Consider the following 227,506-nt stretch of genomic DNA (forward strand, 5'->3'; position numbering starts at 1 on the left):
CCCGCTGGGAGAAGGAGAAGCAGTCCCTCAACCGCGTCGGCGAGCTGAAGGAGAAGCTCGACGAGCTGCGCGGCCAGGCCGAACGCGCCCAGCGCGACGGCGACTTCGACACCGCCTCCAAGCTGCTCTACGGCGAGATCCCGTCCCTGGAGCGCGACCTGGAGGCCGCCTCCGAGGCCGAGGAGGAGGTCGCCAGGGACACCATGGTCAAGGAGGAGGTCGGCGCCGACGACATCGCCGACGTCGTCGCCTCCTGGACCGGCATCCCGGCCGGCCGCCTGATGGAGGGCGAGACGCAGAAGCTGCTGCGCATGGAGGACGAGATCGGCAAGCGGCTGATCGGGCAGACCGAGGCCGTGCGCGCCGTCTCCGACGCGGTGCGGCGCTCGCGGGCCGGGGTCTCCGACCCGGACCGGCCCACCGGCTCCTTCCTGTTCCTCGGCCCGACGGGCGTCGGCAAGACCGAGCTGGCCAAGGCGCTGGCGGACTTCCTCTTCGACGACGAGCGGGCGATGGTCCGCATCGACATGTCGGAGTACAGCGAGAAGCACTCGGTGGCCCGGCTGGTCGGCGCGCCCCCCGGCTACGTCGGCTACGAGGAGGGCGGTCAGCTCACCGAGGCGGTGCGGCGCCGGCCGTACAGCGTGGTGCTGCTCGACGAGGTGGAGAAGGCCCACCCGGAGGTCTTCGACATCCTGCTCCAGGTGCTGGACGACGGCCGGCTCACCGACGGCCAGGGCCGCACGGTGGACTTCCGCAACACCATCCTGGTGCTGACGTCCAACCTGGGCAGCCAGTACCTGGTCGACCCGCTCAGCAGCGAGACGGAGAAGCGGGAGCAGGTCCTGGAGGTGGTCCGTGCGTCGTTCAAGCCGGAGTTCCTCAACCGTCTGGACGACCTGGTGGTGTTCTCCGCGCTCACCAGGGCCGAGCTGGAGCGGATCGCCAGGCTCCAGATCGAGGCGCTCGGCCGGCGGCTCGCCGAACGCCGGCTCGCCCTGGACGTCACGCCCGAGGCGCTGGCCTGGCTGGCCGAGGAGGGCCTGGACCCGGCGTACGGCGCGCGGCCGCTGCGCCGCCTGGTGCAGACCGCGATCGGCGACCGGCTCGCCAAGGAGATCCTGTCCGGCGAGATCAAGGACGGCGACACGGTCCGGGTGGACCGCGCCGAGGACGGGCTGACCGTCGGCCCCGCCACGGGCAAGACGCTCTGAGCCACGACACCCCGAGCGGCGCTCCGCTTTCCGGGCCCGATGTCCCCCGCGGACGTTGGGCCCGGAGCCTTTCCGGGTACCCCGCACCTGACCGGATCGAGTCAGCCCTCGGCTGACAGGCCCGTCGGGGCTTGCCACCCCCCTCCCCGCATGGGGGAGGATGGCGGGATCCGTACGAAGGGAAATACACGGTGACCATCGACCCGTCCTCGATTCCGAATTTCGGGGGCCAGCAGCCCGAGCCGCAGCCCCAAGGACCGGCGGGCCCCGTCGTCCCGGATCAGGACCTCGTGAAGCAGCTCCTCGACCAGATGGAGCTGAAGTACGTCGTCGACGACGAGGGTGACCTCGCGGCGCCGTGGGAGCAGTTCCGCACGTACTTCATGTTCCGCGGCGAGGGCGACCAGCAGATCTTCTCCGTCCGGACGTTCTACGACCGGCCGCACCAGATCGACGAGAAGCCCCAGCTCCTCGAGTCCGTCGACGACTGGAACCGGCGCACGCTGTGGCCCAAGGTGTACACCCACACCCATGACGACGGCACGGTCCGTCTCATCGGTGAGGCGCAGATGCTGATCGGCATGGGCGTCAGCCTGGAGCACTTCGTCTCCTCGACGGTCAGCTGGGTGCGGGCCGCCATCGAGTTCGACAAGTGGCTCGTCGAGCAGCTCGGCCTGGAGCAGGAGATCAACGACGCGGAGAAGCCCGACGACGACGCGTGAGCGCCCTCGGGCGCGAGCGGCGGCACCGGCCAGGTGCCCGGCCGCGGGGAGCCCAGCCCGGCCCGGAGACCGGCCCACACGGCCGGCCACGGGGCCGGGCTCTCTCATGCCCCTCTCCCACGCCCCTCTTTCCGCTGCACCGGGCCCGCCTATTCTGGTGACCATGACAGCCCAGTCCGCCACCCCGGACCCCACCCCGCGCGAGGTTCCCCGAGGCGGTCTCCGCGCCTCCCACGACGACCGGGAGGCGGTGGTGGAGCAGCTCCGCGACGCGGCCGCCGAGGGACGCATCGACCTCGACGAGCTGGACGAGCGGCTGGAGCGGGCGCTCACGGCGAAGACCTACGCGGAGCTGGACGCGCTCACCGCCGACCTGCCGAAGCCCCCGGCGCCCGTCGACCTGCCGCGCCTGGAGGTCAAGGGCGGCATCCAGGGAGCGTCCCGCGGCCCCGGGCGCTGGGACGTCCCCGCGCACGTGATCGCGCGCGGCGGCCTGGGCGGGGTGAAGCTCGACTTCAGCCGCGCCGAGTGCCGGCACCCCGAGGTCACCGTGGAGGCGTACGGCGAGGCGGCCGGCGTCACGATCGTCCTCCCCGACGGCTGGGCCGCCGACACCGGCGCCCTGGACCCCGGCATCGGCGGCCTGAAGGACACCACCACCCCCGACCGCCTCCCGGGCACCCCCCTGATCCGCCTCACCGGCTCCGGCGGCATGGCGGGCGTGGTCATCCGCCACCCGAACCGCTGGGAGCGGCGGAAGCTGGCGAACGACCGGGCACGGGGCTAGCCGCGGCTCGGCGGGCCCCCGGTCCTGCGGGCGAGGTGCCCGATCAGCACGGCGTTGACCAGCCCGGCCAGGACCACGCCGGCGGAGAAGACCAGCGTGCCCAGCCAGGGGAGCGAGTGGGACTCGGCGGGTGCCGACACCTCCACGGCGAGGAAGCTGAGCGGTGCCGCCGCGATGAGGGGCCAGATGCCCGCGAACCCGGGGTCCGGCGACAGCAGCACGGCGTACAGGAAGCTGCCCAGGGCCACCGCGACCACGGCGACGTAGATCCGCGCGGGCCAGTTGTCGACGGCGGCCGCGAGCGGTGTCCGCCGCGGGCGCGCCGAGGGCGCCCGGTCCGGTCTGCGGGCGAGCGCGCCGAACGCGGCGGCGTTCACCAGCGCGCACAGCAGCAGCCACCCGCCGTGCAGCACGGCCGCCGCCGCCTCGGCCGCCCCGCCTCCCGCCGTACCGGCCCCGAAGGGCAGGACCACGGGCAGGAAGGAGAGCGGCGCGGTGAGCAGCGCCGGCGCCACGGCGTACGGGCTGTCCGGGGCGAGGAACAGCACCACGACGCCGAGGGCGACGAGACCCAGGTAGGCGCGGGCGGGCCGGCTGTCCGTGGCGAGTGCGAGGAGCCGCCGCGGGCGGAAGCGGGCAGAGGTCGGCATCGAAGGCCCTTCCTGAAGCCGGTACGGGTCGGTGAGCACCACGGTGACCGGCCGGGCCGTGCCCCGGCATGAGTACCGGTACTCACCGCCGGCGCGACGGCACTCACCCGCCCCTCCGGCGGGGCCCCCGCCTCCGCCTGTGCCGGACCCTACCGTGCCCTCTTCCGCCCACCGGGCCCGTCCGTACGGAGACAGGTGGCCGACTCCAGTTCGCTTGGCGCAACGCATCGTTGTGAAGAGAGCCTGCTCATACGGTTGTCCGCCGTCGTCAGCGTGGGACGGGGGCCCAGGGGGCGAGCAGGTCGCGCGGCAGTTCGGCGAAGGCGTGGTCCAGGGTGCCCTCCCGGGGTCGGTCGCCGGCGGCGTCGGGGCGCAGGGCGGCCGGCCGGGCGATCCACAGGATCTTCCAGGGCCTGGAGCCCGGTTCGGGATCGCCCTGGACGCCGCCGTGCGGGTGCAGGGGGTGCAGCAGGTCGCCGATGCGTTCCACCGCGTCCTGCGTCAGCGGGCCCTCCGTCGCCGTGCAGGCCGCTGAGAAGGTCTTGGGGGAGGAGCGTGCGAGGGCCGCCGTGGTCGGGTGCCGGCGGACGGTGCGGACGACCTCCGTCAGGTGCGCGGTGATGCCCGCGACGGTGCCGTCGCTCGGGCGGGTGCGGTGCGCCGTGTCGAAGGCGTGTGCCAGTTCCGCCCGCAGGGCGCGCAGGTGGAGGGCGGAGGCGGTCTTCCAGTTGTTGTGGAGGAAGGCCCGGGTGGTGCCGCAGTCGCGGGCGATGGCGGTCAGCGACACGTTCAGGCCGTCGGTGCGCATGAGGGTGCGCACCGTGCTGATCACGTGTCCGGTGCTGTGGGGGTGGTGGTCGTGGCGGAAACGCGAGGTCATGGCGGCCACTGTGCTGAAAGGCGTGAACAGTGGGCGGCGGAATGTCGTTCGGCCACTCAGATGAGCGAGGTGTGAACAGCGCGGGCCGAAGTGTTCACACTTTTCGGCGAGGGTGTCACTTCCTGAGAGCGATGACGAACGCGGTTCGTCCGGCCACCGAGAAGACCACCGCCGGCCCACCTGAAGGCCGTCGTGCATCACCTGAGCGAACAGGGCACCCCGGCAAGGAGAGGGGAGCTCATGCGGCCGGGCCCTGTACCGACCTCGGCCGACAGGGGCCCGGGGCTGTCTCGTGCGGACTGGCTGACTACCTGCGATCGCGCAGCTCGGACAGCCTCTCGATCGCTTCGCGCAACACATCCGCACGCTTGCAGAAGGCGAAGCGGACGAAGGGTGCTCCCATCTTCCGGTGGTCGTAGAAGACGGCCGTGGGGACGGCGACCACGCCCGCGCGTTCCGGGAGGGTGCGGCAGAAGGCGATGCCGTCGGACTCGCCCAGGGGGCGGATGTCGGCGGTGACGAAGTAGGTGCCGGACGGGCGGTAGACGGCCAGCCCGGCCTCCTCCAGGCCCGCCGCGAGGATGTCGCGCTTGGCGAGCATGTCCGCGCGGAAGTCGGTGAAGTACGACTCGGGCAGCGCGAGCGCCTCGGCGATCGCGTACTGGAACGGGCCGGCGGAGACGTAGGTGAGGTACTGCTTGGCCGAGCGGACCGCCGTGACCAGCTCCGGTGAGGCGGTGATCCAGCCGACCTTCCAGCCGGTGAAGGAGAACGTCTTCCCCGCGCTGGAGACGGTGACCGTGCGGTCCCGCATGCCGGGGAAGGTCGCCAGGGGGACGTGCTCGGCGTCGTCGAAGACCAGGTGCTCGTAGACCTCGTCGGTCACGACGAGGAGGTCCCGCTCGACCGCCAGTGCGGCGATCGACGCCAGCTCCTCGCGGGTGAGGACCGTGCCGGTCGGGTTGTGCGGGGTGTTGATCAGCAACAGGCGGGTGCGGTCGGTGACCGCGTCGCGCAGCTCGTCCAGGTCCAGCCGGAAGCGGCCCTCGTCCGGCCGGAGCGTGACGGGCACGCGGGTGCCGCCCGCCATGGCGATGGAGGCCGCGTAGGAGTCGTAGTACGGCTCCAGCGCGATCACCTCGTCGCCGGGCTCGACCAGCGCCAGCAGCGAGGCCGCGATCGCCTCGGTGGCGCCGGCGGTGACCAGCACCTCGGTGTCGGGGTCGACGGACAGGCCGTAACGGCGCCGCTGGTGGGCGGCGACCGCGGTGCGCAGCTCGGGGACGCCCGGCCCCGGCGGGTACTGGTTGCCGCGCCCGTCGCGCAGCGCCCGCACGGCGGCCTCCCTGACCTCCTCCGGGCCGTCGGTGTCGGGGAACCCCTGTCCCAGGTTGATGGCCCCGGTCCGGAGTGCCAGGGCCGACATCTCGGCGAAGATCGTCGTCCCGAACTCCGCGAGCCGGCGATTGAGCAGAGGGCGCGCACTGGAGGTCATGCCGGCCATCCTCCGCCGGATCGGGGACGTCCTCAACCCGCCCCCGCCGACGCGTCGGCGTGAAACCTCTGGAGTTGCTCAACTCTGCTTTGGCGCGGATCGGGTGAGGGCATCTCCCGGTCACACCGTGAGCCGGGCACCCATGGGGGGAGCTTCGGGGGATCACGGGGGGGAACGGAAGGAGGGTGGCGCCATGACGGTCGGCATCATCCTGGTCGTGGGTCTCGTCCTGCTCGTGACGTTCGCCGTGCGGGCGTCCCGGGGCGCCGGAGCGTCCTCGGGCGGCCGGAGCCGCTCCGGCGGTCACTCCGGCGGCTGGTGGGCCGGTGACGGCGGGGGTGGCGTGAGCTGCGGATCGTCCTCCGGCGGAGGCTCGTCCTGCGGAGGCGGGTCGTCCTGCGGGGGCGGCGGATGCGGCGGTGGAGGCGGCTGACACGGGGCAGCGCGGCTCCACTTCGGGAGAACGCATCCGCGGCAGCGGGGTCCGCACCTGGGGCGGGCCCCGCTGTGGTGCGTCCGGCGGAGGTGAGCAGTCCGGTTCCGGCCGGCGCGTTGTGTGCGGTGGTACGCCGTCACCGGAGGCGTACGCCGTAGTGGAACACGTGAGCTGAGGAGCCCCCCAAGGGATGGAAAGCCCACCAAGTTGGGTAAAAACCCTGTGGTGGCGGCACAGTTCATGATTCCCTATAAATCACCAGCGCAGCCATCGGATCTCCCCGCGGACCCTCTTCCAGCCGGGTGACCGGGCTGACGGGCCGAGTCCCCGGTCCCGGGGTGCGCGGACCCGTGTCTCTCTCCTGTGTGCTTGCGGAGCCGATCCATGCTCACGACCCTGAACACCGCCTATTCGGATACGCGCGCGGCCGATCTCGCCTGGGCTCTGGGCCGCGAGCCGCTGCCGGCGCTGGCCACCCTCGACCTGGAACTTCAAGGAGCCAAGCTCCAGTTGAGGTTGCTCGGCGCCTCCCACCAGGTGCTGCTGGAGGAGGACCGGGGCCGCTGCTCGGAGACGGTGGCGTGCATCCCCGGCAGCAGCACGCCGCTCCCGCTGGCGGTGGCCGAGCGGGTGGACGACTGGGAGTACGAGTTCGCCGCCCGGGTGGAAGTCCTCCCCCCGGGCGCCTTCGCCGGCCGGGCGCAGGAGCTGCTCGCCCTGGTCTCCGACCACCCGCAGGGCCTCGTCGGGGTCTTCCCCGGCAGTCCGCACGCCTTCACGGCGATGCTCGCCCGCTGTCACGAGGGTCAGTTCCACTGGCGCACCTGGCACGCCTACCCGCAGGACGGCCAGCTCGTGACCACCCGCACCCGGGTAGGAGCGCGCGTCGCCGCGCACGCCGGGGCCCTGCGGGCGTAAACGAACATCACGCGTGTGGGTGACGTTGTGCCACGAGTACGTGACGTAACGTCCCTGGGGTGATCGATCCGCAGGCCACCGCTCCGCCCGGCTCCGCGCAGTCCCGGGACGGACCGGACGGCCCCGTAAGGGACGGCCCGGACGGTCCGGAGGACGCGAGGAGCGCGGTGCCGCTGCCCGTGCGGCAGGGCACCGGACGGTGGCTGGTCCTCGCCGGGGTGTTCGTCTGCGCCGCGTGCGGACTCGTGTACGAGCTGGAACTGGTCGCGCTCGCCGCGTACTTGATGGGCGACTCGGTCGCCCAGACGTCCGTCGTGCTGTCCGTGATGGTCTTCGCGATGGGCATCGGATCGCTCGCCGCCAAGCGGCTGCGCCGGCACGCGGCGGCCGGGTTCGGCGCGGTCGAGGCGGCGCTCGCCCTGATCGGCGGGGGCAGCGCGATGGCGCTGTACGCGGTGTTCGCCTGGACCGGCGACTGGGGCGGGCTCTGGGCGAGCGGCCCGCGCTGCCTGCTGGTCGCGTTCTCCCTCGCCACCGGGCTGCTCATCGGCGCCGAGGTGCCGCTGCTGATGGAGCTGATCCAGCGGATCCGCCGGCAGGACGCGGGCGGCGCCCTCGCCGACCTGTCCGCCGCGGACTACGTCGGCGCGCTGGTCGGCGGACTCGCCTTCCCCTTCCTCCTCCTGCCCCTGCTGGGCCAGTTGACGGGCGCGCTCATCACCGGAGCGGTCAACGCGGTCGTCGGCGGCGCGCTGGTCCTCGGGCTGTTCCGGCACGACCTCACCCGGCGCGCCCGCCGCCTGCTGCTCACCGCCAACGTGTGCGTGCTCGCCCTGCTCGCCACGGCGGCCGTCCTCGTCGACGACTTCGAACGGGCCGCCCGGCACGCCCTGTACGGCGCGGACGTACGGGTGGCCGTGCACACGGACGTGCAGGAGGTGCTGCTCACCGGCGGGCGGGACGGCCGGCCGCTGAACCTCTTCCTCGACGGGCGGCTGCGGGTCAGCGAGCGGGACGAACTCCGGTACCACGAGGCCCTGGTGCACCCCGCGATGCCCGGACGCCACGCGCGCGTGCTGGTGCTCGGGGGCGGCGACGGGCTCGCCGTCCGCGAGGTGCTGCGCCATCCGCGGGTACGGCGGGTGGACGTCGTCGAGCTCGACGCGGGCGTGGTGCGCCTGGCCCGCCACGACCCGGCGCTGTCCCGGCTCAACGCGCACTCCCTGGACGACCCGCGGGTCCGCGTGATCACCGCGGACGCCTTCGACTGGCTGCGGACGGCGCCGTCGGCCGCGTACGACGTCGTGGTGTCGGACCTGCCGCACCCCGGGATCACCGCCAGCACCAAGCTGTACGCGCAGGAGTTCTACGGCCTGGTCCGGCGGGCGCTCGCCCCGGAGGGGCGGCTCGTGGTGCACGGCGGGGCGGTCGCGTCCCGGCCGCGTGACTTCTGGACGGTGGACGCGACCCTGCGCGCCGCCGGTCTGCGCACCACCGCCTACCGGGTGCGCGGGCGGCAGGCCGGGTACGCCGCCGGACCCGACCGAGGGCCCGCGGACACGGCCCGCGCCCACCGCGACTGGGGCTTCGTGCTGGCCGCCGGCCGGCACACCCCGCGGCCCCGCCTCGACCCGGCCGGCCCGCGGCCCCGGACGCTCACCGACGCCTCCCTCGCCGCGGACGTCCGGGCGGCGGAACGCACCCGCGTCGCCGGGCTCCCGCCGTCCACGCTGGTCCACCCCCGGTACGGCGACTGAGGACCGTACCGCGCACCGCGCCGACGCGCCGTGACTTCTCGCGGACGGGGGTGCGGTACGGCGTCGCGTGGGTAGGCTCCGCACTCATGGAGCACGAGGTGTTCGTTCCGGTCGAGGCGCAGCGGCTCAGGGAGGTGCTGGACGACCCCGCGCGGGTCGCCCGGGCGGTGCCCGGGCTCCAGCACGACGCCGGCGCGGAACCCGTCGCCGGGCGGCTGAAGGTACGGATCGGCGGCTCCTCCATCACCTACCGCGGGTCCGCACGGGTGTCCGCGCGGGACGACGGCTCCTACGCCGTCGAGGGCGAGGCGGCCGAGGCCCGGGGGAACGGGACGGTGCGGCTGTCCCTGCGGCTGACGCCCCGCGCCGCGGACGCCGGCACGGCGCTCGTCGTCACGGGGACCGCCACGGCGGACGGCCGCGTCACGGAGCTTCCGCGGGACGCGGTGACCTCGGCGGTCACCCGCCTGCTGAACCGCTTCGCGGAGAACCTGGGCACGGTGGCGGAGGCGGACGCGGAGCCGCCGGCGCCCTTCGCGTCCCCGGAGCACCTCGCGGCAGGCGACTTCGAACCCGGCGCCACCACGGACTTCGAGACCACCCCGGACGCGGAGGACGCGCCCCCGCCACCGGAACGGGGGAGCGCGGCCCCGTCCGGCGAGGAGGAGCCCACGCCCGCTCCGGACACCGCGTCCGAGCCACCGCGGCTCCGGGACGAGGAACCCGCCCCGGAGCCGGAGACCCCGGACGCCGGTCCGACGCCCCCGGACGCGGGGCTCCCGGCCGGGACCGGCGGGCGGCCCCTCCCCGGCGACGCGGGCGACGACTCCCTCGCCGAGGCCGCGCACGCGCGGCGGACGATGATCGGCCGCAGCGCGGAGGAGGTCGACCACGCGCCCCCGCGCGGCCGGTACGCCCCGGTCCCCGCGCCCCAGACCGTCGCCTCCCCCGCCCCCCTCCGCTGGGCCGCCCCCGCGGCCGCCCTCGCGGTCGCCTCGGCGGTCGTCGTGATCAGAGCACTGCGCCGCCGCCGCTGACACCGCGAAACGGCGGGCCCTCCCGCGCCCGCCGGACACCCCGCCCGCCGGACACCCCGCCCGTGGGGAGACCCCCGCGCGGCAAGCGCAGCCCTCCGTGTCGCAGGCGTCAGCCTCCCCGTCCCGCGTGAGTGATCGTCCCAGTAGGGTCGAGGCGTGAGTGACGAACACATCACGCTGACCGCGGGTGACGCGGAGGTGGACGTGCTGCCGGGGAACGGCGGACGGGTCGGGGGGTTGCGGCTCGGGGGTGTGGAGCTGCTGCGGCAGGGGGAGAAGTACGGCTGCTTCCCGATGGTCCCCTGGTGCGGGCGGCTGCGTGACGGCCGGTTCCGGGACGGCGCCACCGTGCGGCAGATGCCGCTCAACGCGCCCCCGCACGCCATCCACGGCACCGCGCGCAACGCCCCCTGGCGTACCGCCCGCACGAGCACCGACGAGGCCGTGCTGACGTACGACCTGACGGACCCGTGGCCCTACCCGGGGCGGGTCACGCAGCAGGTGGCGCTCACCGAGGGGTCGCTGACGCTGACGATGAGCGTCGAGACGTACGGCTCGTCGTTCCCGGCGCAGATCGGCTGGCACCCGTGGTTCCTGCGCAACCTCGGCGGTGACGACGTGACGATCGGCTTCGAGCCCGCCTGGCAGGAGGAGCGCGGGGAGGACCACCTGCCGACCGGGCGGCGCGTCGACCCCCGGCCCGGTCCGTGGGACGACTGCTTCGGGATGCCCGGCGGCGTGGACGTCACCCTCACCTGGCCGGGGCAGCTCGAGGTGAAGGTGACCAGCCGCGAGGAGTGGGTGGTCGTCTACGACGAGCAGGACGAGGCCGTCTGCGTGGAGCCGCAGACCGGGCCCCCGGACGGGCTGAACACCCGCCCGCGCCTGGTCACGCCGCTGGAGCCGCTGGAGGCCTCGACGACCTGGACGTGGACCCGCCTTTAAGCTGGCGGCATGACGGACACGCGCGGCGCGCTGCTGCAGCAGATCAAGGACAAGGCCGTGGTGCACGGCAAGGTGACCCTCTCCTCGGGCATCGAGGCCGACTACTACGTCGACCTGCGGCGCATCACCCTCGACGGCGAGGCCGCCCCGCTGGTCGGGCAGGTGCTGCTGGACCTGACCGCGGAGCTGGAGTTCGACGCGGTGGGCGGCCTGACCATGGGCGCCGACCCGGTCGCCGCCGCCCTGCTGCACGCCGCCGCCGCGCGCGGCCGGAAGCTGGACGCGTTCGTCGTGCGCAAGGCCGCCAAGGCGCACGGCCTGCAGCGCCGCGTGGAGGGCCCGGACGTCAGGGGCCGCCGGGTGCTGGTGGTGGAGGACACCTCCACCACCGGCGGCTCCCCGCTCACCGCCGTGGAGGCCGTGCGCGAGGCCGGCGCGGAGGTCGTGGCCGTGGCGACCATCGTCGACCGGGCCACCGGCGCCGCCGAGAAGATCCGCGAGGGCGCCGGGGTGCCGTACCTGTTCGCCTACTCCAAGGACGAGCTGGGCCTGGACTGACCGGCCCGACCGGCCCCGCCGCCCACAGGGCGGACGGCGGGATGGACGTCCCGGCCGAGTCTGGAAGGATGTGACCGACAATGACGTCGCATCCAAGGTTCCAGGTCAGGGCCGACAGTACGCAGCACCCCACCCCGCACTCTTAAGGAGCGGACAGATGCCCATCGCAACTCCCGAGGTCTACAACGAGATGCTCGACCGGGCGAAGGCAGGCAAGTTCGCCTACCCGGCCATCAACGTCACCTCGTCCCAGACCCTGCACGCGGCTCTGCGCGGCTTCGCCGAGGCGGAGAGCGACGGCATCGTGCAGATCTCCACGGGCGGTGCCGAGTTCCTGGGCGGCCAGCACAACAAGGACATGGTGACCGGCGCCGTCGCCCTCGCCGAGTTCGCGCACATCGTCGCCGAGAAGTACGACGTCAACATCGCCCTGCACACGGACCACTGCCCGAAGGACAAGCTCGACGGCTACGTGCGCCCGCTGCTCGCGGTGTCCGAGGAGCGCGTCAAGGCCGGCCGCAACCCGCTGTTCCAGTCCCACATGTGGGACGGCTCCGCGGAGACCCTGGCCGACAACCTGGCCGTCGCGCAGGAGCTGCTGGAGCGCGCCCGCGCCGCCAGGATCATCCTCGAGGTGGAGATCACCCCGACCGGCGGCGAGGAGGACGGCGTCTCCCACGAGATCAACGACTCCCTCTACACCACGGTCGACGACGCGGTCCGCACGGCCGAGGCGCTGGGCCTGGGCGACAAGGGCCGCTACCTGCTCGCCGCGTCCTTCGGCAACGTGCACGGCGTGTACAAGCCGGGCAACGTCGTCCTCCGTCCCGAGCTGCTGAAGGAGCTCAACGAGGGCGTCGCCGCCAAGTACGGCAAGCCGGCCGGCACGCAGCCGTTCGACTTCGTGTTCCACGGCGGTTCGGGCTCCACGGAGGAGGAGATCCGCACCGCGCTGGAGAACGGCGTCGTGAAGATGAACATCGACACCGACACCCAGTACGCCTTCACGCGTCCGGTGGTGGACCACGTGTTCCGCAACTACGACGGCGTCCTGAAGGTCGACGGCGAGGTCGGCAACAAGAAGACCTACGACCCGCGCACCTGGGGCAAGCTGGCCGAGGCGTCGATGGCCGCCCGCGTCGTCGAGGCCTGCGGGCACCTGCGCTCGGCGGGCACCCGCATCAAGTAACCCGTCCGCACGCGCGTCGAGCCCGGCACCCGCCCAGGTGCCGGGCTCTTCCGTACGCCCGGCGCCCGATGTACGAGACTGGACCCATGTCCATTCACGAGAACCTCCTCGGGGGCCCGCCCCCGACCCACCTCCCCGACGATCCCGAGCCGCGCGAACTGCTGGCGTCCGGCGCCACCGCCGCCGAGGTCGCGGGACGGTACCCCACCTCCTCGCTGGCCTGGGCGCGGCTGGCCGACGAGGCGTTCGAGCGGGACAGCGTCGTCGAGTCCTACGCGTACGCCCGCACGGGCTACCACCGCGGCCTGGACGCGCTGCGCCGCAGCGGCTGGAAGGGCCACGGCCCGGTGCCGTGGGAGCACGAGCCGAACCGCGGTTTCCTGCGCGCCCTGCACGCCCTCGCCCGCGCCGCGCAGGCGATCGGCGAGCAGGAGGAGTACGAGCGCTGCACCCAGTTCCTGAAGGACTCCTCGCCGACGGCGGCCCAGGTCCTGGGCTGAACCGGCCGGGAAACGGAACGTGACCACCGCACGGCCCGCCCGCTCGGCGGGCGGGCCTTGCGGTGGTGGGGGACGATTGCGCAGGATGCACCGTGGGGACCGGGGCCCCCGTGCCGGTAACGGCAGGGGCGGACCGCTACCCGGAGTACACAGCAGGAGACAGCGATGTCCCACGAGGCTCACGAGCCCGAGACCCCGCATCTCGACTTCCAAGGGACGACCCCTTACGAGGACTACGTCAAGGCCGACGTCCTCACCCACCTCCAGCACACCCTCTCGGACGATCCCGGAGAGATGGTCTTCCTGGTGACCACCCAGGTCATGGAGCTGTGGTTCACCGTCATCGTGCACGAGTGGGAGACCGCGGCGCAGGCGCTGCGCCGGGACGACGTGCCGACCGCGCTCGACGCGCTGCGCCGCTCGCGGCGCGAGCTGGAGGCGCTGAACGCCTCCTGGCGGCCGCTGGCCGGGCTCACCCCGGCGCAGTTCAACTCCTACCGCGGCGCCCTCGGCGAGGGCTCCGGCTTCCAGTCGGCGATGTACCGGCGCATGGAGTTCCTGCTCGGTGACAAGTCCGCGTCGATGCTGGTCCCGCACCGGGGTGCGCCGCGGGTGCACGCCGAGCTGGAGAAGGCCCTGCACGAGCCCAGCCTCTACGACGAGGTGCTGCGGTTCCTCGCGCGGCGCGGCCACCCCGTGCCGAAGGAGGTGCTGGAGCGCGACGTGTCGCACAGGTACGAGCCGTCGCGTGAGGTCGAGGAGATCTGGACGGCCGTCTACGCGGGCGACGAGCGGGACGAGGTGGCACGGCTCGGCGAGGCGCTGACCGATGTAGCCGAACTGGTGTGGCGCTGGCGCAACGACCATCTGGTCGCCACCCGCCGGGCCATGGGGGCGAAGACCGGGACGGGCGGGTCCGCGGGAGTGGCGTGGCTGGAGAAGAGGGCGCAGAAGAGCGTGTTCCCCGAGCTGTGGACGGCGCGGTCCTATGTCTGAGCTGACCCGGAAGGCGGAGAAGCTGGACTCGGTCGACGAACTCGCCGGCAAGCGCGCCGAGTTCGTCCTCGCCGGCCCCGAAGACCCCGACGGGGCGGTCTACCTGGACGGCAACTCGCTGGGTGCGCTGCCCGTCACCGTGCCCGGCCGGGTCGCGGACGTGGTGCGCCGCGAGTGGGGCGAGATGCGCATCCGCTCCTGGACGGAGAGCGGCTGGTGGACGGCGCCGGAGCGGATCGGCGACCGGATCGCCCCGCTGGTCGGCGCGGCGGCCGGGCAGATCGTGGTGGGCGACTCCACCAGCGTCAACGTGTTCAAGGCGCTGGTCGGCGCGGTGCGGCTGGCGCGGGAGACGGACCCCGGGCGGGACGAGATCCTGGTGGACGCGACCACGTTCCCCACGGACGGCTACATCGCCGGGTCCGCGGCCCGCATGACCGGCTGCGCGCTGCGCCCGGTGGAGCCGTCCGAGGCGCCGGACGCGCTCGGCGCGCGCACGGCCGCGGTGCTGCTCAACCACGTGGACTACCGCACCGGACGGCTGCACGACCTTCCGTCGCTCACGGCGGCGGTGCACGCGGCGGGCGCGTACGCCGTCTGGGACCTGTGCCACAGCGCGGGCGCGCTGCCGGTCGGCCTGGACGCGCACGGCGTGGACCTGGCCGTCGGCTGCACCTACAAGTACCTGAACGGCGGCCCCGGTTCGCCCGCGTACCTGTACGTGCGGGCGGACCTCCAGGACCGCTTCGACTCCCCGCTGCCCGGCTGGAACTCGCACGCGGAGCCCTTCGGGATGCGCTCCTCGTACGAGCCGGCCGAGGGCGCGGTGCGCGGGCGGGTCGGCACCCCGGACATCCTCTCCATGCTCGCCCTGGAGGCGGCGCTCGAGGTGTGGGACGGGGTGACGGTCGAGGCGGTGCGCGCCAAGTCCCTCGCCCTGACCGACTTCTTCCTGGAGTGCGTCGCGGAGTACGTGCCCGAGGGCCGCGTGGAGTGCCTCACCCCGCTGCCGCACGGGGAGCGGGGCAGCCAGGTGGCCCTGCGCTGCCCGGACGCGGGCGACGTGATGCGGAGGCTGATCGGGCGGGGCGTGGTCGGCGACTTCCGCCACCCGGACGTGCTCCGCTTCGGATTCACCCCGCTGTACGTCGGTTTCGCCGACGTGGAGCGGGCCGCGCGGGTGCTCGCCGAGGAACTGCGGTAGGCGGCCGGGGCCGGGGCGACGGCGTCCCGGCCCCGTTCGGGCCGGTCAGGCGGGGCCTCCCGGTGAGAGGGGCGCCCGGGGTCCTGGTACCGTCCCGGCCGAACGGCCGTGTGCATGCCCGGTCCGGTCGAACCACGTTGTATCGCTGAGAGGTTGGAGCATGACGGACGACGTCGCAGCCGCCCGGGCCGCCGCCGAGGAGAAGTCGGCCTTCTCCCGTCCGCCGGTCGATCCGGACGCCACGGCGGCCTACGGCGACGACCCCGACCAGGTGATCGACTTCTACGCGCCGCGCGGCGGGGCCGGCCCCGCGCCGGTGGTCGTCGTGCTGCACGGCGGCGCCTGGCGCGCCCCCTACGACCGGCGCCACGTCAGCCCGTTCGCCGCGTTCCTCGCGGGGCGCGGCTTCGCCGTGGCGAGCGTCGAGTACCGGCACGGGGCGGCGGACGCGGGCGGCGGCCCGGTGGCCGGGCGGTGGCCCGACACCTTCGACGACGTCGCCGCCGCGCTGGACGCCCTGCCCGCACTGATACGGCGGCACCTCCCCGCAGGCGACCCGCGCCGCATCGTCCTCACCGGCCACTCCGCCGGCGGCCACCTGGCGCTGTGGGCCGCCGCCCGGCACGTCCTGCCCGTCGGCTCCCCCTGGCGCACCGACGTCCCGGCGCCCCTGCGCGGGGTGGTCGCCCTCGCCCCCCTCGCGGACTTCGAGGTCGCCGACAAGCTCGGCGTGTGCGGCGGCGCGACCCGTGAACTCCTCGGCGGCGACGACCACTTCGCCGAGCGCCGGCCGCACGCCGACCCGGCGCTGCTGCTGCCCACGGGCATCGCCACCACCCTCGTCCAGGGCCGCGCCGACACCGACGTCCCGCCCGAGGTCGCCGAGTCGTACGCGGACGCGGCGGCGAAGGCCGGCGAGGTCGTCGGGGTGACCCTGCTGGAGGACGTCGGCCACTTCCCGCTCATCGACCCGGCCGCGGACGCCTGCGCGGTCGTCGCGGAGGAGATCGCCCAGCTCGCCTGGTGAGGGCCGAGACCCCGACTCCCCCTGGACAGAGGCCTGGTCATACCCCTCATACCTGAGAGCCACCCGGCGGAGGAGTCCCCCGGCGGGACGCGGGTCACCGGCCACGCTCCGTACCTTCCCTTCCTGACGGGCCCGACGGCCGGGCGGACGGGAGAGGGGCGGCGACGATGGAGCAGAACCACGGGCGGGGGGCCGCGGACACCGCACCGGACGGGCCGGAGGGCTCGGCTCGCCGTCCGGCCGGGCGGCTGCGGCGCGGGACGCTCGCCCTGCTCGTCGCGGCCGCCGTGGCCGTGCCCCTCGCCGGGGCCGCACGCCCCCAGGCGCCCGCGCCGCCGCCCGCCCGGGTCCCGCCCCCGGCCGTCGCCGGACTCGACGCCACCTACGCCGCCCACCGGGCCAACGCGGCCGAGGCCGCCCGCACGGCCGCCGAGCACGGGCACCGGGACCGCGCCGCCGTCGAACGCGCGCTGGCCACGCGGGCGTTGCTGCACTTCGACGGGCGCGGCGCCGGACTGGTCACCGAGGTGCTCGGCGAGCTGGACCACGCCGACCGGGTCGCCGTCCTCGTCCCCGGGTCCGACACCGGCATCGACACCTACGAGCGCTTCCGCGCCACCGCCCTCGCCCTGCACCGGCGACTGACGCGAGAAGCGCCCGCGGGGACGCGCACGGCGGTCGTGGCGTGGCTCGGCTACGAGACGCCCGGCACCTTCAGCCCGTCGGTCGCCACCACCGGCCGCGCGGAGAAAGCAGCCCCGGAACTACGGGAGCTGGTACGCGACCTGAGATCCGTCGCCGCGCCCCGCGCCCGTGTCTCCCTGCTGTGCCACTCCTACGGCTCCGTCGTCTGCGCGCGGGCCGCCGCCGGTCTCGACGTCGACGACCTGGTGTTCCTCGGCAGCCCCGGCACCGGCTCCGGCACCGCCGCCGGCCTGCGCACCCGCGCCCGGGTGTGGGCCGCGCGCGGCGCCGACGACTGGGTCGCGCACGTGCCGCACCTCGGCGCCCACTTGTTCGGCACCACCGTCGGCTTCGGCGCCGACCCCGTGGCCGAGGAGTTCGGCGCCCGCGTCTTCACGGCCGGCGACGGCGGACACGGCGACTACTACGCCCCGGGCTCCCCGTCCCTGGCCAACCTCACCCGGATCGTCCTCGGCGACACGCGGGCGGTGACCTCATGACCCGCCTCGCCACCGGGGTGCGCACGGCCGCCGCCCGTGTCGACGCGGCCACCCCCGCCCACCGCGACCGCGCCGTGGACGCCCTGCGCGCCTGCGCCGTGCTCGGCGTGGTCCTCGGCCACTGGCTGGTCACCGCCCTGGTCGCGGACGGCAGCTCCCTGCGCACCGCGAGCCCGCTGCAGCACATGCCGTGGCTGGCCCCGGTGTCCTGGGCCTTCCAGACCCTCGCCGTGTTCTTCCTGGTCGGCGGGCACGTCGCCACCCGCTCGTACGCGTCCGCGCGAGCGCGCGGGGTGCCGTACCGGCGGTGGCTGCACGCTCGGCTGGCCCGGCTGTTCGGGCCGGTCGTCGCCGTCCTCACCCTGTGGACGGCGGTCACGCTCGCGCTGCTGCTGTCGGACACCGAGTACGCGACCGTGCGGACGCTGGTGAAGCTCGCCCTGTCCCCGATGTGGTTCCTGCTGGTCTTCGCCGCCCTCACCGCCGCGACCCCGCTGGTCGCCCGCCTCCACCCGCTGTGGCCGCTGACCGTCGTCCTCCACGTCGACGTGCTCCGCTTCGGCCTCGGCGCACCCGACGGGCTGGGCCTGCTGAACCTCGCCGCGGGCTGGCTGGTGCCGTACGCCCTGGGCGCGGCCTGGACCCGGGGCGAGCTGGAGAGCCGCATGTCCGGGTGGGTGCTGCTGGGCGGCGGCACGGCGGCGACGGCCGCGCTGGTCGCGTGGGCGGGGTACCCGGCCGCGATGGTCGGGGTGCCGGGCGCCGGGGTGTCCAACCTCGACCCGCCGACGCTGGCCGCCGTCACCTTCGGTCTCGCCCAGTGCGGGCTCGCGCTGCTGCTGCGGGACCGGCTGCGCCGCGCGATGCGCCGGCCGGTCGCGTGGGCGGCGGTGGCGCTGGTCAACCTGTCCGTGATGACGGTCTTCCTGTGGCACCAGACCGCCCTGATGGCCACCACCGCCCTCGCCCTCCCGGCCGGTCCGCTGCCCGGACTGCACACCGTCCCCGACGGCCTCGGCTGGGTCGCCGCCCGGTTGCCCTGGCTGGCGGTCTTCGCCCTCGCCCTCGTGGTGTGCGGGGCCGCGTTCCGGACGTGGGAGCGGGGCGGGGGCGGGCGGCGGGAGCGGTCCCGGGTGGTCCGCGCGCACCGGCCGACGACGAAGGACGCACGTCATGTCTAGGCTGGACCGCGTGACGGACAAAGGGGCGGGGCTCGTTCGGCGGTGGCTGGGCGTGCTGCGGGACGACCTGTTGACGGTCCGTGCGGACCCGCTGCCCCCGTCCGTGTGGCTGCGCTGGTTACCGCACGGATGCGTGTACCTGGCCGCGGTCGGCATCTTCCTCGGCGACCTGAACCAGCTCATGGGACACGGGAGGCTCCCCCAAGGAGGCTCCGTGCTGGTCGCGGCCGGGCAGAGCGGCGCGGCCGTCCTCGCGCTGCGCCGCCCGGTCCCGGCGCTGTGGTGCTCGCTCGTCGCCACGCTGGCGGGAGCCGTCCTGGAGCGCCGCATGCTGATGGCCGGCCAGATCGACGGTTTCCCGTGGCCGTGGGCCCCCTGGGGGATCGCGGCCCACCTGTTCGTGCTGCTGCTGCTCTCCCTGCGCGTGCCCACCCGGGTCTCCGCCGAGGCGCTCGCCGTCACGGGACTGCTCACCTACGTGCTCCAGGGCCTCTGGGGCGCGTGGAACCACTCACCCACCGGTCAGACCGCCGTCATGCTGTTCGCCGTCGCCGTCGTCCTCGGCACCGCCCTGCGCGGCCGCCGTGAGGCCCGCGCCGAGCTGGGGCGGCAGACCACCCTCACCGCCGAGGAACGCGCCCGCCGCACGCTCCTGGAGGAACGCAGCCGGATCGCGAGGGAGTTGCACGACGTGGTGGCCCACCACATGTCGGTGATCTCCATCCAGGCCCAGGTCGCCCCGCACCTGGTCCAGGACCCGCCCGACGAGCTGAAGGAGAACCTCGCCGGCATCCGGCAGAACGCCGTCGAGGCGCTGACCGAACTGCGCCGGGTCCTGGACGTGCTGCGCTCCGAACACCCCGCCCCCGGCGAGCGCGCGGACGCCCCGCAGCCCACCCTGGACCGGCTGGCGGCGCTGGTGGAGAACACCCGGGCCGCCGGACTCACCGTGACCACCGAGGTCGCCGGCGAGCGGCGCCCGCTGCCGCCCGGCGTGGAGCTGTCCGCGTACCGGATCGTGCAGGAGGCGCTGAGCAACGTGCTGCGGCACGCGCCCGGCGCCACCGCGCACGTCACCCTCGCCTACCGGCCGCGCGCCCTGCGGGTGGAGGTCGTCAACACCGCGCCGACCCGGGAGCCGCCGCCGTCCGCCGGGGCCGGGCACGGGCTGCTCGGCATGCGGGAGCGGGCGGCCATGCTGGGCGGCACGCTCACCGCGGGCCCCTGGGCCGGGCGCGGCTACCGTGTCGAGGCCCGCCTCCCCGTGTCCGCACCGCCCACCACCGATCCCCTCGCTCAGAACGGCACCGCATGATCCGCGTACTGATCGCCGACGACCAGCAGATGGTCCGGCAGGGTTTCACCGTGCTGCTGAACACCCAGCCCGACATCGAGGTCGTCGGCCAGGCGGTGAACGGCCTCGATGCGGTCGAGCAGGCCGGTGAACTGACCCCGGACGTGGTCCTGATGGACATCCGCATGCCCGAACTCGGCGGCATCGAGGCCACCGACCGCATTACCGCCGCCACCCCGGAGGCGAGGGTGCTGATGCTGACCACCTTCGACCTGGACGAGTACGTGTACGAGGCGCTGCGCGCGGGCGCCTCCGGCTTCCTGCTCAAGGACGCCTCCGCCGAGCAGCTCGCCGAGGCGGTGCGGGTGGTGGCCGCCGGGGACGCGCTGCTCGCGCCGGGCGTCACCCGCCGGCTGATCGCCGAGTTCTCCCGTCTGGACCCGCGGCCCCGCTCACCCCTGCTCCGGAAGGTGGGCGACCTCACCGAGCGCGAGACGGAGGTGCTGTCGCTGATCGCGCAGGGCCTGTCCAACGCGGAGATCGCCGTGCGGCTGGTGGTGGCCGAGCAGACGGTGAAGACGCACGTCGGCCGGATCCTGGTGAAGCTGGGCCTGCGCGACCGCACCCAGGCGGCGGTGTTCGCGTACGAGTCGGGGCTGGTGCGTCCTTCCGGCCACTGAGCCCGCGGACCGTCGGGTGACCCCGCGCGGCCCGCGTAGTACCTGAGGGGGACGCCCCGGAACCCGTCTCGGCGGGGACGCCCGGGACCACCCGGTCGGCCTACCGTGTGAGCGTGACCGAGACGACGCACCAGCAGTCCCCGCGCACCGGGGACGGGGACCGCAGCCCGGAGTACCGGCTGGTCCAGAACTCCCTCAAGGGTCTGCGCCAGGACCTGTTCCACGACCCCTTCGCCTACCGCCCGCTGGGCCCCAGGCCGACGACCGGCCCGCTCCTGCGCCGGCTGCCCGCACGGACGCGCTCCGCCGCCGAACGGCTCCCGCACGCGGTGGTGGGGGCGATCGCGCTGCTCACCCTGCTGATCGGCGCCGTCTCGGGCAGCGAGCCCGGCGGGGACGTCCGGGCGCTGCTGACCGGTCTGCTGTGCGCGCTCCCCGTGGTCGCCACGCTGACCCGGCCGATCGGCGCGTTCTGGCTGTCCATCGGCCTCACCCCGGTGACGGCGATACTCAACGGCGGCGGCGGCGACTGGCCGTGGATGCCCGGCTCGTTCGTCAGCCACCTCACGGTGCTGGCGGTGGTCGCGCTGCGCACCCGGCCCCGCACCGCCGTCTGGATGTGGGTCGTCACCCTCGTCTACGCCCTGCTCTCGGACGTCTTCATCGGCGGCTCGTACTACTACACCAACGGCGGGCCGATGCTGGTGACGTCGGCGTTCGCCCTGCTCGTGGTCTGCCTCCGGCACGTCCGGCACACCGCCCAGCAGGAGGTGACCGCCCAGCAGACGGTCACCGCGCAGGAGCGGTCCCGGCGCACCCTGCTGGAGGAGCGCACCACCATCGCCCGTGAGCTGCACGACGTGGTGGCCCACCACATGTCGGTGGTCGCCATCCAGGCCGAGGCCGCGCCGTACCGGGTGGAGAACCCGCCGGAGGAGCTGGAGCGCGCCTTCGGCATCATCCGGGAGAACGCGGTCGCCGCCCTCACCGAGCTGCGCCGCATCCTCGGCGTGGTCCGCGCCGAGGACTACGAGGCCCCGGACGCCCCGCAGCCCACCCTCGCCGACCTGGACGCCCTGCTGGTCAACGTGCGGGACGCCGGCCTGACCGTGGAGAAGGTGGTGACCGGCGCGGTGCGGGAGCTGCCGCAGGGTGTGGAGCTGTCGGCGTACCGGATCGTGCAGGAGGCGCTGAGCAACAGCCTGCGGCACGCGCCCGGCGCGAGCGCCCGCGTGGAGATCGGGTACGTTCTCGGCGGGCTCGGCGTCCGGGTCGTCAACGGCCCGATGCCCGAGCCGGGTTTGCTGAAACCTTCGCCCGGAGCCGGGCACGGCGTCACCGGCATGCGCGAGCGGGTCGCCATGCTGAACGGCGAGATGACCGCCGGGCCGACCGAGGACGGCGGCTACGAGGTCGCGGTGTTCCTGCCGGTCACCGCGGTGAACGAGGGTGACGCATGACCATTCGCGTACTGATCGCGGACGACCAGATGATGGTGCGCGAGGGCTTCTCGGTGCTGCTCAACGCGATGCCGGACATCGAGGTCGTCGGCGAGGCCGTCAACGGCCGGCAGGCGGTCGGGAAGGTCCGGGAACTGGCCCCGGACGTGGTCCTGATGGACATCCGCATGCCCGAGCTGAACGGCATCGAGGCGACCCGGGAGATCGTCGCCGCGGACGGCGCGGCGAAGGTGCTGGTGCTGACCACCTTCGACCTGGACGAGTACGTCTACCAGGCGCTGCGCGCGGGCGCCTCCGGCTTCCTGCTCAAGGACGCCTCCGCCCGCCAGCTCGCCGACGGCGTCCGGGTCGTCGCGGCCGGCGAGGCGCTGCTCGCCCCGTCGGTCACCCGGCGGCTGATCACCGAGTTCTCCAAGCTGTCCGACGCGCCGCGGGTGCTGCCGTCCGCGCAGGGGACGTACGGGGACCTCACCGAGCGGGAGACGGAGGTGCTGGTGCTGATCGCGCAGGGCCTGTCGAACGCGGAGATCGCCGGGCGGCTGGTGGTCGCCGAGTCGACGATCAAGACGCACGTGAGCCGCATCCTGGTGAAGCTGGGCCTGCGGGACCGCACCCAGGCGGCGGTGTTCGCGTACGAGGCGCGCCTCGTCACGCCGGGCTGAGCCCGCGCGGCCTAGGGTGAGACGCATGGAACAGCGCATCACCCTGATCACGCTGGGGGTCACCGACCTCGCCCGCGCCAAGGCCTTCTACGGGGCCCTGGGCTGGCGGGGGCAGGAGGTCCAGGACACCGTCTTCTTCCAGGCGGGCGGTCTCGGGGTCGTCCTGTGGGGGCGGGACGAGCTGGCGCGGGACTCCGGTCTCGAACCCGGGACCCCGGGCGGGTTCGGCGGCATCGTCCTCGCGCACAACGTCCGCTCCGACGCCGAGGTCGACGAGTTGCTCGCGACGGCGGAACGGGCCGGCGGGACCGTCACCAGGCCGGCCGTCCTCAACGACATCGGCTTCTGCTCCGGCGTCTTCACCGACCCCGACGGCCACGCCTGGGAGGTCGCCCACAACCCCGGCCTCCCGCTCGCCGAGGACGGCACGGTCACCGTCCCCGACTTCGGCGCCGCCTGACGTACGCCCGGCACCCCTGGTCAGAGGGCGGGGCGGCGGTCTACCGTCCGTCCATGGCAGCCCCTTCCGACCTCGCTTTCGACCCGTGGGACCCCGCGTTCGTCGCCGACCCCTACCCCGCCTACGCCGAGCTGCGCGAGCAGGGCCGGGTGCGGTACTTCGAGCCGACGGACCAGTGGCTCGTCGCCCACCACGCGGACGTCTCGGCGCTGCTGCGCGACCGGCGCCTGGGGCGGACGTACCTGCACCGGTTCAGCCACGAGGAGTTCGGCCGCACGCCTCCGCCGCCGGAGCACGAGCCGTTCCACACGCTCAACGACCACGGCATGCTCGACCTCGAACCGCCGGACCACACCCGCATCCGCCGCCTGGTGTCGAAGGCGTTCACCCCGCGCACGGTCGAGAACCTGCGGCCGTACGTGCGCCGGCTCGCGGACGACCTGGTGGCGCGGCTCGTCGCGGCGGGCGGCGGCGACCTGCTGCGGGACGTCGCCGAGCCGCTGCCGGTCGCGGTGATCGCGCAGATGCTGGGCATCCCGGAGTCCGACCGCGCGCCGCTGCGGCCCTGGTCGGCGGAGATCTGCGGGATGTACGAGCTGAACCCGACCGAGGAGGCCGCGGCGCGGGCGGTCCGGGCGTCGCTCGAGTTCTCCGAGTACCTGCGCGGACTGATCGCCGAACGCCGCGAGAACCCCGGGGACGACCTGATCTCCGGCCTGATCGCCGCCCACGACGAGGGCGACCGGCTCACCGAGCAGGAGATGATCTCCACCTGCGTCCTGCTGCTGAACGCGGGCCACGAGGCGACCGTGAACTCCACGGTCAACGGCTGGTGGGCGCTGTTCCGCCATCCCGGCCAGCTCGCCGCCCTGCGCGCCGACCACTCCCTCGTCCCGACCGCCGTCGAGGAGCTGATGCGCTACGACACCCCGCTGCAGCTCTTCGAACGCTGGGTGCTGGACGAGATCGAGATCGACGGCCAGGTGATCCCCCGGGGCGCGGAGATCGCGATGCTGTTCGGCTCCGCCAACCACGACCCGGCGGTCTTCGCCGACCCGTCCCGCCTGGACCTCACCCGCCGCGACAACCCGCACATCTCCTTCAGCGCCGGCATCCACTACTGCATCGGCGCCCCGCTGGCCCGCATCGAACTGGCCGCCTCGATGACGGCCCTCCTGGAACAGGCCCCCACCCTCCGCCTGGCGGCGGAACCGGTACGCAGGCCGAACTTCGTGATCCGGGGGCTGGAGGGGCTGGCGGTCGAGGTCTGATCCGGCCGGCCCGCGCCGCGTGCCCCGCCCGGCGGGGCGGGTTCCACCGGGCGAGGGCTTTTCGGTACGGCCACTACGGCTACTTCGTGTCCAGGTCCCGCCGCCGGAAGCCCGCCAGGCCCAGCCACACCAGAGCGGCGGCCACGAGGGTCAGCAGGAGCAGCGGGGCCGGGTCCAGGTCCGCGGCGGGGAGCCGGGGGACGTGGCCGAACGGGGAGAGGTTCTTCATCCAGTCCGGGAACCGGAGGATCTCGCCGAGATAGCCGACCACGAAGGCGTACACCGGCACGGCCCAGGCCGCCGCACTCGCCCGCGGGAACTAGCCGAAGAGCACCACGGCCACCCCGATCGTGACCCACAGGGCGGGCGCGTACGCGAGGGCCGCCCCCACCAGTTCCGGGAGCAGTCCGTCGTCCCCGGTCGAGGCCGCGCCCGCGACGCCGAAGCCGAGCCCGGCCAGCAGCAGGACGAACGTACCGCCGCCCGCGGCCACCGCCAGGTGGCCGCCGACCCAGCGCGTGCGGGAGAGACCGGTGGCGAGCAGGGGTTCGGCGCGGCCCGCGGTCTCCTCGGAGCGGGGCCGCAGGGCCGCCATGACGACGTACACCGCCGCCACCACCGCGAGGACCACCATGACCATGGAGGCGAAGGACTCGGCGACGCCGGCCCCGCCGATGCGCTCCAGGGCCTCCTGGATCTGGTCGATGTCCTTCAGCATGTCCTCGGCGTCCCCGAGGATCGACCCGTACATCGCGCCCATCAGGAACAGGCCCGCGCCGAAGCCGGCCAGCGTGCCGCGGTGCAGCCGCAGGGCGAAGCCGGACGACGTGGTGAGCGCGGCGGAGGCGGTGGGCGGACCCGGTCTCCCCGGACGCAGGCCCGCGCCCACGTCCCGCCGGGTGGAGAGCACGAAGCCCGCCGCCGCGAGCGCCGCCGCGAGCACCAGGCAGAGCAGGAGCGGCCACCAGCGGTCGTCGACGTACGGGTAGCTGCGCTGCACCCAGCCGATCGGGGACAGCCAGGACAGGGCGTCGTTCTCGCCGCTGTCGCCGGCGGCCCGCAGCACGTAGGCGAGGCCGACGACCGCGAGCGCCGTGCCGGACGCGCCGCGCGCGTGCGCGGTGATCTGGGCGGTGACCGCGGCGACGGCGGCGAAGACGAGGCCGACGGCGGCGTGGGCGCAGCCGTAGAGCAGTGAGCCCGCCGGGTCGACGCCCTCCAGGCCCAGGCCGGCCAGGCCGAGGGCCAGCAGCAGCGCCAGGGCGAGGTTGGCCAGGACCGCGACGGACAGGGCGGCGGCGAGGTGGGCATGGCGGCCCACGACGGCCGAGCGCACCAGCTCGGCGCGGCCCGTCTCTTCCTCGGCGCGGGTGTGCCGGGTGACGATCAGCACGCTCATGAGGCCGACGAGGACGGCCGTGAAACCGAGCATCTGGTGGCTCAGCATGGAGCCGAAACCGTAGTCGGCGAGGTAGTGGCGGGGGCCGGACATGGCGAGGCCGGCCGGGCTGTCCATGCTCCGGACGGCGTTCGCCCGCTCCTGCGGGTCGTCGTACAGAGTGCGGAAGCTGTTCGCCGTGGCGAGCGTGCCGAGGAACAGGGCCAGGACCCACACCGGGAGCCGGACCCGGTCCCGGCGCAGGTCGAAGCGGATCAGCGTCCCGGTCCCGGCCAGCGCGTCGCCGCCGGTGACCGGGCCGGTGGGGGCCTGGGCCCGCGGGGTGGCGGTCTCGGTGGTCATCGCGGGTCCCCGTCCGCGCTCCGGCCGGTGCCGTGCCCGTTGGCGGCGAGCTCGTCGCCGTAGTGGCGGAGCATCAGTTCCTCCAGGGTCGGCGGGTGGCTGGTCAGGCTGCGGATGCCGGACTCGCTGAGCCTGCGGACGGCCCCGTCGAGCTGTCCGCCGTCGACGGCGAAGCGGACCCGGCCGGTGGCCTCGTCGAGGATCCGCAGGTCGTGGACACCGGGCAGCCCGTCCAGGCCGTCGACGGGCCGCTCGGTCTCCGCCTCGACGGTGGTGCGGGTCAGGTGGCGCAGCTCGCCGAGGGTGCCGGACTGGACGGTCCGGCCCTGCCGGACGATGCTCACGCGGTCGGCGAGCTTCTCCACCTGGGCCAGGATGTGGCTGGAGAGCAGCACGGTCCGCCCGGCGGCCTTGACCTCGGCGACGACGTCCTGGAAGACGACCTCCATGAGCGGGTCCAGTCCCGAGGTCGGCTCGTCCAGGAGCAGCAGTTCGGCGTCGGAGGCGAGCGCGGCGACGATGGCGACCTTCTGCCGGTTGCCCTTGGAGTAGGCGCGGCCCTTCTTGGTGGGGTCGAGGTCGAAGCGTTCGACGAGTTCGGCGCGGCGCCGCTCGTCGAGCCCTCCGCGCAGCCGGGCCAGCAGGTCGATGGCCTCGCCGCCGGTGAGGTTCGGCCACAGCTCGACGTCGCCGGGGACGTAGGCGAGGCGGCGGTGGAGCTCCACGGCGTCCGACCAGGGGTCCCGGCCGAGCACCCGGGCGGCGCCGGAGTCGGCGCGCAGCAGGCCGAGCAGGACGCGGAGGGTGGTGGACTTCCCGGCGCCGTTGGGGCCGAGGAAGCCGTGGACCTCGCCGGGCTCGACGTCCAGGTCGAGGCCGTCGAGCGCGCGTGTGCGGCCGAACGACTTGTGGAGTCCGGAGACGCTGATGGCCTTGGTCATGCTTCGGAACGTACACTACTTTCAGAAATTTGTGAAGATGAAGAAGCGCGTGAAGAGGAGGTTAGACTGGCACATGCTGTTTGAGCAGGGGAGATGATCGGGCGATGGCGGAAACGGCCGGAACGGACCGGAACCCGGAGGCGGTCTCACGGTTCGTGGAGCAGTTCGCCGCGCAGCTGGTGGAGGCGGGCCTCCCGCGGATGCCCGCCCGTGTCTTCGCGGCCCTGCTCTCCTCCGACACGGGCGTGCTGACCTCCGTCGAGCTGGGGGAGCGGCTGAAGGTCTCGCCGGCCGCGGTCTCCGGAGCGGTGCGCTACCTGGCGCAGCAGCACATGGTCTCCCGCGAACGGGAACCGGGCTCGCGCCGGGAGCGGTACCGCGTGCACGGCAACCAGTGGTACGAGGCCCTCGCCAACCGCGAGACCGTCATCCGGCGCTGGGAGGACGGCCTGCGCGAGGGCGTCGCCAGCCTGGGCCCGGCCACCCCGGCGGGCCGGCGGCTGGCGGAGACGCTGGCCTTCTTCGAGTTCGTCGAGAGGGAGGTCGAGGCGATGATGGAGCGCTGGCGGGTCCACCGGGAGGAGCAGTTCGGGCGGGGGTGAAGGGCGGGCGGGGTGAGGGGCGGGCGGGAGAGCCTGCCGTACGACCGTGACCGGCCGGCCGCTCCGAGTCGTCGCCGGTCCGTCCCCACCGCTACCGCGCCGGCAGCACCAGCCCCCACGCCCCCTCCCGCACCACCCACGTCCGGGTCCGCACCGGTCCCGACACCAGCGCGTCCGCCCGGTAGCGGAAGTGGGCGCCCGACACGGTCACCGCGCGTCCCTCGACCGCCAGCGGGGACGCCTCCGCGCCCACCGAGGCCGGCCGCACCTCGACCCGGGCCGTCCCCGGGGCACCGGGGACGACCGACACGGTCCGCACCGGCTGGTGCAGGTCGACGAGCGTCTCCCCGTCGACCTCCACCCGCAGCCGCGCGGGCCCCGCCTCGGGAGCGGAGACGATCCTGGACGGCCGGGCCGGCACCAGGGTCCGGACGAGGGACCGGCACGTCCGCAGCCAGGGGCGCCCCACCGCGGCCCCCCGCGCCGGCGGCGCCCCGAGCGGCGGGATCCGCAGCGCGCCGAGCACCACTCCGTCGCTGTCGTCGACCAGCAGGTCCATCCGCCGCTCCGCCCCGTCCAGCACGGCCCGCGCCGCGGCCACCGCCCCGGACGGCACGCCCAGCGACCGGGCGAGCGACACGGAGCCGCCGACCGGGACCAGGGACAGGGCGCACCCGGTCAGCTCACGCCGCCGGTGCAGCAGCTCCACCGCGCGGACCAGGGCCCGGTCGTCGCCCACCACCACCGGACGCCGTGAGCCGCGCCGGGCCAGCACCCGGGCGAACTCCTCGGGACCGTCCGGCAGACACACCTTCGCGCTCGCCGCACCCGCGCGGAGCACGTCCCGCGCGATCCGGACCGACTCGCCGTCCGCCCGCCGGGCGACCGGATCGATGACCACCAGGAGCTGATCGGACGTCGCGGAAGACGTCCCGGATGTCGCCACCTCGGCCATGCCTCGCTTCCTCGGGTAGCATCTTTGTGCAAGAGCCCCTTTGCGCTATTGCGCCAGGGGCTTCGTCTATTCCGGGGCATCCGGTCCGACGGTTGGCGGCCAACGGTGGTCGCGGTGCACGCGGCGGAGATCCTCCGCGTGCGCCCCTGACCTTGGACATGCCCCGCCCGGAAGGGGTGTACGCGCGTGCCCGCACTTGTGCTGCTCGGTGCTCAGTGGGGTGACGAAGGCAAGGGAAAGGCGACGGACCTGCTCGGTGGCTCCGTCGACTATGTGGTGCGCTACCAGGGCGGCAACAACGCCGGCCACACGGTGGTCGTGGGCGACCAGAAATACGCCCTGCACCTGCTGCCTTCCGGGATCCTGTCCCCCGGCTGCACGCCGGTCATCGGCAACGGCGTCGTCGTCGACCCGTCGGTCCTGCTCTCCGAGCTGAGCGGTCTGAACGAGCGCGGCGTCGACACGTCCAAGCTCCTGATCAGCGGCAACGCGCACATCATCACGCCGTACAACGTGACGGTGGACAAGGTGACCGAGCGCTTCCTCGGCAAGCGCAAGATCGGGACCACCGGTCGCGGCATCGGCCCGACCTACGCCGACAAGATCAACCGCGTCGGCATCCGGGTGCAGGACCTCTACGACGAGTCGATCCTCACCCAGAAGGTCGAGGCGGCCCTCGACGTCAAGAACCAGGTGCTCACCAAGCTCTACAACCGGCGCGCGATCGCCGTGGAGCAGGTGGTCGAGGAGCTGCTGGGCTACGCGGAGAAGCTGGCGCCGTACGTCGCCGACACCGTGCTGGTGCTGAACGAGGCGCTGGAGCAGGACAAGGTGGTCCTCTTCGAGGGCGGCCAGGGCACCCTGCTCGACATCGACCACGGCACGTACCCCTTCGTCACCTCGTCCAACCCGACCGCGGGCGGCGCCTGCACGGGCGCGGGCGTCGGCCCGACGAAGATCAGCCGGGTCATCGGCATCCTGAAGGCGTACACCACCCGCGTCGGCGCCGGCCCGTTCCCGACGGAGCTGTTCGACGAGGACGGCGAGGCGCTGCGCCGCATCGGCGGCGAGCGGGGCGTCACCACCGGCCGTGACCGCCGCTGCGGCTGGTTCGACGCGGTGATCGCCCGCTACGCGACCCGGGTGAACGGCCTGACCGACTTCTTCCTCACCAAGCTCGACGTCCTCACCGGCTGGGAGCAGATCCCGGTCTGCGTGGCGTACGAGATCGACGGCAGGCGCGTCGAGGAGCTGCCGTACTCGCAGACGGACTTCCACCACGCGAAGCCGGTCTACGAGATGCTGCCGGGCTGGAGCGAGGACCTCAGCAAGGCGAAGTCCTTCTCCGACCTGCCGAAGAACGCCCAGGCGTACGTGAAGGCCCTGGAGGAGATGTCCGGCGCCCCGATCTCCGCGATCGGCGTGGGCCCGGGCCGCGACGAGACGATCCAGATCAACTCGTTCCTCTGAGCCGCCGCGGAGGCGTCTCGAGTCGCCTCCGGGTCCGCGCCGCCGGCCACCGGTGTCCCCGACGGGGCGCCGGTGGCCGGCGCGGTTCCGGGCTCAGCTGAAGACGATCATCGACCCCTGCGCCAGGCTCCGGGTCGCCGCCGCGTGCAGGCCCAGCCACACGTGGCGCTCGCGGGCGAACGGGCTCGGGTCGTAGGGGGCGGGCAGCGCCGGCTCCTCCAGTTCGGTGGGGGCCCGCGGCGGCTCGGGCGCGGCCGGCGGGTTCGCCGGGTCGATGCCGATGGCCGGGGCGACCAGCTCCAGTTCGCGCAGCAGCGCGTGCGAGGAGCCCAAGGGGCCGCCCCCGGCGAGGAGTTCGTCGCTGGACAGCGGGCTCGGGAAGTCGACGGGCACGTAGGCGCCCGCGTGGTCGTAGTGCCACACCAGGTGCGACTGCTGGGCCGTCGCCTCGAACATCTCCAGCAACTGCTCGTAGTCGCCGCCGAGTTCGTCGACCGGGGTGACCGGGAGGCCGCACACCTGGAGCAGGTACACGCGCCGCAGGAAGTGCAGGGCCTCGTAGTCGAACCCGGCGACCGGGGCGACGTCGCCGGTCAGTCCCGGCATGTACGGGTACACCGGCACCGGCGGCAGCCCCGCGTCGGCGAGCACCGTGTCGTACTGCGCGAGTTCCTCGGCGAAGGGGTTGTCGGGCGTGTGGCACAACACGTCGACGAGCGGTACCAGCCACAGGTCACAGGCCAAAAGAGGGCTCCTCGCATCGCGCGGTCGTCGGGCGGGACGTCCGGTTCGTGAAGAAGGTTCAGGACGTGGGTCAGGGAAGCGTATCGGCGTCCCGTGCGGGCGGACCCTCCGCTGCGGGCCGTCGTACGGGTCCCTTACCCGTCCCACCGGGCGTCAGGCCCTCGACGAGGGACAGGGAGTGCGCGGCGTACCCGTCGAGGATGTCACGCACGGCGTCGGTGTCGCCCCGCGTCAGGGCGTCCACCAGCTCGGTGTGCCCCGCCCACAGCCGGCCCCGCGGATCGGGCAGCCGCCGCAGGTGCTGCACCACGCACACCCACATCTGCACCCGCAGCCGGTGCAGGAAGTCGGTGAGGTACGGATTGCCGAACGCGGACGCCAGTTCCCGCCAGAACCGCAGGTCGTAGCCGATCAGCACGGTGACCTCACCGGCCAGGGCCGCGCGCCGGGCCTCCTCGCCGCGCCGGCGCACCCCGGCGAAGTGCGCGGCCAGCCGGGGCTCCCCGGGCCGCGGGTGCGGCGGGCCGCCGCGGGTCAGCGCGTGGAACATCCCGTCGGTGACCAGGCGGCGCGCCTCGATCATGCCGCGGAAGTCGTCGGCGGTGTACTCGTGCACCCGGAAGCCCCGGTGCTGGTCGGCGTCGAGCAGGCCCTGCGCCGACAGGTCGACCAGCGCCTCCCGCACCGGCGTCGCCGACACCCCGTACTGCTCGGCGATCTCCTTGACCGTGAACGCCTGCCCCGGCTGGAGCCGCCCGGCCAGCACCTCGTCACGGAGCGCGTCGACGAGCTGCTGCCGCAGGGTGCTGCGGGTCACGGCGACGTCGCCGCTGAGGCGGGGCATGGTCGGGGCGTCTCCCTCATCGCGTTCGAGTGGCGTGCTCGCGAAACATCACGGGCACGCCACCTTACGCGGTGCGGCGAGGGCTTACGCGGTGCGGCGAGGGCACCGGATGTTCGAACGGGCGCGGGCGGACGCCCGCCGCGCGCCCGCCCGGGGCCGGTGACGCCGGCCCCGCCCGCCCGGTCACCGCACGTGTTCGTCGGCCGCCGACAGGGCCGCGTCCAGGGCCGTCAGGCCCTCCTTCAGCTCGGCCCGGCTCGTGGTGAGCGGCGGCACCACATGGGTGCGGTTCATGTTCACGAAGGGCCAGAGACCGGCCTCCTTCGCGGCGGCGGCGAAGGCGGCCATCGGGGCGTTCGCCTCTCCGGACGCGTTGTACGGCACCAGCGGCTCCCGGGTCTCCCGGTCGCGCACCAGCTCCACCGCCCAGAACATGCCGGTGCCGCGCACCTCGCCCACGCTCGGATGGCGTTCGGCCAGCTCCCGCAGGCCGGGGCCGACGACGGACGCGCCGAGGACGGCCGCGTTCTCGACGATGCCCTCCTCCTCCATCACGTTGATCGTCGCGACGGCGGCGGCGCAGGCCAGCGGGTGCCCGGAGTAGGTCAGGCCGCCCGGGTAGGGGCGGGTGGCGAAGGTGGCGGCGATCTCCGCGGAGAGGGCGACGCCGCCCAGCGGGACGTAGCCGGAGTTGACGCCCTTGGCGAAGGTCATCAGGTCCGGGACGACGTCGTACAGGTCGGCCGCGAACCACGTGCCGGTCCGGCCGAACCCGGCCATCACCTCGTCCAGCACCATGACGATGCCGTACGTGTCGCACAGCTCGCGGACCCCGGCGAGGTAGCCGGGCGGGGGCGGCATGACGCCGGCCGTGCCCGGGATGGTCTCCAGGACGATCGCGGCGATCGTCGAGGGCCCCTCGAAGGCGATCGTCGCCTCCAGGTGCTCCAGCGCCCGCGCGCACTCCTGCTCCTCGGTCTCGGCGTAGAAGCGCGAGCGGTACAGGAACGGCGCCCAGAAGCGCACGACCCCGGCGGTGCCGCTGTCGGAGGCCCAGCGGCGCGGGTCGCCGGTGACGTTCACGGCCTGCTGGGTGCCGCCGTGGTACGAGCGGTAGGCGGAGAGGACCTTGGGGCGGCCGGTGTGCAGCCGGGCCATGCGCAGGGCGTGCTCGACGGCGTCGGCGCCGCCGTTGGTGAAGAAGATCTTGTCCAGGTCGCCCGGGGTGCGCTCGGCGATCAGCCGGGCCGCCTCCGAGCGCGCCTCGACGGCGAACGCGGGCGCGAACGTCGTCATCCGCGCCGCCTGCTCCTGGATCGCGGCGACGACCTTGGGGTGCTGGTAGCCGATGTTGGTGTAGACGAGGCCGCTGGCGAAGTCCAGGTAGCGCCGGCCGTCGTAGTCCCAGAAGTACGACCCCTCCGCCCCGGCGACGGCGAGCGGGTCGATGAGCTCCTGCGCGGACCAGGAGTGGAACACGTGCGCACGGTCGGCGGCCTTGACGGCCGCCCCGGCCTCGGGGTTGGGCTGAGGAGTCATGCGCCCGAGGGTAGGCGGGGACGGTGTGGAGCGACATGGGCGGCCTGTCTGCGGTCCGGGACTTTCCGCGACAGGGTGTCCACGGTGCTCGACGGCCTGGGCCCGCCTGTTACGGAACCGTAGACGTCGCCCGGCTCGCCGGGGACCGACCCGCCACTATCCTCGATCCGTTGCTCACTGCGGGGGGAAGGCGGCGCAGCGATGGACAAGCTCGGGATCGGGGATCCGCAGACCATCGGGGGATACCGGCTGCTCGCACGGCTGGGCGGCGGCGGCATGGGCCAGGTCTACCTCGCCCGCTCCGACCGCGGACGCACCGTCGCCGTGAAGCTGGTCCGCGAGGAACTGGCCCGGGAGGAGGAGTTCCGCGCCCGCTTCCGCCAGGAGGTGCGGGCCGCCCGGCAGGTCGGCGGCGACTGGACCACGCCGGTGCTGGACGCCGACACCGAGGCGGCCGTGCCGTGGGTGGCCACCGGGTACGTCGCCGGGCCGAGCCTCCAGCAGGTGGTGGGCCACGACCACGGGGCGCTGCCCGAGCGGTCGGTGCGCATCCTCGCCGCCGGTCTCGCGCACGCCCTGAAGGACATCCACGCGGCCGGGATCGTCCACCGCGACCTCAAGCCGTCCAACGTCCTCGTCACCATCGACGGGCCGCGCGTCATCGACTTCGGCATCGCCCGGGCGCTGGAGACGGTGACCGACGGCGGACTCACCCGCACCGGGGCGCTCGTCGGCTCGCCCGGCTTCATGGCGCCCGAGCAGGTGCGCGGCGACCGCATCACGCCCGCCTGCGACGTGTTCTGCCTCGGCTCGGTGCTCGCCTACGCCGCGACCGGCACGCTGCCGTTCGGCACCGCCAACAGCGGGGTGCACGCGCTGATGTTCCGCATCGCGCAGGAGGAGCCCGACCTGACGCAGGTGCCGGAGGGGCTCGCGGACCTGGTGCGGGCGTGCCTGCGCAAGGACCCGGCCGCGCGGCCCACACTCGACGAGGTGCTGGCCCGGACGGGCGCGGAGGACACCGTCGCCGACGGCCGGTCCCGTGACCCGTGGCTGCCCGGCGCGCTGGTCGCCCAGCTCGGCCGCCACGCGGTCCGGCTCCTCGACGCGGAGGACCCGGAGGCGCCGGGGGCGCCGGGGGCGCCGGGGGCGCCGGGAGGGGGGCCTTCGGGCACCGTTCCCGCACCCCCTGAGCACGCGCGTGCCGCGGACGACCGGGCCGCGCCGCCCCCGGACGCGCCCGCACCGCCTCCGCCGGGGCAGCCCGGCGTGAATCACCTGCCGACGGTCGTGGTCGGCCACGGCGGCGACCCCGCCCCGACGCCCGGACCGGCGCCGGGCGGCGACGCGTACGGCGGGGGTGCGTACGGCGGGGGCGCGTACGGCGGAGGCGCCTACGGCCACCCCCGGCAGCACCCGCAGCCGCCCGCGTACGGCTACCCGTACGGCGGCCAGGGCGCGGGCGGCACCCCTCCGTACGGACCGCCGCCCTTCCCGGGACAACCGCAGCCGTACGGTCCGCCACCGCACGAGCCGCGTCGTGACAACCGCTCCACCGCGCTGCTCGTGGTGATCGCGCTGGTCGTGGCGCTCGCCGCGGGCGGCACCGTGTACGCGCTGATGAGCGGCGCGGGAAACGACGACCGCGCGGGCGGCGAACCGTCGACGCCCGCCGCACCGAGCAGCGCGCCGCACAACACCGGCGACCCGGCCACCACGGACGACGCGCCCTCGACGGAGGCGGACACGCGCTCGCCGAGCGGCGGCACGCCCGCGGACGGGACGGTCCCCTCCGAGTTCCTGGGCCGTTGGTCCTCCGGCATCGACAACGACAGCGGCTCGCACAGCCGCCGCCTCACCGTGCAGCAGGGCGAGGTCGGCGACACCGTGATGTCCCTGGTGGCCGACGGACCCACCGGCAACGGCACCTACCACTGCGTCTTCGAGGCGCGCCTCACCGGCACCTCCGGCGGCCGGCTGCAGATCGGCCCGTCCACCGTCACCGTCGGCGAACCGCGGGGCGCCTGCACGCCCGGTCCCGCCAGCGAGATCAGCCTGCTCCCCGACGGCTCCCTGCGCCGCGTCAGCGACGGCACCGGCGAGGAGCTGACGTACACGCGGGACTGAACGGCCGGTCCGCCCGACCTCTCCCGGAGGGGCGGGCAAGGGTCACGCGCGGGGCGCGCGAGGCGACGGGTGAGGTGTGGCCCGGGGACCGCACGCGCTGTGCACGGCGTGAGGGCAGGCGTGTGTGTGCGTCGCGCACGGCGTGAGAGTCGGCGCGTGCGTGTGCGCCGCGCGCCTCGGTGGGGGGGGGCGCGCTCGGTGCGCCGTCGGCCGGGGGAGGCCGGGCCCCGGATCGCCACCGCCCCGGCGGAGAACCTCAGCGCGTCTCCGGCGGCCGCTGCCGGGGCATGTTCGGCCGGGCCCCGTTCGGCGGGGGCGGGAAACGGCCGGGCGGGAGGGCGGCCTCCGGGCGGCCCGCACCGCCCAGCGCCGTCCGCACCCCCAGCGGAGCGCCCCCGCCGCGGAACTCCATCATCCAGTCCGCCGTCTCCACCCGGACCAGCTCTGTCACGTCCTCGGTGAAGCGCCGCAGCACCGCCAGGCACCGCTCCGCCGCCTCGCTCGCCGTGCCCTCGGCCGGCCCCAGCACCTCGCGCACGCACTCCGACGCCCAGTCGAACTGGAACGCCTGCAGCCGACGGTGCACCGCCTGCGCCGTCGCCACGTCCCGCATCCAGCCGGACGTCACCCCGAAGAACCGGTCGCCCGCCACGCACGCCACGGCGAGCAGCAGCGCGAGGTACCCCCAGGGCGTGACGCCGTCCGCCGCCCCGGTCAGATCGAGCAGCGGCAGCGCGGTCCCGGTCAGCGCGCCCAGCGCCGTGCCGGCCCGCAGCGCCCACGCGCAGTGCCGTTTCCACATCCGGTCCTCGAGGTACCACGCGGCGGTGTCCAGCGCCCCGCGCTCCACCCACCGGTACAGCTCGTCCAGCCGCGTGGCCGGTTCGCCCCAGTCCCCGAGCGGGAACGCCCGCCCGGCAGGGTCGCCCGGCCGCAGCCCCGCCGCGCCTTCGCCCCGCCCGTCGTGAGGCCGACCCTCGGGCTGCATCTCCGGCTGACCCACCCGGTATCTCCCCTCCTGAACCGACCTGACCGACCTCGCGCACGCGCACCGTGCGCGGTCGGCCGGTCACGCGTGGTGCTCGCGCGCCGGGCCCTTCCTACCGCCCAACGGGTGGGCGCGTCGGGGGTTCGCGCGCTTTTACGCCCGATAGGGGGCCGTGATCAGGTATAGGGCCCCGGAGGGGACTCACCCGAAAGAGTGCCAGGGCGACGGCTGCCTGGAGCACGTAGGCTCGTGCCGAGCGGTGCGACCGTCGCACCGGACCGACGTACCGACCTAGGAGCCGAATCGTGATCCCCGGTGGTGGCCAGCCCAACATGCAGCAGCTGCTCCAGCAGGCCCAGAAGATGCAACAGGACCTGGCCAAGGCCCAGGAGGAACTGGCGCGCACGGAGGTCGAGGGCCAGGCGGGCGGCGGTCTGGTGAAGGCCACCGTCACCGGCTCCGGCGAACTGCGGGCGCTGCAGATCGACCCGAAGGCGGTGGACCCGGAGGACACCGAGACCCTCGCGGACCTGGTCGTCGCGGCGGTCCAGGCGGCGAACGAGAACGCGCAGACGCTCCAGCAGCAGAAGCTCGGCCCGCTGGCCCAGGGCCTCGGCGGGGGCGGCATCCCCGGCCTGCCCTTCTGAGCGAGGCAGCCGACCGCGGCCTCCCGGGGCTGCGGGGCTTCTAAGCGGGGCCGCGGGCCTCTACCGTACGTAGTGAAGGAACACCAGGAAGGACGGCAGTCCGTTGTACGAAGGCGTGGTCCAGGACCTCATCGACGAGCTGGGGCGGCTGCCCGGCGTCGGTCCCAAGAGCGCGCAGCGGATCGCCTTCCACATCCTGCAGGCGGAACCGACGGACGTACGGCGTCTGGCGCAGGCGCTGATGGAGGTCAAGGCGAAGGTCCGCTTCTGCGCGGTCTGCGGGAACGTCGCGCAGGAGGAGCGGTGCAACATCTGCCGCGACAGCAGGCGCGACCCCGCGGTCATCTGCGTCGTGGAGGAGCCGAAGGACGTCGTCGCGATCGAGCGCACGCGTGAGTACCGCGGCCGCTACCACGTGCTGGGCGGCGCGATCAGCCCGATCGACGGGGTGGGCCCCGACGACCTGCGCATACGGGAACTCCTGGCCCGGCTGGCGGACGGCACGGTCACCGAGCTGATCCTCGCCACGGACCCCAATCTCGAAGGCGAGGCCACGGCCACGTACCTCGCCCGCATGATCAAGCCCATGGGCCTGAGGGTCACCCGCCTGGCCAGCGGCCTCCCGGTGGGCGGCGACCTGGAATACGCGGACGAGGTCACGCTCGGCCGCGCCTTCGAGGGGAGACGACTCCTAGATGTCTGACGCCACGCTGCACGCGACCGACCAGAACCCGGACGACTTCGCGGTCCAGATCGCCGACCAGATCGAGAGCTTCCTGGTCGCCGTCACGGAGGTCGCGAAGGGCGACGAGCCGGACTCGGCGGTGCCCTTCCTCCTCCTGGAGGTCTCCCAGCTGCTCCTGGCCGGCGGCCGCCTGGGCGCCCACGAGGACATCGTTCCCGACGAGCGCTACGAGCCGGACATGGGCCCCGAGCCGGACGTGGACGAGCTGCGCGAGAACCTGGCGCGGCTGCTCGACCCGATCGACGTCTACTCCGAGGTCTTCGACCCGTACGAGCCGCGCAAGGCCCCGGTGCCGGCCCGCATCTCCGACGACCTCACCGACGTCATCACGGACCTGCGCCACGGCATGGCCCACTACAGGGCGGGCCGCACGTCGGAGGCGCTGTGGTGGTGGCAGTTCTCCTACTTCTCCAACTGGGGCTCCACGGCGTCGGCGACCCTGCGCGCCCTGCAGTCGGTCGTCGCCCACGTCCGCCTGAACCAGCCCCTGGCCGAGCTCGACGGCCTGGACACGGACCAGGGCCTGCGGGACGAGACCCTCGAGGCCGAGGCCGGCAGGGTCATGGTCGAGGAGATCGCCACTCCGCTGGGCATGCGCCCGGTCACGTGAGGAAAAAAGCGTGAACAGAGAGCAGGCGACCGTCCACCGGGCGCTCACATGAGCGCTCAATGGACGGAATTGGCCGGTGTGCTCACGCTTTCCGGGGAGGGTGTCCCTGCCGGCGTCCGCCGCGTGAGCGGCAGCGTGTACGTGGACGACGCGGGCCCCGCCGACCGGAAAGGACCGCCCCCGGTGTGACGCGGGGCACTTTCCCGAGTGGTGGGCGTCGGTCTGGGCAGGAGCCCCCCGCGAGCGTCCGAAGTCTCACCATGCGATATCTCGAGGGGTGGATTTTCGGACGTCGATAGACTGAGCCGACCGCAGCGGACACATATGTGTGCGGACTGTGGACAACGACGGACTGAGCGAGGAGCGCACGTGGGCCTTGTCGTGCAGAAGTACGGAGGCTCCTCCGTAGCCGATGCCGAAGGCATCAAGCGCGTCGCCAAGCGGATCGTGGAAGCCAAGAAGAACGGCCACCAGGTGGTCGCCGTGGTTTCCGCGATGGGCGACACGACGGACGAGCTGATCGATCTCGCCGAGCAGGTTTCCCCGATTCCTGCCGGCCGCGAGCTCGACATGCTGCTGACCGCCGGGGAGCGGATCTCCATGGCCCTGCTGGCCATGGCGATCAAGAACCTGGGCCACAACGCCCAGAGCTTCACCGGCAGCCAGGCAGGTGTCATCACCGACTCGGTCCACAACAAAGCCCGCATCATCGATGTCACGCCGGGCCGCATCCAGGCCTCGGTGGACGAGGGCAACATCGCCATCGTCGCCGGGTTCCAGGGCGTCAGCCAGGACACCAAGGACATCACCACGCTCGGCCGCGGCGGCTCCGACACCACCGCCGTCGCCCTCGCCGCGGCGCTCGACGCCGAGGTGTGCGAGATCTACACGGACGTCGACGGTGTGTTCACCGCCGACCCGCGCGTGGTGACGAAGGCCAAGAAGATCGACTGGATCTCGTTCGAGGACATGCTCGAACTGGCCGCCTCCGGTTCCAAGGTGCTGCTCCACCGCTGTGTGGAGTACGCCCGCCGGTACAACATCCCGATCCACGTCCGTTCGTCCTTCAGCGGACTGCAGGGCACGTGGGTCAGCAGCGAGCCGATCGAGCAAGGGGACAAGCAGGTGGAGCAGGCTCTCATCTCCGGTGTCGCACACGACACCTCCGAGGCCAAGGTCACGGTCGTCGGCGTGCCCGACAAGCCCGGCGAGGCCGCGTCGATCTTCCGCACCATCGCGGACGCCGAGATCAACATCGACATGGTCGTGCAGAACGTGTCCGCCGCGTCCACCGGCCTGACGGACATCTCCTTCACCCTGCCGAAGTCCGAGGGCCGCAAGGCCATCGACGCCCTGGAGAAGAACAAGGGCGCCATCGGCTTCGACTCCCTGCGCTACGACGACCAGATCGGCAAGATCTCCCTGGTCGGCGCGGGCATGAAGACCAACCCCGGTGTCACCGCCGACTTCTTCACCGCGCTCAGCGACGCCGGCGTGAACATCGAGCTGATCTCGACCTCCGAGATCCGCATCTCGGTCGTCACCCGCAAGGACGACGTGCCGGAGGCCGTGCGCGCCGTGCACACCGCCTTCGGTCTCGACTCCGACAGCGACGAGGCCGTGGTCTACGGAGGCACCGGCCGCTGATGCCCGGGACCGCAGGACCCGGGCGTTCCGGGCGGCCGACGCTCGCGGTCGTGGGAGCGACCGGGGCCGTCGGCACGGTCATGCTCCAGATCCTGTCCCAGCGCGCGGACGTCTGGGGCGAGATCAGACTCATCGCCTCCCCGCGTTCGGCCGGCCGCAAGCTGTCCGTACGCGGTGAGGAGGTCGAGGTGGTGGCGCTCACCGAGGAGGCCTTCGACGGGGTCGACGTCGCCATGTTCGACGTGCCCGACGAGGTCGCCGCCGCGTGGGCGCCCGTCGCCGCCGCCCGTGGCGCGGTCGTCGTCGACAACTCCGGCGCCTTCCGCATGGAACCGGACGTGCCGCTGGTCGTCCCCGAGGTCAACCCGCACGCGGTACGCAGCCGCCCGCGCGGCATCGTCGCCAACCCGAACTGCACCACCCTGTCGATGATCGTCGCGCTCGGCGCGCTGCACGCCGAGTTCGGCCTGCGCGAGCTGGTCGTCTCGTCGTACCAGGCGGCCAGCGGCGCGGGCCGGGCCGGCGTGCGGACGCTGCGCGAGCAGTTGTCCCTGGTGGCCGGCACCGACCTGGGCACCAGCCCGGGTGACGTACGGCGGGCCGTGGGGGACAACACCGGGCCGTTCCCGGAGCCGGTCGCGCTGAACGTCGTGCCGTGGGCCGGTTCGCTGCGCGAGGACGGCTGGTCGTCCGAGGAGATGAAGGTGCGGGACGAGTCCCGCAAGATCCTCGGCCTGCCCGCCCTCCCGGTCGCGGTCACCTGCGTGCGCGTCCCCGTGGTCACCGTGCACTCCCTCACCGTGCACGCCCGCTTCGAGAACGAGGTCACCGTCGGCAAGGCGCGCGAGATCCTCGCCACCGCCCCCGGCGTGGTCCTCTTCGACAACCCGGCCGCGGGCGAGTTCCCCACCCCCGCCGACGTCGTCGGCACCGATCCGACCTGGGTCGGGCGGGTGCGCCGGGCCCTGGACGACCCCACGGCGCTGGAGCTGTTCGTGTGCGGGGACAACCTGCGCAAGGGCGCCGCGCTCAACACCACGCAGATCGCCGAGCTGATAGCCGCGGAGCACAGGGCCGCCTAGCGCACGGCCGCCTGGCGCACGGCCGCCTGGCGCACGGCCGCCTGGCGCACGGCCGCCTGGCGCACGGCCGCCTGGCGCACGGCCGCCTGGCGCACGGCCGCCTGGCGCACGGCCGCCTGGCGCACGGCCGCCTGGCGCACGGCCGCCTGGCGCACGATCGGCCGGTGAGCGGCGGGCGGCCGGCCGTGCGGTAAAAGGCCTGGATCACAGAGGTTTCGTTTGTAGGATCTGTGAGGAACCTGTGGGACGGGCTTCTCGGCTCGCACCACTTGAACATGCAACTTCCTGGGCCGAGGATTGCGGACGAGGATTCACCTCCCCGCCAGCCGCAACCGAGCGGAGGGCGGGGAGCGTCTTTGCGATCACCCTTGTCCGGGGCGTGGGGACGCTGCTTCCCAGACGTGGGGACGTCTGGAGCCGGGCGTGGGGACGTCCGTTCATAGGAAACACAGGGGAAGAGCGGGACGCATGAGGGCATTCGATGTGCTGCCGGTGGTGCTGCCTGACACGGGTGGGCGGTGGACGGCACCGGTCGGCGCAGACATGACGCCCGGCACGTACAACCCTTGTGAGGGGGAGCGTGTCCAACTGGCGTGGCTGAGGTACTCGACTTCACAGCGCCCCGCGGCGCGACCTTGCGGCCGCCCCGCGGCACGCTCCGGCCCCGCGTGGCCGGCGCGTCCGGTGGCATGCCGGTGATCGCGCCCATGCCCGCAGCGCGCCCCGCCCCCATTCCCGGTCAGCGCGACGGCGCCGACGAGACGGTGGCAGTCGGCACCACGGTCGACCACCTCACCGAGACCTACCGCGCGCACTACCGCTCGCTGCTGGGACTCGCGGCGCTGCTCCTCGACGACACGGCCTCCTGCGAGGACGTCGTCCAGGAGGCGTTCATCCGCGTCCACTCCGCCCGCAAACGGGTCCGGGACCCGGAGAAGACCCTGGCCTACCTGCGCCAGACGGTCGTCAACCTGTCCCGTTCCGCGCTGCGCCGCCGCATCCTCGGCCTCAAGCTGCTGTCCAAGCCCATGCCCGACATGGCGAGCGCGGAGGAGGGCGCGTACGACCAGCTCGAACGCGACTCCCTCATCAAGGCGATGAAGGGCCTGCAGCGCCGCCAGCGCGAGGTGCTGGTGCTGCGCTACTTCGCCGACATGACGGAGGCCCAGGTCGCCGAGACCCTCGGCATATCGCTCGGCTCGGTCAAGGCGTACGGCTCACGCGGCATCGCCGCGCTGCGGCTGGCCATGGGGGCGTCGGCATGAGCGACGGCCAGGACATGCGGGACCCGCGCCCCGAGGACCGCGAGCCGGAGGGCTCGCGGAGCTCTTCGGGCTCCACGGACGCCGCGGCGGGCCAGGAGTCCGCGGACGGCCGCGCCTCCGACGCCGGGGAGGACTCCGGCGACGGCGGACACGGGGACGACCGGCGACCGGCCGGGTCCGGACGGGCCCTGCGCGCGGTGGAGGACGAGGACTCGGGCTCCGGTACGGAGGCCTCCGGCATGGGGAACTCCCGTGCGGAGAGGGGGGACTCCGCGCCGGGACCGGAGGACTCGGAGCGTCCGGAGCCCGTACGCGGCCCGGACCACGGGGGCGTGCCCGAGGGGGACGGGCTCGCGCGGCTGCGCGCGCTCGTGGCACCGCACGGACAGGGCCCGACACACACGCACGCTGGGAACGGAACTGTGAACGACGGCCGGGACGAACAGAGCCCCGAAGGGCTCGACTCGGACGAGCTGCACCTGCGAACCCTGTTGCACCAGGCCGTCCAGGACGTGGAGCCGAGCGACGGCACCCTGGACTACCTGCGCCGGGCCGTCCCCGCCCGCCGTGCGCGCAAACGCCAGGCCCTCGTCGGCGCGGCGGCCGCCGCGCTCTTCCTCGGCACCGCCGTGCCCGCGCTGGTCCACGTCTCCACTTCCTCCGGCTCCGACGCCAACCCGTCCGCCGTCGGCCACGCCTCGCAGGCCCAGGGCGGCACCGGCCAGGGCAAGGACCCCGGCAACGGCGAGAGCACCACCGGCGGCTCCTCCGACGAGGTCGACGACGACGAGAAGGGCGCCACGAAGGAGGGCGACGAGGCCGGCGCGAGCACCGGCACGAGCACGGGCGCGTCCGAGGGCGCCGGGCCCTCGGCCGGCGCCACGGCGGACGCTCCTGCCTGCACCGCCGCCCAGCTCGGTCCCGCGACCGCGACCAGCGCCGCCCCCGACTCGGCGGGCGCCGTCTACGGCTCCTTCCGCGTCGCCAACGTCTCCGGCGCGAGCTGCGTCGTCGAGGGCGCGGGCACCGTGAGCGCGACCCCGCAGGGCGCGGCCGACGCGGCGAGGATCGGGACGGCGCGGCATGTCGCGGGAGACGCGGCGGCCGCCCTGCCGGACCCGTCGCTGGAGGCGGCGACCGTGGTCCTCGAGCCGGGCGCCTCGTACGAGGTGCGGTTCGCCTGGGTGCCCTCGGAGACCTGTCCGGTCCCCGGTGATCCCACGGGCGGCGGCTCCGGCGGCCCCTCGGCGGACCCGACGCCGTCCGGCGAGCCGACGAACTCGGACGGCGCGTCCGCGGGCACGGGCAGCGGGCCGGCCACGACGACGCAGCTGCTGCGGCAGGACGGCGGGACCGAGGGCAGTGTGGCGGTGACCTACACGGCGGCCACGGGCTCCGGCTCGGCCACCACGACGGTGGCCAACGCCTGTGCCGGGACGGTCTACTGGACGGGGCTGCTCACGCCGGTCGCCTGACGCGGGACGTCGTCGCCGCCGCTGCCGCCGGCGCCCTCGGACGTCCCGCCCTGCGGCGTCCCGTCCTCGTCCGCCGTCCCTCTGTCCGCAACCGTGCCCGCGCCCGTGTCCGTGTCCGGCCCCAGGCCCAGCTCGGCGTCGCGGGCGAGTTCCACCTCGCGGCGCAGCAGCCGGAACCACATGAAGATCACGAAGCCGACGAAGGCGAACCACTCGGCGGTGTAGCCGAGGTTCTGGAACGCCTTCAGGTCCAGGCCGGTGCCGCCGGGCGCGGACGCCGGCACCGCGCGCATGCCCGAGTCCCCGTTGTTCAGCGTGATCCAGGCGTCGTGCACGTCGTACGGCACGAGGTTGATCAGGGAGGCCGCGCTGATCGCGGCGGTCTGGCCCTCCGGCAGGCCGGTGCGGGCGCTGACGCCGTTGCTGCCCGGGGTCTCGGACGCCTGGAGCGCGCCGGTGACGGTGACCTCGCCGGCGGGCGGCGCGGGAGCCTTCGCCGGGTCGGGCGTACCGGGCAGCCAGCCGCGTACGACGGGCAGCGCGCGGCCGGTGTCGGTGCGCAGCAGGGTCAGGACGTAGTAGCCGTCCTTGTCGTCCAGCGTGCGGTCGGGGACGAGGAGCTGGGTGTCGTACCGGCCGGTCGCGGTGGTCTGCTTGCCGGACGTGGCCTTGGTCACCGGCAGCAGGTCGTCCAGCGGCCGGGCCTTCTCCTTCTTGGCCTCGGCGACCTGTGTCTCGGCCTGGCGGTGATGGTCCACCCGGTCCTCGAACCGGCCCAGCTGCCAGGACCCCATGAACACGCAGAAGGGGATCGAGAGCAGCAGGAAGACGTTGATCGCCCACCAGCGGGGGGTCAGCAGAAACCGGTACACGCCCTCAACGGTACGGGTGCGCGGACGGTTCCCGTGCCGCGGGGTCGCCTGCGCCACGGGCCCCGGCGGCCCCTCGTGGGCGCCGGGTGACGGGGCGGTGCTGACTCGGGTCAGCACATCGGGTGAGAGGTCCGGTGGACGTTCCGGGGGAAGTTGTCCACAGGCTGGGGACCTCGGACGCGCGATGGCCCTCCGGACGGGCAGTATGGGGTCATGACTGAGAGCAACGGGTCCGACGCGCCGGACCGGGCGGACCACCAGACCGAGCGAGTGCCGCGGACCGGGGAGATGCCGGACTGGGAGAAGCGCTTCCGCGCACCCCGGGTGTCCCTTCCCGACTGGGCGGAGGACGCCCCCGACCGTTCCCTGTTCGTGTCGAACGCGACGGGGACGTACGAGCTGTACGCCTGGGACCGGGCGACCGGTGAGCAACGCCAGGTGACGAACCGGCCGAACGGCACGACGGACGGCGTGCTCTCGCCGGACGGCGAGTGGATCTGGTGGTTCGACGACAAGGACGGCGACGAGTTCGGCGTCTGGCGCCGGCAGCGGTTCTCCGGCGGTGAGGACGAGCTGGCGGCCCCGGGCCTGGACCCCTCCTATCCGGCGGGCCTGGCGCTGGGCCGCGACGGCCGCACGGCGGTCGTCGGCCGCTCCACCGACGAGGACGGTACGACGATCCACCTGGTGCGCACGGGGGAGGCGCCGGTGGAGCTGTACCGGCACCGCGAGTCGGCGGGCGTCGGCGACCTCTCCCACGACGGTTCGCTGATCGCGGTCGAGCACACGGAGCACGGGGACGCGATGCACTCCGCGCTGCGCGTGATGCGCCCCGACGGCACGACGGTCGCCGAGCTGGACGACACCCGCGGCGGCACGGAGGAACTGGGCCTGGAGGTGCTGGGCTTCGCACCCGTGGCGGGCGACACCCGGTTGCTCATCGGCCACCAGCGGCGCGGACGCTGGGAGCCCCTGGTGTGGGACGTGGTGACGGGCGAGCAGACGGACCTGGAGCTGGAGCTGCCCGGCGACGTCAGCGCCGAGTGGTACCCGGACGGCACGGCCCTGCTCATCGCGCACGGCTTCGAGGCCCGCGGCGAGCTGTTCCGCTACGACCTCGCCGGGCGCCGGCTGGAGAAGATCCCCACGCCGCGCGGCGCGGTCTCCGGTGCGACGGCCCGCCCCGACGGCAGCGTGGAGTACCTGTGGTCGTCGGCGGCCCAGCCGCCCGCGGTCCGCTCCACCTCGGGCGGTGTGGTCCTGGACCCGCCCGGCATGAAGTCGCCCGGGTCGGTACCGGTGGAGGACGTGTGGGTGGAGGGCCCGGGCGGCCGTATCCACGCGCTCGTCCAGAAGCCGGCCGGCGCGACCGGCCCGCTGCCGACCGTCTTCGACATCCACGGCGGACCGACCTGGCACGACAGCGACTCCTTCGCGGCGGGCCCGGCGGCCTGGGTCGACCACGGCTACGCGGTGGTACGTGTCAACTACCGTGGTTCCACCGGATACGGCCGCGCCTGGACGGACGCCCTGAAGCACCGGGTGGGCCTGATCGAGCTGGAGGACATCGCGGCGGTCCGCGAGTGGGCCGTCTCCTCCGGTCTGGCGGACCCTGAGCGGCTGATCCTCACCGGCGGCTCCTGGGGCGGCTACCTGACGCTGCTGGGCCTCGGCACGCAGCCGGACGCGTGGGCGCTGGGCATCGCGGCGGTCCCGGTCGCCGACTACGTCACGGCGTACCACGACGAGATGGAAGCGCTGAAGGCGATGGACCGCACGCTGCTGGGCGGCACGCCCGAGGAGGTCCCCGAGCGCTTCGAGGCGTCGTCCCCGATCACCTACGTCGACCAGGTCAAGGCCCCGGTCTACATCTCGGCGGGGGTGAACGACCCGCGCTGCCCGATCCAGCAGATCGAGAACTACGTCAAACGCCTGGAGTCCCGCGACGCGGTCCACGAGGTCTACCGCTACGACGCGGGTCACGGCTCCCTGGTGGTCGACGAACGCATCAAGCAGATCCGCCTGGAGCTGGACTTCGCGGCCCGGCACCTGCCGTAGTGACGGGCGCCTCCCGCGCGCCGGGGGAGCCCCGGCACCCCTGGCGCGCGGCGGCTCCGCGCCCGTGTTTCCGGCTCCGTGTCCGCGGGGGGCGGCTCGTGCTCACCCTCGGCGCGCGGCGGCCCCGCGCGTCCGACCGCGTGGCTCCGGGTCCGCCGGGGCCGTGGTGCGCGGGCCTGCCGCACCCGTACCGCGCGTGCGGCCTGCCGCACCCGTGCCGTGCTGCGTCCGCCGGGAGGAGCCCTCGCTCACCCCTGCCTCGGCCTCGCGTCCGCCGGGAGGAGCCCTCGCCCACCCCTGCCTCGGCCTCGCGTCCGCCGGGAGGAGCCCTCGCCCACCCCTGCCTCGGCCTCGCGTCCGCCGGGAGGAGCCCTCGCCCACCCCTGCCTCGGCCTCGCGTCCGCCGGGAGGAGCCCTCGCCCACCCCTGCCTCGGCCTCGCGTCCGCCGGGCCCGGACCCTGACGATCCCGGCGTGGGGCGCCCCGCGCCGGGACTACCGCGTGTTCCGCGTCCGCCGGCCCAGCAGCTCCGCCAGCCCCCGGCGGGTCGCCGCCAGGACCACGCGGTCGCCCGCGCGCAGGACGTAGGTGTCCGGCAGGTCCCACACCAGACCGGAGCCCGGTGCCTCGCCACCCGCGCCGCCGCCCCGGGCCGCCGTGTCCAGCGCCAGGACGCGCCAGGCGCCCGGCCGGAACACCTCCGCGACCGTGCGCCCCTCCAGCTGCGGATGCCCGTCGACGACGACCGCCGCGAACAGCAGCACCCGCCGCTCCACGGGGATCGCGCCCAGGATCTGCCGCCCCATCATCGCCCCGGCGAAGGCGGGCGCGGCCAGGTGGGACACCGACCGGCTCCGGGTCAGCGCGGCCGGGTGCGCGGTGCGCAGCGTCCGGTACACGGCCTTGGCGAAGTCGTCGTCGTACAGCCGCAGCACCGCCCGCAGGTCGGGGCGTACCGAGCGGGCGTAGAGCACGGATTCCAGGTTGGTGGTGTCGACGCTGGTCAGGGCGAGCAGCGCGTCCGCGCGGTGGATCTTCGCCGCCTCCAGGACGCCCTCCTGCGTGACGTCCCCGACCACGACCGGCACCCGTAACCTCCGGGCGACGGCCATGCCCCGCGCCTCCGGGTCGGCCTCGACGCACACCACGGGGATGTGCAGTTCGCGCAGCCGGGTCAGCACCCGGGTGCCGATCTTGCCGAGCCCGAGCAGCACCACGTGCCCGCTCAGTCCGCGCGGCGGTTTCCGCAGCGCGGACGCCGTGCGGAAGGTGCCCAGCGCCTCCAGCACCGCGGCCAGCAGCACCGGCAGCAGCAGCAACCCGACCAGACCGGAGAGCAGTTGGAGGATCTGCTGTCCGAGCGGCGCGCCGAGCGCGGGCTCGTTGATGGCGAACAGGTCCAGCAGCGTGACGTAGACGGCGTGCAGCGGGTGGTCGTCGGTGATCAGGATCAGTGCCACCGCGAGCCCGACCACCGCGGCCACCAGTCCGGCCAGCGACCACCGCAGCCGCGCGGAGAACAGCGAGGCGAACGGCATCGCCCCGGCCCGCCGGGCCGGCAGCGGGGGGCCGGAGTGCGACACCTGCTCCAGCACCACCGTGCCGCGTCCGGTCGCCGCCGCCACCGCCTCGGCGTCGGGGAGCAGTCGGGGTCCCTGGTCGCCGCTGTCCTCGGATCCCTCGTCGCCCGCCGGGTCGTTGCTGGTCGCGGACAGCAGCGCCAGTGTGCACAGCCCCGGGTCGGCCACCTCGCCGGGCCGTGGCGGGCGGCGCTCCACCGCCCGCAGCAGCAACCCCTCCGCGTCGACGACCTTGCTGGTGCCGACCAGCGCGGTGGCGACCAGCGCGGGCGCGGCGGTGTCGGCGTCGGACAGCACGGTGGTCGAGATGTCGGCGCCGTGGCCCCCGTGCCCTCCGTGGAAACCACGTCCCCCGTGGTCCCCGTCCCCGCGCCCTCCGTGCCCCCCGCGGCCCACGGCCGTGCCGCCCGCCAGCTCGGCGGCCTGGTCGAGGAGTTCCTCGATGTGCTGGCCGAGGCGCCGGTTGTAGAGCCGCAGGACCAGGCGCAGCCGGGGGTTGAGCCGGCGGGCGGTCAGCGCGGCGCGGATGTTGGTCTCGTCGTCGTCGTACACCAGGGCCAGCGCGGCGGCCCGGTCCACGCCCGCGTCGGCGAGCACGGCCTCGGTGGGTTCGGCGGCCTCCATCATCCGTTCGTCCGGGACCAGGGTGTCGTCGGAGCTTCCGGCGCCCCGGTTGACGGCGGTCACCACCCGGCCGAACAGCGCCGCGGAGGCGGCCCGGGCCCGCCCGACCATCGGCTGGGGCGGGGTGCGGCTGGACGGGGGCACCACGAGAACCACCTGTTCCCGGTACACGGTGCGCAGTTCGGCGGCGAGCCGGTGCGCCAGTCCGTCGTCGCCGCACACCACCATGGGGGCGATCGGATCGCTGGGCGGGGCGGGGTTCGGAAGGAGGCTCACCACAGGGCAGAAGACTGCCGGATCACGGCGCGTGGTTCCAGGGAGCGGAGTGGGACGGCCCGTCCCACGGTCACGGCCACGGTCACCTGGCGGCGGCGGAGGAGGAGGCGGGGCGAGGCCGCCGACGCGCTTGCCTCACCTGTACGGCGTACCGCTGTGAGGGCGCTGGGGCACGGGCGGGACGGGGTGCACCGCCAGGCGTTTTACCTGCTTCACACATGTACGCGACGTACACGACCTTTGTCGTACGGTAAACTTTACCTGGCCTTGGCGCTCCGCTGAGCTGCCGAACGCTCAGTCCGCGAGAGGCGGACCCGGATGCGAGGGGGGACGTGACATGAACCGACGTGCTGTACGCCGTGACACGAACCGGCCCATGCGCATCGACATCACCCCCCGCGACAGCGTTCCCGAACCCGGCGGCACCGTCTCCGGCGCCTGATCCGCCCGGCCGCCGCCCTCCGTCAAGGGCGTGGCGGCCCACCCGCACACCACCGCCCGCCCGATCCGGGCCCCCCGGCGTCGCACCGCAGGCGGACCAGGACACCCGCCGGGCCTTCCGCACCGCACCCCGCCTCACCGCACCCCGCGGCTCCCGCGCGCGACCCGGCGCCCCGCCGTCCGTCCGCACGCCGCCCCCGCCCCTTTTCAGGCACTGACGCCGCCGTCACCGACCCGGAGGACCGACGCCCGTGCACAACACCGCGACCATGCTCATCGAACTGGGCGCCATCATCCTCGCCCTGGGTCTGCTGGGCCGCCTCGCCGGACGGGTGGGCTTCTCGCCCATCCCGCTCTACCTGCTGGCCGGCCTCGCCTTCGGCCACGGCGGCATCCTGCCGCTGCAGGCCAGCGAGGAGTTCACCGCCGTCGGCGCCGAGATCGGCGTCATCCTGCTGCTGCTCATGCTGGGGCTGGAGTACAGCGCGTCCGAGCTGGTCACCAACCTCAGGACGCAGTACCCGTCCGGAGCGGTGGACTTCGTCCTCAACGCGGTGCCGGGCGCCGTGGCGGCGCTGATCCTGGGCTGGGGCCCGGTCGCGGCCGTCGCGCTGGCCGGTGTCACCTGGATCTCCTCCTCGGGTGTGATCGCGAAGGTGCTCGGCGACCTGCGCCGGCTCGGCAACCGCGAGACACCCGTGGTGCTCGGCGTCCTGGTGATCGAGGACCTGGCGATGGCGGTCTACCTGCCGATCCTCACCGCGGTGCTGGCGGGCGCCGGCCTGGCGGGCGGCTCGGTCACCCTGCTGATCTCCCTCGGCACCGTCGGCGCCGTGCTCTACGTGGCGCTGCGCCACGGACGCCTGATCAGCCGCGCGGTGTCCTCGGACAGCGCGGAGATGCTGCTGCTGGTCGTGCTGGGCCTGACGCTCCTGGTCGCGGGAGTGGCGCAGGAACTGCAGGTGTCGGCGGCCGTCGGCGCGTTCCTCGTGGGCATCGCCCTGTCCGGTGAGGTCGCCGAGGGCGCGAGCAACCTGCTCACCCCGCTGCGGGACCTGTTCGCCGCCGTCTTCTTCGTCTTCTTCGGCCTGTCCACCGACCCGGCCGACATCCCGCCGGTCCTGGTCCCGGCGCTGCTCCTGGCGCTCGTCACCACCCTGACGAAGATCGCGACGGGCTGGTACGCGGCCCGGCGCGCGGGCATCAAGGGCGCAGGCCGCTGGCGCGCGGGCGGCACGCTGGTGGCGCGCGGCGAGTTCTCCATCGTCATCGCGGGCCTCGCGGTCGGCGTGGAGCCCCGCATCGGCCCGCTGGCCACGGCGTACGTCCTGATCCTGGTCGTCCTCGGCCCGCTCACCGCCCGCTGGACCGAACCGCTGGCCCGCAGGATCATCGGCCGCCCGGAGACGCCGCTGGAGACGGAGCGGACGGCGCCGGAGCCGGAGCAGGAGCCGGCGAAGGTGTAAGGGCTCGGGCCGACGTCCCCGAAGGCCGTCGTCGATCACTCCCGTCCGAGGATCCCGGCGGCGACGCCGACACCCTCCCGCGTGCCGATTACGATGAGGGTGTCGCCGCCGGCCAGCCGGAAGTCGGGGCCGGGGGAGGGGATCGCCTCGGCGCGGCGGAGCACGGCGACGACGGACACACCGGTCTCGGTGCGCATCCGGGTGTCGCCGAGCACCCGCCCGTTCCAGTACGAGGCGGACGACAGCTCGATCCGCTCGGCGACCAGCCCCAGCTCGGCCGTCGCCAGCAGGTTCGGGCTGTGGTGCGAGGGGAGCAGCGCGTCGACGACGGCCGCGGCCTCCTCGGCGCTCAGTTTCAGACACACCGCGGTGTCGTCCGGGTCGTCCCTGCGGTAGACGTTCAGCGTCCGTGCGCCGTCCAGATGGGCGATCACCGACAGCCGCCGCCGCTCCCGCGTGACGAGGTCGTACCGCACACCGATGCCCGGCAGCGGAGTGTGCCCCATGCGCCCAGCGCCGCCCATGACCGTCCCCCTACACCGTTTCAGTCGTCCTACGGGCCATCTACGGGCCATGACCGACGGCACCCTACGTCACGCGGGAACGGGGGCGACATCCGGGCCGGGCGCCGGGGACGCGGTGCCTCAGCCGATGTGGAGCGGATCCGACACCGGGAACAGGTGCGACGGGGACGGGAACCCGGTTTCGGCCAGAATCGTTCTTCGTCTGCACATCTAATGAGGGAGCGACACCTTGTCCGCCAGATCGACGGACCCGTCGGGGCACAGTCCCCGGCCATTCCGCCCGGGGTTTCCTGAGCACGGCACGAGGCGGGGTGGCGCGAGGTGAGCGCCGTGGAAGCCTGGCTGGGGCTGCTGGCCGTGTTCGTCCTGACGGCGGGGACGGGCTATTTCGTCGCCCAGGAGTTCGCCTACGTATCGGCCGACCGGCTGGCTCTCGCCCGCGAGGCCGAGGAGGGGGACAAGAAGGCCGCCCGGGCGCTGAAGGTGCTGGAGCGGCTGTCGTTCATGCTCTCGGGCGCCCAGCTCGGCATCACGGTGACCGGTCTGGTCGTCGGCTTCATCGCCGAGCCGTCCGTCTCCGCGCTGCTGCGGCCCGTACTGTCCGGCATCGGCGTTCCGGACGCCGCCGTCACCGGGATCTCCGTCGTGCTCGCCTTCGTGCTGGCCACGGTCGTGCAGATGGTGCTGGGCGAGCTGGCCCCGAAGAACCTCGCCATCGCCGTCCCGGAAAGGCTGGCCAAGGCCCTGGCCGGCTCCACTCTCGGCTATCTCAAGGTGGTCGGTCCAGTGGTCCGGATCTTCGACGGGGCGGCCAACCGACTGCTGCGCTCCGTGGGCATCGAACCGGTCGAGGAACTCCACCACGGCGCCACCCTCGAGGAACTCGGCCACCTGATCGGCGAGTCCCACGAACAGGGTGAGCTGCCGCGCGGAACGGCCGAACTGCTCGACCACGCCCTGGAGTTCTCCGAGCGGACGCTGCGCGAGGTGATGGTGCCGCGGGCCGACGCGGTCTTCGTCCGCAAGGACGCCACGGCGGCCGAGGCCGTCACCCTCATCGCCCGGCACGGGCACTCCAACTACCCGGTGCTCGGCGACCACCCGGACGACGTCGCGGGCGTCCTGGGCGTACGGGACCTGATGGGACTGCCGCCGGAGAGAGCCGCCGCCACCCTGGCCGGGGCGGCGGCCCGGCGGCCCCTGCTGCTGCCCGACACCCTGCCGCTGCCGGACGCCGTGGAGCGGATGCGCGTCCAGGACGACGAGTTCGCCGTCGTCCTGGACGAGCACGGAGGCGTGGCCGGCGTCGTCACCTACGAGGACATCGCCGAGGAACTCGTGGGCGACATCGCGGACGAGACGGACGAGGTCACCGAAGTGGCGGTCGCGGACGGCGACGGCTGGCTGGTGGACGCCGGGCGACGCCTGGACGAGGTGGCCGAGGTGACCGGCATCCACCTGCCCGAGGAGGACGACTACGAGACCGTGGCCGGGCTCATCGTCGACCGGCTCGGCCGCTTCCCGGCGATCGGGGACCGGCTCACGGTGGCGCTGCCGGCGGGCGGCGACGCCCGGATCGACGTACGCACCCTGGACCGGCACGTGCCCGAACGCATCAGGATCGAGCGGCTGGCCGAGAAGGCGGAGGAGCAGGCATGAGTTTCCCGATGGCGCTCTTCGTCACCGTCCTGCTGCTCATCGGCAGCGGCTTCTTCGTCGCGGCCGAGTTCGCGCTCGTGGCCGCCAAACGCCACCGCATGGAGAAGGCCGTGGCCGAAGGGCGCCGCGGCGCCAAGGCGGCCCTGGCCGGCATGCGGGAGCTGTCGCTGATGCTGGCCGGCGCCCAGCTCGGCATCACCGTGTGCACGCTCGGCCTGGGCTCCGTGTCCAAGCCCGCCATCTCCCACGAACTGGATCCGCTGCTGGTCGAGCTGGGCCTGCCCACCGCGCTCAGCTACGGCGTGGCCTTCGCCGTCGCGATGATCGTCGTGGTGTTCCTGCACATGGTCCTCGGCGAGATGGCGCCCAAGTCCTGGGCCATCGCCCACCCCGAGCGTTCCGCGATGCTGCTGTCCCCGCCCTTCCGCGCCGTCGCGACCGCCGTGCGCCCGCTGATCTGGGTCCTCAACAGGGTCAGCAACACACTGGTCCGCCTCTGCCGGGTCACGCCACGCGACGAACTGGCCTCCGTCCACAACCGGGAACAGCTCACCCACCTGGTCGAGGAGTCCGAACGACTGGGCCTGATCAGCGAAACGGACTCCGACCTGCTGACCCGGTCACTGACCGAGCCCGAGACCCCCGTGCGCGACCTGACGGTCCCGGCCGCCGACCTCGTGGCGGTCGCCTCCGACGCCGGGGCGGAACAGATCCTCGGCCTGGCCACCACCCACGACCGCACCCGCCTGCTCGTCCGCCACGAGGACGCCATCCTCGGCTCGGTGCACGTCCGCGACGTCCTCGTGGCGCGCGCACACGGGCGGACGGCCGACGCCCGCGCGCTGGCACGCCCCGTACCCGAACTGGCGGAGGACACCACGGTCGCCGAGGCGATCGAGGCCCTGCGCCGACGCCGGGCGTCCCTCGCGGTGGTCCGCGACACCACGGGCCGGCTCACCGGCATCGTGACCCTGGACGACCTGCTGGCCCGCTACCTGCAACCGAAGGCCGCGTAGAGCACCCCGCCCCGGCCGGGCGGCCCCGGCTCCCCGGGACCGCCCGGCTCGGGCATGCCTGCCCGCCCCTCTCCGGAGCGTGCGGGTCCCGAGGCGGGTGCCTGCACAGCTGCCGCTGCCGGACGACCATGAGGCATGGTGCGCACTCGTCGTTTCCTCGGCCTCAGTCCGCCGACACCCGCGGGAGCCGCCCTGACGAACTGTAAGCGGTTCACCAGCGCCTCTCCCCGGCGAAGTACTTCGCGGCCTTCCGCAGGATCTTGCGTTCTTCCTCCAGCTCACGGACCTGCTTGCGCAGTGCGGCGTTCTCCGCCTCCAGCGGCGTGGGCGGCTCGGCGGGTGTCTCCGCACGGCGTCCCCGTGGCCGGCTCGCGCCGGCCGCCCGGACCCAGTTCCGCAGGGTTTCCGGGTTGATTCCCAGGTCGGCGGCGACCTGCCGGATCGTCGCCTCGGGCCGCGACTGGTACAGCGCGACCGCGTCCGCCTTGAACTCCTGCGGGTAGTGCTTCACGACCACGAGATGTCCGTTCTCAGATCCTCAGGATCCAGTGTCTCGTGTGTCCGAGATCAGGGGTCAAGACCCGTCAGAGGCGGAACTTCCTCACCGGAACGAGGACGGGGCGACTACGGACACCTCGACAACTGCACGGCCTCCAGGAACACCCCGAGCATGCCCACCGGCCACCGCGACGCACCGGAAAATCCAAGATCCCCGACAGAGCCGAGCTCAGCCCATGTTGGCGAATGTGAGCTCGGCCATGACCCAAAGACCGAAGAGCTGGAGCCCCAGAGCGCCAACCGCCACTCCCAACGCCGCGCCGGTGGTCAGTCGGCTCCGCACAAACCTGTATACAGAAAGCGTGACGGCTGCGACAAAGAAGAGCAGGATTACGGAAAGGGGCATATCTACCTCTATGGAAGGATTGCAGCTTGACGGTAAGAGCGCACCCGGATAACAGCGTCTACGAATCTCAACCGTCTAGACGAAGTCGGTCGTGAATCGGTTCACCGGGTTTTGAGCACATGGGGATCTGCGGAAGACCCGCTACGACTTCGGGGTCGGGCGCCACCTTGTCCGACGGCGCACGTCACACACATGCGCAGCCGGCAACCGCATGAACGCCCATTACGCCACCACGCTGCTACGATCCCTGCTCGTTCTGGCGGACCGCGAAGTCCACCGGTGACAGACGATCACCCGACGACGATCACTCCGCCTGCCAGCACGAGGACCGCATCACGGACGCACACCAGTGTCGGCAACGCCTGAAAACGTGCCACCTCCAACGGATGAAAAGTGGCCCGTCTGAACCGTCTGGCTCGTTGAGCCAGGCAGGGAGGAAGGGTGATCAGCGTGGAGGACTGGGCGGAGATCCGCCGGTTGCACCGGTCCGAGGGCATGCCGATCAGAGCGATTGCTCGGAAGCTCGGGATCTCGCGGACGACGGTGCGGCGGGCGGTGTCCAGTGACCGGCCGCCGAAGTACGAGCGGGCCTCGAAGGGATCGGTCGTGGATGAGGTCGAGCCGAGGATCAGGGAACTGCTCGAGGTCTGGCCGGACATGCCGGCAACGGTGGTGGCCGAGCGGATTGGCTGGCAGCGGGGGATGACGGTCCTGCGGGACCGGCTGCGGGACCTGCGCCGGGACTATGTTCCGGCGGACCCGGCGTCCAGGACGGCTTATGAGCCGGGTGAGCTGGTCCAGTGCGATCTGTGGTTCCCGTCGGCGGAGATTCCGCTGGGGTTCGGGCAGACCGGCAGCCCACCGGTCCTGGTGATGGTCAGCGGTTACTCGCGCTGGATCATGGCGAGGATGCTGCCGACCCGGTCGGCTGCGGATCTGATCGCGGGGCACTGGCGGCTGCTGTCAGGGCTCGGAGCGGTTCCCAGGGCTTTGGTCTGGGACAACGAGGGTGCGGTCGGTTCCTGGCGGGGCGGGCGGCCGCGGCTGACGGAGGACTTCGCCGCGTTCGCCGGACTGCTGGGAATCCGGATCATCCAGTGCCGTCCGGGTGATCCGGAGGCGAAGGGCCTGGTCGAGCGGGCCAACGGCTATCTGGAGACCTCGTTCCTGCCCGGGCGGGTGTTCGCCTCGCCGACCGACTTCAACATTCAGCTGGAGGACTGGCTGCGGCGGGCGAACCGCCGGGTCCACCGCACTCTGCAGGCGCGTCCCGTCGACCGCATCGACGCGGATCGGGCGGGGATGCTGCCCTTGCCGCCGGTCGATCCGCCGGGCTGGTGGCGCACGTCGCTGCGGCTGCCGCGCGACCACTACGTCCGTGTCGACACCTGCGACTACTCCGTCCACCCTCTCGCCATCGGCCGCCGGATCGAGGTCAAGGCCGGCCTGGACGAGGTCCTGGTGTTCTGCGAGGGCACCGAGGTCGCCCGGCACGTCCGCTGCTGGGCCCGCCACCAGAGCATCACCGACCCCGCCCACTCCGCGGCGGCCGGCGCCGCCCGCCTGGCGGCCTGCAAGGAACCCGCCGCCGACGACGGTGAGGTCGAGGTCGAACAGCGGTCGCTGGACACCTACGACCGGATCTTCGGCGTCATCGAGGGCGGCCTCGGCAAGGAGGAGGAGATCGCATGACCACCACCACGGCCACCTCGTCAGGCCGGGACGTCACCTCCGAACTGGCCTATCTGACCCGGGTCCTCAAAGCCCCGGCCCTGCGGGAGGCAGCCTCCCGGCTGGCGGAGCGGGCGAAGGCCGAGCAGTGGGGCTTCGAGGAGTATCTGGCGGCCTGTCTGCAGCGGGAGGTCGCCGCCCGCGACGCGCACGGCGCCGAGAGCCGCATCCGCGCGGCCCGGTTCCCTTCCCGCAAGTCGCTCGAGGACTTCGACTTCGAGCACCAGCGGTCGGTGAAACGGGAGACGATCACCCACCTGGGCACCCTCGACTTCGTCGCGGGCAAGGAGAACGTGATCTTCCTCGGCCCGCCCGGCACGGGCAAGACGCACCTGGCCACGGGTCTGGGGATCCGGGCCTGTCAGGCCGGTCACCGGGTCGCGTTCGCGACCGCCGCCGAGTGGGTCGCCCGCCTCGCGAAGGCCCACGAGACCGGCCGCCTGGACGACGAGCTGGTCCGGCTCGGCCGGATCCCGCTGATCATCGTCGACGAGGTCGGCTACATCCCCTTCGAGCCCGAGGCCGCGAACCTGTTCTTCCAGTTCATCTCGGGCCGCTACGAGCGGGCCTCGGTCATCGTGACCAGCAACAAACCCTTCGGCCGCTGGGGCGAGGTCTTCGGCGACGACACCGTCGCCGCCGCCATGATCGACCGCCTCGTCCACCACGCCGAAGTCGTCTCCCTCAAGGGAGACAGCTACCGCATGCGCGGCCGCGACCTCGGACGGGTCCCCGCCGCCAACACCAGGGAATGACCAACATCAACTGACAAGCGGTCCACTTTTCATCCGCTGCCTCTGGTCCACGATTGCGCCGTTACCGACACACCAGTACCGCGACCTGCGAGTCCAAGATGAAACGATCTCACCGGGAGCAGATTCGGCCCGTGATCCAGACCGGCGCCGTGGTCATGGCCGGTATCTGCGGCGTTGATCCGCAGTGGCCGTAGATGCGCGGGACGCGGTAGTCATGCAAACGAGACAGGTGGGGCACCTACTCAATTGAGTAGGTGCCCCACCTGATGTCGCGGCTGTCGGGGTGGTGGGATATGAACCCACGGCCTCTTCGTCCCGAACTTTCGGTTGCAAGGTCATCGGGGTCATGTGAGCTGGTCAGTCGGCTTTTAGCGACTGTTGACGGTCACCTGTGGTCACGGCGGTTGCTGTACTCCGCTGCTGTACAGCGATCACGGCCGCCTCACAGAGATGGAACTCTTCGGTCTGTGCTTGAGGGATGTGGGTCAGTCCTGGTCTGAGGCGGGGTCTTGGGCTGCGTTGAGTGTTTCTTCGATGGTGATGTCGATGTACCGGTCTCGGTCGGCAGGGCTGAGGGCCGGTGGGGGCGTTTCGGTCTGGTCGAGCCGGATGCGGACGTGGCGGGTGACGACATCACGGTGGGGGGTGGAGGTTTGCTTTCTGAGGTCGCTGTAGACCGTCCAGGCGAGGCTGGCGACACTGACGATGAGCGCGCCGAGCGAGATCGGGTCCAAGTACTGATCGGGACGGGTGGCGCTCTGACGGGCGTGGAGGGCTGCTTCCACATCGGTGACGAGATGGGGGTCGTGCGGGGTAACGAGGCGCTGTGCCGCAGAGCGTGCGCCCAGCTCGACCGGGTTGGTCATGCGGTTCTCCTTATGAGGGTCAGGCGGCGGTGGGCGGGTCAGTAAGGACGTGCTGGCGCACCGTCGGCGGGAGGCGGTTGCCGGTGATGTTCTGCCAGGTCTCTTCGAGCGTGGCGATCCCCAGCGTGTACGTCAGCCGCTTGAGATGACCTGGGGCTGGGCCGGTCGACGGGTGCGGGAACTGATCAAACAGGACCACGCACCGGACCATCCACACCAATGCCTCTCCCGTCTGATGCCGTGCCTCAGCGAGTAGACCCATCTGCCCGTAGGTCATGGCCATGCCGGGCCGGTTGCTGAGGCCTTCTTCGATGGTGAGGGCTTGGCGGTACCAGTCTTCGGCTTCCTCCAGTCGCCCCTGGTCCTGGGCGATGATGCCGAGTTGGTGGTAGGTGCTGGCCATGCCGGGCCGGTTGTTGAGGCCTTCGTGGATGGTGAGGGCTTGGCGGTACCAGTCTTCGGCTTCCTCCAGTCGCCCCTGGTCCTGGGCGATGATGCCGAGTTGGTGGTAGGTGCTGGCCATGCCGGGCCGGTTGTTGAGGCCTTCGTGGATGGTGAGGGCTTGGCGGTACCAGTCTTCGGCTTCCTCCAGTCGCCCCTGGTCCTGGGCGATGATGCCGAGTTGGTGGTAGGTGCTGGCCATGCCGGGCCGGTTGTTGAGGCCTTCGTGGATGGTGAGGGCTTGGCGGTACCAGTCTTCGGCTTCCTCCAGTCGCCCCTGGTCCTGGGCGATGATGCCGAGTTGGTGGTAGGTGCTGGCCATGCCGGGCCGGTTGTTGAGGCCTTCGTGGATGGTGAGGGCTTGGCGGTACCAGTCTTCGGCTTCCTCCAGCCGCCCCTGGTCCTGGGCGACGATGCCGAGTTGGTGGTAGGTGCTGGCCATGCCGGGCCGGTTGTTGAGGTCTTCTTTGATGGTGAGGGCTTGGCGGTACCAGTCCTCGGCTTCCTCCAGCCGCCCCCGCAACTGGGCGACGATGCCGAGTTGGTGGTAGGTGCTGGCCATGCCGGGCCGGTTGTTGAGGTCTTCTTTGATGGTGAGGGCTTGGCGGTACCAGTCCTCGGCTTCCTCCAGCCGCCCCCGCAACTGGGCGATCATGCCGAGCTGGTGGTAGGTGACGGCGAGATCAGTGCGTTGCTGGGGAGTGACGGGCTGTTGCTGTTGGGCGTCAAGGATGTCGTGGTAAGTGTGTTCGGCTTGGTCCAGCTGACCGGCTTCCACTTGTCGGTTGGCTTGGGCGCCGGTCAGAAACAGCCATAGGGCGCCGGCCGGGGTGTCCAGGCCGGGTGGGCTGCCGTCGGCGGTTTCGAGGATCAGCCGTGCCCGGTCGACCCAGGCACGAGCCTCATCCGTCAGACCCCGCGCGTTCCAGTAGGTGTTCAGCGGTTGGGCGATGGCCTGGGCTTGAGTCCACAGATTGTGTTCGAGGGCGTGGCCGAGCATGCTGCCCAGCGTGCGCTGCTGGTAGTGGACCACTGTCATGGCGAGCTGGGCATTACCGCTGCCGAGCTGTTGGGTGAGCCAGTTGCCGAGGGCAGCGTGTGCGTCGAGGAGGGCCCGGATGGCGGTGGTGTGTTGGTCGCGGTAAGTGTTGGGAGATTGGGTGTGCCAGTGGGCGGTGAGGTAGGCGGGCAGGGCCGGGTGGATGCGGTACATGCCCACCCCCAGCGGCGTAAGCAGTCCCACCTCCGCCGCCCGGTCCAGCAGGCTTGCCCACGCTGCGTTCGTGTGGTCACGGAACGGCTCGGGAGTCTCCGGCTCTGCGGAGAACAAGGCCAGGACGTCGGCGTCGGCGATGCCGTGAAGGAGACTGAGGGCGGTCAGGGCGTGCTGGTCGGTGGCGGGAAGGTGGGTGAAGGAGTAGGTGATGCTGGCGGCGAGCGAGGTGGCGCGCTCGCCGGTGTCGGCATCGGGCAGTGCGGCGGTGCCCTGGAGGCCGGCCAGCAGGTCCTGGGCGCTGGTGGTGTCCAGGTAGGACAGGATGATGCGCATGCTGAGCGGGTGACCGTCCAGCCACTGCATCAGTTCCCCGAAAGCTTTCGCCTCCCGGCGTGGCTGGGCGTCGGGATAGGGCGCCAGGAGGTGGTCGGCGTACTGGCCGGCCTCCTCGGTGTCCAGGCCGGGCACCTCCACCCGGCGCACCTGAACGCCGAGCCAGTCTTCCCGGGTGCGGCTGGTGATGACAACCGCGCTGGTGCCGTGGGCGGCGATGCGGGTCAGGAAGTCGCGCAGCTGGTCGCGGTCGGTTTCGGGCAGGGGTGGGGTGGCCCGGGTGGGGTCGGGCATGGTGTGCACGGATTCGAAGTTGTCCCACACCAGCAGCAGCCGGTGTTCACGCAGGACCTCTTCCACCGCAGCCTGGCGCTCGGCCGGGTCGAGGAGGGCGAACCGGGTGCCGAACAGGCGTAGCCCGATGCTGGTGATCACGCCGTCCAGACCGAAGGAGGCGACGCCGGGTTCGAAGGAGTGCCAGATGACCCCGTCCGGGTGGTCCAAGGCGCCGGTGTCGCGCCACCACCGGCCGAAAGCTTTAGTAGGTGTTGTCGTACCGAACCTGAGACCGGTGTTTTCGCTGGTCAGGCATAGGTTTGGTGCTCCCGTGGGAGGGGTGGCCTGTCGTGTCATCGTTCCTGGGAGGTCGTGGATGCCGTCGGTCGTGGGGTTGCTCGAGCAGCGCGAGCTGGGTGCTCGCCGTCGTGTGGACGAGCTGCGGGAGGAGGCCGACCGCGTCCAGGCCGAGCTGGCCGTGGCCGAGCGGGAATGGAAGGAGTGGGTCATCGCCCGCTCGCGGGTCGGCGAGGTGCTGGGTCCGGTGGACGAAACCGCAGATCACGCACGGACCGAACGGGTGATGCCGGCGCAAGGGCAGGCAGAGGAGGCATCGCCAGCGTCGACGGCAGCAAAGCCGAAGGCGCAGGTGCCGGTGTGGCGCGAGGGGCTGGACGCGACCGTGCTGTCGATGGACTACCAGCGCATCCTGCAGGCCCTCGCGGACCGGCATCGCCTCCGTCAAGGGCCGCTTACCTGCCAGGAAATGGCCGTCTTGTTCGGCCTGGACGCGGTGCCGTCGAAGGTGGAGGCGCTCAGGTCGAAGGCGAAACGCCTGGTCGCGCGGGGCTGGCTGGCCGAGCGTCAGCCGGGCCGGTTCACGCTTGCGCGGAACGTGAGCGGGTCAGACGGCGGGTCATGATCATGGTCATCGACCAGTAGACCATCGCCTCGGCGCTGGTCGTGCGGCGTTCGTAGTCGCGGACCAGGCGACGGCTTCGCATCAGATGGGCGAAGAGCCGCTCGACGATCCACCGCTTGGGCAGCACCACGAAACCGCGTATGTCGTCGCTGCGTTTGACGATCGCCAAGACCAGGGCGAACACGGCCAGGCAGTGCTCGACGAGGCTGCCGGTGTAGCCGCCGTCGGCCCAGACCAGCTCCAGCCGGTGGCGGGCGTCGGCCACCTGGGCGAGCAGCGCCTTCCCGGCGGCACGGTCTCCGATGTCCGCGCTCGTGACCATGACGCCCAGCAGCAGGCCGAGGGTGTCGACCATGACGTGCCGCTTGCGTCCGTTGATCAGCTTGCCGCCGTCGAAGCCACGGCTGTCGGCGCCGACGACGGCGTCCGCCTTGATGGACTGCGAGTCGATCACACCGGCCGTCGGCTCCACATCCCTGCCCGCCTTCTGGCGGACCCGGTCGCGCAGCCGGTCGTGGAACTCCCTGACCAGCACGTGGTCGCGCCAGCGGCGGAAGAACGCGTAGACCCGGTCCCACGGCGGGAAGTCGGCCGGCATCGCCCGCCACTTGACGCCGTTGTCCACGAGATAGCGGATCGCGTCCAGTATCGCCCGGTGGCAGTACGCCTCCGGCTGTCCGCCCCGGCCCCGCATCCAGCCCGGCACCGGCAGCAGCGGCCGGACCACAGCCCACTCCGCGTCCGCCATGTCCGAGGGATACCGCCGAACACGTTCCGGGTGATCGGCCGCATTCCCGAACCGGTGAGCGACACAATCACAGGACGGAGCAGCCGACTTGAACTCCACCGGCGTGAGCACGTACAACTGCGGCAACAGGGTCTCCTGGATCTCGGTTGGCTTCGCAACCCCGAGCTACCAAGAGGCCCTGCCTTCATGCCCACGGCCAGTCGCGATCACCCGATCGAGACTCCCGTTCGACGCCCACCCCTCAAGATCGGAACGACAACAGCTTCTTAGCCAGCTCGGTCTTGCCGGTCCCGCCGGGCCCGTGCAGCACCACCACACGCTGCAACCGGGCGACCACGTCCAGCGTGTAGAGCAGGGCGTCGCGGCCGATGAACTCCCCCACCGCCTCCAATGCCTGCTCCTGGCCCGTCTCGTTGCTCGGAGGGCGTTCGCGGATCCGGTCCAGCATCTCCTCCAGGGACCGGCCGGCCGATCGCTCGGTGCGCAGGCCGGGGAAGTGGACCTCGCTGCGCGCGTACAGTACCGGCACCACCCAGTCGGCCAGCGGCATCATGCCCTTCGGCGAGGGCCGTAAATCCTGCTGGGCCAGGCGCCGCCGCCCGGCAGCCACCGCTTCACTCACCCGGTCCCCGGCGAACAGCCGCTCGTAGAACGCCGCCATGAACTCCGCGGCCGCCACCGCGTACACGCTGTAGGCCATGGCCACAACAGCCGCGGTGCCCTCCTGCAGCAGCCGCGTCGCCACCGCCGCCTCAACCTGCGATCCCACCACCGCCGACTGGCAGGCGTTGAGCACCACCACCGGCACCTGGGCCTGCTTGAGCACCCGCGCCACCTCCTCCGCAGGCACCAGATCCGATCCACCTTCCGGCTTCTCGAACGCCAGCATCCCTTGAGGTCCCGGCCCCCGGAACATCACCGGCCGCCCCGCCCCGCCTAACGGACTGGACGGCTGGCCGAAGACTCCGTGCCCGTCGAAGTGCACGATCTGGAACGGCTCACCCGCCTCCCGCGCAGCGGTCAGCACCTCTTGCAGGCGGTCCAGGGTCGGCGGGCGCAGCACCACCAGCTCCACCTGCCCGCGCACCGCGGCCAGACGCTCCAGTAACGGGCGGGCAATCATCTGATAGCCCACGTCCCGGGTGCCGCGCGGCCGGGAGATCACCATCAGCACCCGCAGCCGCGACCCACCGACCGTGAAGACCTGACCCAGATCTGCCGTCGGCATGGTGCGCGAAACAGTCACCTGCGCATCCAGCGCCAGCGGCGTCGGCCGGCCCGGGTCCCTCATCAGCTCCCACGGCCACCCCAGCGCTTGTGCCGCCCCCGACACCACCACCAGCTCCACACGACCGCCCCGGGCCTCCGCCCGTGCCCGCGCCCGCAGATAGGCATCCCGCGCCGGCCCCGCACCGAACACCGCCGAGAAGACCCGCTCACCCCACTGCGGCAATTCGGCGGCCGCCTGCAGCCCCCGTTCGCCATACACCCCGAACGGCGCCCGCAGATACTCCTCCAGATACCAGCGCAACTCCTCCAGCACCGGCCCGTCCAACGGCTGGCCCAGCATGACCGGCTCTCCCACCCGGCTGGGGATCAACTCACCCTCAGGCCACGACTGAACCGTCACCCTGCCGCCGTCCGCCATCTCCAGCAGCAGACGCTCCGTCACGACGCCACCCCCGTGCCCTACGACCCATCGCACCAGACCGTAGTCACACAGCCCTCCCACCGGCGGCAAAACACCCGAACCAGCACCCATCCTCACCGGCACAGACACCGAACAACCAACCCAAGCCCTCCGCTTGGGAAGTCGTGATCATTTGGTGGTTGAGCTGTGCAAACGGATGGAGAGCGAACCCGTGGAACCGGGCCGCATTCACCGTGGTTCCCGCTGTTCCCCCGTACGATCCGGTGCGCTTGTGGTGTAGGGCTGCCACGCCGCATGCCGGGTATCCGTCCCTGCGTGCTGGCTATCGTGTACCGGTCCTACGACACAGCGACGACCGTTTGGGCGTTCGTACTGTCGCTGCTGGTCGTGCTGGTGGTGGGTTGGTACGTCTGGCGGCGACGGTAGGCGGTGTCGCGGCCGACTTTTCAGTCCGACGCACGCGAACCCTGTCGAGACGGCCTCTCGGTCTGACACCCGTGGCCGGCTCCTCAGTCTGACGCCCAGGTCCCTGGGAACGTGAGGGGGGGGCAGACTGGCGAGCCTTCGGTCAGCGTGGGGCGAGTTGGCTGACACGGAGACGGGAGCGGGGTGGCACACGTGGTCACGCAGATGGACACGCGAGCGAAAACAGGTGAGGCGCCTAGGAACGCTCCTGGGTGCCCCACCTGATGTCGCGGCTGTCGGGGCGGCGGGATGTGAACCCACGACCTCTTCGTCCCGAATGAGGTGAGAGGGAACTCGAGACCTGCCGGTCTGGCATTTCCGCTGGTCAGGTCCTTGGCATCGAGGGGTCTCACGAGATGTTGGGGGCCTGGGGAGCAGATCGGCTCCCGAGCGGTTCCCGGAGTCGTACGGCGAGGATCTCGGAGTCCCCCGCCGATACGGGGCACGCTCTGCGGTTCCACCGCGACGTGGGTCGAGCTGGGTTCCGGCGTGTACCTGCTGCTCACGTGGTGTTCGTCGGTTCACAGGCGTCAGGTCTGGCCCCGACCCCTCTGTGTGATACATTCGATCATGTATAATGATACATTGATTGATGTATACGGAGGTGGGCCCATGAGCAGAACCGTCATCGATCTCGACGACGATGCGTTGGAAGCCGCGGCGAAGGAGCTGGGCACTTCCACGAAAAGGGACACCATCAACACCGCCCTACGTGAGGTCGTCGCGCGTAACCGTCGCTTGCGTGCCCTGCATGAGCTGCAGGATCTCGCGGATGAAGGCGCCCTCGCCGTCGAGCTCCTCCTGGACAAGCGCAACTACCGAGGTGGTTCTGCCCGGTGAGCGTTGCCGACTACCTCATCGATACGTCGGCCCTGGCTCGCGTCCTGCTGCGTCAGGCAACCGAAGGATGGGAGCAGAGGATGGGCGCCGGTCTGGTCGCCCTGTGCGACCTCACCGAACTGGAAGTCCTCTACTCCGCACGTTCCGAGAAGGATCGCGCGGCCATCCAGGAGCGGCTGAACCAGTTCACCTGGTGCCCCATGCCCGACGGTGTCTACCGGCGTGCCCGTGTCGTCCAGCGTGAGCTCACCGCCAAGGGTGAACACCGCAGTGCCGGAGCCGTCGACCTGCTCGTGGCCGCAGCCGCGGAAGAAGCGGGACTCACGCTGTTGCACTACGACCGCGACTTCGAAACCATCGCCCGCACCACTGGGCAGCCGGCTCGCATGATCGACCTCAAGGGCTGAGCCAGAGAACACCGAAGGGCACCTTGCCGGCAGCGCTCCCCGCCTCAGCAGCACTCGTGGACCACCTGGATCCCGCCGACGGTGTGGGCGTTGAAGTCGTCCAGTTCCTCGGCCGGAACCCAGAGTTCGAGGGTCGTCCGCCCGTCGGCCTGCTGGACGGGGTACCGGCTCAAGAACTGCGACTCGACCTCGAAACGAGTGACGAAGTCGGCCCCGTCGTGCTTCACGTTCCACTCCTGCGCGATCCTGACCGCGTAGTCCTCGTCAAGGGCCGGGTAGAAGATCGGCCGCCCAGGCAGCCGGGTCGGCCGGGCACGCCAGCTCAACTCCCGGACCGGATCCAGCCCCCTGGGGCGGGTGGGGCGTCACAGGGTCGTCATTGCCTGCCTGCTGGCCAACTGGCATCACTCTCTGCACGTGGACCGTTGGTACGGCGCGGGAGGAGAGGGGCGTTGAAGAGGGGAGCCGGGGCGATGCCGATGCCGGAGTGACCGATGCCGGGGCTGTGTCGGCGCGGAGGTGCCAGAAGCCCGTGTGGGCGAACCGTCCCGCTGCAAGGGCATCCGGCTGGTCATCAAGCAGTGAGCCACTCGGCCCCGGTGCTAGCCGTACGGCCACGAACCCTGGGAGGGCGGTGGCTCGGATGAGGAGAGACCTGCGGATGGTTTCCTCGTTGGCGTCTGCCTCACGCTATGCCGAGCCTCACCGCACCTGAGTTTGACGGTTTCCTGATGCGTCAGGCGTTGATCCCGTGGGAGGAATCGGCGAGCCGCTTGGGAGCCGAGTTCATAGTCCGGCCTCAAGCGGCTTCCCATTCGATCCCCGGAACCACTCAGGGGCCCGACCCGCACTGCGGATCAGGCCCCTGACCTGGTACTACGGCGTCGGGGTGGCGGGATTTGAACCCACGACCTCTTCGTCCCGAACGAAGCGCGCTGCCAAGCTGCGCCACACCCCGGTGTCGCTGCTGTCGCGGCGACGACGTTTACTTTAGCCCACTGGTGGCTAGAGACGAAATCTGGTTTTCGGGCGGGTGCGGTCCAGGGCCACCAGCAGGACCGCCACGGCGTAGATCGCGAGCCCCACGAGGAGCGCGTTGGCGAGCACGCTCCGGTAGCCGTGCCGGGCGACGTCGAGGAACGGGTACGGGTAGCGGGCGGGGGAGCCGGGGAGCAGCTCGCCCCGGGCCAGGGTGAAGGCCAGGTACGCCAGGGGGTACAGCAGCCACGTCGGGGCCTGACGGAGGTGCATGCGGGCCGGTGGCGTCAGGACCAGCCAGTCCAGCAGCGCGGCGACCGGCAGCACCGTGTGCAGCAGGTGGCCGGCGGCCGGCTCGAGCCACGGCGCGCCCCCGCTCGCCCCGCCCGTCATGGAGAAGGTCGGTGAGGCGTCCGTCAGGGCGATGTGGTGGACCAGGGCCGCGATCAGCACGTACAGGAGCGTCGCCCCGGTGACGGCACCCGGCAGGGGATGGCGGGCGGTCCATGCGCGGCGGGCCGAGGCGAACGTCACCAGGGCCAGCAGCGCCGTGCTCTGGATCACGAAGTGGCTCAGTACCCGGGTGGGGCTGCCGAGGAGGACCTCGGTCAGCACGGCCGTCGTCGCCAGCAGCGCCAGGACCAGCCGGTACGCCGCGGTCAGCGGGCGGCGCACCAGCGGTACGACGGCTCGGGCGGGGACGACGGAGGGGAACAGCTGCGGAGCCGTCCGCGGGAGGGCGGGCAGGTCCGGGATGTCCCTGGGTATCGGGGCGGTCATGCCCCCAGCGTGGGACGGGGGCCGGGCCGCGGCGACGTGGCGTGGGCCGGTCGGGTTACCCGCCCGGGGCGGACGGGCTCCCCGCCGGCCCGGTGCCTCAGCGGCCGACCAGCGTCAGCAGCGTCGCCTCCGGCGGGCACGCGAAGCGCACCGGCGTGTAGCGGCTCGTGCCGCAGCCCGCCGAGACGTGCAGGTACGACGTCCGGCCCTCCGCCGTGTGCGTGGACAGGCCCTTCACGCGGTCCGTGTCCAGGTCGCAGTTGGTGACCAGGGCGCCGTAGAACGGGATGCACAGCTGCCCGCCGTGCGTGTGGCCGGCGAGGACCAGCGGGTAGCCGTCGGCCGCGAAGGAGTCCAGCACGCGCAGGTACGGCGCGTGCACGACGCCCATCGAGAAGTCCGCCCCGGCCGACGGGCCGCCCGTCACCTCCGCGTAGCGGTCCCGCTTGATGTGCGGGTCGTCCAGTCCCGTCAGCTCGATCGACGCGCCCTCGATCTTCAGGGTGCCCCGCGTGTTGGTCAGGTTGAGCCAGCCCGCCGAGTCGAAGCCGTCCCGCAGGTCCTCCCACGGGTTGTGGACGGCGTCGACGACCGGCGGGTTGCCGTTCAGGCCGTGACGGCCCTGCACCTTCTCGACCAGGTAGCGGGCGGGGTTGCGCAGCCGGGGGCCGTAGTAGTCGTTGGAGCCGAAGACGTAGGCGCCCGGGAACTCCATCAGGGGGCCGAGCGCGTCCAGGACCTCGGGGACGCCCTCGGGGTCGGACAGGTTGTCGCCCGTGTTGATCACGAAGTCGGGGCGCAGTCCGGCCAGGGAGCGCAGCCAGCGCTGCTTCTTGCGCTGGCCGCCGACCATGTGGATGTCGGACACCTGCAGCACGCGCAGGGGGCGCATCCCGGAGGGGAGGACGGGGACGGTCACCCGTCGGAGGCGGAAGGAGCGGGCCTCGAAGCCCGCGGCGTACAGCAGTCCGGCGGTGCCGACCGCCGTGATTCCCAGGGGGATTCGGTATCGCGCGCGCATGTGCCCATCGTGTCAGACCCTGACGACCCCTCCGTACGGCCCTCAGGGGGCGGGCCCACGACCCGCTCAGGGGGGCGGGTCGCCCGCGGCCCCGCAAATCGGCAGGCGCCGAAGCCTCCGCACCTGCGACAATCACGTCATGACCACGCTCAAGTCGAAGCTGCAGGACGACCTCAACGCCGCGATCAAGGAGCGCGACGAGCTCCGCTCCTCGACGCTCCGGCTGACGCTCGCCGCGATCACCAAGGAGGAGGTGGCGGGCAAGGAGAAGCGCGAACTCTCCGACGACGAGGTGCAGAAGGTGATCGCCCGCGAGGCGAAGAAGCGCCGTGAGGCGGCGGAGGCCTTCGCACAGGGCGGCCGCGCCGAGCAGGCCGAGCGGGAGAAGGCGGAGGGCGAGGTGCTCGCCGGCTACCTGCCCAAGCAGCTGTCCGACGACGAGCTGAACGCGATCGTCGCCCAGGCCGTGGAGGAGGCCCGCGCCGCCGGCGCCGAGGGGCCGAAGGCCATGGGCGCCGTCATGAAGATCGTCAACCCGAAGGTGGCCGGGCTGGCGGAGGGCGGCCGGGTGGCCGCCGCCGTGAGGAAGCTGCTGGCGGGCTGAGCCGGGCGGTACGGCCGCAAACGGCGGGCGGCCCCTTCCCCGGCTCGGGGAAGGGGCCGCCCGCCGTTTCTCCTGGTCCTCCGTCGTCAGCCGTTATCCACGGCCGCCCGGGCCGTCGCCCCGGCCCTGGAGGAAGCCCTCGGGGATGCTGAAGCCCGGGTCGGGCTCGTTTCCGCCGTTGCCGTTGCCGTTGCCGTTGCCGTTGCCGCCGTTGATCAGGCCGCCGATGAAGCCGTCGTCGCCGTTGCCGCCGTCGTCACCGCCGCCGTCGTCGTCCCGGTCGCGGTCCTCGGGCTCCTTGTGCTCCGGGATGTGCACCGGGTTGAACTTCGGGGCGTCCCTGCCCTCCAGCGCGCCGGTCATCGCGTCGCGCCAGATGGGGCCCGGGACGGCGCCGCCGAAGACCAGCGAGTGGTACCGGCCGCCGATGGTGATGTCCCGCATCTTCACCTCCTGGCTGGCGCTGCCCACCCACACGGCGCCCGACATGTTCGGCGTGTAGCCGACGAACCAGGCGTTGATGCGCTCGTCCGTCGTACCCGTCTTGCCGGCGTTGTCGCGGCCGTCGCCGAGGCCGGCCTGCTGACCGGTACCGGAGTCGACCACGCCCTTGAGGAGCTCGTTCACCGTGTCCGCGGTCTTCTCGCTCATCGCGCGCGAGCACGTGGACTTCGGGACCGGCAGGGACTTCGACCGGTCACCCGTCTTCTGGGTGATCGACTCGATGGCGATCGGCGTGCAGTACATGCCCCGGGAGGCGAAGGCCGCGTAGGCGCTCGCCATGGTGAGGGGCGAGAGGCCGGTGGAGCCGAGGGTCATGGAGGACGGCACCTCGGGGATCTTGTCCCCGTTGCCCTGGACCACGCCGAGCTTGTCGGTCATGGTCACCACCGGGCACATCCCGATGTCCTCGATCATCTGCACGAAGTAGGTGTTGACCGACATGGCCATCGCCTCCCTCAGCGCGTACGGACCGACCTCGGACTCGTTCTCGTTCTCCAGCTTGTAGTTCTTGTCGTTCACCCACGGCTTCTCGCAGCCGCGCACGGTGTCCGGGTACGGCATCTCGTACGGGGAGGAGTACACCTGCGTCGGCGGCCGGCCCTCCTCCAGGGCGGCGGCGGCCACGAACGGCTTGAACGTCGAACCGGTCGGGAAACCGAAGTTGGAGCCGCCCCACGCCGAGTCCACGGAGAAGTTGATCTCCGTCTCGTCCTTGCCGTAGCCGTACGGCTTCGACTGGCCCATCGCGACGATCTTGCCGGTGCCCGGCTCCACCAGCGTGGACGCGGCGGCGACCTTGTCCGACTGGTGGACGTGGTCCTTGAGGGCCTGCTGCACCGACTCCTGCGCCTGCGGGTCCAGCGTCGTGCGGATGGTCAGGCCGCCCTGGTTCCAGATCTTCGCCCGCTCCTCGCGGGTCTTGCCGAAGACCGGGTCGTTGAGGAAGACCTTCTCCACGTACTTGCAGAAGAAGCCCGCGCCCTTGGACGCGGTGATGCAGCCGTTCTTCGGCTTGCTGACCTTGAGGCCCAGCGGGGAACGCATCGCCTTGGCGGCCTCCTCGGGGGAGATGTCGCCGACCTCGGCCATCCGCTGGAGGACGACGTTGCGCCGCTTCTTGGCCTCCGCCTCGTCGTTGACCGGGTCGTAGCGGCTCGGCGACTGGACGAGGCCGGCGAGGAGCGCGGCCTCCTGGAGTTCGAGGTCCTTGGCCGACTTGGAGAAGTAGCGCCGGGACGCGGCCTCGACGCCGTAGGCCTGCTGGCCGAAGAACGTGATGTTCAGGTAGTTCTCGAGGATCTTCTTCTTGCCCAGCTCCTCCTCGACCTGGATCGCGTACTTCAGCTCCGCGATCTTGCGGCCGATGGTCTGCTGGGTGGCCTGCGCAACCTTCGTCGGGTCGTCGCCCGCCTCCTCGACGAAGACGTTCTTCACGTACTGCTGGGTGAGTGTCGAGGCGCCCTCGGAGACCTCACCGCTGCGGGCGTTCTTGTTGAGCGCGCGCAGCACGCCCTTCAGGTCGATCGCCCCGTGCTGGTAGAAGCGCGAGTCCTCGATGGCGACGATCGCCTTCTGCATGTACGGCGAGATGTCCTTGAGGTCGACCACCGTGCGGTCGCGCGAGTAGACGGTGGCGATCAGATCGCCGTCGGCGTCGAGGATGGTGGTGCGCTGGCTCAGGGGCGGCGTCTTCAGGTTGGCGGGGAGCTCGTCGAAGCTCTCCACCGATCCCTTGGCCGCGAGACCCAGCGCGCCCACGGCGGGCAGCGCGATGCCGGCCATGACGGCCCCCGCGAGGACACTGACACCGAGGAACTGGGCGGCCTGCTGCGTGGGAGACAGACCACCGCCCGAGCGCTTCTTTGGCATGGGAGCAGCCTACGTTCTCATTCGCCGGACAAGCGTATATGCCTTGGCCTAAGCTGCACTCAACTGTCACAGCAGTGTGGCCACGTATCAATACGCCGGGCGACCCCGAATCGTTCCGGATCTTCTCGACTTTCTTCATACGAGTTCGGTCGAGGAGCGTGGAGACCGTGTCCGGATCGCCTCGTGTGTCACGCGGTGCCCGTTGTGACGCAATGGAACTGACCCGCAACGCCCCATGTGTCGCGCATGTCGCCCCCTCACTCCCCCGGGTGATCTGCCGCTTACCCATAGTCCGTTCGGACCATTCAAGATTGGGCCCGCTGGGGGTGTTGCGCTGTGCCCACCTTCCGTAACGTCCTCAACTGGCGGCGGTGAATATGCCGCTGCCGCCGTGGGGGAGCCTCGATTCGGGAGAGGACGGCGCCGGTATGGGCTGGGTTACCGACTGGAGTGCGCAGGCTGCCTGCCGCACTACCGATCCGGATGAACTGTTCGTTCAAGGAGCAGCGCAGAACAGGGCCAAGGCGGTGTGCACCGGGTGCCCGGTACGCACGGAGTGCCTGGCCGACGCGCTGGACAACCGCGTCGAGTTCGGCGTGTGGGGAGGCATGACGGAGCGTGAGCGCCGCGCACTGCTGCGTCGGCGGCCGACCGTGACCTCCTGGCGCCGGCTGCTGGAGACGGCGCGTTCGGAGTACGAGCGCGGCACGGGCGTCGTGCCGCTCGGCGACGACCGGGTCTACGAGGACTACGCCGCGGTGAGCTGAGAGCTCTCGGTGAGGTCTCTCGGGGGGTCCTCGGCGTGCCCGGTCACGTGACCGGGGGGTGCACGCGGCCCACCGAGACGGTGGGCGGGGCCCGCAGGGACGGTGGGCGGGGCCCGCAGGGGGCTCACCAGGCCTGACGGTCCGGGAGTTCACCGATGCGGGCCCGCGAAGTCCTGAAGCGGGTCCCGGGCTGGTTCCGGGCTGGTCCCGGGCTGGCTCCAGGGCGGTTCCGAAGTGGTTCCGGGGCGCCTTGTGGTGCGCTGAGTGCGACACCGTGCGCCGGAGTGCGTACGGGAGCGGTGCGGGCGCGGTGTGGGTGCCTGCGGCCGCACGCGGGTCTGTCCGGGATCACCTTGGGGCGTAGACGGGGTTCGGGTTCCGCTCTTGAGCGGCGCGTGGGCGCACGCGGGCCCGAGGGTCGCGCCGGTCGCACGCGGGTCCGGGCTGCGCGACGGGCGTACGCGGACCTACCGGTGTTGCTGGTGCCTCGCTGGTGCCTTGATCGCGGGCAGACCAACTGGGCGGCGCACAGCACAGGGCGCCGCCCAGGAGAGGCACGCCCGTCAGGGCGTGTCCGACAGCTCCGTCCGCCCCGCGGCCAGCCGCTCGCCGATGGCCCGCAGGCCCGCGAGGTCGTGGACGTCGCCGGGCAGCGCGGCCACCTCGGTCACCGCCACCTCGGGATGGAGCGCCGTGAAACGGTCACGCGTCCGCCGCTCGCGCGAGAGCAGGTGCATCCGCTCCGCGTGCAGCCTCAGCAGACCGGCCGTGAGACGGTCGACGGAGCGCTCGGCGTCCGCGTCGCCGGCCATGTCGCCGGCCGCGTCGCCCTCCGCGTCCGCCGTGGTCGGGTCGTCGTCGGGAGCCGCGCCGGTGACGTCCTCGGTGGCGGGGGAGCCTCCGTCGGTGACGTCACGCGCGGGTGATTCTGAACTGCCGTACGTTTCGGGAGAGTTACGAAGTCCAGCTTTCCCGCCCGGCTGATCCACAATGCGGGGATCCTCAAGATTTTCCGCGGCGGCCAGCGCCCGCTCGGCCGACAGCCGGACGGCCTCGCTGCCGTGCACCCGGTTCAGCACCAGACCGGCCAGCGGCATGTCCTCCGCGGCCAGCCGCTCCACGAAGTACGCGGCCTCCCGCAGCGCGTCCCGCTCCGGTGCGGCGACCACCAGGAACGCCGTCCCCGGCGCCTGGAGCAGCTTGTACGTGGCGTCCGCGCGCGTACGGAACCCGCCGAACATGGAGTCCATCGCCGCCACGAACGTCTGCACGTCCCGCAGCAGCTGACCGCCGAGCACCTTGCCGAGCACGCCGGTCATCATCGACATCCCGACGTTCAGGAACTTCATCCCCGCACGGCCGCCCACCTTCGCCGGGGCCAGCAGCACCCGGATCAACTTGCCGTCGAGGAAGGAGCCGAGCCGCTTGGGCGCGTCCAGGAAGTCCAGCGCGGAACGCGACGGCGGGGTGTCGACCACGATCAGGTCCCACTCGTCCCGTGACCGCAACTGCCCCAGCTTCTCCATCGCCATGTACTCCTGCGTGCCGGCGAAGCCCGCGGAGAGCGACTGGTAGAAGGGGTTGCCCAGGATCGCGGCGGCCCGCTCGGGGTCCGCGTGCGCCTCGACGATCTCGTCGAAGGTGCGCTTCATGTCGAGCATCATCGCGTGCAGTTCGCCGCCCGCGGAGTCGTCGATGCCCTTCACCCGGCGCGGGGTGTTGTCGAGGGAGTCGATGCCCATGGACTGGGCGAGACGGCGCGCCGGGTCGATGGTGAGGACCACCACCTTGCGGCCCCGCTCGGCCGCCCGCAGCCCCAGCGCCGCGGCCGTGGTCGTCTTGCCGACGCCGCCCGAGCCGCAGCACACCACGATCCGGGTGTCCGGGTTCTCGAGCAGCGGGTCGACCTCGAGCGCGCGGGCGGGCGAGAGGTGCTCACGGCCCGGGTCGTGGCCCTGCGCCGGTTCCGGACGACGGCTCATGACATCCCCTGCTTCCGGTGCTTCCGACTCGTGACGGGGCCGATGCGGCGGTGACGGTGGTGGGGGCCGCCGGGCACGTGCTCCCGGCGAGGCGTCCGGCCGGTCATGACACGCCCTGCCCGCGCAGCTTCCGCGCCAGCGCGTACAGCCCGGCCAGGTCCATGCCCTCGGCGAGCAGCGGGAGTTCGTGCAGCGGCACGCCCAGCTCCGCCAGCACGGCGCGCTGCTCGGTCTCCAGCGCGTACCGCTCGGCGTACTCCTCCGCCTGCGTGAGCAGCGGCTCCACCAGCCGCTCCGCGTGCCCACCGCGTCGCGCGCCGCCGAGCCCGGCGGAGGACAGCGACCGCGCGACGGCGGAACGGGGCACGCTCCCGACGAGGTCCAGGTCGGCGGCGTCCAGCACCTGGGGCCGCACCATGTTCACGATGACCCGCCCCACCGGCAGCCGGGCCGCGCGCAGCTCCGCGATGCCGTCCGCGGTCTCCTGGACCGGCATCTCCTCCAGCAGCGTGACCAGGTGCACGGCCGTCTCCGGCGATTTCAGCACCCGCATGACGGCCTGCGCCTGGTTGTGTATAGGGCCGATCTTGGCGAGCCCGGCCACCTCGTCGTTGACGTTGAGGAAGCGGGTGATGCGGCCGGTCGGCGGGGCGTCCATCACGACGTAGTCGTAGACGAACCGGCCGCCGCGGTCCTTGCGCCGCACCGCCTCGCACGCCTTGCCGGTGAGCAGGACGTCCCGGACGCCGGGGGCGATGGTGGTGGCGAAGTCGATCGCGCCGAGCTTGCGCAGGGCCCGTCCGGCGCTGCCGAGCTTGTAGAACATCTGGAGGTAGTCCAGAAGGGCCAGTTCGGCGTCGATGGCGAGGGCGTACACCTCCCCGCCCCCGGGAGCGACGGCGATCTTCCGCTCCTCGTACGGCAGCGCCTGCGTCTCGAAGAGCTGCGCGATGCCCTGCCGGCCCTCGACCTCGACGAGAAGCGTCCGCTTCCCCTCCTCGGCCAGGGCCAGCGCCAGAGCGGCGGCCACCGTGGTCTTGCCGGTTCCGCCCTTGCCACTCACGACCTGGAGCCTGCTCACGCCTTCGAGCCTAAATGCTCACCGCGCGTGGCGGCGGCTCCGGGTGGTGTTCAGGCCGTGCGTGCCCTCCCGCTTCCGGTCACGACGGGCGCGACGGCGACGCGGGCGGCGGGCGGGGCAGCGGTTAGAGTCGGCCGCATGACGAAGTGGGAATACGCGACTGTGCCGCTGCTGGTCCACGCGACGAAGCAGATTCTGGACACCTGGGGCGAGGACGGCTGGGAGCTCGTCCAGGTCGTGCCCGGGCCGAACAACCCCGAGCAGCTGGTGGCCTACCTGAAGCGCGAGAAGCAGGCATGAGCGGCGCCGTCGAGTCCCGGCTGGCCGAGCTGGGCCTGAGCCTGCCCGAGGTCGTCCCGCCGCTCGCCTCCTACCAGCCGGCGGTCGTCTCCGGCCGGTACGTGTTCACCTCCGGCCAGCTGCCGATGGTGGACGGCAAGCTGCCGGTGACCGGCAAGGTCGGCGCGGAGGTCACCGCAGAGGAGGCCAAGGACCTGGCCCGCACCTGCGCGCTGAACGCGCTCGCCGCGGTCAAGTCCGTCGTCGGCGACCTGGACCGCGTCGCGCGCGTCGTGAAGGTCGTCGGCTTCGTCGCCTCCGCCGCGGACTTCACCGGCCAGCCCGCCGTCGTCAACGGCGCCAGCGAACTCCTCGGCGAGGTCCTCGGCGACAAGGGCGTGCACGCCCGCAGCGCGGTCGGCGTCGCGGTGCTGCCGCTGGACGCCCCGGTCGAGGTCGAGATGCAGGTGGAGCTCACGGAGGCGTAGCCCGCGCGAGTGACGGCCCTCTGATGTCCTCAGGGGACCGTCCCCGCCGACCCCCGTACGTCGCCCCGGCCGGGCCCCGCGCCCGCCGGGGCGACGCGCGTCCGGCCACCGGCCGGGGGCGGCGGTGCCGGCCCCAGCCGTTGACGACGGCCCTGGCTGCGGCGACTGCGGCCCTGTGGCCCTGTGGCCCTGCGGACCGTGGGCGACGGCGCGGGCGGCCCGTCCCACCGGGCCGGTGACCGCCCTGGCCGCTCGATTGCTCCGGCCGCCCGGCGGCTCCGGTTGCTCCGGTGGCCCGGTTGCTCCGGCCGCCCGGTTGCCCCGGACCGCCGGCGACGGCCTGGCTCGCCGGTTCCCGGGCATCGTCCGGTCCGGCCGCGTGTCCGGTCCTGTTTCCCGGCTCCGGATGGCTCCGGATGGGTGAGGGCGGATGGGCTGTCGGTCATCGTCCGGTTGTTCGTTGCTGAGGGCCGCTGCTTGACCGTCCGGGTTGTCTCGTTCCGGACCAGTGACAGTGGCCGGGGTGCCGGCAATCGTCCGGCTGCTCGTCGCTGCGGGCCGGTGATGACCGTCCGGTCCGGTCACGCGTCCGGCCTCGCCCTCCCGCTCCGGACCGGTGACGACGTCCGGGTTGCCGGCGCTTGCCCGGCTCAGCTCCTGCGGGCTGCGGGCTGCCGACGGCCGCCCGAGCCGCCCGAGCGTCCGCCCGCCCGCCCGCGCGTCCGCCCGCCCGCCGCCCGCTGCTCCGAACCGGTGACAGCGGCCCCCGGCCCGTGTCGCCGTCCCGGCCGTCCCGGCCGTCCCGAGGGGCACTCGAACATCCGGGCGTCACGGGATAGCCTCCGGCCATGGCGAATGCGCAGGCTGGCGGGCAGTGGTACCCGCCGGAGTGGCCCGAGCGGATCAGAGCGCTGGCGAGCGGTGACCTCACACCCGTCACGCCCAAGCGCGCGGCCACCGTCATGCTCCTCAAGGACACCGGCCGCGGACCCGCCGTGCACATGCTGCGCCGCCGTACGTCCATGGCGTTCGCGGGCGGCGCGTACGCCTACCCCGGCGGCGGCGTCGACCCGCGCGACGACGACCGGCACGTCCGCTGGGCCGGCCCCTCGCTGGACTGGTGGGCCGGCCGGCTCGGCGTGGACCGCGCGGGCGCCCAGGCGATCGTCTGCGCGGCCGTGCGGGAGACGTACGAGGAGGCCGGCGTGCTGCTGGCCGGGCCCGCCCCGGACTCCGTGGTCGGCGACACCACCGGCGCGGACTGGGAGGCGGACCGCGCCGCCCTCGTCGCACGCGAGCTGTCCTTCGCGGAGTTCCTCGACCGGCGCGGTCTGCTGCTGCGCTCCGACCTGCTGGGCGCGTGGACGCGCTGGATCACCCCCGAGTTCGAGTCGCGCCGTTACGACACGTGGTTCTTCGTCGCCGCCCTCCCCGAGGGCCAGCGCACCCGCAACGCCTCCACGGAGGCCGACCGCACGGTGTGGATCACCCCGCGCGAGGCGGCCGGCGCGTACGACCGGGGCGAACTGCTGATGATGCCCCCGACCATCGCGACCCTGCGCCAGCTCACCGCGTACGGCACGGCAGCGGAGGCGCTCGACGCGGCTCCCGCGCGGGACCTCACGCCGGTGCTGGCCTCCGCGCGCCTGGTGGACGGCGCGATCGTCCTCTCCTGGCCCGGGCACGACGAGTTCACCAAGCACATCCCGACCGGGGGAGCACCCGCATGACGGACGCCCACGCACTTCCCGGCCAGCCGCGCGGCGGGGCCCTCTCCGGTCCCGCGACCGCACGGGCCGTCAACGTGCTGGCGCCGAACCCCTCGGCGATGACCCTGGACGGCACGAACACCTGGATCCTGTCCGAGCCGGACTCCGGCCTCGCCGTCGTCGTCGACCCGGGGCCGCTGGACGACGGGCACCTGCGGCATGTCATCGGCACCGCCGAGCAGGCCGGAAAGCGGGTCGCCCTCACGCTGCTGACGCACGGTCATCCCGACCACGCCGAGGGCGCCGCCCGGTTCGCCGAGCTGACCGGCACCAAGGTGCGCGCCCTGGACCCGGCGCTGCGGCTCGGCGACGAAGGGCTGGCCGCGGGGGACGTGGTCACCGTCGGCGGCCTGGAGCTGCGGGTCGTGCCGGCCCCCGGCCACACCTCGGACTCCCTGTGCTTCCACCTGCCGGCGGACCGGGCGGTCCTCACCGGCGACACCGTGCTGGGGCGCGGCACGACCGTCGTGGCCCACCCCGACGGCCGCCTCGGCGACTACCTGGACACCCTGCGCCGGCTCAGGTCCCTCACCGTCGACGACGGCGTGCACACGGTCCTGCCGGGGCACGGGCCGGTGCTGGAGGACGCCCAGGGGGCCGTCGAGTACTACCTCGCGCACCGCGCCCACCGGCTCGCCCAGGTGGAGACGGCCGTCGAGGACGGCCACCGCACCCCGGCCGAGGTCGTCGCCCACGTCTACGCCGACGTCGACCGCTCCCTGTGGCCGGCCGCGGAGCTGTCGGTGCGGGCGCAGCTGGAGTACCTGGAGGAGCACGGGATCCTCTGACACACCCGCACCCGCGCCTCCACTCGCACCCGCGCCTCCACTCGCACCCGCGCCTCCACTCGCACCCGCGCCCCCGCGGCCGGGGGCCGTGGGGGCGCGGAGGGAGACGGAGCGTCAGCGGGAGCGCTTGGCCAGGCGTTCCACGTCGAGCAGGATCACCGCGCGGGCCTCCAGGCGCAGCCAGCCGCGCTGGGCGAAGTCCGCCAGGGCCTTGTTGACCGTCTCGCGGGACGCACCGACCAGCTGGGCCAGCTCCTCCTGCGTGAGGTCGTGCACCACGTGGATGCCCTCCTCCGACTGCACGCCGAAGCGACGGGAGAGGTCCAGCAGGGCGCGCGCGACACGGCCCGGGACGTCGGAGAAGACCAGGTCGGACATGGCGTCGTTGGTCTTGCGCAGACGGCGGGCGACGGCGCGCAGCAGCGCCGTGGCCACCTCGGGGCGGGCGCTCAGCCAGGGGGTCAGGTCGCCGTGGCCCAGGCCCAGCAGCTTCACCTCGGTGAGCGCCGTGGCGGTCGCGGTGCGCGGACCGGGGTCGAAGAGGGACAGCTCACCGATCAGCTCGCCCGGGCCGACCACGGCGAGCATGTTCTCGCGCCCATCGGGGGAGGTGCGGTGCAGCTTCACCTTGCCCTCGGTGACCACGTACAGGCGGTCGCCCGGGTCGCCCTCGTGGAACAGTGAGTCACCCCTCGCCAGGGTCACCTCACTCATGGAGGCGCGAAGCTCCGCGGCCTGCTCGTCGTCGAGCGCCGCGAAAAGCGGGTTCCGCCGCAGAACGTCGTCCACGAGTTCTCTCCTCTTCGACCTGCTCAGGGGATCTTGACTCCCCCGCGTGTCAGTGGACCGTGGTTCCCATTGTGCCGGGTGGTCCAAACAGTGTGATCTGTCACAAGGATGCCGCACGGGGAGGCCGGGGTATGCGGCAGGGGTCCAATTGGACGCCGGTCCTCGGGGTCCGGGACGGATGTCCGCGCCGGGTCGTAGGCTGGCCGGGTGTCCAAATCGCCGGTGAGAGCACAGGCCGAGGGGGCTGCGCGGGTGAGTGCAGATCGCGATTCCGCTGTGGGCGAACAGGGCTCCGATGGCGGTAGGGAAACGGCGGAAGCCGTGGGGAAGACCGCCGCCGGGAAGCCCGCGTCCGCGCGGAGGCCCGCGCCGGCCGCGAAGGGAGCGAGCGCTGTGAGGAAGCCCGCGTCGGCTTCCAGGAAGGCGACCGCCTCCGCGGAGGCCCCCGCGCCCGGGAAGCGGGCGGCCGCGCCCGAGAAGGCCACCGCCTCCGTACCGGCCGCCTCCGCGAGGACGGTGGCCGCGGGCCCGCGCGGCGAGTCCCGGACCGCGCTGGTGCGGCGGGCCCGCCGGATCAACCGTGAGCTCGCCGAGGTGTACCCGTACGCCCACCCCGAGCTGGACTTCGAGAACCCCTTCCAGCTCGTCGTCGCCACCGTGCTGTCGGCCCAGACCACCGACCTGCGCGTCAACCAGACGACCCCCGCGCTGTTCGCGAGGTACCCCACCCCCGAGGACCTGGCCGCCGCCGACCCGGAGGAGGTGGAGGAGATCCTCCGCCCCACCGGCTTCTTCCGCGCCAAGACCAGGTCGGTCATCGGGCTGTCGAAGGCGCTGGTGGAGGAGTTCGGCGGGGAGGTGCCGGGCCGGCTGGAGGACCTGGTCAAGCTGCCCGGCGTGGGCCGCAAGACCGCGTTCGTCGTGCTCGGCAACGCCTTCGGCCGCCCGGGGATCACCGTCGACACCCACTTCCAGCGCCTGGTGCGCCGCTGGCGCTGGACCGAGCAGACCGACCCCGACAAGATCGAGGCGGAGGTCGGCGCGCTGTTCCCCAAGAAGGACTGGACCGACCTGTCCCACCACGTCATCTGGCACGGCCGCCGCATCTGCCACGCCCGCAAGCCCGCCTGCGGCGCCTGCCCGATCGCCCCGCTCTGCCCTGCCTACGGCGAGGGCGAGACGGACCCGGACAAGGCGCGGAAGCTGCTGAAGTACGAGAAGGCCGGTCAGCCGGGCCAGCGTCTGAGGCCCCCGCAGGCGTATCTGGACGCGGGCGGCAGGGCGGCCCCGCCGCTGGGGGCCGGATGAGGGCAGGCCGGGCGTCCCGGTTCTCCGCGGAACGATCTCGGGGCCACCGGGCGTTGGACCTGTGGGACGGGGCCGGACGACGGGGGTGGGCATGACGCGTACGAGCGGGACGCAGAGGGGTCCGGTGACCCTCAGCAGGGACGGACTGCCCCCGTGGCTGGACCCGGTGGTCCACGCCGTCGAGACGGTCGCGCCCCAGCAGCTCAGCCGCTTCCTGCCGCCCGCGGACGGCTCGGGACGGCAGTCCGCCGTCCTCATCCTCTTCGGCGAGGGCGAGCGCGGCCCCGAGCTGCTGCTCATGGAGCGGGCCAGTTCGCTGCGCTCGCACGCCGGGCAGCCGTCCTTCCCCGGCGGCGCGCTCGACCTCGAGGACGGCGATCCGCACGGCGACGGCCCGTTGCGGGCGGCGCTGCGCGAGGCGGAGGAGGAGACCGGGCTCGATCCGTCCGGTGTGCAGCTCTTCGGCGCGCTGCCGAAGCTCTACATCCCCGTCAGCGGCTTCGTCGTCACGCCCGTGCTCGGCTGGTGGCGCGAGCCCAGTCCGGTCGGCGTCGTCGATCCGAACGAGACGGCGCGGGTGTTCACCGCGCCCGTGGCCGATCTCACCCACCCGGACAACCGCGCGACCGCGGTCCACCCCAGCGGCTTCCACGGACCCGCGTTCCTGGTCGAATCGGCCCTCGTGTGGGGGTTCACCGCAGGGGTCATCGACCGGTTGCTGCACTTCGCGGGCTGGGAGCGCCCCTGGGACCGGGACAAGCGGGTCCCGCTGGACTGGAGGGCGTGACAGGGTGGGCGCCGTGCTGCGTAGGACGAGGCGAGGCTTGAATCGGTGAACGTGCTGGACATCCTGCTGCTGGTGGCCGCCGTGTGGTTCGCCGTGGTCGGCTACCGCCAGGGCTTCGTCGTCGGCATCCTGTCGGTGATCGGCTTCCTCGGGGGCGGCCTGATCGCCGTCTACGCGCTGCCCGTCGTCTGGGACGCGCTCACGGACGGCTCCGAGGTGAGCGCCGCCGCCGCCGTCGTGGCGGTCGTGGTCGTCATAGTCTGCGCCTCCGTCGGCCAGGCCCTCACCACGCACCTCGGCAACAAGCTGCGCCGCCACATCACCTGGTCCCCGGCCCGGGCGCTGGACGCCACCGGCGGGGCCCTCGTCAACGTGGTCGCGATGCTCCTGGTCGCCTGGCTGATCGGCTCCGCCCTCGCCGGGACGACCCTGCCGACGCTCGGCAAGGAGGTGCGCGGCTCCAAGGTGCTGCTCGGCGTCTCCCGGGCGCTGCCGGACCGGGCCGACATCTGGTTCGCCGACTTCTCCTCCGTCCTCGCGCAGAACGGCTTCCCGCAGGTCTTCAGCCCGTTCGCCAACGAGCCCATCACCGACGTACGGCCGCCGGACCCGGCGCTGGCGGGCAGCCCCGTGGCCGTCCGCGCGCAGCGCTCCATCGTGAAGGTGACGGGCACCGCGACGAGCTGCGGCAAGGTCCTGGAGGGCACCGGCTTCGTCTTCGACGACCGGCGCGTCATGACCAACGCCCATGTGGTGGGCGGCGTCGACGAGCCGGTCGTGCAGATAGGCGGCGAGGGCAGGAAGTACGACGCCACGGTCGTCCTCTACGACTGGAAGCGCGACATCGCCGTCCTCGACGTGCCCGATCTGGACGCGCCCGCGCTGCGGTTCGCCACCGAGGACGCGAGCAGCGGGGACAGCGCCATCGTCGCCGGCTTCCCGGAGAACGGCGCGTACGACGTCCGCGCGGCGCGGCTGCGGGGGCGCATCACGGCCAACGGTCCCGACATCTATCACCGCGGCACGGTCCGCCGTGACGTGTACTCCCTGTACGCGACGGTCCGTCAGGGCAACTCCGGCGGCCCGCTCCTCACCCCCGAGGGCGAGGTCTACGGCGTCATCTTCGCGAAGTCGCTGGACGACGCCGAGACGGGATACGCGCTGACCGTGGACGAGATCCGCGAGGACATCGTCCGGGGCCGTGCCGCCGCCCAGGAGGTGGACAGCGACACGTGCGCGCTCTGAGCGGGAACCGGGGCGGCGGTTGCCGGAGCGTCAGGAACGGCCGGGCGGGCCGTCAGCCGCGCGGATGACGGAGCCGGACGGAGACCCAGCGCGCACGGCGGCGGAGAATGCGCGGGATGCCGACCCTGAGATCCGTAGCTGCCATCTGTGGTGCACCGCCTCGCTGGTGGGAGCCCACACCGCTCGCCGAGCGGCGCTTGCGGCTTGCGTCACTGTAGTCGTGCGTCCAGCCCATACCCGGACGTGTGCCCCCGCCCCAAGGTCGATAACCGCCTGAGGGGCCGCCAATTGGCCTATGCGCCAGGCAATTGGCCTTCGAATGACAAGCGTTTGGTCGCCATGGGTGTGAGCGGTACGGAACGCATCCGTCCGGTCACCGGTCCGGCTCGGGATCCCTCAGCCAGTTGATCAGCTCGGTCGAGAAGGTCACCGGGTCCTCCTCGTGCGGGAAGTGCCCCAGGCCGTCGAACAGCCGCCAGCGGTACGGCGCTTCGACGTACTGCCCCGAGCCCGCGGCGCTGCGGGTGCGCACCACCGGGTCCAGCGAGCCGTGCAGGTGCAGCGTCGGCACCTGCACCGGGCGCTTCATCCTGCGGTTGAACTGGATGCCGTCCGGGCGGGCCAGCGACCGCACCATCCACCGGTACGGCTCGATCGAGCAGTGCGCCGTGGACGGGATGCACATGGCCCGCCGGTAGATCTCCAGAGCCTTGTCGTCGGGTGGCTGCGGCCCGGACCACTCCTCGATGAGCCGGGCCACCAGCGCCCCGTCGTCCGCGGTGAGCCGCCGCTCCGGGATCCAGGGCCGCTGGAACCCCCAGATGTGCGACTGGGCCGCCGTCTGCCGGGCGTCGGCGAGCATCGAGGAGCGCCAGCGCCGCGGGTGCGGCATCGAGGACACCACGAGCCGCCGTACGAGCTTGGGGCGCATCGCCGCGGCCGTCCAGGCCAGGTAGCCGCCCAGGTCGTGACCGACCAGAGCGGCGTCCGGCTCGCCCAGGGAGCGGATGACGCCGGTGACGTCCAGCGCGAGGTTGGCCGGGTCGTAGCCGCGCGGGGTGCGGTCGCTGCCGCCGACGCCCCGCAGGTCCATGGCGACGGCCCGGAACCCGGCGTCGGCGAGCGCCGTCAGCTGGTGCCGCCAGGTCCACCAGAACTGCGGGAAGCCGTGCAGCAGCAGTACCAGCGGGCCGTCACCCAGCTCCGCGATGTGGAAGCGGGCGCCGTTGGCGGCGACGTCCCGGTGGACGAGTCCCGGGGCGTCCGGGAGGTCCAGGCGTACGACCGAGGCTGGTTGCGCCGTAGGAGTGGCGGGGTCCGTCATGAGGACGAGCGTGCCACAGCCTCGATGGCCTCGGGACCGCGGTTCTCGGGAAGGGCGGGGCGCGGATGCGGCTTGGCCTTCTGCAGGACGCCGGCCGTTTCCTTCATCGAGGCGGCGACCTTCTGCGGGCCGCGGCCCTTCTTGGCCTTCTTGGCGAAGGTGACGCCGATCAGCGCGAGGACGCCGGCGACGAGGCAGTTGGCCGCGAAGGACAGCAGGAAGCACCAGCCGAGGTTCCAGCCGCTCCAGGCGTGGATGCCGTACGCGAGGGCGAAGTTCAGCATCGGCAGGGAGAACAGGAGCAGCACGCCCGCCGCCATGAACGCGCCTCCGCTGGTCGCGCCCCGCTTCACGTCCTGCCGGAGCTGCGCCTTCGCCAGCGCGATCTCGTCGTGCACCAGCGCCGACATCTCCGCCGTCGCCGTGGCGAACAGCTGGCCGATGCTGCGTTCGGCGCCGACCGGGCTGCCGTCGGGTGCGCTCATCGCGGTCTCCCTCTTCTCCGTACGCCTCGCGTACGTCCGTCGTGCCTGCGCGGGACGGTCCCGTCTTTTGTACCGTCCCGTCAGATCATGCCGGACCGTCGTGCGGATCGCCTGCCCCGCCCGGCACTTCCGCAAGCGCGTCCCGCTCGGCGGCCTTCTCCAGGGCGAGCCGCCGGTGCTCGGCGGCCTTCTCCTCGAGGATGCGGGCCATGCGCAGGTGGTACTCCGGGTCGTCCTGCTCGTAGACGTCCGGTATGCCGTCGAGGTCCTCGTCCCGCTCCTCCTCGTCGGCCAGCTTGCGGTACTTGGCGTTCCTGATCTTCAGCAGGACGGTCGCCAAGGCGGTGGCGATCAGCGAACCGGTGAGGACGGCGGCCTTCACGCTGTCCGTCATCATCGCGTCGCCCTCGAAGGCCAGCTCTCCGATGAGCAGCGACACGGTGAAGCCGATGCCGGCGAGCGCCGCCACCGCGAGCACGTCGGCCCAGGCCAGGTCGTCACTGAGCGAGGCACGCGTGAAACGGGACGTCAGCCAGGTGCCGCCGAAGATGCCGAGCGTCTTGCCGACGACCAGACCGAGGACGACGCCGAGCGTCTCGGGCTGCGTGAACATCTTCGCGAGCGCGTCGCCGGAGACCGTGACACCCGCGCTGAACAGGGCGAACAGCGGGACCGCGAGCCCCGCCGACAGCGGCCGGACGCGGTGCTCGATGTGCTCGCCCGGGGAGTGCTCCTCGCCCTCCTCGCGGTGGCAGCGCAGCATCAGGCCCATCGCGACACCGGCGATGGTGGCGTGGACGCCGCTGTTGTACATCAGGCCCCAGATCGCCACGGCCAGCGGCACGTACAGGTACCAGCCGCGCACCCGCTTGCGCAGCAGCAGCCAGAAGAGCAGCAGGCCCGCGGCGGCGCCGCCGAGCGCCGCGAAGTTGAGCTGGTCGGTGAAGAAGAGCGCGATGATCAGGATCGCGAACAGGTCGTCGACGACCGCGAGGGTGAGGAGGAAGGCGCGCAGCGCGCTGGGCAGCGAGGTGCCGATGACGGCGAGCACGGCCAGCGCGAACGCGATGTCGGTGGCGGTGGGCACGGCCCAGCCGGCGAGGGAGCCGCCGCCCAGGCCGCTGGTGAGCGTGTAGACCAGCGCGGGCGCGATCATGCCGCACAGGGCGGCGACGACGGGGAGCGCGGCGGCCTTGGGGTCGCGCAGGTCGCCGGCGACCAGTTCCCGCTTGAGCTCGATGCCGGCGACGAAGAAGAAGATGGCGAGCAGGCCGTCGGCGGCCCAGTGCGCCACGGACAGGTTCAGCCCGAGCGACTCGGGGCCGAAGTGCCAGTGGCTGACGCTCTCGTAGCTGTCCTGCAGCGCGGGTATGTTCGCCCACACCAGCGCGGCGACGGCGGCGAGCAGCAGCAGGACGCCGCCCACGGTCTCCGTGCGGAGGGCCTCCGCGACGAAGTTCCGCTCGGGCAGCGAGAGACGGCCGAAGGCCTTGCGGGGGGTGGGGGTGGGGGCGCTCACAGCGTGTTCCTCCGGTCGGTGGGCAGCACGAATCGCGTGCCGACCAGACTTCCCGGCGCTCCATGAGACAGCGTGTTGTGCTCTTGAGCCTAGCCAACGCGCACGTGGGCCGCACCAGCGGCATCGAGAAGCCGGGCACGGGGTCGCCACCGGGACCCTGAAGGTGAGGCAGGCGGGGGGAATCGTGCTGACCTGCGGCAATGGTGCCATGCGGGGGTGCCGCCGCCCGGACGCGGCCATGCGGTGCGGAGTGCTGTGACGTGGCTCTCCTCACAGTGCGGAGCCGGGGCCCGAGGGCGAGACGCGCGCGGTCGACGTGCTCTCAGTCCTTCCCGGAGGCCAGGGCCCTCTTCCTCGCCTCGATCTCTTCCAGGGTGGTCACGCGCAGGCGCCGCCGTCCGCGGGTGGCGCGTCCTTGCCCGGCCTCGGCCGGGGCGGCGGTCGTCCTCCCGGTCGCCGTCTCCTCCGCGGTCGGCCTGGGAGCGGCAGGATTTCCGGCACCGTCGAGCAGCGTCTCCAGCGGGCGGGCGCAGACGGCGCACAGATCCGTCTCGAGGCGCCTGCCGTCGGCCGACGCGATCGTGTAGGTGGCGGCAGGTGTCCGCCGGTCCACATCGCACGCGATGACCTGCATCTTCATACCTGCCCCTGCCCGTGATGACCGCCCTCAGGTTACCGGTGCGAAGATCCGGTGAGCGTGCGGGATACCGTGATCCGAGTCGTTGCGGGGCGGGGAGAGGGCCGTGCGACGGAAGCAGGAGGGGCCGTGCCGAAGCGCAAGATCGTGGATGAGGGCGAGGTCGTCCGCTGGTTCGAGGAGGGGTGGACCTACCAGCAGATGATCGACGAGTACCGGAGGAAGTACGGGATCGACACCGTCCCTTCCATGTGGGGGAACTTCCGGTACCGCAAGGGCCTGAGCAGGCGTATCGCCCGGGACGACGACCTGATCCCCTGGGCTGTGAAACCCGAGCACCGGCACCAGTACCCGCTGGCGATGCTGCGGGTGGAGGGCCGGCGCCGTGCGGGCATGGACCTGGACGGGAACGCGGCCAGACGGCTGGAGTCCTGGACACGGACGCTGGCGGAGGAGAACGCCGTCGTCCACTACGACCCCGACACGGAGGAAGGCTTCTTCTACGTGCCTCGTGAACCCCAGGACGACGACCTGATCCGCCGGCCCCGGCGCAAGACGACCCTGCGCCGCAACGCTGACGAACGCCGGGACACGTAAGAGGCGGGTGGAACACGCGCCGCCTTGAGTGGGGGACACGAGCCGCCTTGAGCAGGGACACGCGCCGCCTCGAGGGTGAACGCGCGCCACGGGGCGCGGTGAGCGGGCCGCGCGCAGGGTGGCCGGGCGCGTGCACAGCGTGGCCGGGCGCGCACGGCCGCCCGGCCGGCGTGACGGTGCGGACCGACGACGGGCGGGGTGTCGGTGCGGACCGACGACGGGCGGGGTGCCGGTGCGGACCGACGACGGGCGGGGTGTCGGTGCGGACCGACGACGGGCGGGGTGCCGGTGCGGACCGACGACGGGCGGGGTGTCGGTGCGGACCGACGACGGGCGGGGTGCCGGTGCGGACCGACGACGGGCGGGGTGTCGGTGCGGACCGACGACGGCCGGCGTGACGGTGTGGACCGACGAACGGGCGGGGTGTCGGACGGCGTCCCCGTAGGTGAGGGCCGCGGGCGACCCGGGGGCGGGGGCACCGCCGTCGACACACCCGCCCGTGGCAGGCCCGCCGTTCTAGTCCTCGCTCGGCGCGGCCGGCAGCTTCGCCTGGATGAGGTCCATGACCGTGGAGTCCGTCAGCGTGGTGACGTCCCCGAGCTGGCGGTTCTCCGCGACGTCCCGCAGCAGGCGGCGCATGATCTTGCCGGAGCGGGTCTTCGGCAGCTCGGCCACCGGGAGGATCCGCTTCGGCTTGGCGATCGGGCCGAGCGTGGCGCCCACGTGGTTGCGCAGCTCGTCGACGAGGTCCTCGCTCTCCGCCGCCGTGCCGCGCAGGATCACGAAGGCGACGATCGCCTGGCCGGTCGTCTCGTCGGTCGCGCCCACCACGGCCGCCTCGGCGACCGCCGGGTGGGAGACCAGTGCGGACTCGACCTCCGTGGTGGAGATGTTGTGGCCGGACACCAGCATCACGTCGTCCACCCGGCCGAGCAGCCAGATGTCGCCGTCGTCGTCCTTCTTCGCGCCGTCACCGGCGAAGTACTTGCCCTCGAAGCGCGACCAGTAGGTGTCGAGGAAGCGCTGGTCGTCGCCCCAGATGGTGCGCAGCATCGACGGCCACGGCTCGGTCAGCACCAGGTAGCCACCGCCGCCGTCGGGCACCTCGTTCGCCTCGTCGTCCACGACCGTGGCGGAGATGCCCGGCAGCGGGGTCTGGGCGGAACCCGGCTTGGCGGAGGTCACGCCCGGCAGCGGCGAGACCATGATGCCGCCGGTCTCGGTCTGCCACCACGTGTCGACGACCGGGGCGCGGTCGGCGCCGATGTTCTTGCGGTACCAGATCCACGCCTCGGGGTTGATCGGCTCGCCGACGGAGCCGAGCACCCGCAGCGACGACAGGTCGAACTTCGCGGGGATGTCGTCGCCCCACTTCATGAACGTCCGGATCGCGGTGGGCGCCGTGTAGAGGATCGTCACGCCGTACTTCTGCACGATCTCCCAGAAACGGCCCTGGTGGGGCGTGTCCGGGGTGCCCTCGTACATGACCTGGGTGGCGCCGTTGGCGAGCGGCCCGTAGACGATGTACGAGTGTCCGGTGACCCAGCCGACGTCGGCCGTGCACCAGTAGACGTCGGTCTCCGGCTTGAGGTCGAACACCGCCCAGTGCGTGTACGCGATCTGGGTCAGGTAGCCGCCGGAGGTGTGCAGGATGCCCTTCGGCTTACCCGTGGTGCCCGAGGTGTAGAGGATGAAGAGCGGGTGCTCGGCCCCGAACGCCTCCGGGGTGTGCTCCGTGCTCTGCCGGTCGACCACGTCGTGCCACCACACGTCGCGGCCCTCGGTCCAGGCGACGTCCTGGCCGGTGCGGCGGACGACGAGGACGTGTTCGACGTTCTCCACCCGGCTGACGGCCTCGTCCACGGCCGGCTTCAGGGCGGACGGCTTGCCGCGCCGGTAGCCGCCGTCGGCCGTGATGACGACCCGCGCGTCGGCGTCCTGGATGCGGGTGGCGAGCGCGTCCGCCGAGAAGCCGCCGAAGACCACGGAGTGCGCGGCGCCGATGCGGGCGCAGGCCAGCATCGCGACGGCGGTCTCCGGGATCATCGGCATGTAGACGGCGACCCGGTCGCCCTTGCGGACCCCGAGCTCCAGGAGGGCGTTGGCGGCCTTGGACACCTCGTCCTTGAGCTGGGCGTAGGTGAGGGCGCGGCTGTCGCCCGGCTCGCCCTCGAAGTGGATCGCGACCCGGTCCCCGCGCCCGGCCTCCACGTGCCGGTCGACGCAGTTGTAGGCGACGTTGAGCTCGCCGTCCTGGAACCACTTGGCGAACGGCGGGTTCGACCAGTCGAGCGTCTCGGTGGGCTCCTTGGCCCAGGTCAGTCGGCGGGCCTGCTCGGCCCAGAAGCCGAGCCTGTCAGCCTTGGCCTGTTCATACGCCTCCGCGGTGACGTTGGCGTTCGCGGCCAGGTCGGCGGGGGGCGCGAAGCGTCGCTCCTCCTTCAGAAGGTTGGCCAGGCTTTCATTGCTCACGGCATCTGCCTTTCCCAGGGTGTCCGTTGTGTCCCAAGCCACAGCTCATCAGACCTGGGGGCACGCTGACAAGGGTCGACGGGAAAATGGTTTAGACCTGTTGCGGTCGTGTCGCGCTGGTGCCCGACACCCCTTCTCACGGGGCGGGGGGCGTCCCGGTTCAAGAGGTGTAACGCCCCTCACACGCGGGTGCGCCTCACACCGCCAGGTCCACCTCGCGTACCCGGTCGAAGACCCTTTCCTCCTCCTGTTCGGTGAGCAGGTACGCCTGGGCCTCGCCCACGTGGAAGTACAGCCCGTGCAGTTCGAGGACTCCTTCCTCCAGGGCGCGGGCGACCGATTCATGGGCGCGCAGATGCTCCAGCTGCTGGACCACGTTGGTCAGGCAGAGCTGCTCGATGTCGTCGGCGAGGGCGCGACCGGCCAGGCGGGGCGCGGGCGTGCCGGCGTCGTGCAGCCGCTCCAGGCTCGGTCCGCCGTGCCGGAGCCAGCGTCCGAGCGGCGTGGCGGCCGGTGAGGCGGGGCGGGAGCCGAGCAGGGCCTGCATGGCGCCGCACCCGGAGTGGCCGCACACCGTGATCGACCGCACCGCCAGTACGTCGACGGCGTACTCGATGGCGGCGGCCACCGAGTCGTCGCCGCTCTCCGCGCCGGGCGGCGGCACGAGATTGCCGACGTTGCGCACCACGAAGAGGTCGCCGGGACCGCTGGAAGTGATCATCGAGGTGACCACGCGGGAGTCGGCGCAGGTCAGGAACAACTGCGAGGGCCGCTGCCCTTCTCGCGCCAGCCGGGCCAGCTCGTCGCGCACCAAGGGCGCCGTTCTGCGCTGGAACGTGCTCAGCCCGCGGACGAGTTGACGGCTGCCCGGGGGGCGCCTGCGGGGCGGGGCGCCGGGATCGGCGGGCTGCTGTGCCGCGCCGCTGACGGTCGTCGCGTCCGGCTCGGCCCCGGGGCCGGGCGTGGGCCGGTCGCACTGGTGATTGCGCCAGGCCGTCCAGGGACGGCAACGGCAGTCGCTCGCGGTCCCGGAGGACTCCGCGCCGGATGCCGGCCCGGAGGCGAGGGACCCGGGCTCGGCGATCCGGACCCCGGCGCGCCGGCCCGTGATCTCCACGGTGCCGCCCCGCGCGGTGTGCGTGCTCTGCCAGTCCTGCAGCGCCTCGTACGCCGCGTGGTCCATGAAGGAGCCGTCCAACGACACCACCGCGTCGGCGCCTTGGGGCACCAGATGCAGCGCCCGGCTCAGCCTGGGCACCGCGAGGAACGTCAGCTGTCCGCGCACATGGACGTGATGGACGCCGTTCTCCTCCGTGTGGGCGATCCGGGTGCGGGTGAGCCGGTGCAGGGCCACGCCGACGGCCGCGGCGATGCCGAGCGCCACGCCCTCCAGCACGCCGAAGGAGATCACGCCGAGGGCGGTGACGACGTAGACCAGGACCTCGCGGTGACGGGTCACCGTGCGGATGTGGTGCAGGGACACCATCCGGATGCCGACGGCCATGACCAGGGTGGCGAGCGAGGCGAGCGGGATCAGCTCCAGCAGCGGGACCAGGAGCAGCGCGGCCGCCACCACCAGGACGCCGTGGATCATCGTGGAGTTCCGGCTGACGGCGCCCGCGTGGACGTTCGCCGTGCTGCGGACGGCGACCCCGGCCACCGGCAGGCCGCCGAGGGAGCCGGAGACGATGTTGGCCGTGCCTTGCCCGAGCAGCTCCCGGTCCAGGTCGGAGCGGATGACGGTCCGCGCGCCGGGGCGGGCGGACGCCAGCTTGTCCACGGCCACCGCGCCGAGCAGCGACTGCACGCTGCACACCAGCGTCGTGGTCAGCACGGCCGCGACGAGGCCGAGCACCGGCCCTTCGGGCAGCCCGGCCAGGGCGTGACTGCGCCAGGAGGGCAGGTCCACCACGGGCAGCACCAGTCCGGCCGCCGCGGCGACCGCGGTGGTGCCGGCGACGGCGACGAGGGCGGTCGGCACCCGCCGCAGCAGGTGTCCGGCGCGGCCGGGCAGCCGGGGCCAGAGGATCAGGGCGGCCAGGGTCAGCACGCTCACCGCGAGGGCTGCGGGGTCGAGGCGTGCCAACTGGGCGGGCAGGGCGCGGAGGTTGTCGGGCACGGAGCTCTGCGGTTCGCCCCCGAGGACGATGTGCACCTGGGCGACGGCGATGGTGACGCCGATCCCGGCGAGCATGCCGTGCACGATCGCGGGACTCACGGCGAGGGCGCCGCGCGCCACGCGCAGACAGCCGAGCCCGAGCTGGGCGAGGCCGGCGAGAACGGTGATGGCGCAGGTGGTGCGCCAACCGTACTGGTGGATGAGGTCGGCGGTGACGACCGTGAGTCCCGCCGCCGGACCGCTCACCTGGAGCGGGGAGCCGCCGAACCGTCCGGCGACGATTCCGCCCACGGCCGCGGCGACGAGACCGGCCTGGAGGGGCGCGCCGGTGGCGAGGGCGATGCCGAGCGACAGGGGGAGGGCGATGAGGAAGACCGCGACGGCGGCCGAGAGGTCGGCGCCCGCGACGCGGAAGCGCCGGCGGCGGCCGGGCGGCGGGCTGTGCGGTGGATGGGCTTGCTCGGTGTGCGCCGAGCCGGTGGTGCCGGCGGGAACGCAGGCTGACATGGACTCCCGTCTCCTTCGGGTCTGCGCGGTCGCGTGACGGTGGGGGCCCGCTCGGGCGAAGAGGTCGCGGCCGTGGGGCACGGCCCCAGAACGGCGGGACGAGGAAACTCTCAGTAAACAGATCGTAATTGCGAGTAAAGGACCGGCATAGACTTTCCGGGCAAATGGCGGCAGTCATCACCCTGAGGGATGAAGTGGCCATTTCATCGGCTTGTCGTATTAATCCACTTCTTCTTCCCGTGCGACGTTGACGGCGCGGTCGGCATGGACCGGCGCAGCACCACACAACGCCTCATCGAGCTCTGCCCGGGAGAAGGAAGAAGGTGGGCGAATGGCCGCCACCCACAGGATCGCCACCGGCACCGTGATCACCGCGGTCTGCCTCGCCGCGCTCGCCGGCTGCGGAACCGGCGCCGACGGCGGTGGCGGGCAGGACGGGCCGGAACGGGAGAAGGCGCAGCCGGCACCCGCGCCGAAGAACGTCGTCCGGCTGATCGGCGACGGCTCCACCGCGTACACCGGCGCCCAGCCGCACCTGCCGAAGCCCGAGCGGCTGAAGCCCGGCGAGAAGCCGCCGCAGTTCGTGGTGTTCTCCTGGGACGGCGCAGGCGAGGACAGCCAGAAGCTGTTCTCGCACTTCCGCAAGGTCGCCAAGGACAACGACGCGACCATGACGTACTTCCTGAGCGGTGTGTACCTCCTTCCGGAGGAGAAGCGCGACCTGTACCACCCGCCGCAGCACTCGCCGGGCCGCTCCGACATCGGCTTCAACGACCAGCAGGGCATCGCCGACACCGTGAAGCAGCTGCGGCTGGCCTGGCTCGAGGGCAACGAGATCGGCACCCACTTCAACGGCCACTTCTGCGGCAGCGGCGGCGGGGTGGGGGAGTGGTCGGTGGAGGAGTGGAAGGAGGAGATCGCCCAGGCCAAGCAGTTCGTGAAGACCTGGAAGACCAACACCGGCATGAAGAACGAGGCCCCGTTGCCCTTCGACTACGACAAGGAGCTCATCGGGGCCCGCACACCCTGCCTGGAAGGGCAGAAGAACTTCATGAAGGCCGCCCGGGAACTGGGTTTCCGCTACGACACCAGCGGCGTCAACAACCAGGTCTGGCCCCAGAAGAAGGACGGGCTGTGGGACCTGTCGATGCAGCTCGTGCCCTTCCCCGGCCACTCCTTCGAGCAGCTCACCATGGACTACAACTTCATGGTCAACCAGTCCGGCACCACCACCCAGGGCGACCCCGCCAAGCACGAGATGTGGGGCGACCAGATGCGGGACGGCCTGCTCCAGGGCTTCGAGCGCGCCTACGACGGCAACAGGGCGCCCCTGATCATCGGCAACCACTTCGAGTCCTGGAACGGCGGCACCTACATGCGCGCCGTCGAGGAGGTCATCGAGACGGTGTGCACCAAGTCCCAGGTGCGGTGCGTCTCCTTCCGGCAGCTGGCGGACTGGCTGGACGCGCAGGACCCGGCGACCCTGGAGAAGCTGCGCTCGCTGGGCGTCGGCGAGGCCCCGAAGGAGGGCTGGAAGACCTTCCTGGCCTCCGGCCCCGCCCCGGCCCCCAAGGGCGCGCCGGGATCCCCCGCGCCGAAGGAGTGAGGCTCAGGCGCCGGCGGTGACGCTCTCGCCGAGCACGAAGCCGGGGTCGATCTGCGCCGCCAGGTCGGTCCCGGTGCGCTCGTTGCCCCACGACTGGGCGTTCTTGAGGTGGAAGTGCACCATCTGGCGCGTGTACCGCTCCCAGTCCCGCTGCTCGTACGTCGCGTCGGCGGCGGCGCGCAGCGTGCTCAGGGCGAGCCGGTTCGACTCCTCCAGGCCGTCGAAGCGGGGCGGGCGGCCCTTCTCCATGGCCCGGACCCAGTCCGAGTGGCCCACGGTCACCAGCAGGTCGTCGCCGGCCTCCGCGTGGAGGAAGTCGACGTCGTCCGGACCCTGCACCTTGTTGCCGACGACCTTGAGCGCCACGCCGAAGTCGCGGGCGTACTCCTTGTACTGGCGGTAGACGGAGACGCCCTTCCGGGTCGGCTCGGCGACGAGGAACGTCATGTCGAAGCGGGTGAACATGCCGGAGGCGAAGGAGTCCGAGCCGGCCGTCATGTCGACCACGACGTACTCGTCGGGGCCGTCCACCAGGTGGTTCAGGCAGAGCTCCACGGCCCCCGTCTTGGAGTGGTAGCAGGCCACTCCCAGGTCGGCGTCGGTGAAGGGGCCGGTGACCATCAGGCGGACGGCGCCGCCCTCCAGGTCCACCGGGCGGGCGCAGGCGTCGTAGAGCGGGTTGTCCTCCTGCACCCGCAGCAGCCGGGAGCCCTCGCCGGGCGGGGTCGTCTTGATCATCGTGTCGGCGGACGCGATGCGCGGGTTGCTCCCGCGCAGGTAGTCCTTGATCAGGCGAAGGTGCTCGCCCATCGCGGGGAGGGCGGCGGCCTCGGTCTCGTCCAGGCCCAGCGCGGCCCCGAGGTGCTGGTTGATGTCGGCGTCGACGGCGACGACCGGGGCGCCCTCGGCCGCGAGGTGGCGGATGAACAGGGAGGACAGGGTCGTCTTTCCGCTCCCGCCCTTCCCAACGAAAGCAATTTTCATGTTCACGAAGAGTAGTGGGTCTGTGGCTGTACGTCACAGCGGTGCGTGAAGAAGACCACTCCATCGTGGGGCGGGCGTCCGGGGTGCGTAGGGTCGTGTTCATGAGTACGACGGGCGCGACCGCCGATCCCCTCGCGGCGCTGGGCAACCTGCCCGGTGTGGCCGACTCCGTGGAGTCCGTACGCAAGGCCGTGGACCGGGTCTACGGGCACCGGGTCATGCGGCGGCGCAGCAACGAGATCACTTCCGAGGCGGCCCTGCGCGGCGCCCGGGCTTCAGCGGCGCTGTCCGGCGCGGACTGGGCGCTGGAGGAGGTGCGGCGGCGCAGTGACTTCAGCGGCGACGACGAGGCGCGCACGGTGGGTGCGGCGCTGCGGCTGACCGCCGAGGCGGGCCAGCTGCTGTCGATCTGGCGGCAGTCGCCGCTGCGGGTGCTGGCGCGGCTGCACCTGGTCGCCGCGGCCGACAAGGCCGAGCAGGTGGGCCGGCCCCGGCAGGCGGGCGAGCCGGTCGACGAGCCCCTGATCGGTCTGCCCCTGCCGGGCGCCGGGGAGATGCACGGCCGTCTGGAGGGGCTGGCCGAGGTCGTCATCGCGGGGGGTTCGGCGCCGGCGCTGGTCACGGCCGCCGTGGTGCACGGCGAGCTGCTGGCGCTGCGTCCCTTCACGTCCCACAACGGCCTGGTCGCGCGTACGGCCGAGCGGATCGTCCTGGTCGGCAGCGGACTCGACCCGAAGTCGGTGTGCCCCGCCGAGGTCGGACACGCCGAGCTGGGGCAGGACGCCTATCTGAAGGCGCTGGAGGGCTACATGTCCGGCACCCCCGAAGGCATGGCCGCCTGGATCGCCCACTGCGGGCGCGCGATCGAGCTGGGCGCGCGCGAGTCGACGGCGGTGTGCGAGGCGCTCCAGCGCGGAGCCGCCTGACCGGCGGGAAGGGCGGCGCGGGCCGGGGGGCGGGCCTTACGCGAAAATGCGGCGGTACGAGTACTCGTACCGCCGCTGGCATGTCCACCGCGTTACCAAGCGTCCTCGAGGTACGCCCATCAGGTCGGGTTCTTTGCCCGCCACCTGGTGCGGCTGGCCCGTAATCGACGGGTCGACGTCGCGTGGGTGCGCGGTTTCCATGCTCGGTCCGTGGGGCCTAAAGCGTTCTGAGGGTCGTCCTCCCGGACGTCCTTGGTCTCGCGGGCCGTCAACTCCTTTGTACTCCGGCTCCCCGGAGAGGGGAAGTCCTGGCCGCGTTCCTTTACTTTTTGGTTCAAACAAGCAGTAAACGGGCGCCGGAACGGCGAACGCGTCCCGGGGTGGGACGCGCGGCGGCAAAAAGTACGTTCAGGCAACCGTCGCACGGCGCCTGCCGGCGTACCAGACAAGACCCGCGGTGGCCGCCGCCGCGCCTATCGCGGCCGCCGCGACAAGGGCGGGGCGCGGCGGAACGGAGAACGCCGGGAACCGCTGCTTCAGCCGCACCGGCCGGTGGAAATCGAGGATCGGCCACTCACGCGCCAGCGCCTCCCGGCGCAGCGCGCGGTCCGGGTTCACGGCGTGCGGACGGCCGACGGCCTCCAGCATCGGGATGTCGGTCACCGAGTCGCTGTAGGCGTAGCAGCGGGCCAGGTCGTAACCCTCGGACGCGGCCAGCTCCCGGACCGCCTCCGCCTTGGTCGGGCCGTAGGCGTAGTACTCCACCTCGCCGGTGAAGCAGCCGTCGTCGCCCACCACCATGCGGGTGGCCACGACCCGGTCGGCGCCCAGCAGTTCGCCGATCGGCTCGACCACCTCGGCGCCCGAGGTCGACACGATCACGACATCCCGGCCCGCGGTGTGGTGCTGCTCGATGAGCGTGGCGGCCTCGTCGTAGATGATCGGGTCGATCAGGTCGTGCAGGGTCTCGGCGACGATCTCCTTGACCTGCTGGACGTTCCAGCCGCGGCACAGTGCGGACAGGTACTTCCGCATGCGCTCCATCTGGTCGTGATCCGCGCCGCCGGCGAGGAACACGAACTGGGAGTACGCGGTCCGCAGCACGGCCCTGCGGTTGATCAGTCCGCCCTGGTAGAAGGACTTGCTGAAGGTGAGTGTGCTCGACTTCGCAATGACCGTCTTGTCCAGGTCGAAGAAGGCCGCTGTGCGAGGCAACAAGTGGTTTTCCACGTCTTGAGCATAGGCGCAGCCCATTCGGCGTAAGGTGTGGCGCGTGGGTTTGCCTGAGGGGGCCCTCGGGTACACCATGGAAGTCACGGATCGTTCGCGACCGTGCTAACCCGGTCCGACTCCTCCCCCCCCGAGTCGGCCGTGGGGACGACCCCCGCTCTCCCCCCCGGCGGGGGTCGTCGCATGTCCGGACGCGTTTCTCGTCTCTTCTCCCCACTCTCGCTCCTGCGTGGACTCGCACGAGGCGCGTGATTGTCATGCGCGCGACCAGTGACGGAGGGTGATAGTCAGACTGCTCTGCGGTCATCGCGCGGAAGCCAGGACGGTTTCACCGGTATGGGTGACCGCGATATCCACAGCCATCGCCCCGCCCACAGTTTTCCACCAAGATCCCCACGATTTCCGGGATCGCTGCACTGTCATTCCCACGCGACCCGCATCGCCGCGAGTTCACACCCGCTTCCGTTGCGGCGGGACGCGTACGGCCGGTTTTCGCCGGCCGGTCCGCGGGAGGCCGCAGCGCGGTCTCCCCACACCTGGAATCGGCGGGGTCCGAGGGCCGCGCGAGGTAGGAAGCACTGGGGACGACATGACCGGAACCGTCACACACGACCCGCCGCCCGGAGGGAACCGGCCGGGCGCACCGCTGATCCTCACCGAGGACACCGGGCTCCTCGACGACCTGCTGCGGCTGTGCGCGGCCGCCGGCGCCACACCGGAGGTCCACCACGGGCTGCCCGGACCACGCGGCAGCTGGGAGGCCGCGCCCCTGGTCCTGGTCGGCGACGACGCCGCCCGGCGAGCCCGTGGCGCACCCCGCAGACCGGGGGTGGTGCTGGTCGGTCACGACCAGGACGACCCCGGCGTCTGGCGACGGGCCGTCGAGATCGGTGCCGACCACGTGCTGATGCTGCCCGACGGGGAGCAGTGGCTCGTCGACCGCATCGCCGACGTGGCCGAGGGCGTCGGACGGCCCGCCCTGACCGTCGGAGTCATCGGCGGCCGGGGCGGAGCAGGGGCGTCCACCCTGGCGTGCGCGCTCGCCGTCACGTCCGCCCGCGAGGGGCTGCGCACGCTGCTGGTGGACGCCGACCCGCTGGGCGGCGGACTGGACGTGGCGCTCGGCGGTGAGACGGCCAAAGGGCTGCGCTGGCCCGCCTTCGCCTCGTCGCACGGCCGGGTCGGCGGCGGGGCGCTGGAGGAGTCGCTCCCGGAACTGCACGCGCTGCGGGTGCTGAGCTGGGACCGCGGTGACTGTCTCTCGGTGCCGCCCCGAGCCGTGCGCGCGGTGCTCGCCGCCGCCCGGCGCGGCGGCGGAGCCGTCGTGGTCGACCTGCCCAGACGTGTCGACGAAGGTGTCGCCGAAGTCCTCGCCCAGCTCGACCTCGGGCTCCTCGTGGTCCCGGCGGAGCTGCGGGCCGTCGCGGCGGCCGGCCGCGTCGCCTCCGCCGTGGGCATGGTCCTGCGCGACCTGCGCGTCGCCGTCCGCGGACCGTACGCACCCGGCCTGGACGACCGGGAGGTGGCCCGGCTGCTCGGTCTGCCCCTCGCCGGGGACGTGCCCGTCGAGGCCGCGCTCCAACGCCCGCACGACACGGGCCGGCCGCCGGGGGCGTCGGGCCGGGGACCGCTGGCCCGCTTCTGCAAGGAGTTCTGGGAGCGCGCGCTGGTGGAGGCGAGGACGGCATGAGCGACGCTGAGGTGACCGGGGCGGGGATGCCACCCGGTCTGCTCGACGGGGTGCGGCGGTGGCTGGCCGAGAGCGGCGCCGAACCGACGCCGGCCCGGGTGGCGCAGGCGCTGCGTGAACAGGGCCGGGTGCTCGGCGACGCGGAAGTGCTGGGTGCGGCCGAGCGGCTGCGGTCCGAGCTGGTCGGCAGCGGACCGCTGGAGCGGCTGCTGTCCGACCCGACCGTGACCGACGTCCTGGTGTCGGCGCCGGACCGGGTCTGGGTGGACCGCGGCGGAGGCCTGGCGCTCACCCCGGTCTCGTTCCCGGACGAGCCGTCCGTCCGGCGCCTGGCGCAGCGGCTCGCCGCGGTGGCCGGCCGGCGCCTGGACGACGCGCGGCCCTGGGTCGACGCCCGGCTCCCCGACGGGACCCGGCTGCACGCGGTCCTGCCCCCGGTCGCGGTGGGCGGCACCTGCCTGTCCCTGCGGGTGGTACGACCGCGTGCCTTCACCCTCGACGAACTGGTGGCGGCCGGGACGGTGCCGCCGGGCGGCGACCGGGTGCTGCGGACCCTGATGGACGCGCGGTTGTCCTTCCTGGTCAGCGGCGGCACGGGCACGGGCAAGACGACCTTGCTCAGCGCCCTGCTGGGACTGGTCCGGCCGGACGAGCGGATCGTGCTGGCGGAGGACTCGGCCGAGCTGCGGCCCGACCACCCCCACGTCGTGCGGCTGGAGACCCGGCCCGCCAACCAGGAGGGCGCGGGACTGGTGACCCTGGAGGACCTGGTGCGCCAGGCCCTGCGGATGAGACCGGACCGACTGGTCGTGGGCGAGGTGCGCGGCCCCGAAGTGGTGCATCTGCTCGCCGCCCTCAACACGGGTCATGAAGGCGGCTCGGGCACGGTCCACGCCAACGCGGCGAGTGACATCCCCGCCCGGCTGGAGGCGCTGGGCACGGCGGCGGGGCTGGACCGGTTCGCCCTGCACAGTCAGCTCGCGGCGGCCTTGTCGGTGGTGGTGCACCTGGTGCGGGACCGGAGCGGCAGGCGGCGGATCGCCGAGGTGCACGTACTGGAGCGGGACGCCTCGGGGCTGGTGCGGACGGCGCCGGCGCTGCGCTGGGGACCGGAGACCTTCGTCGCCCAGCCGGGCTGGCCGCGCCTGCGGCACCTGCTGCGTACCGCGTGCGACGACGAGGTCCGGGCCGGGCGAGAGGCGGTCGGGGCGTGAGCGGGGCGACCGGGATGTCGATGGGCGCGGCGGTGTGCCTGGGGGCCGCGGCCTGGTTGCTGGGCGGCGGTGGACACGTGGAGGCCAGGCGGGCGCGGGCGCTCACCGGGGACGGCAGCGGAGCGTCGGGGTGGCCAGGGGCCTTGCTGCGGACCGGGGACCGGCTTCGGCGGCGGCTCCGTGTCGAGTGGACGTCGTTGGCCGTCGGAGGGGTGCTGGCGGTGCTCGGGGCGTCGGTGCTGCCGGCCGTCGCGGGGGCGGCCGGGGTCCCTGCGCTGCGGAGGGTGCGGCGGGCCGCCGCCGCGCGCAAGGAGCGGGACGGTCGCGCGGACGCGGTGATCGCGCTGTGCGGTGCGCTCGCCGGGGAGCTGCGGGCAGGGAGACAGCCGGGAGAGGCGTTGCTGCCGGCCGCCCGGGACTCCGGAGGGCTCGGTGACATGCAGGCGGCCGTGCTGGCGGCGGCACGGTTCGGCGGGGACGTGCCGGACGCGCTCGCGGCGGCCGCCCGGCAGCCCGGCGCCGAAGGACTGCGCGGTCTCGCCGCGTGCTGGCGCGTGGCGGTGGACCAGGGCGCGGGCCTCGCGGACGGCCTCGACCGGCTGGAAGCGGCACTGCGCGCCGAGCGGGACCAGCGGGCCGACCTGCGCGCGCAGTTGTCCGGCGCCCGCACTACGGCGGTGATGCTCGCGGGGCTCCCCCCGGTAGGGCTGGCACTGGGCGCTGCCCTGGGCGCCGATCCGTTGCACGTCCTGCTGCACACGTCGTCGGGGTCGGTCTGTCTGGCGGCCGGCGGGGTGCTGGAAGGGCTGGGCCTGTGGTGGGCGCTGCGGATCATGCGCGGCGCCCAGGAGGCGGCGGCATGAACGGTGACGTCGTCCACAGGCTGGGGACGGTCGCGTGGATCACGATCGTGCTCGTCGGGGCGTGGGCGTGGTGGCGCCGCGTCCGGTGCGAGCGGCGGACACGGCGGCGGCTCGACGCGCTCTCGGCCCGGGAACGGAGGAGAACCGGCACGTGCCTCCCGCTGCTCCGGGCCGCGCGCGGCCGGCTGCCCTACGCGGCGGTCGCGGGTGCCGGGTGGGTGACGGTGGGCGGACTCGGCGGCGTGGGGCTGGGGCTGCTCCTGGCGGCCGGACTGTGGCGCTGGCACCGGCGGCAGACACGGGCGGCCGCTCAGGCGAAGGGGCCCGGCACCGAACAGGCGGCGCGTCAGCTTCCGCTCGCTGCCGACCTGCTGTCCGCCTGCATCGCGGCCGGCGCCGGCCCGGTACCGGCGGCACAGGCCGTCGGGGAGACCCTGGGCGGCCCGGTCGGGGACGCCCTGGCGCGGGGCGCCGCGGAGGTACGGCTCGGCGGTGAGCCGGGTGAGGCCTGGCGCCGGCTGGCCGTACTGCCCGGCGCGGTCCCGCTGGCCCGGCTGCTGGAGCGGGCCGATGTGTCCGGACTCCCGCTGGCCGCACCGGTGGGCCGGCTCGCCGCCGAGGCGCGGGCCGAGTGGACCCGCACGGCGACGGCACGGGCCCGGCGGGCGGCGGTCCTGATCAGCGCGCCCGTGGGGCTGTGCTTCCTGCCCGCCTTCATCGCCGTCGGCGTCCTGCCCGTGGTGATCGGGCTCGCGGGCGGGGTGCTGGAAGGAGGCGGCTGAGGGGGCGAGGGGACACCGGCGGGACCGGCACGGGTGACGGACGACCGAGCCGGACGACGAAGACGGACCGCGAAGACGGATCACGAAGACAGATCACGAAGACGGATCACGAAGACGGATGACGGAGGACGGCAACAGACATGGCACATATGGAGGTTCGGATGTACCGGGTGGTACGGGCGCGGCTGCGTGCCCTGACGGCGAGGGTGCGCGGGGCGGGGAGGGACGCCGGGATGGTGACCTCGGAGTACGCGATGGGCATCGTGGCGGCGGTGGCGTTCGCCGTGGTGCTCTACCGGGTGGTCAACAGCGCCCCGGTCAGCACGGCCCTGCGGAACATCGTGCAGCAGGCCCTCGATGGCCGGATGTGACAAGTGGCGCGACCGTGGGTTCGTGACGGCGGAGTCGGCCCTGGTGCTGCCCGTGCTGGTGCTGTTCGTGACGGCGCTGGCCTGGGCGCTGATGGTGGTGGCCGCGCAGATCCAGTGCGTGGACGCGGCGCGGGCGGGGGCCCGGGCGGCGGCCCGCCAGGATCCCCCGGACGCGGTGGTCGAGGTGGCCCGGGAGGCCGCGCCGGCCGGTGCGCGGGTCACGGTCGGCCGGGACGCCGAGCAGGTCCGGGTGACCGTCGTGGCGAGGGCGCCGATGCTGCGAGGGCTGCCCTTGGAGCTGCGGGAGGAGGCCGTCGCGGCGGTGGAGGAGGCGGTGGCGGGCGTGGGCGTGGGCGTGGGGAGGGGGACGTGAAGGACGCCCCCGCATGCCCGGACCGGGGGTCCGCGTCCGTCTGGAGCGTGGGTGCGGTCGCCGTGCTGTGCGTGGTGTTCGGGGTCGTGCTGGCTCTCGGTCACGCCGTGGTGGTCCGGCACCGGGCGGCGGGAGGCGCGGACCTGGCGGCGCTCGCCGCAGCGGACCACTGGACGCGGGGTGCGGCGCAGGCGTGCGCGCGTGCGGACCGAGTGGCCCGGGCCCAGGACGCGCGGCTGGTGCGGTGCGTGATGACCGGCGAGGTGTCGGACGTGTCGGTGGCGTCCGGCACGGGGCCGTTCACCGCGGAGGTCAGGGCGCGGGCGGGGCCTGCGGGTCCGGTGCGGCCTCCGTCGGTTCCTGACTCGTCCCGGTGACCCCGAGGGCGTCCCCCGCGTCCTCCGCCTCCTCCGCCTCTCCCGCGTCCTCCCGGCCGACGGCTCCCCCGGAAGCCTCCGCCTTCTCCGCCTCCTCCACGGGCGCCCCCTCCAGCAGCACGTCCAGGAGGCGCACGGCGCCCCGCTTGTGCAAGGGGTCGTTGCCGTTGCCGCACTTGGGGGACTGGATGCAGGAGGGGCAGCCGGCCTCGCACTCGCAGGAGGCGATGGCCTGGCGGGTGGCCGTGAGCCAGGAGCGGGCGGTGCGGAAGGCGCGTTCGGCGAAGCCCGCGCCGCCCGGGTGGCCGTCGTAGACGAAGACCGTGGGCAGCAGGGTGTCGGGGTGCAGCGGAATCGAGACGCCGCCGATGTCCCAGCGGTCGCAGGTCGCGAACAGCGGCAGCATGCCGATCGACGCGTGCTCGGCGGCGTGCAGGGCGCCGCCGAGGATCTCCGGGCCGATCCGGGCCCGGTCCAGCTGGTCCTCGGTGACCGTCCACCACACGGCACGGGTGCGCAGCGTACGAGGAGGGAGGTCGAGTCTTGTCTCGCCGAGCACTTCGCCGGTGATGACCCGCCGCCGCAGGAAGGAGACCACCTGGTTGGTGACCTCGACGGAGCCGAAGCACAGACGTCCGTCGCCCCAGGGGATCTCGGTGTCCGTCTCCAGCACGGAGACGGACGTCGTGTCCCGGGCCACGGTCGTGTAGGAGGGGTTCGCCCGCTCGACCAGGGCGACGGAGTCCTCCAGGTCCAGGGAGCGGACGACGTAGGTGCGGCCCTGGTGCAGGTGGACCGCGCCCTCGTGGACGCTGGTGTGTGCCGCGCCCGCGTCGACCGTGCCCAGCAGCCGGCCCGTCCCCGCCTCGACGACCTGGACCGGGCGGCCGCCCTCCCCGCGGATGTCGGTGAGGTCGGCGGCCCGTTCGCGGCGGGTCCAGTGCCAGGCCCGCGTCCGGCGGCGCAGCAGCTTCGCGGCCTCCAGCTGCGGCAGCAGCTCCTCGGCGGCCGGGCCGAAGAGGGCGAGGTCGGCCTCCGTGAGGGGCAGTTCCTCGGCCGCCGCGCACAGGTGCGGGGCGAGAACGTAAGGGTTGTCGGGGTCGAGGACGGTCGACTCGACGGGCCGGTCGAAGAGTGCCTCGGGGTGGTGGACGAGGAAGGTGTCCAGCGGGTCGTCGCGGGCCACCAGCACGGCGAGCGCGCCCTGCCCGGAGCGTCCCGCACGGCCTGCCTGCTGCCACAGGGAGGCGCGGGTGCCCGGATAGCCGGCGATGACGACGGCGTCCAGGCCGGAGACGTCCATGCCGAGTTCCAGGGCGTTGGTGGCGGCGAGGCCCAGGAGTTCGCCGGAGTGCAGGGCGCGTTCGAGGGCGCGGCGCTCCTCGGGGAGGTAACCGCCCCGGTAGGCGGCGACCCGCTGGGCCAGGGAGCGGTCGACCTCGGAGAGACGCTCCTGGGCGATCACGGAGATCAGTTCGGCGCCGCGCCGGGAGCGGACGAAGGCGACCGAGCGGACGCCCTGCACGGTGAGGTCGGTCAGCAGGTCGGCGGCCTCGGCGGTGGCGGTGCGGCGGACGGGGGCGCCCTTCTCGCCGTGCAGCTCGGTCAGCGGCGGCTCCCAGAGGGCGAACACCAGTTCACCACGGGGTGAGGCGTCGTCCGCCACCTCGACGACCGGCAGGCCGGTGAGGCGGCGTGCCGCGACGGCCGGCTCGGCCGCGGTCGCCGAAGCCAGCAGGAACACCGGCGACGCGCCGTAGCGGGCGCACAGCCGCCGCAGCCGGCGCACCACCTGGGCGACGTGCGAGCCGAACACGCCCCGGTAGGTGTGGCACTCGTCGATCACGACGTACTTGAGCGCCTTGAGGAAGGAGGACCAGCGGGAATGGGACGGCAGGATGCCGCGGTGCAGCATGTCGGGGTTGGTCAGCACGTAGTTGGCGTACTGGCGGATCCATTCGCGTTCTTCGAACGGAGTGTCGCCGTCGTGGACCGCCGCGCGCACCGAATGGCCCAGTGACTGTGAAAGTTCCTTCACAGACCGGCACTGGTCCGCGGCGAGGGCCTTCGTGGGGGCGAGGTAAAGGGCGGTGGCGCCCCTGCCGTTCGGGGCCTCGGCGCCGTCCAGCAGGGTGGACAGCACGGGCACGAGGTACGACAGGGACTTGCCGGAGGCCGTGCCGGTGGCGACCACCACGGACTCGCCGTCCAGGGCGTGCTCGGCGGCCCGTGCCTGGTGGGCCCAGGGGTGTTCGATTCCCGCGGCCCGCACGGCGGCGATCACCTCCGCGCGGATCCGGTCCGGCCAGACGGCATGGCGGCCCGCGCGCGGGGGCAAGTGCTCCGTATGAGTAATGCGCGAAGCCCGGCTCGGTCCGGACGCGAGCCGGTCCAGGACGTCGCCCGGCGCGGCGGTCCTGGATCGCGTGTCCGTCGAGGGTCGATCGGATCGGTGATTCTTGGCCATCGGCACCGAGTGTGTCACTGGCGTGACGGACAATGGGGCCAAGGCGTCGTGCACGCCTGCCGGTAAGTGATTGAATGCCATGGCGGCTGGCGAACCGTCCCGGGGGCTGAGCCGAGATGTCCCAAGGGCGACCGCTCGATAGCTAGGTGCTGGAGGATCCGTGGACCTGTCCCTGTCGACCGAGACCGTGGGCGATCGCACGATCGTCAGGGTCGGTGGCGAAATCGACGTATATACCGCGCCCAAGCTGCGCGAGCAGCTGGTCGAGCTGGTGAACGACGGCAGTTTCCACCTTGTCGTCGACATGGAAGGCGTGGACTTCCTCGACTCCACCGGTCTCGGCGTGCTGGTCGGCGGCCTGAAGCGGGTGCGAGCCCACGAGGGCTCGCTGCGCCTGGTCTGCAACCAGGAGCGCATTCTGAAGATCTTCCGCATCACCGGCCTCACCAAGGTGTTCCCGATCCACACCTCGGTCGAGGAAGCGGTGGCGGCGACCGACTGACCGTCCGCTCCCGGGCTCTCGCGCCCGGGCAGCGCGAGAGACACCGAAGGGGGCCGGGCCGTTCGGCGGCCCGGCCTCTTCACCGCACGTCCGTAGTCGCGAGGGGGATGCATGGCCACCGTCGAACTCCGCTTCAGCGCGCTGCCCGAGCACGTCCGGACCGCCCGGCTCGTGGCGGCGGCGGTGGCGCGCAGGGCCGGAGTGGACGAGGCCGTCCTCGACGAGGTCAGGCTCGCCGTCGGCGAGGCCTGCTCCCGGGCCGTCGGACTGCACCAGAACGTCGGCATCTCGGCGCCGGTGAAGGTGCTGCTGATCGAGGAGGAGAAGCAGTTCTCCATCGAGGTCGGCGACGAGGCCCCGCACGCTCCCGTCAGCGCCCGCGCGGCCGGGGACGTGCTCGGCGACGCGGAGCTGGAGTCCGAGGAGGACGAGATGGGCCTCGCGGTCATCAGCGGCCTCGTCGACGACGTCGAGGTCAGTGCCGGGGAGAGCGGCGGATCGATCCGCATGAGGTGGCCCACCACGCCGCCGGCCGCGCAGTTCACCTGACCGGTTCACCCGTACGCCGACCGTTTTCCGAAGGGCCCCCCGCATGGGGGCCCTTCGGCATGTGCGGAGGCCGGAGAGCGCGCTTACAGTGGTTCCCAGCGGTTGATCGCGTGAATTCGTTCACGATCCCCCGTGCCCAGAAAAATGCGGTCACGAGAATGCCTCAAAGGCATTACCGATGTCCGGCCGACCGGTCACCTGAGATCAATGGTGAAGAGGGCGTGCGCGCCATTTACATTTCTCGCGGTCTGTTTTGATCAGGTTCCGGTACCTACAATCCCGTCCACATCTTGAGCTCAGCCCAAGCGTCAAGGAGGACGAATGGCGGGGCTTTCCATCTCATACGAGTCGGGCCAACCCACATCCCTCGCAGCCGCCGTGCTGACCGACGAGAACCGCGTGCTCGTGGTGACCATCGGCATCGTGGCCCTGGCGGCGCTGGCGGTCGCGGCGGTCCTGGTGCGCCAGGTACTCGCGGCCGGCGAGGGCACCGACAGCATGAAGAAGATCGCGGCCGCGGTCCAGGAGGGCGCCAACGCCTATCTGGCCCGCCAGCTGCGCACGCTCGGCGTATTCGCCGTCGTGGTGTTCTTCCTGCTCATGCTGCTGCCCGCGGACGACTGGAATCAGCGTGCCGGTCGGTCGGTGTTCTTCTTGATCGGAGCGGCGTTCTCGGCGGCCACCGGATATATCGGCATGTGGCTCGCCGTGCGCAGCAATGTCCGGGTCGCGGCCGCGGCCCGGGAAGCCACTCCGGCCGAGGGCGAGCCGGAAAAGGATCTCACCGCCGTTTCCCACAAGGCGATGAAGATCGCTTTCCGTACGGGTGGTGTGGTCGGCATGTTCACGGTGGGGCTGGGCCTGCTCGGCGCCGCCTGTGTCGTGCTGGTGTACGCGGCCGACGCGCCGAAGGTGCTCGAGGGCTTCGGCCTCGGGGCCGCGCTGATCGCGATGTTCATGCGGGTCGGCGGCGGCATCTTCACCAAGGCCGCCGACGTCGGCGCCGACCTGGTCGGCAAGGTCGAGCAGGGCATTCCGGAGGACGATCCGCGCAATGCCGCGACCATCGCCGACAACGTGGGCGACAACGTCGGCGACTGCGCGGGCATGGCGGCCGACCTCTTCGAGTCGTACGCGGTGACGCTGGTGGCCGCGCTGATCCTCGGGTCGGCGGCCTTCGGCGACGCGGGGCTGGCGCTTCCGCTGCTGGTCCCCGCGATCGGTGTGATCACCGCGATGATCGGCATCTTCGCGGTGGCGCCGAGGCGCGCCGACCGCAGCGGCATGAGCGCGATCAACCGCGGGTTCTTCATCTCCGCGGTGATCTCGCTCGCCCTGGTCGCGATCGCGGTGTTCGTCTACCTGCCGTCGTCGTACGCCGGCCTCGACGGGGTGACCGACGAGGCGATCCTGGGGAAGGGCGGCGACCCGCGGGTCCTCGCGCTGGTCGCGGTGGCCATCGGCATCGTGCTCGCCGCGCTGATCCAGCAGCTCACCGGCTACTTCACCGAGACCACCCGGCGCCCCGTGCGGGACATCGGGAAGACCTCGCTGACCGGCCCGGCCACCGTGGTCCTCGCCGGCGTCTCCGTGGGGCTCGAATCGGCCGTCTACACCGCCCTGCTGATCGGCCTCGGCGTGTACGGGGCGTTCCTGCTCGGCGGCACCTCGATCATGCTGGCGCTGTTCGCGGTGGCCCTGGCCGGCACCGGCCTGCTCACCACGGTCGGTGTGATCGTCGCGATGGACACCTTCGGCCCGGTCTCCGACAACGCGCAGGGCATCGCCGAGATGTCCGGTGACGTCGAGGGCGCGGGCGCGCAGGTGCTCACCGACCTGGACGCGGTCGGCAACACCACCAAGGCGATCACCAAGGGCATCGCCATCGCCACGGCCGTGCTCGCGGCGGCGGCGCTGTTCGGCTCGTACCGGGACGCCATCACCACCGGCGCGCGGGACGTGGGCGAACGGCTCAGCGGCGAGGGTGCGCCCCTGACCCTGCTGATGGACATCTCGCAGCCCAACAACCTCGTCGGCCTGATCGCCGGCGCGGCGGTCGTCTTCCTCTTCTCGGGGCTGGCGATCAACGCCGTGTCGCGGTCGGCGGGCTCGGTGGTCTACGAGGTGCGGCGGCAGTTCCGGGAGAAGCCCGGGATCATGGACTACAGCGAGAAGCCCGAGTACGGCAAGGTCGTCGACATCTGCACCAGGGACGCCCTGCGGGAACTCGCCACGCCCGGACTGCTCGCCGTGATGGCGCCCATCTTCATCGGGTTCACGCTCGGTGTGGGCGCGCTGGGCGCCTTCCTCGCCGGCGCGATCGGCGCGGGCACGTTGATGGCGGTGTTCCTCGCCAACTCCGGCGGCGCGTGGGACAACGCGAAGAAGCTCGTCGAGGACGGCAACCACGGCGGCAAGGGCAGCGAGGCCCACGCGGCCACCGTCATCGGCGACACGGTCGGCGACCCCTTCAAGGACACCGCGGGACCCGCGATCAACCCCTTGCTGAAGGTGATGAACCTGGTGGCGCTGCTCATCGCGCCCGCGGTCATCAAGTTCTCCTACGGCGCGGACGAGAGCGTGGGGATGAGGGTGCTGATCGCGGTCGTCTCGGCGCTGGTCATCATCACCGCGGTGTACGTGTCCAAACGGCGCGGGATCGCCGTGGACGACGCGGACGACGCGGAGCCGAGGCCCAACTCGCCGGGCCCGGCGGTGGTTTCCCGGTAACGCACGCCGGACGCCGGATCAGGGTGCGGGCGGGCGGCGCGGATTGACGCGCCGCCCGCCCGCGCGGTTTCCGGCCGTGACCCTTGTCTCGCCTGGTGCAAATGGCTGCAAAAAGTCTCTTACCGGACGTTCGGCCCGTGGGTGTAGGCCATCCGGCGTGTATGTTCCGGGGCCGAAGGCCATGGAAGGGACCAATCCGGTGAACAAGAAGCTCGCGGCCGCGCTGTCCGGCGGTGCGGTACTGGTACTGGCGCTGACGGGATGCGGCGGCGACGACAGCGACGAGAAGCTGGACGCCTGGGCGAAGGAGGTCTGCGACGCGGTGCAGCCGCAGGCCGCCAAGATCAAGGCGGCCAACACCGCCATCCAGAAGGAGACCTCGGACAACAGCACGCCCGAGGCCGTCCAGCGGGCCGACTCGAAGGCCTTCCAGGACATGTCCGACGCCTACAAGGCCATCGGCGCGGCGGTGAACAAGGCCGGCGCGCCCGACGTCGAGGACGGCGAGCAGAAGCAGCAGGACGCCGTGAAGGAGCTCAACACCATCTCCGCGTCCTACGCCTCCCTGAGGAAGCAGGTCGACGGCCTCAACACCAAGGACCAGGCGGACTTCGCCGACGGTCTGAAGGACATCGCGGCCGAGCTGGACAAGCTGAGCAAGAGCGGCAGCGACGCCCTCAGCACGCTGGAGGAGGGCAAGGTCGGCGAGGCCATGTCCCGGCAGGCCAGCTGCCAGACCACCACCGCGTCGGCCGGGGCGACCAAGAGCTGACGCCGGCTCGCGGAACGCGGGCGGCCGGGCAGCCGGGCTGCCGGCGGCTCGCGGCGCGCCGGGCAGCCGGGCGGGCGATGGCTTGCGGCGCGCCGGTCACCGGGCTGACGGCTGCTCAGCGGCCGCGGATGCGCGCCGGGTGGGGGCGGCGGCCACAATGGGGGCGTGAGTGACGCCAGCCTGCCGCCCCTGCCCTCGTCCGACCGCACCGACGCCGCCGCCCGGCTGCGGGAGGCGCTGCTCGGCGCCTCCTTCACCGCCGACGGCCTGCTCGACCTGCTCGGCGCCCCCGCCTATGCGGCGCTGGCCCGCAGCGAGACCGTGCCCGCGCTCCGCGCCACCCGCGGGGACACCCCGCTGGAGCTGCTCGTCCGGCTGTTCCTGCTCCAGCAGCCCGTGCCCCGCGCGGGCCTGGACGGCGTCCTGCCTCTCGACGTGTGCCTGGAGAGCGGGTGGCTCCGGAGCGCCGACGGCGACGCGCTCGCGGCGACCGTGGACGTCCGGCCGTACGGCGGGGCCGACGGCGAGGACTGGTTCGTGGTGTCGGACCTCGGGTGCGCGGTCGGTGGCGCCGGAGGCATCGGCAGCCGGGACGCGGGTGTGGTGCTCGGCGTCGGCGGCGCGTCCACGACACTGGCCGGCATCACCGTCCGTACGCCCGTGGGATCGGCGCTCGACGTGGGCACGGGCTCCGGCATCCAGGCGCTGCACGCCGCCCGGCACGCCACGCGCGTGACGGCCACCGACGTGAACCCGCGCGCCCTGCACATCACCGCGCTCACCCTGGCGCTCTCCGGGGTCCCGGCCGCCGATCTGCGCGAGGGGTCGCTGTTCACCCCGCTGCGGGACGACGAGACGTACGACCTGATCGTGTCCAACCCGCCGTTCGTGATCTCGCCCGGGGCGCGGCTCACCTACCGCGACGGCGGGATGGGCGGGGACGACCTGTGCCGCACGCTCGTCCAGCGGGCGGGGGAGCGGCTGAACGAGGGCGGGTTCGCGCAGTTCCTCGCCAACTGGCAGCACGTGGAGGGGGAGGACTGGCAGGACCGGCTCCGCTCCTGGGTGCCGCGCGGCTGCGACGCGTGGATCGTGCAGCGCGAGGTGCAGGACGTGACGCAGTACGCCGAGCTGTGGCTGCGGGACGCGGGTGACCACCGCGGGGACGAGGCGGAGTACCGGGCGCGCTACGACGCGTGGCTGGACGAGTTCGAGGCGCGCAAGGTGAGGGCGGTCGGCTTCGGGTGGATCACCCTGCGCCGGTCGGACGCCGCCGTGCCGTCGGTCACGGTGGAGGAGTGGCCGCACCCGGTGGAGCAGCCGCTCGGCGACACGGTCCGGGCGCACTTCGAACGGCTGGACCACCTGCGGTCGCACGACGACGCGGCGCTGCTGGAGGCGCGGTTCGAGCTGGCGCCCGAGGTGGTGCAGGAGCAGGTCGGGCTGCCCGGCGCCGAGGACCCGGAGCACGTCGTGCTGCGGCAGAACCGGGGGATGCGCCGGGCGACCAAGGTGGACACGATCGGCGCCGGGTTCGCCGGGGTCTGCGACGGCACGATGACCGCGGGCCGGATCCTGGACGCCATCGCCCAGCTCCTGGGCGAGGACCCCGTCCTGCTGCGCGACCGCACGCCGGCCCAGATCCGGCTGCTGGTGGAGCAGGGCTTCCTGAACCCGGTGGACTGAGCGGCCCGCGCGGGGCCGAGGACCCCGCGCGCCCCTTCTGGTCGCACGGGGTGCGGTGGCTGCTCAGCCCTTCTGGTCGCACGGGGTGCGGTGGCTGCTCAGCCCTTCTGGTCGCACGGGGTGCGGTGGCCGCCCAGTCCCTCCCGCCACACGGGGCACGGTGACCGCACACGTGCGCCCCTGTGTTCTCCGCCGCATCTTTCACGCCCATATCGGGCCCGGCTTCGGGTCATCCCCCTCGACCGGAATTCTCCGGAAGCGGACCGCACGGACCCGCTTCCGGTCTCTTCGCCGGTCTTCCGAGCTCCGCCGTTCACCTTCGGTTCGCCGGTGCGCCGCCCGGGGGTGGCAGCGTCCCCCGAGGTCGCGCACGGACGGACAAGAGGGGGTGCGGGCGACGATGGAAAGCGGGCCGGCGATCTTCACGGGGACGGTGTTCTGCCTGTTCGGTGCCGGTTTGCTGGCCTGGACCGTGACTCGCGCGCGGCAGCGTCGGCCGGTCGCCCTCGGTGTGAACCGCGTCGCGTCGACGACGGTCGCCGGGACCGTCGCGACCGTCTCCCTGGCCCTGGGCGCCTGGTGCTTCACCCGCCTCTGAGCCGCCTCTTGATCCGGGCGCCTCCGGTGACCGAAGGGTCGCGCCCCGCACGAGCGCGGGCCGAGTCTGGACACTCCGGGCGGCAGGAACGGCGGTAGTCGGGTTACCGTTCGAGTGGCCGTTGCGGGCTTTTCCCGTTTGACACGGGGGCGGGATGTACCGTCACACTCCGCAGCGTCACCATGACCCGACCCCGGGGAGAAGCGCCTGGGGAGGCCCGAGCGTCGACGGAGAGAAGAGCGAAGTTGTCCCCGACCAGCGAGACCGCGAACGGCGGCCGCCGACTCGTCATCGTCGAGTCGCCTGCCAAGGCGAAGACGATCAAGGGCTATCTCGGCCCCGGCTACATCGTCGAGGCGAGCGTCGGGCACATTCGCGACCTTCCCAACGGCGCCGCCGAGGTACCGGAGAAGTACACCGGCGAGGTGCGCCGCCTCGGTGTGGACGTCGACCATGACTTCCAGCCGATCTATGTGGTCAACGCGGACAAGAAGGCGCAGGTCAAGAAGCTCAAGGACCTGCTGAAGGAGTCCGACGAGCTCTTCCTCGCCACCGATGAGGACCGCGAGGGCGAGGCCATCGCGTGGCACCTCCAGGAGGTGCTCAAGCCGAAGATCCCGGTCAAGCGCATGGTGTTCCACGAGATCACCAAGGACGCGATCCGGGAGGCCGTGGCCAACCCGCGCGAACTCAACCAGAAGCTGGTCGACGCCCAGGAGACCCGCCGCATCCTCGACCGCCTCTACGGCTACGAGGTCTCGCCGGTGCTGTGGAAGAAGGTCATGCCGCGTCTGTCGGCGGGCCGCGTGCAGTCCGTCGCCACCCGGCTCGTGGTGGAGCGGGAGCGGGAACGCATGGCGTTCCGCTCCGCCGCGTACTGGGACCTCACCGGCACCTTCTCCACCGGCCGTGCCGGTGACCCGAGCGACCCGTCGACGCTGGTCGCGCGGTTGCAGACGGTGGACGGACGCCGGGTCGCGCAGGGCCGCGACTTCGACTCGCTGGGACAGCTGAAGGGCGCGAACACCCTCCACCTCGACGAGGCGACCGCCCGCGCGCTCGCCGCCGCCCTGGAGGACACGCGGTTCGCGGTCCGCTCGGTCGAGTCCAAGCCGTACCGCCGCTCGCCGTACGCGCCGTTCCGCACGACGACGCTGCAGCAGGAGGCGAGCCGCAAGCTCGGCTTCGGCGCGAAGGCCACGATGCAGATCGCGCAGAAGCTGTACGAGAACGGCTACATCACCTACATGCGTACGGACTCGACGACCCTGAGCGAGACGGCGGTCGCCGCCGCCCGCGCCCAGGTCACGCAGTTGTACGGAGCCGCCTACCTGCCGCCGCAGCCGCGCACCTACGCGGGCAAGGTGAAGAACGCGCAGGAGGCGCACGAGGCGATCCGTCCCTCGGGGGACCGTTTCCGCACGCCCGCCGAGACCGGGCTGACCGGCGACCAGTTCAGGCTGTACGAGCTGATCTGGAAGCGGACCGTCGCCTCGCAGATGAAGGACGCGACCGGTGACTCCGTCACCGTGAGGATCGGCGGCACGGCGGCCGACGGCCGGGACGTCGAGTTCAGCGCGTCCGGCAAGACCATCACCTTCCACGGCTTCCTCAAGGCCTACGTCGAGGGCGCCGACGACCCGAACGCCGAGCTGGACGACCGCGAGCGCCGGCTGCCGCAGGTCGCCGAGGGCGACGTGCTGAGCGCCGAGGAGATCTCGGTCGACGGGCACGCCACCAAGCCCCCGGCCCGCTACACCGAGGCGTCGCTGGTCAAGGAGCTGGAAGAGCGGGAGATCGGCCGCCCGTCGACGTACGCGTCGATCATCGGCACGATCCTCGACCGCGGCTACGTGTTCAAGAAGGGCACGGCCCTGGTGCCGTCGTTCCTCTCCTTCGCCGTGGTCAACCTGCTGGAGAAGCACTTCGGCCGGCTGGTCGACTACGACTTCACCGCGAAGATGGAGGACGACCTCGACCGCATCGCGCGCGGCGAGGCCCGCGCCGTGCCGTGGCTGAAGCGGTTCTACTTCGGCGAGGGCGCGGGCACCGGCGGCGCTGCCGACGCGGGCAACGGCGACGGGGACCACCTCGGCGGCCTCAAGGAGCTGGTGACCGACCTGGGCGCCATCGACGCGCGCGAGGTGTCGTCGTTCCCGGTGGGCAACGGCATCGTGCTGCGGGTGGGGCGCTACGGTCCGTACATCGAGCGCGGCGAGAAGGACACCGAGCAGCACCAGCGCGCCGACATCCCGGCCGACCTGGCGCCCGACGAGCTGACCGTCGAGCTGGCCGAGGAGCTGCTCGCCAAGCCGAGCGGCGACTTCGAGCTGGGCACCGACCCGGCGACCGGGCACACGATCGTCGCCAAGGACGGCCGCTACGGCCCCTACGTCACGGAGATCCTGCCCGAGGGCACCCCGAAGACCGGCAAGAACGCGGTCAAGCCGCGCACCGCCTCGCTCTTCAAGTCGATGTCCCTGGACACGGTGACGCTGGAGGACGCGCTGAGGCTGATGTCGCTGCCGCGTGTGGTCGGGGTGGACGCCGACGGCCAGGAGATCACCGCGCAGAACGGCCGCTACGGTCCGTACCTGAAGAAGGGCACCGACTCGCGGTCGCTGCAGACGGAGGACCAGCTCTTCACCATCACGCTGGAGGAGGCGCAGGCGATCTACGCCCAGCCCAAGCAGCGTGGCCGGGCCGCGGCCAAGCCGCCGCTGAAGGAGCTGGGCACCGACCCGGTCAGCGAGAGGCCGGTCGTGGTGAAGGACGGCCGCTTCGGCCCGTACGTCACCGACGGCGAGACCAACGCGACGCTGCGCTCGGGCGACAGTGTGGAGACGATCACGCCGGAGCGCGGGTTCGAGTTGCTGGCCGAGAAGCGCGCCAAGGGCCCCGCCAAGAAGACGGCGAAGAAGACCGCCAAGAAGGCGGCGGCCAAGAAGGCCCCGGCGAAGAAGACGGCGGCGAAGAAGACGACCGCGGCGAAGAAGACCACGGCCGCCAAGAAGACGACGGCGAAGAAGACCGCCGCCGGGAGGACGGCCGCGGCGAACGGCTCGGAGGACTGATCACCGTCCGGTGACGCCGGGCTTCCCCGCCCGGCGTTCGGAATGCGAACGCCCCGGTACGGTTCCGTGCCGGGGCGTGTGCATGCCAGGCGCGTCGGCCCCGGGGCGCCGCCACGGGCCGATAGGCTGAACGCATGACGCGAGCCGAGCAGCCCACGGCCCCTCAACCGGCCCCCGACGACGCCCTTGTCGCGGACTCCCGCGAGCGTGCCGTCCGCGCCCTGCTGCGCCGACCGCAGGTGAAACGGCTGTGGAGCGCACAACTGGTGGGCGGGGTCGGTGACGTCCTCGCCCTCCTCGTGCTGGTGCTCCTCGCGCTCCAGGCGTCGGTCGCCGAGCAGGCGTTCGGCGGCGGGTACCGCGGAGCGGCGTTCGCAGTGGCGACCGTTTTCGGCGTGCGCACCCTGGCGATACTGCTGTTCGGCGCCGTGCTCCTCGGCCCGCTCACGTCGCTCACCTCGCGGGACGGGCCGCTGGACCGCCGCTGGACCATGGTCGGCGCGGACGGACTGCGGGCCGCGCTGCTGATCGTCGCGCCGCTGTGGATCGACTGGACGCCCGAGAACGCCCTGGCGATCCTCCTCGTGACCGCGTTCGTGGCGGGCGTCGCCGAGCGTTTCTGGACAGTGTCCCGTGAAGGCGCCGCGCCCGCCCTGCTGCCCGGGCCGCCGCCCGAGGGGGCCAGCATCCGGCCGCTGCCCGACCACCTCGACGCCCTGCGCCTCCTGTCGCTGCGCACCGGTTTCGTGGCGATACCGCTCGCCGCCCTCACGCTCGTCGTCACCGCCCTGTGCAACAACCTGCTCGGCACGGGCATCGAGTGGTTCGCGGAGCACCAGGCGGCCCTCGCCTCGTACGTCGCGGCCGGACTGTTCGCCGCGTCGCTGTCCGTCGTCACCCTCCTCGACCTGCCCGGCACCCGCACGCCCCGCCCGCGCTCGCCGCTGGAGGGCCTGCGCCCCCCGCGGGGCGCCGCCGGACCCGACAAGGGCCGTACGGGCGCGCTGCCGCTGCTGGTGCTCGCCGGCGCGTCCGTGGCCGGCGCGGTGGCGTCCGCCGTCGCCGTGTCGGTGCTGCACGCCAAGGACCTGGGCGGCGGACCCGTGCTGTTCGGCCTGATGGTGGGCGCGCTCACCGGCGGCGTGGTCGTCGGCATCCGCACGGCGCCCGCCCTGCTGCCGTCGCTGCCCCGGCGCCGGATGCTCGCCCTCACCCTCGCCTTCACGGGCGCCGCGCTGCTCGCCGCGGGACTCGTCCCGGACGTCACCAGCGTGCTGCTGGTCCTGACGCTGGCCGGCGCCGGCGCGGGCATGGCCGCCAACACCGCCCACACCCTGCTCGACCAGGAGACCGAGGAGCAGCGCCGGGCCCGGACCACCGAGCACCTGCACGCGGTCGTCCGGGTGTACGTGGGGCTCGGCGCGGTCGTCGCCCCCGTGCTGGCGTCGGCGATCGGCCCGCACCGCCTGGAGAGCGGCAGGTTCGTCTTCGCGCACGGCGGCGCCGCCTTCACGCTCATGCTCGTCGGCGCCCTGCTGTTGCCGGTCGCCGCGCTGGTGCTGGCCAAGGTCGACGACCGCTCCGGGGTGCCGCTGCGGCAGGACCTGCGGGACGCCCTCCTCGGCGGCGACGACCCCGGCCCCGCGCCCGCGGGCTCCGGCTTCTTCATCGCCCTGGAGGGCGGCGACGGCGCCGGGAAGTCCACCCAGGCCGAGGCCCTCGCCGACTGGATCCGCTCCAAGGGCCACGAGGTCGTCCTCACCCGCGAGCCCGGGGCGACCCCGGTCGGCAAGCGGCTGCGCTCGATCCTGCTGGACGTCTCCAGCGCCGGCCTCTCGCACCGCGCCGAGGCCCTGCTGTACGCGGCGGACCGCGCGGAGCACGTGGACACCGTGGTGCGCCCGGCGCTGGAGCGCGGCGCGGTGGTCATCAGCGACCGCTACATCGACTCCTCCGTCGCCTACCAGGGCGCCGGGCGGGACCTGTCGCCGACCGAGATCGCCCGCATCAACCGCTGGGCCACCGCCGGACTCGTACCGCACCTGACGGTACTGCTCGACGTGGAGCCGGAGACCGCGCGGGAACGGTTCACCGAGGCGCCGGACCGGCTGGAGTCGGAGCCCGCGGAGTTCCACGCGCGCGTGCGCTCCGGTTTCCTCACCCTGGCCGCCGCCGACCCCGGCCGCTACCTGGTGGTCGACGCGGGCCAGGAGCCGGAGGCCGTCACCACGGTCATCCGGCACCGCCTCGACCGCGTCCTGCCGCTGTCCGAGGCCGAGATCGCCGCGCGCGAGGAGGCGCGCCGCAAGGCCGAGGAGGAGGCCCGCCGCAAGGCGGAGGAGGAGGCGGCCCGCAAGGCCGAGGAGGAACGCCTGGAGCGGGAGCGCCAGGAGCAGCTCGCCCGGCTGCGCGCCGAGGAGGAGGAGCGCAAGCGGCGCGAGCTGGAGGAGGCGCAGCGGCGCGAGGCCGAGCGGCAGGCGGAGGAGGCCCGGCAGCGGGCCGAGGAAGCGCGCCGCCGCGCCGAGGAGGAGCGTCAGCGGCTGCTCGCCGAGGAGAAGGCGCGCGCCGAGGCCGAGGCGCGCCGCAAGGCCGAGGAGGAGCGCCGCCGCAAGCAGGCGGAGGAGGAGGCGCGGCTGCGCGCCGAGGCCGAGGCGCAGCGCCTGGAGAAGCAGCGCAAGGCCGAGGAGGCCCTGCTGCGCGCGGAGCAGGCCCGTCAGCTCGCCGAGCGCGCGGCGGCCGCGGCGGAGGCGGGACCGCGGAACACGGTGACGCCGTCCGACGCCCCGGACCGGCCCGCCCCGGCCCCGTCCGCCGCGGCCCCGTCCGCCGCGGGCCGGGACGCCGACGAGGCGCTGACCGTGCCGACGCCGGTGGTGACGCCGACGAACGCGGCGGGCGGACCGGTGGACGAGACGGCCGTCCTGCCCCGGGTGCGGGACGAGGACGGCGTACGCGACGCGGACCGCGCGGCGCCGGCCGACGCCGAGGTGACGACCCAGTTGCCCAGGCCGCAGGTGCCGGACGCCGCGGACGGGCCGGCGGACGAGACGGCCGTCCTGCCCCGGGTCACGCCGGACGCCGCCGACGAGACGGCGGTGCTGCCCCCGGTGCGCGCGGGCGAGCCCGGTCCCGCGGGCGGCGCGGAGGGCCCCGAGGACCGTACGCGTGAGCTGCCGCAGGTCGACGCCGGGAGTGCCCCGCGCCGCCGGGAGCGCCCCGACTGGGCGGAGGAGACCCCGCTGGACGACCTGCCGTCGCTGGCCGACGAACTGCTCGGCCCGCACGCGGACGACCACGGCGACGACGAGGGCCGTGGCGACGACGGGCGTCGGCGGCGGCGCTGAGGGGCGGGTGCCACGCGCCGGGCGGGCCTTGGGGCGCGCCCGGCACGGCTTGTGCCGGGCGGATCTTCGGGCGCGCCCGGCACGGCCGCTGTCGGACGGCCGGGACCGGGGTGTCGGTGCGGACCCGCACAATGGATCCGGCAAGGCACGACGCTGACGGAAGGGCGGGCTGACCCATGACCGTGTGGGACGACCTCGTCGGGCAGGAGCGGGTGAGCGAACAGCTCGCCGCCGCAGCCCGGGACGCCGACGCGTCCGTCACCGCCGCGGCGAGCGACGCCCCCCCGCCCGAGGCGTCCCGCATGACGCACGCGTGGCTGTTCACGGGCCCGCCCGGCGCGGGCCGCAACCAGGCGGCGCGCGCCTTCGCCGCCGCGCTCCAGTGCGTCAGCCCCGACCGGGCCCTCGGCGGCGTCCCCGGCTGCGGCTTCTGCGACGGCTGCCACACCGCGCTCGTCGGCACCCACGCCGACGTCTCGACGGTCGCCGCCGTCGGCGCGGAGATCCTGGTCAAGGACATGCGCGACACCGTCCGCAAGTCGTTCACCGCCCCGGCGAACGGCCGCTGGCAGGTGATCCTCGTCGAGGACGCCGAGCGGCTCAACGAGAAGTCCGCCAACGCCGTCCTCAAGGCCGTCGAGGAGCCGGCGCCCCGCACGGTCTGGCTGCTGTGCGCCCCCTCCCTCGAGGACGTCCTGCCGACGATCCGCTCCCGCTGCCGCCACCTCAACCTCAGCACGCCGTCGGTGGACGCCGTCGCCGACATGCTGATCCGGCGCGAGGGCATCGAGCCGGACGTCGCCGCCGCCGTCGCCCGCGCCACCCAGGGCCACGTCGACCGGGCGCGTCGCCTGGCCACCGACCCGGCCGCCCGCGCCCGCCGCGCCGCCGTGCTGAAGCTGCCGCTGCGGGTCGAGGAGGTCGGCGGCGCGCTGAGGGCCGCGCAGGAGCTCGTCGACGCGGCCGCCGAGGACGCCAAGCAGCTCGCCGAGGAGCGGGACGGCAAGGAGACCGAGGACCTGAAGGCGGCGCTCGGCGCGGCCCAGGGCGGCCGCCTCCCGCGCGGCACGGCGGGCGTGGTCAAGGACCTGGAGGACATGCAGAAGCGGCGCAGGACCCGCACCCAGCGCGACAGCCTCGACGTCGCCCTGGCCGACCTCACCAGCTTCTACCGCGACGTCCTCGCCCTGCAGCTCGGCTCCCGCATCGCGCTGGCCAACACGGACGCCGAGGACGCGCTGGAGCGCCTGGCCCGCGGCAGCACCCCCGAGTCCACGCTGCGCCGGATCGAGGCGATCGCGGCCTGCGGCAAGGCCCTGGACCGCAACGTGGCGCCCCTGCTGGCGGTGGAGGCGATGACGATGGCGCTCAGGGCGGGCTGAGCGGGGCTCGCCGGCGGGGCGGCCGTCACTCGTCCGGGGCACGGCGTGTGCGCAGCGCGTCCATCCGGTCGCTCACGGTTACGCTCGCGGCATGCACACAAGGCGCACCCCACGCAGGACCCGTACCGCAGCCGCCCTGTTCACGGCGGCCGCGCTGTTGCTGGCGGGCTGCTCCTCCGGGAGCTCGACGGGCGGGGCCACCTCGCCGGTGGCGGGAGCGGCCGCCGCCCTCGCCCCGCTGCCCGGCCCGACGCCCGCGGCCCTCGCCCCGTACTACGCACAGGAACCGGCGTGGCGCGACTGCGGCGTCCCCGAGTTCCAGTGCGCCACGGTCAGGGCGCCGCTCGACTACGCCGAACCGTCCGCGGGGGACGTCCGCCTCGCCGTCGCCCGCAAGAAGGCCACCGGCCCCGGCGAGCGGCTGGGCTCCCTGCTGGTCAACCCCGGCGGGCCGGGCGGCTCGGCGGTCGGCTACCTCCAGATGTACGCGGGCGTCGGCTACCCGGCCGAGGTGCGCGCCCGCTACGACATGGTGGCCGTCGACCCGCGCGGCGTGGCCCGCAGCGAGCCCGTCGAGTGCCTGGACGGGCGCGAGATGGACGCGTACACCCGCACGGACATCACGCCGGACGACGAGAAGGAGACCGAGGCGCTGGTCGCGGCGTACCGGACGTTCGCCGAGGGCTGCGGGGCGGACGCGCCGGGGCTGCTGCGCCATGTGTCGACCGTCGAGGCGGCCCGGGACATGGACATCGTGCGCGCGGTGCTGGGCGACGAGAAGCTGACGTACGTGGGCGCCTCGTACGGCACCCTGCTGGGCGCGACGTACGCGGGGCTGTTCCCGGAGCGGACCGGGCGGCTGGTGCTGGACGGCGCGATGGACCCGTCGCTGAGCGCGCGCCGGCTCAACCTGGAGCAGACGGAGGGCTTCGCCACGGCGTTCACGGCGTTCGCGAAGGACTGCGTGCGGCGGAGCGACTGCCCGCTGGGCGGCAAGGGCACGTCGCCGGAGCGGGTCGGCGAGAACCTGAAGACGTTCTTCGACGGGCTCGACGCCCGCCCGCTGCCCGCCGGCGACGCCGAGGGCCGCGAGCTGACCGAGTCGCTGGCGACGATGGGCGTGATCGCCGCGATGTACGACGAGGCGGCCTGGCAGCGGCTGCGCGAGGCGCTGACGGCGGCGATGGAGGAGAAGGACGGAGCGGGACTGCTCGTCCTGTCCGACAGCTACTACGAGCGGGACGCGGGCGGCGCGTACAGCAACCTGATGTCCGCCAACGCGGCCGTGAACTGCCTCGACCTGCCGCCCGCCTTCGAGAGCCCGGAGCAGGTCCGCGAGGCGCTCCCCGAGTTCGAGAAGGCGTCCCCGGTCTTCGGCGAGGGCCTCGCCTGGGCCGCGCTGAACTGCGCCTACTGGCCGGTGCGGGCCACGGGGGAGGCACAGCGCATCGAGGCGAAGGGCGCGGCGCCGATCGTGGTCGTCGGCACGACCCGGGACCCGGCGACCCCGTACCGCTGGGCCCAGGCCCTGGCCGGCCAGCTCTCCTCGGCCCGCCTCCTCACCTACGACGGCGACGGCCACACCGCGTACGGCCGCGGCAGCTCCTGCGTCGACTCCGCGATCAACGCGTACCTGATCGACGGCACCCCTCCGGCGGACGGGAAGCGCTGCTCGTAGACGGTACGGCCGCCCCCGGAGGCGACGGCCCCGCCCCGCCTCCGGGGGCGGTACGGAGCACCCCCGGAAACTGTGTAGACTTACCGACGTCGCTGATCGCACCATGGTGCGCACGGCACGCCGCCTTAGCTCAGATGGCCAGAGCAACGCACTCGTAATGCGTAGGTCTCGGGTTCGAATCCCGAAGGCGGCTCTTTCCAGGACCAGGTCAGAATCGTCTGACCTGGTCCTTTTCGTGGTACGGGGGAGGGGCTGCGGTCCAGCCCCCTGTAGCCTGCCGGGTGCCCGGCGCCGTGTTCCGCCCGGGCGGCCAGGCGCCCGGACGACCGGGACCGCGACGATCATCTTCGGCTTGGAGGACGGGTGGCAGTGCAGCGGATCACGACCCGCAACGCCCGTTTCCAGCAGCTGCGCACGCTGCTCGACAACCGCACCAAACGAGGGCGTGCGAAGGAGTTCCTCGTCCAGGGCGTACGGCCGATCACGATGGCCGTGGAGCACGGCTGGACCGTTCGGTCCCTGCTCTACGACGCCGGCCGCCCGCTCTCCCGATGGGCCGAGGACCTCCTGCGCGGTGCCGGCGCCGAGCGCGTCGCGATGGCGCCGGAGCTGCTCGCCGAGCTGAGCGAGAAGGCCGACGGGACCGCGGAGGTCCTGGCGGTGGTCGAGATGGCGCCGGACAGCCTGTCCCGGATCGAGGTGCGCGACGACTTCCTCGGTCTGGTCTTCGACCGGCCGACGCAGCCCGGCAACATCGGCAGCATCGTGCGATCGGCGGACGCCTTCGGCGCGCACGGACTCGTCGTGACGGGGCACGCGGCGGACCCGTACGACCCCAAGTCGGTGCGCGCCTCCACGGGTTCCCTCTTCTCCGTGCCGGTGGTGCGGAGCCGGTCGCACCACGAGGTCATGGAGTGGCTGGAGGAGGAGCGCGCGCAGGGGCGGCCGGTCGTCGTCGTCGGCACGGACGAGGACGGTGACGCCGACGCCTCGGAGTTCGACCTGACCCAGCCGGTGCTGCTGCTCGTCGGCAACGAGACCGCGGGCCTCAGCGCGGCCTGGCGAGACCTCTGCGACCAGGTGATCAGCATTCCGATGACGGGTTCGGCCAGCTCCCTGAACGCGTCGAACGCGGCCTCCGTCGTCCTCTACGAGGCCCGCCGTCAGCGTCTGGCGAAGCAGCGCGCGGTGTGACCTGCCGAGGCCGCGTCCGGGCCTTGCCGCTCACTGCTTCCTTGCGGACCACGAGGGCGTGTCCCGGGTGACCAGGGCGTGGAGGGAAAGACCGAGGCCCCGGCCGTTCACCTCTGGCGACCGGGGGTCCTCGTGGGGCGGATCGGGCGCGGCGGCGACACTCCCCCGAGTTGCGCGACGCGCGCGCACCCCCTGGCCGGATCCGATGTAGTGATCACATCAAACCTTGCCAACGGATGGCTAACATAAGGCCAACGGATTCCCGTTCGGTCACCCGGAAGGCAGGAGGGGCGCGGCGTGACACGGCGCGGGCTGCGCTTCGGACTGCTGGGGACGCCGGTCCTCTACGGCGGTCGGCCGGACGGCGGTGAGCCGGGCCCCGGTGAGCCGGCCGGCCGGCCGGGCGACGTCCCCGTGCGCCCTGTGACCAGCCCCAAGCTGCGCACCCTCCTCGCCGTGCTGCTGCTCGACGCCGGGCGGGTCGTCTCCGTCGAGGCGTTGAAGGAGGCCCTGTGGGGCGGCGCCCCGCCCGTCTCCGCCCTGCCCTCGCTGCACAACCACGTCGCCCGTCTGCGCCGCCTCCTCGATGACCCCGGCCGGCTCCTCACCGTGCCTACGGGGTACGTCCTCCGCGTCGACGAGGGTGAACTGGACGTCCAGGTCTTCGACAGCCAGGTCGCCGCCGCCCGTGCCGCCCGCGCCGAGGGCGACTGGGAGCGGGTGCGCCGGGCGTGCGGGGCCGCGCTCGGGCTGTGGCGGGGGAGTCCGCTGGGCGGTCCGGCCCCCGAGGTGGGCGGGTACGCCCTCGTCCGCCGGCTCGAAGAGGCGCGGCTGCTCCTCCTGGAGTGGCGGTACGACGCCGAACTCGCGCTGGGCGGCGACCGTCTCGCCGATCTCGTGCCCGAGCTGGCCGCCCTGGCCGCCGAGCATCCGCTGCGCGAGGTCTACCACCGCCAGCTCATGCTCGCCCTGCACCGCACCGGCCGTCAGGCGGAGGCCCTCGTCGTCCACCGCGACCTGCGGGCCCGGCTCACCGACGAACTCGGCGTCGAGCCGGGGCGGTCCGTGCGCGAGGCCCATGTGGAGGTGCTGCGCGGGAGTGAGGCGCGCACGGGCGGGGGACCGGGGGACGCCTCCGGGCGGGTGCGGCCCGCTCAGCTTCCGCCCGCCCCCGTCCCCTTCGTGGGGAGGGACCGCGTGCGGGAGGACGTCGCCCGGGTGCTCTCCGGTGCGGGCGAGACCGGCGCCGTCGTCATCAGCGGGACCGCCGGCGTCGGCAAGAGCGCCCTCGCGCTGCATGTCGCGCACGGTCTGGCGGAACGTTTCAGCGGAGGGCAGCTGTACCTCGGTCTGCGCGGCACGGGAGCCGGTTCGACCCCCCTCACCGCCGGGCAGGCCCTCACCGCGCTCCTCCGCGACCTGGGCGTCCCCTCCCGCGACATCCCCGGTCACCCCGACACCGCCTCCGCGTTGCTGCGGTCCCTGCTCGCGCCCACCCGCACCCTCCTCGTGCTGGACGACGCCGCGAGCGCCGCCCAGGTACGGCCGCTGCTGCCCGCCGGTCCCGGGTGTGCCGTGATCGTCACCAGCCGGTCGCCCCTCACCGCCCTCGACGGCGCCGCACGCGTCCCGCTCGGGCCGTTGGGCGACGAGGAGAGCGCCGCGCTGCTGCGGGCCGCGTCCGGGCGGGACGGGATCTCCGCCCGGCATCCGCTGGTCGCGCTCAGCGGGCGGCTCCCGCTGGCGCTGCGGGTGGTCGCGGCCCGGCTCGCCGCCCGCCGGGCCCTCACCCCCGACGCGCTCGCCACCCGGCTCGCCGCCGCGGACAGCAGGCTGGACCTCCTCGACCACGACGACCTCAGCGTCCGCCGCTCCCTGGGCGCCGCCTTCGACGCGCTCACCGCCTCCGGGCGCCGGGCCGACCAGGACGCCGCCCTCGCCCTGCGGCACATCGGCGCCCTCGACCTGCCCTTCTGCGACGCCCCGTCGCTGGCCCGGCTCACCGGTGTCGACGAGGCGCGGGCCGAGGCGGCGCTGGAGCGGCTGGTCGACGCGGCCCTGCTGGAGGAGACCGCGTACGGGCGCTTCGAGCCGTACGACCTCGTCCGGGATCTCGCCCGGGAACGGGCGGCGGAGCCCCGCACGCTCCCGCCGGGGTGTCACTTCGCGTCGGCGTAGCACTCCACCACCGCCGTGGTGAACGGGAACCGCACCGGGGTCTGCCCGAACGCGATCCGTCCCGCCCGCTCGGCGGCCCGCCGGACCGCCGCCGTCACGGCCTCCGCCTCCTCCTCGGGGCAGTGCACGATCACCTCGTCGTGCTGGAAGAAGACCAACTCCGCCGCCATGCCGGTCAGGGCCTGGCGGAGTCCGGCGAGGAGCAGCAGCGCCCAGTCGGCCGCGCTGCCCTGCACCACGAAGTTGCGGGCGAAGCGGCCGCGGGCGCGGGCGTCGGTCGAGGAGTGACCGGGGACCCACGGGCGGGTCTCGGAGTCCGGCTCGTCCTGGGCGACCGGGATGCCCGCCTCCCCGTCCGCCTCGTCCGCAGGACGGACGGCCGGCGGGCAGGTGCGGCCCAGCCAGGTGCGGACCAGCCGGCCCTCCTCGCCCGCGCGGGCCGCCTCGTCGACGTAGGCCACGGCCCTGGGGAAGCGGCGGCGCAGCGCGGCGAGGTTCTTCAGGCCGTCGCCGGAGGTCTGCCCGTACACCGCGCCGAGGACGGCGATCTTGGCGCGGTCGCGGTCGCCGGAGAAGGCGCGCTCGGACACCGCCTGGTAGAGGTCGCTCTCCCGGCCGGCCACCTCCATCAGCCCGGGGTCGCGGGAGATCGCCGCCAGGACGCGCGGTTCCATCTGGGCGGCGTCGGCGACGACGAGCCGCCAGCCGGGGTCGGCGACCGCCGCGCGGCGGATCACCTTGGGGATCTGCAGCGCGCCCCCGCCGTGGGTGACCCAGCGGCCGGTCACCGTGCCGCCCGCGAGGAACTCCGGCCGGAAGCGGCCGTCGCGCACCCAGTCCTGCAGCCAGGACCAGCCGTGGGCCACCCAGATCCGGTACAGCCTCTTGTACTCCAGGAGCGGCTTCACCGCCGGGTGGTCGACCGACCCCAGCTCCCAGCGGCGGGTCGAGGTCACCTTGACGCCCGCCTGCGCGAACGCCTTGATCACATCGGCCGGCAGGTCGGGCCGCACCCGGCGGCCGAAGGCGGCGGACACCTCCTCCGCCAGCTCGGCCAGCCGGCGCGGCTCGCCGCCGCCCGCGTAGCGCTCGCCGAGCAGGTCGTGCAGCACCGCGCGGTGCACGTCCGCCCGCCAGGGCAGCCCCGCGCGGTTCATCTCGGCGGCGATCAGCATGCCCGCCGACTCGGCGGCGGTCAGCAGCCGCATCCGGTCGGGGTGCGCGGTGGCGTCGGTGCGCCGCTGCTGCCCGGCGTAGACCGCGAGCAGGTCGGCCAGCGGCAGCGGCGCCGCCCGCGGGTCGAACAGCGAGGACTGGGCGCCCGGCTCCGCGTGCCGCTGCGGCGGGTCGGGCGGCACCGGGCCGCCGCGCAGCCGGGCCAGCGCGGCCGCGGCCGAACGCGGCTCCCCGTACCGCCCCTCGTGGCCGAGGAGCAGGGTCTCGGCGGCCTCGACGTCGTACGCGCGCTCCACTCGCACCCCCGTGGCGAGCAGACGCGGGTAGACCTCGGCGGTGGACCGCCACACCCACCGGGTGACGCCCGGGCGGCTCCGCACGGCCTCGGCGAGGTCCGCCTCGCGCCGCACCGGGCCGGAGGGCAGCCCGTCCGGGCCGAGGGGGGCGACGTCCACGCCACCGTCCTCGGCCGGAGCGAGCGCCCACCGGCCGGTCATGCACGCGAGTGTTCCAGGGGGGTGTGACAACGGCCCGGTGGGAGCGGTCCGGCCGGGGCCGGGTCAGTCCTCCTGCGCCGGCTCGTCCCCCGTGGTCGTCTCGACGTACTGCGCGAGCACGTCGGTCACGTACCGCTCGGTGGCGGCCTTGGTGACGCCGAGGCCGCTGAGCACGCCCGTGCCGTTCTCGTGCTCGAGGAGGGCGAGCAGGAGGTGCTCGGTGCCGATGTAGTTGTGGCCGAGGCGCAGCGCCTCGCGGAAGGTCAGCTCCAGGACCTTCTTGGCCGCCGAGCCGTACGGCACCAGCTCCGGGGCGTCCTCGACGGCGGGCGGGAGCGCCGCGCGCGCGGCCTCGCGGACCGCGTCCGCGGTGACGCCCTGCTCGGTGAGGGCCATGACGGCCAGGCCCTGCGGTTCGGCCAGCAGACCGAGGACCAGGTGCTCGGGGACACCCTCGGCGTTGCGGGCGGCCTGCGCCTCGTTGTGCGCGGCCATGACGGTGTTGCGGGCGCGGGGCGTGAAGCGGTTGAAGCCCTGGTTCGGGTCGAGGTCGTTGCCTCCCTGGGGGACGAAGCGCTTCTGGGCGGCCTGCCGGGTGACGCCCATGCTCTTGCCGATGTCCGTCCAGGAGGCGCCGGAGCGCCGGGCCTGGTCGACGAAGTGGCCGATCAGGTGGTCGGCGACGTCGCCGAGGTGCTCGCCGGCGAGCACCGCGTCCTGGAGCTGTTCGAGCGGTTCGTCGTGGACCTTCTTGATGGCCGCGATGAGGTCGTCGAGACGGACGGATGACGTGATGGCGGGGTTCGTCGTCATGTGTCAACCGTAAGTTGACAGTGCGGGGGCGTCAACCCTTGGTTGACACTTTCGGGTGACGGGCCGCCGCGTGGCACGATCGGCCCTGTGAGTACGTCCGGCACCATCGACCGCGCCTTCCGCACCGCCCTCTACGACACGGGCGACGACACCCTCGACACGGGCGCCTCCCTGCTCGCCGCCGACCCCGCTGCGGACGCCGAACTCGCCCGGCGCGGCGAGGACTTCGTGGAGTCCGCCTGGCAGCGCGGCTGGCAGCCCGCCGACGTCGTGCGGGTGGTGCGCCGGGAACTGGACGAGGCGCACGTACGCCTGGCCGCCTCGCTGATCCGTGCCCAGGCGCAGCGCGACGGCCGGCCGCGCGGGCCGCGCTGGAGGGCCCAGATCGACGAGCTGCCGACGTCCGGTCCCGCCCCGCTCGGCGAGCGGTTCTCGCAGGCCACCGTGGTGTTGGAGCTGTACCGGCTGCTGCTGCGGCTGCCCGCGCTGGAACCCCTCGACGAAATCACGGCGCCCGCCGCCGGACGGGAGCGGCGGCCGGAGTCGCGCCTGCTCGGCCGGATCCGGGCGCTGCTGGCGAAGGCGGAGGCGACGGGGTTCCCGGAGGAGGCGGAGGCGCTGAGCGCCAAGGCGCAGGAGCTGATGGCGCGGCACAGCGTCGACGAGGCGCTGCTCGCCGCGCGGGCCCCCGCCGGGGAAGGGCCCGACGCCTGCCGGATCGGCATCGACCCGCCGTACGAGCAGGCCAAGGCGGTGCTGCTGGACGCGGTCGCCTCGGCGAACCACTGCCGGGCGGTGTGGAACGAGCCGTTCGGCTTCTCCACGGTGGTCGGTTTCACGCCCGACCTGGAGGCGGTCGAGCTGCTCCACACCTCGCTGCTGGTGCAGGCGACCACCGCCATGACCAAGGCGGAGGCCGCGCAGCGGGCGGGCGGGCGCAAGCGCACCAAGACCTTCCGGCAGTCCTTCCTCGCCGCCTACGCGCACCGCGTCGGGGCGCGGCTCGCGGCCGCCGCCGAAGCGCCGGTGAGCGACGACCTGCTCCCGGTCCTCGCCTCCCGGGAGGCCGCGGTCACCGAACGGACGGACCGGCTGTTCCCGGAGACGACCGCCACGCGCCTGCGCGGGGTGAGCGACGCGGCCGGCTGGGAGGAGGGCGCCCGCGCGGCCGACGAGGCGCAGGTGCGGGGGCGGACGCGACTGCCGTGACGCGCCGCGTCCGGTGAACGCCGCTGATCAGCTGGTGCCGTCTGCGTCCGCCTGTGTTGCCCTACGGCACGACTGCCCGCGGACGGTGTGCGTCCCGGGGTGGCCGTCTGCGGACGGTGTGCGTCCCGGGGGCGCTGTCCGCGGAGACGGCGCGTGTGCCGGGGTGACTGTCCGCGGGCGGTGCGTGTGCCGGGGTGACTGTCCGCGGGCGGTGCGTGTGCCGGGGTGACTGTCCGCGGGCGGTGCGTGTGCCGGGGTGACTGTCCGCGGGCGGTGCGTGTGCCGGGGTGACTGTCCGCGGGCGGTGCGTGTGCCGGGGTGACTGTCCGCGGGCGGTGCGTGTGCCGGGGTGACTGTCCGCGGGCGGTGCGTGTGCCGGGGTGACTGTCCGCGGGCGGTGCGTGTGCCGGGGTGACTGTCCGCGGGCGGCGCGTGTGCCGGGGTGACTGTCCGCGGGCGGCGCGTGTGCCGGGGTGACTGCCGCGGACGGTGTGCGTTCCTGGGGCGCTGTCCGCGGAGACGGCGGGAGTCCCGGGCGACCGCCCGCGAACAGCCTCAGGCCGCACCCGCCCCCGGCGAGGGGCGACGCCCCTACGGCTCCACCCCCTCCGTGGGCAGCCCCGGCGGGAGTGAGCCGCCCTCCGCCTTCGTGTAGGTCTCCGCGCCGGCCGCGCCCTCCCACGCGACCGTGAGGGACGTCGCGTCGACCGACTCGACCGTGCCCTTCGTGCGGTCACCGTCGCCCGCCGGGCAGTTGAGACTGATCGTTCCACCGTCGTCACCCTCGGTCGTGCCGCTGCACACGGTGCCGCCGGTGGCGAACAGCGCCGCCTCCTCACCGTTGACCATCAGGACCACGGCCTTGCCGTCCGCGGTGGTGAGCCAGCTGCCCTGGAGATCGCCGGCCGGGGCGCCGGTCGCGTCGGAGCCGCCCGTGCCGCCGCCGGAGTCCGCCGTCCGTGTGGCGGACGGCGTGGGTGTGGCCGCGGAGTCGTCCGAGCCGCCGCCGTCGCCGTCGCCACTGCACGCGGTCAGCGCGAGCGCACCGGCCAGACCGACCGCCGCTGCCGCCCGGCGAACCCGCCGGGAACGCCCTCCCCGTGCCGCCGCCGGACCGAACCGGCCCACCGAAGCCTCCGAAGTCACTGCTGGCCCCCTCCCTGCTGCCGGCCCGGACGGCCGGACGACCGCTGCCAGCTAACAGGAACCGCCCCGCGCCCGGCCAGGGTCGCGTGACCGACCTCGCACGGGGCCGCCGGTTTGCCCGGAAGGCATCACCGCCCGCCCACCGGAAGGGCGCGGGAGGGAACACATACGCCCGCGCGTGCGTCTCCAAGGCAACGGGGTCCGGGGAGGCGCCCGCCGAGCGGGCACCGCACGGCCGGTGACGGTAATCACCTCGACACCCCGCGTGCACGTGCATCTGCTCATGCATATGCACGTGAACGGAGCTATGATCCGGGACAGTTGACCAAGGCACCAATGGCCAGACCAGCCAGTGCACCAGCGGGGAGCGACCTGTGGACCACGACGTGTACGACGGTGACGGGCACGACGGTGCCGGCGCGTCTGGCGTGTACAACGGCATGGCGGCCACCCGGCTGGACGGTGTGGCCTGGCAGAAGAGCAGGCACAGCAACTCGCAGGGCTCCTGCGTGGAGTTCGCCCGGCTGCCGGGCGGGGAGGTCGCGGTGCGCAACTCCCGCTTCCCCGACGGTCCCGCGCTCGTCTACACCCGCGCGGAGATCGAGGCCATGCTGCTGGGTGTGAAGGACGGCGAGTTCGACCACCTGGTCGCGAGCTGATCGCGGGCTGACGGCGCACGCCCCGGACCCGCGGCCCTCCCGTTCCGGGGGCCGAGGATCACGGGCCCGTCCGGTGTGACGCGCGTAGAACTCGTGCGCGTGCATGCGCCGTGTCACGATCAGGGCTGCGGCAGCCGGAACAGCGCCCACACCACCTTGCCGCCGAGCGCGCCCGCCAGCGGGTGCCAGCCCCAGCCGTCGCTGAACGAGTCGACCAGGAACAGCCCGCGGCCGGACTCGGCGGAGCAGTCGTCGGACAGGTCCTTCGGGCACCGGGTGACCGGGCCGTCGTCGCTGGGGTCGCGCACCGCGCACACCAGCCGGTCGGTCCACCGCATCAGGTGCAGCCGCACCGGGGGCTCCTGGGCGGCGGGCCGCGGGGCGTTCGCCGGCAGCGCGTGGCGCAGGGCGTTGGTGACGAGTTCGGAGACCACCAGGCAGACGTCGTCGAACCGGTCGCCCAGGTGCCACTGGTCGAGGGTGTCGCGGGTGAACCGACGTGCCTCGCACACCGTTTCGTGGCGGGCGTGCAGGGCGCAGGAGGCGGCGTCGGAGGCGGCCGCGAGGTTCAGCGGAGGAAGGCCCTGCCGTAACGGCTCGAGCATGGTCGATCCATTCGTCCCCATGCGAGGCACTCCCGGGAATTCGCGGTCGTAGCGAGGCGGCGGTGGTGCGGGGCCCATGGTTTCGGATGCGCACAGCAGATGCAAGGGCAGATGCACGTGCAGCTGACCGAAATCAGGCCCACCGTACTGGTTTGTTGACCAATTTTTCCGTCATTCCCGCGTCCTCTCCTGGCTGTTCTCTTGCCCTCGTTGCGCCGGGGTGCCCGTTCCGTGCGGCTTCCCGGCCGGAACGGGTGACCGATTCCCGTTTGCGTAATCGGGCGAGTACTGCTCGGAGTGTTTTAGTGGCAGACTGCGGGCCCTGAACACGTTGGGGAGGCTGTCGAACGTGAGCGCGGGAGAGCCGGGATCGGTGGTGCGGCGCATGCTGCTCGGATCACAACTCAGGCGACTGCGTGAGGCGCGGGGGATCACGCGTGAGGCCGCGGGGTACTCGATCCGCGCCTCCGAGTCGAAGATCAGCCGGATGGAACTGGGCCGGGTGAGCTTCAAGACCAGGGACGTGGAAGACCTGCTGACGCTGTACGGCATCACGGACGAGCAGGAGCGGGCCTCGCTGGTCTCCCTCGCCAAGGAGGCCAATGTGGCGGGCTGGTGGCACAGTTACTCGGACGTCCTGCCCAGTTGGTTCCCCACCTACGTGGGCCTGGAGGGCGCGTCCTCGCTGCTGCGCGCCTACGAGGTGCAGTTCGTGCACGGTCTGCTGCAGACCGAGGAGTACGCCCGCGCGGTGGTGCGGCGCGGCATGAGGAGCGCGAGCGACGCCGACGTGGAGCGCCGGGTGGCGCTGCGCCTGGAGCGGCAGAAGTACCTGGTGTCGGAGAACGCCCCCGAGTTCCACGTGGTGCTCGACGAGGCGGCGCTGCGCCGGCCGTACGGCGACCGCGCGGTGATGCGCGGCCAGTTCCAGCACCTGATCGAGATCTCCGAGCGGCCCAACGTCCGGCTTCAGGTGGTGCCGTTCAGCATGGGCGGCCACTCCGGGGAGTCCGGCGCGTTCACCATCCTCAGCTTCCCCGAGCCCGACCTCTCGGACGTGGTGTACCTGGAGCAGCTCACCAGCGCGCTCTACCTGGACAAGCCCGAGGACGTGGCCCAGTACGAGAAGGCGCTCAAGGAGCTGCAGCACGACAGCCCGGGTCCCGCGGAGAGCCGCGACCTCCTGCGGGGGCTGCTGCAACTGTCCTGAGGGCATTCGCCGACTGTCCCAGTAGTCTCTTCAACTCCCTTGAAACACAAGTACGATGACGTGCGGTCACACCACGGTGCTGATCAGTTTCTGCTGACGCAGCAAGGGATCGAGGGATCACATGTCGTCGTACTTCACCGACCTGGCTCAGCAGTACATCGACGGTGAGTGGCGCCCGGGCACCGGTTCCTGGGACATCATCGACTTCAACCCGTACGACGACGAGAAGCTCGCGTCGATCACCATCGCCACGGTCGACGAGGTCGACCAGGCGTACCGGGCGGCCGCCCGCGCGCAGACGGGATGGGCGGCCACCAACCCGTACGCCCGCCGCACGGTGTTCGAGAAGGCGCTGAGGCTGGTCGAGGAGCGCGAGGAGGAGATCGCCGAGGCGATCGTCGCCGAGCTGGGCGGCACCCGCCTGAAGGCGGCCTTCGAGCTGCACCTCGCCAAGGAGTTCCTGCGCGAGTCGGTGCACCTGGCGCTGGCCCCCGAGGGGCGGATCCTCCCCTCGCCGGCGGACGGCAAGGAGAACCGCGTCTACCGCGTGCCGGTCGGCGTGGTCGGTGTGATCAGCCCGTTCAACTTCCCCTTCCTGCTCTCGCTGAAGTCCGTCGCGCCCGCGCTCGCGCTGGGCAACGGCGTGGTGCTCAAGCCGCACCAGAACACGCCGGTGGTCGGCGGCTCCCTGATCGGGAAGATCTTCGAGGACGCGGGGCTGCCCGCCGGTCTGCTCAACGTGGTGATCACCGACATCGCGGAGATAGGCGACGCCTTCCTGGAGCACCCGATACCGAAGGTCATCTCCTTCACCGGCTCCGACCAGGTCGGCCGGCACGTGGCGACCGTCTGTGCCTCCCGCTTCAAGCGCGCGGTGCTGGAACTGGGCGGCAACAGCGCGCTGGTGGTCCTGGACGACGCCGACGTCGACTACGCCGTGGACGCGGCCGTGTTCAGCCGGTACGTCCACCAGGGCCAGGTCTGCATGGCCGCCAACCGCGTCCTGGTCGACCGCGCGGTGGCCGACGAGTTCACCGAGAAGTTCGTCGCCAAGGTGCGCTCGCTCAAGGCCGGCGACCCGCGCGACCCGGAGACCGTCATCGGCCCGGTGATCAACGCCCGGCAGGCGGACGCCCTCACGGCTGTCGTCGACCAGGCCCTCGCCGAGGGCGCCACCGCCCTGGTGCGGGGCGCGCGCACCAACAACCTGGTCGAGCCGTCCGTCGTCACCGGGCTGCCCGCCGACTCCGCCCTGCTGCGGCAGGAGGTCTTCGGCCCCGTCGCCTTCCTCGTGCCGTTCGACGGCGAGGAGGAGGCGGTGCGCCTGGTGAACGACACCCCCTACGGGCTCAGCGGCGCCGTGCACACCGGGGACGTGGAGCGCGGTGTGCGCTTCGCCAAGCGGATCGACACCGGGATGTTCCACGTGAACGACGGCACCGTGCACGACGAGCCGATCGTCCCGTTCGGCGGCGAGAAGCACTCGGGCGTGGGCCGGCTCAACGGCGACACCATGCTGGACGCCTTCACCGCCACCAAGTGGATCTCGGTGCAGCACGGCCGCAGCGGCTTCCCGTTCTGAGCCGCCCGGTCCGTCCCCGCAGGCCGCTCCCCTTTTACGATCACGGTGAACCGGCGTCGCGGAAGGGGATGTCGTCCGGATCCGTGCCGGCTCCGGCGTCCGCGCACACCCGCAGGCGGGCGCCCCGGCTCTCCGCGATGCGGCACACGTCGGTCAGCGCCTCGCGCGTGCGGGCGAGCAGGTAGCGGAGCTGGGCGGCGGTCACGGGCGTGTCGTCATCGAGCAGGTCGGCGAGGTGGGCGAGCAGATCGGCGGCCATGTCGAGCTGGACGGCCTCGGCGATGTCGGCGGCCCGGGAGAGGCGCCCGCTGCCGTCGGTCAGGAGGTAGCAGGGCTTGCCCTCGGGGCTCGTCCAGGGCAGGAGCCGGGCGGGGGTGAGGGGGTGGTGTGTCATGCGGTCAGTCCCAGGGTGTGCGGAGGGATGAGGTGCAGGTGCGCGCCGCGCGGGGCGATCAGCAGGGAGCGGCGCCGGGCCTGTCGGCGCCGCTCCTGTTCGCGGAGTTCATGCGCGACGACGTAGGGGCGTACGAGGGCGTGGTCCTCACCGCGCAGGGGGCGTGCGCCGAACCGGCGTGGGGCGGGCCCCTCGACGGGCGGGGGCGAGAGGGCGCGTTCGTTCCGTGGGTCGAGCCGGCGTCGTCCGGTGCCGGGGGCGACGAGGTCGAGCAGCGGTGCGAGGAGGCGGGCGACGAGGCCGGGCATGGGTGACTCCGTGATCGATGTCGCGGACTGTGGTGATCCGACTACAGAGTGAGGGGGCCGGCGTTAGGCTCGCCAGGGGGTTCGGGGTGACAGAGCATGTGTCACGGAGGAGTGATCTCGTGGGCACCACCTACGGCGACTGGCTCAAGGAGCAGCGCGAGACGGCCGGGCTGACGCAACAGCAGCTGGCCGAGGCGGCGGTCATGACGCGCACGCACATCGCGCACATCGAGGCGGGGCGCCGGGTGCCGTCACGGGAGGACGCGCGGCGGCTGGACAGCGCGCTGGGCACGGGGAACGTGTTGAGCAGCTTTCTCCCGCAGAACGATCGCGCAGTCGCCGACCACTTCGAAGCAGCGCGAGCGCTCGAACAACAAGCCACGATGATCCGTGAGTTCGCTCTGTCCTATGTGCCAGGCATCCTTCAGACGGAGAGGTACATGCGTGCGGTTCTGCGCGTCGCCTTCCCTCCTCTGGGGGAAGAGGAATGTGACAGGGCTGTTGTCACACGGCTGGAGCGAGCGGAAATCCTGGCAGACCCGGTCACGCCCGTAGTGTGGGCTCTGCTGGATGAGGCCGTGCTGCGTCGGCCGGTTGGTGGGGCGGAAGTCATGGCGGAGCAGATCATGCACGTTGTTCGCTTGGCCGAGGCGGATCGCGTTCGGGTGCACGTGTTGCCCTTCGGCCTGGGCGCCCACCCGCTGCTGCAAAACATGCTGACCCTCATGGGGTTCGAAGACCAGCCGCCGGTGGCCTACGTCGAAGGTTTGCACATGGGCGTGGTGCATGACTCCCCGGCGATGGCCGAGCGGTTCCGGGACACTTACGATCTTGCACTGGGTGACGCCCTGCCGCAGCGTGAGTCACTGGCCCTCATGAGAGCGACAGCGAAGGATTACGGACACCATGACTGAGCACAGCATCTCGGATGCATGCATAGCGATCGGTTGGCGCAAGTCGTCATACAGCGGGCCTGATCAGGGGAGCTGTGTCGAGGTGTTGGAGCACTTTCCCTCAGGTGTCCCCGTCCGCGACTCGAAGAACCCCCACGGACCCGTCGTGGTCGTTCCGGGGGCCGCATGGTCGGTGTTCGTCGCGGCGGTCAGGAGGGGCGACCTCCCCTCCTGACCGTGGGCGTCGGTGAGGGAAACGGGTCGCCGCGTTCCGGCCCTCCGTGAGGAATGCGGCTGTCGGCGCAGGTCCGGCGCTGCTGAAGGCACTGGCGAAGGAGCAGGGACAGCAGGGCTGATCAGGTCATACCGAAGGCTGCGACGTACACGGGGTGGCGCAAGTCCTCCTACAGCAACAGCGAGGGCGGCAGCTGCCTCGAAGTCCTCGACGGCCACCGCCACGGCGTTCCCGTCCGCGACTCGAAGGACCCCCACGGCCCGGCAGTGATCGTTCCCGCCCCCGCATGGTCGGCGTTCGTCGCGGCGGTCAGGAGGGGCGGCCTCCCCTCCTGACCGTGGACGTCAGTGGTGGAACCCGGTCGCCGCGTCCCGGTCCCGGGTGAGCGGGTGCGGCTGGTCGCGCAGCTCCGGCAGCAGCCGGGTCAGGTCGTCGGTGAACAGCTCGGCGAGGTCCTCGGAGAAGCCGTTGCGGCACACCACCCGCAGCACCGCCAGGTCCTGACAGTTGGCCGGGAAGGTGTACGCGGGCACCAGCCAGCCGGTCTCCCGCAGCCGCCGCGCCACGTCGAACACGTCGAACGCCGTCACCTCCGGGGCCGTGGTGAAGGCGAACACCGGCAGCTCGTCGCCCCGCGTGAGCAGCCGGAAGTCGCCGAGCGCCTCGATCCGCGCGGACAGTCCCGTGGCCACGTCCCGCGCGGCCCGCTGCACCGCGCGGTAGCCCTCCCGGCCCAGCCGCAGGAAGGAGTAGTACTGCGCCGCCACCTGGGCGCCCGGCCGGGAGAAGTTCAGTGCGAAGGTGGGCATCTCGCCGCCCAGGTAGTTCACCCGGAACACCAGCTCCTCGGGCAGCGCCGCCGCGTCCCGCCACAGCACCCAGCCCACCCCCGGGTACACCAGCCCGTACTTGTGCCCGGAGGTGTTGACCGACGCCACCCGCGGCAGCCGGAAGTCCCACACCAGGTCCTCGTCGAGGAACGGCGCGACCATCGCCCCCGACGCCCCGTCGACGTGCACGGGGACGTCCAGGCCGGTGCGTTCCTGGAGGTCGTCCAGGGCGGCGCACAGCTCGGCGACCGGCTCGTAGGACCCGTCGAAGGTGGAGCCGAGGATGCCGACGACCCCGATGGTGTTCTCGTCGCACAGCTCGGCCGCGGCCGCCGGGTCGAGGTGGAACCGGTCGCCCTCCATGGGCACCTGGCGGGGCTCCACCTCCCAGTAGGCGCAGAACTTCTCCCAGCAGACCTGCACGTTGACGCCCATCACCAGGTTGGGGCGGGCCTCCCGCGAGGGGTGGCGGGCGGCGTTGCGCAGCGCCCAGCGCCGCTTCAGCGCCAGGCCGGCCAGCATGCACGCCTCGCTGGACCCGGTGGTGGAACACCCCACGGCGCGTGCCGGGTCGGGCGCGTGCCACAGGTCGGCGAGCATCGCCACGCAGCGGCGCTCCAGCTCGGCGGTGCGCGGGTACTCGTCCTTGTCGATCATGTTCTTGTCGCGGCACTCCGCCATCAGCAGCCCGGCCTCGGGCTCCATCCAGGTGGTGACGAAGGTGGCCAGGTTCAGCCGCGCGTTGCCGTCCAGCATCAGCTCGTCGTGCACCAGCCGGTACGCCGTCGACGGGGCCATGGGGCCGTCCGGCAGCCGGTGCTTCGGGGGCGCCTCGGTCATCCCCCCGACCGGGTTCGCGGGCCCCAGGACGGGGTTGACGGACATCGGGCGCTCGTCGGCCGGCCGGCCGGGGTGCAGGGGCATGGGTCCTCCGTACGGGATCGGACGGCCCGGGGCGGGGCCGTCGGGGGAGCGGGGTCGCCTGGCGGCCGTCCCGTCCGCCCGCAACCGCATGTGCGGGCGTCCGGTGACGAGCGGCCGGGTGGGGAGGCCGGCAGCGCGGGCACGAGGGCCGGCGGAAGGGCGCGGGCCGGGGCGGCGCCGGGCGCCGACTGCGTGCTGTCCTGGGCCACGCGCACACGATAAAGGGGTGAAAGGGATAAACCGGGAACCTGCTTGCACCTCACGTGGCGTGAGGTCCCAGGCTGGAGTGCGGAAGGGAAAGGAGCGGAAGTGAGCTACTCCGTGGGACAGGTGGCCGGTTTCGCCGGGGTCACGGTGCGCACCCTGCACCACTACGACGCCATCGGCCTGCTCGTGCCGAGCGAACGCAGCCACGCGGGGCACCGGCGGTACGGCGACGCCGACCTCGACCGGCTGCAGCAGATCCTGTTCTACCGCGAGCTCGGCTTCCCCCTCGAGGAGGTCGCCGCCCTGCTCGACGACCCGGACGCGGACCCGCGCGCGCACCTGCGCCGCCAGCACGCACTGCTGACCGCCCGGATCGAGAGGCTGCAGAAGATGGCGGAGGCCGTGGAACAGGCCATGGAGGCACGCACGATGGGGATCAACCTGACGCCCGAGGAGAAGTTCGAGGTCTTCGGGGACTTCGACCCCGACCAGCACCAGGAGGAGGTCCAGCAGCGCTGGGGGAACACCGAGGCCTACCGTCAGTCGCAGCAGAAGACGGCCTCCTACACCAAGGAGGACTGGCAGCGGATCCAGCGCGAGGCCGACGAGCTCACCCGGCGGTTCGTCGCCCTGATGGAGGCGGGCGAGCCGGCGGACTCCGAGGCGGCGATGGACGTCGCCGAGGACCACCGCCGGGGCATCTCGCGCCACCACTACGACTGCGGATACGAGATGCACACCTGCCTGGGGAACATGTACGTCGACGACGAGCGGTTCACCCGCAACATCGACCAGGCGAAGCCCGGTCTGGCCGTGTACATGCGGGACGCGATCCTCGCCAACGCCGCACGGCACACCGCCTGAGGCGGTCGTGGCCCGGCCGCCGCGTCGGCCGGTCCGGGCCACGGCCGGCGGCGGTCCCCCGCACGGCGCCGGCTCGCGGCTTCCCCCGGAACGGGGCACAGTGCATCCTGGGTACCCCCGCGGAACCTGGGCTTCGGCGGCTGCGTTCATAATTTGGGCAGCCAGCCCCGCCCTTGACCCCCAGCTGCAGGAGCCACATCCCCGTGACCACGCTTGCGCTCGGCCCCGAGTGGCTGAGCCCGGACTACCTCATCGAGACCTTCAGTCTCCCCGGCATCCTGCTGATCGTCTTCGCGGAATCCGGACTCTTCGCGTTCCTGCCCGGCGACTCCCTGCTGTTCACGGCGGGTCTGTTCGTGGCCGAGGGCACCTACATCACCCAGCCGCTGTGGCTGGTCTGCACGCTGATCGTGCTCGCCGCCGTGATCGGCGACCAGGTCGGCTACACGATCGGAAAGTTCTTCGGACCCCGGCTGTTCAACCGGCCCAACTCCAAGCTCTTCAAGCAGGAGAACCTGGAGAAGGCCCACGAATTCATGGAGAAGTACGGGCCCAAGGCGATCGTCCTGGCCCGCTTCGTCCCCATCGTGAGGACCTTCGCGCCCATCGTGGCCGGCGCCGGCCGGATGAAGTACCGCACGTTCCTCACGTACAACGTCATCGGCGGCATCGTCTGGGGCACCGGCGTCACCCTCGCCGGCTACTGGCTCGGCCAGATCCCGTTCATCAAGAACAACGTCGAGACGATCCTCATCCTGATCGTCTTCCTCTCCGTGGTGCCGATCATCGTCGAGTACCTGCGCGAGCGCGGCAAGAAGAAGCGCGCCGCCGCCGAGGTCCCGGCCGCCGCGCCGTACCCGCAGCCGCCGGTCATGGACGACGCCACCACCCAGCTGCGCCGCATCACCCCGGCCGCCGCCCCCCAGCAGCCCGCTCCGCAGCACTACGGCCACCAGGGCGGCCACCCGCGGCAGCAGCCGTACGGCGGCGGCGCGAACGGCTACCCGCAGCAGCAGCCGAACCGGCAGCCGTACGGCAACGACCAGCGCTACGACCAGCAGCAGCCGTACAACGGCGGCTACTGAGCCCCCGCCGGGCGGCGGACGCGACCGGGTCAGAAGCCTCGCGTCCGCTTCGCCGCCCGGCGTTTCTCCGCGGAGCCGATCCGCAGGAACAGCCGGGAGATCTCCGAACCGAGGTTCACCCCGATCGCGATGGCCATCGCCAGCGCCACGGCCTTGGTGAGCGACGTCAGACCCCGGTTCACCTCGTTCTGCGCGATGCCCAGCAGACCGAAGTACGTGGCGGAACCGGGCAGCAGCGGCCCGATCGCGGCCGTGGTGTACGGCAGCGCGGACGCGAACCGGTAGCGGGCCAGCAGCTGCCCGAACAGGCCGACCACACCGGCCGCCACCGCCGTGGCCGCCACCGGCGAGATGCCGCCCGTGTAGTGCATGGCCCCGAACACCACCCAGGCGACCCCGCCGTTCAGGGTGACGGTCAGCACCGTGGACCGCTCCTGCTGGAGCAGCACCGCGAAGGCGAGCGACAGCCCGAGCGCCGCCGCGATCTGCAGCACCGGCTGCGGGTCCGCGACGAGCGCCGCGTCCGGGACCAGCTTGGCGCCGAGCTGCACGCCGAAGTACAGCACCGTCAGCACGCCGATGACGATGCCGACGAAGAAGTACAGCACCTCCAGCAGCCGCGCGGACGCCGTGATGTAGAAGCCGGTCAGACCGTCCTGCACGCCCGCCACCAGCGCCCGTCCGGGCAGCAGCGCGAAGAGTCCACCGGTGATCACCGCGGACGCCTTCACGTCCGCGTGCGCCAGGGTCAGCGCCACCCCGATCGCGGCCGGCGGCGTGGCCGCCACCGTGAACTGGTAGAACTCCGGCAGCCCGCGCCCGGCGCACAGCCAGGCCAGCCGGTCGCCGAGCATGGCGCCGACCGCCGCCGCGACGAACACCAGCAGCCGGCCGCCGACCAGCACCGACGCGGAGCCGGCGAGCAGCCCGCTGGCGGCCGTCAGGGCCCAGCCCGGGTAGGGGTGCCGGTTGCGGCGGATCTCCGCCAGCCGCCGGTACGCCTCCTCCAGGGACACATGGGTCTCGTCGTCGCTGAGGTCGTCCACGAGCTGGTAGACGGCCGCCAGCCGGGTGTAGTCGGGGCTGCGGCGGCGCACCGTGCGGGAGGCGGTCACCGGGTCGTCGACCAGGGACGGCTGGTAGGAGACCGCCAGCAGCGTGAAGGTGACGTTGGGCTCGCAGCGGTCCAGGCCGTAGGAGCGGCACACGGCGAACATCGCCGCCTCCACGTCCTCGGCGCCCTCACCGCCGGCCAGCAGCAGCTCCCCGATCCGCAGGCTCAGGTCCAGCACGCGCGGCACGGCCGGGCCGGACTCGTCGTGCCGCTGCACCGGCTCCGGGGCGGGCCGCTCGGTCACCGGCATGCGCAGCATCGTGCGCATCCGGTCCTGCCAGGGCACGTCCTTGGTCAGCCGGACCAGCGGGACGCCGGCCGGCGGGGTGAAGGCGGCGGCCTGCCGGGCGCTGTACGTCCGCGGCGTGCTGAACGCCGAACCCTCCGGCTCGGGATGCGGGGGCGGGGCGACGTCCAGACCGTCCGGAACGGCGAATTCCGAGGTGGTCTCGGACTCCGGTCCGTGCTTCGGCACGGCGAGCCCGTCGGGAAGGGCGAACTCGGACGTCGTCGACGACTCGCTGTCGGCCTGCGCCACCACGCCGGAGGGGGGTAGGAAGGCGTTCCTCGCCTCGTCCGACTGCGGCTTGCGGTCCTCCGCGTCCCTCACGTGCCTTTCTCTCCCTGCTGACGACACCGTCCTTCAGTCTTCCCCCTGCCCCGCCAGTATGCGCACGCAGAGCGACGACGGGCCGCACGCCTGCGCGTGCGGCCCGTCGTCGCGTCCCGCGGCGAGGGGGCTCAGTGGCCGCCCTGCTCCTTGAAGCGCTTGTAGGACCGCTCGATCTCGGCCTCGGCGTCGACCCGGCCGACCCAGTTGGCGCCCTCGACCGACTTGCCCGGCTCCAGGTCCTTGTAGACCTCGAAGAAGTGCTGGATCTCCAGGCGGTCGAACTCCGACACGTGGTGGATGTCGCGCAGGTGCTCCACGCGCGGGTCCGTCGACGGGACGCACAGCAGCTTGTCGTCGCCGCCGGCCTCGTCGGTCATGCGGAACATGCCGATGGCGCGGCAGCGGATGAGGCAGCCCGGGAACGTCGGCTCGTCCAGGATGACCAGCGCGTCCAGCGGGTCGCCGTCCTCGCCGAGGGTGTTCTCGACGAAGCCGTAGTCGGTCGGGTAGGCGGTCGAGGTGAAGAGCCGACGGTCCAGCCGGATCCGACCCGTCTCGTGGTCCACCTCGTACTTGTTCCGCGAACCCTTCGGGATCTCGATCGTGACGTCGAACTCCACCGGACGCTCCTCCATGATCAGCACGTAGTTCTGGTGGTTAAGTGTCCCTCACGCAGGTGTGTGATCGCGAAAGGGGCTGGTGGTCGTGCCGGAGCTGAGGCCTTGGCGGGCCGCGGGGCCGCACGTCGTGCGGATCGCGGCCGCCGTCCGACCGCGTCTGGCACGGGTCGCCGCGGCCACCGGACCGCGGCTCACCCGGTGGCGCCGGCCGGGATCGCCGCAGGCCCCACGCGTCGCGCGGCCCGGAACCGGGTGGTACACCGCCACCGCCGCCACCGCCGGTCTGGCGCTGGCCGCGGGAGTGGCGACCGCCGCCGGCCCCTGGGACTCCTCGGGTCAGCGTACGGCCGAGCGGGACCGGGCCGTGGCCATGGAAGCCGCGCGTGGCACAGATCACGACGGCGCCCGGGCGCACGCCGGCACCCCGCCGCGCGGACCGCGGGCCGCCCCGCCCGCACCGTCCGTGCTCACCGGCCTCGGCGGCACCGCCACCGCCGTGCGGTCCGCGCCCACGGGCGAGGCGCTCGCCGCCGTCCTCGACCCGCTGCTGAAGGACCCGGCGCTGGGCCGCCGCTCCGTCGCCGTGGCCGACGCCGCCACCGGCCGCCGCCTCTACGGCGCGGACTCCGGCGCCGCGCTCACCCCCGCCTCCACCACGAAGATCGCCACCGCGGTCGCCGCGCTGTCCGCCCTGGGCCCCGACCACCGCCTCACCACCCGCACGGTCTACGAACCCGACACCAGGGAGGTCGTCCTGGTCGGCGGCGGCGACCCCACGCTCACCGCCCGCGAGAACGCCGAGGGGTCCGCGAGCCTGCGCGACCTGGCCGCGCGCACCGCGGCGGCCCTCGGCAAGCGGGGCGTGCGCAAGGTGACGCTGTCGTACGACACGACCCTCTACAAGGGCGGCACGGCCCACCCGATCGGGATCAACCCCAACCTCGCCGCCGTCACCCCGCTGATGGCCGACGAGGGCCGCACCGACGACTCCACCAGCGGACCCGCCCCGCGCGTCGCCGACCCCGCGGCCGACGCCGCCCGCCGGTTCGGCGACCTGCTGGAGGAGCACGGGATCACGGCCACGCCGCCCGGCCCGTCGAAGTCCACCACGCGCGCCGCCACCCTCGCGGTGGTCTCCTCGCCGCCGCTCGCCTCGCTCGTCGAGCGCATGCTGACCCACAGCGACAACGACCTCGCCGAGGCGCTCGCCCGGCACACCGCCCTGGCCACCGGCAGGCCGGCCGACTTCGCCGGCGCGGGGGCGGCGGTCACCGCCCGCCTCAAGCAGCTGAAGCTCCCCGTGAGGGGCGTCCGGATCAAGGACGGCAGCGGCCTCGACCGCGACGGCCGGCTCACCGCCGACCTGCTCACCGCCCTCCTCGTCAAGGCCGGCGACCCCGCCCACCCGGAACTCCGCCCCGCCCTCACCGGCCTGCCCGTCGCCGGCTTCACCGGCACCCTCTCCGGCCGCTACGCCGAGGGCGCGTCCGGCGTCGTCCGCGCCAAGACCGGCACCCTCACCGGCGTCAACACCCTGGCCGGCACGGTCGTCGACCGCGACGGCCGCCTCCTGGCGTTCGCCTTCCTCGCCAACGGCACGACGGGCCCGGACGCGGCCCAGACGGCCTTGGACAGGGCCGCGTCGGCCTTGGCGGCGTGCGGCTGCCGTACTCCCTAGGCGCGTGCGGAGGCCGCGCCTCCCGGGGACGGGGACGACAACGCCCCTGTCCCCGCGCCCCCGGAGGGGCGTCGCACAGCCGCAGGCCGTGAGGATCTGCCCGTTTCCCCACCCCTCACGTACCGTTGACACATGACGAGCATCGGTGGTGCTGCCTCATCCGGCATGGTCGACTGGAACCTCGCGGTCGCGACCGCGACCAGGCTCATGCGGCCGGGCCCAGACGTGAGCCGGGACGAGGCCCGCGCCGTCGTCGCGGAGCTCCGCCGCCACGCGCGGTCCGCGGAGGAACACGTCCGCGGTTTCACCGGTCTCGGGACGCCCGAGACCCATGACACGCCCCTCCTCGTGGTGGACCGCCCCGGCTGGGTGAGGGCCAACGTCGCCGGCTTCCGCGAACTGCTCAAACCCCTGCTCGACAAGATGCAGGAACGGCGCGGCACGGGCCCCGGCAACCTGGTCATGGGGGCGGTCGGCGGCAAGGTCACCGGCGTGGAGCTGGGCGTGCTGCTGTCGTTCCTCGCCTCCCGCGTCCTCGGCCAGTACGAGACCTTCGCCCCCGCGACCCGGGACCTCCCGGCCGGCGCGGGCGGCGGCGGACGGCTGCTCCTCGTCGCCCCCAACATCGTCCACGTCGAGCGCGAACTCGACGTGGAGCCGCACGACTTCCGCCTGTGGGTGACGCTCCACGAGGAGACCCACCGCACCCAGTTCACCGCCGTGCCCTGGCTGCGGGAGCACCTGGAGGGCGAGATCCAGGCGTTCCTGAGCGAGACCGACGTCGACCCCATGACCGTGCTGGAGCGGCTGCGCGAGGCCGCGCAGTCGCTGGTCGGCGGGCGTCCCGAGGGCGAGGAGGGCGACGGCGGGCGCTCCCTCGTGGAGATCGTGCAGACCCCCGCCCAGCGCGAGATCCTCGGCCGGGTCACCGCCGTGATGTCGCTGCTGGAGGGCCACGCCGACTACGTCATGGACGGCGTGGGGCCCGAGGTCGTGCCGAGCGTCGCCGAGATCCGCGAGAAGTTCCAGCAGCGCCGCGCCCAGGGCGCCTCCCGGCTGGACATGGCGCTGCGCAAACTGCTCGGCCTGGACGCCAAGCTCCGCCAGTACCGCGACGGCGAGCGCTTCGTCCGCGCGGTCGTCGACGAGGTCGGCATGGAGGGCTTCAACCGGGTGTGGACCTCGCCCAACACGCTCCCCACCAAGGCGGAGATCGGTAAACCGGCGGACTGGATCACCCGGGTGCACCGCACACCGGAGGCGTGACCACCGCGCCCCCGTCGCACAGGGCGCCCGGCGACGGCAGACGGACGCCCCGCCAATCACCCGTCCGAGGGACCGTGAGTCCCCGGCAGGCGTGCAATGCTCGGGGAACGGCCCGGTTCTGTCACCATCTACACACTCTGCGTGACCGACCCTCGGGCTCAACCCCCGGAACATCATCGAAGGGAACCGGACATGGGTCCCCATCCTGCGGTCGCGGCGATACGCCTGGCGGTCCGCCGCGTCCTGAACGACATCCTCGCCGAACACGGCCGGACGCCCGGCCGCCTCACGCCCGACGAGCGGTCCTCCTCCCCGCTCGTGCTCGTGGCCTGCTCCGGCGGCGCCGACTCCATGGCGCTCGCCTCCGCCCTCGCCTTCGAGGCCCCCCGCGCCGGCCTGCGCGCCGGCGGCGTCACCGTCGACCACGGCCTCCAGACGGGCTCCGACCTGCGTGCCGCCGAGGTCGCCGCCCGGCTGCGCGACCTCGGCCTGGACCCCGTCGAGTCGGTCGCCGTCACCGTCGGCCGCGAGACGCGGGTGGCGCACAGCGCCTCCCACCGGGGTGGCGGGGGAGGAGGGACGGGCGGACCCGAGGCCGCCGCCCGGGACGCCCGCTACGCCGCCCTCGACGCCGCCGCCGAGCGCCACCGCGCCGCCGCCGTCCTGCTCGGCCACACCCGCGACGACCAGGCCGAGACCGTGCTGCTGGGCCTCGCCCGCGGCTCCGGCATCCGCTCCCTGTCCGGCATGGCCGCGGTCTCGGGGGCCGACGGCCGTTACCGGCGCCCCTTCCTCCAGCTCGACCGGCAGACCGCCCGCACGGCCTGCATGGTCCAGTCCCTGCCCGTCTGGGACGACCCGCACAACGCCGACCCCGCCTACACCCGCTCCCGGCTGCGCCACGAGGGCCTGCCCGCCCTGGAGAAGGCCCTCGGCAAGGGCGTCGTCGAGGCCCTCGCCCGTACGGCCCAGCTCTCCCGTGACGACGCCGACGCCCTCGACGCCTGGGCCGGGAAGGCCGCGGCCGGCGTCCGCGACGCCGACGGCCGCCTGGAGTGCGCCGCCCTGCACGACCTGCCGCCCGCCGTGCGCCGCCGGGTGCTGCGCCGGGCCGCCATCGAGGCCGGCGCCCCGGCCGGTTCGCTGTTCGCCCGCCACATCGAGGAGGTCGACCGGCTGATCACCGGCTGGCGCGGTCAGGGGGCCATCAATCTCCCCGGCCGGGTCGTCGCCCGCCGGCAGGGTGGCAGACTGGTGATTCGGCAGGGCTGATTCCGGACCCCACCGACCCGTACGAGTCGCGGGGCGGACCGGACCGGCCGGTGGGACGACCGAAAGTGGTGCGGGTGGACGCGAAAGACATGGGTGCCGACCTCGAGAAGGTGCTCATCACCAAGGAAGAGATCGACGCCAAGCTGGTGGAGCTCGCGGCGAAGATCGACGCGGAGTACGCGGGCAAGGATCTCCTGATCGTCGGCGTGCTGAAGGGCGCGGTGATGGTGATGGCCGACCTCGCCCGGGCGCTGTCCACCCCCGTCACGATGGACTGGATGGCCGTGTCCTCGTACGGGGCGGGCACGCAGTCCTCCGGCGTGGTGCGGATCCTCAAGGACCTCGACACCGACATCAAGGGCCGGCACGTCCTGATCGTCGAGGACATCATCGACTCCGGACTGACCCTGTCCTGGCTGATCTCCAACCTCGGCTCGCGCGAGCCCGCCTCCCTCAAGGTGTGCACGCTGCTGCGCAAGCCCGAGGCCGCCAAGGTCGCCATCGACGTCGAATGGGTCGGTTTCGACATCCCCAACGAGTTCGTCGTCGGCTACGGCCTGGACTACGCGGAGAAGTACCGCAACCTGCCGTTCGTCGGGACGCTCGCGCCCCACGTCTACGGCGGGTGACCGTACGGCGGCCCCGGCCGCCGTACATGATCGGGAACCCCGGCGGGCTCCGTGGCGTTGGAGCATGCGTGGACGCCATTGCCGGCCGTCCCTCGCAGCGTCGGGGGCCGATGCTGGGGTACCGTCCGAAGAACAGCCTTTATCAAACTCACTATGGCAGGAGGGACGGGGCGGCACCGCTCCGTATGGATGGACGTGAAGCGATACTTCCGTGGGCCGGTCATGTGGATCGTGCTGGCCGTCCTTGCCGTGGTCGTGTTGATGCAGGTCGTCGGCTCGTCCGGCGGCTACAAGACGGTGGACACGGGCCAGGTCGTCCAGGCGATCAATGAGAACAAGGTCGAGTCGGCCAAGCTGACCACCGGCGACGAGCAGACCGTCAAGGTCCAGCTCAAGGACGGCCAGGAGATCGAGGGCAGCTCGAAGATCCAGGCGAGCTACATCGGCGACCAGGGCGTCACCATCGCCAGCACGCTGCAGGACAAATTCCAGAACGAGCAGATCCCCGACGGCTACACGGTCTCGCCGTCGAAGCAGAACCCCTTCGTGAGCATTCTGCTGTCCCTGCTTCCCTTCGTCCTCATCGTGGTCGTCTTCCTGTTCCTGATGAACCAGATGCAGGGCGGCGGCTCCCGCGTCATGAACTTCGGGAAGTCCAAGGCGAAGCTCATCACCAAGGACACCCCGAAGACGACGTTCGCCGACGTCGCGGGCTCCGAGGAGGCCGTCGAGGAGCTCCACGAGATCAAGGAGTTCCTGCAGGAGCCGGCGAAGTTCCAGGCCGTGGGCGCCAAGATCCCCAAGGGCGTGCTGCTCTACGGCCCGCCCGGCACCGGCAAGACCCTGCTCGCGCGCGCCGTCGCGGGCGAGGCGGGCGTCCCGTTCTACTCGATCTCCGGCTCCGACTTCGTCGAGATGTTCGTCGGTGTCGGCGCCTCCCGTGTCCGTGACCTGTTCGAGCAGGCCAAGGCGAACGCCCCGGCGATCGTCTTCGTCGACGAGATCGACGCGGTCGGCCGCCACCGCGGCGCCGGCCTCGGCGGTGGTCACGACGAGCGCGAGCAGACGCTGAACCAGCTGCTCGTCGAGATGGACGGCTTCGACGTCAAGGGCGGCGTGATCCTCATCGCCGCCACCAACCGCCCGGACATCCTCGACCCGGCGCTGCTGCGTCCCGGCCGCTTCGACCGCCAGATCGCGGTGGACCGCCCGGACATGCAGGGCCGCCTCGAGATCCTCAAGGTGCACCAGAAGGGCAAGCCGGTCGCCCCGGACGTCGACCTCGGCGCCGTCGCCCGGCGCACCCCCGGCATGACCGGTGCGGACCTGGCCAACGTGCTGAACGAGGCCGCGCTGCTCACCGCGCGCAGCGACCAGAAGCTGATCGACAACAAGATGCTCGACGAGGCGATCGACCGCGTCGTCGCGGGCCCGCAGAAGCGGACCCGGATCATGTCCGACAAGGAGAAGAAGATCACCGCGTACCACGAGGGCGGACACGCCCTGGTCGCGGCGGCCTCACCGAACTCCGACCCGGTCCACAAGATCACCATCCTGTCGAGAGGCCGCGCCCTCGGCTACACCATGGTCCTGCCGGACGAGGACAAGTACTCCACCACGCGCAACGAGATGCTGGACCAGCTGGCGTACATGCTGGGCGGCCGCGCGGCGGAGGAGCTGGTCTTCCACGACCCGACCACCGGCGCCGCCAACGACATCGAGAAGGCCACCGGCCTGGCCCGCGCGATGGTCACGCAGTACGGCATGACCGAGCGGCTCGGCGCCATCAAGTTCGGCGGCGACAACTCGGAGCCGTTCCTCGGCCGTGAGATGGCTCACCAGCGCGACTACTCGGAAGAGGTCGCCGCGCTGGTCGACGAAGAGGTCAAGAAGCTCATCGAGACCGCGCACAACGAGGCGTGGGAGATCCTCGTCGAGAACCGCGACGTCCTCGACAACCTGGTCCTGGCCCTCCTGGAGAAGGAGACGCTGGGCAAGGAGGAGATCGCCGAGATCTTCGCGACGATCGTGAAGCGCCCGCCCAGGCCCGCCTGGACCGGTTCCTCGCGCCGTACGCCGTCCACCCGCCCGCCGGTCCTCTCCCCCAAGGAGCTGGCCCTGACGAACGGGGCGAACGGCGCCACGCCGGCCATCTCCACCGCCAAGACCGCCACGACGGACCCCGCCCCGCAGCCGGAGCGGACCCCGGAGGAGCGCCCCGAGAGCTGACCCGATGCTCCCGGAGCCCCCTGCGGGCCCGGAATGGATGCCGCGTCCCCCTTGGTTCTAGCCTGGGGGGCCGCGGCATTTCGCATACCCCGCAGTTCGAGACGCGTGTCCGTCACGCGTGTCAGGCACAGGAACGAGGCACCCATGACCGACCCCGTGACGCTGGACGGCATAGCCCCCATCGGCGAGTTCGACGAGAAGCGGGCGCAGAACGCCGTGCGTGAGCTGCTGATCGCGGTGGGCGAGGACCCGGACCGTGAGGGCCTGCGGGAGACGCCGGCGCGCGTGGCGCGGGCGTACCGGGAGATCTTCGCGGGGCTGTGGCAGAAGCCGGAGGACGTGCTGACGACGACCTTCGACCTCGGCCACGACGAGATGGTGCTGGTCAAGGACATCGAGGTGTACTCGACCTGTGAGCACCACCTGGTGCCGTTCCGGGGCGTGGCGCACGTCGGGTACATCCCGTCGACCAGCGGGAAGATCACCGGCCTCTCCAAGCTGGCCCGGCTCGTGGACGTCTACGCCCGGCGCCCGCAGGTGCAGGAACGACTCACCACGCAGATCGCGGACTCCCTGATGGAGATCCTGGAGCCGCGCGGCGTCATCGTGGTCGTGGAGTGCGAGCACATGTGCATGTCGATGCGGGGCATCCGCAAGCCCGGCGCCAAGACGATCACCTCGGCGGTGCGGGGCCAGCTGCGGGACGCGGCGACCCGTAACGAGGCGATGAGCCTGATCATGGCGCGCTGAGCCCGCGGACGGCGGAAGGGGGCACGGTCCAGGCGGACCGTGCCCCCTTCCGCGTGCGGCGCTTCAGCTCGCCGGGGCCGTGCCCGGGGTGTCGTCGTCCTCGTCGTCCGGGAGCTTGCAGACGCGCTCCAGGAAGAGGGCCGCCGCTATGACGGCGATGCCGGCCACCACGGAGAACCCGGCGTAGACGGCCTGGTCGCGGCGGGCGGGGACGTCCAGGGACCCCAGCAGCACGACGCACGTGCCGCCGTAGAGGCCGGCGACGAGGGACGCCACCAGCGCGCTGGACTGTCCGAAGACCACCGCGCGCGCCGCCATCAGCGGGTCGACGCCCTTGGCGTCGGGCCGGCGCTCGCGCTGGGCCTTGAGCCGGGCGCGCAGGGAGAGCGCGGTGGCCGCCAGGACCACGGCGATCAGGGCGAGGACGATGGGCGCGGCCACGGGCACGCTCGGGAGGGTCCCCACCGCGTTCCACAGGCGGGCCCCGGCCCAGGACAGGACGCCGGCGACGACGAAGACGCCGGCCAGCACCCTGATACGCAGCTCTTTCACGGTGTCCCTTCGCGTTCCCCGGGCCGGTGGCCCCTGGCCGTCCTCGACCTTAACGGCTACTCGGGCAGCCGGAGTTCCAGGTCGGCGCGCGGCGTGACGCCTTCGCGGGTGACCGCGTCCAGCAGCTCGGCCACCGGACCGTGTCCCGGGAGCTCCGCGGCGGGTTCGACGTCGAGCCAGGGGGCGAGCACGAAGGCGCGCTCGTGGGCGCGCGGGTGCGGGAGGGTGAGCCGCGGGTCGTCGGAGCGGAGGTCGGCGTAGGAGACGATGTCGACGTCCAGGGTGCGCGGGCCCCAGCGCTCGTCCCGGACGCGGTAGAAGGCCTCCTCGACCGCCTGGGCGCGCTCCAGCAGGGAGGACGGCGGCAGGGTGGTCCTCAGCACGGCGACCGCGTTGTAGTAGGACGGCTGGCTGCCGGGCTCGACGCCCCACGGCTCCGTCTCGTACACGGGGGAGACCGCCTTGACCCGGATGCCCGGGGTGTCCTCCAGGGCGTCCACGGCCCCCTGGAGGGTCTCCAGGCGGTTGCCCAGGTTGGCGCCGAGGGAGACCACGGCCTGCTTCGGGTTCTGCAGCGTGGCGTCGGCGGCGTCCACCTGCTCGACCACGGAGGCGGGGACGGGCTGGACGGTCGGGTCGGTGTGGCCCGTGGTGGACGGCCTGGTCATACGCGGCTCCGGGTGATGGTGACGGTCACGTCGTCGAAGGGCACGGTGATCGGCGCGTCCGGCTTGTGGACGCACACCTCGACCTCCCGTACGACGTCGTGCTTCAGGCAGACCTGGGCGATGCGCTCGGCGAGGGTCTCGACGAGGTTGACGGGCTCGCCCTCGACGGCGGCCACCACCTCCTCGGCCACGATGCCGTAGTGCACGGTCTTCGTCAGGTCGTCGTCGGCGGCGGCCGGGCGGGTGTCCAGGCCGAGGACGAGGTCCACGAGGAAGGTCTGACCCTCCTCGCGCTCCTTCGGGAACACACCGTGGTACCCGCGGGCCCTCAGGCCGCGCAGCGCGACACGATCCACACGAATCACTCCTGCTGTCGTCGGTCCGGCCGGTCGGTGCCCTTGCGGACGGCACACCGGCCCGGCCTCGAATCTACCCGCGGCGGGCGTCGGCCCCGGCGGTCCGGGGCGGCGGCCGCCGGACGGGGTCACCGTCCCCCTGTACGTCTGCCCGGCGGGGGCGGGGTGCTCACGGGCCGCCGGGTCCGCGCGTACGGGTCACGGCGGTGTCTCGTCGTCCTCGGCGTCGTCCTCCTCGGCGAGGACGGGGGAGGCGTGGTGGGACCAGAGCTTCCAGCCGGACGGGGTGCGCCGGTACACGTTGGTGGCGACGACGAGCTGTCCGACCAGCGGTCCCAGCTCCTCCCCGTCCTCGGGGGCGGGGCCGCCGCTGAGGATGTTCTCCGTGCAGGTCACCACGGCGGTGTCGCCGGTGACGGAGACGTGCACGTCGGTGAGGAAGAACTGGATGTAGTCGGTGTTCGCCATGATCAGCGCGTACGACCGGAGCACCTCGCCGCGTCCGGTGAGCACGGGCCAGCCGGGGTGGACGCAGGAGACCACGCCGGTGTCGGCCGGGTCGTGGTACGACTCGTCGACGCCGAGGTCGGCGGGGGTGAGCCAGGCCGACGCGACCTCCTCGAAGTCGCCCCTCTCCAGTGCCTCGTAGAAGGCGGTGTTGGCGGCCTCGACCTGCTCGACGTCGGTGTGGGGTGCGGTCACCGGGCTCCTTCCGCACCGTGCTCGGGGGACGGGGGGCCGTCGTCGGGGCGCGCCGCCGCTATCGCGCGGACGACCCGTACGGCGTCGGCGCTGGCCCGGACCTCGTGCACGCGCACCGCCCAGGCGCCCGCCCGGGCCGACAGGGCGGAGACGGCCGCGGTGGCCGCGTCGCGTTCGCGGGCGGGCGGGGGCGGGGCGTCGGGCCCCGCCAGCACCCGGCCGAGGAACCGCTTGCGGGACGCGGCGACGAGGAGGGGGTGGCCGAGGCCCAGGAGGCGGTCGAGGCGGGCGAGCAGCGCGAGGTCGTGCTCGGCGTCCTTGGAGAAGCCGAGGCCGGGGTCGACGATCACGCGGTCGGGGGCGATGCCGCCCTCCAGGACGGCCGCCACGCGCGCGTGGAGCTCGTCGGCGACCTCGGCGACCACGTCGTCGTACACGCCCCGGACGGCGCCGCCCTCCAGGAAGCCGCGCCAGTGCATGACGACGAACGGGGCTCTCGCGGCGGCGACGACGCCGATCATGGCGGGGTCGGCGAGGCCGCCGCTGACGTCGTTGACCAGGGCGGCGCCGGCCGCGAGCGACTGCTCGGCGACGGAGGCGCGCATGGTGTCGACGGAGACGGTGACGCCCTCCGCGGCGAGGCCCCGGACCACCGGGACGACGCGCCTGAGCTCCTCGGCCTCGTCGACGCGGGTGGCGCCGGGGCGGGTGGACTCGCCGCCGACGTCCACCAGGTCGGCGCCCTGCGCGACCAGGTCGAGGCCGCGCTTGACGGCCGTCGTGGTGTCGAACCAGCGGCCGCCGTCGGAGAAGGAGTCGGGGGTGACGTTCACGACTCCCATGACCGCGCACCGGTCCCAGTGGGGGAGGCCCGCGACCTGACGGCGTCCGCTGTGATTGCTCATACGTTCAGCGTAGGCCCCGGGAGGGCGCGCGGTGCCGCACGGGTCCGGCGCGCGGGAAACGCGGCGGCGGGGATTGGCGGAACCTTTCGGGCCGCATTGCCGTGAGGGGACGCGCGGAAGATCGGGGGGAGCGGGAAAGGGCCGGAAACGGGGTTCCCGGCGGGAGGGGGACAAGTGGATCTCCGGTGGAAGGCGGGCGCACGGGGGAGCGGTCCCGGGAGGGGCGCCGAAACGGATCGGAGGGGCGGGACGGAAGGGCGCCGGCGGGCGGAATCGAAGGGCGGTGCGCGGGTGGGCGCACCCGTGGGCGCGGGCGGCCGGGGCGGGAGGTCCGGCGGCAGCGGGGGCGGGACAAGGGGAATGCGCGGAGGGCGAGTTGCGTGCCGCACGGGCCCATGAATGATCTTGACGGAAATTCGGCGTCCGCCTATTCACGCACGGCCCGCATCGCTGACGGGCTGTGAAACATCGCGTGTAGGTTTCTTTTTGCGGGGCGGGCCACCATCATTTGCCCACGCGCGGTAAGTTTCTGGCCATGCCACGTGGACGTCACCGTCATTCCCCGCCTCTGCACAGGATGCTGCCCCCGTCGGCGATCGCAGGCGTCTCCGTCGTCTGCGCCCTGGCGCCCTGGGTGTTCACGCAGCCGGCGGTGCTCCGTCTCGTGGCCGCGGCCGCCGCGGCCACGGCGATCGTGGGCGCCGTCGTGATGCGTCACTGGGACACCCAGGCGGGCAAACGCGTCGCCGATCTCACGCGCGCGCGGGCGAGCGACGAGTGGCGTTTCGAGGAACGGGTCGCCGAACTCGAGTCCGACCTCGAGGAGTCGCGCGAGCTGCGCGTGAAGCTGGAGCAGCGGCTGCGCGCCAAGCGCGCGGAACTGGCGGGCCTGCGCAACGAGCACGCCGCGCTGCTGCGCCGGTACGCGGCGGCCGAGGCGGACCGGGCGAACGTGCTCGAGGAGCGCCGGGTGCTGGAGATCGAGGCGACCGTCCCGGCACGCGCCCTGCCCGCGGGCGCGCCCGCGGCGCCCGGCGCGGAGCCCGTGGCCGCCGAGGCGCCGGAGCCCGCCGCTGCCGGACCGGCGGCGGGGACGACGGCGGACGCGGAGCGGACGGAGGGCGCCGGGCAGGAGGCCGGGACCCCCGGCGTCTTCTCCCCGGAGGGCTCGGCGCTGTACCTGCGGGCCGGCGCGGCGCTGGCGCGGTTCGCCGGGCAGCGCGCGGCGAAGGCCGGGGAGGCGGACTCCGGCGCGGCGGAGGAGACGGACGCGGAGGTCTCCGTCCCGGCCGCGCGCGAGGAGAGCGCCCCCGGGGCCGGGAAGGCCGGGGACGCCCCGAGGAGCGCCGCTCCCCGGGGCGGCGGCACCCCCGAGGACGACGGGCCGGAGCCGACGAAGCGGCCCAGGCCCGACCCGGCGCAGGAGGACGAGGCCGGGGGGCAGCCCCGGGCGGCCGGCGACCACGAGTGCGCCCCCACCGCGCCGGCCGGCTCCGCCGCCCCGGCCGTGCGGCAGCCCTCCGGGCACTTCACCGTGCCGACCGCGGTGGCGGTCGTCCCGCCGACGCAGCCCGTGCGTCAGACGGTGCCGGAGGGCGGGTTCGACTTCTTCGGCACCAAGAAGGACGCTCGGCGCTCCGCCCTGGACGCCGTGCAGAACGAGGACCTCGCCGACGTCGTCGGCCAGGAGGCGCTCGCGCTGCACAAGGCGGAGACCGAGGCGCAGTACAAGCCGGCCGGCGGGGGGACGCGCGACGCCGGTCGGGTCATCGACCTGACGGCCCACGACGAGACCGAGCACATCGACGTCCAGGGTCTGCGCAGCGCGGCCTCCTGAACCGGCCGGACCGCCGCCCGGAACCACGAAGGGGCCCCCGCCCGGGCGGGGGCCCCTTCGCCGTGCGCGGCGCGCCTGTCAGGCCATCCAGCGGTCCGGCAGGGCGTCCCTGCGCCCGGTGCGGGATCGTTCCGCCTGGGCGTGCAGCAGGGCGGCGGCCTCGTCGGCGGGGCGCAGCCGGGCCGTCACGGTGCCGTTGGCGCCGGTGTCCACGTGGACGTCGGCGACCCCGCGCGCCCGCTGCCACGGCCCCTGGGCGAGCCGGACGCTCTGCACCTTCGCGTGCGGGACCAGCGACAGGCTGCGTCGCAGCAGACCGCGCCGGGCGGCGAACACCGCGTCCGTGACGGCGAGTCCGTAGCCCCGCCACCACACCGGCACGCACCACCGCGCGCGTCGGGGCGGGCGGGAGAGCGCCTCGGGCGGGGGCACGGTCACTCCGGGCAGGACGCGCGCGACGACCGACTCGGCCATCTCGCGCGGGGCGACCGGCAGCAGCAGCGAGTTGGACGAACCCGCCACGTCCAGCTCGACCCGCACCCAGCCCCGCCGTCGCCACAGCAGCGGCTCGACCAGCCGCACGGTCTGCACCCGGCCGGGCGGCACCGTCTCGTGCGCCCGGTCCAGCAGCCCGTGGTCGATCCGGAGCCCGTCGGGCGACTCGCCCAGCGTCCAGTCGTACTCGGTGACGAAGCGGCCCACGCTGCTCGCGCCCGCCGCGCCGAGCATCGGCACGCCCGCCGCGAGCACCGTCCACAGGCTGTGGGTGGCCGTCCACAGCAGCGGCAGCGCGACGGCGGCGACCACCAGCCAGCCCCAGGTCGCGCCGGTCAGCAGCAGCGAGACGGCGAGCACGCCCGGCGGCACCCGCAGCATCTGCTGGGAGGGCGCCTCGCCCACCTCGTGCGCGGTCTCCGGGGCGAACCCGGCCGCCCGCGCCAGCAGCTCCGCGCGCAGCGCCCGCGCCTCGCCGGCCCCGAGGAAGGCGAGCTCGTCCTTCTTGTCGGCGCCCACGACGTCGAGTTTCAGCTTCGCCACGCCCGCGACCCGCGCGAGCAGGGGCTGGGTGACGTCGATGGCCTGGATGCGCTCCAGCCGGATGTGCGCGGTGCGCCGGAACAGCAGCCCGGTGCGCACCCGCAGTTCGGTGTCGGTCACCGCGAAGTGGGTGAACCACCAGCTCAGGAAGCCGTAGAGGGCGGCGGCCGGGATGAGCACGCCGAGGCCGACCAGCAGCGTGGTGGTGGTCAGCCGGGTGAGCTGGCGCTGCGCCCCGTCGGGGTCGTGCACCGCCCACCCCATCAGGACGGCCACCGGCGCCCAGGCCCGCCTCAGCGGCGTGACGGGGTGCAGCCGCCGTTCGACCACCGGCGGCCGGTCGCGTACGTCCTCCTGGACGCCGGGCGCGGTCACAGCCCCGCCGATCGGGCCTCGCCCAGCTCGGTGAGCCGGTCGCGCAGCCGCTCCGCCTCGGCCGGGTCGAGGCCGGGGATGGTCGCGTCGGTGGCCGCGGCGGCCGTGTGCAGCTGCACGCTGGCCAGCCCGAAGTGCCGCTCGACGGGCCCGGAGGTGACCTCCACGAGCTGCATCCGCCCGTACGGCACGACCGTCTCCTCGTGCCACAGGACACCGCGGCTGATCAGCAGGTCGTCGGAGCGTTCGGCGTACCGCCAGGAGCGCCAGTTGCGCTCCAGCATCACCCAGCCCCACAGCAGCAGGGCCAGCGGCAGCACCGCGAAGGCGCCCCAGCCGGGTCCTGCCAGCAGGCCCGGCACCAGCGCGGTGGCCAGGGTCAGCAGCCCCAGCCACACCACCAGCAGCAGCCGCCGCATCGTCAGCAGTCCGGGCGGCAGCGCCCGCCACTCCGGCTCCGCCGTGCGGTCGTCCGCCGCCGGCACGTCGGCCGTCCCGGGCGTCCTCGGCGCGTGCGCTGTCCCCGTGTCGTGCGGGCTCCCCGTCTCCATGGGGCCAGCGTACGTAGGACAGACTGTGTCCATGACTCCTACGACGGAGACCATGGTCGGAATCGGCGGCGCGGCGGAGAGCACCGACATGGTGCTCAACATCGGCCCGCAGCATCCCTCCACGCACGGTGTGCTGCGGCTGAAGCTCGTGCTGGACGGGGAGCGGATCGTCCGTGCGGAGCCCGTGATCGGCTACATGCACCGGGGTGCGGAGAAGCTGTTCGAGGCCCGCGACTACCGGCAGATCATCATGCTGGCCAACCGGCACGACTGGCTGTCGGCGTTCTCCAACGAGCTGGGCGTGGTGCTCGCCGTGGAGCGGATGCTCGGCATGGAGGTCCCCGAGCGCGCGGTGTGGCTGCGCACGCTGCTCGCGGAGCTGAACCGGGTGCTCAACCACCTGATGTTCCTCGGTTCCTATCCGCTGGAGCTCGGCGGCATCACCCCGATCTTCTACGCCTTCACCGAGCGCGAGAAGCTCCAGCACGTCATGGAGGAGGCCTCCGGCGGGCGCATCCACTACATGTTCAACCGCGTCGGCGGCCTCAAGGAGGAACTCCCGGCGGGCTGGACGGGACGCGCGCGTGCCGCGGTCGCCGACGTGCGCGCGTGCCTGGACCGCTTCGACGACCTGGTGCTCGGCAACGAGATCTTCCGGGGCCGCACCCGCGGCGTCGGCGTGCTCTCCCCGGAGGCGGTGCACGCGTACGGGGTGAGCGGGCCGGTCGGGCGCGCCTCGGGCGTCGACTTCGACCTGCGCCGCGACGAGCCGTACCTGGCCTACGGCGAGCTGGGCGGCGTCCTGAAGGTGGTCACCCGCGAGGAGGGCGACTGCCTCGCCCGCTTCGAGTGCCTGCTGGAGCAGACGCACAACGCCCTGGACCTCGCCGACGCCTGCCTCGACCGGCTGGCGGAGCTGCCGCCGGGCCCGGTCAACCAGCGGCTGCCGAAGGTCCTCAAGGCGCCCGAGGGCCACACGTACGCGTGGACCGAGAACCCGCTCGGCATCAACGGCTACTACCTGGTCAGCAGGGGCGAGAAGACGCCGTACCGGCTGAAGCTGCGCTCGGCGTCGTACAACAACATCCAGGCGCTCACCGAGCTGCTGCCGGGCACGCTGGTCGCGGACATGGTGGCGATCCTGGGGTCGATGTTCTTCGTCGTCGGCGACATCGACAAGTAGCCGCCGCGGCGGCCGTCAGCCGGCGAGGACGTCCTCGGCCCCCACCGGCTGCACCAGCCAGCCGAAGTCGCCGAGGCCGCCCGGCGCGGTCAGCTCGGCGGCCTCCCCGGCGGCGGCGAGGGCGCGGACGTAGCCGGCCGGGTCGCAGCTCGCCAGGGCCAGCGGGGGACGCCCGCCCGTGACGCCCAGGGAGCGCAGGGCGTCCCGCTGCGTCAGCAGGCGCGCGCCCGGCAGGGCGGGGGCGGCGGCGCACGCGTCCAGCGCGACGTGCGCCGTGAGGTCGCGGGAGCCGTCCGGCACCGGCGCCGTCTCCCGCCCCTCCCGGAACGCGGTCAGCGTCCCGAACGGCGGGCGCGCGCCGGCCGTGTGCGCGTAGTCCACGGCGACGGCGACACCGCGCTCCAGCGCGCCGACGGCCGCCGCCCAGGCGTGGTCCCGGGGGAGTCCGATCTCCGCGCGCAGGCCCTGCTCGGGCGGCAGCGGCCACCACCGGTCCAGCCACCCGGCGTCCGCCCCGGCGACCGGCGCCCCGAGCCGCTCGGTCCCGTCCGCCCGCACCAGCACGTACCGCGGGGTGCCGGACGCGTCCGTCTCGGCGACGTCCACCGGCACGTTGTCCAGCCACTCGTTGGCGAACAGCAGCCCCGTGATCCCCTCCGGCGGCGCGTCCCGCCACACGATCCGCCCGTCCAGCCCGCCGGGCCGCGCGGCCAGCTCGACCGCGCAGGGGCGCACGCGGTCCGCCACGTCCGCGGGGAGCGCGCCGAGCACCCCGGTGACCAGTTCGCCCCGTCCGGCGGCCAGGTCCACGAAGTCCAGCGCCGCCGGCCGGCCCAGCGCCTCGTCGACCCGGCACAGCAGCCGCGCCACGGCGTCCGCGTACAGCGGCGAGGCGTGCACGGAGGTCCGGAAGTGCCCGGCCGGGCCCGTGCCGGGGCGGCGGTAGAAGCCGTCCGGGCCGTACAGGGCCTCCTGCGCCGCCTCCCGCCACCCGCGGAAACCGTCCTCCGCCGTCCCGGCCGTCCCCGCCGTCACCGCTTCCCCGCGTCCGCCGTCGCCGTCGTCACCGGCCCAGGCTACGTGCGCGCACCGGCCGGGCCTCCACCTTGGGGAGTACACGCGCGGGCGGGGATCGGCCCTTCGGTTGACCCTCGCACGCATGTCGCTTCCCTACGCTGGCTTACGTGCAGCGCCTCTATGACATCCTCCGCAGACACCCGACGTGGGTCGACGGCTTCTGGGCCGTGATCCTGTTCGGGCTCACGGTGGTCAGCGGAGCGACCGTGGAGGAGTCCCAGGGCACCGAGAGCCCGGCCCTCGTCGTCCCGGTCGTGCTTCTGCTGTCCCTGGTGGTGGCGCTGCGCCGCCGGATGCCGGAGCGGATGCTGGTCCTCGCCCTGGTGACGGGCCTCGGGCAACTGGTCCTCGACGTGCCCACGCTGCCCGCCGACTTCGCCCTGCTGGTGATCGTCTACACGGTCGCGGCGACCGGCGCCCGCTGGGCGTCCCGCCTCGCGCTGACCGCGGGCCTGTGCGCGGCCCCGCTCGCGCAGACGCGCTGGCCCAGCCCGCACGCGGGCACGGTCGAGAACGTCGTCCTGTCGGTCATCCTCGCCGTGCCCTTCGCCCTCGCCTGGGTGCTCGGCGACTCCGTACGCACCCGCCGCGCCTACTTCGCGCAGCTGGAGGAGCGGGCCGCCCGGCTGGAGAAGGAGCGCGAGGCGCAGGCCAAGGTCGCGGTCGCCGCCGAGCGCGCCCGGATAGCCCGCGAGCTGCACGACGTGGTCGCCCACAACGTGTCCGTGATGGTGGTGCAGGCCGACGGCGCCGCCTACGTCCTGGACGCGGCGCCCGACCAGGCCAGGAAGGCCCTGGAGACCATCTCCACCACCGGCCGCCAGGCCCTCGCCGAGATGCGCCGCCTGCTGGGCGTGCTGCGCACCGGTGAGCACCAGGAGGCGGGGGAGTACGTGCCCCAGCCGGGGCTGCAGCAGATCGAGGACCTCGTCGAGCAGTGCCGGGAGTCCGGGCTGCCCGTGGACTTCAAGGTCGAGGGCACCTCGCGCGAACTGCCCCGCGGGGTCGAGCTGACCGCCTACCGGATCGTGCAGGAGGCGCTGACCAACACCCGCAAGCACGGCGGTCCCGACGCGGGCGCCAGCGTGCGGCTGGTGTACTTCGACGACGGGCTGGGCCTGCTCGTGGAGGACGACGGCAAGGGCGCCCCGCACGAGCTGTACGAGGAGGGCGGGTTCGACGGCCAGGGCCACGGCCTGATCGGCATGCGGGAACGGGTCGGCATGGTGGGCGGCACGCTGGACGCGGGACCGCGGCCGGGCGGAGGATTCCGCATCAGTGCGCTGCTGCCGCTCAAACCAGCGCACTGACACATGCGCACGCCCCCTGTTGACACCTGTCACGCCCCTCTGTGACGACCCGACGACCTGACCACCGGACGACCGAACGGAAGAGGCCACGATGACGATCCGCGTGATGCTCGTCGACGACCAGATGCTGCTGCGCACCGGTTTCCGGATGGTGCTCGCCGCCCAGCCGGACATGGAGGTCGTCGCGGAGGCGGGCAACGGCGTGGAGGCCCTGGAGGTGCTGCGGGCCACCGCCGTCGACGTGGTGCTGATGGACGTCCGCATGCCGAAGCTCGACGGTGTGGAGGCCACCCGCCGGATCTGCGCGGACGCCGACCCGCCGAAGGTGCTCATCCTCACCACCTTCGACCTCGACGAGTACGCCTTCTCCGGGCTGAAGGCGGGCGCGTCCGGCTTCATGCTCAAGGACGTGCCGCCCGGCGAACTGCTCAGCGCGATCCGCGCCGTGCACAGCGGTGACGCCGTGGTGGCCCCCTCCACCACCCGCCGGCTCCTGGACCGGTTCGCGCCGATGCTGCCCAGCAGCGGCAAGCAGCCCGAGCACAAGGAGCTGGAGCGGCTCACCGAGCGCGAGCGCGAGGTCATGGTGCTGGTCGCGCAGGGTCTGTCGAACGGGGAGATCGCGTCCCGCCTGGTGCTCTCCGAGGCGACCGTGAAGACGCACGTGGGCCGCATCCTCACCAAGCTGGGGCTGCGGGACCGGGTGCAGGTGGTCGTCCTCGCCTACGAGACGGGTCTGGTGCGGGCCGGCGGACACGGCTGAACGGCGCCCCGGCCGCCGGTAGGGTGCGCGGCATGCTCCTGTGGATCAACGGCCCCTTCGGGGGCGGCAAGACACAGACCGCACACGAGATACGGCGCCGCCTGGCGGGCAGCGTCGTCTGCGATCCCGAGCAGCCCGGTTTCGGCCTCCACCGCATGCTGCCGCGTGAACTGCGCGGCGACTTCCAGGACCTGAAGGCCTGGCGGCAGGGTGTCGTGGAGGTCCTCGACCTCACCCTCACCCGGCGCGAGGGCGTGGTGATCGCGCCGATGACCGTCACCGACCCCGGCCACTTCGCCGAGACCGTGGGCCGGCTGCGCGAACTGGGCCACGACGTACGGCACTTCACGCTGCTCGCCGAACGGGAGACGGTGCTGCGCCGACTGCGGGAACGCGGCCCGGGACAGCTGCTGCGCACCGGAAGTCTGCGGCGGGAGAGCTGGGCGGTCGAGCGGCTCGATCACTGCCTGGAGCAGCTCGCAGGACCGGAGTTCGCCGAGCACCTGTGGACCGACCACAGCACCGTGCCGAAGACGGCCGACCGCATCGCCGTCCTGGCCGGCCTCACCCTGCGCCCGAACCACGAGGGCCGCCTGCGCACCCGGCTCCGCCAGGCGGGCGTGGGACTGCGCCACATCCGTCTCGACTGAACGGCGGGGCTTTCGCGCGCTCAGCGCAGGATGCCCTCCAGGAAGTCGCTGCCGAGGCGGGCCACCACCGTCACGTCGAGCTGGTGCAGGACGTAGCGGCCGCGGCGGCGGGTGGTGACGAGGCCCGCCTTCTTCAGCACGCCCAGGTGCCGGGATATCTCCGGCGCGGTCATGCCGTGCACCTGCGCCAGCTCGCCGGTGGTGTAGGCGCTGCGGGCCAGGTGGCGGCACATGCGCATCCGCACCGGGTGGGACAGCGCGGTCATCCGCAGGGCGAGCTGCTCGACCGTCGGCGGGGCGGCCGGCTCCGGGGAGCCGACCGGATAGTGCAGCACGGGCTGCCAGCCGTGCCGGTGCAGCACCATCAGGTGCGGCCAGCCGAGGCTGGTGGGGATCAGCAGCAGCCCGCCGTCACCGGTGGTGGTGCGGCCGTCACCCAGTTTGTCGACGGTGATCCGGCCCGCCGCCTCGTCCAGCGTCACGGCGGAGGACACCGACGTCAGCGCCTCGCCCAGGCCCTTGTGCCGCAGCAGGTCCGTCTTGAGGCGGGCGTCCGCGGCGAGCTGGTGCCGCAGCCGGGACCACGCCTCGGCGAAGAACGCCTCGTCACAGTCCTGGAGGAACTGCCGCAGCCACGCCCTGGTCCGGGGCGGGTCGGCCAGCAGCCGTTCGGCGAACAGCAGCTGCCGCGGTCCCCGCGCGGCGGCCAGCTCCAGCGAACGGCGGCGCAGCCCCTCGTCGGTGAGCGGTCCGCGTCCCGGCGCGTCGTAGGGGAGCGCGCAGGTGAACTCCAGGGCGGCGGCCACGAACTGCTCGTCCGACAGCTTGTCCAGCAGGCCGAGCTCCCCGGCGAGCGAGTCGCCGGGGAGCGCCGTGCGGCCCGGCACCCCGGCGCAGGCCAGGAACAGGTCGGAGAACGTCGTCCGCCACAGGAAGTCCGCCTCGCACATCCGGTCCGCGAGATGCGGGTCGAGCCGCGCGGTCACCCCCGTCACCCACGCCTGGAGACCGGGGTGGTGGGCCGGCTCGGACAGCGCGTGCAGCGCCATGCCCAGCTCGGCCAGCGGGGAGATCACGACGGCGATCCGCTCCGGCCGCAGCCCGGTGATGTCGATGTGCACGCCCATGCCCACATGGTGCACCCGGCCACCGACACCCGGTCCTCGATCGACGGGTGCCGTCGATCGAGGACCGGGGCGCTAGGAGCCGTCGGTCAGGCGGCGGGCGAAGTCGGCCGCCGCCGCGCGGACGTCGTCGGCCGTCCACTCCAGGGCGGCGGCGCGCACGTAGACCTCGGTGGCGGTCAGGCCGGGTCCCTTGGGGTCCCAGTGGTTCGCGAACAGCATGGTGCCGGTCTCCTCACCGGCCCGGACCGCCGCCTCCGCCGCGAACTCCGTCTCGTACGGCAGCCAGACCTGGAAGTCGTGGGTGTGCGGCGCCTCGGGATGCACGCGGAACCAGGGCAGCCCCCCTGCTTCCAGCCCCTCGCGCAGCGCGGCGGCCACCACGCGCGCGTGGCGGACGTACTCCGGCAGCCGGGGCAGCTCACGGTCCAGCCCGATCAGCGCGGACAGCGCGGTCGGGAACTGCTGGAACACCGCGCCCCCGTACCGGTGCCGCCAGGTCTTCGTCTCCTCGACCAGCGAGGCGGGCCCGGCGAGGGCCGCGCCGCCGAAGGCGTCGAGGGACTTGTAGAAGGACACGTAGACGCTGTCCGCGAGGCCCGCGATCTCCTCCAGAGGCCTGCCGAAGTGCTCCGTGCACTCCCACAGCCGCGCCCCGTCGAAGTGGACGACCGCGTCGCGCTCCCGCGCGGCCTCCGCCACCTCGGTCAGCTCCTCCCAGGTCGGCAGCACGAACCCGGCGTCGCGGAGCGGCAGCTCGAGCATCAGCGCGCCGAAGGGCTCCTCCAGGGCGCGGACCTCCTCCGCGGTGGGCAGTCGCGGCTCGTTCGCGAACCGCACCGGACGCAACCCGCTGACCTGGCTGAACGCGTTCCGCTCGTGCACCTCCGGGTGGCTCAGCGGGTGCAGCGCCACCGCCGGGTCGCCGGTACGCCCCGCCCAGCAGCGCAGGGCCACCTGCTGCGCCATCGTGCCGGTCGGGAAGAAGGCGGCGGCCTCCGTGCCGAGCAGTCCGGCCACGCGCCGCTCCAGGGCCTCCACGACGCCGTTGCCGTAGGTGTCGGCGGTCTCGTCGAGGTCGTGGGCGTCGCCCGCCGCCTCCAGCAGCGCCAGGCGCTCCCGCAGCGGGGCGAGGAAGCCGAGGCGCGCCAGGACGCGCGGGGCGTTGCGCCAGGCCGCGATGCGTCGTTCACGCGGTGTGGGCGCGGCGGCCTCCTCCGTTTCAGGTTCCGTGCCGTCGTGGTCCGCGGTGTCAGTCATGCCCGTGATCATCCCGCGCCCCCCGCGCGCGGTCACCCGAGTTCGGCACGCACGTGAGGGCGGGCGCGGTCACGGGAACCCACAGCCTGTGGACAACCGGTGGCCGCCGGAACCGATCGCGTTAACATGACGAGAAATCGTCCGGTACCCCGAGCGGACTGGAACGGGAAGGCCGCCGTCGCGTGAACACAACCCCACAGCCCGATCCCCGGGACCGCCCCGCGCGGCTCACCGTCGGCGTCGTAGGCGCCGGACGCGTGGGCCCCGCCCTGGCCGCGTCCCTCCAGCTGGCCGGGCACCGCCCGGCGGCCGTCTCCGCCGTCTCCGACGCGTCCCGCAGGCGGGCCGAGCAGATGCTGCCGGACGTGCCGGTGGTGCCGCCCGCCGAGGTGCTCCAGCGGTCCGAGCTGGTGCTGCTGACCGTCCCCGACGACGCCCTGCCCGAGCTGGTCGCGGGACTCGCCGACACCGGCGCCGTGCGCCCCGGGCAGCTCCTCGTGCACACCTCCGGCCGCTACGGCGCGCGGGTTCTCGACCCCGCCCTGCGCGCGGGCGCGCTGCCGCTGGCCCTGCACCCGGCGATGACGTTCACCGGCACCCCCGTGGACGTGCAGCGGCTCGCCGGCTGCTCCTTCGGCGTCACCGCGCCCGAGGAGCTGCGGCTGGCCGCCGAGGCCCTGGTCATCGAGATGGGCGGCGAGCCCGAATGGATCGCCGAGGAGAAGCGCCCGCTCTACCACGCCGCCCTCGCCCTAGGCGCCAACCACCTGGTCACCCTGGTCGCCCAGTCCCTGGAGCTGCTGCGCACCGCGGGCGTCGGCGCCCCCGACCGGATGCTCGGCCCGCTGCTCGGCGCCGCCCTGGACAACGCCCTGCGCTCCGGCGACGCCGCCCTCACCGGACCGGTCGCCCGCGGCGACGCCGGCACGGTCGCCGCGCACGTCGCCGAGTTGCGCGAGCACGCCCCCGGGACCGTCGCCGGGTACCTGGCCATGGCCCGCGCCACCGCCGACCGCGCCCTCGCCCACGGACTGCTGAAGCCGGAGCTCGCCGAACCCCTCCTCGGAGTGCTCGCCGACCCGGGCGACGGGACCGGCGGCACCGGAAGCACCCCGGGCGACACCCCATGAGCGGCGCCGCCCCCGCCCCCCACGCCCACCCCACCCGTACGCCCACGCGCGCGTCCCGGAACGGAGCCGCCCGATGACCGCCACCCTGCTGCGCACCGCCGCAGACCTGCACGCCCGCGCGCGTACCGGCCGCCGTGCCGTGGTGATGACCATGGGCGCGCTGCACGAGGGCCACGCCACGCTGATCCGCACCGCCCGGACGATCGCCGGGCCCGAGGGCGAGGTCGTCGTCACCGTCTTCGTCAACCCGCTGCAGTTCGGCGCGGGCGAGGACCTGGACCGCTACCCGCGCACCCTGGACGCCGACGTCGAGCTGGCCGGGCGGTCCGGCGCGGACGCCGTGTTCGCCCCGTCCGTGGACGAGGTCTACCCGGGCGGCGAACCCCAGGTCCGGATCAGCGCCGGACCGATGGGCGAGCGGCTGGAGGGCGCCGCCCGCCCCGGCCACTTCGACGGCGTGCTCACCGTCGTGGCGAAGCTGCTGCACCTCACCCGGCCCGACGTCGCCCTCTACGGGCAGAAGGACGCCCAGCAGCTCGCCCTGATCCGGCGCATGGTGCGCGACCTGAACTTCGGGGTGGAGATCGTCGGCGTGCCCACCGTCCGCGAGGAGGACGGGCTCGCCCTGTCCAGCCGCAACCGCTACCTGTCGCCCGCCGAGCGGCGCACCGCGCTCGCCCTGTCGCAGGCCCTGTTCGCGGGCCGCGACCGGCACGCCGCGCAGGAGGCGCTGCGCGCCCGCGCCCGCGAGGTGCCCGCCTCCCACGCGCGTGCCGAGGCGCTCAGCGCGATCGGCGAGTCCCGCGCCGCGGCCGACGCGCACGCCGTCGCCACCACCGCCGGCGGTCCCGGAGCGGTCCGCGCCGCCGCCCGCCTGGTGCTGGACGAGGCCGCCCGCCTCGACCCGCCGCTCCGGCCCGACTACCTGGCCCTGGTGGACCCGTCGGACTTCACCGAGATCGGCGACGACTTCACCGGCGAGGCCGTCCTCGCGGTCGCCGCGCGCGTGGGCGCCACCCGGCTGATCGACAACATCCCCCTGACGTTCGGAACGTTCGGAGACGCCTCGTGACCAGCACAGGCATAAGACTGCACGCGCCCGCCCCCGGCTGGTCCATCGACGCGGACGTGGTGGTCGTCGGCTCCGGCGTCGCCGGTCTCACCGCCGCCCTCCGCTGCGAGGCCGCGGGACTGAGGACCGTGGTCGTCACCAAGGCGCGCCTCGACGACGGCTCGACCCGCTGGGCGCAGGGCGGCATCGCCGCGGCCCTCGGCGAGGGCGACACCCCCGAGCAGCACCTGGACGACACCCTGGTCGCCGGCGCCGGACTGTGCGACGAGGAGGCGGTGCGCATCCTGGTCACCGAGGGCCCCGACGCCGTACGGCGGCTCATCGCGACCGGCGCGCGGTTCGACGAGTCCACCGGCGGCGGCCTGGAACTCACCCGCGAGGGCGGCCACCACCGCCGCCGCATCGCCCACGCGGGCGGCGACGCCACCGGCGCGGAGATCTCCCGCGCCCTGGTCGAGGCGGTCCGCGCGAGTGGGAGGGGCGAGCGCGAAGCGCTCTCGGTCAAGGGCGGTGGCGGACGACGGGCGGGCATGCGCACGATCGAGAACGCGCTCGTGCTGGACCTGCTCACCGACGCCGAGGGCCGCACCGCCGGCGTCACCCTGCACGTCATGGGGGAGGGCCAGCACGACGGCGTCGGCGCGGTGCACGCGCCCGCCGTGGTGCTCGCCACCGGCGGCATGGGCCAGGTGTTCTCCGCGACCACCAACCCGGCCGTCTCCACCGGCGACGGCGTCGCCCTCGCGCTGCGGGCGGGCGCCGAGGTGAGCGACCTGGAGTTCGTCCAGTTCCACCCCACGGTGCTGTTCCTCGGCCCGGACGCGGAGGGCCAGCAGCCGCTGGTCTCCGAGGCGGTGCGCGGCGAGGGCGCCCACCTGGTGGACGGCGACGGCGTGCGCTTCATGCTCGGGCAGCACGAACTGGCCGAGCTGGCGCCCCGGGACATCGTCGCCAAGGGCATCATGCGCCGCATGCGGGAGCAGGACGCCGAGCACATGTACCTCGACGCCCGCCACTTCGGCGCCGAGATGTGGGAGCGCCGCTTCCCGACCATCCTGGCCGCCTGCCGCGCCCACGGCATCGACCCGGTCACCGGGCTCGTGCCCGTCGCCCCGGCCGCCCACTACGCCTCCGGCGGCGTCCGCACCGACTCCCACGGCCGCACCACCGTGCCCGGCCTGTACGCGTGCGGTGAGGTCGCCTGCACCGGTGTGCACGGCGCCAACCGGCTCGCGTCCAACTCGCTCCTCGAGGGCCTGGTCTACGCCGAGCGCATCGCCGCCGACATCGCCCGCGCCGGTCTCCACGCGCGCGCGGCGCAGCCGCTGCCCGCGGCGGAGCGCCCCGCACACCCGCTGCTCCCGCCGGAGGCCCGCCTCGCCATCCAGCGGACCATGACCCGCGGCGCGGGCGTCCTGCGCTCCGAGGCGTCCCTGGCCGAGGCCGCCGACCGCCTGCACCGGCTGCACGCCGACGCGCGCGACGCCCTCGACGAGAACGGCAAGACCGCCGAGCCGGGCGTCGACACCTGGGAGGCCACCAACCTGCTGTGCGTCGCCCGCGTCCTGGTGGCCGCCGCCCGGCGGCGCGAGGAGACCCGCGGCTGCCACTGGCGCGAGGACCGTCCCGAGCGCGACGACACGGCGTGGCGCCGCCACATCGTCGTACGGCTGAATCCCGACCGATCGCTGGCGGTGCGCACCACCGACACCACAGACTTCCCCCCGACCCTCCCCGAGGCCCAGGAGCAGTGACAGCAGTGACCACCCCCGACCTTCCCCTCGTCCCCTCCGGCGGCTGCGGCGACGGCTGCGCCTGCGGCGCCGACGAGGAGGACGCCTACCTGGAGTGCGGGCTCGACCCCGCGCTCGCCCAGCTCCTGGCCGACGCGGGGCTCGACCCCGTCGAGGTCGAGGACATCGCCAACGTCGCCCTCCAGGAGGACCTGGCGCACGGCGTGGACGTGACCACGGTCGCGACCATCCCGGAGGACGCCGTCGCCACCGCCGACTTCACCGCGCGGGAGGCGGGCACGGTGGCCGGCCTCCGGGTCGCCGAGGCGGTCATGTCGATCGTCTGCACCGAGGAGTTCGAGGTCGAGCGGCACGTGGAGGACGGCGACCGCGTGGCGGCCGGACAGGTGCTGCTGTCGGTCACCACCCGCACCCGCGACATCCTCACCGCCGAGCGCAGCGCCCTGAACCTGCTGTGCCGCCTGTCCGGCATCGCGACGGCCACGCGCGCGTGGGCGGACGCCCTGGAGGGCACCGGGGCGAAGGTGCGCGACACCCGCAAGACCACGCCGGGGCTGCGCGGCCTGGAGAAGTTCGCCGTGCGCTGCGGCGGCGGCGTCAACCACCGCATGTCCCTGTCGGACGCGGCGCTGGTCAAGGACAACCACGTGGTGGCCGCCGGAGGCGTCGCGCAGGCCTTCACGGCGGTCCGTGAGCAGTTCCCGGACGTCCCGATCGAGGTCGAGGTCGACACCCTGCACCAGCTCCGCGAGGTCCTGGACGCGGGCGCCGACCTGATCCTGCTGGACAACTTCACCCCCGGCGAGTGCGAGGAGGCCGTGGCCCTCGTCGACGGCCGCGCGGCGCTGGAGGCCTCCGGCCGCCTCACCCTCGCCCATGCCAAGGAGTACGCCGACACGGGCGTCGACTACCTCGCCGTGGGCGCCCTCACCCACTCCTCGCCGATTCTCGACATCGGCCTCGACCTGCGCGCTGCGGAGTAGGACCGGCCATGCTGCTGACCATCGACGTGGGCAACACGCACACCGTGCTCGGCCTGTTCGACGGCGACGAGATCGTCGAGCACTGGCGCATCTCCACGGACGCGCGCCGCACCGCGGACGAGCTGGCGGTGCTCCTCCAGGGCCTGATGGGCATGCACCCCCTGCTCGGCGACGAACTGGGCGACGGCGTCGACGGCATCGCCATCTGCGCGACCGTCCCGTCCGTGCTGCACGAACTGCGCGAGGTCACCCGCCGCTACTACGGCGACGTGCCCGCGGTGCTGGTGGAGCCGGGCGTGAAGACGGGCGTGCCGATCCAGTTCGACAACCCCAAGGAGGTCGGCGCCGACCGCATCATCAACGCGGTCGCCGCCAACGAGCTGTACGGGGGCCCGGCGATCGTCGTCGACTTCGGCACGGCGACGACCTTCGACGCGGTCTCCGCGCGCGGCGAGTACGTCGGCGGGGTCATCGCTCCCGGCATCGAGATCTCGGTGGAGGCGCTCGGCGTCAAGGCCGCCCAGCTCCGCAAGATCGAGGTGGCCCGGCCCCGCACGGTCATCGGCAAGAACACGGTCGCGGCGATGCAGTCGGGCATCGTCTACGGCTTCGCCGGCCAGGTGGACGGCGTCGTCCACCGCATGGCGCGGGAGCTGTCGGACGACCCGGACGACGTCACCGTCATCGCCACGGGCGGGCTCGCGCCGATGGTGCTGGGGGAGGCCACGGTGATCGACGAACACGAGCCGTGGCTGACCCTGATCGGCCTCCGCCTGGTCTACGAACGGAACGTCTCCCGCATGTAGCGCACGCCGTTCGCGGCACGCGCCCCGGCTCGACCGCCCGGGCGCGCCCCGTGAAGTCCCGCCCGGCCGCCGCCCGCCGGTCCCGTCCGGTCGTCCCGCCCTCGTCCGGCGGCCGCGCTCGGCCCCCGGTGGTTCCCCGGGGTCCCGCGTGGCTGTCCCCGGTGGGCCGTCTCCTTCGGCCGGTCCGTGTGGCGGCTCCGCCCGGCCGTCCTGCCCAGCGGTTCCGCGCGGTGGTCTGTCCGGGGCGTCCCGCGGGGTGGTCCCGCTCGGCCCCGCGGTTTCCGCGTGGTGGCCTGTCCGGTCGTCCGCGTGGCGGTCACGCGCGGGCGGTCCGGGGGCCGGCGCGGGCGGGCCGCCCCGCCACCGCCCCGGCCGGGTGGCCCGCCCTGCCCGCGCCCCGGCCGGGCGGGCCACCCGGGTGGTGGTCGCGCCGCACATGCGATCTTCGGATGGATTTGTCTGATGAGCGCGTATCGTCGCCCCATGCCCACGCCCCACGGATCCCGCGGCGGCCTGGCGTTCGGCGCGGAGGAGCTGCGTGTGCTCCGCCGTGCTCTCGCCCTCGCCCTGCACCCCAGCCCGACCACGGCCGACGACGTCCAGGACTGCCTGCGCCTCGCCGCGTCCCTCGACGAGGTGACGCGCGAGAGTGCCCGGCTGCGCGCCTTCCTCGTGGCCGACCTCGGCCGCTACCGCGCGGCCCTCCCCGGCACCGCCGCCGGCTACCTCGCGCTCCTGGAGGAGGCGCTGGGCGCCGGGTACCGGCCTCAGCTCGACGATCTGGCCGCCCTGCGCGCCCTGCGCGGCAACCCCACCGCCGCCGCCCTGCTGCGGCACTGCGCGCGCGTCCGCCTGACCGCCCTGCCCGGGGGGCTGGCCTCCGGGGGGCGGGGGCAGGAGAAGAAGCCGGAGGAGCGGCCCTCGACGCCCCACCCGGCGCCGAACCCGAGCCCCACGCCCGCCCCGGGGACGCCCCGCCCGACCCGGCGGCCCGTGCCCACGCCCGGCGAGGTCTTCCCCCGGCGCAAACCCGCCACGCCGCCGTCGGGCCGGCACCTGGCCGCCGGCTGACCCGTCCCGCTGGCTACCCTGGACGCATGGACTACGTCTCCGCGCTCCTGCCCCCGGCCGTCATGGCCGTCTTCTTCGTCGGAGTGATCCGCGTCATCGTGAAGACGCAGGGCGGCGCCAACAAGAACAAGGAGGACGCCGCCGTCGACGCGGCCCTCGCCCGGGCGGACGGCCAGGCCGGCAAGGCCGACGCCTGACCCTCACCCGGCACGCGCCACAGGGGCGTACGACAGGTCGTCGTACGCCCCTTTTGTCCTGGTTCGCCGGTGGTCGCGCACGTCCGGCACGCCATCGTCGGGATCTCCCACTATTGTTCTGAGGTGTGCCTCGCCCCCTGGGAGAACTCGAAGACGCGGTCATGACGCGGGTCTGGAAGTGGAACCGCCCGGTGACCGTTCGGGAAGTCCTGGAAGATCTCCAGAAGGAGCGGTCCATCGCGTACACCACGGTGATGACCGTTTTGGACAATCTCCATCAGAAGGGCTGGGTGCGGCGGGAGTCCGAAGGCCGCGCCTATCGATATGAGGCCGTCTCCACTCGCGCCGCCTACGCCGCCGCCCTCATGAACGAGGCGTGGTCGCAGAGCGACAACGCCGCCGCGGCTCTCGTCGCGTTCTTCGGCATGATGAGCGAGGAACAGCAGCGAGCTCTCCAGGACGCCATGCGGATCGTCCAGCTCCCGCAAACCCCCGACGACATCGCCCGCTCTCCCGACGAGAACCCCGCCTCTCCCGACGAGCCCGGCGGGCGATAGCGTCCGTCCATGTCAGCAGACAGCCCCGAAGTCACCGCAAATGCCCTCACCGTGCGGCGGGCCCGCACCGGCGATGTGCCGGCCGTACGCCGCCTCCTCGACGTCTACGTCCGCGAGGGCATCCTGCTCGACAAAGCCACGGTGACGCTTTACGAGGACATCCAGGAGTTCTGGGTGGCGGAACGGGACGACAACGCGGAGGTCGTCGGCTGTGGCGCCCTGCACGTGATGTGGGAAGACCTCGCGGAAGTCCGCACTCTCGCCGTGAAGCCGGGCCTGAAGGGCGCCGGCGTGGGCCACCGCCTGCTGGAGAAGTTGCTGCGGACGGCCCGCTGGCTCGGTGTTCGACGCGTTTTCTGTCTGACCTTCGAAGTGGACTTCTTCGCCAAGCACGGCTTCGTGGAGATCGGTGAGACGCCCGTGGACCGCGATGTGTACGCGGAGTTGCTGCGCTCCTATGACGAGGGTGTCGCGGAGTTCCTCGGCCTCGAACGCGTGAAACCGAACACCTTGGGCAACAGCCGGATGCTTCTGCATCTGTGATCTGTGGTCCGCGGTCTGTGCCAGACCCTCTATGCGGGTGCCCTATGTCCGAAACGCGCACGTTTCCGGGGTGTGCGCGGGCCCCTGTCCTCTGCCGGGGGTTTGTGTTTTTACGGCAAAAGCGGTTTGCTTTCCGAGGTACTGCAGTACTGCATATAACAAGGGGCGGCGATACGGCGGACGCCGGCTCACCCCGGCCCTCAAGTTATCGATGAAAGGAAATCCGGTGGCACAGAAGGTTCAGGTCCTTCTTGTCGACGACCTCGACGGCGGCGAGGCGGACGAGACCGTGACGTTCGCGTTGGACGGCAAGACCTACGAGATCGATCTCACCACCGCCAACGCGGAGAAGCTCCGCGGCCTTCTCGAGCCTTACGTGAAGGGCGGTCGCCGCACCGGGGGCCGTGCTTCGGGCGGGCGTGGAAAGGCGCGTTCCTCCTCCGGCGGCAGCCAGGACACCGCGGCCATCCGCGCCTGGGCGAAGGAGAACGGTTACGAGGTCAACGACCGCGGCCGCGTCCCCGCGTCCATCCGCGAGGCCTACGAGAAGGCCAACGGCTGATCCGTGCCCCGCGCGGCGGCGCCCGCACCGGCGCGCCGCAGGCGCACGCGGAGGAGCTGCGTCGCCACGGTGTTCACCAGCCGTACGAGGTCCGGGGGGCCGTCACCGACCCCTCGGGAGCCCCTCGTGCCCATCGCCGACAGCGTCGGCAGCGAGGTCTCCGCCTCGCGACCCGGCTCGGGGGGCCGCAGCCACACGGCGGCCCCCTGCGAACTGCCCGGGCCCCCGTCGCCGGGACGCCCGGCGGCCGGGCGCCCGCGCGGCGCGTCCGGCCCGGTCCCGGCGGTCCACGGGGCGGGGGCGTCGGGGGCGTCGATGAGGTCCCCTTCGCCGAGCGCCCGCAGGTCGAGACCCAGCCCGCCCCACTCCAGCCACTCCAGCAGCCCCGGCAGCTCGTCCGCGCCGCCCGCGGCCACCAGGAGCCGCATCCGGCCCTCCTGGAGGGCGACCGGGAAGCCCCTCGCGACCCCGCCCAGCCGCTCCAGCGCCGCACGGCCCGCCTCCGCGGGCACGTCCAGGACGTCGAAGCGCACGCCCACCACCAGCCGCGGCGGGACGCCGGGCACCGTGGGCCATCCCAGTACGTTCTCGTACCAGAGCCGCGTCCGGTCGCCGTGACGGCCCTCGCTCTCCCCGCGGGCGGGCACGGCCGGCCGGCGGGGCGACGGGAGGGCGGCGGAGCGCAGACCGGCCATGCCCGGGGCAACGGACGACGGCCCGTGCGGTTACGCTGGGTGCGCGGATGTGTGCACAGGGTGTCGAACAGGGGGGCGTGCGGGGGTGTGGGAGGGCGCAAGGTTGTTCGCCCGTAGCGGAGGGAACCCGTGCACTCGGCATGGACGGTCCGTAGCAGCGGGTAAGACATCCCTAGTGGGAGGGGGCGACACGCAGGACGGGACGGCTTCCGTTCGCCACGGGCGTACTGGCGAAGGGGGTAACTGCCTGGCCTGCGGGAACATCGTCTCGCACCATCGGGTTGGAGCAGATGTCGGCGTGAGCGGGGTCAGGAGGCCATCGACGGTGTCGGCAGTTGGAATGAGCGGTCCCCGCTCGCGGGACTAAGCTGCGGAAGGACAGGGAGGGGAAGTTCCCCCCACTGCCTGACCGCTCTGAGGAGCGATTAACGATGTTCGAGAGGTTCACCGACCGCGCGCGGCGGGTTGTCGTCCTGGCTCAGGAAGAAGCCCGGATGCTCAACCACAACTACATCGGCACCGAGCACATCCTCCTGGGCCTGATCCACGAGGGTGAGGGTGTCGCCGCCAAGGCCCTTGAGAGCCTCGGGATTTCGCTCGAGGCGGTCCGCCAGCAGGTGGAGGAGATCATCGGCCAGGGCCAGCAGGCCCCGTCGGGTCACATCCCCTTCACCCCCCGTGCCAAGAAGGTCCTGGAGCTGTCGCTCCGCGAGGCCCTTCAGCTGGGCCACAACTACATCGGCACGGAGCACATCCTGCTCGGCCTGATCCGTGAGGGCGAGGGCGTCGCCGCCCAGGTCCTGGTCAAGCTGGGCGCTGATCTGAACCGCGTGCGGCAGCAGGTGATCCAGCTGCTCTCCGGTTACCAGGGCAAGGAGACCGCCACCGCCGGCGGTCCTGCGGAGGGCACGCCTTCCACGTCCCTGGTCCTCGACCAGTTCGGCCGGAACCTCACCCAGGCCGCCCGCGAGTCCAAGCTCGACCCGGTCATCGGGCGCGAGAAGGAGATCGAGCGGGTCATGCAGGTGCTGTCCCGCCGTACCAAGAACAACCCGGTGCTGATCGGTGAGCCCGGCGTCGGCAAGACCGCCGTCGTCGAGGGCCTCGCCCAGGCCATCGTCAAGGGCGAGGTGCCCGAGACCCTCAAGGACAAGCACCTCTACACCCTGGACCTCGGTGCCCTGGTGGCCGGCTCCCGCTACCGCGGTGACTTCGAGGAGCGCCTGAAGAAGGTGCTCAAGGAGATCCGCACCCGCGGCGACATCATCCTGTTCATCGACGAGCTGCACACGCTGGTCGGTGCGGGCGCCGCCGAGGGCGCGATCGACGCGGCGAGCATCCTCAAGCCGATGCTGGCCCGCGGCGAGCTCCAGACCATCGGTGCGACCACGCTGGACGAGTACCGCAAGCACCTGGAGAAGGACGCGGCCCTCGAGCGCCGCTTCCAGCCCATCCAGGTCGCCGAGCCGTCCCTGCCGCACACGATCGAGATCCTCAAGGGCCTGCGCGACCGCTACGAGGCGCACCACCGCGTCTCCATCACGGACGAGGCGCTGGTCCAGGCCGCCACCCTGGCCGACCGGTACATCTCGGACCGCTTCCTGCCGGACAAGGCGATCGACCTGATCGACGAGGCCGGCTCCCGGATGCGCATCCGCCGGATGACCGCGCCGCCGGACCTGCGCGAGTTCGACGAGAAGATCGCCGGCGTCCGCCGCGACAAGGAGTCCGCGATCGACTCGCAGGACTTCGAGAAGGCCGCCTCGCTGCGCGACAAGGAGAAGCAGCTCCTGGCCGCCAAGGCGAAGCGGGAGAAGGAGTGGAAGGCCGGCGACATGGACGTCGTCGCCGAGGTCGACGGCGAGCTGATCGCCGAGGTCCTCGCGACCGCCACCGGCATCCCGGTCTTCAAGCTGACCGAGGAGGAGTCCAGCCGCCTGCTCCGCATGGAGGAGGAACTGCACAAGCGGGTCATCGGCCAGGACGACGCCGTCAAGGCGCTGTCCAAGGCGATCCGCCGTACCCGCGCCGGTCTGAAGGACCCGAAGCGTCCGGGTGGCTCGTTCATCTTCGCCGGTCCGTCCGGTGTCGGTAAGACGGAGCTGTCCAAGGCGCTCGCGGAGTTCCTCTTCGGCGACGAGGACGCGCTGATCTCCCTCGACATGTCGGAGTTCAGCGAGAAGCACACGGTCTCGCGCCTCTTCGGCTCGCCCCCCGGTTACGTGGGCTACGAGGAGGGCGGCCAGCTGACGGAGAAGGTGCGCCGCAAGCCGTTCTCGGTCGTCCTCTTCGACGAGGTCGAGAAGGCCCACCCGGACATCTTCAACTCGCTGCTGCAGATCCTGGAGGACGGTCGCCTGACCGACTCCCAGGGCCGGGTCGTGGACTTCAAGAACACGGTCATCATCATGACGACCAACCTCGGCACCCGGGACATCTCCAAGGGCTTCAACCTGGGCTTCGCCGCCGCGGGTGACACGAAGACCAACTACGAGCGCATGAAGAACAAGGTCTCGGACGAGCTCAAGCAGCACTTCCGGCCCGAGTTCCTCAACCGCGTCGACGACGTGGTGGTCTTCCCGCAGCTGACCCAGGGCGACATCCTGCGGATCGTCGACCTGATGATCGACAAGGTGGACGAGCGCCTGAAGGACCGGGACATGGGCATCGAGCTCTCCCAGTCCGCCAAGGAGCTGCTGTCCAAGAGGGGCTACGACCCCGTGCTGGGCGCCCGGCCGCTGCGCCGGACCATCCAGCGGGAGATCGAGGACTCGCTGTCGGAGAAGATCCTCTTCGGCGAGCTGCGTCCCGGTCACATCGTGGTCGTGGACACCGAGGGCGAGGGCGAGTCCGCCACCTTCACCTTCCGCGGCGAGGAGAAGTCGGCGCTGCCCGACGTCCCGCCGATCGAGCAGGCGGCCGGCGGCGCCGGCCCGAACCTGAGCAAGGACGCGTAAGCGCCCTGCCGCACGGCCAGTGAGAGGGGCCGGCACCCGCGAGGGTGCCGGCCCCTCGTCTGTGCCCGGGGACGGTCAGGACAACTGGCCGTCGTAGTCCGGGAGCTTGAAGGTGCGTTCGGCGTGGCCGCCCGAGAGGTCGGTGGGGTTGTTGCCGATGTTGGCGATGATCGTGTAGCCCTTGCGCTCGATGTCGGCGCGCTGGGCCGTCTTGTACTCGGCGACGTTCCTGAAGAGGTCCAGGAAGCCGCGGACGTACAGACCGGAGGACTCGTAGCCGGCGTGGTCGAGGTTCCACTCGGTGGGCGCGTGGATGATGCCGGGGCGGGCGGTGACGAAGAACAGGTCGACGCCGCGCTCCTCGGCGTAGCGGGCGACCTCCAGGACCGGCTGGTTGGCGGGCTGGGGGAAGCTGAAGCCGAAGTCGGTCTCCAGGGCGGTGTTGTCGATGTCGAGGACGATCGCCTGCTTCTCGCCGGGCCGGGCGTCGGCGATGCGCTGCTTCACGTAGGGCAGGGCCTGGTCCATGACCGCCTGGCAGTCGCGCTGCCAGGTGTCGTAGTCGACGGCCGCCGCGAGGGCGGCCGGGGCGGTGGCCGGGAGGGCGGCGGTGGCCGTCGCGGGCGGTACGGCGGCGGGTGCGGCCTCGGCCGGTGCGGCGAGGGCCACCAGGGCGGTCGCGGAGACGGCGGTCACCGATACGCGGCGCAGCCAGGGGCGTCGGCTTCTCATGTCGTGGGGGTCCTCTCACGTCCGTGACGCTGCCAACATGTCGTGTGCATGCTCGTGTGCGAGGGTGACGCGAGGTGAACCGTAGGGTTACCGGACGGTAGGCGGCCAGAGGCCTGCGCCACATTTCCGCGACCGCGTTTTCACTCCGCCGGTGACATGGTGCACAGGGGTTGTGTCCGGTACGGCCCGGAATAGTAGGGGGCGACCGAAACTGCATCGGACATTCAGGCCGAAAGTGAGAGTGAACGGCTTGAAATGGGGCCTTCGCCCCGCACGAGCCCCCTGTCAAGAGACGCGCATCTCAGTCGGAATCTACGAGTTCCGGTCGTAGGTCACACCTTTGCGGCTTTTCGGGCGAAAGGGTTACCACTGAGGAGCCACCGCGCCGCGGGCCCCGCGAGCCGGTGGTTCTCCTCTGTCCCCTCCCCCATGAGGTTTCGATGTTCGAGCGCGTCACGTCCCGTCTCCCCCGTACGTCCGCCACCCGTACCCGTGCGGCCGTCCTGGCCGCCGGCCTGGGCACCTCGGTCGTCCTGGGAGCCGGGGTCGCGGCCGCCGTCGACACCACGGCCGCCTCCGGCGCGGCCGGCGCCGTGCAGGCGCAGGCGGCGGCCCAGGCCAAGGCCGCGAAGGCCCAGGCGGAGGCCGTCCAGGCGCAGGCCGCCAAGGCCCAGAAGGCCGCCGAGGCGAAGAAGGCGGCCGCCGCCAAGGCCGCCCAGGCGAAGAAGGCCGCCCAGGCCGCGGCCAAGAAGAAGGCCGCCTCCTGGATCGACCCGGTCGAGAACTACAAGCTGTCCGCGAGCTTCGCGCAGAACGGCGGCATGTGGGCCTCCAAGCACTCCGGCCAGGACTACGCGATCCCGACCGGCACCCCGGTGATGGCCGCCCACGGCGGCACGGTCGTGAAGGCCGGCGGCAACGGCGCCGGCGACGGCCCCGCGTACGGCAACGCCGTCGTGATCAAGCACGGCAACAAGACGTACTCCCAGTACGCCCACCTGTCCTCGGTGAACGTGAAGGTCGGCCAGGTCGTCAAGACCGGCCAGAAGATCGCCCTGTCCGGCAACACCGGCAACTCCAGCGGCCCCCACCTGCACTTCGAGATCCGCACCACCCCGAACTACGGCTCCGCCGTGGACCCCGCGAAGTTCCTGCGCAGCAAGGGCGTCACGCTCTGACCCGCGGGGAGCGGACAGGGGCGGCCGCCTGGTGCCCGTCCGTGCACCGGTGGGCCGGGTGATCAGATCGACGGCGACCCCGAGAACGGCTTCACGCCGCCTCACGGGGCCGCCTCCGGGAGCTTCCCGGAGGAGCCCGGCGAAGCTCCCGGAGGCGGCCCGCGAGGGCGTGCCGGCACACCGTCTCCCCGGGGACAGCACGGCACGTTCCCGCCGACCGCGGTCGGCGGGAACGTGCCGTGCTGTCCCCGGCGCCCGCCGCCTTCCTCGAGGAGGCCCCGCTGAAGGGCGCGGGCCCGCGCGAGGACGGCCGGGCGGACGCCCCCGCACCGACGCCCGAGACGGCGCGGGCAGCCGGCCCCTCCGGGACGCCCGCCCGCGCCGGAACCGCGCTCACTGCCCCGGCACCGGATAGCTCCCCGTGTTCGTCGGGGCGTGCTCCGGCAGCCACAGGACGGCGGCGGCGCCCTCGGGGGGTGCGTCGTCCGGGGCCCCCGCCGGGCGTACGTTGCGGAAGGTCAGCCGGGCGCCCAGCACCCGGGCCTGGCCGGCGGCGATGGTCAGGCCCAGGCCGTGACCCCGGCCCGCCCGGTCCGCGCTGCCGGTGCGGAAGCGGCTCGGCCCCGCGGCGAGCAGCTCCTCGGGGAAACCGGGCCCGTGGTCGCGGACCCGGACGACCCGGCCCTCCACGGTGACCTCGATGGGCGGGGCGCCGTGCCGGGCGGCGTTGGCGAGCAGGTTGAACAGCACCCGCTCCAGGCGTCGCGGGTCGGTGGTGACCTCCGACTCGTGCACCACCCGCACGACGGCGTCCGGGTCCTTCGCCGCGACCCGCCGGGCGACGAACTGGCCGAGCAGGATGTCCTGCAGTTCGGCCCGTTCGGACGCGCTGTCCAGCCGGGCGACCTCCAGGACGTCCTCGACGAGGGTGCGCATCGCCCGGGCCCGGTCCTGCACCAGCTCCGTGGGCCGGCCCGGCGGCAGCAGTTCCGCCGCGGTGAGCAGACCGGTCACCGGGGTGCGCAGCTCGTGGGCGATGTCGGCGGTGACCCGGCGTTCCGCCTCCAGCCGCTGCTTCAGCGCGTCCGCCATGGCGTCCACCGCGCTGGCGAGGTCGTCGGTCTCGTCCCGCACCACCCCGCCGATGGCCTCCCGCACCCGTACGTCCGTCTCGCCGCCCGCGACCCGGTTGGCGGCGGCGGCCGCCTTGCGCAGCCGCCGCGACAGGTGCCCGCCGATGAGCACGCCGAGCGCGGAGCCGCCGAGGACGGTCGCGGTGGAGCCGATCAGCAGGGCCTGGTCGAGGTCCTCCAGGATGTCCGAGCTGCGGTCGGTGAAGCCGGAGTGCAGCGACATCACATGCCCGTTCTTCAGCGGCACCGCCGCCCAGATGTCCGGCGCGCCGTCCCGGTCGGCCACGTAGGTGGCGCGGCGGCCCTCCTCGACCCTGGCGCGCAGCTCCCGGGGCAGCTGCGGGTCGTCGATCTTGGTGTTGGGGAAGTTCAGCCGCCCGGACAGCTCGTAGTTGCGCTGAGCGATCATGATGCGCTCGTCGGCCAGGTCACGCGCGTTGTCCAGCATCGACACCCGGGCCGCGTTGTGCACGACCAGGCTGAGCGCGACCGCCACCAGCGCGCCGACCAGCGCGATGGCCGCGCTGAGCTTCCACCTCAGTCCGGCCCCGAGGTCGGCCCGCCGCACGAACGCCGTCACGAGGCGCCGGATGTACCCGCGCATCAGCCCGCTCAGGCCTTCAGCTTGTAGCCGAAGCCCCGGACCGTCTCGATCCGGTCCTGGCCGATCTTGCCGCGCAGCCGCTGCACGTGGACGTCGACCACCCGGGTGTCCCCGCCCCAGCCGTACTCCCACACCCGCTCCAGCAGCTTGTCGCGGGTGAGGACGGTGCCCGGCGCCGCGGAGAACTCCAGCAGCAGCCGCATCTCGGTCGGGGTGAGCGCGACCGGCTGCCCGGCCTTGCGCACCTCCATGCCCTCGGTGTCGATCTCCAGCTCGCCGAAGGCCAGGACCGGCCCGGCGCCCCCGTCGTCCTGCCCCGCTCCGACGCCGCCCGCCCGCTCGAAGCGGCGCACCACCGCGCGGATCCGGGCGACCAGGACGGCGCCGTCGAACGGCTTGGTCACGTAGTCGTCGGCGCCCGCCTCCAGGCCCAGCACGACGTCGATGGCGTCGGCCCGCGCCGACAGCATGATCACCGGCACGGTCGACTCGTCCCGTATCCGACGGCACAGGCTGACGCCGTCCAGGCCGGGCACCATGACGTCGAGGAGCGCGATGTCCGGCCGGTCGGCGCGGAACGCCTCAAGACCCGACAGCCCGTCGGGCATCGCGGTGACCGCGAAGCCGTCCCGCTCCAGCGTGAGCTGGGTGGCCTCGCGGATGACGTCGTCGTCCTCGACGAACAGGACGTGGGTCTGATCTGCCATCCCGCTGCTCTCAGTTCTCGTGTGGTCCCGGACCGGGCGCGCCCCCGTGCCCGCCCGGTCCCTCGTCCATGGCCCACCCCACGGGACGCACCGGCCGCGCGGCGGGTTCATCCCCTCATCGCCCGGCGGCCCGCCGGCGGTTCCCGTGGTGAGCCGTGTCTCAGCTTTCCGGTGCCGGTGTCGGCACCGCGCCGGCCACCGGCCCGTACTCGTTGCGGGTGCGGTACTTCTCGCCGAACCGGCCCGAGACCCAGCGGTACGTGATCACGTCCTCGCCGGACGGGCTCGACACCGGGTCGCCGCGGTCGTAGACCTGCTTGGTCACCACCAGGTCCCCGCGGTCGATCTCGGCGTAGACCGGCGGCTCCTCGGCGCTGAACACGTTGACGTAGGAGCCGCCCTGGTGCCGGTAGACGTACGCGCCGATGCCGACGGCGTCACCGCAGGTCAGCACGTTGACGACGACGTCGTCGCGGGCCTCGCCGGTGAGGTTGCCGTAGCTGACGTCCACCGGGTACTCGTCGGCGACGCAGGGCTTCAGCTCCCGCTTCACCTGGGCCGAGACGGCTGGGTCCCGCTTGATCAGGCGTACCGCGTCGACCCGGTCGGGGGTCGGCGAGGGCGCGGTCGCGGGCGCGGCCGGGCTCGCCCCGTCGTCCACGCGCGCCGGGCCCTCGTCCCGGGCGCCGGTGCCGCTCGCGCCGCATCCGCTCGCCAGCAGCACGGCGGCGGCGAGCACGGCCGTCGCCGTGCTCGCCGTCCGGGCGGTGGACCGGGCCCCTCCGGGCCGCGGGCCGGTCAGGCCGCGCAACGCTCCCGCTCCTCACGCTCCAGCGCGCGTGCGTCCAGCTCGCGGGACTCCAGCTCCTCGCGGAGCCGGGCCAGCGCCCGGTGCAGCGTGCTCTTGACCGTTCCGGCCGACATGCCGAGCGCGGCGGCCGTCTCGTCCGTGGACATCTGCTCCCAGTGTCGCAGCACCACGACGCTGCGCTGCTTCGGGGCGAGGACCTTCAGGACGTCCATCAGCAGGGCGCGGTCCGCGTACTGCTCGGTGGCGTCCTCCACGCGGGACTCGGGGAGCTGCTCCGTGGGCACCTCCTCCAGCTTGCGCGCCCGCCACCACTCCGTCCGCGTGTTGATCATGACGCGCCGCAGGTAGGCGTCGGCCAGCCGCTTGTCCTCGATGGTCTCCCAGCGGCCGTACGTGCGCACCAGCGCGGTCTGCAGCAGGTCCTGCGCCTCGACGGGGTCCGGGACCAGGCGCCGGGCGCTGCGCAGCAACGCGTCCTGCCGGGTGCGGACGTACTCCTCGAACTCGAGCACCTCGCCCTGCGCCATGGTGTACCGCCTTCCGGTCCCCGTTCCGGCCCGCCCGTGAAGGGCCGGCCGTACCGCTCGTCATCCGTCTCGTCGTGCTCCGGTCGAGCACGTGGTCGACGGTACGGAGGCGTTGTCACGGCACTGTACGAAGCACCCTGCGGGCAGCCCTCGGGTGTCCGTCGGTTGTGTAACGGAGGGACGAACGGGATGGACGGGACGAAGCCGTCGGCCGTTCGACGCGGTCATGGGGCGGTGCGCCCGTCACGGGGGGTGACGGGCGTGAACCGTGTGACGGGAGACGGCCCGGGTTCAGGCCAGCGGCAGCCGGTACAGGCCGCCCGGCATCGGCTCCACCAGGCCGTCGGACACCAGCCCGTCCAGCGCGCGGGCCCGCTGCACCGGCTCGTGCCACACCCGGTCGAGCGCCGCCTGCGGCACCGGTCCGTGCGCCTCCCGCAGCACGGCCAGCAGCCGCCCGCGGACCTGCCGGTCGGTGCCCGCGTACGTCTGCCCGCGGCGCGGCGGGCCCTCGTGCGGGGGCTTGCCGGCGAGCCGCCAGGCGCACTGCGCGGCGATCGGGCAGCGGTGGCACGCCTCGTTCTTCGCCGTGCACACCAGCGCGCCCAGCTCCATGGAGGCGGCGGCCCACCGGGCGGCCGTGGCCGCGTCCTCCGGAAGCAGCGCGCGGGCCAGCCGGCGCTCGGCGGCGGTGGTGGCGTTCGGCGGGTACTGCGTGCCGCCGACCGCGCGGGCGAACACCCGGCGGACGTTGGTGTCCAGCACCGCGTGCCGCTGCCCGTAGGCGAACGACGCCACGGCGGCGGCGGTGTACTCGCCGATGCCGGGCAGCGCCAGCAGCTGGGCGTGGTCGGACGGGACGTCGCCGCCGTGCCGTTCCGTTATGGCCACGGCGGCTCCGTGCAGCCGCAGGGCGCGGCGCGGGTAGCCGAGCCGGCCCCAGGCGCGGACGGCCTCGCCGGGCGCCTCGGCGGCGAGATCAGCGGGGCGCGGCCACCGCGCCATCCACTGCTCGTAGACGGGCAGCACCCGGTTGACCGGGGTCTGCTGCAGCATGAACTCACTGACCATCACCCCCCACGCGCCGGCCTCCGGGCGTCGCCACGGAAGGTCCCGGGCGTGCTCGTCGAACCAGTCGATGACGGGGGAGTGCAGCGGCTCACCGGGAGCACGCTCGGACGCGGAATCGGCGGCGGTGCCGTACGGGGGCTTCGTGGGAGCAGTCATGACCCGTCGATCCTGCCACGCCGGGCCCCGTGGGCGGCCGAGCGCCACGGTCGGGGGGCTCCCGGAGGGTGACACGGAACCTGACGACCGGCAGGGGCGGACGCCCGGCGGCCGCTTGTAGCGTCGGGCGCATGGACCGCGCCCGTACCGCCGCGATCGGCGGCCGCTGCCTGCTCTGGGCGGGGCTCGTGCTGCCGGGGCTGTGCGCCGACCGGCTCGGGCTGAACGAGCCGCGCCCCCTCTGGCAGCAGGCGGCCGGGGCGGGCGTGCTCGCCGCCGCCACCGCCCTCGCCCGCCGCCGCCCCCTTGCCGCGTCCGCCCTGACGGCCGTCCTGTGCCTGGCCGACGCCCCCGCGCTGTTCAGCCTCTCCTACGGCCCCGCGCTCGTCCTGTTCGCGCTGCTACTCGGGCTGCGGGCGGAGCGCACCGCCCCCGCCGCCCTGTGCTTCGCCGCCGTGGGCGTCGCCGGCGCCGTGCGGATCGCGCTCGGCGGGGGCGACCCGGTCCCGCCGTGGCTGGTGATGACCGGCACCCTGCTCTTCGGGTGCGTCCTGCCCTGGCTGGGCGGGCGCTACTGGCGGCAGAGCCGCGAGCTGACCGCGGCGGGCTGGCTGCGGGCGGCCCGGCTGGAGGAGGAGCGGCGGCTCGCCGAGGAGCGGGCGCGGCTGCGCGAGCGGGCGAGGATCGCGCAGGACATGCACGACTCCCTCGGGCACGAGCTGAGCCTGCTCGCGCTGCGGGCGGGCGTCCTCCAGGTCGCGCCCGACCTGCCGGAGCGGCACCGGGCGGCGGCCGCCGGCCTGCGCGCGGCGGCCGCGGACGCCACGGACCGGCTGCACCGCATCATCGGCGTGCTGCGGGAGGACGACGACGAGCCGCTCCCGCTCGCCCCGGCCGGGGAGACCGTCGGACAGCTCGTCGCCCGCGCCGCCGACTCGGGGCTGCCGGTGCGCTGCGAGACCGACGGGCGGCCCGTGGAGCCGGGCGGGGTGGCCGAGCGGCTGCTGTACCGGGTGACGCGGGAGGCGCTGACCAACGCGGCACGTCACGCACCGGGCGCGCCCGTCGTCGTGGAGCTGACCGGCGGCCCCGGAGCGACCGTCACCGTCACCAACGGACCCGCCACGCGACGGAGTCCGGCATCCTCCGGCGGCGGCACGGGACTGCGCGGGCTGCGCGCGGCCGTCACGGCGGTCGGCGGAACCTTCGAGGCGGGCCCGCACGGCGGCGGGTACCGGGTGCGGGCCCACGTCCCGGCGCGGGCGGACGGGACCGTCGCGCCGCCGCGTGCGCCCTCCGCGCCCTTCACCCGCGCCCGCCGCCGGGTGGCCACCGCGCTGGGCGTCGCCGCGGGCGCGGGCGTCGCCCTGGTCGCGGCGGCGGCCGGCTGGTACGCGTACACCGAGACGCACGCGGTGCTGGAACCCGCCGCCTACGCCGCGCTCCGCCCGGGCACACCGCTCACCGCCCTCGATCTGCCCGGCCGGCAGATCCAGGACCCGCCGGCCGACCGCGCCCCCGCCCCGCCCGAGAACGCCGACTGCCGCTACTACCGCGCGAGCGGTGAGCTGTTCGTCTCCGTCGACCACTACCGGCTCTGCTTCGACGACGCCGGCCGCCTGGTCACCAAGGACGTCGTCCCGCGTGCGGGCGGTCGGCAAGAACCTACGCGACAGGAGTTCACCGGATGATCAGGGTCCTGCTGGCCGACGACGAGGCGATGGTGCGGGCCGGGGTGCGCGCCATCCTGGACAGCGGCGGCGGGGCGGAGGTCGTCGCCGAGGCGGGCGACGGGCGCGAGGCCGTCGAACTGGCCCGCGCGCACCGCCCGGACGTGGCCCTGCTCGACGTCCGCATGCCCCGGCTGGACGGGCTCGCGGCGGCCGGGGAGATCGTCCGCACGGTCCCCGGCACCGCCGTCGCCGTGCTCACCACGTTCTCCGAACGCGCCTACGTGGCACGCGCGTTGGCCGACGGCGCCACCGGGTTCCTGCTGAAGTCCGGCGACCCGTACGAACTCCTCGCGGGCGTACGGGCGGTGGCGCGCGGCGCGGCCTTCCTGTCGCCCACGGTGGCCCGGTACGTGATCGAAGGGCTCGGCGGGTCCGGCGGTGGTGGACGGCTCGCCCGTGAGGCGGAGGCGCGGGTCCGGGTGGAACGGCTCAGTCCGCGCGAACGGGAGGTGCTCGGCCTGGTCGGCGCCGGGCTGTCCAACCCGGAGATCGCCGCCCGGCTGCATCTCGTCGAGGGGACGGTGAAGGCCTACGTGAGCGCGGTCCTGGACCGGCTCGGCGTGCGCAACCGCGTACAGGCGGCGATCGTCGCGTACGAGGCGGGGCTGGTGGACGCGTAGGTCCTCCAGCGGCCTGACGCGTGGTCAGCGGCGTCGGTGCGTCGCGTACGAGGGGGCGTCGGACCGCGGACCGGGGCCGGCGATCCACCGCGCGACCGGCGACGCCGAACCGCGCACCGCCCCCGCGAGCCGGACGGCGGGCCGTGTGGCCAGGGCGACGACGGCCGGAGCGACGGCGGCGCCCAGCAGCAGACCGGCGGCCACGTCGTGCGGGTAGTGCACGCCCACGAACACCCGTGAGAACGCGGCGAGAAGGGCCAGCGGAGCCGTCAGCCACACCAGGGTGCGGCGCACCAGGACCAGCGCGGCGGCCGAGGCGCCGGCGATGGTGGCGTGGTTGCTCGGGAACGACCAGTCGCCGTACGGCGGGCACTGAGCCAGGGAGGGGGCGGCTCCGGTCACCGCGCGGCACGGACGCTCCTCCGTCACCACGGACTTGAGCACCTCGCTGCAGACGTACGCCACAGCCGTGGCCAGGGGTGCGAGGGCCGCGATCGCGAACGCGCGGGTGTCGGAGCGCCGTGCCTTCCACCAGCCGACGGCGAACAGCGCGACGAACAGGAGGAGTCCGGCCTCCGTCCCGATCTCGGCCGTGTGCCGCAGCCACGCCGGGGCGTCGTGCGCGTGGTCGGTGATGTCGCGGTACAACCCGCTGTCCACAGGGTCCATGGTCACCGACCGTAGGCGAACGGGCGGAACGGTCACACCCAGCGATCGTCGGGTGCCCCGCCTGACGAAAGACAGGGGTGTGCGGCCGGTTACCGGGATGATGATCCGGAAAAGTTGCGTGCTGAACGGCGGGTGGGACAAGCGAACGCTCGTATCTCTCGTACAGTTTGCGCCGTGGGATCTCTGCGCAATCCGGTCGGGCCGCTTCCCTCCTCCATCTACTGGCGACGGAGGGCCGTACTGCTGTCCGTACTCGCCCTGTTGGCGTTGTTGATCACCTGGGTCGTGGTCTCCGCCGGCGGGAGCGGCGACGGCTCCGACAACGGTGCCAACGGCAAGGATCCCGTGCCCTCCATCACTCCGGGACCGTCCGGTTCGGGCCCCGCGATCAGCCAGGCGCCGGGCGGACGGGACGAGACGGGTGACGGCGGGTCGGAGGGGGCCGGCGGCGGTTCCGGCGACTCCGGCGGTTCGTCCTCCGGTTCCGACGGCGAGGGCGGCGACCCCGCGGACTCCGCGGGCGCCGGCGGCGCGGGCGGATCAGGCGGATCGGGCAGCGGCGCGGGCGGCAGCGCCGGCGGCGGCTCCGAGGGCGGTACGTCCGCGGGGGTCGGCGCGGGTGACGCGCTGCCGGCCGGATCCGGGTCCGGGCTGCCCAACTGCACCGCGAACGCGGTCCGGTTCAGCCTGCGCAGCGAACGCAACACGTACGGGCCGGCGGACACGCCCACCTTCCTGCTCACCGCGCGGAACACGTCGGGCGCCGACTGCAGGATCGATCTCGGTCCGGAGCGGACGGTGTTGACCGTCTCCCAGGCCACGGACGACGACACGTTCTGGGCGTCGGACCACTGCCCGAGGGGCCCGCGCAGCCTGGCGTTCCGGGTGCCGGCCGGGGACGGCATCACGTACACCGTGAAGTGGGACCGCAAGCCGAGTGCGGCGCGGTGCGCGACGCCGGAGGGCGGGTCGGCGAAGCCGGGCACGTATCTGGTCGAGGCGAAGGCGCCCGGCTTCGAGAAGGTGCGGACGTCGTTCGTGCTGAAGGCCGACTAGGGGTTCTCGAAGGACGCCTCGGCCTGACGGCCGGTGGGGGCCGGGCGCGCGGCTCCCCGCGCCCCTTCGGCGGGGCGCTCCGGTCAGACGTAACGTTCGAGGATGCTGCTCTCCGCCAGGCGGGACAGGCCCTCGCGGACGCTGCGGGCGCGGGCCTCGCCCACACCGTCCACCGTCTGGAGATCGTCCACGCTCGCGGCGAGCAGCTTCTGCAGTCCGCCGAAGTGCTCCACCAGGCGGTCGATGATCGCGCCGGGCAGCCGCGGCACCTTCGCCAGCAGGCGGAAGCCGCGCGGCGAGACCGCCGAGTCCAGGGTCTCCGGGGAACCGGTGTAGCCGAGCGCCCGCGCCACCGTCGACATCTCCAGCAGCTCGGCGTGGGTGAGCGCGTCCAGCTCGTGCAGCGCCTCGTCGACGGTGCGGGAGCGCTTCGCGGTCGGCGCGGGGACGTAGTCCCGCACGACCAGTTCGCGCTCCGGCTCCACGCCCGCGATCAACTCGTCGAGCTGGAGGGCGAGAAGACGGCCGTCGGTGCCCAGTTCGACCACGTATTCGGCGATTTCGGTGGCGATGCGGCGCACCATCTCCAGCCGCTGCGCGACCGCCGAGACGTCCCGGACCGTCACCAGGTCCTCGATCTCCAGCGCGGACAGCGTGCCCGCGACCTCGTCGAGGCGGAGCTTGTAGCGCTCCAGGGTGGCGAGCGCCTGGTTGGCGCGGGACAGGATCGCCGCCGAGTCCTCCAGGACGCGGCGCTGCCCGTCGACGTAGAGGGCGATCAGCCGCATCGACTGGGAGACGGAGACGACCGGGAAGCCGACCTGCTTGCTCACGCGGTCGGCGGTGCGGTGCCGGGTGCCGGTCTCCTCGGTGGGGATCGTCGGGTCCGGCACCAGCTGGACACCGGCCCGCAGGATCTTGGACAGGTCGGACGAGAGCACGATGCCGCCGTCCAGCTTGCACAGCTCGCGCAGCCGGGTCGCGGTGAACTCCACGTCCAGCACGAAACCGCCGCTGCACAGCGCCTCGACGGTCTTGTCCGAACCGAGCACGATGAGCCCGCCCGTGTTGCCGCGGAGCACGCGCTCCAAGCCGTCACGCAGGGCGGTGCCGGGCGCCACAGCGCTCAGCGAGGCGCGCATCAGGCCATCGGAACCGGCACTCCCACCGGACTTTCCGGGAGCTGCTGCCCGGTCGTTGGCTGCCACTGCACTCCTCCGGTCGCAGGTTCTGGGCGCCCCCGCGCTTCGTACGGACGGGCGAGACCTGGGCAAAGTCTACCGGCGGTCCTCCGGCTCCCGTGGGGCCTCTCGGCGACGGGAGCGGGGAAGGACCCGCAGCGCGTCCCCTATGTCCGCCACCTCCACGACCTTCATGCCCGCCGGGACCTTGCCCGGATCGCCCGGCACCAGGGCGTGCGTGAAGCCCAGACGGTGCGCCTCGGAGAGCCTGCGCTGCACGCCCGTGACCCGTCTCACCTCGCCCGCGAGGCCCACTTCGCCGATCGCCACGAGGTTCTTCGGCAGCGGGGTGTCGCTCGCGGCGGACGCCAGGGCGAGCGCGACGGCCAGGTCCGCGGCCGGCTCGGAGAGCTTCACGCCGCCGACGGTCGCGGAGTAGATGTCCCTTTTGCCCAAGGCGCTGATCCGGCCGCGCTGTTCCAGCACCGCCAGCATCATCGAGACGCGGGAGGTCTCCAGGCCGGAGGTGGTGCGGCGGGGGGAGGGGATCTGCGAGTCCACGGTGAGCGCCTGCACCTCGGCGACCAGGGGGCGGCGGCCCTCCAGGGTGACGGTCAGGCAGGTGCCGGGGACCGGTTCGTCACGACGGGTCAGGAAGAGTCCGCTCGGGTCCGCGAGGCCCGTGATGCCCTCGTCGTGCAGTTCGAAGCAGCCGACCTCGTCCGTCGTGCCGTAGCGGTTCTTCACGCCGCGGACCAGGCGCAGGCGGGCGTGCCGGTCGCCCTCGAAGTGCAGCACGACGTCGACCAGGTGCTCCAGCAGGCGCGGGCCGGCGATGGCGCCGTCCTTGGTGACGTGGCCCACCAGGAGCGTGGACATGCCGCGTTCCTTGGACGCCCGGATCAGCGCCCCGGCCACCTCGCGGACCTGGGCCATGCCGCCGGGGGCGCCGTCGATCTCCGGGGACGCCACCGTCTGCACCGAGTCGAGGATCAGCAGCGACGGCTTCACCGCGTCCAAGTGGCCGAGGACGGCGGAGAGATCCGTCTCGGCGGCGAGGTAGAGATGGTCGTCGATGGCGTGGATGCGGTCGGCCCGCAGCCGGACCTGGCTCGCCGACTCCTCACCCGTGACGTACAGCGTGCGGTGCTCGTCGCTCGCGGACTTGGCGGCGACGTCCAGCAGCAGCGTGGACTTGCCGACGCCCGGCTCGCCCGCGACCAGCACCACGGCGCCGGGGACGAGACCGCCGCCGAGCACCCGGTCCAGCTCCGGCACACCCGTGGAGCGGGCGGTGGCCTGGCGCCCGTCGACCTGGCCGATGGGCAGCGCGGACGTGGTGACCCGCCCCGGCGCGGTCGTCCGGACGGCGGGCGCCGCACCGTACTCCTCGACCGTCCCCCAGGCCTGGCACTCGGGACAGCGGCCGAGCCACTTGGCCGTCTGCCATCCGCACTCGGTGCAGCGGTAGGACGGACGGTCCTTGGACGTCTTGGTACGGGCAGCCATGCCCACAAGGTAACCGCCCCCTCCGACAACGCGGGCCGGCGCCCACCCGGCCACGGCACGCGCCGCTTCGGCTGCCTTGCCGCCCCCGACGACTTCACCGGCGCCCGGGCCGGGGGGCGGCGGGCGTCGCGCCTCGGGCCGGGCGGCCTCGGTGACGGCACGCGCGCGGGCCGGGCGGCCGGGCCGCGCGCCTCCCCGGGGCGGTGACGGCCGGACGCAGCGGCCGACCGTGCGCGCAGCGGCTCGGCCGCCGGGGTGACGCGGGGGCATCGGGCCGACGGGCCGAGAGCCCGCGCATCGTTACCTCGGCCGCCCGGCCCGGGACCCGCCGTGCCCGGCGTCCGCCGGGCGCCTGCGGCGGGGGGCGGCTCGGTGCGGGGGCGGGGCCTTCGGTGCGGTCGCCCGCAGCGGCTCCGGGCCCCCGTGCGCCACGTGGGCGCCCGCCGTCCGGGCCGCGCGGGCGGAAGGGGCGTCCCGGCCCCGGGCGGTACCGCGGCGTCGCGTCCCGGGGGCGGCGGGACGCGGGCGTCGTGGCCGCTCACAGGCCGGGAAAGGCCCCCGTCGCCGGATTGAGGGATCGTTTCACCCTTACGGATTAAAAGTGCGCACGGCGCCGGAAGGCGCCGCTCCCCGCCCCCTACGGTCGCCGAATGACGAGCAGCGGCCCGGACACCTCGACCCGTACGTCCACCCGTACGACCGGAACCCACCGGACGCACCGGGAAGCGCGCGACCGAGCGGCCGCGCGCACGCTGGCCCGGCGGCCGGCCGCCCGCTACGAGCCGCACCTGGACGGTCTGTTCACCTACTGCCTGTCCGTCCTGTGCGACCACGACGCGGCCACCGCCGCCCTGGCCGACGCGCTCCACCTCGCGGAGCGCCGCGACCGGCACGCCCCGGACGAGCTCGGCAGCCTCCGCGCGTGGCTGTACGCCCTCGCCCGCTGGGCGTGCCTGCGCAAGCTGGCCGAGGCCAGGCAGAAACGTCAGGCCTCCCACGTCGGCGGCCGCTCCGGCAGCCGGCGCGCCTCCGCGGGGGGCGCCCCCGCCCCGGTCGCCCCCGCCGAGGAGCAGGAGCGGCGCCGCCGCGAACTGGCCGCCCTGGCCTGGCCGGAGGCCGCCGGCACCAGTCCGGAGCAGCGCGAGGTGCTCGAACTCGCCGTCCGCCACCGTCTCGCCGCCCACGAGGTCGCCGCCGTCCTCGGCATGGCCCCGGCCGCGGCGCGCGAACTGCTCGCCGCCGCGGCCTGCGAGGTGGAGCGCACCCGCGCGGCGCTCGCCGTCGTGGAGACCGGCGCCTGCCCCGGCGTGGCGCACCTCACCGGGGACCAGGGGATGGTGCTCGGCGCGGCCCTGCGCCGCGAACTGGTCCGGCACGTCGACGACTGCCCGCGCTGCCGCCGTACCGCCGAGCGGGCCGTCCCGGGCCGGTGGCCCGGCACCAGCGTCACGCCGGACGCCCTGCCGCTCGTGCCCGCGCCCACCGCCGCCCTGCACACCGCCCTCGCCCACCACCCACGCGCGCGTGGCGCCGCGCCCCGCTTCGACCGGCGCGGCTTCCCGATGGACCCCAAGGACCGGGTCGCCCGCCGGGACCGCCTGCGCGTGCGTGCCGTCACCACGACCGTGGTCGCCACGGTCGTCGCCGCGCCCGTGCTCGCGCTGTGGGCCGCCTACCGGGGCACCCCGGTGGGCGAGGGCGTGGACGGCGGCCCGGCCGCCGCCCGCGAGGACGGCGCCGTCGGCTTCGACGGCGGCGCGGGCTACGAGAACGCCGGCAACGCCGAGCCCCGCCCCGGCGCCCGCTTCGACGCGGACGGATCACCGGACGGGTCGCCGGACGTGTCGGTGGAGGTCGTCGAGGTCGCGGGCGCCGGGGACGAGGGCGCCGCCGCGCTGGGTGTGACGGCCGCCCACAGCGGCGACACCACCTTGATCACCCTGACCGCGCGGGGCGCCGGACCGGTCCGCTGGTCCGCGTCCACCGGGGCCTCCTGGCTCTACCTGAGCCGTTCGTCGGGCACGCTCGCCCCCGGCGGGTCGGTGACGATCCGGGTCCACGTCGACCAGCTGCGCGAGCCGTCCGGCCGCTGGCGGGCCACGGTGGCGGTCTCCCCGGCGGGCTCGCTGGTGTCCGTCGAGGGGTACGGACCCGCCCGGCCCGCCCCGGTCGGCGGCTCCCCCTCCGCCCCGGGCACCCCAGGCACCCCGGGCGTCCCGCCCGCGCCGCCCTCGGACCCGGAGCCCACGCCCACGACGCCCTCGGACCCCGCCCCGGCCGACCCGCCGTCCTCCTCGGAGCCGGACCCGGACCCCTCGGCGACCGACCCGGCCCCGAGCGACCCGTCCCCCTCCGACCCCGGGCCCGCGGACCCGAGCGGCTCCGCCCCCGCCGACCCGGACGCACCAGACCCGGCCCCGGGCACGCCGTAGACGCGAAACGGCGCCCGCCCCCCGGCGGGGACGGGCGCCCGGAAGCCCGGGTGCGGCCCGTCAGGCCGGGTCCGCCGGATGCGGCGCCACCAACGGCAGCTGCGACGCCAGCCGCTGCTCGCACAGCTCGACCAGCCGGTCGTACCCCGCCTTGCCCATCAGCTCGGTCAGCTCCGCGCGGTAGGAGACGTACACCGGCTCGCCCGCGCCGTGCGCCGAGGTGGCCGAGGTGCACCACCAGTGCAGGTCGTGGCCGCCCGGACCCCAGCCCCGCCGGTCGTACTCACCGATCGACACCTGCAGCACCCGCGTGTCGTCGGGCCGGTCGATCCAGTCGTAGGTGCGCCGGATCGGCAGCTGCCAGCAGACGTCCGGCTTGGTCTCCAGCGGCTCGCGGCCCTCCCTGAGGGCGAGGATGTGCAGCGAGCAGCCCATGCCGCCCGGGAAACCCGGACGGTTCTGGAAGATGCACGAGCCCTGGAACGGGCGCGTCTGCCGCTCGCCGTCCTCGTCCTCGGAGATCCACCCGCCCCGGGTGCCCTCCGCGTGGTGCTGCCAGATGTCCGGTGTGAGCCTTGCCACATGCTCCGCGACGCGCTTCTCGTCGTCCTCGTCCGAGAAGTGGGCACCCAGGCTGCAGCACCCGTCGTCCGCGCGGCCCGTCTGGATGCCCTGGCAGCCGCTGCCGAAGATGCAGTTCCACCGAGAGGTGAGCCATGTCAGATCGCAGCGGAAGACCTGCTCGTCGTCCGCCGGATCAGGAAATTCCACCCAAGCGCGGGCGAAGTCGAGGCCCTGCTCGTCGTCCGCAGGCACAGGCCGCGGCGCCTGCGGCGCCGGCGCCCGCGAAGGAGCGCCGGCCAGTCCGGCCCGCTTTTCCTTCCTGGCCTTTTTGTCCGTCTTCTCGTCCTTCGCCTTTTTCGTCTTTGGCACCTGTCCAGGGTAAGTCGCCGGAGCCCGGCCCCGGCACCGGTCCGGCCCTCGGGAACCGGGCAACACGGCGCGCCGCCGGCAGTAGCGTTCCGTACATGAGACTCGGTGTCCTCGACGTGGGTTCGAACACGGTGCATCTGCTGGTGGTCGACGCCCACCCCGGCGCGCGGCCGCTGCCCGCGCACTCGCACAAGGCCGAACTGCGCCTCGCCCAGCTCCTCGAGGCCGACGGAGCGATCGGCCCCGACGGCGTCGACCGGCTGGTGTCGGTCGTCCACGAGGCGCTCCGGGCCGCCGAGGACAAGGGCGTGGAGGAGCTGCTGCCGTTCGCGACGTCCGCGGTGCGCGACGCGAGCAACGCCGACGACGTCCTCGCCCGCGTCCGCGACGAGACCGGCGTCGAGCTGCGGGTGCTCAGCGGCGAGGAGGAGGCGAAGCTCACCTTCCTCGCCGCCCGCCGCTGGTTCGGCTGGTCCTCCGGCAAGCTGCTCGTCATCGACATCGGCGGCGGCTCGCTGGAGATCGCGTACGGCATGGACGAGGAGCCGGACGCGGCGGTGTCGCTGCCGCTCGGCGCGGGCCGCCTCACCGTCGGCCGGCTGCCCGGTGACCCGCCCGAGGCCGAGGACGTGCGCGCGCTGCGCCGCCATGTCCGTACCGAGATAGCCCGTACGGTCGGCGAGTTCAGGCGGTTCGGCGCGCCGGACCACGTGGTGGCCACCTCGAAGACCTTCAAGCAGCTCGCCCGGCTCGCGGGCGCCCCGGGCTCCGCCGAGGGCCTGTACGTCCAGCGCGAGCTGAAGCGCGAGTCGCTGGAGGCCTGGGTGCCGCGGCTGGCCGGGATGACCGCCGCCGAACGCGCCGAGCTGCCGGGCGTGTCCGAGGCCCGCGCGGGCCAGCTGCTCGCCGGCGCGATGGTCGCCGAGGGCGCCATGGACCTGTTCGGCGTGGAGCGCCTGGAGATCTGCCCCTGGGCGCTGCGGGAGGGCGTCATCCTCCGCCGCCTCGACCACATGGGCCCGGCCTGAGCCGTCCGGGCCCTCGGAGTGCGACGCCGGCGGCCCGTCCGCGGGCGTCCGCCCTCCGCCGCGGCCCGCTATGGCAAACACCACAACGGCGAGGCAGCACCCCGCACCGCCCCCGCCTCACCCCGTAACCTGAGGCTCGTGGCAGAAGCAAGGGACGTAGTCCGCATCCCGGATGCGAAGGTCGCCCTGTCGACGGCCTCCGTGTACCCGGAGTCGACGGCGACGGCCTTCGAGATGGCCGCGCGCCTCGGGTACGACGGCGTCGAGGTGATGGTCTGGACGGATCCGGTCAGCCAGGACATCGAGGCCCTCCGCAGGCTCAGCGACTACCACCGCATCCCCGTCCTCGCCGTCCACGCGCCCTGCCTGCTGATCACGCAGCGCGTGTGGTCCACCGACCCCTGGACCAAGCTCCAGCGGGCCCGGTCCGCCGCCGAGAAGCTCGGCGCGTCGACGGTCGTCGTCCACCCGCCCTTCCGCTGGCAGCGGCAGTACGCCCGCGACTTCGTGGACGGCGTCTGGCGGATGGCGAACGAGACCGACGTGCGGTTCGCCGTGGAGAACATGTACCCCTGGCGCTACCGCGACCGCGAGATGCTGGCCTACGCCCCCGACTGGGACGTGACCAAGGAGGACTACCGCCACTTCACGATCGACCTCAGCCACGCCTCCACCTCCCGCACCGACACCCTGCGGATGGTCGAGCGCATGGGCGACCGGCTGGGGCACGTGCACATGGCCGACGGCCGGGGCTCAGCCAAGGACGAGCACCTGGTGCCCGGACGCGGCGACCAGCCGTGCGCCGAGGTGCTGGAGGGGCTGGCGAGGAGCGGCTTCGACGGTCACGTCGTGATCGAGGTCAACACCCGGCGCGCCATGTCCAGCGCCGAGCGCGAGGCCGATCTGGCGGAGGCCCTGGCCTTCACCCGCCTCCACCTCGCCTCCGCGTCCTCCCCTTCCTCCCCCTCCGCATCGTCCGCCCTCCGGGCGCCCCGGCGATGACCGGCGTGACCGCGAGCGACGGCCCGGCCGCCTCCGCGCGGGGCGCCGGCGCCCCCCGGCGCCGCGGCCGCCCGCCGCGCACCGAGTCGGCCGGCACCCGCGACCGCATTCTCGACGCGGCCCGCGAGGAGTTCTCCGCGCGGGGCTACGAGAAGACGTCCGTGCGGGGCATCGCCAAGGCCGCCGGGGTGGACTCCGCCCTCGTGCACCACTACTTCGGCACCAAGGAGCGGGTCTTCGAGGCCGCCGTCGAGGTCGCCTTCGGGCCGGTGCTCGACGAGCGGGAGACGGTGACCGAGGGGCCGCTCGACGAGGTGGGCGAGCGGATGACCCGCATGATCATCGGACTGTGGGAGAACCCGGTCACGCGCGCCCCCCTGCTCGCGATCATCCGCTCCGCCGTCACCAACGACGCCGCGGCCGCCGTCTTCCGCCGCCTCGTCGCCAGCCAGCTGCTGCGCCGGATCGCCGGCCGGCTCGACCGGCCGGACGCGGAGCTGCGGGCCGAGCTGGCCGCCGCCCAGCTCGTCGGCATCGTGATGATCCGGTACGTGATCCGGGTGGAACCGCTCGCCTCGGCCGACCCCGAGGACATCGTCCGACGGGTCGCACCGTTCGTGCAGGGGCACCTCGTCGGGGACTGACGACTTGCGTCGGCCGGGCGCTCCGGGGACTGTCCGTCCGCGTGGGCCGGGGGTGCTGGGGTTGCCTGCCGGTGTCGGCCGGGCGCTCCGGGGACTGTCCGTCCGCGTGGGCCGGGGGTGCTGGGGTTGCCTGCCGGTGTCGGCCGGGCGCTCCGGGGACTGTCCGTCCGCGTGGGCCGGGGGTTGCTGGGGCTGCCCGCCGGTGTCGGCCGGGCGCTCCGGGGACTGTCCGTCCGCGTGGGCCGGGGGTGCTGGGGCTGCCTGCCGGTGTCGGCCGGGCGCTCCGGGGACTGTCCGTCCGCGTGGGCCGGGGGTGCTGGGGCTGCCTGCCGGTGTCGGCCGGGCGCTCCGGGGACTGTCCGTCCGCGTGGGCCGGGCGCACCGGGGACCGCGGCCCGCGACGACTGGGCTCACCGGGGGCTGTCCGCCCGTGACGACCGGCCGGGCTCACCGGCGACCGACCGCCCCCCGCGCCCCGGATGCATGAGACACGCGTCCCGTATTCCGGACACCTTGTCCCGCCCTCTGGATGACCGGCGTACGCTCGATGCCGTCAGAACTCTCTGGCGAGGACTCCCCGAAGGTCTGAAGGAGCGAGCGACGATGCCCGAGCTGAGGTCCCGCACAGTCACCCACGGCCGCAACATGGCGGGCGCCCGCGCCCTTATGCGCGCCTCCGGTGTACCCGGTGCGGACATCGGCCGGAAGCCGATCGTCGCCGTCGCCAACAGCTTCACGGAGTTCGTCCCCGGCCACACGCACCTCGCGCCGGTCGGCCGGATCGTCAGTGAGGCGGTGACCGCCGCCGGCGGCATCCCGCGCGAGTTCAACACCATCGCCGTCGACGACGGCATCGCCATGGGCCACGGCGGCATGCTGTACTCCCTCCCCTCCCGCGACCTGATCGCGGACAGCGTGGAGTACATGGTCGAGGCGCACCGCGCGGACGCCCTGATCTGCATCTCCAACTGCGACAAGATCACCCCGGGCATGCTCAACGCCGCGCTGCGGCTGAACATCCCCACGGTGTTCGTCTCCGGCGGCCCGATGGAGGCCGGCCGGGCCACCCTGGTCGACGGCACGGTCCGCACCCTGGACCTGATCGACGCGATGGTCGAGGCGGCCAACGACGAGGTGTCCGACGCGGACGTGCTCCGCATCGAGGAGAACGCCTGCCCCACCTGCGGCTCCTGTTCCGGCATGTTCACCGCCAACTCGATGAACTGCCTCACCGAGGCGATCGGCCTCTCCCTCCCCGGCAACGGCTCGGTCCTGGCCACCCACACCGCCCGCAAGGACCTGTACGTCCGCGCGGCCGAGACGGTCATGGACCTCACCCGCCGCTACTACGAGCAGGACGACGACACGGTCCTGCCCCGCTCCGTCGCCACCTTCCAGGCGTTCGAGAACGCGATGGCGCTGGACATCGCCATGGGCGGCTCCACCAACACGATCCTGCACCTGCTGGCCGCCGCCCAGGAGGCCGAGGTGCCGTTCGGCCTCACCGAGATCGACGCCCTCTCCCGCCGCGTCCCGTGCCTGGCGAAGGTCGCCCCGAACGTCGCCAAGGACCGCACGTACTACATGGAGGACGTGCACCGCGCGGGCGGCATCCCCGCCCTGCTCGGCGAGCTCCACCGCGCGGGCCTGCTCAACGAGGACGTCCACGCCGTCCACAGCCCGTCCCTCGAGGACTGGCTGAAGACCTGGGACATCCGCGCCGGCTCCCCCTCCCCGGAGGCGGTCGAGCTGTGGCACGCGGCCCCCGGCTGCAAGCGCTCCGCCGAGGCCTTCTCCCAGTCCGAGCGCTGGGACGCCCTCGACGAGGACGCCGAGGGCGGCTGCATCCGCTCCGCCGAGCACGCCTACTCCAAGGACGGCGGCCTGGCGGTGCTGCGCGGCAACCTCGCCGTCGACGGCTGCGTGGTCAAGACGGCCGGCGTCGACGAGTCCATCTGGACCTTCGAGGGGCCGGCGGTCGTCTGCGAGTCGCAGGAGGAGGCCGTCCAGAAGATCCTCACCCAGCAGGTGAAGGAGGGCGACGTCGTCGTCATCCGCTACGAGGGCCCCAAGGGCGGCCCCGGCATGCAGGAGATGCTCTACCCGACGTCGTACCTGAAGAGCCGCGGCCTCGGAAAGGCCTGCGCCCTGATCACCGACGGCCGCTTCTCCGGCGGCACGTCCGGCCTGTCCATCGGCCACGCCTCCCCCGAGGCGGCCTCGGGCGGCACCATCGCCCTGGTCGAGGACGGCGACCGCATCCGCATCGACATCCCCGGCCGCTCCGTCGAGCTGCTGGTCGACGACGCGGAGCTGGCCCGCCGCGAGGAGGCCCTCGGCGGCCGGTACGCCCCGAAGAACCGCGACCGCAAGGTCTCCGCGGCCCTGCGGGCCTACGCGGCGATGGCGACCAGCGCGGACAAGGGCGCGGTGCGGGACGTGAGCAAGCTGGGCTGAACGCCTTCCGCCGCCGTGACGACCCCGCCACCTCTCACCAGGCGGCGGGGTCGCCCGCGTCCACGGCGAAGACGGTGCCGTCGGGGGCGGAGGCGTACACCCGCCCGTCGGCCACCACGGGGGCGGGCAGCGCGGCGACGACCCGGTCGCCGTCCCCGAGCCGCGGCGGGGTCTGCCCGACCAGTTGCCCGGTTCTCGCGTCCACGGCGAGAAGGCGCCCGTCGGGCGCGGTCAGGAAGACGTGCCGGCCGTCGGACACGGGGGCGGAGGCGCGGGTGAGACCGGTTTCCAGGGTCCAGAGGCGGTCGCGGCGGTGCACGTCGACCGCGACGAGTGTTCCACCCGTGCCCACGAGCGAGACGACGTTCCCGTGGGAGCCGCCCTGGGCCTGTTCGACCGGGACGCTCAGCGGGACCCGGCGGGAGACCCCGGTGCCCGGGTCGTGGGCAACGAGGGCCGCCGTGTCGCCGTAGGTCCCCTCGGCCGAGAGCAGGAAGACCTCCCCGTCGTGCGTGCCGACCGGTTCCAGATCGCCGTCCAGCCGGCTGTCCCAGCGCACCTCGCCGTCGGCCGGGTCCAGCGCGGTCACCTTCGTGCTCGTCCCGTCGGCGGACGGGCTCGTCACGTACACGAGGTCGTCGCCCGGGAGGGCGGTGACGTCGGTGAGGCCGTGACCGGGGAGCGGTTTGCTCCACGCCGTACTGCCCGACGCGCCGTCCACGGCGGTGACCGTGCCGTCGGTCCCGGCAAGCACCAGCATGTCCCTTGTCGCCGTCACGCCCCGGTGCGCGGCCGTGGGCTGCTTCCACGCCGTCACCCCTGAGGTGGGTTCGAGCGCCCCCAGCCAGCCGTCCTGCCCCGGGAACGGCTGGACGAGACCGCCCGCCACGAACGGCTTCTCGCCCCCGGTCGTCACGGTCACGGGCCGCTGCCACAGGAGCCGGCCGTCGGAGGGATCGAGGGCGAAGGCCTTGTTTCCCTGGACACAGGCCAGTGCCCCGGCACCGCGGGAACAGCGGGGTGTCCCCTCGGCAGGGCCAGTGGCCACCCAGGGCAGCGCGCCGCTCGACGTCACCTCGGGTGCGGCGCCGGCGGCCGGAGTGGCGTCGCTTCCGCCGAACACCTGGAAGGCCGTCAGCGTCAGGACCGCTGCCAGGACCACGGCGCCGGCCGACCCGTAGACCGCCCGTCGGCGTTGAGGGCGGGGCTTGTCCGCAACCCCCGGTTCCGGTGTCTCCGGTTCCGGTGTCTCCGGCTCCGCGGACAGTGGCTCCGCCGGCCGCTCCCGTCCGGCCGGTTCCTCGGTGCGCTGACTCGGTATGAAGACCCGGGTGTCGTACGACGCCGCCACCGCCCGCAGGCCGGCCATCAGCTCGTTCGGTGTGGGCCGTTCCTCGGGCGCCTTGGCCAGGCACCGCCGTACCAGGTCGGAGAGTTCATCGGGGACGCCCGTCAGGTCGGGCTCGTCGTGCACCACCTGGTACGCCACGACGTACGGGCTGTCGGAGTCGAACGGCCCGCGCCCCGTGGCCGCGTGCACCAGCACCGATCCCAGCGCGAAGATGTCCGCCGCCGGCCCCACCTCCCGCGGCCGGCGGAACTGCTCGGGCGCCATGAACGGCGGCGTGCCGATCAACTTGCCCGTTTCGGTGCGCAGTTGGCTGTCCTTGGGCCGCGAGATGCCGAAGTCGATGACCTTTGGGCCGTCTTCGGAGAGGAGGACGTTGCTCGGTTTGAGGTCCCGGTGCACCACGTCGACCCGGTGGATGTCACGCAGCGCCTCCGCCAGTCCGGCCATGAGCCGCCGCAGTTGGAAGGGTTCCAACGGCCCGTTCCGCTTCACCTCGTCGGCGAGCGTCGGCCCAGGGATGTAGAGGGTGGCCATCCAAGGGCGTCCGGCCTCGGGATCGGCGTCGACGACGGAGGCGGTGAACGCGCCGCTGACCCGCCGGGCCGCCGCGACCTCCTGCCGGAAACGACCCCTGAACTCCGGATCTGTGGCGTACTGGGGGTGCACGACCTTCACCGCGAGCTTCAGCCCCGAGGTGCTGCGGGCCAGGTGCACCACGCCCATGCCGCCCGATCCCAGACGGCGTTCGAGGCGGTAGTGACCGGCAAACTCGGGGCGTTCCGCTTCCGCACCCGCCCCGGCGTCCTGCTGCGACGCCATGATCTCCCCCGTGTGCTGTTCGTACGCGCGCGCGACGCACGGAGCCTAATCGATGTCTCGTACGGGACCGAAGAGGCTTGCTAGCCTCCGTGTTCGAGTTGCGCACGGATGTCGTGCCGTGCGACTCGGGGGAACCAACACGACTCCAGTACACATCTGGGGTCTTACACGGGGGAGGTACACATGTCTGTCGACTTCGTCGCGGAGAACGAGCCCGGTGACGTCTCGGACGGCACCACGGGAACGCTCGCCGCTTCCGCCACGCGCTACTACTCGGTCGCGCCCGGCGTCCGGCTGAACGTACGCAGCGGCCCGGGCACCGGCTACCCCGTCGTCCGGGTGCTGTCCGAGGGCGCCAAGGTCCCGATCTTCTGCCAGACCCCGGGCACCACGGTGACCGGCCCGTACGGCACCTCGAACATCTGGGACAACATCGCCAATGGCCAGTTCGTCTCGGACACGTACGTCTACACCGGCAACGACGGTTACTTCCGACCGCGCTGCTCCTTCTGAGGACCACCGACACCCCGGGAGGACCCGATGACGCTCTCGAAGCGGGGATCGTTCGTGCCGGCCGGGCTCACCGGTGCCTTCCTCACCGTGCTGGGCACCGCCGGGCCGGCGGCGGCCGTCTCCTCCTACGACGTCGCGCCCGGCGTCCGGCTGGACGTCCGCAGCGGCCTTTGCACCGGCTGCCCCGTCGTGCGCGTCCTGTACGTGGCCTCGCGTTGCACCTGACCAGCACACGTCCCGGGGGGACCCGTGACATCCGCACGACGCGGAGACGCCCTGCCGGCCGTCCTCGCCGGTGCCTTCATGACGGTGCTCGGCAGTGCCTCCCCGTCGGCGACCGCCGGCCCTCACCCGATCGCCCCGGATACCAAGTGAACGTCCGCAGCGGCCCGGGCACGAGCTACACCGTCGTCCGGGTGCTGCAGCCGGGCTCACAGGTCAGAATCCTCTGCCAGGCCACGGGGTCCAAGGAGACCGGCCCGTACGGCACCTCGAACGTCTGGGAGGACATCGGCAACGGCCAGTACGTCTCGGGCGCCTACGTCTGCACCGGCAGCGACGGCTACGTCGCCCCCCGCTGCCAGGCCCTCGCCTCACGGGACGCCTCCGGCGCCGGCGGAGGCGTCCCGGTACGGGTTCACCGGTCGACGACCTCGGCCGCGGCCCTGGGGAGCGCGAGCATCACCAGGGCCGCCACGGCGTAGAGCACCGCGGAGACGACGAGGACGAGGCCGAACGCGCGACCGTGGTCGGCCGGTGCCGGTGCACCGGTCGTCGATCCGGTGACGGCGCCGAAGAAGACCGTGCCGAGAGCGGCGACACCGATGGCGCCGCCGATCTGGTTGACCGTGGAGAGCACCCCGCCCGCGGCGCCCGCGTTGCGGGCGGGGACGCCGGCGAGGACGACGTTGACCAGGACGGGCGCGGCAAGACCGAGCCCGAGGCCGCCGATGAAGAGGGCGGGGGCGAGCTGCCAGTACCCGGGATCGCCGCTCCCCCCGACCACCACCCGGAGGACGCACTGGGACGCGGCGACGGTGAGCGAGCCGGTGATCAGCAAGGTCCTCCCGGCCCTGGTGGAGAGCGCGACTCCGAGCCCCGAGGTGATGATCGAGCCGAACGCGTACGGCAGGATCACCAGGCCGGTCTCCCACGCGCTGCGGCCGGTGCCGGCCTGGAGGTAGACCGACAGCGTGAGGAAGAACGCCCCGAGGCCGCCGAAGAAGAGCGCGGACGCGCCCAGGCCGGCCGCGAAGGCGCGGACGCGGAGCAGAGCCGGATCGAAGACGGGTTCGCCCCCGCGTCCGGCCAGCCGGCGCTCGTGGGTGAGGAAGAGCGCCAGCACGACGACGCCGGCGGCGAGAAGGGCGTAACTGCCCGTGGTCCATCCCCAGGTCCCGGTCTGGATGACCGGCAACAGCAGGAGCAGGATGCCCGAGGCCGCGAGCAGCGCGCCCCGGAGGTCGAGCCGCGCGGTCGAGGCGGAGCGGGACTTCGGCAGGACCTTCGCGCCGATGACGAGCGCCAGGACCGAGACGGGCACGTTGATCCAGAAGATCGTGCGCCATCCCAGTCCGAACAGGTCGGCGTCGATGAGCAGCCCGCCCAGCAGCGGCCCCGCGACCGAGGCGAGCCCCTGGACGGGCCCGTAGGCGCCGAACGCCTTGGCGCGCTCGCCGGGGGCGAACGAGGCCCGGATGATCCCGAACACCTGCGGGACCATGACGCCCGCGGTCAGTCCCTGCACGGCGCGCACGCCGATGAGCATTCCCGGACCGGCGGCCAGCGCGCAGAGTGCGGAGGTGATCATGAACCCGCCCAGCCCGGTCATGAACAGGCGCTTGCGGCCGTACCGGTCACCGAGCCGTCCGCCGGTGATCAGGCCCGCGCCCAGCGCCAGGACGTAGGCGGCGATCATCCACTGGATCTGGGCGTCGTCGACCCCCAGGTCCCGGGCGATCGCCGGGGCCGCGACGGTGACGATCGTCGCGTCGAGGAGGTCCAGGAAGGAACCGAAGAGCACCACCAGGAGCGCGGCGCCCGCACTCGTACCGGAGACGAGCGGTGAGGAGGCCGCGGATGAGCGCGTCCCCTCTTGACGGATGTGTGAAGCGGTCATGGCGGATACGCTGACAGCTATAGTTGCCACCGAGTGACCGCAATGGCGGAGGGGAACGAGCGATGGCTGCCACCTCCGCGCGGGCGCTGAAGCTGCTGTCGGTCTTCGGGACCGGCGCGACCCTGACCGCCGAGCAGCTCGCCACCCGGCTCGGGGCGTCCGTGCGGACCGTACGACGCGACATCGACACGCTCAGGGAGCTCGGGTACGAGATCGAGGCCGTGCGCGGGGTGGGCGGAGGCTACCGGCTCGGCCGCGCCACCCGGTTGCCACCGGTCGTCTTCGACGAGGACCAGGCCGTCGCGGCGGCCGTCGCGCTCCAGACCGTCCCCACCCTCCTGTCCGGCATCCGCGAGAACTCGGCCCGCGCCCTCACCACGCTGCGGCAGGCGATGCCCGCCCGCAGCCGTATCCACGCCGAGGCGTTCACCGTCTCCGCGGCGCGCAACTACTGGGAGTTCCCCGCAGCACCCCTCGACGCCGAGGCCATCGGCGTCATCGGCGGCGCGATCCACCGGCGGCACGTCCTGCGTGCGGACCACACCGGCGAGGACGGGCCGACGACGCTCACGCTCGAACCGCACCACCTCGTCGTGTGGGCGGCACGGTGGTACCTCGTCGCGTACGAACCGGACACGGACCGCTGGCGCGCGATGCGCGTCGACCGCCTCGCACCGCGCATGCCCACGGGGAGGACCTTCGACCGCCGCGACGTCCCGCACGGCGACCCGGCCGCCTTCGTCATGAGCACCCACGACCGCGGCGACACCCCGGCGGAATGGCCCTGCCGCGGCTCCGCGCTCCTCGCGCTGCCCGCACCCGTCGTCGCCCGGTTCGCCCCCGGCGGGTCGACGGTCGAGCGCATCACCGACTCCAGTTGCCGCCTCACACTCGGCGCGTGGTCCTGGGCCGGCCTGGCGGGACTGCTCCTCACGTTCGACGCCGGCATCACGGACATCGAGCCGGCCGAACTCAGGCAGACGCTGCGCGCGTTGCGCACCCGCATCGACGAAGGACTGGGACCCGCCAGGTGAGTTCCCGTTCAGGTGAACTCCCGGGATCTCGCCGATGACGCGAACCGGTGCTTCCTAGCGTGGCTCTCGCCGGGCGTGACCCGACGTGGCACGACCGGCTGTTGTCGGTGCGCGGCGGAGGTGAACGGTCGGATGAGCGAACGGGTACAGGACCCTGTCGGAACCATGGTGGCGGACGAGGAGGCGGAAGCCCCCGGACCGCCGGATCCGGGGTCGGGCGTCCTGCGGGTGTTCGGGCGGCAGTTGAAGCGGTTCCGGACGCGGGCGGGACTGGAGCGTGCCGAGGTCGGGTCGCGGACGGGCTACTCGCCGTCCACGATCGCCTCGTACGAGCAGGGCAGACGCGTACCGCCGCCCCGGTTCATCGACGTGGCGGACGAACTGCTCGACGCGGGCGGCGTCCTGCTGGAGATGAAGGACGAGGTCGCACGGGCCCAGTTCCCGGCGTTCTTCCGGGACGCGGCGCGACTGGAGGCGGAGGCGGTCGAGCTGCACGCCTACGACACGCACGTGATCAAGGGACTGTTGCAGACGGAGGAGTACGCGCGGGCGGTCTTCACGATGCGCCGCCCGCTGCTCGACGAGGAGACGATCGAGCAGCGGGTGACCGCCCGGATGCGCAGGCAGGAGATCTTCTCCCGCCGGCCCGCGCCGCTGATGAGCTTCGTCATCGAGGAGGCCGTGCTGCGCCGCCCCATCGGCGGGACGGAGGTGCACCGCGGGCAACTGGAACAGATCCTGCTCACCGGGCAGCACCGCAACGTCGAGATCCAGGTGATGCCGACGCGGCGGGAGGACCACGCGGGGCTCGCCGGCCCGTTCACCCTGATCGAGACCAGGTCGGGACAGCGCATCGCGTACGCGGAGGTCCAGAAGAGCAGTTCGCTCTACACCGACCGGGCTCCCGTACGGGACCTCGAGGCGCAGTATGGAATCATCCGGGCCCAGGCTCTCACTCCGGGGGAGTCCATGGCCTTCGTCGAGGAGCTGTTGGGAGAACTGTGAAGGGCGCAACGGAACTGACGTGGGTCAAGAGCACCTACAGCAGCGGTGAGGGCGGCGACTGCGTCGAGGTGGCCGCCTCCTCCCGCACGGTCCGTGTGAGGGACTCCAAGGACGTCGCCCGCCCCGGGCTGGCCGTCGGCCGGAACGCCTGGGGGATGTTCGTCGGGTACGCCGCCGAAGAGGTCCGCTGAGCCGACGCCGTACGACCGTGCCCCGGGGCTTCGTCCGCAGCCGCAGGGCACGGCCGTGCCCGGCCGGCCCGCGGCGGGGGCCCGGCAGGGGAGGGGGACCCGCGTGCGCACGCGGGGGAGGAGTCACAATCGACTGGTGAGCGCAGCAGAGAACGATCCGAACGGCACCCCCGCCGGCCCCCGCCCCGAACCCCTCCGCTTCTTCGGGACGACCTGGGTCGACCACTCCCGCGGCTACGCCGCCCGCCGCGTCGGCGTCGCCGTCGGTTCGCTGGCCGCCGCGGCCGCCGCCTGCCTCCTGCTGCGCTTCGCCTACCAAGGGCTGCAGATCGCCGAGATCGGCGGCTTCGTCTCGCTGCTCGTCGTCGCGATGTTCGCGGTCTGCAGCGCGCTCGCCTTCGGGCACACCTGGTCCTCCTTCGCCACCCGCCCCGACCCCGACCGTCAGGCGTCCCTGCGCGGACTGATGTCCATCGGGTTCATCGGCTCGCTGCTCGCCTACTTCTTCCGTTCCCTCACCGAGGCCCCGGGCGAGAAGCTGCACCGCGCCGAGTACGAGCAGGCCCGCGAGGAGTACGACCGCCGCGTCACCCGCCGCTCGGGCAACCCCGCGAGGAAGCGCCGCCGCGACTCCTGACACGACGGGGGAGAACCCCCGCCGGGGAGGACCCCCGCCCTCCGCTCCGTCCCGCGGCGACGATGGACGTATGACGACATCGAGGGCCGACCAGGTCGCCCACACCGCCCGCGCCCGCTCCTTCGACGCGGTCGCCGCGCAGTACGCCGACCACCGCCCCACCTACCCGCCCGCCCTGTTCGACGCCATCGAGGAGCTGACCGGCCGCCCGCTCGCCGGGTCCCGCGTGGCGGACGTCGGCGCCGGCACCGGCACGGCCACCGCCCGTCTGCTCGAACGCGGCGCGCACGTCGTCGCCGTCGAGCCCGGCGAGGGCATGGCCGCGGAGTTCCGCCGCCGGCTCCCCGGCACACCGGTCGTCCGCGGCGACGGCAACGCCCTCCCGCTCGCCGGCCACAGCGCCGACCTGATCACCTACGCCCAGTCCTGGCACTGGACCGACCCCGCCCGCTCCGTCCCCGAGGCCCTCCGCGTGCTGCGCCCGGGCGGCGCCCTCGCGCTGTGGTGGAACACCAGCGCCCTCGACGTGCCGTGGATCGCCGAGGCGTCCGCCCGGGCCGGCCGTCACCTCGACCGGGACCTCTCCCGCGGACAGCGCGACCTCGACCCCCGCGTCGCCGACCCCTCCGGCCGTCTGGACTTCACGCGCCGCACCGTGCGCTGGAGCCGCCGCGTCCCCGTCGACACGCACCTGGCCAACATCGGCAGCCACTCCCTCTTCCTGGTCCAGGACGAGGAACGCTCCGCCGCCTTCCTCGCCGAGGAGCGGCGCCACGTCCTCGGCGTCTTCCCGGACGGGATCGTCGAGGAGACCTACGACGTCGTCCTGCTGCTGGCCTTGGCGCCCCCGACGGCTTGACGCCTCCGCATGGCCGGGAGGAGTATTCATCACATGATGAATTACTCCTCCCGGCCCCCGGAGGAACCGGCCGTACGTGCCCAGGACCTCACCGTCGTCCGGGGCTCCCGCACCGTGCTGCGCGGCCTCGGCTTCACCGTGCCGCGCGGCCGCGTCACCGGCCTCCTCGGCCCCTCCGGCTGCGGCAAGTCGACCCTGATGCGGGCCGTCGCCGGCACCCAGGCCAAGGTCACCGGCACCCTCGACGTCCTCGGCCGCCCCGCGGGCCACCCCTCCCTGCGCACCCGCATCGGCTACGTCACCCAGGCCCCCTCCGTCTACGACGACCTGACCGTCCGCCAGAACCTCGACTACTTCGCCGCCGTCCTCGACCCCGGCCGGGCAGCCGCCGACCGCCGCCACGACACCGTCACCCGCGCCCTCGCCGACGTCGACCTCACCGACCACGCCGACTCCCTCGCCGGCGCCCTCTCCGGGGGCCAGCGCAGCCGCGTCTCCCTCGCCGTCGCCCTCCTCGGCGCCCCCGAGCTGCTGGTCCTCGACGAACCCACCGTCGGCCTCGACCCCGTGCTCCGCCGCGACCTGTGGCAGCTCTTCCACAGCCTCGCCGACCAGCGCGGCGCCACCCTCCTCGTCTCCTCCCACGTGATGGACGAAGCCGAGCGCTGCCACCGGCTGCTCCTCCTGCGCGCGGGCGAGCTCCTCGCCGAGGGCGCCCCCGAGGCCCTGCGCACCCGGACCGGCTCCGACACCGTCGAGACCGCCTTCCTCCGCCTGGTCGACGAGGCCGCCGCGGCCGGACGCCCCGAGGAGACCACCCGATGACCGCCACGAGCCCCCTCAGCCTGCCGCGCACCACCGCCACCGCCGCCCGCGTCCTGCGCCAGCTCCGCCACGACCCGCGCACCGTCGCCCTGATGATCCTCGTGCCGTGCGTGATGCTGCTCCTGCTCCGCTACGTCTTCGACGGCAGCGCCCGCACCTTCGACACCATCGGCGCCTCACTGCTCGGCATCTTCCCGCTGATCACGATGTTCCTGGTCACGTCGATCGCCACCCTGCGCGAACGCACCTCCGGCACCTTGGAACGCCTGCTCGCCATGCCGCTGGGCAAGGGCGACCTCATCGCCGGCTACGCCCTCGCCTTCGGCGCCGTCGCGGTCGTCCAGTCCGCCCTCGCCACCGGTCTCGCCGTGTGGTTCCTCGGCCTCGACGTCACCGGCAGCCCGTGGCTGCTCCTCCTGGTCGCCCTGCTCGACGCGCTCCTCGGCACCGCCCTCGGCCTGTTCGTCTCGGCGTTCGCGGCGTCCGAGTTCCAGGCGGTCCAGTTCATGCCCGCGGTGATCTTCCCCCAGCTGCTGCTGTGCGGCCTGTTCACCCCGCGCGACGCCATGCACCCCGTCCTGGAGGCGATCTCCGACGTCCTCCCCATGTCGTACGCCGTCGACGGCATGAACGAGGTCCTCCGCCACGCCGACCTCACGACCGCCTTCCTGCGCGACCTCACGATCGTCGCCGCCTGCGCCCTCCTGGTCCTCGCCCTGGGCGCGGCCACCCTGAAACGCCGCACGCGCTGACCCCCGTCCCGCCCACCGGACGCACCCACCCCGCCCACCCCCCGGATGGGACAATCACGCCCAGGACGACCCACCCCCGGAGGGCACCCCAGCCATGACCCAGAAAGTCGCAGTCCTCGGCACCGGCAAGATCGGCGAAGCCCTGCTCAGCGGGATGATCCGCGCCGGCTGGGCCCCCGCCGACCTCCTGGTCACCGCCCGCCGCCAGGAGCGCGCCGACGAGCTCCGCGCCCGTCACGGCGTCACCCCGGTCACCAACCAGGAAGCCGCCAAGACCGCCGACACCCTGATCCTCACGGTCAAGCCGCAGGACATGGGCGCCCTCCTCGACGAGCTCGCCCCGCACGTCCCCGCCGACCGCCTGGTCGTCAGCGGCGCCGCCGGCATCCCGACCGCGCACTTCGAGGAGCGCCTCACCGCGGGCACCCCCGTCGTCCGGGTCATGACCAACACGCCCGCCCTCGTCGACGAGGCCATGTCGGTCATCTCCGCCGGCCGCCACGCCACCGCGGACCACCTCGCCCACGCCGAGGAGATCTTCGGCGCCGTCGGCAAGACCCTCCGCGTCCCCGAATCCCAGCAGGACGCCTGCACGGCGCTCTCCGGCTCGGGCCCGGCGTACTTCTTCTACCTGGTCGAGGCGATGACCGACGCCGGCATCCTGCTCGGCCTGCCCCGCGACAAGGCGCACGACCTGATCGTCCAGTCCGCGATCGGCGCCGCGACGATGCTCCGCGACAGCGGCGAACACCCCGTGAAGCTGCGGGAGAACGTCACGTCCCCCGCCGGCACCACCATCAACGCCATCCGCGAGCTGGAGAACCACGGCGTCCGCGCGGCCCTCATCGCCGCCCTGGAGGCAGCCCGCGACCGCAGCCGCGAGCTGGCCTCCGGCAACAACGGCTGACGCCGGGCCGCCGCGCCTACCGGGCCGCGTTCAGCGCCACCGCCTCCGCTTCCGGAGCGGGCAGCAGGCCGATCGCCCGGTAGGCGGAGTCCACCGTCGGCCGCGCCGTCCCCCGCGCCCGCTCCGCCCCCTCCCGGAGCACGCCGTCCACATACCCCGGATCGGCGCACAGCTCCCGGTGCCGCTCCCGCAACGGCCGCAGCACCTCGACCACGGCATCCGCCGTGTCTCTCTTCAACGCCCCGTACCCGTCGTACGCCCCGGCCAGCTTCTCGGGGTCCCCACCGGTGCAGGCCGCCAGGATCTCCAGCAGGTTCGCGAGCCCCGGCCGCGACTCCCGGTCGTAGACGACCTCGCTGCCGCTGTCGGTCACGGCCCGCATGACCTTCTTCCGCACGACGTCCGGCTCGTCCAGCAGATAGACGATCCCCGGCCCGGAATCGTCGCTCTTGCCCATCTTCGACGCCGGGTCCTGGAGGTTCATCACCCGCGCCGCCACCGCCGGGTTCGTCGCCCGCGGCACGACGAACGTGTGCCCGTACCGCTGGTTGAACCGCACCGCGAGATCCCGCGCCAGCTCCACGTGCTGCGTCTGGTCGTTCCCGACCGGCACCTCGTCCGTCCCGTACGCCAGGATGTCCGCCGCCATCAGCACCGGATACGTCAGCAGCGACAGCCGCACACTCCCGCCGCGCCGCTGCTCCCGCGCCGCCTTCTCCTTGTACTGGATCATCCGGCGCATCTCGCCGTCCGTGGCCACGCACTCCAGCAGGTACGACAGCCGCGCGTGCTCGTCCACATGGCTCTGCACGAACACCGTGCACCGCTCCGGGTCCAGCCCGGACGCCAGCAGCAGCGTGGCCGCCTGCCTGCTCAGCCGGCGCACCCGCGCCGGATCGTGGTCCACGGTCAGGGCGTGCAGGTCGACGATGCAGAACAGCGCGTCCGCCCGGTACTGGTCGACCGTGGCCCACTGCCGCATGGCCCCGAGGTAGTTCCCCAGCGTCAGATGTCCGGTCGGCTTGATGCCGCTGAAGACCCGAGTCATCGCTTCTCCCTCTCCTGTGGTGGCCGCCGTCCGGTCCGGCCGCCCCTCGCAGGTCCCGGGGGGAAAACAAAACGGCCGCCGAGGCGGCGGCCGATGGGTGCATACGCAGGACGACCGCCGTCAGGCGGCCCACCAGAACTGGCTGTGCGTACGCGTCGTCATGCCCACGAGAGTACGCCCCCGGGACGGGGAGCCGCAGCGAGTTGACACGCACCCGGGGGATCCGTACTGTTCTCCGAGTTGTCCGACGTGAGCACCGACTCCGGTCGGCCCCGGACAGCCAATCCGCACGTACCACTACTGATCGACGTCAGCAGTCTGTCTGCCGGCGCGTCATCGGTATGCGTATGCGCGGAATGAGGAATCCGCACCCGAAAGGGAGCAGGACCCCGATTAGGTCGGGGACCGGGAATCCGCTAAGGTCTCACCTCGTCGGAACGGCCCGCAACGGCCGGGAGGACAAGCCCCGCTGACTGGGGGTCAGATCGAGAAACTGGATCTGATAAAGTCGGAACCGCCGGAAAGGAAAGCGCGAAAGCGTCGACCTGGAAAGCACCGAGGAAATCGGATCGGAAAGATCTGATAGAGTCGGAGACACCGAAGGGAAGCGCCCGGAGGAAAGCCCGAGAGGGTGAGTACGAAGGAAGCGTCCGTTCCTTGAGAACTCAACAGCGTGCCAAAAGTCAACGCCAGATATGTTGATACCCCGTCCGTCCGGTCCTGCCGGATGGTCGAGGTTCCTTTGAAGAAAACACAGCGAGGACGCTGTGAACGTCGGGACTATTCCTCCCGATGTTCCGCTCTCGTGATGTGTGCACCCGATCACGGGTAAACATTCACGGAGAGTTTGATCCTGGCTCAGGACGAACGCTGGCGGCGTGCTTAACACATGCAAGTCGAACGATGAACCTCCTTCGGGAGGGGATTAGTGGCGAACGGGTGAGTAACACGTGGGCAATCTGCCCTGCACTCTGGGACAAGCCCTGGAAACGGGGTCTAATACCGGATACTGATCATCTTGGGCATCCTTGGTGATCGAAAGCTCCGGCGGTGCAGGATGAGCCCGCGGCCTATCAGCTTGTTGGTGAGGTAATGGCTCACCAAGGCGACGACGGGTAGCCGGCCTGAGAGGGCGACCGGCCACACTGGGACTGAGACACGGCCCAGACTCCTACGGGAGGCAGCAGTGGGGAATATTGCACAATGGGCGCAAGCCTGATGCAGCGACGCCGCGTGAGGGATGACGGCCTTCGGGTTGTAAACCTCTTTCAGCAGGGAAGAAGCGAAAGTGACGGTACCTGCAGAAGAAGCGCCGGCTAACTACGTGCCAGCAGCCGCGGTAATACGTAGGGCGCGAGCGTTGTCCGGAATTATTGGGCGTAAAGAGCTCGTAGGCGGCTTGTCACGTCGGTTGTGAAAGCCCGGGGCTTAACCCCGGGTCTGCAGTCGATACGGGCAGGCTAGAGTTCGGTAGGGGAGATCGGAATTCCTGGTGTAGCGGTGAAATGCGCAGATATCAGGAGGAACACCGGTGGCGAAGGCGGATCTCTGGGCCGATACTGACGCTGAGGAGCGAAAGCGTGGGGAGCGAACAGGATTAGATACCCTGGTAGTCCACGCCGTAAACGGTGGGCACTAGGTGTGGGCGACATTCCACGTCGTCCGTGCCGCAGCTAACGCATTAAGTGCCCCGCCTGGGGAGTACGGCCGCAAGGCTAAAACTCAAAGGAATTGACGGGGGCCCGCACAAGCGGCGGAGCATGTGGCTTAATTCGACGCAACGCGAAGAACCTTACCAAGGCTTGACATACACCGGAAAGCATCAGAGATGGTGCCCCCCTTGTGGTCGGTGTACAGGTGGTGCATGGCTGTCGTCAGCTCGTGTCGTGAGATGTTGGGTTAAGTCCCGCAACGAGCGCAACCCTTGTCCCGTGTTGCCAGCAGGCCCTTGTGGTGCTGGGGACTCACGGGAGACCGCCGGGGTCAACTCGGAGGAAGGTGGGGACGACGTCAAGTCATCATGCCCCTTATGTCTTGGGCTGCACACGTGCTACAATGGCCGGTACAATGAGCTGCGATACCGCGAGGTGGAGCGAATCTCAAAAAGCCGGTCTCAGTTCGGATTGGGGTCTGCAACTCGACCCCATGAAGTCGGAGTCGCTAGTAATCGCAGATCAGCATTGCTGCGGTGAATACGTTCCCGGGCCTTGTACACACCGCCCGTCACGTCACGAAAGTCGGTAACACCCGAAGCCGGTGGCCCAACCCCCTTGTGGGGAGGGAGCTGTCGAAGGTGGGACTGGCGATTGGGACGAAGTCGTAACAAGGTAGCCGTACCGGAAGGTGCGGCTGGATCACCTCCTTTCTAAGGAGCACTTCTCACTCGGACTTGTCCGGGTCAGAGGCCAGTATGCGGGCGAACGTCTCGCACTGGTTGCTCATGGGTGGAACGTTGACTACTCGGCACGGTCCAGGACGGACCAGGCGCTAGTACTGCCCCTTTCGGGGGCGTGGAACGCTGATCTGGTCGGCTGGCTGTGTCGGGCACGCTGTTGGGTGTCTGAGGGTGCGGCCGTTGGTCGTCTCTCGGTTGCCGGCCCCAGTGCACTCGAGTGTCATGCTCGGGGTGATGGGTGGTTGGTCGTTGTTTGAGAACTGCACAGTGGACGCGAGCATCTGTGGCCAAGTTTTTAAGGGCGCACGGTGGATGCCTTGGCACCAGGAACCGATGAAGGACGTGGGAGGCCACGATAGGCCCCGGGGAGTCGTCAACCAGGCTTTGATCCGGGGGTGTCCGAATGGGGAAACCCGGCAGTCGTCATGGGCTGTCACCCGCTGCTGAACACATAGGCAGTGTGGAGGGAACGCGGGGAAGTGAAACATCTCAGTACCCGCAGGAAGAGAAAACAACCGTGATTCCGGGAGTAGTGGCGAGCGAAACCGGATGAGGCCAAACCTACGACGTGTGAGACCCGGCAGGGGTTGCGTCGTGGGGGTTGTGGGATCTCTCTTTCATGGTCTGCCGGCCATGAGACGAGTCAGAAACCGTTGATGTAGGCGAAGGACATGCGAAAGGTCCGGCGTAGAGGGTAAGACCCCCGTAGTCGAAACGTCAGCGGCTCGTTTGAGAGACACCCAAGTAGCACGGGGCCCGAGAAATCCCGTGTGAATCTGGCGGGACCACCCGCTAAGCCTAAATATTCCCTGGTGACCGATAGCGGATAGTACCGTGAGGGAATGGTGAAAAGTACCCCGGGAGGGGAGTGAAATAGTACCTGAAACCGTGTGCCTACAAGCCGTGGGAGCGTCGGAGCGAGGCTTGCCTTGCTCTCGTGACTGCGTGCCTTTTGAAGAATGAGCCTGCGAGTTTGCGGTGTGTTGCGAGGTTAACCCGAGTGGGGAAGCCGTAGCGAAAGCGAGTCCGAACAGGGCGCTGTAGTAGCACGCTCAAGACCCGAAGCGGAGTGATCTAGCCATGGGCAGGTTGAAGCGGAGGTAAGACTTCGTGGAGGACCGAACCCACCAGGGTTGAAAACCTGGGGGATGACCTGTGGTTAGGGGTGAAAGGCCAATCAAACTCCGTGATAGCTGGTTCTCCCCGAAATGCATTTAGGTGCAGCGTCGTGTGTTTCTTGCCGGAGGTAGAGCACTGGATAGGCGATGGGCCCTACCGGGTTACTGACCTTAGCCAAACTCCGAATGCCGGTAAGTGAGAGCGCGGCAGTGAGACTGTGGGGGATAAGCTCCATGGTCGAGAGGGAAACAGCCCAGAGCATCGACTAAGGCCCCTAAGCGTACGCTAAGTGGGAAAGGATGTGGAGTCGCAGAGACAACCAGGAGGTTGGCTTAGAAGCAGCCACCCTTGAAAGAGTGCGTAATAGCTCACTGGTCTAGTGATTCCGCGCCGACAATGTAGCGGGGCTCAAGCGTACCGCCGAAGTCGTGTCATTGCGATATGTACCCCCAACGGGGATCGTGATGGGTAGGGGAGCGTCGTCTGCCGGGTGAAGCAGCCGCGTAAGCGAGTTGTGGACGGTTGACGAGTGAGAATGCAGGCATGAGTAGCGATTCACACGTGAGAAACGTGTGCGCCGATTGACTAAGGGTTCCTGGGTCAAGCTGATCTGCCCAGGGTAAGTCGGGACCTAAGGCGAGGCCGACAGGCGTAGTCGATGGATAACCGGTTGATATTCCGGTACCCGCTGTGGAGCGTCAAACATCGAATCCAGTGATGCTAAGCCCGTGAAGCCGCCGGCTGAGTCTTCGGACGAGGTCGGAGTGGTGGAGCCGGTGACCCGAGACTGGTAGTAGGTGAGTGATGGGGTGACGCAGGAAGGTAGTCCATCCCGGGCGGTGGTTGTCCCGGGGTAAGGGTGTAGGACGTCAGGTAGGCAAATCCGCCTGGCACGTAGTCTGAGACCTGATGCCGAGCCGATTGTGGTGAAGTGGATGATCCTATGCTGTCGAGAAAAGCCTCTAGCGAGTTTCATGGCGGCCCGTACCCTAAACCGACTCAGGTGGTCAGGTAGAGAATACCGAGGCGTTCGGGTGAACTATGGTTAAGGAACTCGGCAAAATGCCCCCGTAACTTCGGGAGAAGGGGGGCCACGCCTGGTGAGGGGCTTTACGCTCTGAGCTGGGGGTGGCCGCAGAGACCAGCGAGAAGCGACTGTTTACTAAAAACACAGGTCCGTGCGAAGCCGTAAGGCGATGTATACGGACTGACGCCTGCCCGGTGCTGGAACGTTAAGGGGACCGGTTAGCTCACTTTCGGGTGGGCGAAGCTGAGAACTTAAGCGCCAGTAAACGGCGGTGGTAACTATAACCATCCTAAGGTAGCGAAATTCCTTGTCGGGTAAGTTCCGACCTGCACGAATGGCGTAACGACTTCTCGACTGTCTCAACCATAGGCCCGGTGAAATTGCACTACGAGTAAAGATGCTCGTTTCGCGCAGCAGGACGGAAAGACCCCGGGACCTTTACTACAGTTTGATATTGGTGTTCGGTTCGGCTTGTGTAGGATAGCTGGGAGACTGTGAAGCCTGGACGCCAGTTCGGGTGGAGTCGTCGTTGAAATACCAGTCTGGTCGTGCTGGATGTCTAACCTGGGTCCGTGATCCGGATCAGGGACAGTGTCTGATGGGTAGTTTAACTGGGGCGGTTGCCTCCTAAAGGGTAACGGAGGCGCCCAAAGGTTCCCTCAGCCTGGTTGGCAATCAGGTGTTGAGTGTAAGTGCACAAGGGAGCTTGACTGTGAGACCGACGGGTCGAGCAGGGACGAAAGTCGGGACTAGTGATCCGGCGGTGGCTTGTGGAAGCGCCGTCGCTCAACGGATAAAAGGTACCCCGGGGATAACAGGCTGATCTTCCCCAAGAGTCCATATCGACGGGATGGTTTGGCACCTCGATGTCGGCTCGTCGCATCCTGGGGCTGGAGTCGGTCCCAAGGGTTGGGCTGTTCGCCCATTAAAGCGGTACGCGAGCTGGGTTTAGAACGTCGTGAGACAGTTCGGTCCCTATCCGCTGTGCGCGTAGGAGTCTTGAGAAGGGCTGTCCCTAGTACGAGAGGACCGGGACGGACGAACCTCTGGTGTGCCAGTTGTTCTGCCAAGGGCATGGCTGGTTGGCTACGTTCGGGAGGGATAACCGCTGAAAGCATCTAAGCGGGAAGCCTGCTTCGAGATGAGGACTCCCACCCACTTGATGGGGTAAGGCTCCCAGTAGACGACTGGGTTGATAGGCCGGATATGGAAGCACGGTAACGTGTGGAGTTGACCGGTACTAATAGGCCGAGGGCTTGTCCTCAGTTGCTCGCGTCCACTGTGTTGGTTCTGAAACCATGAACAACCCCATGCCATGGTCACGGCATGCGGCCGGTTGTCAGTTTCATAGTGTTTCGGTGGTCATAGCGTAGGGGAAACGCCCGGTTACATTCCGAACCCGGAAGCTAAGCCTTACAGCGCCGATGGTACTGCAGGGGGGACCCTGTGGGAGAGTAGGACGCCGCCGAACAATTCTTATAAGAGAGCCCCCGTGCCGAATGGCACGGGGGCTTTCTGCGTCTAGGGTCGGGTCCATGCGCTATGACCTGGTGATTTTCGACAACGACGGCGTGCTCGTCGACAGCGAGCCCATTTCCAACAGACACCTGGCCGCCTACCTCACCGAGCTGGGGCACCCCACCACGTACGAGGACTCCATCCGGGACTACATGGGGTCGGCGATGCACCGGGTGCACGATCTCATCGAGGAGCGCACCGGGCAGCGGTTGCCGGCCGACTTCGACGACGTCTTCCACGCCCGCGTCTTCGCCGCGTTCGAGCGGGAGTTGGAACCGGTGCCCGGCGTCGCCGACGTGCTGGGGAAACTGGAGGCGGACGGGGTGCCGTACTGCGTGGCGTCGTCGGGGAGCCATGAGCGGATCCGGGTGGGACACCGGGTGGCCGGGCTGGACCGGTGGTTCGACGACGGGCGGATCTTCAGCTCGCAGGACGTCGGCCGGGGAAAGCCCGCCCCCGATCTGTTCCTGTACGCGGCCGAGCGGATGGGTACGGCCCCCGAGCGGTGCGTGGTCGTCGAGGACAGCCCGCTCGGTGTCCAGGCGGCCGTGGCGGCCGGGATGGACGTCTACGGGTTCACCGCGATGACACCGGCGGAGAAGCTGAGCGGCGCCACCCGACTCTTCGGCGACATGGGGGAGTTGCTCTCCTGCCTGACCGGCGACCGCGTCGAGGACTGAGCGCGGTTCGTCTTCGGCCGGATCTACCCACCGGTACCTCCGAGCCCTACGCTCGCCGCCATGACTGATGTGCTGCGGCGCGGCAGGGCCTCGCTGGCGTTCAGCTTCGCGGTACAGGGCGTCGCCTTCGCTCTGCTCGTGACGCGCATCCCGGGCATCCAGAGCCGGTACGGGGTCTCCGACGGGCTGCTGCCCGTCTTCCTCGCCGCCGTGCCGATCCTGGCCGGCGTCGGCAGCGTCTCCACGGAGCGGCTGGTGCGGCGGGTGCCGCCGAGCCGGGTGCTGCGGTGGTCCCAGCCGGTCGTGCTGCTGGCGCTGCCGGCGGTGGGTGCGGGACGGCAGACGGCGTTCCTCGCCCTGGCGCTGGCGGTGTTCGGGCTGGCGGTGGGCGCGCTGGACGCCTCGATGAACATGCTCGGGGTGAGTCTGCAGCGGGCGTACGGGCGCAGCATCATGCTGAGCCTGCACGCGGCGTACAGCCTGGGCGGGATCGTCGGGGCGTCGCTCGCCTGGGTGGGGGCGCACTTCGGGGCGGCGCTGTGGGTGTCGTATCTGCCGGTGGTGCTGGTGCTGCTGCCGGCCGCGCTGCTGGGCAGCCGGTGGTACGTCGACGGGGAGGACCGGGCTCCCGTGGGGAAGGGCGTGAAGGGCGCGGAGGCCGGTGCGGGGGGCGGGCCGGCGTGGCTGCTGCCGTTGTGCCTGGTGATGGCGGTGGCGTACATCGGGGACTCGACGGTCTCCAACTGGAGCGCGAAGTACCTCCAGGACGTGCTGGGCGGCTCGGAGCAGATGGCGACCGTGCCGTACAACGTCTACATGGTCACCACGCTGCTGGGGCGGGCGATCGGGGACATGGGGGTGCGGCGCTTCGGTGCCGTGGCGGTGGTGCGGGCGGGGGCGCTGGTGGCGGCGGCCGGGTTCGCCGTGGTGGCCGGGGCTCCCGGGGTGTGGGCGGGGATGCTGGGGTTCACGCTGCTGGGGCTCGGGCTGTGCGTGCTGGTGCCGCAGACGTTCGCGGCGGCGGGGCGGCGGGCGGGCGAGACGGGGCGGCCGGGGGCGTCGGACGCGGCCGTGGCGCGGCTGAACGTCTTCAACTACGTCGGCTTCCTGGTGGGTTCCCCGCTCGTGGGGGCGCTCGGTGACGTCTGGAGCTACCGCGGGGCGATGCTGGTGCCGATGGTGCTGGTCCTGATGACGCTCGTGCATGCCCGTTCGTTCGCGCCGGGGGCCGACCGATACGGTGGCGGGCATGAGCGGTCGCGCACAGCTGATGTGGGACGAAGCGGTAACGGGCTATGACTTCGGCCGGGACCATCCGATGGACCCGGTCCGGCTGGCGCTGACCCGCAGCCTGGTCGGCGCCCTCGGTCTGGACCGTGACGTGCGGGTGGTCGCGGCGAAGGCGGCGGGGGAGTCGACGCTGCGGCTGGTGCACCGGGAGGACTACATCGACGCGGTGCGGGCCGCGTCGGCCGATCCGAGGTCGGCGGACCAGGCGTACGGGCTGGGGACGATCGACGATCCGGCGTTCGCGGGGATGCACGAGGTGTCGGCGCTGATCGCGGGGCAGTCGGTGGGCGCGGCCGAGGCGGTGTGGCGCGGTGAGGCGCTGCACGCGGTGAACTTCGCGGGCGGTCTGCACCACGCGATGCCGGGTGCCGCGTCCGGGTTCTGCGTGTACAACGACGCCGCGCTGGCGATCGCCCGGCTGCTGGAGCTGGGTGCGGAGCGGGTGGCGTACGTCGACGTCGACGTGCACCACGGGGACGGTGTGCAGGCGGCGTTCTGGGAGGATCCGCGGGTGCTGACGATCTCGCTGCACGAGCATCCGCGGACGCTGTTCCCGCAGACCGGGTGGCCGGAGGAGACGGGAGCCCCGGACGCGGAGGGCAGCGCGGTGAACGTGGCGCTGCCGGCGGGCACCGGGGACGAGGGATGGCTGCGCGCCTTCCACGCGGTGGTGCCGGAGCTGATCGCGGACTTCCGGCCGCAGGTGCTGGTGACGCAGCACGGGGCCGACACGCACTTCGAGGACCCGCTGGCGCACCTGGCGGTGTCGCTGGACGCGCAGCGGGCGGTGCAGGTGGCCTGCCACGAGCTGGCGCACGAGCACGCCGACGGCCGGTGGGTGGCGCTGGGCGGCGGTGGTTACGCGGTGGTCGAGGTCGTGCCGAGGTCCTGGTCGCACTTGGTGGGCATCGCGGCCGGGCGGCCCGTGGAGCCGACGACGCCGGTGCCGGAGGAGTGGCGGCAGCAGGTGTACGCGCGGACCCGGCAGCCGGGTCCGTACCGGATGACGGACGGCCGGTGGCCGGTGTCGTGGGCCGCGTGGGACGCGGGGTACGACCCGGCGGACCGGCTGGACCAGGCGGTCCTGGCGACCCGGCGGGCGGTGTTCCCGCTGCGGGGGATGCTGCCCTGAGCGTCCCCGAGGGACTGGGGGGTTACCCCGGCCGTGGGGCGTGGGCCGTGTTCCGGCCCGCGGGCGGGGGCGGATGGCGCAGCATCGCTCGTGTGGTGACCGCCGACCGCCTCCGCGCGCATCTTCTGACGGCCGGGCTCGCCGGGGTGGTGGGCACCACCCGGGAGGAGAGCCTGCGCAGCTACCGGTTGTTCGCGGCCCGGGACCCGCGGGTGCTGATCGGGCTCGATCCGGTCGGGGCGTGGGGTGAGCGGGAGGTGCTCGCGCTGATGGCGGGCCGGTGCGGGGTGGCGGCGGATCCGGCCCGGACGTCGGGGCGCGAGGTCATCGATCCGGAGCGTACGCTGGCCGCCCTGGACGCGCTCGCGGAGCGGCTCGCGGAGGCCGCGCGGCGCCGTGTTCCGGTGCTGCTGGGCACCGGGCACCCACATCGGCTGCTCGGTTTCTACGCCGTGTTCGCAGACGCCTTGTCGGCGGCGGGGTGTGATGTCCTCACCCCGGCGCAGGGTCGCTGTGTCGACATAACGACCCGGTTCGGTCTACGCACGGGCAACCTCGACTACGTCCGGGGAGTCGGGCTGGTCCGGGACGCGACCGCGCAGCGCCCCGGTGGTGAGCCGGGCGCGCACACGCACTCCCCGCTCCCGGTTCGGGTCGCGCTGGCGGCCGCGGCGGACATTGGCGGGCCGCTGCCGGAGCTGGTGATCGGGGACCACGGATGGGTCTGCGGGGCAGGTCAGCTGGGGTTCGCGAGCGTCGGGCCGGCCGATGTGAACGACCCGGCGCCGTTCGTCGGGCAGGCCGAGGGGGTGGTGTCCGTGGTGGTTCCGGTTGACGACGGCGTGCGGTCCGGTGACTACCTGCCGCTGGCCCGCTACGTACTCAATCGAGCGTGTCTGTCACGGTAGGCCGCCGATGGGTGCACCTCTTCCCCATTCGCATCACCCGCCCCTACATTGGGGAGTGAGCACGCAACGACGAAGAGTCACCGGAAGGGGAAGCCGGTGGCCGTCGAGTGCGGAAGGTTCAGGTGTGTCATGGCTGCAGCTGGCGAGAGGCCTCTGAACGAGGTTCAGTTCCTTACCGTGGCGGAAGTCGCCTCGGTGATGCGAGTGTCGAAGATGACCGTGTACCGCCTGGTGCACAGCGGTCATCTGCCCGCGATCCGGGTGGGGCGGTCCTTCCGCGTCCCGGAGCAAGCGGTACACGAGTACCTCCGCGAGAGCTACGTGGGGGTGGACACGGCCTGACGGCGGTCCGGGATGGCCTGTATCGGGCACTCATGGGCCTTCCCGGTCACCTCGATTACGACCTCAGCGCTCGGGCGGGTAGGCTAGCCCCTCGTAGGTCGTGTGGGCCCATGGCGCCCAAACACCGAGTGATGAGAAGTGAGCGAGGGTAGTCGTGGGCTCTGTTATCAAGAAGCGGCGCAAGCGGATGGCCAAGAAGAAGCACCGCAAGCTGCTCAAGCGCACGCGCGTCCAGCGTCGCAACAAGAAGTAAGCGACAGCGCGAGAGCGTGTCCAGTGGCCCCCCACCGCGATTCGGTGGGGGGCCACTGCCCTTTGGTGCGTGCGGCGCGTCCGGTGCGTCCGGTGGTACGTCCCGGGGATGTCGTCACGTCACGTGTCCGCTCGGCATCGCACGGCGACGGGTACCCGGTAGGTTGGCCGTCGGCAGCAGGGTGAGAGGAAGGCGCTGGTCTTGGGGAAGGTCGTGCTGGTGACCGGGGTGGCCCGGCAGCTGGGAGGCCGTTTCGTGCGGCGGATCCAGCGGGACTCCGAGGTGGACCGGGTGGTCGCCGTGGACGCGGTGCGGCCCGAGCACCATCTGGGCGGCGCCGATTTCGTCCAGGCGGACATCCGGCAGCCCACGATCGCGCGGGTGCTGGCCGAGTCGGGCGCCGACACGGTCGTCCACCTGGACGTGACGGGCATGCCGCTGGGCAGCGGCGGCCGGGCGTCGCTGAAGGAGACCAACGTCATCGGCACCATGCAGTTGCTGGGCGCCTGCCAGAAGGCCCCGAGCGTCCAGCGGCTGGTGGTGAAGTCCAGCACCAACGTCTACGGTTCGGCGCCGCGCGACCCGGCGGTGTTCACCGAGTCGACGCCGCCGAAGTCGCTGCCCAGCGGCGGCTTCGCGAAGGACGCGGTGGAGGTCGAGGGCTATGTGCGCGGGTTCGCCCGGCGCCGCCCGGACGTCGCCGTGTGCGTGCTGCGGTTCGCCAACATCCTGGGCCCGGCCGCCGACACCCCGCTCGCGTCGTACTTCGCGCTGCCGGTGCTGCCGACGGTGTTCGGCTACGACCCGCGGCTGCAGTTCGTGCACGAGGACGACGTGGTGGAGGTGCTGCGGATCGGCGCGCACGAGCCGCGGCGAGGCACGCTCAACAGCGGGACGTTCAACATCGCGGGGGACGGTGTGCTGCTGCTGTCGCAGTGCTCGCGGCGGCTGGGCAGGCCGACGGTGCCGCTGCTGCTTCCCGCGGTCACCTGGGCGGGCTCGCTGATGCGTACGCTGGGGATGTCGGACTTCTCCCCCGAGCAGATCCGGCTCCTGACACACGGGCGGGTGGTGGCGACGGACCAGATGCGTCAGACGCTGGGGTTCACCCCCAGGTACTCGACTGCTGAAACGTTTGCGGACTTCGTGCGCAGCCGCGGTCCCGGGCTGCTGCCGCCGGAGACCGTCGCGAGGGCCGTCGACCGGATCGCCGCGCTGCCCGTGCCGGGCAGCGGCCATGCGCCGGCGCACGGCGCCGACTGAGGAGCGCAGCAACGATGGCGGACGCCAAGGTCATCCCGTTCGACGACGACCACCGCTCCCGCGGGAGTGCCGCGTCGCGCCGCCGTGGCGCGGCCGGCCGGCGCCAGGGCGGGACGCGGCCGCCCGCGGCGGTGGGGCAGGTCCAGCCCCTGCCCGGGGCGGAGACGGTGCGGGAGGATGATCCCGTGACCGGTGAAGGGGAGCAGCCGCGTGAGCCCGCGGCGGACCGCGAGGGCGGTGACGGCGGTGACGGCGGCCTGGAGCGGCGGATCGCGAGCGGGCTGGCGTTCCTGCGCCGCCGGCTCACCGGGGACTACGAGGTCGACGACTTCGGGTACGACGAGGAGCTCACCGATCAGGTCCTGATGTCGCTGCTGCGCCCGATGTACGAGAAGTACTTCCGGGTCGAGGTGAAGGGCGTGGAGAACATCCCGTCCGAGGGCGGGGCGCTGATCGTCGCCAACCACTCGGGGACGCTTCCGGTGGACGGGCTGATGATGCAGGTCGCCGTGCACGACCACCATCCGGCCGAGCGGCATCTGCGGCTGCTCGCGGCGGACCTGGTGTTCGTGCTGCCGGTGGTGAACGAGCTGGCGCGGAAGCTGGGGCACACGCTGGCCTGCGCGGAGGACGCCGAACGGCTGTTGGCGCAGGGCGAGTTGGTCGGGGTGATGCCGGAGGGCTTCAAGGGCATCGGGAAGCCGTTCTCGGAGCGGTACAAGCTGCAGCGGTTCGGGCGGGGCGGGTTCGTGTCGACGGCGTTGCGGCACAGGGTGCCGATCGTGCCGTGCTCGATCGTCGGGGCGGAGGAGATCTACCCGATGATCGGCAACGCGAAGACGCTGGCGCGGCTGCTGGGCTTCCCGTACTTCCCGCTGACGCCGACGTTCCCCTGGCTGGGGCCGCTGGGGGCGATTCCGCTGCCGACGAAGTGGACGATCCAGTTCGGGGAGCCGATCCCGACGGACGGGTATCCGCTGGAGGCGGCGGAGGACCCGATGCTGATGTTCAACCTGACCGACCAGGTGAGGGAGCAGATCCAGCACACGCTGTACAAGCTGCTGGTGCAGCGCCGGTCGGTGTTCTTCTAGGCCGTCATGCGTACGGGTGCGCCCCCTCGCGGTGAGGGGGCGCACCCGGTGCTACTCCCGGTCCTCCGCGTCGATGCCCAGCCCGGGGAGGAGCCCGGGCAGGAGGGGCGGGAGGGTGACGTCGGGGGCGGGGGGCCGGGTGGCGGAGCCGGTGGGCGGCGGCGTGCTGCTCTGGCCGCTCTCCTGGGGCGGGTCGAGGAGGCCGCCGGTGTTGCCGCCGAGCAGGCCGTCCTTCTCGCGCTCGGCGCCGGCGGAGCCGGTCGGTGCCGCGCTGTCCGCCTCGCCCGTGCCGGAGTTCTCCCGTCCGGTGCCGGGCGGTTGCGAGGGTTCGGCCGTGGACGGGGCGTCGGAGGCCGGGGCGGAGTCGCCGCGCCGCTTCCCGTCGTCCGTCTCGTCGCTCGGCGGCTGGGGCAGCAGGGACCGCAGCGGGGCGACGTCTTCGTCTATGGCGTCGAACACCGACGTGACCTGCTCGCTGACGTCGCCGAGCTGCACGGGGAGCCGGTCGCGCAGACTGCCCCAGGTGTCGCGGTGGGCCTGGGAGAAGGAGGAGAGCGCCTGCATGGGGCCGAGGGAGTCCGGGTCGCGCTCGTAGGCATCGCGGAGCAGCCGGTGGCCCTCCGCGGCGTCGTGCCGCATGCCGGACAGGGCACGGCGGATCTCGTTGAGGGATTCGTGGTCGAGGTCGCCGGCGCGGTCGCGCTCCATCAGCCGGCGGGCCTCGCTCAGCCGGGTGGAGGCGTGGTCGAGGTAGACCTGTCCGCGCTCGGTGTCGTCGTCGGCGAGGGTGAGCTTGACGTCCTCGATGCCGCGCTTGAGTCCGTAGAGGGAGTCGCCGGGGAGGGCGTCGGAGCTGGCGACGGCGACTCCGCCGAGGGCGCCGGCGGCGACGCCGACGGTGAGTCCGCCCGCGGTGAGTCCTTTGGCCAGCCTCGATCGCGGCCGGAGCCTGCTCAGCGGGGTCGCGCGGTGGGCGCCCTTGGCGCGGCGCGAGCGCTGTCCGGGAACGGCCCGGTCCGTCGCCTCGCCTGCGGCGGTGCCCTCCTGGAGCATGGCCTCGAACGCGGCCACCAGTTGGGCCCGCTGGACGGCCTTCACCTCCGGGTCGAGTTTCGGCCGGGGCAGCGCGCCCAGACCGGAGGCCAGCGTGAGCAACTGGTCCTGTTCGGTCTCGGCGGCGGACAGGGCCGGTGCCGGTCCTTCGGTTCGCTCGGCCGCCGTGCCCCGGTCGGACTGCTCCTCCAGGGCCTGGGCGAAGGCGTTCGCCCGCCGGTGCGCCGATACGTTCGCGATCACTGGCGGCACCTCCTCTCGTCATGACGGTCGACTCCCCAGGGGGTCCTGAGGGTTCCCCGGGCCGGCCGACGTCACACGATCGGGTGAGCGGAGCCGGTCAGGGGGTGACCACAGGGAGCCTGTATCCCGCACAACGACGGGCGCGGCACTTGGGTTACGGACACCGGCCGGCCCGGTCGAGGATTCCCGCCGCGTCTCACGGGGGGTCAGCGGGCGTCGTCCGGGAGGAGCCGGGCGAGGGTGCGGACGGCCCGGTACTGGAGGGTCTTGATGGCGCCCTCGTTCTTGCCCATGACGCGGGCGGTCTCGGCGACGGACAGGCCGTGGAGGAATCGGAGCGTGACGCACTCCTGCTGTTGGGGGTTGAGCCGACGTACGGCTTCGAGGAGGGCGGCGTTGGACAGGGACTCGAGTACGGAATCCTCGGGGGAGCGCTCGACCTCGTTGGCGTCGAGCATCTCCCCGGTGGTGACCTCGAGGCGGAAGCGGCTGGACTTGAAGTGGTCGGCGACGAGGTTGCGGGCGATGGTCACCAGCCAGGCGCCGAAGTCGCGGCCCTGCCAGGTGAAGGTGCCGATGCGGCGCAGCGCCCGCAGAAAGGTCTCGCTGGTGAGGTCCTCGGCGGTCGCCTTGCTGCCGACGCGGTAGTAGATGTAGCGGTAGACGGTGTCGCTGTACTGGTCGTAGAGCCGTCCGAAGGCCTCCGCCTCGCCGGCCTGGGCGCGCTCCACGAGGTCCATCATCCGGGCGCTGTCGCTGTCGGCGGCGGGACGGCGGGCGGCGGGAGCGCCGGACGGACGTCCTCGTCTGCCGACCGCGGCCGCTCCCTCGGCGAGGGCGTAGCACGGGCCGGCGGGGACGGCGGCGAATGCGGGGACGGCGTGCGCGGGGGGGACGATTCCGCGCAACATGTCTCGGGCTGTCGCGACTGTCGCGCGCAGCGTAGCCAGGCCCGAGGCGTCAACCCCGACGTGTGGGTACACGGGACTCCCAGAGGCAGAGCTTCCATCACGTGCAGTGCGGGGCCGTTCACCCGTCGTGGCGAAGGGGTGGTCCCGGAATGCGTCTGAGGAGAATAACGCTTCGTACAGGCCCTGCTACACCGAGTTGCTCAAATCGTCGATTACGTCGCTTCGGTAACCGATTGACGCCTGTTCGGGCACGAGGAGCTGACCGGTTGATGACCGGAAGCTTTCGCATTCCGTCTGGTCCGGGGCGAGTTGTGGCCGTGTGCAGCCAAGAGGACTGCTCGGGCCGGGCGCGGGGTACGACAGTCGGTTCGGGCGTGTCGCGGCCCGGCCCGCTCGCCGCGGGCGCGCCCGCGGCGGCCGAGGGGCGTCAGCGGCGCTTGCGGTGCAGGGCGATGGCGGCGGCCGTGCCCCCGGCCACCGCGCCCACGCCGGCCGCCGCCGGAATGCCGACCTTGGCCGCCTTGCGGCCGGTGCGGTAGTCGCGCAGCCGCCAGTCCATCCGGCGCGCGTGCTTGCGGAGCTTGGAGTCCGGGTTGATCGCGTAGGGGTGGCCCACCAGCGACAGCATCGGGATGTCGTTGTGGGAGTCGCTGTAGGCGGCGCACCGGCCGAGGTCCAGCCCCTCCGCGAGCGCCAGCGCGCGGACCGCCTCCGCCTTCGCGGGGCCGTGCAGCGGCTCGCCCACGAGTTTGCCCGTGTACACGCCGTCGACCGACTCGGCGACGGTGCCCAGGGCGCCGGTCAGGCCGAGCCGGCGGGCGATCACCGTGGCGATCTCCACGGGGGCGGCGGTGACCAGCCACACCCGCTGGCCCGCGTCGAGGTGCGCCTGGGCCAGCGCCCGGGTGCCGGGCCAGATCCGCTCCGCCATGTACTCGTCGTAGATCTCCTCGCCGATGGACTGCAGCTCGGCGACGCGGTGGCCCTGGACGATGGAGAGCGCCGAGTCGCGCGCCTCCTGCATGTGCTCGGGGTCCTCGACGCCGGCCAGCCGGAACCACGTCTGCTGCCAGGCGAACCGGGCGAGCTCGCGGGTGTCGAAGAACTTCCGCTTGTACAGGCCCCGCCCGAAGTGGAACAGGGCGGCGCCCTGCATCACGGTGTTGTCCAGGTCGAAGAACGCGGCGGCCCGTTCGTCACCGTGGACCGGGAACTCGGGTTCGCGTTCGGAAACTTCCTGGGTGGTCTTGCGGGCTGCCTCCGCCGAGGCCTCGCCTGCCAAC

Annotated in this window: 201 protein-coding genes, 2 tRNA genes, 3 rRNA genes and 2 pseudogenes (2 of these 208 running past the window's edge); 135 read left to right on the plus strand and 73 right to left on the minus strand. The window is 72.7% G+C overall.

Annotation, left to right across the window (positions count from 1 at the left end; translation table 11 throughout):
- The 3 genes from clpB to ACWH4W_RS06995 form a co-directional block, all read left to right on the plus strand.
- Positions 1–1,214: the end of an ATP-dependent chaperone ClpB gene (gene clpB / locus ACWH4W_RS06985; RefSeq protein WP_473074933.1), read on the plus strand. The gene continues 1,384 nt to the left of window position 1, outside the view; the window shows 1,214 of its 2,598 coding nt (coding positions 1,385–2,598); its start codon lies beyond the left edge, outside the window; its stop codon occupies positions 1,212–1,214.
- Between the two features lie 191 nt (positions 1,215–1,405).
- Positions 1,406–1,936: a YbjN domain-containing protein gene (locus ACWH4W_RS06990; RefSeq protein WP_106413248.1), complete on the plus strand. Its 531-nt coding sequence runs from the start codon at positions 1,406–1,408 to the stop codon at positions 1,934–1,936.
- Between the two features lie 163 nt (positions 1,937–2,099).
- Positions 2,100–2,723 carry a DUF1707 SHOCT-like domain-containing protein gene (locus ACWH4W_RS06995; RefSeq protein ID WP_473074934.1) on the plus strand — a complete coding sequence of 208 codons (624 nt, stop codon included), beginning with the start codon at positions 2,100–2,102 and terminating at the stop codon, positions 2,721–2,723.
- Here the strand turns inward: ACWH4W_RS06995 and ACWH4W_RS07000 are convergent.
- The 3 genes from ACWH4W_RS07000 to ACWH4W_RS07010 all read right to left on the minus strand — a co-directional run bounded on the left by ACWH4W_RS07000 (position 2,720) and on the right by ACWH4W_RS07010 (position 5,757).
- The gene (locus tag ACWH4W_RS07000) at positions 2,720–3,373 is read right to left on the minus strand and encodes an SCO4225 family membrane protein (RefSeq protein ID WP_473074935.1); all 654 of its coding nucleotides are present in this window, start codon (positions 3,371–3,373) and stop codon (positions 2,720–2,722) included. The genes ACWH4W_RS06995 and ACWH4W_RS07000 overlap by 4 nt on opposite strands.
- A 268-nt stretch (positions 3,374–3,641) precedes the next feature.
- Positions 3,642–4,253, minus strand: coding sequence for a hypothetical protein (locus tag ACWH4W_RS07005; RefSeq protein WP_473074936.1), 612 nt, complete (start codon positions 4,251–4,253; stop codon positions 3,642–3,644).
- Between the two features lie 307 nt (positions 4,254–4,560).
- Positions 4,561–5,757, minus strand: coding sequence for a pyridoxal phosphate-dependent aminotransferase (locus ACWH4W_RS07010; RefSeq protein ID WP_473074937.1), 1,197 nt, complete (start codon positions 5,755–5,757; stop codon positions 4,561–4,563).
- A 184-nt stretch (positions 5,758–5,941) separates the two neighbouring features.
- Between ACWH4W_RS07010 and ACWH4W_RS07015 the strand changes: the two genes are divergently transcribed.
- From ACWH4W_RS07015 to ACWH4W_RS07105, 19 genes are all read left to right on the plus strand, one after another.
- Entirely contained in the window at positions 5,942–6,181 is a 240-nt protein-coding gene (locus ACWH4W_RS07015; RefSeq protein ID WP_473074938.1) for a hypothetical protein, read from the plus strand.
- Between the two features lie 387 nt (positions 6,182–6,568).
- Positions 6,569–7,102 (plus strand): DUF2617 family protein, encoded by a 534-nt coding sequence (locus ACWH4W_RS07020; RefSeq protein WP_473074939.1) that lies wholly within the window; start codon positions 6,569–6,571, stop codon positions 7,100–7,102.
- A 59-nt stretch (positions 7,103–7,161) separates the two neighbouring features.
- Positions 7,162–8,859, plus strand: coding sequence for a polyamine aminopropyltransferase (locus ACWH4W_RS07025; RefSeq protein ID WP_473074940.1), 1,698 nt, complete (start codon positions 7,162–7,164; stop codon positions 8,857–8,859).
- Between the two features lie 86 nt (positions 8,860–8,945).
- Positions 8,946–9,896, plus strand: coding sequence for an SRPBCC domain-containing protein (locus tag ACWH4W_RS07030; RefSeq protein WP_473074941.1), 951 nt, complete (start codon positions 8,946–8,948; stop codon positions 9,894–9,896).
- 156 nt (positions 9,897–10,052) lie between these two features.
- Positions 10,053–10,841, plus strand: coding sequence for an aldose epimerase family protein (locus tag ACWH4W_RS07035; protein WP_473074942.1), 789 nt, complete (start codon positions 10,053–10,055; stop codon positions 10,839–10,841).
- Positions 10,842–10,850: 9 nt separating this feature from the next.
- Positions 10,851–11,399 carry an orotate phosphoribosyltransferase gene (pyrE, locus tag ACWH4W_RS07040; protein WP_473074943.1) on the plus strand — a complete coding sequence of 183 codons (549 nt, stop codon included), beginning with the start codon at positions 10,851–10,853 and terminating at the stop codon, positions 11,397–11,399.
- Between the two features lie 157 nt (positions 11,400–11,556).
- Positions 11,557–12,588, plus strand: coding sequence for a class II fructose-bisphosphate aldolase (fbaA, locus tag ACWH4W_RS07045; protein WP_473074944.1), 1,032 nt, complete (start codon positions 11,557–11,559; stop codon positions 12,586–12,588).
- Between the two features lie 86 nt (positions 12,589–12,674).
- Positions 12,675–13,088 carry a DUF3151 domain-containing protein gene (locus ACWH4W_RS07050; RefSeq protein WP_473074945.1) on the plus strand — a complete coding sequence of 138 codons (414 nt, stop codon included), beginning with the start codon at positions 12,675–12,677 and terminating at the stop codon, positions 13,086–13,088.
- Between the two features lie 165 nt (positions 13,089–13,253).
- Complete coding sequence (locus ACWH4W_RS07055; RefSeq protein WP_473074946.1) at positions 13,254–14,084, plus strand: tryptophan 2,3-dioxygenase family protein; 831 nt, start codon at positions 13,254–13,256, stop codon at positions 14,082–14,084.
- Entirely contained in the window at positions 14,077–15,288 is a 1,212-nt protein-coding gene (gene kynU / locus ACWH4W_RS07060; protein ID WP_473074947.1) for a kynureninase, read from the plus strand. Before ACWH4W_RS07055 ends, kynU begins: the two co-directional genes overlap by 8 nt.
- Positions 15,289–15,448: 160 nt before the next feature.
- On the plus strand, positions 15,449–16,315 hold the full coding sequence (locus ACWH4W_RS07065) for an alpha/beta hydrolase (protein WP_473074948.1): 867 nt from the start codon (positions 15,449–15,451) through the stop codon (positions 16,313–16,315).
- Between the two features lie 167 nt (positions 16,316–16,482).
- Positions 16,483–17,499, plus strand: a complete 1,017-nt coding sequence (locus ACWH4W_RS07070) for an alpha/beta hydrolase (protein ID WP_473074949.1) — start codon at positions 16,483–16,485, stop codon at positions 17,497–17,499.
- The gene (locus tag ACWH4W_RS07075) at positions 17,496–18,680 is read left to right on the plus strand and encodes an acyltransferase family protein (protein WP_473074950.1); all 1,185 of its coding nucleotides are present in this window, start codon (positions 17,496–17,498) and stop codon (positions 18,678–18,680) included. Before ACWH4W_RS07070 ends, ACWH4W_RS07075 begins: the two co-directional genes overlap by 4 nt.
- Positions 18,673–19,995 (plus strand): sensor histidine kinase, encoded by a 1,323-nt coding sequence (locus tag ACWH4W_RS07080; protein ID WP_473074951.1) that lies wholly within the window; start codon positions 18,673–18,675, stop codon positions 19,993–19,995. Before ACWH4W_RS07075 ends, ACWH4W_RS07080 begins: the two co-directional genes overlap by 8 nt.
- On the plus strand, positions 19,992–20,654 hold the full coding sequence (locus tag ACWH4W_RS07085) for a response regulator (protein ID WP_473074952.1): 663 nt from the start codon (positions 19,992–19,994) through the stop codon (positions 20,652–20,654). The genes ACWH4W_RS07080 and ACWH4W_RS07085 overlap by 4 nt, the downstream gene beginning before the upstream one ends.
- 113 nt (positions 20,655–20,767) lie before the next feature.
- A complete protein-coding gene (locus ACWH4W_RS07090) occupies positions 20,768–22,114 on the plus strand; it encodes a sensor histidine kinase (protein WP_473074953.1) in 1,347 nt (448 codons plus the stop codon).
- Positions 22,111–22,776: a response regulator gene (locus tag ACWH4W_RS07095; RefSeq protein WP_473074954.1), complete on the plus strand. Its 666-nt coding sequence runs from the start codon at positions 22,111–22,113 to the stop codon at positions 22,774–22,776. The genes ACWH4W_RS07090 and ACWH4W_RS07095 overlap by 4 nt, the downstream gene beginning before the upstream one ends.
- A gap of 25 nt (positions 22,777–22,801) precedes the next feature.
- A complete protein-coding gene (locus ACWH4W_RS07100; protein ID WP_473074955.1) occupies positions 22,802–23,236 on the plus strand; it encodes a VOC family protein in 435 nt (144 codons plus the stop codon).
- 53 nt (positions 23,237–23,289) lie between these two features.
- Complete coding sequence (locus tag ACWH4W_RS07105; RefSeq protein WP_473074956.1) at positions 23,290–24,507, plus strand: cytochrome P450; 1,218 nt, start codon at positions 23,290–23,292, stop codon at positions 24,505–24,507.
- A gap of 79 nt (positions 24,508–24,586) precedes the next feature.
- Here the strand turns inward: ACWH4W_RS07105 and ACWH4W_RS07110 are convergent.
- Both ACWH4W_RS07110 and ACWH4W_RS07115 read right to left on the minus strand, forming a co-directional pair.
- Positions 24,587–26,248, minus strand: a pseudogene (locus ACWH4W_RS07110) (ABC transporter permease).
- Positions 26,245–27,189, minus strand: coding sequence for an ABC transporter ATP-binding protein (locus tag ACWH4W_RS07115; protein ID WP_473074957.1), 945 nt, complete (start codon positions 27,187–27,189; stop codon positions 26,245–26,247). Before ACWH4W_RS07115 ends, ACWH4W_RS07110 begins: the two are co-directional and overlap by 4 nt.
- A 104-nt stretch (positions 27,190–27,293) precedes the next feature.
- Here ACWH4W_RS07115 and ACWH4W_RS07120 point away from each other — a divergent pair, with 104 nt between their 5' ends.
- Positions 27,294–27,791, plus strand: coding sequence for a GbsR/MarR family transcriptional regulator (locus ACWH4W_RS07120; protein WP_473074958.1), 498 nt, complete (start codon positions 27,294–27,296; stop codon positions 27,789–27,791).
- A 91-nt stretch (positions 27,792–27,882) separates the two neighbouring features.
- On the opposite strand, the gene ACWH4W_RS07125 is transcribed toward ACWH4W_RS07120, so the two are convergent.
- Positions 27,883–28,746 (minus strand): diacylglycerol kinase family protein, encoded by an 864-nt coding sequence (locus ACWH4W_RS07125; protein ID WP_473074959.1) that lies wholly within the window; start codon positions 28,744–28,746, stop codon positions 27,883–27,885.
- Positions 28,747–28,932: 186 nt separating this feature from the next.
- On the opposite strand from ACWH4W_RS07125, the gene ACWH4W_RS07130 reads away from it, so the two are divergent.
- The gene (locus ACWH4W_RS07130; RefSeq protein ID WP_473074960.1) at positions 28,933–30,216 is read left to right on the plus strand and encodes an adenylosuccinate synthase; all 1,284 of its coding nucleotides are present in this window, start codon (positions 28,933–28,935) and stop codon (positions 30,214–30,216) included.
- Between the two features lie 93 nt (positions 30,217–30,309).
- On the opposite strand, the gene ACWH4W_RS07135 is transcribed toward ACWH4W_RS07130, so the two are convergent.
- The 3 genes from ACWH4W_RS07135 to ACWH4W_RS07145 form a co-directional block, all read right to left on the minus strand.
- Complete coding sequence (locus tag ACWH4W_RS07135; RefSeq protein WP_473074961.1) at positions 30,310–30,960, minus strand: hypothetical protein; 651 nt, start codon at positions 30,958–30,960, stop codon at positions 30,310–30,312.
- A gap of 70 nt (positions 30,961–31,030) precedes the next feature.
- A complete protein-coding gene (locus ACWH4W_RS07140) occupies positions 31,031–31,804 on the minus strand; it encodes a GntR family transcriptional regulator (RefSeq protein WP_473074962.1) in 774 nt (257 codons plus the stop codon).
- A gap of 183 nt (positions 31,805–31,987) precedes the next feature.
- Positions 31,988–33,343, minus strand: coding sequence for an aspartate aminotransferase family protein (locus ACWH4W_RS07145; RefSeq protein ID WP_473074963.1), 1,356 nt, complete (start codon positions 33,341–33,343; stop codon positions 31,988–31,990).
- Positions 33,344–33,544: 201 nt separating this feature from the next.
- On the opposite strand from ACWH4W_RS07145, the gene ACWH4W_RS07150 reads away from it, so the two are divergent.
- Positions 33,545–35,470, plus strand: a complete 1,926-nt coding sequence (locus tag ACWH4W_RS07150; protein ID WP_473074964.1) for a serine/threonine-protein kinase — start codon at positions 33,545–33,547, stop codon at positions 35,468–35,470.
- A 256-nt stretch (positions 35,471–35,726) separates the two neighbouring features.
- Here the strand turns inward: ACWH4W_RS07150 and ACWH4W_RS07155 are convergent, their stop codons facing one another.
- Positions 35,727–36,473 (minus strand): SLATT domain-containing protein, encoded by a 747-nt coding sequence (locus ACWH4W_RS07155; RefSeq protein ID WP_473074965.1) that lies wholly within the window; start codon positions 36,471–36,473, stop codon positions 35,727–35,729.
- A 290-nt stretch (positions 36,474–36,763) separates the two neighbouring features.
- Between ACWH4W_RS07155 and ACWH4W_RS07160 the strand changes: the two genes are divergently transcribed.
- From ACWH4W_RS07160 to ACWH4W_RS07180, 5 genes are all read left to right on the plus strand, one after another.
- Positions 36,764–37,105: a YbaB/EbfC family nucleoid-associated protein gene (locus ACWH4W_RS07160; RefSeq protein WP_473074966.1), complete on the plus strand. Its 342-nt coding sequence runs from the start codon at positions 36,764–36,766 to the stop codon at positions 37,103–37,105.
- A gap of 103 nt (positions 37,106–37,208) precedes the next feature.
- Complete coding sequence (gene recR / locus ACWH4W_RS07165; RefSeq protein WP_473074967.1) at positions 37,209–37,808, plus strand: recombination mediator RecR; 600 nt, start codon at positions 37,209–37,211, stop codon at positions 37,806–37,808.
- Positions 37,801–38,460 (plus strand): DUF5063 domain-containing protein, encoded by a 660-nt coding sequence (locus ACWH4W_RS07170; protein ID WP_473074968.1) that lies wholly within the window; start codon positions 37,801–37,803, stop codon positions 38,458–38,460. Before recR ends, ACWH4W_RS07170 begins: the two co-directional genes overlap by 8 nt.
- Before the next feature lie 369 nt (positions 38,461–38,829).
- Positions 38,830–40,107 carry an aspartate kinase gene (locus ACWH4W_RS07175; RefSeq protein WP_473074969.1) on the plus strand — a complete coding sequence of 426 codons (1,278 nt, stop codon included), beginning with the start codon at positions 38,830–38,832 and terminating at the stop codon, positions 40,105–40,107.
- The gene (locus ACWH4W_RS07180; protein ID WP_473074970.1) at positions 40,107–41,189 is read left to right on the plus strand and encodes an aspartate-semialdehyde dehydrogenase; all 1,083 of its coding nucleotides are present in this window, start codon (positions 40,107–40,109) and stop codon (positions 41,187–41,189) included. Before ACWH4W_RS07175 ends, ACWH4W_RS07180 begins: the two co-directional genes overlap by 1 nt.
- Here the strand turns inward: ACWH4W_RS07180 and ACWH4W_RS07185 are convergent.
- Positions 41,186–41,344, minus strand: coding sequence for a hypothetical protein (locus tag ACWH4W_RS07185; protein WP_473074971.1), 159 nt, complete (start codon positions 41,342–41,344; stop codon positions 41,186–41,188). The two genes, ACWH4W_RS07180 and ACWH4W_RS07185, sit on opposite strands and share 4 nt — an antisense overlap.
- 438 nt (positions 41,345–41,782) lie before the next feature.
- Between ACWH4W_RS07185 and ACWH4W_RS07190 the strand changes: the two genes are divergently transcribed.
- Together ACWH4W_RS07190 and ACWH4W_RS07195 are read left to right on the plus strand one after the other, a co-directional pair.
- A complete protein-coding gene (locus ACWH4W_RS07190; RefSeq protein WP_473074972.1) occupies positions 41,783–42,454 on the plus strand; it encodes a SigE family RNA polymerase sigma factor in 672 nt (223 codons plus the stop codon).
- Positions 42,451–43,929 carry a hypothetical protein gene (locus ACWH4W_RS07195; protein ID WP_473074973.1) on the plus strand — a complete coding sequence of 493 codons (1,479 nt, stop codon included), beginning with the start codon at positions 42,451–42,453 and terminating at the stop codon, positions 43,927–43,929. Before ACWH4W_RS07190 ends, ACWH4W_RS07195 begins: the two co-directional genes overlap by 4 nt.
- On the opposite strand, the gene ACWH4W_RS07200 is transcribed toward ACWH4W_RS07195, so the two are convergent.
- Entirely contained in the window at positions 43,896–44,801 is a 906-nt protein-coding gene (locus ACWH4W_RS07200) for an SURF1 family protein (RefSeq protein WP_473074974.1), read from the minus strand. The genes ACWH4W_RS07195 and ACWH4W_RS07200 overlap by 34 nt on opposite strands.
- A 213-nt stretch (positions 44,802–45,014) precedes the next feature.
- Between ACWH4W_RS07200 and ACWH4W_RS07205 the strand changes: the two genes are divergently transcribed.
- Positions 45,015–46,859, plus strand: a complete 1,845-nt coding sequence (locus ACWH4W_RS07205; RefSeq protein WP_473074975.1) for a S9 family peptidase — start codon at positions 45,015–45,017, stop codon at positions 46,857–46,859.
- 494 nt (positions 46,860–47,353) lie between these two features.
- On the opposite strand, the gene ACWH4W_RS07210 is transcribed toward ACWH4W_RS07205, so the two are convergent.
- Positions 47,354–49,291: an NAD-binding protein gene (locus ACWH4W_RS07210; protein ID WP_473077435.1), complete on the minus strand. Its 1,938-nt coding sequence runs from the start codon at positions 49,289–49,291 to the stop codon at positions 47,354–47,356.
- 740 nt (positions 49,292–50,031) lie between these two features.
- On the opposite strand from ACWH4W_RS07210, the gene ACWH4W_RS07215 reads away from it, so the two are divergent.
- Positions 50,032–51,246 carry a cation:proton antiporter gene (locus tag ACWH4W_RS07215; RefSeq protein ID WP_473074976.1) on the plus strand — a complete coding sequence of 405 codons (1,215 nt, stop codon included), beginning with the start codon at positions 50,032–50,034 and terminating at the stop codon, positions 51,244–51,246.
- Positions 51,247–51,281: 35 nt separating this feature from the next.
- Here the strand turns inward: ACWH4W_RS07215 and ACWH4W_RS07220 are convergent, their stop codons facing one another.
- Entirely contained in the window at positions 51,282–51,752 is a 471-nt protein-coding gene (locus tag ACWH4W_RS07220; RefSeq protein ID WP_473074977.1) for a cation:proton antiporter regulatory subunit, read from the minus strand.
- A gap of 339 nt (positions 51,753–52,091) precedes the next feature.
- On the opposite strand from ACWH4W_RS07220, the gene ACWH4W_RS07225 reads away from it, so the two are divergent.
- Both ACWH4W_RS07225 and ACWH4W_RS07230 read left to right on the plus strand, forming a co-directional pair.
- Entirely contained in the window at positions 52,092–53,429 is a 1,338-nt protein-coding gene (locus tag ACWH4W_RS07225) for a hemolysin family protein (RefSeq protein WP_473074978.1), read from the plus strand.
- Positions 53,426–54,445 (plus strand): hemolysin family protein, encoded by a 1,020-nt coding sequence (locus tag ACWH4W_RS07230; protein ID WP_473074979.1) that lies wholly within the window; start codon positions 53,426–53,428, stop codon positions 54,443–54,445. The genes ACWH4W_RS07225 and ACWH4W_RS07230 overlap by 4 nt, the downstream gene beginning before the upstream one ends.
- A 211-nt stretch (positions 54,446–54,656) precedes the next feature.
- Here the strand turns inward: ACWH4W_RS07230 and ACWH4W_RS07235 are convergent, their stop codons facing one another.
- Positions 54,657–54,962, minus strand: a complete 306-nt coding sequence (locus ACWH4W_RS07235) for a transposase (protein WP_473074980.1) — start codon at positions 54,960–54,962, stop codon at positions 54,657–54,659.
- 828 nt (positions 54,963–55,790) lie between these two features.
- On the opposite strand from ACWH4W_RS07235, the gene istA reads away from it, so the two are divergent.
- Positions 55,791–57,041, plus strand: a complete 1,251-nt coding sequence (istA, locus tag ACWH4W_RS07240) for an IS21 family transposase (protein WP_473074291.1) — start codon at positions 55,791–55,793, stop codon at positions 57,039–57,041.
- Entirely contained in the window at positions 57,038–57,835 is a 798-nt protein-coding gene (gene istB / locus ACWH4W_RS07245; RefSeq protein ID WP_473074290.1) for an IS21-like element helper ATPase IstB, read from the plus strand. Before istA ends, istB begins: the two co-directional genes overlap by 4 nt.
- 485 nt (positions 57,836–58,320) lie before the next feature.
- Here istB and ACWH4W_RS07250 read toward each other — a convergent pair whose 3' ends face one another.
- Positions 58,321–58,701 (minus strand): hypothetical protein, encoded by a 381-nt coding sequence (locus ACWH4W_RS07250; RefSeq protein WP_473074981.1) that lies wholly within the window; start codon positions 58,699–58,701, stop codon positions 58,321–58,323.
- Positions 58,702–58,720: 19 nt separating this feature from the next.
- The gene (locus ACWH4W_RS07255) at positions 58,721–61,195 is read right to left on the minus strand and encodes a tetratricopeptide repeat protein (RefSeq protein ID WP_473074982.1); all 2,475 of its coding nucleotides are present in this window, start codon (positions 61,193–61,195) and stop codon (positions 58,721–58,723) included.
- Positions 61,196–61,343: 148 nt separating this feature from the next.
- Between ACWH4W_RS07255 and ACWH4W_RS07260 the strand changes: the two genes are divergently transcribed.
- A complete protein-coding gene (locus tag ACWH4W_RS07260; protein ID WP_473074983.1) occupies positions 61,344–61,889 on the plus strand; it encodes a hypothetical protein in 546 nt (181 codons plus the stop codon).
- On the opposite strand, the gene ACWH4W_RS07265 is transcribed toward ACWH4W_RS07260, so the two are convergent.
- Both ACWH4W_RS07265 and ACWH4W_RS07270 read right to left on the minus strand, forming a co-directional pair.
- Entirely contained in the window at positions 61,846–62,637 is a 792-nt protein-coding gene (locus tag ACWH4W_RS07265; protein WP_473074984.1) for an IS5 family transposase, read from the minus strand. The genes ACWH4W_RS07260 and ACWH4W_RS07265 overlap by 44 nt on opposite strands.
- 241 nt (positions 62,638–62,878) lie before the next feature.
- The gene (locus tag ACWH4W_RS07270) at positions 62,879–64,309 is read right to left on the minus strand and encodes a CHAT domain-containing protein (protein WP_473074985.1); all 1,431 of its coding nucleotides are present in this window, start codon (positions 64,307–64,309) and stop codon (positions 62,879–62,881) included.
- Between the two features lie 1,056 nt (positions 64,310–65,365).
- On the opposite strand from ACWH4W_RS07270, the gene ACWH4W_RS07275 reads away from it, so the two are divergent.
- Entirely contained in the window at positions 65,366–65,593 is a 228-nt protein-coding gene (locus ACWH4W_RS07275) for a type II toxin-antitoxin system VapB family antitoxin (RefSeq protein WP_473074986.1), read from the plus strand.
- Positions 65,590–66,000 (plus strand): PIN domain nuclease, encoded by a 411-nt coding sequence (locus ACWH4W_RS07280; RefSeq protein WP_473074987.1) that lies wholly within the window; start codon positions 65,590–65,592, stop codon positions 65,998–66,000. The genes ACWH4W_RS07275 and ACWH4W_RS07280 overlap by 4 nt, the downstream gene beginning before the upstream one ends.
- A gap of 44 nt (positions 66,001–66,044) precedes the next feature.
- On the opposite strand, the gene ACWH4W_RS07285 is transcribed toward ACWH4W_RS07280, so the two are convergent.
- The 4 genes from ACWH4W_RS07285 to ACWH4W_RS07300 all read right to left on the minus strand — a co-directional run bounded on the left by ACWH4W_RS07285 (position 66,045) and on the right by ACWH4W_RS07300 (position 68,779).
- Positions 66,045–66,344 (minus strand): hypothetical protein, encoded by a 300-nt coding sequence (locus ACWH4W_RS07285; RefSeq protein ID WP_473077436.1) that lies wholly within the window; start codon positions 66,342–66,344, stop codon positions 66,045–66,047.
- A gap of 540 nt (positions 66,345–66,884) precedes the next feature.
- Positions 66,885–66,958, minus strand: a tRNA-Pro gene (locus ACWH4W_RS07290).
- A 47-nt stretch (positions 66,959–67,005) separates the two neighbouring features.
- A complete protein-coding gene (locus ACWH4W_RS07295) occupies positions 67,006–67,758 on the minus strand; it encodes a Pr6Pr family membrane protein (protein ID WP_473074988.1) in 753 nt (250 codons plus the stop codon).
- A gap of 97 nt (positions 67,759–67,855) precedes the next feature.
- Positions 67,856–68,779 carry a metallophosphoesterase gene (locus ACWH4W_RS07300; protein WP_473074989.1) on the minus strand — a complete coding sequence of 308 codons (924 nt, stop codon included), beginning with the start codon at positions 68,777–68,779 and terminating at the stop codon, positions 67,856–67,858.
- Positions 68,780–68,918: 139 nt separating this feature from the next.
- On the opposite strand from ACWH4W_RS07300, the gene ACWH4W_RS07305 reads away from it, so the two are divergent.
- Positions 68,919–69,383, plus strand: a complete 465-nt coding sequence (locus tag ACWH4W_RS07305; protein WP_473074990.1) for a GatB/YqeY domain-containing protein — start codon at positions 68,919–68,921, stop codon at positions 69,381–69,383.
- Positions 69,384–69,476: 93 nt separating this feature from the next.
- Here ACWH4W_RS07305 and ACWH4W_RS07310 read toward each other — a convergent pair whose 3' ends face one another.
- Positions 69,477–71,756: a transglycosylase domain-containing protein gene (locus tag ACWH4W_RS07310; protein ID WP_473074991.1), complete on the minus strand. Its 2,280-nt coding sequence runs from the start codon at positions 71,754–71,756 to the stop codon at positions 69,477–69,479.
- Between the two features lie 428 nt (positions 71,757–72,184).
- Here ACWH4W_RS07310 and wblA point away from each other — a divergent pair, with 428 nt between their 5' ends.
- Complete coding sequence (gene wblA / locus ACWH4W_RS07315; protein WP_473077437.1) at positions 72,185–72,523, plus strand: transcriptional regulator WblA; 339 nt, start codon at positions 72,185–72,187, stop codon at positions 72,521–72,523.
- Positions 72,524–73,086: 563 nt separating this feature from the next.
- Here the strand turns inward: wblA and bagB are convergent.
- Together bagB and bagA are read right to left on the minus strand one after the other, a co-directional pair.
- The gene (gene bagB, locus ACWH4W_RS07320; protein ID WP_473074992.1) at positions 73,087–74,505 is read right to left on the minus strand and encodes an ATPase BagB; all 1,419 of its coding nucleotides are present in this window, start codon (positions 74,503–74,505) and stop codon (positions 73,087–73,089) included.
- A gap of 103 nt (positions 74,506–74,608) precedes the next feature.
- Positions 74,609–75,586, minus strand: a complete 978-nt coding sequence (bagA, locus tag ACWH4W_RS07325; protein ID WP_473074993.1) for an ATPase BagA — start codon at positions 75,584–75,586, stop codon at positions 74,609–74,611.
- 138 nt (positions 75,587–75,724) lie between these two features.
- Between bagA and ACWH4W_RS07330 the strand changes: the two genes are divergently transcribed.
- The 4 genes from ACWH4W_RS07330 (at position 75,725) to ACWH4W_RS07345 (ending at position 78,910) form a co-directional block, all read left to right on the plus strand.
- On the plus strand, positions 75,725–75,886 hold the full coding sequence (locus ACWH4W_RS07330; RefSeq protein ID WP_003975360.1) for a Sp36 family protein: 162 nt from the start codon (positions 75,725–75,727) through the stop codon (positions 75,884–75,886).
- Positions 75,883–76,353, plus strand: coding sequence for a RidA family protein (locus ACWH4W_RS07335; RefSeq protein WP_473074994.1), 471 nt, complete (start codon positions 75,883–75,885; stop codon positions 76,351–76,353). Before ACWH4W_RS07330 ends, ACWH4W_RS07335 begins: the two co-directional genes overlap by 4 nt.
- An 848-nt stretch (positions 76,354–77,201) precedes the next feature.
- Complete coding sequence (locus tag ACWH4W_RS07340) at positions 77,202–78,083, plus strand: NUDIX hydrolase (protein ID WP_473074995.1); 882 nt, start codon at positions 77,202–77,204, stop codon at positions 78,081–78,083.
- Positions 78,080–78,910: an MBL fold metallo-hydrolase gene (locus ACWH4W_RS07345; RefSeq protein WP_473074996.1), complete on the plus strand. Its 831-nt coding sequence runs from the start codon at positions 78,080–78,082 to the stop codon at positions 78,908–78,910. Before ACWH4W_RS07340 ends, ACWH4W_RS07345 begins: the two co-directional genes overlap by 4 nt.
- A gap of 114 nt (positions 78,911–79,024) precedes the next feature.
- Here the strand turns inward: ACWH4W_RS07345 and ACWH4W_RS07350 are convergent, their stop codons facing one another.
- The gene (locus tag ACWH4W_RS07350) at positions 79,025–79,699 is read right to left on the minus strand and encodes a Crp/Fnr family transcriptional regulator (RefSeq protein WP_006132548.1); all 675 of its coding nucleotides are present in this window, start codon (positions 79,697–79,699) and stop codon (positions 79,025–79,027) included.
- Between the two features lie 252 nt (positions 79,700–79,951).
- Here ACWH4W_RS07350 and nth point away from each other — a divergent pair, with 252 nt between their 5' ends.
- The 3 genes from nth to ACWH4W_RS07365 all read left to right on the plus strand — a co-directional run bounded on the left by nth (position 79,952) and on the right by ACWH4W_RS07365 (position 83,039).
- Complete coding sequence (nth, locus tag ACWH4W_RS07355; protein WP_473074997.1) at positions 79,952–81,007, plus strand: endonuclease III; 1,056 nt, start codon at positions 79,952–79,954, stop codon at positions 81,005–81,007.
- Positions 81,008–81,098: 91 nt separating this feature from the next.
- Positions 81,099–81,794 (plus strand): NUDIX hydrolase, encoded by a 696-nt coding sequence (locus tag ACWH4W_RS07360; protein WP_473074998.1) that lies wholly within the window; start codon positions 81,099–81,101, stop codon positions 81,792–81,794.
- Positions 81,795–81,839: 45 nt separating this feature from the next.
- Positions 81,840–83,039 (plus strand): MarP family serine protease, encoded by a 1,200-nt coding sequence (locus ACWH4W_RS07365; protein WP_473074999.1) that lies wholly within the window; start codon positions 81,840–81,842, stop codon positions 83,037–83,039.
- 52 nt (positions 83,040–83,091) lie between these two features.
- Here the strand turns inward: ACWH4W_RS07365 and ACWH4W_RS07370 are convergent, their stop codons facing one another.
- From ACWH4W_RS07370 to ACWH4W_RS07390, 5 genes are all read right to left on the minus strand, one after another.
- Positions 83,092–83,274, minus strand: coding sequence for a hypothetical protein (locus ACWH4W_RS07370; protein ID WP_473075000.1), 183 nt, complete (start codon positions 83,272–83,274; stop codon positions 83,092–83,094).
- Between the two features lie 138 nt (positions 83,275–83,412).
- Positions 83,413–84,363 carry an alpha/beta fold hydrolase gene (locus tag ACWH4W_RS07375; RefSeq protein WP_473075001.1) on the minus strand — a complete coding sequence of 317 codons (951 nt, stop codon included), beginning with the start codon at positions 84,361–84,363 and terminating at the stop codon, positions 83,413–83,415.
- Positions 84,360–84,848: a phage holin family protein gene (locus ACWH4W_RS07380; protein ID WP_106413179.1), complete on the minus strand. Its 489-nt coding sequence runs from the start codon at positions 84,846–84,848 to the stop codon at positions 84,360–84,362. The genes ACWH4W_RS07375 and ACWH4W_RS07380 overlap by 4 nt, the downstream gene beginning before the upstream one ends.
- 85 nt (positions 84,849–84,933) lie before the next feature.
- Entirely contained in the window at positions 84,934–86,367 is a 1,434-nt protein-coding gene (nhaA, locus tag ACWH4W_RS07385; RefSeq protein WP_473075002.1) for a Na+/H+ antiporter NhaA, read from the minus strand.
- A gap of 322 nt (positions 86,368–86,689) precedes the next feature.
- The gene (locus ACWH4W_RS07390; RefSeq protein ID WP_473075003.1) at positions 86,690–87,007 is read right to left on the minus strand and encodes a hypothetical protein; all 318 of its coding nucleotides are present in this window, start codon (positions 87,005–87,007) and stop codon (positions 86,690–86,692) included.
- A 126-nt stretch (positions 87,008–87,133) separates the two neighbouring features.
- On the opposite strand from ACWH4W_RS07390, the gene ACWH4W_RS07395 reads away from it, so the two are divergent.
- Positions 87,134–87,601 carry a hypothetical protein gene (locus ACWH4W_RS07395; RefSeq protein ID WP_473075004.1) on the plus strand — a complete coding sequence of 156 codons (468 nt, stop codon included), beginning with the start codon at positions 87,134–87,136 and terminating at the stop codon, positions 87,599–87,601.
- Positions 87,602–88,117: 516 nt separating this feature from the next.
- Here ACWH4W_RS07395 and acs read toward each other — a convergent pair.
- Together acs and ACWH4W_RS07405 are read right to left on the minus strand one after the other, a co-directional pair.
- Complete coding sequence (acs, locus tag ACWH4W_RS07400) at positions 88,118–90,073, minus strand: acetate--CoA ligase (RefSeq protein ID WP_473075005.1); 1,956 nt, start codon at positions 90,071–90,073, stop codon at positions 88,118–88,120.
- Between the two features lie 196 nt (positions 90,074–90,269).
- Positions 90,270–92,699 carry a bifunctional SulP family inorganic anion transporter/carbonic anhydrase gene (locus ACWH4W_RS07405; RefSeq protein ID WP_473075006.1) on the minus strand — a complete coding sequence of 810 codons (2,430 nt, stop codon included), beginning with the start codon at positions 92,697–92,699 and terminating at the stop codon, positions 90,270–90,272.
- 331 nt (positions 92,700–93,030) lie between these two features.
- On the opposite strand from ACWH4W_RS07405, the gene ACWH4W_RS07410 reads away from it, so the two are divergent.
- Positions 93,031–94,305: a polysaccharide deacetylase family protein gene (locus ACWH4W_RS07410; RefSeq protein WP_473075007.1), complete on the plus strand. Its 1,275-nt coding sequence runs from the start codon at positions 93,031–93,033 to the stop codon at positions 94,303–94,305.
- Positions 94,306–94,308: 3 nt separating this feature from the next.
- On the opposite strand, the gene ACWH4W_RS07415 is transcribed toward ACWH4W_RS07410, so the two are convergent.
- A complete protein-coding gene (locus ACWH4W_RS07415; protein WP_473075008.1) occupies positions 94,309–95,289 on the minus strand; it encodes an ATP-binding protein in 981 nt (326 codons plus the stop codon).
- Between the two features lie 101 nt (positions 95,290–95,390).
- Between ACWH4W_RS07415 and ACWH4W_RS07420 the strand changes: the two genes are divergently transcribed.
- On the plus strand, positions 95,391–96,215 hold the full coding sequence (locus ACWH4W_RS07420; RefSeq protein ID WP_473075009.1) for a Fic family protein: 825 nt from the start codon (positions 95,391–95,393) through the stop codon (positions 96,213–96,215).
- A gap of 408 nt (positions 96,216–96,623) precedes the next feature.
- Here ACWH4W_RS07420 and ACWH4W_RS07425 read toward each other — a convergent pair whose 3' ends face one another.
- On the minus strand, positions 96,624–97,469 hold the full coding sequence (locus ACWH4W_RS07425; RefSeq protein WP_473075010.1) for an HAD family hydrolase: 846 nt from the start codon (positions 97,467–97,469) through the stop codon (positions 96,624–96,626).
- 565 nt (positions 97,470–98,034) lie between these two features.
- Here ACWH4W_RS07425 and ssd point away from each other — a divergent pair.
- From ssd to ACWH4W_RS07460, 7 genes are all read left to right on the plus strand, one after another.
- Positions 98,035–99,135 carry a septum site-determining protein Ssd gene (ssd, locus tag ACWH4W_RS07430; protein ID WP_473075011.1) on the plus strand — a complete coding sequence of 367 codons (1,101 nt, stop codon included), beginning with the start codon at positions 98,035–98,037 and terminating at the stop codon, positions 99,133–99,135.
- A complete protein-coding gene (locus ACWH4W_RS07435) occupies positions 99,132–100,349 on the plus strand; it encodes a TadA family conjugal transfer-associated ATPase (protein ID WP_473075012.1) in 1,218 nt (405 codons plus the stop codon). Before ssd ends, ACWH4W_RS07435 begins: the two co-directional genes overlap by 4 nt.
- Before the next feature lie 20 nt (positions 100,350–100,369).
- On the plus strand, positions 100,370–101,212 hold the full coding sequence (locus tag ACWH4W_RS07440) for a type II secretion system F family protein (RefSeq protein WP_473077438.1): 843 nt from the start codon (positions 100,370–100,372) through the stop codon (positions 101,210–101,212).
- Entirely contained in the window at positions 101,209–101,994 is a 786-nt protein-coding gene (locus ACWH4W_RS07445) for a type II secretion system F family protein (RefSeq protein WP_473075013.1), read from the plus strand. The genes ACWH4W_RS07440 and ACWH4W_RS07445 overlap by 4 nt, the downstream gene beginning before the upstream one ends.
- A 161-nt stretch (positions 101,995–102,155) precedes the next feature.
- Entirely contained in the window at positions 102,156–102,365 is a 210-nt protein-coding gene (locus ACWH4W_RS07450) for a DUF4244 domain-containing protein (protein ID WP_473077439.1), read from the plus strand.
- Entirely contained in the window at positions 102,352–102,738 is a 387-nt protein-coding gene (locus ACWH4W_RS07455; protein WP_473075014.1) for a TadE family type IV pilus minor pilin, read from the plus strand. Before ACWH4W_RS07450 ends, ACWH4W_RS07455 begins: the two co-directional genes overlap by 14 nt.
- Positions 102,735–103,115, plus strand: coding sequence for an Rv3654c family TadE-like protein (locus tag ACWH4W_RS07460; RefSeq protein WP_473075015.1), 381 nt, complete (start codon positions 102,735–102,737; stop codon positions 103,113–103,115). The genes ACWH4W_RS07455 and ACWH4W_RS07460 overlap by 4 nt, the downstream gene beginning before the upstream one ends.
- Here ACWH4W_RS07460 and ACWH4W_RS07465 read toward each other — a convergent pair.
- Positions 103,051–105,663, minus strand: coding sequence for a DEAD/DEAH box helicase (locus ACWH4W_RS07465; protein ID WP_473075016.1), 2,613 nt, complete (start codon positions 105,661–105,663; stop codon positions 103,051–103,053). The two genes, ACWH4W_RS07460 and ACWH4W_RS07465, sit on opposite strands and share 65 nt — an antisense overlap.
- A 79-nt stretch (positions 105,664–105,742) precedes the next feature.
- Between ACWH4W_RS07465 and bldG the strand changes: the two genes are divergently transcribed.
- From bldG to ACWH4W_RS07530, 13 genes are all read left to right on the plus strand, one after another.
- Positions 105,743–106,084 (plus strand): anti-sigma factor antagonist BldG, encoded by a 342-nt coding sequence (bldG, locus tag ACWH4W_RS07470; RefSeq protein WP_006132569.1) that lies wholly within the window; start codon positions 105,743–105,745, stop codon positions 106,082–106,084.
- A 111-nt stretch (positions 106,085–106,195) separates the two neighbouring features.
- A complete protein-coding gene (locus ACWH4W_RS07475) occupies positions 106,196–106,633 on the plus strand; it encodes an ATP-binding protein (protein ID WP_473075017.1) in 438 nt (145 codons plus the stop codon).
- A gap of 321 nt (positions 106,634–106,954) precedes the next feature.
- Entirely contained in the window at positions 106,955–109,363 is a 2,409-nt protein-coding gene (locus ACWH4W_RS07480) for a sodium-translocating pyrophosphatase (protein WP_473075018.1), read from the plus strand.
- Between the two features lie 181 nt (positions 109,364–109,544).
- Positions 109,545–110,135 (plus strand): small secreted protein, encoded by a 591-nt coding sequence (locus ACWH4W_RS07485; protein ID WP_473075019.1) that lies wholly within the window; start codon positions 109,545–109,547, stop codon positions 110,133–110,135.
- 165 nt (positions 110,136–110,300) lie between these two features.
- On the plus strand, positions 110,301–111,821 hold the full coding sequence (locus ACWH4W_RS07490) for a DUF7059 domain-containing protein (RefSeq protein WP_473075020.1): 1,521 nt from the start codon (positions 110,301–110,303) through the stop codon (positions 111,819–111,821).
- Between the two features lie 400 nt (positions 111,822–112,221).
- Positions 112,222–112,419: a hypothetical protein gene (locus ACWH4W_RS07495; protein ID WP_473075021.1), complete on the plus strand. Its 198-nt coding sequence runs from the start codon at positions 112,222–112,224 to the stop codon at positions 112,417–112,419.
- Positions 112,420–112,664: 245 nt separating this feature from the next.
- Complete coding sequence (topA, locus tag ACWH4W_RS07500) at positions 112,665–115,493, plus strand: type I DNA topoisomerase (RefSeq protein WP_473075022.1); 2,829 nt, start codon at positions 112,665–112,667, stop codon at positions 115,491–115,493.
- 134 nt (positions 115,494–115,627) lie between these two features.
- A complete protein-coding gene (gene tmk / locus ACWH4W_RS07505; protein ID WP_473075023.1) occupies positions 115,628–118,837 on the plus strand; it encodes a dTMP kinase in 3,210 nt (1,069 codons plus the stop codon).
- Positions 118,838–119,013: 176 nt separating this feature from the next.
- On the plus strand, positions 119,014–120,219 hold the full coding sequence (locus tag ACWH4W_RS07510) for a DNA polymerase III subunit delta' (RefSeq protein WP_473075024.1): 1,206 nt from the start codon (positions 119,014–119,016) through the stop codon (positions 120,217–120,219).
- Positions 120,220–120,310: 91 nt separating this feature from the next.
- Entirely contained in the window at positions 120,311–121,897 is a 1,587-nt protein-coding gene (locus tag ACWH4W_RS07515; RefSeq protein WP_473075025.1) for an alpha/beta hydrolase, read from the plus strand.
- A 119-nt stretch (positions 121,898–122,016) separates the two neighbouring features.
- Positions 122,017–122,090: transfer RNA gene (locus tag ACWH4W_RS07520), tRNA-Thr, on the plus strand.
- A gap of 170 nt (positions 122,091–122,260) precedes the next feature.
- A complete protein-coding gene (locus ACWH4W_RS07525) occupies positions 122,261–123,091 on the plus strand; it encodes an RNA methyltransferase (RefSeq protein ID WP_473075026.1) in 831 nt (276 codons plus the stop codon).
- 297 nt (positions 123,092–123,388) lie between these two features.
- Positions 123,389–125,269 carry an AfsR/SARP family transcriptional regulator gene (locus ACWH4W_RS07530; RefSeq protein WP_473075027.1) on the plus strand — a complete coding sequence of 627 codons (1,881 nt, stop codon included), beginning with the start codon at positions 123,389–123,391 and terminating at the stop codon, positions 125,267–125,269.
- On the opposite strand, the gene ACWH4W_RS07535 is transcribed toward ACWH4W_RS07530, so the two are convergent.
- The gene (locus ACWH4W_RS07535) at positions 125,251–126,942 is read right to left on the minus strand and encodes a bifunctional 3'-5' exonuclease/DNA polymerase (protein ID WP_473075028.1); all 1,692 of its coding nucleotides are present in this window, start codon (positions 126,940–126,942) and stop codon (positions 125,251–125,253) included. The two genes, ACWH4W_RS07530 and ACWH4W_RS07535, sit on opposite strands and share 19 nt — an antisense overlap.
- Positions 126,943–127,005: 63 nt before the next feature.
- Positions 127,006–127,755, minus strand: coding sequence for a Clp protease N-terminal domain-containing protein (locus tag ACWH4W_RS07540; RefSeq protein ID WP_473075029.1), 750 nt, complete (start codon positions 127,753–127,755; stop codon positions 127,006–127,008).
- Positions 127,756–127,842: 87 nt separating this feature from the next.
- Here ACWH4W_RS07540 and ACWH4W_RS07545 point away from each other — a divergent pair, with 87 nt between their 5' ends.
- On the plus strand, positions 127,843–128,964 hold the full coding sequence (locus ACWH4W_RS07545) for a DUF2786 domain-containing protein (RefSeq protein ID WP_473075030.1): 1,122 nt from the start codon (positions 127,843–127,845) through the stop codon (positions 128,962–128,964).
- A gap of 591 nt (positions 128,965–129,555) precedes the next feature.
- Here ACWH4W_RS07545 and ACWH4W_RS07550 read toward each other — a convergent pair.
- Positions 129,556–130,110, minus strand: a complete 555-nt coding sequence (locus ACWH4W_RS07550) for a hypothetical protein (protein ID WP_473075031.1) — start codon at positions 130,108–130,110, stop codon at positions 129,556–129,558.
- Positions 130,111–130,484: 374 nt separating this feature from the next.
- Here ACWH4W_RS07550 and ACWH4W_RS07555 point away from each other — a divergent pair, with 374 nt between their 5' ends.
- Positions 130,485–130,769: a DUF397 domain-containing protein gene (locus ACWH4W_RS07555; RefSeq protein WP_033274906.1), complete on the plus strand. Its 285-nt coding sequence runs from the start codon at positions 130,485–130,487 to the stop codon at positions 130,767–130,769.
- A gap of 119 nt (positions 130,770–130,888) precedes the next feature.
- Here ACWH4W_RS07555 and ACWH4W_RS07560 read toward each other — a convergent pair whose 3' ends face one another.
- Positions 130,889–131,374: an ATP-binding protein gene (locus tag ACWH4W_RS07560; protein WP_473075032.1), complete on the minus strand. Its 486-nt coding sequence runs from the start codon at positions 131,372–131,374 to the stop codon at positions 130,889–130,891.
- 385 nt (positions 131,375–131,759) lie between these two features.
- Between ACWH4W_RS07560 and ACWH4W_RS07565 the strand changes: the two genes are divergently transcribed.
- Together ACWH4W_RS07565 and ACWH4W_RS07570 are read left to right on the plus strand one after the other, a co-directional pair.
- Positions 131,760–132,584 carry a helix-turn-helix domain-containing protein gene (locus ACWH4W_RS07565; protein ID WP_473077440.1) on the plus strand — a complete coding sequence of 275 codons (825 nt, stop codon included), beginning with the start codon at positions 131,760–131,762 and terminating at the stop codon, positions 132,582–132,584.
- Between the two features lie 121 nt (positions 132,585–132,705).
- A complete protein-coding gene (locus ACWH4W_RS07570; RefSeq protein ID WP_473075033.1) occupies positions 132,706–134,166 on the plus strand; it encodes an aldehyde dehydrogenase family protein in 1,461 nt (486 codons plus the stop codon).
- Positions 134,167–134,206: 40 nt separating this feature from the next.
- On the opposite strand, the gene ACWH4W_RS07575 is transcribed toward ACWH4W_RS07570, so the two are convergent.
- Positions 134,207–134,560 carry a hypothetical protein gene (locus ACWH4W_RS07575; RefSeq protein ID WP_473075034.1) on the minus strand — a complete coding sequence of 118 codons (354 nt, stop codon included), beginning with the start codon at positions 134,558–134,560 and terminating at the stop codon, positions 134,207–134,209.
- Positions 134,557–134,868, minus strand: coding sequence for a hypothetical protein (locus tag ACWH4W_RS07580; protein WP_473075035.1), 312 nt, complete (start codon positions 134,866–134,868; stop codon positions 134,557–134,559). Before ACWH4W_RS07580 ends, ACWH4W_RS07575 begins: the two co-directional genes overlap by 4 nt.
- Positions 134,869–134,987: 119 nt before the next feature.
- Between ACWH4W_RS07580 and ACWH4W_RS07585 the strand changes: the two genes are divergently transcribed.
- The 3 genes from ACWH4W_RS07585 (at position 134,988) to ACWH4W_RS07595 (ending at position 136,331) form a co-directional block, all read left to right on the plus strand.
- The gene (locus ACWH4W_RS07585; protein ID WP_473075036.1) at positions 134,988–135,782 is read left to right on the plus strand and encodes a helix-turn-helix domain-containing protein; all 795 of its coding nucleotides are present in this window, start codon (positions 134,988–134,990) and stop codon (positions 135,780–135,782) included.
- Positions 135,775–135,996 carry a DUF397 domain-containing protein gene (locus tag ACWH4W_RS07590; RefSeq protein WP_473075037.1) on the plus strand — a complete coding sequence of 74 codons (222 nt, stop codon included), beginning with the start codon at positions 135,775–135,777 and terminating at the stop codon, positions 135,994–135,996. Before ACWH4W_RS07585 ends, ACWH4W_RS07590 begins: the two co-directional genes overlap by 8 nt.
- Before the next feature lie 128 nt (positions 135,997–136,124).
- A complete protein-coding gene (locus ACWH4W_RS07595) occupies positions 136,125–136,331 on the plus strand; it encodes a DUF397 domain-containing protein (protein WP_473077441.1) in 207 nt (68 codons plus the stop codon).
- Between the two features lie 9 nt (positions 136,332–136,340).
- Here the strand turns inward: ACWH4W_RS07595 and gad are convergent, their stop codons facing one another.
- Entirely contained in the window at positions 136,341–137,750 is a 1,410-nt protein-coding gene (gene gad, locus ACWH4W_RS07600) for a glutamate decarboxylase (protein ID WP_473075038.1), read from the minus strand.
- Positions 137,751–138,059: 309 nt separating this feature from the next.
- Between gad and ACWH4W_RS07605 the strand changes: the two genes are divergently transcribed.
- Positions 138,060–138,821: a MerR family transcriptional regulator gene (locus tag ACWH4W_RS07605; RefSeq protein ID WP_473075039.1), complete on the plus strand. Its 762-nt coding sequence runs from the start codon at positions 138,060–138,062 to the stop codon at positions 138,819–138,821.
- Positions 138,822–139,024: 203 nt separating this feature from the next.
- Positions 139,025–139,906 carry a DedA family protein gene (locus ACWH4W_RS07610; protein ID WP_473075040.1) on the plus strand — a complete coding sequence of 294 codons (882 nt, stop codon included), beginning with the start codon at positions 139,025–139,027 and terminating at the stop codon, positions 139,904–139,906.
- Positions 139,907–139,935: 29 nt separating this feature from the next.
- Here the strand turns inward: ACWH4W_RS07610 and ACWH4W_RS07615 are convergent, their stop codons facing one another.
- Both ACWH4W_RS07615 and ACWH4W_RS07620 read right to left on the minus strand, forming a co-directional pair.
- The gene (locus ACWH4W_RS07615) at positions 139,936–141,630 is read right to left on the minus strand and encodes a threonine/serine exporter family protein (RefSeq protein ID WP_473075041.1); all 1,695 of its coding nucleotides are present in this window, start codon (positions 141,628–141,630) and stop codon (positions 139,936–139,938) included.
- Positions 141,631–141,761: 131 nt separating this feature from the next.
- Positions 141,762–142,253 (minus strand): inorganic diphosphatase, encoded by a 492-nt coding sequence (locus tag ACWH4W_RS07620; protein ID WP_006132604.1) that lies wholly within the window; start codon positions 142,251–142,253, stop codon positions 141,762–141,764.
- Between the two features lie 79 nt (positions 142,254–142,332).
- Between ACWH4W_RS07620 and dacB the strand changes: the two genes are divergently transcribed.
- From dacB to folE, 6 genes are all read left to right on the plus strand, one after another.
- Positions 142,333–143,931 carry a D-alanyl-D-alanine carboxypeptidase/D-alanyl-D-alanine endopeptidase gene (gene dacB / locus ACWH4W_RS07625; protein ID WP_473075042.1) on the plus strand — a complete coding sequence of 533 codons (1,599 nt, stop codon included), beginning with the start codon at positions 142,333–142,335 and terminating at the stop codon, positions 143,929–143,931.
- Between the two features lie 132 nt (positions 143,932–144,063).
- Positions 144,064–145,197: a zinc-dependent metalloprotease gene (locus ACWH4W_RS07630; protein WP_473075043.1), complete on the plus strand. Its 1,134-nt coding sequence runs from the start codon at positions 144,064–144,066 to the stop codon at positions 145,195–145,197.
- Positions 145,198–145,389: 192 nt separating this feature from the next.
- The gene (gene tilS / locus ACWH4W_RS07635; RefSeq protein ID WP_473075044.1) at positions 145,390–146,469 is read left to right on the plus strand and encodes a tRNA lysidine(34) synthetase TilS; all 1,080 of its coding nucleotides are present in this window, start codon (positions 145,390–145,392) and stop codon (positions 146,467–146,469) included.
- Between the two features lie 89 nt (positions 146,470–146,558).
- A complete protein-coding gene (gene hpt, locus ACWH4W_RS07640) occupies positions 146,559–147,098 on the plus strand; it encodes a hypoxanthine phosphoribosyltransferase (protein WP_473077442.1) in 540 nt (179 codons plus the stop codon).
- Positions 147,099–147,287: 189 nt separating this feature from the next.
- A complete protein-coding gene (gene ftsH / locus ACWH4W_RS07645; protein WP_473075045.1) occupies positions 147,288–149,327 on the plus strand; it encodes an ATP-dependent zinc metalloprotease FtsH in 2,040 nt (679 codons plus the stop codon).
- 144 nt (positions 149,328–149,471) lie between these two features.
- Positions 149,472–150,077 carry a GTP cyclohydrolase I FolE gene (folE, locus tag ACWH4W_RS07650; RefSeq protein WP_380797520.1) on the plus strand — a complete coding sequence of 202 codons (606 nt, stop codon included), beginning with the start codon at positions 149,472–149,474 and terminating at the stop codon, positions 150,075–150,077.
- Between the two features lie 63 nt (positions 150,078–150,140).
- On the opposite strand, the gene ACWH4W_RS07655 is transcribed toward folE, so the two are convergent.
- The 5 genes from ACWH4W_RS07655 to folP form a co-directional block, all read right to left on the minus strand.
- Entirely contained in the window at positions 150,141–150,629 is a 489-nt protein-coding gene (locus tag ACWH4W_RS07655; RefSeq protein ID WP_473075046.1) for a DUF3180 domain-containing protein, read from the minus strand.
- A 56-nt stretch (positions 150,630–150,685) separates the two neighbouring features.
- Positions 150,686–151,297, minus strand: a complete 612-nt coding sequence (gene folK / locus ACWH4W_RS07660; protein ID WP_473075047.1) for a 2-amino-4-hydroxy-6-hydroxymethyldihydropteridine diphosphokinase — start codon at positions 151,295–151,297, stop codon at positions 150,686–150,688.
- Positions 151,294–151,653 carry a dihydroneopterin aldolase gene (gene folB / locus ACWH4W_RS07665; protein WP_473075048.1) on the minus strand — a complete coding sequence of 120 codons (360 nt, stop codon included), beginning with the start codon at positions 151,651–151,653 and terminating at the stop codon, positions 151,294–151,296. The genes folK and folB overlap by 4 nt, the downstream gene beginning before the upstream one ends.
- 198 nt (positions 151,654–151,851) lie before the next feature.
- Complete coding sequence (locus ACWH4W_RS07670; RefSeq protein ID WP_106413127.1) at positions 151,852–152,355, minus strand: nuclear transport factor 2 family protein; 504 nt, start codon at positions 152,353–152,355, stop codon at positions 151,852–151,854.
- Positions 152,352–153,260, minus strand: coding sequence for a dihydropteroate synthase (gene folP, locus ACWH4W_RS07675; protein WP_473075049.1), 909 nt, complete (start codon positions 153,258–153,260; stop codon positions 152,352–152,354). Before folP ends, ACWH4W_RS07670 begins: the two co-directional genes overlap by 4 nt.
- A gap of 577 nt (positions 153,261–153,837) precedes the next feature.
- Here folP and ACWH4W_RS07680 point away from each other — a divergent pair.
- Positions 153,838–155,097: a hypothetical protein gene (locus ACWH4W_RS07680; protein WP_473075050.1), complete on the plus strand. Its 1,260-nt coding sequence runs from the start codon at positions 153,838–153,840 to the stop codon at positions 155,095–155,097.
- 78 nt (positions 155,098–155,175) lie between these two features.
- On the opposite strand, the gene ACWH4W_RS07685 is transcribed toward ACWH4W_RS07680, so the two are convergent.
- On the minus strand, positions 155,176–156,510 hold the full coding sequence (locus tag ACWH4W_RS07685) for a PH domain-containing protein (protein WP_473075051.1): 1,335 nt from the start codon (positions 156,508–156,510) through the stop codon (positions 155,176–155,178).
- Entirely contained in the window at positions 156,507–157,061 is a 555-nt protein-coding gene (locus ACWH4W_RS07690; protein ID WP_473075052.1) for a PH domain-containing protein, read from the minus strand. Before ACWH4W_RS07690 ends, ACWH4W_RS07685 begins: the two co-directional genes overlap by 4 nt.
- 31 nt (positions 157,062–157,092) lie before the next feature.
- Here ACWH4W_RS07690 and ACWH4W_RS07695 point away from each other — a divergent pair, with 31 nt between their 5' ends.
- Positions 157,093–158,244 carry an NADH-quinone oxidoreductase subunit D gene (locus ACWH4W_RS07695; RefSeq protein ID WP_473075053.1) on the plus strand — a complete coding sequence of 384 codons (1,152 nt, stop codon included), beginning with the start codon at positions 157,093–157,095 and terminating at the stop codon, positions 158,242–158,244.
- Between the two features lie 15 nt (positions 158,245–158,259).
- Here ACWH4W_RS07695 and ACWH4W_RS07700 read toward each other — a convergent pair whose 3' ends face one another.
- Positions 158,260–159,279: an SAM-dependent methyltransferase gene (locus ACWH4W_RS07700; protein WP_473075054.1), complete on the minus strand. Its 1,020-nt coding sequence runs from the start codon at positions 159,277–159,279 to the stop codon at positions 158,260–158,262.
- Between the two features lie 149 nt (positions 159,280–159,428).
- Between ACWH4W_RS07700 and ACWH4W_RS07705 the strand changes: the two genes are divergently transcribed.
- The 3 genes from ACWH4W_RS07705 (at position 159,429) to ACWH4W_RS07715 (ending at position 162,044) form a co-directional block, all read left to right on the plus strand.
- Positions 159,429–160,631, plus strand: a complete 1,203-nt coding sequence (locus ACWH4W_RS07705; protein ID WP_473075055.1) for a sensor histidine kinase — start codon at positions 159,429–159,431, stop codon at positions 160,629–160,631.
- 91 nt (positions 160,632–160,722) lie between these two features.
- Entirely contained in the window at positions 160,723–161,394 is a 672-nt protein-coding gene (locus ACWH4W_RS07710) for a response regulator transcription factor (RefSeq protein ID WP_473075056.1), read from the plus strand.
- Between the two features lie 32 nt (positions 161,395–161,426).
- On the plus strand, positions 161,427–162,044 hold the full coding sequence (locus ACWH4W_RS07715; protein WP_473075057.1) for an AAA family ATPase: 618 nt from the start codon (positions 161,427–161,429) through the stop codon (positions 162,042–162,044).
- A gap of 20 nt (positions 162,045–162,064) precedes the next feature.
- Here the strand turns inward: ACWH4W_RS07715 and ACWH4W_RS07720 are convergent, their stop codons facing one another.
- Positions 162,065–163,171, minus strand: coding sequence for a DUF5937 family protein (locus ACWH4W_RS07720; RefSeq protein ID WP_473075058.1), 1,107 nt, complete (start codon positions 163,169–163,171; stop codon positions 162,065–162,067).
- 72 nt (positions 163,172–163,243) lie between these two features.
- Positions 163,244–164,440 (minus strand): threonine aldolase family protein, encoded by a 1,197-nt coding sequence (locus ACWH4W_RS07725; RefSeq protein WP_473075059.1) that lies wholly within the window; start codon positions 164,438–164,440, stop codon positions 163,244–163,246.
- 170 nt (positions 164,441–164,610) lie between these two features.
- On the opposite strand from ACWH4W_RS07725, the gene ACWH4W_RS07730 reads away from it, so the two are divergent.
- From ACWH4W_RS07730 to ACWH4W_RS07775, 10 genes are all read left to right on the plus strand, one after another.
- Positions 164,611–165,558: a Rossmann-like and DUF2520 domain-containing protein gene (locus ACWH4W_RS07730; RefSeq protein ID WP_473075060.1), complete on the plus strand. Its 948-nt coding sequence runs from the start codon at positions 164,611–164,613 to the stop codon at positions 165,556–165,558.
- Positions 165,559–165,631: 73 nt separating this feature from the next.
- Positions 165,632–166,630, plus strand: coding sequence for a pantoate--beta-alanine ligase (panC, locus tag ACWH4W_RS07735; RefSeq protein ID WP_473075061.1), 999 nt, complete (start codon positions 165,632–165,634; stop codon positions 166,628–166,630).
- Positions 166,627–168,384: an L-aspartate oxidase gene (locus ACWH4W_RS07740; protein WP_473075062.1), complete on the plus strand. Its 1,758-nt coding sequence runs from the start codon at positions 166,627–166,629 to the stop codon at positions 168,382–168,384. The genes panC and ACWH4W_RS07740 overlap by 4 nt, the downstream gene beginning before the upstream one ends.
- A gap of 5 nt (positions 168,385–168,389) precedes the next feature.
- Complete coding sequence (nadC, locus tag ACWH4W_RS07745; RefSeq protein ID WP_473075063.1) at positions 168,390–169,367, plus strand: carboxylating nicotinate-nucleotide diphosphorylase; 978 nt, start codon at positions 168,390–168,392, stop codon at positions 169,365–169,367.
- 8 nt (positions 169,368–169,375) lie between these two features.
- The gene (locus tag ACWH4W_RS07750; RefSeq protein WP_106413113.1) at positions 169,376–170,173 is read left to right on the plus strand and encodes a type III pantothenate kinase; all 798 of its coding nucleotides are present in this window, start codon (positions 169,376–169,378) and stop codon (positions 170,171–170,173) included.
- Positions 170,174–170,656: 483 nt separating this feature from the next.
- Entirely contained in the window at positions 170,657–171,244 is a 588-nt protein-coding gene (locus tag ACWH4W_RS07755; protein WP_473075064.1) for a hypothetical protein, read from the plus strand.
- A 26-nt stretch (positions 171,245–171,270) separates the two neighbouring features.
- The gene (locus ACWH4W_RS07760; protein WP_473075065.1) at positions 171,271–171,441 is read left to right on the plus strand and encodes a hypothetical protein; all 171 of its coding nucleotides are present in this window, start codon (positions 171,271–171,273) and stop codon (positions 171,439–171,441) included.
- A 191-nt stretch (positions 171,442–171,632) separates the two neighbouring features.
- The gene (locus tag ACWH4W_RS07765) at positions 171,633–171,998 is read left to right on the plus strand and encodes a BlaI/MecI/CopY family transcriptional regulator (RefSeq protein ID WP_473075066.1); all 366 of its coding nucleotides are present in this window, start codon (positions 171,633–171,635) and stop codon (positions 171,996–171,998) included.
- Positions 171,999–172,007: 9 nt separating this feature from the next.
- Positions 172,008–172,541 carry an amino-acid N-acetyltransferase gene (locus ACWH4W_RS07770; RefSeq protein WP_473075067.1) on the plus strand — a complete coding sequence of 178 codons (534 nt, stop codon included), beginning with the start codon at positions 172,008–172,010 and terminating at the stop codon, positions 172,539–172,541.
- Between the two features lie 226 nt (positions 172,542–172,767).
- The gene (locus ACWH4W_RS07775) at positions 172,768–173,103 is read left to right on the plus strand and encodes a histone-like nucleoid-structuring protein Lsr2 (RefSeq protein ID WP_102641546.1); all 336 of its coding nucleotides are present in this window, start codon (positions 172,768–172,770) and stop codon (positions 173,101–173,103) included.
- On the opposite strand, the gene ACWH4W_RS07780 is transcribed toward ACWH4W_RS07775, so the two are convergent.
- Positions 173,082–173,798 (minus strand): SCO3374 family protein, encoded by a 717-nt coding sequence (locus ACWH4W_RS07780; RefSeq protein WP_473075068.1) that lies wholly within the window; start codon positions 173,796–173,798, stop codon positions 173,082–173,084. The genes ACWH4W_RS07775 and ACWH4W_RS07780 overlap by 22 nt on opposite strands.
- Before the next feature lie 431 nt (positions 173,799–174,229).
- Between ACWH4W_RS07780 and ACWH4W_RS07785 the strand changes: the two genes are divergently transcribed.
- A complete protein-coding gene (locus ACWH4W_RS07785; protein WP_473075069.1) occupies positions 174,230–176,755 on the plus strand; it encodes an ATP-dependent Clp protease ATP-binding subunit in 2,526 nt (841 codons plus the stop codon).
- A gap of 75 nt (positions 176,756–176,830) precedes the next feature.
- On the opposite strand, the gene ACWH4W_RS07790 is transcribed toward ACWH4W_RS07785, so the two are convergent.
- On the minus strand, positions 176,831–177,487 hold the full coding sequence (locus ACWH4W_RS07790) for an HAD family acid phosphatase (protein ID WP_473075070.1): 657 nt from the start codon (positions 177,485–177,487) through the stop codon (positions 176,831–176,833).
- 440 nt (positions 177,488–177,927) lie between these two features.
- On the opposite strand from ACWH4W_RS07790, the gene ACWH4W_RS07795 reads away from it, so the two are divergent.
- Positions 177,928–178,665, plus strand: a complete 738-nt coding sequence (locus ACWH4W_RS07795; RefSeq protein WP_473075071.1) for a M23 family metallopeptidase — start codon at positions 177,928–177,930, stop codon at positions 178,663–178,665.
- A 393-nt stretch (positions 178,666–179,058) separates the two neighbouring features.
- On the opposite strand, the gene cseC is transcribed toward ACWH4W_RS07795, so the two are convergent.
- The 5 genes from cseC to ACWH4W_RS07820 form a co-directional block, all read right to left on the minus strand.
- Positions 179,059–180,402 carry a two-component system sensor histidine kinase CseC gene (cseC, locus tag ACWH4W_RS07800; protein ID WP_473075072.1) on the minus strand — a complete coding sequence of 448 codons (1,344 nt, stop codon included), beginning with the start codon at positions 180,400–180,402 and terminating at the stop codon, positions 179,059–179,061.
- Between the two features lie 8 nt (positions 180,403–180,410).
- On the minus strand, positions 180,411–181,109 hold the full coding sequence (cseB, locus tag ACWH4W_RS07805) for a two-component system response regulator CseB (RefSeq protein WP_473075073.1): 699 nt from the start codon (positions 181,107–181,109) through the stop codon (positions 180,411–180,413).
- Between the two features lie 160 nt (positions 181,110–181,269).
- Positions 181,270–181,920: a hypothetical protein gene (locus tag ACWH4W_RS07810; protein ID WP_473075074.1), complete on the minus strand. Its 651-nt coding sequence runs from the start codon at positions 181,918–181,920 to the stop codon at positions 181,270–181,272.
- On the minus strand, positions 181,908–182,447 hold the full coding sequence (locus ACWH4W_RS07815) for a SigE family RNA polymerase sigma factor (RefSeq protein WP_473075075.1): 540 nt from the start codon (positions 182,445–182,447) through the stop codon (positions 181,908–181,910). The genes ACWH4W_RS07810 and ACWH4W_RS07815 overlap by 13 nt, the downstream gene beginning before the upstream one ends.
- A gap of 291 nt (positions 182,448–182,738) precedes the next feature.
- On the minus strand, positions 182,739–183,674 hold the full coding sequence (locus ACWH4W_RS07820) for an HhH-GPD family protein (RefSeq protein WP_473075076.1): 936 nt from the start codon (positions 183,672–183,674) through the stop codon (positions 182,739–182,741).
- Positions 183,675–183,805: 131 nt separating this feature from the next.
- Between ACWH4W_RS07820 and ACWH4W_RS07825 the strand changes: the two genes are divergently transcribed.
- Both ACWH4W_RS07825 and ACWH4W_RS07830 read left to right on the plus strand, forming a co-directional pair.
- Positions 183,806–185,365 (plus strand): sensor histidine kinase, encoded by a 1,560-nt coding sequence (locus ACWH4W_RS07825; RefSeq protein WP_473075077.1) that lies wholly within the window; start codon positions 183,806–183,808, stop codon positions 185,363–185,365.
- Positions 185,362–186,027, plus strand: a complete 666-nt coding sequence (locus tag ACWH4W_RS07830) for a response regulator transcription factor (protein ID WP_473075078.1) — start codon at positions 185,362–185,364, stop codon at positions 186,025–186,027. Before ACWH4W_RS07825 ends, ACWH4W_RS07830 begins: the two co-directional genes overlap by 4 nt.
- A 24-nt stretch (positions 186,028–186,051) precedes the next feature.
- Here ACWH4W_RS07830 and ACWH4W_RS07835 read toward each other — a convergent pair whose 3' ends face one another.
- Positions 186,052–186,696: a phosphatase PAP2 family protein gene (locus ACWH4W_RS07835; RefSeq protein ID WP_473075079.1), complete on the minus strand. Its 645-nt coding sequence runs from the start codon at positions 186,694–186,696 to the stop codon at positions 186,052–186,054.
- Between the two features lie 174 nt (positions 186,697–186,870).
- On the opposite strand from ACWH4W_RS07835, the gene ACWH4W_RS07840 reads away from it, so the two are divergent.
- Positions 186,871–187,752 carry a hypothetical protein gene (locus ACWH4W_RS07840; protein WP_473075080.1) on the plus strand — a complete coding sequence of 294 codons (882 nt, stop codon included), beginning with the start codon at positions 186,871–186,873 and terminating at the stop codon, positions 187,750–187,752.
- Positions 187,753–187,835: 83 nt separating this feature from the next.
- On the opposite strand, the gene disA is transcribed toward ACWH4W_RS07840, so the two are convergent.
- Both disA and radA read right to left on the minus strand, forming a co-directional pair.
- Positions 187,836–188,960, minus strand: coding sequence for a DNA integrity scanning diadenylate cyclase DisA (disA, locus tag ACWH4W_RS07845; protein WP_473075081.1), 1,125 nt, complete (start codon positions 188,958–188,960; stop codon positions 187,836–187,838).
- Positions 188,961–189,029: 69 nt separating this feature from the next.
- Positions 189,030–190,442 carry a DNA repair protein RadA gene (radA, locus tag ACWH4W_RS07850; protein WP_473075082.1) on the minus strand — a complete coding sequence of 471 codons (1,413 nt, stop codon included), beginning with the start codon at positions 190,440–190,442 and terminating at the stop codon, positions 189,030–189,032.
- A gap of 650 nt (positions 190,443–191,092) precedes the next feature.
- Here radA and ACWH4W_RS07855 point away from each other — a divergent pair.
- Positions 191,093–192,874, plus strand: coding sequence for a BACON domain-containing protein (locus ACWH4W_RS07855; RefSeq protein WP_473075083.1), 1,782 nt, complete (start codon positions 191,093–191,095; stop codon positions 192,872–192,874).
- 60 nt (positions 192,875–192,934) lie between these two features.
- Here ACWH4W_RS07855 and ACWH4W_RS07860 read toward each other — a convergent pair whose 3' ends face one another.
- Positions 192,935–193,807 (minus strand): DUF3109 family protein, encoded by an 873-nt coding sequence (locus tag ACWH4W_RS07860; protein ID WP_473075084.1) that lies wholly within the window; start codon positions 193,805–193,807, stop codon positions 192,935–192,937.
- Positions 193,808–193,902: 95 nt separating this feature from the next.
- Between ACWH4W_RS07860 and ACWH4W_RS07865 the strand changes: the two genes are divergently transcribed.
- From ACWH4W_RS07865 to ilvD, 4 genes are all read left to right on the plus strand, one after another.
- Positions 193,903–194,835: a Ppx/GppA family phosphatase gene (locus tag ACWH4W_RS07865; RefSeq protein ID WP_473075085.1), complete on the plus strand. Its 933-nt coding sequence runs from the start codon at positions 193,903–193,905 to the stop codon at positions 194,833–194,835.
- A 138-nt stretch (positions 194,836–194,973) separates the two neighbouring features.
- Positions 194,974–195,837 (plus strand): sugar phosphate isomerase/epimerase family protein, encoded by an 864-nt coding sequence (locus tag ACWH4W_RS07870; protein ID WP_473075086.1) that lies wholly within the window; start codon positions 194,974–194,976, stop codon positions 195,835–195,837.
- Positions 195,834–196,481: a TetR/AcrR family transcriptional regulator gene (locus tag ACWH4W_RS07875; protein WP_473075087.1), complete on the plus strand. Its 648-nt coding sequence runs from the start codon at positions 195,834–195,836 to the stop codon at positions 196,479–196,481. The genes ACWH4W_RS07870 and ACWH4W_RS07875 overlap by 4 nt, the downstream gene beginning before the upstream one ends.
- A 603-nt stretch (positions 196,482–197,084) precedes the next feature.
- Entirely contained in the window at positions 197,085–198,938 is a 1,854-nt protein-coding gene (gene ilvD / locus ACWH4W_RS07880) for a dihydroxy-acid dehydratase (protein WP_473075088.1), read from the plus strand.
- A 34-nt stretch (positions 198,939–198,972) separates the two neighbouring features.
- Here the strand turns inward: ilvD and ACWH4W_RS07885 are convergent, their stop codons facing one another.
- Positions 198,973–201,108 (minus strand): outer membrane protein assembly factor BamB family protein, encoded by a 2,136-nt coding sequence (locus ACWH4W_RS07885; RefSeq protein ID WP_473075089.1) that lies wholly within the window; start codon positions 201,106–201,108, stop codon positions 198,973–198,975.
- Positions 201,109–201,291: 183 nt separating this feature from the next.
- On the opposite strand from ACWH4W_RS07885, the gene ACWH4W_RS07890 reads away from it, so the two are divergent.
- From ACWH4W_RS07890 to ACWH4W_RS07900, 3 genes and pseudogenes are all read left to right on the plus strand, one after another.
- Positions 201,292–201,621, plus strand: a complete 330-nt coding sequence (locus ACWH4W_RS07890) for an SH3 domain-containing protein (RefSeq protein ID WP_473075090.1) — start codon at positions 201,292–201,294, stop codon at positions 201,619–201,621.
- A gap of 27 nt (positions 201,622–201,648) precedes the next feature.
- Positions 201,649–201,846, plus strand: coding sequence for a hypothetical protein (locus ACWH4W_RS07895; RefSeq protein WP_473075091.1), 198 nt, complete (start codon positions 201,649–201,651; stop codon positions 201,844–201,846).
- Positions 201,837–202,202 (plus strand): annotated as a pseudogene (locus ACWH4W_RS07900) (SH3 domain-containing protein); the annotation flags it as partial. The gene ACWH4W_RS07895 and the pseudogene ACWH4W_RS07900, both read left to right, overlap by 10 nt.
- 56 nt (positions 202,203–202,258) lie before the next feature.
- On the opposite strand, the gene ACWH4W_RS07905 reads toward ACWH4W_RS07900, so the two are convergent.
- Positions 202,259–203,740 (minus strand): MFS transporter, encoded by a 1,482-nt coding sequence (locus ACWH4W_RS07905; RefSeq protein ID WP_473075092.1) that lies wholly within the window; start codon positions 203,738–203,740, stop codon positions 202,259–202,261.
- Between the two features lie 62 nt (positions 203,741–203,802).
- On the opposite strand from ACWH4W_RS07905, the gene ACWH4W_RS07910 reads away from it, so the two are divergent.
- The 8 genes from ACWH4W_RS07910 (at position 203,803) to proC (ending at position 209,950) form a co-directional block, all read left to right on the plus strand.
- Positions 203,803–204,774: a helix-turn-helix transcriptional regulator gene (locus ACWH4W_RS07910; RefSeq protein WP_473075093.1), complete on the plus strand. Its 972-nt coding sequence runs from the start codon at positions 203,803–203,805 to the stop codon at positions 204,772–204,774.
- Between the two features lie 165 nt (positions 204,775–204,939).
- A complete protein-coding gene (locus ACWH4W_RS07915) occupies positions 204,940–205,779 on the plus strand; it encodes a helix-turn-helix domain-containing protein (RefSeq protein ID WP_473077443.1) in 840 nt (279 codons plus the stop codon).
- Entirely contained in the window at positions 205,776–205,970 is a 195-nt protein-coding gene (locus ACWH4W_RS07920) for a DUF397 domain-containing protein (RefSeq protein WP_473075094.1), read from the plus strand. The genes ACWH4W_RS07915 and ACWH4W_RS07920 overlap by 4 nt, the downstream gene beginning before the upstream one ends.
- A 136-nt stretch (positions 205,971–206,106) precedes the next feature.
- Entirely contained in the window at positions 206,107–206,607 is a 501-nt protein-coding gene (locus ACWH4W_RS07925) for an EamA/RhaT family transporter (RefSeq protein WP_473075095.1), read from the plus strand.
- A 70-nt stretch (positions 206,608–206,677) separates the two neighbouring features.
- A complete protein-coding gene (locus ACWH4W_RS07930; protein ID WP_473075096.1) occupies positions 206,678–207,466 on the plus strand; it encodes a class I SAM-dependent methyltransferase in 789 nt (262 codons plus the stop codon).
- A gap of 33 nt (positions 207,467–207,499) precedes the next feature.
- Positions 207,500–208,291 carry an ABC transporter ATP-binding protein gene (locus ACWH4W_RS07935; protein WP_473075097.1) on the plus strand — a complete coding sequence of 264 codons (792 nt, stop codon included), beginning with the start codon at positions 207,500–207,502 and terminating at the stop codon, positions 208,289–208,291.
- A complete protein-coding gene (locus ACWH4W_RS07940; RefSeq protein WP_473075098.1) occupies positions 208,288–209,043 on the plus strand; it encodes an ABC transporter permease in 756 nt (251 codons plus the stop codon). Before ACWH4W_RS07935 ends, ACWH4W_RS07940 begins: the two co-directional genes overlap by 4 nt.
- Before the next feature lie 94 nt (positions 209,044–209,137).
- Positions 209,138–209,950 (plus strand): pyrroline-5-carboxylate reductase, encoded by an 813-nt coding sequence (proC, locus tag ACWH4W_RS07945; protein WP_473075099.1) that lies wholly within the window; start codon positions 209,138–209,140, stop codon positions 209,948–209,950.
- A gap of 16 nt (positions 209,951–209,966) precedes the next feature.
- Here the strand turns inward: proC and trpS are convergent, their stop codons facing one another.
- Positions 209,967–210,998, minus strand: coding sequence for a tryptophan--tRNA ligase (trpS, locus tag ACWH4W_RS07950; protein ID WP_473075100.1), 1,032 nt, complete (start codon positions 210,996–210,998; stop codon positions 209,967–209,969).
- A gap of 835 nt (positions 210,999–211,833) precedes the next feature.
- Here trpS and ACWH4W_RS07955 point away from each other — a divergent pair.
- The 11 genes from ACWH4W_RS07955 (at position 211,834) to ACWH4W_RS08005 (ending at position 224,016) form a co-directional block, all read left to right on the plus strand.
- A 16S ribosomal RNA gene (locus ACWH4W_RS07955) occupies positions 211,834–213,363 on the plus strand.
- Between the two features lie 315 nt (positions 213,364–213,678).
- Positions 213,679–216,803: ribosomal RNA gene (locus ACWH4W_RS07960) — 23S ribosomal RNA — on the plus strand.
- A gap of 90 nt (positions 216,804–216,893) precedes the next feature.
- A 5S ribosomal RNA gene (gene rrf / locus ACWH4W_RS07965) occupies positions 216,894–217,010 on the plus strand.
- The 16S, 23S and 5S rRNA genes sit together here, the layout of an rRNA operon.
- Before the next feature lie 64 nt (positions 217,011–217,074).
- Positions 217,075–217,737, plus strand: coding sequence for an HAD family hydrolase (locus tag ACWH4W_RS07970; RefSeq protein WP_473075101.1), 663 nt, complete (start codon positions 217,075–217,077; stop codon positions 217,735–217,737).
- Between the two features lie 60 nt (positions 217,738–217,797).
- Positions 217,798–219,036, plus strand: a complete 1,239-nt coding sequence (locus ACWH4W_RS07975; RefSeq protein WP_473075102.1) for an MFS transporter — start codon at positions 217,798–217,800, stop codon at positions 219,034–219,036.
- Positions 218,987–220,159, plus strand: a complete 1,173-nt coding sequence (locus ACWH4W_RS07980) for an acetoin utilization protein AcuC (protein WP_473075103.1) — start codon at positions 218,987–218,989, stop codon at positions 220,157–220,159. The genes ACWH4W_RS07975 and ACWH4W_RS07980 overlap by 50 nt, the downstream gene beginning before the upstream one ends.
- Positions 220,160–220,251: 92 nt before the next feature.
- A complete protein-coding gene (locus ACWH4W_RS07985) occupies positions 220,252–221,067 on the plus strand; it encodes a phosphatase (protein WP_473075104.1) in 816 nt (271 codons plus the stop codon).
- Positions 221,068–221,196: 129 nt separating this feature from the next.
- Positions 221,197–221,409, plus strand: coding sequence for a helix-turn-helix domain-containing protein (locus tag ACWH4W_RS07990; protein WP_157842153.1), 213 nt, complete (start codon positions 221,197–221,199; stop codon positions 221,407–221,409).
- Between the two features lie 154 nt (positions 221,410–221,563).
- Positions 221,564–221,662 (plus strand): 30S ribosomal protein bS22, encoded by a 99-nt coding sequence (locus ACWH4W_RS07995; RefSeq protein WP_003948845.1) that lies wholly within the window; start codon positions 221,564–221,566, stop codon positions 221,660–221,662.
- 201 nt (positions 221,663–221,863) lie between these two features.
- Complete coding sequence (locus ACWH4W_RS08000; RefSeq protein WP_473075105.1) at positions 221,864–222,925, plus strand: NAD-dependent epimerase/dehydratase family protein; 1,062 nt, start codon at positions 221,864–221,866, stop codon at positions 222,923–222,925.
- 14 nt (positions 222,926–222,939) lie between these two features.
- Positions 222,940–224,016, plus strand: a complete 1,077-nt coding sequence (locus tag ACWH4W_RS08005) for a lysophospholipid acyltransferase family protein (protein WP_473075106.1) — start codon at positions 222,940–222,942, stop codon at positions 224,014–224,016.
- A gap of 51 nt (positions 224,017–224,067) precedes the next feature.
- On the opposite strand, the gene ACWH4W_RS08010 is transcribed toward ACWH4W_RS08005, so the two are convergent.
- The 3 genes from ACWH4W_RS08010 to ACWH4W_RS08020 all read right to left on the minus strand — a co-directional run.
- Positions 224,068–225,312 (minus strand): DUF5667 domain-containing protein, encoded by a 1,245-nt coding sequence (locus ACWH4W_RS08010; protein ID WP_473075107.1) that lies wholly within the window; start codon positions 225,310–225,312, stop codon positions 224,068–224,070.
- A 206-nt stretch (positions 225,313–225,518) separates the two neighbouring features.
- The gene (locus ACWH4W_RS08015; RefSeq protein ID WP_473075108.1) at positions 225,519–226,295 is read right to left on the minus strand and encodes an ECF subfamily RNA polymerase sigma factor, BldN family; all 777 of its coding nucleotides are present in this window, start codon (positions 226,293–226,295) and stop codon (positions 225,519–225,521) included.
- A gap of 355 nt (positions 226,296–226,650) precedes the next feature.
- Positions 226,651–227,506, minus strand: the 3' portion of a protein-coding gene (locus ACWH4W_RS08020; protein ID WP_473075109.1) for an HAD family hydrolase. The gene runs 56 nt beyond the window's last position; the window shows 856 of its 912 coding nt (coding positions 57–912); its start codon lies off the right edge, out of view; it ends in the stop codon at positions 226,651–226,653.

It is taken from the genome of Streptomyces sp. DSM 120436 (genome assembly GCF_055778765.1).

Coding starts and splice junctions, on each gene's coding strand:
- ACWH4W_RS07830 (WP_473075078.1), top strand. CDS start 185,362: ATGATCAGGGTCCTGCTGGCCGACGACGAGGCGATGGTGCGGGCCGGG.
- ACWH4W_RS07440 (WP_473077438.1), top strand. CDS start 100,370: ATGGGCGCGGCGGTGTGCCTGGGGGCCGCGGCCTGGTTGCTGGGCGGC.
- tilS (WP_473075044.1), top strand. CDS start 145,390: ATGGGTCCCCATCCTGCGGTCGCGGCGATACGCCTGGCGGTCCGCCGC.
- ACWH4W_RS07055 (WP_473074946.1), top strand. CDS start 13,254: ATGTCCCACGAGGCTCACGAGCCCGAGACCCCGCATCTCGACTTCCAA.
- ACWH4W_RS07050 (WP_473074945.1), top strand. CDS start 12,675: ATGTCCATTCACGAGAACCTCCTCGGGGGCCCGCCCCCGACCCACCTC.
- ACWH4W_RS07420 (WP_473075009.1), top strand. CDS start 95,391: ATGAGTACGACGGGCGCGACCGCCGATCCCCTCGCGGCGCTGGGCAAC.
- ACWH4W_RS07835 (WP_473075079.1), bottom strand. CDS start 186,696: ATGGACCCTGTGGACAGCGGGTTGTACCGCGACATCACCGACCACGCG.
- ACWH4W_RS07260 (WP_473074983.1), top strand. CDS start 61,344: ATGCCGTCGGTCGTGGGGTTGCTCGAGCAGCGCGAGCTGGGTGCTCGC.
- ACWH4W_RS07680 (WP_473075050.1), top strand. CDS start 153,838: ATGCTGCCCCCGTCGGCGATCGCAGGCGTCTCCGTCGTCTGCGCCCTG.
- ACWH4W_RS07415 (WP_473075008.1), bottom strand. CDS start 95,289: ATGAAAATTGCTTTCGTTGGGAAGGGCGGGAGCGGAAAGACGACCCTG.
- ACWH4W_RS07300 (WP_473074989.1), bottom strand. CDS start 68,779: ATGCGCGCGCGATACCGAATCCCCCTGGGAATCACGGCGGTCGGCACC.
- ftsH (WP_473075045.1), top strand. CDS start 147,288: ATGGACGTGAAGCGATACTTCCGTGGGCCGGTCATGTGGATCGTGCTG.
- ACWH4W_RS07485 (WP_473075019.1), top strand. CDS start 109,545: ATGGAAGGGACCAATCCGGTGAACAAGAAGCTCGCGGCCGCGCTGTCC.
- ACWH4W_RS07095 (WP_473074954.1), top strand. CDS start 22,111: ATGACCATTCGCGTACTGATCGCGGACGACCAGATGATGGTGCGCGAG.
- ACWH4W_RS07755 (WP_473075064.1), top strand. CDS start 170,657: ATGCCCACGCCCCACGGATCCCGCGGCGGCCTGGCGTTCGGCGCGGAG.
- ACWH4W_RS07795 (WP_473075071.1), top strand. CDS start 177,928: ATGTTCGAGCGCGTCACGTCCCGTCTCCCCCGTACGTCCGCCACCCGT.
- ACWH4W_RS07495 (WP_473075021.1), top strand. CDS start 112,222: ATGGAAAGCGGGCCGGCGATCTTCACGGGGACGGTGTTCTGCCTGTTC.
- ACWH4W_RS07475 (WP_473075017.1), top strand. CDS start 106,196: ATGGCCACCGTCGAACTCCGCTTCAGCGCGCTGCCCGAGCACGTCCGG.
- ilvD (WP_473075088.1), top strand. CDS start 197,085: ATGCCCGAGCTGAGGTCCCGCACAGTCACCCACGGCCGCAACATGGCG.
- ACWH4W_RS07295 (WP_473074988.1), bottom strand. CDS start 67,758: ATGACCGCCCCGATACCCAGGGACATCCCGGACCTGCCCGCCCTCCCG.
- ACWH4W_RS07180 (WP_473074970.1), top strand. CDS start 40,107: ATGCCCGGGACCGCAGGACCCGGGCGTTCCGGGCGGCCGACGCTCGCG.
- ACWH4W_RS07940 (WP_473075098.1), top strand. CDS start 208,288: ATGACCGCCACGAGCCCCCTCAGCCTGCCGCGCACCACCGCCACCGCC.
- ACWH4W_RS07785 (WP_473075069.1), top strand. CDS start 174,230: ATGTTCGAGAGGTTCACCGACCGCGCGCGGCGGGTTGTCGTCCTGGCT.
- ACWH4W_RS07410 (WP_473075007.1), top strand. CDS start 93,031: ATGGCCGCCACCCACAGGATCGCCACCGGCACCGTGATCACCGCGGTC.
- ACWH4W_RS07710 (WP_473075056.1), top strand. CDS start 160,723: ATGACGATCCGCGTGATGCTCGTCGACGACCAGATGCTGCTGCGCACC.
- ACWH4W_RS07875 (WP_473075087.1), top strand. CDS start 195,834: ATGACCGGCGTGACCGCGAGCGACGGCCCGGCCGCCTCCGCGCGGGGC.
- ACWH4W_RS07205 (WP_473074975.1), top strand. CDS start 45,015: ATGACTGAGAGCAACGGGTCCGACGCGCCGGACCGGGCGGACCACCAG.
- ACWH4W_RS07195 (WP_473074973.1), top strand. CDS start 42,451: ATGAGCGACGGCCAGGACATGCGGGACCCGCGCCCCGAGGACCGCGAG.
- ACWH4W_RS07465 (WP_473075016.1), bottom strand. CDS start 105,663: ATGGCATTCAATCACTTACCGGCAGGCGTGCACGACGCCTTGGCCCCA.
- ACWH4W_RS07390 (WP_473075003.1), bottom strand. CDS start 87,007: ATGAAGATGCAGGTCATCGCGTGCGATGTGGACCGGCGGACACCTGCC.
- ACWH4W_RS07375 (WP_473075001.1), bottom strand. CDS start 84,363: ATGACGGACCCCGCCACTCCTACGGCGCAACCAGCCTCGGTCGTACGC.
- ACWH4W_RS07145 (WP_473074963.1), bottom strand. CDS start 33,343: ATGACTCCTCAGCCCAACCCCGAGGCCGGGGCGGCCGTCAAGGCCGCC.
- ACWH4W_RS07560 (WP_473075032.1), bottom strand. CDS start 131,374: ATGCTCGAGCCGTTACGGCAGGGCCTTCCTCCGCTGAACCTCGCGGCC.
- ACWH4W_RS07360 (WP_473074998.1), top strand. CDS start 81,099: ATGACGCGTACGAGCGGGACGCAGAGGGGTCCGGTGACCCTCAGCAGG.
- ACWH4W_RS07125 (WP_473074959.1), bottom strand. CDS start 28,746: ATGGCCGAGGTGGCGACATCCGGGACGTCTTCCGCGACGTCCGATCAG.
- folK (WP_473075047.1), bottom strand. CDS start 151,297: ATGACCAGGCCGTCCACCACGGGCCACACCGACCCGACCGTCCAGCCC.
- ACWH4W_RS07575 (WP_473075034.1), bottom strand. CDS start 134,560: ATGACACACCACCCCCTCACCCCCGCCCGGCTCCTGCCCTGGACGAGC.
- ACWH4W_RS06995 (WP_473074934.1), top strand. CDS start 2,100: ATGACAGCCCAGTCCGCCACCCCGGACCCCACCCCGCGCGAGGTTCCC.
- ACWH4W_RS07425 (WP_473075010.1), bottom strand. CDS start 97,469: ATGGGCTGCGCCTATGCTCAAGACGTGGAAAACCACTTGTTGCCTCGC.
- ACWH4W_RS07405 (WP_473075006.1), bottom strand. CDS start 92,699: ATGTCAGCCTGCGTTCCCGCCGGCACCACCGGCTCGGCGCACACCGAG.
- ACWH4W_RS07310 (WP_473074991.1), bottom strand. CDS start 71,756: ATGCCAAAGAAGCGCTCGGGCGGTGGTCTGTCTCCCACGCAGCAGGCC.
- kynU (WP_473074947.1), top strand. CDS start 14,077: ATGTCTGAGCTGACCCGGAAGGCGGAGAAGCTGGACTCGGTCGACGAA.
- ACWH4W_RS07570 (WP_473075033.1), top strand. CDS start 132,706: ATGTCGTCGTACTTCACCGACCTGGCTCAGCAGTACATCGACGGTGAG.
- ACWH4W_RS07910 (WP_473075093.1), top strand. CDS start 203,803: ATGGCTGCCACCTCCGCGCGGGCGCTGAAGCTGCTGTCGGTCTTCGGG.
- ACWH4W_RS07335 (WP_473074994.1), top strand. CDS start 75,883: ATGAGCGGCGCCGTCGAGTCCCGGCTGGCCGAGCTGGGCCTGAGCCTG.
- ACWH4W_RS07480 (WP_473075018.1), top strand. CDS start 106,955: ATGGCGGGGCTTTCCATCTCATACGAGTCGGGCCAACCCACATCCCTC.
- tmk (WP_473075023.1), top strand. CDS start 115,628: ATGACGCGAGCCGAGCAGCCCACGGCCCCTCAACCGGCCCCCGACGAC.
- ACWH4W_RS07565 (WP_473077440.1), top strand. CDS start 131,760: ATGCTGCTCGGATCACAACTCAGGCGACTGCGTGAGGCGCGGGGGATC.
- ACWH4W_RS07510 (WP_473075024.1), top strand. CDS start 119,014: ATGACCGTGTGGGACGACCTCGTCGGGCAGGAGCGGGTGAGCGAACAG.
- istB (WP_473074290.1), top strand. CDS start 57,038: ATGACCACCACCACGGCCACCTCGTCAGGCCGGGACGTCACCTCCGAA.
- ACWH4W_RS07590 (WP_473075037.1), top strand. CDS start 135,775: ATGACTGAGCACAGCATCTCGGATGCATGCATAGCGATCGGTTGGCGC.
- ACWH4W_RS07150 (WP_473074964.1), top strand. CDS start 33,545: ATGGACAAGCTCGGGATCGGGGATCCGCAGACCATCGGGGGATACCGG.
- ACWH4W_RS07065 (WP_473074948.1), top strand. CDS start 15,449: ATGACGGACGACGTCGCAGCCGCCCGGGCCGCCGCCGAGGAGAAGTCG.
- hpt (WP_473077442.1), top strand. CDS start 146,559: ATGGGTGCCGACCTCGAGAAGGTGCTCATCACCAAGGAAGAGATCGAC.
- ACWH4W_RS07140 (WP_473074962.1), bottom strand. CDS start 31,804: ATGCCCCGCCTCAGCGGCGACGTCGCCGTGACCCGCAGCACCCTGCGG.
- ACWH4W_RS07935 (WP_473075097.1), top strand. CDS start 207,500: ATGATGAATTACTCCTCCCGGCCCCCGGAGGAACCGGCCGTACGTGCC.
- ACWH4W_RS07980 (WP_473075103.1), top strand. CDS start 218,987: ATGAGCGGTCGCGCACAGCTGATGTGGGACGAAGCGGTAACGGGCTAT.
- trpS (WP_473075100.1), bottom strand. CDS start 210,998: ATGACTCGGGTCTTCAGCGGCATCAAGCCGACCGGACATCTGACGCTG.
- ACWH4W_RS07015 (WP_473074938.1), top strand. CDS start 5,942: ATGACGGTCGGCATCATCCTGGTCGTGGGTCTCGTCCTGCTCGTGACG.
- ACWH4W_RS07970 (WP_473075101.1), top strand. CDS start 217,075: ATGCGCTATGACCTGGTGATTTTCGACAACGACGGCGTGCTCGTCGAC.
- ACWH4W_RS07690 (WP_473075052.1), bottom strand. CDS start 157,061: ATGGAGACGGGGAGCCCGCACGACACGGGGACAGCGCACGCGCCGAGG.
- ACWH4W_RS07750 (WP_106413113.1), top strand. CDS start 169,376: ATGCTGCTGACCATCGACGTGGGCAACACGCACACCGTGCTCGGCCTG.
- ACWH4W_RS07435 (WP_473075012.1), top strand. CDS start 99,132: ATGAGCGACGCTGAGGTGACCGGGGCGGGGATGCCACCCGGTCTGCTC.
- ACWH4W_RS07000 (WP_473074935.1), bottom strand. CDS start 3,373: ATGCCGACCTCTGCCCGCTTCCGCCCGCGGCGGCTCCTCGCACTCGCC.
- ACWH4W_RS07010 (WP_473074937.1), bottom strand. CDS start 5,757: ATGGCCGGCATGACCTCCAGTGCGCGCCCTCTGCTCAATCGCCGGCTC.
- fbaA (WP_473074944.1), top strand. CDS start 11,557: ATGCCCATCGCAACTCCCGAGGTCTACAACGAGATGCTCGACCGGGCG.
- ACWH4W_RS07630 (WP_473075043.1), top strand. CDS start 144,064: ATGACGAGCATCGGTGGTGCTGCCTCATCCGGCATGGTCGACTGGAAC.
- ACWH4W_RS07220 (WP_473074977.1), bottom strand. CDS start 51,752: ATGGGGCACACTCCGCTGCCGGGCATCGGTGTGCGGTACGACCTCGTC.
- cseB (WP_473075073.1), bottom strand. CDS start 181,109: ATGGCAGATCAGACCCACGTCCTGTTCGTCGAGGACGACGACGTCATC.
- ACWH4W_RS07725 (WP_473075059.1), bottom strand. CDS start 164,440: ATGATCACGGGCATGACTGACACCGCGGACCACGACGGCACGGAACCT.
- cseC (WP_473075072.1), bottom strand. CDS start 180,402: ATGCGCGGGTACATCCGGCGCCTCGTGACGGCGTTCGTGCGGCGGGCC.
- ACWH4W_RS07885 (WP_473075089.1), bottom strand. CDS start 201,108: ATGGCGTCGCAGCAGGACGCCGGGGCGGGTGCGGAAGCGGAACGCCCC.
- panC (WP_473075061.1), top strand. CDS start 165,632: ATGACCGCCACCCTGCTGCGCACCGCCGCAGACCTGCACGCCCGCGCG.
- ACWH4W_RS07265 (WP_473074984.1), bottom strand. CDS start 62,637: ATGGCGGACGCGGAGTGGGCTGTGGTCCGGCCGCTGCTGCCGGTGCCG.
- ACWH4W_RS07580 (WP_473075035.1), bottom strand. CDS start 134,868: ATGCCCGGCCTCGTCGCCCGCCTCCTCGCACCGCTGCTCGACCTCGTC.
- ACWH4W_RS07815 (WP_473075075.1), bottom strand. CDS start 182,447: ATGGCGCAGGGCGAGGTGCTCGAGTTCGAGGAGTACGTCCGCACCCGG.
- ACWH4W_RS07715 (WP_473075057.1), top strand. CDS start 161,427: ATGCTCCTGTGGATCAACGGCCCCTTCGGGGGCGGCAAGACACAGACC.
- radA (WP_473075082.1), bottom strand. CDS start 190,442: ATGGCTGCCCGTACCAAGACGTCCAAGGACCGTCCGTCCTACCGCTGC.
- ACWH4W_RS07820 (WP_473075076.1), bottom strand. CDS start 183,674: ATGACTGCTCCCACGAAGCCCCCGTACGGCACCGCCGCCGATTCCGCG.
- ACWH4W_RS07005 (WP_473074936.1), bottom strand. CDS start 4,253: ATGACCTCGCGTTTCCGCCACGACCACCACCCCCACAGCACCGGACAC.
- ACWH4W_RS07915 (WP_473077443.1), top strand. CDS start 204,940: ATGGTGGCGGACGAGGAGGCGGAAGCCCCCGGACCGCCGGATCCGGGG.
- ACWH4W_RS07760 (WP_473075065.1), top strand. CDS start 171,271: ATGGACTACGTCTCCGCGCTCCTGCCCCCGGCCGTCATGGCCGTCTTC.
- ACWH4W_RS07380 (WP_106413179.1), bottom strand. CDS start 84,848: ATGAGCGCACCCGACGGCAGCCCGGTCGGCGCCGAACGCAGCATCGGC.
- ACWH4W_RS07115 (WP_473074957.1), bottom strand. CDS start 27,189: ATGACCAAGGCCATCAGCGTCTCCGGACTCCACAAGTCGTTCGGCCGC.
- proC (WP_473075099.1), top strand. CDS start 209,138: ATGACCCAGAAAGTCGCAGTCCTCGGCACCGGCAAGATCGGCGAAGCC.
- ACWH4W_RS07105 (WP_473074956.1), top strand. CDS start 23,290: ATGGCAGCCCCTTCCGACCTCGCTTTCGACCCGTGGGACCCCGCGTTC.
- ACWH4W_RS08005 (WP_473075106.1), top strand. CDS start 222,940: ATGGCGGACGCCAAGGTCATCCCGTTCGACGACGACCACCGCTCCCGC.
- ACWH4W_RS07515 (WP_473075025.1), top strand. CDS start 120,311: ATGCACACAAGGCGCACCCCACGCAGGACCCGTACCGCAGCCGCCCTG.
- ACWH4W_RS07345 (WP_473074996.1), top strand. CDS start 78,080: ATGACGGACGCCCACGCACTTCCCGGCCAGCCGCGCGGCGGGGCCCTC.
- ACWH4W_RS07080 (WP_473074951.1), top strand. CDS start 18,673: ATGTCTAGGCTGGACCGCGTGACGGACAAAGGGGCGGGGCTCGTTCGG.
- ACWH4W_RS07330 (WP_003975360.1), top strand. CDS start 75,725: ATGACGAAGTGGGAATACGCGACTGTGCCGCTGCTGGTCCACGCGACG.
- ACWH4W_RS07535 (WP_473075028.1), bottom strand. CDS start 126,942: ATGACCGGCCGGTGGGCGCTCGCTCCGGCCGAGGACGGTGGCGTGGAC.
- wblA (WP_473077437.1), top strand. CDS start 72,185: ATGGGCTGGGTTACCGACTGGAGTGCGCAGGCTGCCTGCCGCACTACC.
- ACWH4W_RS07340 (WP_473074995.1), top strand. CDS start 77,202: ATGGCGAATGCGCAGGCTGGCGGGCAGTGGTACCCGCCGGAGTGGCCC.
- ACWH4W_RS07445 (WP_473075013.1), top strand. CDS start 101,209: ATGAACGGTGACGTCGTCCACAGGCTGGGGACGGTCGCGTGGATCACG.
- ACWH4W_RS07790 (WP_473075070.1), bottom strand. CDS start 177,487: ATGAGAAGCCGACGCCCCTGGCTGCGCCGCGTATCGGTGACCGCCGTC.
- ACWH4W_RS07455 (WP_473075014.1), top strand. CDS start 102,352: ATGGCCGGATGTGACAAGTGGCGCGACCGTGGGTTCGTGACGGCGGAG.
- ACWH4W_RS07020 (WP_473074939.1), top strand. CDS start 6,569: ATGCTCACGACCCTGAACACCGCCTATTCGGATACGCGCGCGGCCGAT.
- ACWH4W_RS07450 (WP_473077439.1), top strand. CDS start 102,156: ATGTACCGGGTGGTACGGGCGCGGCTGCGTGCCCTGACGGCGAGGGTG.
- ACWH4W_RS07720 (WP_473075058.1), bottom strand. CDS start 163,171: ATGGGCGTGCACATCGACATCACCGGGCTGCGGCCGGAGCGGATCGCC.
- gad (WP_473075038.1), bottom strand. CDS start 137,750: ATGCCCCTGCACCCCGGCCGGCCGGCCGACGAGCGCCCGATGTCCGTC.
- ACWH4W_RS07210 (WP_473077435.1), bottom strand. CDS start 49,291: ATGGTGGTGTGCGGCGACGACGGACTGGCGCACCGGCTCGCCGCCGAA.
- ACWH4W_RS07770 (WP_473075067.1), top strand. CDS start 172,008: ATGTCAGCAGACAGCCCCGAAGTCACCGCAAATGCCCTCACCGTGCGG.
- pyrE (WP_473074943.1), top strand. CDS start 10,851: ATGACGGACACGCGCGGCGCGCTGCTGCAGCAGATCAAGGACAAGGCC.
- ACWH4W_RS07890 (WP_473075090.1), top strand. CDS start 201,292: ATGTCTGTCGACTTCGTCGCGGAGAACGAGCCCGGTGACGTCTCGGAC.
- ACWH4W_RS07250 (WP_473074981.1), bottom strand. CDS start 58,701: ATGACCAACCCGGTCGAGCTGGGCGCACGCTCTGCGGCACAGCGCCTC.
- ACWH4W_RS07695 (WP_473075053.1), top strand. CDS start 157,093: ATGACTCCTACGACGGAGACCATGGTCGGAATCGGCGGCGCGGCGGAG.
- ACWH4W_RS07030 (WP_473074941.1), top strand. CDS start 8,946: ATGGAGCACGAGGTGTTCGTTCCGGTCGAGGCGCAGCGGCTCAGGGAG.
- ACWH4W_RS07305 (WP_473074990.1), top strand. CDS start 68,919: ATGACCACGCTCAAGTCGAAGCTGCAGGACGACCTCAACGCCGCGATC.
- ACWH4W_RS07905 (WP_473075092.1), bottom strand. CDS start 203,740: ATGACCGCTTCACACATCCGTCAAGAGGGGACGCGCTCATCCGCGGCC.
- ACWH4W_RS07170 (WP_473074968.1), top strand. CDS start 37,801: ATGTCTGACGCCACGCTGCACGCGACCGACCAGAACCCGGACGACTTC.
- ACWH4W_RS07855 (WP_473075083.1), top strand. CDS start 191,093: ATGACGAGCAGCGGCCCGGACACCTCGACCCGTACGTCCACCCGTACG.
- ACWH4W_RS07825 (WP_473075077.1), top strand. CDS start 183,806: ATGGACCGCGCCCGTACCGCCGCGATCGGCGGCCGCTGCCTGCTCTGG.
- ACWH4W_RS07895 (WP_473075091.1), top strand. CDS start 201,649: ATGACGCTCTCGAAGCGGGGATCGTTCGTGCCGGCCGGGCTCACCGGT.
- ssd (WP_473075011.1), top strand. CDS start 98,035: ATGACCGGAACCGTCACACACGACCCGCCGCCCGGAGGGAACCGGCCG.
- ACWH4W_RS07780 (WP_473075068.1), bottom strand. CDS start 173,798: ATGGCCGGTCTGCGCTCCGCCGCCCTCCCGTCGCCCCGCCGGCCGGCC.
- ACWH4W_RS07100 (WP_473074955.1), top strand. CDS start 22,802: ATGGAACAGCGCATCACCCTGATCACGCTGGGGGTCACCGACCTCGCC.
- ACWH4W_RS07865 (WP_473075085.1), top strand. CDS start 193,903: ATGAGACTCGGTGTCCTCGACGTGGGTTCGAACACGGTGCATCTGCTG.
- folP (WP_473075049.1), bottom strand. CDS start 153,260: ATGAGCAATCACAGCGGACGCCGTCAGGTCGCGGGCCTCCCCCACTGG.
- ACWH4W_RS07120 (WP_473074958.1), top strand. CDS start 27,294: ATGGCGGAAACGGCCGGAACGGACCGGAACCCGGAGGCGGTCTCACGG.
- ACWH4W_RS07370 (WP_473075000.1), bottom strand. CDS start 83,274: ATGGGCTGGACGCACGACTACAGTGACGCAAGCCGCAAGCGCCGCTCG.
- ACWH4W_RS07070 (WP_473074949.1), top strand. CDS start 16,483: ATGGAGCAGAACCACGGGCGGGGGGCCGCGGACACCGCACCGGACGGG.
- ACWH4W_RS07275 (WP_473074986.1), top strand. CDS start 65,366: ATGAGCAGAACCGTCATCGATCTCGACGACGATGCGTTGGAAGCCGCG.
- ACWH4W_RS07930 (WP_473075096.1), top strand. CDS start 206,678: ATGACGACATCGAGGGCCGACCAGGTCGCCCACACCGCCCGCGCCCGC.
- ACWH4W_RS07230 (WP_473074979.1), top strand. CDS start 53,426: ATGAGTTTCCCGATGGCGCTCTTCGTCACCGTCCTGCTGCTCATCGGC.
- ACWH4W_RS07075 (WP_473074950.1), top strand. CDS start 17,496: ATGACCCGCCTCGCCACCGGGGTGCGCACGGCCGCCGCCCGTGTCGAC.
- ACWH4W_RS07085 (WP_473074952.1), top strand. CDS start 19,992: ATGATCCGCGTACTGATCGCCGACGACCAGCAGATGGTCCGGCAGGGT.
- ACWH4W_RS07975 (WP_473075102.1), top strand. CDS start 217,798: ATGACTGATGTGCTGCGGCGCGGCAGGGCCTCGCTGGCGTTCAGCTTC.
- folE (WP_380797520.1), top strand. CDS start 149,472: ATGACCGACCCCGTGACGCTGGACGGCATAGCCCCCATCGGCGAGTTC.
- ACWH4W_RS07540 (WP_473075029.1), bottom strand. CDS start 127,755: ATGACGACGAACCCCGCCATCACGTCATCCGTCCGTCTCGACGACCTC.
- ACWH4W_RS07990 (WP_157842153.1), top strand. CDS start 221,197: ATGGCTGCAGCTGGCGAGAGGCCTCTGAACGAGGTTCAGTTCCTTACC.
- bagB (WP_473074992.1), bottom strand. CDS start 74,505: ATGAGCCGTCGTCCGGAACCGGCGCAGGGCCACGACCCGGGCCGTGAG.